The organism is Pantoea sp. S61, from assembly GCF_016625145.1.
Classification (GTDB): domain Bacteria; phylum Pseudomonadota; class Gammaproteobacteria; order Enterobacterales; family Enterobacteriaceae; genus Pantoea; species Pantoea rwandensis_B.
In genome coordinates this window covers 57,672-274,650 of sequence record NZ_JACVUO010000006.1, presented here as the reverse complement: position 1 = coordinate 274,650, position 216,979 = coordinate 57,672, and the positions used below count along the sequence as shown (strand labels likewise).

Here is a 216,979-nt window from a genome sequence, read left to right as displayed (position 1 = left end):
CAACGTAAAAGCCTCAGCGCTGCGGATAGCCCTTGCAGCAGCAGAGGGGCTATGGCCTCAAACGTTGTGCCCATTTCTCACAACAATGTGGCTTCTGCGGATAGCTCTTGCAGCAGCAAAAGGGCTATGGCCTCATGCGTTGTGCCTGTTTTCTAACAACAATGCGGCTTCTGCGGACAGCCCTTGCAGCAGCAGAGGGGTTATGGCCTCAAACGTTGTGCCCGTTTTCTCACAACAATGCGGCTTCTGCGGAGAGTCCTTACAGCAGCAAAGAGGCTATGGCCTCAAACGTTGTGCCCGTTTCCAAACAGATGCTCGGTTAACACATTGGTTTTTTGCAGTAGCAAAGCGAGATGGGAATAGCTATGTGTCTGCCTTTAGATCAAATGCATGGCATCCGAGCAACGCCCTTGCAGCCGAGCGGTTAAGGCTTGAAGTTGCCTGCCCTTATTTAACAGCAGGCAACAAAGTTCAGGAGCAGGCTGGTGCCGCTTTGGGGGCAGGCATTTCGCAGCGCTGAACAGAGTGAGGATGCCAGGATAGCCCGCAGGGATGCGGGCGGAAGGCGGGGCGGCACATGGATGTGCCATCCCCGCCGTTCCGTAAGGCAGACGAACGGCGTGAAGGCACCGCGTTAGCGGCGCGAGGACCGCCAGCCCCCAAAGCGGCACCAGACAGCGTCACCGTGGCAGCCCAAAGCGGCACCAGACAGCATCACCCTGACAGCCCAAAGCGTCACCACAATAGCTTCTGGCAGCATTACTTTTGTAACTTCTCTTCCAAATCCAGCAACTGCTCAGGCGTCACCGCCGGATAGCTCTGCGCATCTTCTGGGACTTCATGCACCGCCGGAATCGGCACCAGCGGCCCAAGGAAGCGAGGCTCGCGTTTCATCAGATACAAATCAGCCAGCGCGCCTAAACGTGCGCCGACCTCACGGAAACGCACTGACAGCATATTTTTCGGCGATGGCACGGCATAGCACTGCGCCTGTATCCCCAGGTGCTGGGCGATGTAAAGCGCGCGTTCACAGTGGAAACGTTGCGTAATGATGATGAAATCATTGGTATCGAACACTTTGCGGGTGCGTACGATTGAATCCAGCGTGCGGAACCCAGCATAGTCGAGCACGATATCGGCAGGATCAACACCAGCTTTGATGAGATCGCGACGCATCGTCATCGGTTCGTTATAGCTTTGCAGCGCGTTGTCACCACTTAACAGCAGATAATTCACCTTGCCGCTGTTGTACGCGTTGAGCGCACCCTGAATGCGATAAAGGTAATACTGATTGATGACGCCAGTGCGGTAATACTTGGCCGTGCCTAAGACCACCCCGACCTGACGATGCGGCAGCGAAGTGACATCTTCATAAATAAAGGGCGCGGTTTTCCAACTGATCCAGCGATCCAGGCCGAGCGCGGTCGCCACCATCAATAAGATGATGAAAAACAGACCAAAGAAAACGCGTTTAATCATGCGCGTAAGCACTCGGTTGGCGAAAAAAGGATGGCTAAAGGCTACTTGAGGTGGGGGCGCTAAGCAAGTTTACGCCGGTTGGCTGGCGATATTTTAAGCGCAGCCGGTACTGTATTCACCGGCTGCGCTGGCTGATTAGATCGAAGTGCGGCGATAATGACGATACTGCGGCAGCCAGAAGTTGTTGTTCACGGCTTTCGACAGCACATCTTCTGAAGTGACCACGGCCACACCAGCCAACTGCGCTGCTTTACCCACTTCCATGGCGATCAGCTTTGATACGCCCTGAATGTGTTTCAATTCTGGCAGCACCGGGCCTTCGCCATCGTTCACCAGCGGTGAACAGTCGGCCAATGCACGGCTGGCGGTCATCAGCATCGAATCGGTGATGCGAGTGGCACCGGCGGCAATCACACCCAAACCAATACCCGGGAAGATATAGGAGTTATTGCACTGCGCAATTGGGTAGGTTTTACCTTTCCAGGTCACAGGTGCAAATGGGCTGCCGGTGGCGACCAGCGCTTCACCGTCGGTCCAGGAAATGATATCCGCTGGTGTGGCTTCAACGCGTGAGGTTGGGTTCGACAGCGGCATCACAATCGGACGCTTGGTGTGCTTGTGCATCTCGCGGATGATCTCTTCGGTGAACAGACCCGGCTGGCCGGACACCCCAATCAGAATGTCTGGCTTCGCGTTGCGCACCACATCCAACAGTGAAATAGAATCGCTGGTCACATCCCAGTTCTTCAGATTTTCACTCTTCTGCACCAGTTTGCTCTGGAAATCGAGCAAATTAGGCAGTTTGTCGGTCAACAGACCAAAGCGATCCACCATCATCACGCGGGAACGCGCTTCGTCGTCGCTCAGACCTTCGGACTTCATCTGCGCGACGATCTGCTCAGCGATACCGCAGCCGGCGGAACCCGCGCCGAGGAACACCACTTTCTGCTCGCACAAACGGCTGCCCGCTGCACGGCTGGCAGCGATCAGGGTGCCCACGGTAACAGCGGCGGTGCCCTGAATATCATCGTTAAAGCAGCATACTTCATCGCGATAACGCTCGAGCAACGGCATGGCGTTCTTCTGCGCGAAGTCCTCAAACTGCAGCAGCACGTTCGGCCAGCGGCGCTTCACTGCCTGAATAAACTCATCAACGAAGGCTTCGTACTCTTCGCCGGTAATACGCGGATGGCGCCAGCCCATATACAGCGGATCGTTCAGCAGCTGCTGATTGTTCGTTCCCACATCCAGCACCACAGGCAGGGTATACGCCGGGCTGATCCCGCCACAGGCGGTGTACAAGGACAGCTTACCGATTGGGATACCCATACCGCCGATGCCGAGGTCGCCGAGGCCGAGAATACGCTCGCCATCGGTCACCACGATCACTTTCACGTTCTGCTTAGTGGCGTTTTGCAGCATATCTTCAATGCGATCGCGGTTGTTATACGAGATGAAAACACCGCGAGCACGACGATAAATTTCCGAGAAGTGTTCACAGGCCGCGCCGACGGTTGGGGTGTAAATAATCGGCATCATCTCTTCCAGATGATTATCCAGCAGGCGGTAGAACAGCGTTTCGTTGGTGTCCTGGATGTTGCGTAGATAGACGTGCTTGTCGTTATTGTTTTTGAAATCCAGGAACTGACGCCAGGCACGCTCTGCCTGCTCTTCGATGGTTTCAACGGCTTCGGGTAACAGGCCATTGAGATTGAATTCGTTGCGTTCTTCCAGGGTGAAGGCGCTGCCTTTATTCAGCAGCGGAAATTCCAGCAGAATCGGACCCGCGTAAGGAATATACAGCGGACGTTTACTTTCGTAGTCGAGTTCCATGCAGTGTTTGCTCCGGTTGCAGTGTTTTCTGACGTATCACCGGGAAAAGGTAACGCCAGACCTGTTTCTTGTGAAGTGGTTCTGGCGCCCGATCCTATGAGGATTCTTGCAGATGTACAGCTTTTGTTAATAGAAAGTCACAAAAGCGATGAAAGGATCACTAAACTGATGTTTTCGAAACTAAAGTAAGTGAGAAATCTTCACAGCCCAGCGCCGCCAGCGTGGCGCGAGTGGCATCGCGCTGACTCAATGTACTGTCTTCACATTCGACCAGCACAGCCTGTTGGATGGTATCCAGCGCTTCATTCCGCATGTTCATCATAATTAGCGCAGCCTGCAATGGCGGCAAACTCGGGTTAAAGGCCGCGTTTTCTGCATAGCGTCCGGTGAACAGGTTGCCGCTTTGGCTGCGCAAGGCCACGCCACTGTAACTGTGGCTGTATGGCGCGTGACTCTGGTTCGCGGCTTCTATTGCCGCCTGCTGTAATGCATCACCTTCTGAAGCGAAGCCGTGATGAATCGGTGTCAGCAGACGTTCAGTGATATTCAGATCGTCAGGGCCAAACGCATCGGGCAAATAATCACCCAGCGTACTCACCGCGCGCCCCGGTAAGCTGATGCGGATCGCCGTGCCGCTGTTCAGCTCATTCATAAACTGACGACAGTGGCCGCACGGCGTGTAGTTAACGGTTATCGCATCAAGCTTCTCTTCGCCGTGCAGCCAGGCGTGCGTGATGGCGCTTTGCTCCGCATGCACGGTTTGTTGCAGCGGCGCATGTTCAAACTCCATGTTGGCACCAAAATACCAGTGACCGCTCACGCCGCGTGAAATGGCGCCTACGTTAAAGTTAGACACCGGTGCGACCGCGCAGCAGGCCGCAATCGGCAACAGTGCCAGCGCTAAGGCATCCTCATCCAGCCCCGTCTCCTGCTTCAGACGCGCCACATCCTGTGGGCGTAGTACGCCGTTAAAATCAGCTGAATCCAGCAAGGGGGGAATCGCAGTTTGCAAGTCAGCGGGCAGGGCGGAGAAAGCAGCAGTAAATCGTGGATGCATGATGTGATGACCTCATTAACGCGTTAGCGGCGATGCGCCGCCTAAGGGGTTATATGTGATCTGTGTCGCTATGACAATGTAAGCTGATTGAGTCGTTTCAACTTTGCGAGATCTCTCGCAAGTTTTAGCCCAACCAGTGCATCAACAGCGGGAAAAGGAACGGTGCCAGCAGCGAAGTAATAATGCCGCAGATCACCAGTGCCAAAGAGCTAAACGCCCCTTCCTGGTAATCGATCTCTGCTGCGCGCGCCGTGCCCAACGCGTGCGATGCGTTGCCAATCGCCAGGCCGCGTGACGATTTGCTGTGCACGTTAAACAGATTCAGCAGCATATGGCCGAACACTGCACCGAGCACGCCAGCAATCAATACGCAGATGGCGCTGATGGCGGGAATACCGTGCAGTGAACCGGATACCGCCATGGCAATTGGCGTGGTAACGGATTTCGGCATAATCGTCGCGGCAATTTCTGGCGTAGCCCCCATCCACAGCGCAATAGCCGTGCCGGACACCATCGCCGTAATGCTGCCGATAAAACAGACGCTGATGATGGTTTTCCAGCGCGCGCGAATCTGATGCATCTGCTCATACAGCGGCAATGCAAGCGCGACCACCGCAGGTTGCAGCAGCTGATTAAGGAAGGTGCTGCCGGCGAAATAGCGGGTGTAAGGGATATGCGTGAGCAACAGGATCGGAATGACAATCGCCATCGCCACCAACAGCGGATTAATAATCGAGATATTGATTTTGGCTGCCAGCTTACGCGCCAGCAGATACGCCACCACGGTGAGCGGCAGTGACCACCAGGCGTCAGTCATGAGGCTGCTCCTTCGGGCGCTGCAAACGTTCGGCGCTCAGGCCAACGATCAGCAGCACCATAAAGGTACTGACCACGCAGGAGACGACAATCGGTCCAAACTGTGCGCTCAGGATATCGGTATACCCCATCACGCCGACGCTGATCGGCACAAACAGCAGCGCCATATAACGGATCAGCAAATGACAGCCCGGTTTCACCCAGCCCACCGGCAGGATTTGCAGCGCCAGCAGGGTAAACAGCAATAGCATGCCGATAATACTGCCCGGAATAGTAAACGGCAGCAGGGCTGCGATACCGTTCCCGACATAGAGCGCGGCATAGATAATCACAAAGGCACGCAAATAGTGCCAGCAAGCAGTTAGCACGACAGGCTCCACAACAGAGTCTCGATAAAAAAGCCGCCCTGAAGGCGGCTTGTTCAATTACTTCACCTGCATTCCAGGTTGTGCGCCGCTATCAACGGACAACACAAACAGGTCGGAACCGCCAGAACCGGCAGACAGCACCATGCCTTCTGACACGCCGAAACGCATCTTACGCGGCGCCAGGTTAGCGACGATAATGGTCATCTTGCCGACCAGCACAGACGGATCGGGGTACGCCGCGCGAATGCCAGAGAAGATTTGACGCTTCTCACCGCCGAGATCCAGTTCCAGACGCAGCAACTTGTCAGAACCTTCCACCAGTTCGGCTTTTTCGATCAGCGCCACGCGCATATCCACTTTAGCGAAATCATCGATGGTGATGGCCTCGCCAATCGGTGCGTCAGCCAGAGGACCGGTTACCGCAGGTTTGTTCGCCGCTGCCGCGTCTTCTTTAGACGCTTCAATCAGCCCTTCAACCTTGGCCATTTCGATACGGCCATACAAGGCTTTGAATGGTGCGACATCGTGATCCAGCAACGGCTGCGCAATCGCATCCCAGCTCAATTCCGTGTTCAGGAAAGCTTCGGTGCGCGCGCTCAGTGAAGGCAGTACCGGCTTCAGCCAGGTCATCAGAATGCGGAACAGGTTGATACCCATTGAGCAGATTGCTTGCAGGTCAGCATCGCGGCCTTCCTGTTTCGCCACCACCCACGGGGCCTGCTCATCCACATAGCGGTTAGCGATATCTGCCAGCGCCATGATTTCACGGATGGCACGGTTGTACTCGCGGCTCGCCCAGGCTTCACCAATCTTCTCTGAAGCATCGACAAAGGTCTGATACAGCGCCGGATCGGCCAGTTCGCTCGCCAGTTTGCCGCCAAAGCGTTTAGTGATGAAACCGGCGTTACGAGACGCGAGGTTCACCACCTTGTTAACGATATCGGCATTCACGCGCTGTACGAAATCTTCCAGATTCAGGTCGATGTCGTCGATGCGTGAAGAGAGTTTCGCTGCGTAGTAGTAACGCAGGCTGTCGGCATCCAGATGCTGCAGCCAGGTGCTGGCTTTGATGAAGGTACCGCGCGATTTGGACATCTTCGCGCCGTTCACTGTCACATAACCGTGCACGAACAGATTGGTCGGCTTGCGGAAGTTGCTGCCTTCCAGCATCGCTGGCCAGAACAGGCTGTGGAAGTAAACGATGTCTTTACCGATGAAGTGATACAGCTCGGTAGAAGAATCTTTTTTCCAGAACTCGTCGAAATCAATGTTACCGCGCTTGTCGCACAGGTTCTTAAAGGAACCCATGTAACCGATTGGCGCATCCAGCCACACGTAGAAGTATTTGCCCGGCGCACCTGGAATTTCGAAACCGAAATATGGCGCATCACGGGAGATATCCCACTGCTGCAAGCCCGATTCGAACCACTCCTGCATTTTGTTCGCCACCTGCTCCTGCAACGCACCTGAGCGCGTCCAGGTCTGCAACATCGCGCTGAATGAAGGCAGGTCGAAGAAGAAGTGCTCGGAATCACGCAGTACTGGCGTCGCGCCAGAGACCACGGATTTAGGATCGATCAGCTCGGTTGGGCTGTAGGTCGCGCTGCACACTTCGCAGTTATCGCCGTATTGATCCGGTGACTTACATTTCGGGCAGGTGCCTTTGACAAAACGGTCCGGCAGGAACATGCCTTTTTCCGGATCGTACAGCTGTGAAATGGTGCGGTTCTTGATAAAACCGTTCTCTTTCAGACGACCGTAAATCAACTCCGACAGCTGACGGTTTTCGTCGCCGTGGGTGGAGTGATAGTTGTCGTAGCTGATGTCGAAGCCAGCGAAGTCAGTTTCGTGCTCCTGCTTCATCTCAGCGATCATCTGCTCAGGTGGGATACCGAGCTGCTGTGCTTTCAGCATGATCGGCGTGCCGTGGGCATCGTCTGCGCAGATAAAGTAAACCTGGTTGCCACGCATTCGCTGGTAACGGACCCAAATGTCAGCCTGAATATGTTCAAGCATGTGACCGAGATGGATAGAACCGTTTGCGTACGGCAGTGCGCACGTTACCAGAATTTTTTTAGCGACTTGAGTCATAGTTTGCGTAGCGTTCCGTGAATAAAAATCGGGCTTAGATGTTACCCGAAGCACCCTCTGGCGTAAACACAACTGGACGGCATCTGATATTATTGAAAGCACACCGCCGTTATCTGGCGTTATGAAAACACAAGGAGTTGGGATGACTTCACAATCCCGGGAACATCATTCACCCGAAGCATTGCGCGCTGTGGTTATCGGCGTGCTGAGTGACTTTGAACATCCGACGTTGCATCACAATCTGACTACCCTCAAAGCCCTGCGCCACGTGGCGTTACTCGACGGCAAACTCCACATCGAATTGGTGATGCCGTTTGCCTGGGCCTCAGCCTTCGAAGAGCTGAAAGCACAAGTCAGCGCCGAGTTGCTGCGACTCACCCATGCGAGCGCCATTGACTGGCGTTTACGACACGATATCGCCACGCTGAAGCGGGTGAAAAATCATCCCGGCGCGACAGGCGTGAAGAACATCATTGCAGTGAGTTCCGGTAAAGGCGGCGTCGGCAAATCCAGCACGGCGGTGAACATGGCGCTGGCGTTGATTGCCGAAGGTGCGAAGGTCGGTATTCTCGATGCCGATATTTACGGCCCGTCGATTCCCAATATGCTCGGCACCGAAAGCCAGCGTCCGACCTCACCGGATGGCACGCACATGGCACCGATTATGGCGCACGGATTGGCGACCAACTCGATTGGCTATCTGGTCACCGATGAGAATGCGATGGTGTGGCGTGGTCCGATGGCCAGCAAAGCGCTGATGCAACTGTTGAACGAGACGATGTGGCCGGATCTCGATTACCTGATTCTCGATATGCCGCCGGGCACCGGTGATATCCAGTTAACGCTGGCGCAAAACGTACCGGTAACCGGTGCGCTAGTGGTGACGACACCACAGGACATTGCCCTGATTGATGCCCGCAAAGGCATTGTGATGTTTGAGAAGGTCAGCGTGCCGGTGTTGGGCATTGTGGAGAACATGAGTATTCACATTTGCAGCGAATGTGGCCATCACGAGCCGATATTCGGCACGGGCGGCGCGCAGAAGCTGGCGGCTGATTACCACACGCAGCTGCTGGCGCAATTGCCGCTGCACATCAATCTGCGTGAGGATCTGGATGATGGTGAGCCGACGGTGATCCGTCGTCCGGACAGCGAATTCACCGCACTCTATCGTCAATTAGCCGGTCGGGTGGCCGCCCAGCTTTATTGGCAGGGTGACGTGATCCCGGCCGATATTGCCTTCCGCGCAGTTTAACGTAGCGTTTTTCCGCTGGCGCGCGCCGTCAGCGGAAAATGCATCAGCACGTATTTTCCCTGTTCGCTTACACCGGTGGCTTCACGCTGCCAGCCGTGTTTCAGGTAAAACGCCTGCGCGGGCTCATTCAGCATCAGGCATTTCAAGGCACCGGTTGAGGTGAAGCGGCGCTGCACCGCCTCCAGCAGAGCGCTGCCAATGCCGCGACCCTGAAAGTCAGGATCGACATACAGGCTGTGCAGGAAATTGTCGTTAGGAAGGATGCCGGCAAATCCGGCGCGGTGGCCCTCGACGAACGCCACTAACACCGTTTCACCCAATATCACTCCATCCAGATCTTCCAGCGCCCAATCATCGCCATCCATCCAGGTCCAGCTATGACGTCGTGCAGCCAGAAACAGCGTGCGCAGAAAAGGGCGATCGGCTTCCTCAAATAATCGAATGTCCAAGCAAAGCTCCAGTTGAAGAATGGCAAATTGCGTGTCGGTCGCCATAAATGCTGACCCTGCATCAAAGCAGGGTATTTATATCGCAACAGTCCCAGGGAAGGGTGACCCTCCAGCAAAGCAGGATTTTCGTAGGGTGCGCATTGATGCGCATCTGTCGCCATAGAGGGCAACCCTAGGTAACAATAGCCGACCAAAAAGATAAAGCCTGTCAAATCATCAGGCTTTCTGTGTAGAATGCCGCGGCAAGCCGCATGGAATCTGGCATCAGCACTTTGATAGCTTTTGATTATCTGATTGATAACGACTGCATATTAGAAGTTGGCCCGGAAAAACTGTAACTTGCATCACATCTTTTAACGGAGGTCACCATGTCCATCATTAATACCAAAATCAAACCATTCAAAAACGCAGCGTTCAAAAACGGCGAATTCATCGACGTAACCGAGAAAGACGTTGAAGGTAAATGGAGTGTTTTCTTCTTCTACCCGGCTGACTTCACCTTCGTATGCCCGACTGAACTGGGTGACGTGGCAGACCATCATGAAGAGCTGCAGAAACTGGGCGTAGACATCTACTCTGTTTCTACTGACACGCACTTTACCCACAAAGCCTGGCACGGTTCTTCCGAAACCATCGCAAAAATCAAATACGCGATGATCGGCGACCCAACTGGCGCACTGACCCGTAACTTCGAAATCATGCGCGAAGACGAAGGTCTGGCAGATCGCGGTACCTTCATTGTTGACCCACAGGGCATCATCCAGGCTATCGAAATCACCGCTGAAGGCATTGGCCGTGACGCATCTGACCTGATCCGCAAAATCAAAGCGGCTCAGTATGTTGCTTCTCACCCAGGCGAAGTTTGCCCGGCTAAATGGAAAGAAGGCGAAGCAACACTGGCTCCATCTCTGGACCTGGTTGGCAAAATCTAAGCAACACCCAGCCATTCGATCTTTCTCAATCGGGTGCTACGGCACCCGATTTTCTTGACAGGAACTCACTATGCTCGATACCAATTTAAAAACACAGCTCAAGGCTTACCTTGAGAAATTAACGAAACCGGTTGAGTTGATTGCCACACTGGATGATGGCGCTAAATCTGCGGAGATCCGTTCTCTGCTGACCGATATCGCGAGCTTGTCAGAAAAAGTCAGCTTCCGTGAAGAGAATGATCGTCCGGTTCGTAAACCCTCTTTCCTGATCGCTAACCCAGGCAGCCAGAGCGGCCCCCGCTTTGCCGGTTCGCCAATGGGACACGAATTTACTTCACTGGTGCTGGCACTGTTGCAGACCGGTGGACACCCTTCGAAAGAGTCGCAGAGCCTGCTGGAGCAAGTAGTGGCTCTGGACACCGACCTGCATTTCGAAACCTATTACTCGCTGTCATGCCATAACTGCCCTGACGTGGTACAGGCGCTGAACCTGATGGCAGTGCTAAACCCACGCATCAGCCACACCGCGATTGATGGCGGCATGTTCCAGAACGAAATCACTGAGCGCAATGTGATGGGCGTTCCTGCGGTATTCCTCAACGGCAAAGAGTTCGGTCAGGGCCGTTTGAGCCTGGCGGAAATCGTCGGCAAAGTGGACACCAACGCAGAGAAGCGTGCGGCAGAAGAGCTGAACAAGCGTGAAGCCTATGAAGTGCTGATCGTCGGCAGCGGCCCAGCGGGCGCAGCGGCAGCGATTTACTCGGCGCGTAAAGGTATCCGCACGGGCCTGATGGGCGAGCGTTTTGGTGGCCAGGTACTCGACACCGTAGACATCGAAAACTACATCTCAGTCCAGAAAACCGAAGGCGCTAAGCTGGCGGGTTCACTGCGCGCCCACGTTGATGATTACGATGTTGACGTCATCGACACCCAGAGCGCCATTAAGCTGATTCCCGCTGCCAAAGAGGGCGGTCTGCACGCGATTGAAACCGCGTCTGGCGCAGTACTGAAATCACGCAGCATCATCATTGCCACCGGTGCACGCTGGCGCAACATGGGTGTGCCGGGTGAAGAGCAGTATCGCACCAAAGGCGTGACCTACTGCCCACACTGCGACGGCCCGCTGTTCAAAGGTAAACGCACGGCGGTGATCGGCGGCGGTAACTCTGGTGTTGAAGCGGCTATCGATCTGGCTGGCCTGGTTGAGCACGTGACGCTGCTGGAATTTGCCAGCGAAATGCGTGCCGACAAAGTGCTGCAGGACAAACTGCGCAGCCTGAAAAACGTCGATGTGATTCTGAATGCCCAGACCACCGAAGTGAAAGGCGACGGCAGCAAAGTGACTGGCTTGAGTTACATCGATCGTACCAACCAGACCAGCCATGAAATCGCGCTGAGCGGCATCTTCGTGCAGATTGGTCTGCTTCCCAACACCACCTTCCTCGAAGGCGCGGTGGAACGTAACAAAATGGGCGAGATCATCATCGACGCCAAATGCGAAACCAGCCTGAAAGGCGTGTTCGCGGCCGGTGACTGCACCACGGTGCCGTACAAGCAGATCATTATCGCCAGCGGTGAAGGCGCGAAAGCCTCACTCAGCGCGTTTGATTACCTGATCCGCACCCAACCGGCTGAATAAGTTTTATTGCGATAGCCACGCAGCAGCCCCGTAACAGATGTTACGGGGCTTTTTTTTGCCTGTTATTCATCCTAACCAACGGCGTGCTTCCGCATCGCTGATGTCGCGATAATAAATTTTATGCAAACGCTCGCCGCAACCTTTGCATTGCGCTTCAACATGGGTAGAAAAATAGTGGCGGCCGGAAGGGCAAATTGCGCCTTTACGCGAAATACGAATGTCGTGCCATTTATGGGCGTGCGGAATAAAGCTGAATAATTTTGAGATCATTATCGATTCCGGAATTGGATAGGCAGTGACTCTCTTCAAGTCCGGAGGGGGATTAGGCCTTGCCACAGCGGGCGGGGCGTTGATGTGCATCAATGAATGCGAAGGCGGGTGTTTATTAGTCGATTTTTCAGTGATTAGAATAAATCTGGCAAATTCAGATGAGAATTATTTAATGATGATAATTGACCGATATAGCTTTTTTTAAAATTCAGCCTGTCGAATGATTTTAACTATTTTGATTTAGTGCCGTTTTCAGCGTCTTTCAAAGCACCACGATTTACAACCCCCCGAACTGCCCTTATCCTGTGTGCGGCATGTTCACCATGCCATGACTCGGGGTGCCCCTGTTAAACAGGGCTGAGATACACCCGCTGACCTGATCTGGATAATGCCAGCGTAGGGAAGTCAGATGCCTGACCGCATTCGCCTTCTTGATCGCCGGTTGGGAGTTTTATGACACAGCCTGACCTTCTTACCCCCGCGCAACTCGCGCAATCCCTACAGCTGCTGCGTCAGCAGGCGCCGCTGGTGCACTGCATGACCAATGACGTGGTGCAAACCTTCACTGCCAATGTGCTGCTGGCTCTACAAGCCTCTCCTGCGATGGTGATCGATGCCGAAGAAGCCGCGCAGTTCGTGAGTTTTGCCGATGCGCTGCTGATCAACGTGGGCACCTTAACCCGTGACCGTCGCGATGCGATGCTGGCGGCGGTGCAATCCGCCGCCAAAGCCGGCACGCCCTGGACGCTCGATCCGGTGGCCGTGGGCGCACTCTCGTTACGTACCGAATTCTGCCAGCAGTTGCTGAGCCTGCAACCCGCCGCGATTCGTGGCAACGCCTCGGAAATCCTCGCGCTGGCCAACCAGGCTGCGGGCGGACGCGGTGTGGACAGCGTGCATCAGGCCGATGCCGCACTGAGCGCGGCACAACAGCTGGCGCAGGATTACCACACGCTGGTGGCGGTCACTGGCGAAGTCGATTACGTCACCGATGGCACACGCACGCTGGCGATCCCTGGCGGCAGCCCGTTAATGACGCGCGTGGTCGGCACCGGCTGCGCGCTTTCAGCCGTGGTGGCGGCATTCAGCAGCTTGCCGGGCGACCGTTTGCAGCATGTGGCGGCGGCGTGTCGTGTGATGTCTCTGGCGGGTGAACAGGCGGCACGTGCCGTTCAGGGGCCAGGCAGCTTTGTCGCGGCTTTCCTGGATAACCTCTGGACGCTGGAGGTCACCGTATGAAACGCATTAATGCTTTAACCATTGCTGGCACTGACCCTAGCGGCGGCGCGGGCATTCAGGCCGATCTGAAAGCCTTCTCCGCACTGGGCGCTTATGGCACCAGCGTGATCACCGCGCTGGTGGCGCAGAACACCTGCGGCGTGCAGTCGGTGTATCGCATCGAACCCGACTTTGTTGGCGCACAGCTGGATTCCGTGCTGGACGATGTGCGTATCGATGCCGCCAAAATCGGTATGCTGTCTGAAACCGCGATTGTCGAAGTGGTTGCCAAGCGGCTGAAACGCGCCAGCCTGCCGTTTGTGGTGCTGGATACGGTGATGATCGCGAAGAGTGGCGATCCGCTGCTGTCGCCCGATGCGGTTGCCAGCGTGCGAGAACTGCTGCTGCCGCAGGTGTCGTTGATCACGCCCAATCTGCCCGAAGCCGCTGCGCTGCTGGGGCGGGATATGGCGCAGGATGAAAAAACCATGCTGATGCAGGGCGATGCGCTGTTGGATCTCGGTTGTGAAGCCGTATTGATGAAGGGCGGACATCTCAGTGATGCCGAAAGCCCGGATTGGCTGATCACCCGCGCGGGCCGTCAGCGCTTTACCGCACCACGCGTCAATACGCGCCATACCCACGGCACCGGCTGTTCGCTATCCGCGGCTTTAGCGGCGCTGCGCCCACGACATGATAACTGGGCGGACACAGTCACCGAAGCCAAAGCCTGGTTGCAGCAGGCCTTGCTGCATGCGGACTCGCTGGAAGTGGGTAAAGGCATTGGGCCAGTGCACCATTTCCATCAGTGGTGGTAGGCAAGCATTAAGGCGTGCCTCTGCGTTGCAGGATGCAATCTGCAGGCCGCCCATCGCAAGGTGGCAGAATTTTTTTACTGCGTATCCGTCTGAAAAATGGTGTCAGCAATTTGCCAGCCTGGCGCATTTCGGTCCAGGCTGTTGGGGGCAAATCGGCCATTGCCGGTTCCATTCCAGCCATTTATTCAGGAGCCATCATGACGGACATCGTACAGTTATTGGGCAAAGAAGCGGATTCTCTTCTTCAACATCGCTGCATGACCATTCCAGCGGACAGCCTTTATTTACCGGGCGCGGATTTCGTCGATCGCGTGATGATCGATAACAATCGTTCTCCTGCCGTATTACGCAATATGCAAACCCTGTACAACACCGGTCGTCTGGCCGGCACCGGCTATCTGTCGATTTTGCCGGTCGATCAGGGCGTTGAACACTCAGCGGGCGCCTCCTTCGCCGCTAACCCGGCTTATTTTGATCCGAAGAACATCGTTGAGCTGGCGATTGAAGCGGGCTGTAACTGCGTGGCGTCCACCTATGGCGTGCTGGCCTCGGTATCACGCCGCTATGCGCACCGCATTCCGTTTATGGTGAAACTCAACCACAACGAAACCCTGAGCTATCCGACCCAATACGATCAAACCCTGTATGCCAGTGTTGAGCAGGCATTCAATCTGGGGGCGATCGCGGTGGGCGCGACTATCTATTTTGGTTCTGAGCAGTCACGCCGTCAGATTGAAGAGATCTCGGCCGCCTTTGAGCGTGCGCATGAACTGGGCATGGTGACCGTGCTGTGGGCCTATCTGCGTAATGATGGCTTCAAGAAAGACGGCGTGGATTACCATGCCAGTGCCGATTTGACCGGCCAGGCCAACCATCTGGCGGCGACCATTGGCGCAGACATCGTGAAGCAGAAAATGGCCGAGAACAACGGCGGCTACAAAGCGGTGAAATTTGGCCACACCGACGAGCGCGTCTACAGCAAGCTGACCACGGAGAACCCGATCGATCTGGTGCGCTACCAGCTGGCGAACTGCTATATGGGCCGTGCCGGATTGATCAACTCCGGCGGCGCATCAGCCGGAGACACCGACATTGCCGAATCAGTGCGTACTGCGGTGATCAACAAGCGTGCGGGCGGGATGGGGCTGATTCTTGGCCGTAAGGCGTTCAAGAAGTCGCTGAAAGAAGGCGTTCAACTGATTATTGCGGTTCAGGATGTCTATCTGGCGAAAGATGTCACGATTGCGTAATTGAATGCCCAATTCCCTTCCCGCAAGCGGGAGGGGAACCGATCCAGCGCAGTATCAATGACAGGATTGGGACGAAATCTTATCTGCAAAGCTCGCTTTGCTGGCCAGCACTTCGCTTTTCACTCACCCGCAAACCGCACTTTACTCACGCTCTGCTGTATCCCCCTTAGTTGTGTGTAAGGGGCGGGGGTGAGGGCATCAAATTGCTGAGGAACTAAGGCGCTTCAAACCACTCGCTATTACGCTCAGCAATCGGCGTAATGGTCAAAATCATCTCCTGCAGATGACGGCGCATCGCCGCTTCTGCCGCTTCAACATCTTGCGCTTTTAACGCCTGGTAGATGTTTTCATGCTGCTGAATCAGGCTTTCCGGTGGCGACACTTCGCTCAGGGTCAGGAAGCGCACGCGGTCCATGGTGGCTTTAATGTTTTCCACCGTTTCCCACGCCAGCAGGCAGTTGATCCCCTCTGCAATCAGGCGGTGAAACTCATCGTCCAGCGCTAAAAACGCCTGGCTGTCGTGGCGTTCAGCGGCTAAGCGTTGCAGCTGTAAGTTATGTTCCAGCGCCATCAATCCCTCGGGGGTGATCTCCTGCGCAGCACGACGCACCACGGCGATCTCCACCGCTTCACGGATAAAACGGCCATCGGCCACGCGCTGGGCGGAAATCTTGCGCACGAAAGTACCGCGCTGCGGCAGCACCTGCACCAGGCCCGCTTCCGCCAGTTTGATAAAGGCTTCACGTACCGGCTGGCGCGACACATTAAAGCGCGCAGACACTTCCTTTTCGGACAGCAACGAGCCCGGATGAATGGCGCAGGTCACGATATCTTTGCGCAGATAACGATAGATCTGCTGATTTACGGGTTCGCTGGTGGTTATGGTATAGGCAATCGACATGCAGCAATATCCGTATTACGGCTGGCCTACGCCAGCCCGATGAGAAAGGTTCAGTCTAATCAGCACGCTGCATCTGCGCTACACATTTGTGAAAGCGCTTAAGCCTGCGTCACAAGGGCTTGCACCGTGGCGCGTGCCCCTTGCGTATTAAGCTGGTTATACAACTCGGTGACGCGCGAGACAAAGGCGGTCTGATAACGCAAATCATCGCCAAACACCGCTTGTATCCGCAGTAAGGCTTCGACGCGCTGCGCACCGTCATCGCTGTGCGCAACGATACTCGCCAGTTGTTCTTTCATTGGATCGCGAATCTCAATCGCCTGCCCTTGCTCATCGACACCGCTCACGTAACGCATCCAGCCCGCCACACCGAGCAGCAGATAGTCACAAGATGTGCCGTTACGCAGATGCCAGCGCACGCTGTCCAGCAGACGCTGCGGCAGCTTCTGTGTGCCGTCGGTGGCGATCTGGTAAGTGCGATGCTTGATGGCGCGGTTTTCGTAGCGTGCAATCAGCGAATCGGCATAAGCGGTGAGATCCACGCCCTGAGTGCGCAGTGTCGGGGCCTGATCCTGCAACATCAGCGCGCGCGCCGCCGTGCGGAAGTGGTTGTCGGCCATGCAATCGCTGATGTGTTCGTATCCGGCGAGGAAGCCAAGATAGGCGAGGAAGGAGTGGCTGCCGTTGAGCATGCGCAGCTTCATCTCTTCGAACGGCAATACATCACTCACCAGCTCAGCACCGGCGTTTTCCCATGCCGGGCGGCCATTGACGAAGTTATCTTCAATCACCCACTGGAAGAAAGGCTCGGCTTCCACCGCGACCGGATCGCTGCTGCCTAAGCGTGCTTCCAGCGCATCAAACGCCGCATCAGTCATCGCGGGGACGATGCGGTCCACCATGGTGGAAGGGAAGGTGATGTGCGTTTGAATGTACTCTGCCAGTTCGTGGCTGTGGCGTTCTGCCAACTGGGTGATGACGTTGCGCGTGACGTGACCGTTCTCTGGCATGTTGTCGCAGGACATCACGCTGAACGGCGGTAATCCACGCTCGCGACGACGGATAATCGCCGCCAGAATCAGGCCCGGCAGTGAACGGGGCAGCGTGGGGTTTTCCAGGTCATGCACGATATCAGGATGATCCGGGTTGAGCTTGCCGCTGGAGGGCATATAGCAATAGCCTTTCTCGGTCACCGTCATCGAGACAATCGCCACATCGGGCTGGCTCATCGCCTCAATCACCGCATCAATGCCGTCGCCTTTGCCATGCAGCGCTTGCGTCACCACGCCAATCACGCGGGTGTGCAGGCTGCTATCGGCCATCTCGGTGAGGGTATAGAGCAAATCCTGTTGGCGCAGCGCCTGAATCAATGCGCCGCTGTTGAGATTCACTTCGCAGTAGCCCCAGTCACTGCCTTCCGCCGCCAGTTTATCGGTGGCGAGCGCCTGATGCGCACGGTGAAAAGCACCAAAGCCGATGTGCACCATGCGGGTTTTCAACTGGCTGCGGTCATAAGCGGGACGTTGGACGTCGGCGGGAAGGCGATCAAGCTCTAACATGCGTTTTCCTTTTAGCAAACGGGGCGCTGAGCGCCCCATTATGGTCAATCTGTTATGCGGACACCGGTTTATCTATGGTCTTTGGGCTACGAATCACAAACAGCACTAACATCGCACCAATCCCGGCGACACAGCCCGCCAGAATAAAGGCGCTATCGAATTTGCCGGTGTGCTGCACGATATAGCCCGTGACAATCGGTCCAACAATCCCGGACAGGCTGCCAATCAGATGGATAAAGCCACTGATGCTGCCGACACGGCTTTTGTGCACCACATCCTGAATAATCGCCCAGTAAATCGCACCGGTGATGTAGAGGAAGAAGATGGAGATCGACATCATGATCACCGCCGAATTGACCTCTTTAATCGTTCCCGCCAGTGCCACGCAGATCGCGGCAGCCAGCAGCGAGACCACCAGCACGATTTTGCGCGACAGCAGCAGCTTGCCCGTGATGTTGAATATCTTATCTGAGATCCAGCCGCCCAATGCCAGGCCGACGAAGCCGACAATCCACGGGATCATGGTGGTGATACTCATGGATTTGATGTCCAGACCGTGCGCCTGCACCAGATAGGCCGGGAACCAGCTCAGGAAGAAGAACAGAATGTAGTTGTAGCAGAAGAAGGCAAAAGCGGTCACCAGGATAATCGGCTGACGCAGGTAGTAGCCCATGCCGTGCGCTTTGCCGGTCGGATCGATGACATCAGCCGGTTCTTCCGCTTTCAGTTTTTCGACCAGTGCGCGCTCTTGCTCAGAGACTTTTTTGCTGCGCGCGGGATTATCTGCGGCGAAGTAGAACCACAGGCACATCCACACCAGACCAATCAGGCAGATCACCACGAACGCCGGACGCCAGCCGAATGACAAGGCCAGATAACCGACAATCGGACCGGCTACCGCGCCCCCCAACGGTGAACCGGCACTCAGCAAGCCCATCGCGGTAGCCGCCTGTTTTTTCGGGAACCAGCCGTTAATCGCTTTGTTAGCCGAGGCGCAGATCGGGCCTTCCGCCATGCCGAACAGCACGCGCAGAATCATCATCGACCAGAAGCCGGTCGCCAGTGCGGTCATCCCGCAGAACAGCGACCACATACCGACAGCGGTGCCGAGCACGATGGTGGGGCCGAATTTATCGGTCGCCAGGCCACCGATAAAGTTAAACAGCGCGTAGCCAAAGAAGAAACTACCGAAAATCATGCCGAACTGTTCGGCGTTGATCATCAGGTCTTTTTCTACCAGTGGTACAGTCAGAGAAAGGGCAATACGATCGAGGTAGTTGATCATATAAACCAGGAACAACAGCAGTACGAGGGTCCAGCGTAGATTCTTTAACATAGAAACTCCGTTTCCCCGTCATGCTCCAATCTGTCTTTAAGTTGGCTGCGTGATTGCACCCCATTCACTTTTCGTTGTAAGCGTCTGGGGGCTTAATCACTGGCCACCTTGATACAGCCTGAAGCATTGAGAGGATTATTATATTGGCCGGCAGGTACGCACCGGATTAAGGACACCAGGTGTGAAGATTAACTTAACCCATGTGCAGAATCACTTTGCAGCAAGTGCGCGGATCTTTTTCGAACAGTGTCATCGCACGTTCAATCTCCGCCAGCGGGAAATAGTGCGTGACGAGTTTTTCTGGCTGAATCTGACCTTTCTCCATCCACTCAATCACCTGCGGGAAGCGATGGCTATTAAGACGCGAAGTGAACAGCGACAGCTCTTTGCTGGTTAATGCCTGCTGCGTAATGCTGCAAGGTTCACCAGAGAAGCCCAGCAGGCCAATACGCGCCGCCGGAGAGGCGAGGGCAGCGGCTTCGGCCAGGATGGTGGGATGGCAGGCGGCATCAATGATCAGTGTGGGCTGCACACCTTCAAGTTGTGCAGCCAGCGGAATGTCGCTGTTATTGAACACCTGATCGGCGCCATTTGCTTGCGCCAGCGCCAGACGTTCCGGCAGGCGATCCACCACCAGCACTTTTTCTACGCCGTAGACGCCTTTCAGCACCTGAATCGCGGTTAAGCCCATCGGGCCTGCGCCGTAAATCAGCGCTACGTCATTGACCTGCGGCTTAAGGAAGGCGGTAATGTTCGCCGCGATGGTGAAGGGCTCCACCAGGCTGGCCAGTTTGTCGGGAATGGAAGCCGGCAGAGCGAATGCGTTCTTCGCTGGTGCCACCGCGAACTCGCTGAAACCGCCGTCACGATGCACACCGATCACCTGCAATTCTTTGCAGACGTTCGGGCGACCGATGGAGCAAGGGTAGCAGTGTCCGCAACTCACCACCGGATCCACCGCGACACGCTCACCGATACGCGCGGCATCCACGCCTTCACCGACGGCATCGATCAAGCCGAAGAACTCGTGACCAATCACGCGCGGGTATTTGGCGAAGGGATTGTGGCCGTGCCAGATGTGCACATCTGAACCGCAGATACTGGCAAACTGTACTTTGACACGCACTTCGCCTGCGGCAGGTTCTGGCAATGCGCGTTCTGCCAGCACCAGTTCACCCGGTTGTTCAATTACGACACTTTTCATCATTTACTCCTTGCCAGATACACGCTCAATCGCTGGATTTGGCATCAACGGGAATGCAATGAATGAAAAATACGCTTGCTGATACTACCATACAAGTCGGCGTTAAAGAGTTGTGAAGAGAGTCACAGAGTGCAGGCAGGGTGAGCGAAGAACGGTGTGGGTTTGGGAGATGCGGCGGGGGGAATTTGATGTGGGGCTGCAAGAATCAGAACATGCAGAGATGTGGGATGTGGGATGTGAGGTGTGAGGAGTGGGATGTGGGATGTGGGATGTGGGATGTGGGATATGGGATATGGGATTTTCAGCTTGGGTTGAGATGCTTAGGCTGGCCAACGGTTTTCAAGCGGGGTGGCGATGTTCAGATTGAGTTTAAGGTCTTCAGGCAGGATTGAGGAGGTGAGTTAGGTTCGGGATGTTCAGGCAGGATTGAGGAGGAGAGTTGGGTTCGGGATGTTCAGGCAGGATCGAGGAGGTGAATTGAGTTTGAAATGTTCAGGCAGGATTGAGGAGGTGAGTTGGGTTTGAAATGTTCAGGCAGGATCGAGATGTTGAGTTGGGTTTGAGATGTTTAGGCCAGGCTGAGGTGTTAAAGCTGGGATGCGATATGCAGATTTGGCCGAGGTCGTCAGATTGAACTCATAAGGACTTTGGATAGGGTGTCGTCCGGTTATTCAACCCGCTCGCCCCCAAATTGCGGTCATAAAAAAAGCAGCCTGATAGGCTGCTCTTTTCAAGAATTTGGCTCCTCTGACTGGACTCGAACCAGTGACATACGGATTAACAGTCCGCCGTTCTACCGACTGAACTACAGAGGAATCGTTTGGAACGGGGCGCATAGTAACGAGCAGGCTCTGGGTTGTCAAAGGCCTTTTCCACATTTTTTACTGACTGCTGAATAAAGCGTCAATTTTGCGTTTCTCTTCCCTCTCACGCGGCGAATCACACTCGATATCGGGCCTATTTGTGATGTAAGTCACTAATGCTATGCAAAATTACATTCTGATTTGTCGATTCTGTCGAATACCTCGCATGTATGATCACAGATATTTCATTTCGTCGTTGTCGGGGCCAAAAGCGAAACATATATTCCAGATCAATTCCCACCCACAACTCCAGGTGCAGCATGAACAAAGTCAGAATCGGTATGATCGGCAGTGGTTACATTGGTCGTTGTCACGCCATTGCTTACGCGCAGGCCCCCACTGTTTTCGCACTGAAAGGTGAAATCGTGCGGGAAATGCTGGCAGAGGTGAACCCGGAACTGGCCGCGAAACAGGCGGCAACCTTTGGCTTTGCCCGTTCAACCGGCGACTGGCATGAGCTGGTACGCGATCCCAACATTGATGTGGTCGATATCTGCGCGCCGAACTTCCTGCACAAAGAGATGGCGCTGGAAGCGATTCGTAACGGCAAACACGTTTACTCGGAAAAACCGCTCTCCCTGTCCGTGGCCGATGCAGAAGAGATGGTGCAGGCCGCGCAGCAGGCAGGCGTTAAAACCCTGGTGGGCTTCAACTACATGAAAAACCCCACCAGCCAGCTGGCGCGTGAAATCATTGCGCGCGGTGAGATTGGTGACGTGATCCATTTCTACGGTACACATAATGAAGATTATCTGGCGCGTCCGGAAACACCGCTCGACTGGCACTGCCAGAAAGCGCTGGCCGGTTTAGGTGCGCTGGGCGATCTGGCGGCGCATATCGTCAATATGGCGCACTATCTGGTCGGGGATATCGAAGAAGTCAGCGGCGATATGATGACGGTGATTAAACAGCGTCCCGATCCGAAAGATCATTCACGTTTGTTGCCAGTTGAGAACGAAGATCAGGCCAGCGCGCTGCTGCGCTTTAAAAACGGTGCGCACGGTGTGTTTGAAACCTCACGCATCGCCTGCGGCAGCAAAATGGGCCTGACCTATGTGGTCACTGGCACCAAAGGCACCCTGCGCTACACTCAGGAGCGTATGGCCGAGCTTGAGCTGTATATCCATGATGAACCCGCTGGACGTCAGGGCTTCAAAACCATTCTGACCGGCCCGGCCCATCCCGATTACGCCAACTTCTGCGTATCAGCGGGCCACGGTATTGGTTTTAACGATCAGAAAACCGTCGAGATCCGCGATTTAATCAACGGTATCGCGGCAGGCGATCGCATGTGGCCTGATTTTGCCGAAGGCTTGCAGGTACAGAAAGTACTGGAAGCGGTCGCGGTGTCCGCCGTCGAGCGCCGTTGGATGAAGGTGTAACGGCCATTAGTTAGGCTCATGCTCTAAACCGCACATGAGCTAATCAGCAGGCCAGGGGGAGTGCTGGTCAATTAAGGCTTTACTCGCAAATGCTGCCACTGTCAAAAGTGGCGGCATTTTGTTTGGCGAAAATACTGATGTGCTGATGTGCTGATGTGCTGATGTGCTGATGTGCTGGCCCTGGCCTCCACTATCGTGCCCTTTTTCACAACACGCACTGAAGCTTCAAAGCAGGCTGGGGGCCGTTCTGGGGCAGGCACTTCGCAGCGCTGAACGGAATGAGGAAGCCAGGAGAGCCAGCATGGATGCTGGCGAAAGGCGCAGCCGGAACAGGGATGTTCCGTCTGCGCCGGTCCGTCAGGCTGACGAGTGAAGTGAAGGTACCGCGTCAGCGGCGCGAGGACCGCCAGGCCCAGAACGGCCCCCAGACGGCGACACCACGGGCCCCCTAAAATCCATCACCACCAGCTCTACAGACTGCGTCATCCCCGGCAACCAACCCGCTCTTATCACCTGCCTCTCAACTGACAAACATCACGCCAGCAGTGGGCACTGCGGCGGCAGACGGCAGCTCAGCGCGCCGGGCATCACTTCAATTTCAAATTCACTACCGGTCAGCGGCTCGCCATCCAGATTAAACGTCATCTCATGCGGGGAGCGAATGCGTAGCGATTGCAACTGCGCCGAGACAATATTCGGGTTCTCATCATTGCGCGTCAGCGAATGCAGTAGCGTTGGCAACAGCTCCTGCGCGGTCACAATGCTCAGATTCAGCTGCCCATCATTGATCAACGCATCCGGACACAACTTCTGCCCGCCACCCGCCTGACGACCATTACCAATGCCGATCACCAATGCATCGCCTTGCCACGCAAAGCCCGGTCCGCTGATCTCACAACTATCCGGCTTCAGCGCATCCACCCGCATCAAACCGTGAATAAAGTACGACACGCCGCCCAAAGCCGATTTCAATTTCTCCGGCGTCTCCGTGGTGATACGCGTGCCAAAGCCGCCGGTCGCCATATTGATAAAATAGCGATCGCCATTCACGCGCGCCAAATCAATCGCGCTGGCTTTGCCCAACACCGCCAGACGCAGTGCAGGTTCCATCTCCGCTGGAATACCGACGCTGGTGGCGAAATCATTGGCCGTGCCAAGCGGCAGAATACCCAGCGCCGGACGCTGCTCTGCAGCCACCGCCGCCAGCGCCGTGGCGATCTCATTGATGGTGCCATCGCCGCCACCGGCGACCACGGTTTCAGCCTGCAACGCCACCGCTTCCTGCACGTAACGGTCGCCGTCGCCCTTTTCCCAGGTCACGCGCACCGCCAGATTAAAGCCTTCCTCACGCAGCGTATTAACCGCCGCACGCAAATCTTCATTGCCCGCGCCTTTTCCATTGAGGATCAGCAGCGTCAGTGGTTTGTTTTGCATAATCAGTTCCTTGAGGCGAAATACGATGCAGTGGTTATAGCATAGCTGGACGGGGAACTTTATCGGCGGGCGATGAAAAAAAGAAAACCCGCACGGGGGAGCCGGGCGGGTGAATGAGGTGGTTCCTGGTACTACCTGCTGTTTATTGTTACTCGTTAGCAGCAGGCGGGATTCTAAAGCGAGGCGCAGCGGCGGTCTGTGATCCTGTTCTAACTTCGCGCCTTTCTTTTCATTATGTGCGCTTTTTTCCGTGCGGATCATAGGTGTTGTTGCCATCAGTAAAATTACGCATCAATAAGGCAAAGGCCAGATCCACCGATTCCGGTACTGGGATCCACACGCGATGCCCATCGCCCGGTGCCACCTCCACCGCCGCGCCTTTATCATTTTGCATCGATTCCAGCGTACAGTTCAGATTGCCCTGCGGCGTCATGATCTCCACGGAATCCCCGAGCAGAAACTTATTCTTCACCGCGATCTGCGCCCAGTCACCGCGACGCTCACCGGTAAATTCCCCGACAAACTGCTGGCGTTCGGAAACGGAGAAACCCTGCTCATAGTTCTGATAACTGTCATGAGTATGACGACGCAGGAAACCCTCGGTATAGCCGCGATGCGCCAGACCTTCCAGCGTCTCCAGCAGCGCCGGATCGAACGGCTTACCGGCTGCCGCATCATCGATGGCGCGACGATATACCTGCGCGGTGCGAGCACAGTAATAGAAAGATTTGGTACGGCCTTCAATTTTTAATGAATGCACGCCCATCTGGCTCAGGCGCTCGACGTGGGCCACCGCGCGCAAATCCTTTGAGTTCATGATGTAAGTGCCGTGCTCATCTTCAAAGGCACTCATCACTTCACCGGGCTTCATCTTCTCTTCTAATAAAAATACGCGGTCGGTCGTCGCGCCAACGCCCAGCGTGGGCTCCTGCACCTCAACCGGCTGATGGAAACCGACAATATTGCCCACCTCATCCTGTTTGCCTTCTTCTACTTTATATTCCCAGCGGCAGGCGTTGGTGCAGGTGCCCTGATTAGGATCGCGCTTGTTGAGATAACCCGACAGCAGGCAGCGGCCGGAATAGGCCATGCACAGCGCGCCGTGCACGAAGATCTCGATCTCCATCTCTGGCACCTGCTGGCGAATTTCTGCGATCTCATCCAGCGACAGCTCGCGCGACAAGATCACGCGGGTCAGTCCCATCTGCTGCCAGAACTTCACGGTTGCCCAGTTCACCGCATTCGCCTGCACTGACAGATGAATCGGCATCTCAGGAAAGGCTTCGCGCACCAGCATAATCAGGCCGGGATCGGACATGATCAACGCATCGGGCTGCATCTCCACCACTGGTGTCAGGTCGCGGATAAAGGTTTTCAGCTTGGCGTTATGCGGCGCGATGTTCACCACCACGTAGAATTTCTTGCCCAACTGGTGGGCTTCTTCAATGCCTTTGGCCAGTACTTCGTGGGTGAATTCATTGTTGCGTACGCGCAGGCTGTAGCGCGGTTGACCGGCATACACCGCGTCAGCGCCGTAGGCAAAGGCATAGCGCATATTCTTCAGCGATCCCGCTGGAGAAAGGAGTTCGGGTTTAAACATGGAGGGAAATCTCACTGATGTCAGGTCAGCATGCCATCGGCGATGGCAGGTGCACGAGCCGCATCAAACGGCCCTGCAAAAGGTGGGGAATTGTAGGCAGGGCCGCCGCTGAAGTAAATTGATCTACATCAAGCTAACCGCTACATCAGGCGACAGACGTCCGCTTCCCAGCGATAACCCATGCCGTACACCGCGCGAATAAACGGCTGTTCCGCATCGAGGTTTTCCAGCTTACGACGCAGGTTCTTGATATGGCTATCGATAGTACGGTCGGTGACCACGCGATAATCGTCATAAAGATGGTTCAGCAACTGTTCGCGCGAGAACACTTTACCCGGCTCCAGCGCCAGGGTTTTCAGCAAGCGGAATTCAGCAGGGGTCAGTTCCAGTTGCTGTTCACGCCAGCTGGCCTGAAAACGTCCTTCATCAATCAGCAGATGCGAGGCGAGTTGCGCCTCTTCCGGCGAACGTTTCACGCGGCGCAGAATGGTTTTCACACGCGCCACCACTTCACGCGGGCTGAAAGGCTTGCAGATGTAATCGTCTGCGCCAATCTCCAGCCCCAGCAAGCGGTCAATTTCCTCGGTGCGCGCGGTGACCATGATGATCGGCAGCTCAGAGAAACGGCGTATCTCGCGGCACAGCGTCAAGCCATCACGGCCCGGCAGCATCAAATCCAGCAGCATCAAATCCGGCGGCGAGTGCTGCACATAGCTCAGCACCTCATTGCCATCCGCAATATGGTGAGTGCGATAGTTGGACGCCTGCAGATAATCAATCATCAGCTGCGCCAGTTTGGGTTCATCTTCAACAACAAGGATCAGTGGATCGTGATTATCCGGGCTCATAAGCTATTTCTGGTGAGGAACATACGGCAAGTTTAGCGCGATTTGCAGCCCACCTAAATCAGAGTGATCCGCAGAAATGCTGCCGCTGTGTGCTTCAACAATGTTTTTACAGATCGCCAGACCCAATCCAGAGCCGCCGCTGGCGCGATTGCGTGAACTTTCAGCGCGGAAAAAACGCTCAAAAAGATGTGCCTGATGCTCAGCGTCCACGCCAGGCGCGCTATCCGCAAAGCGTAACTGCCAGTATTTGCCGTGTTGCTGCAGGCTGACCCGTACTTCGCCACCGGCATCTGTGTAACGCAGGCTATTCTCCAGCAGATTCGTGAATAACTGCATTAAACGATCGGGATCGCCAAAGCTTTCCGCTTTGGGCGGCAGTGCGAGAGTGAGCGTCAACTCCCGGCTGCGATAGCGCTCGCCGAAACTGCCTGCCACCACTTCCAACAGATTCACCACATCCACCGGCTGTTTACGATAGGCGAGGGCGCCCGCGTCAGACAGCGACAGCTGATGCAGATCGTCCACCAGTTTGGTCAGCACCACCACTTCGCTCTGCAGTGAGGTGATGGCTTCCGGCGTCAGCTTGCGCACACCATCCTGCATCGCTTCCAGCTCACCGCGCATGATCGCCAGCGGCGTGCGCAGTTCGTGGGAGATATCGGCCATAAAAGCGCGGCGGTTACTCTCGTTTTTTTCCAGCGAACTGGCGAGCTGGTTAAAATCGCGCGCCAGCTGGCCGATTTCATCACTGCTGCCCACTTCCACACGTGTGGAAAATTTACCTGCCGCCAGCTCGTGGGTGCCATCCACCAGCCGTTTCACCGGGGCCAGCAAGCCACGCGCCAGCAGCCAGGTGACCAGCGCCGCCAGCAGCGTGGTGAGCGTGACGATCATCCAGCTGGTACGTCGCTGCTGCAGATCAAAGTTGATATCGGTGCTGCGTGTTAACCGCTCAGCGGGCGAGGCGATCACCCAACCCACCACTTTGCCCGTGCTGGTGGTGATGTTGCGACGGGTGCCTTCCGGCGGCACCGGCGAGTGCGGCCCGGACAACACTTTATACTGCTGATCAATAATCCAGAATTGAGTGCGCCAGCCGTGTGGCGGTAGCTGCGTACTGCTGCCGGGATTTTGTTCCATCGAACGCAGAATGGTGAAAATCAGCCGATCGTTGTTCCGCAGGAAATCCCAGTCGCCATGCTGCTCGTACTGATCCGCCAGTGCATCGCTCAGCAGGGTTAAGCGTTGCTCATTGCCCTTTTTGATGTAATCGACAAAGCCATGCTCAAAGCTGAGGCGCACGCCCCAGTGCATGGTGATGATCACCAGCATGCAGGTGGAAAATATCGCCACAAACAGCTTGGCGCCAATGCCGAGTTTCACCGGCTGCTTCATGCTTTTCTCCTGCCTCTGAGATCCACGTTCTTACTCACATCTTTGGGTACGCGCCAGAACACCAGTGCCGGCAGCACAATCACTAACGCCATGCATAGATAGGTATAAATAAAGGTTTGATGCGCGGCGGCGCTGTTGGTCACGGCACCGTGTGCGAAGGCACCCAGCAGTAAACCGGCCACCGTGACGCCAATACTCATCGACAGCTGCATGATCATCGAGAGCAGGCTGTTGCCGCTGGAGGCCAAATCATCCGGCAACTCTTTCAGCGTTAAGGTATTCATAGAGGAGAAGCGGATGGCATTCACCATTCCTTGCAGTAGCAGAACCACCGGCAGCATCCACACCCAACCGAGCAGTGCCACTGCCGGGAACAGCAATACCACCAGCGCTAGCGCGACTGTCGCCCCGACCAGCGCATTACGGTAGCCGAACAGATTGACGATGCGCACCACCACGCGTTTGGTGCCCATGTTGCCCAGCACCATCGGGATCATCATCAATCCGGCGTGGAATGGGCTGTAGCCGAGGCCCACCTGCAGAAAGATCGGGGTCATAAACGGCAGCATGCCGCTACCGATACGGCCGGTGAAGCTGCCGAGCAGGCCAATCGAATAAATACGGTTGTCGAACAGCTTGAGACTAAACAGCGCATTGTCGTTATTGCGGCCGTGCATCAGGTAGAACAGCAGGGAGAACACACCAACCAGAATCAACAGGCCGAGCAGCAGCGGGGAACCGCCGGTGCTGCGTTGGCCGTCGAGCGCCAGCGTCAACGTTGCCATGCCGACCGCCAGCAGCACAAAGCCGAGGAAATCAAAGCGCTTGGTTTGCATGGTGTAATTCGGCATCAGCATCAGGGTGGCAATCGCGCCGATAATGCCCACCGGAATGTTAATCAGGAAAATCCAGTGCCAGCTGGCGTACTGCACCAAAATCCCACCCAGCGCCGGGCCAAGCAGCGGACCGATTTGCCCGGGCGTGGTGACAAAAGTCATCGCCGACATGTACTGTTCGCGCGGCACGATTTTCATTACGGTCAAACGCCCCACCGGCACCATCATTGCACCGCCCACGCCTTGCACCACACGCGCCATCACCAGTTGATCGAGTGAGGTGGAGAAGGCGCACAGCACCGATCCGATGCTGAACAGCACAATGGCGCAGAAGAAAATGTTGCGTACGCCGAAGCGATCCGCCAGCCAGCCGCTGATCGGCAGTGTCACCGCCACCGTGAGCACATACGACACGATCACCGAATGCATGTTGAGTGGGCTAACGTTGAGATCGCGCGCCATCGAAGGGATGGCGGTATTCACGATGGTGGTATCCAGCGCCTGCATAAAGAAGCCGAAGGCGACGATCCACAGCTGCCAGCGCACGGTGGCGTTTTGCGAGTTCATGGAGAGTACCGTTGTATTAAAGCCAGTTGTCGCTGATTAACCCGTTCACCCGTGAAAATTCGCGCAGGTTGTTGGTAATGAGTGTTAGCGCTTCACTTCTCGCATGTGCAGCGATGTGCAAATCATTCAGACCAATGGGGGTGCCTTTCTTTTCAAGCTCAGCGCGGATCGAGCCGTAATGAAATGCTGCCTTTTGATCGTAACTGAGCACGTCCAGACGGGAAATAAAGTCTTCAACCGTGCGTAGATTCCTTTCAGGAAAAGCACTTTTCTCCGCACCATGAACGAGTTCAGCAAGCGTAATCGATGAGATGACCATGCGCCCGACGTTGGCATTAAAGCGTTCAAGAACCTCAATCGGGCGGCGTTTAATGACATAGATGACGATGTTGGTATCCAGCATGTAGCGATGCATTAAAAATCTTCCCTGTCAGATTGCTCCTGTGACGCACGTTCATTCATAAAATCATCGCTTACGCTGGGGCCATCGAGGAAAAAGCTATCCCAGGCGTTTTCTATTGGTGTGAGAATGCGCTCTTTGCCAATCGCACGCACCGTGACATTTTTCACGTTGTCTGGAAAGCGCATGTCAGCAGGAATACGCACGTTTTGCGTACGATTATTGGTAAACACGGTACCTTGAGACATATAAACCTCCTTCATAGTGACTGGATAAAGTTTACTCGCTTTATACTATGTAGCAAAGGTGTATAGCATGGTCATTCGGTAATCAATGCCGTTTTTTTACGTCGACTCAGCTTATCCATCATCAGAAACACCACCGGCGTGGTGTAGAGCGTGAGTAGCTGGCTCATCACCAATCCGCCTGCAATAGTGATGCCCAGCGGCTGGCGCAGTTCAGCACCATCGCCGCTGGTGAGCACCAGCGGCAGTGCACCAAACAGCGCGGCCAGCGTGGTCATCAGAATCGGGCGGAAGCGCAGCTGACACGCCATGAAGATCGCGTCACGCGCGCTGAGATTGCCGTTGCGCTGTGCCTCCAGCGCGAAATCCACCATCATGATGGCATTCTTCTTCACGATGCCGATCAGCAGCAAAATGCCAATCAACGCAATTAAACTGAACGGCGTATTAAACAGTTCCAGCGCCAGCAGCGCCCCGACGCCCGCCGAGGGCAAAGTCGAGAGGATGGTCAGCGGATGCACATAGCTCTCGTACAAAATCCCCAGCACGATATACACCGCGGCAATCGCTGCCAGCATCAGATACAGCTGATTGGATTGCGACTGCTCGAACACCTGCGCGGTGCCGGCAAAACTGCCGCGCACGCTGGAGGGCACACCGAGCGCCGTCATGGTGCGTTCAACCGCCTCAGAAGCCTGAGATAACGACACGCCTTCCGGCAGGTTGAACGAAATGGTTGAGGCGGCAGACAAACCTTCATGGTTCACCGACAGTGGCGCATTGGCGGGCTGCCATTTGGCGAACCAGCTGAGCGGGATCGCTTTGCCATCACTGTTGATCACGAACATCTGATCCAGCGCACTGATATCCTGGGTGTAGCGCGGATCGACCTCCATCACCACCTTGTACTGGTTCAGCGGCTGATAAATGGTAGAGATCTGCCGTTGACCGAAAGCATTGTTCAACAGCGCGTTGGCGGTCGACACCTCAATGCCCAGCCGCGCCATACTTTCACGATCGTAGGTCAGATCCATCTCGCTGCCTTTGTCTTGCTGATCGGAGTTCACGTCTACCAGCTCCGGCAACGCGGCAAACGCCTGACGAATTTTCGGCTCCCACTCACGCAGGTCGGCGAGATTATCCGACAGCAAGCTGTACTGATAGCTGGCATTGGATTCACGTCCACCGATGCGAATATCCTGCACCGCGTTGAGATACAGGTTGGCGCCAGGCTCTTTCGCCAGCTTGGTGCGCAGGCGCGCAATCACTTCCTGGACGTTTTCACTGCGCTCCGACAGCGGCTTGAGCGAGACGAACATCGAACCGCTGTTGGTGCGCGAACCGCCGGTAAAGCCAGTGACGTTATCCACTGCTGGATCGGCCTTGATGATGTTCATAAAGTCCTGCAGCTTGCCGCGCATCGCCTGGAACGAAATGCTTTGATCTGCCGAGATAAAACCGTTCAGTCGTCCGGTGTCCTGCTCCGGCATAAAGGTTTTGGGGATCGAGATAAACAGATACACGGTCAACCCAACGGTGGCGAGCAGCAGCATCAGTACCCAGATGGCGTGGTTCAGCACCCATCCCAACGAGCGCGCGTAGCCGTTTTGCACACTCAGCATCACTTTGGCAAAACCCCGCGTGCGCGGCTGGCTGCGCTTTTCCTGCGGTTTCAACAGGTAGGCGCACATCATCGGCGTCAGTGTGATGGAGATAAACAGCGAGATGAGGATCGCCACTGACAGCGTGATGGCGAATTCCGAGAAGAAGCGCCCAATAATTCCGCCCAGCATCAGCAGCGGCAGGAACACGGCAATCAGCGATAGACTCATCGACAGCACGGTAAAGCCCACTTCGCGCACGCCGGTTAGCGCCGCCTGTAGCGGTTTCATCCCTGCTTCAACGTGACGCGCGATATTTTCCAGCACCACAATCGCATCATCGACGACAAATCCGGTGGCGATGGTGAGTGCCATCAGCGACAGGTTGTTGAGGCTAAAACCGCACAGATACATGGCGGCGAAAGTGCCAATCAGCGAAACCGGCACGGCGGCGGCAGGGATTAAGGTGGCGCGTCCATCCCGCAGGAAAACAAACACCACCAGAATCACCAGCACAACCGCAATCATCAATGACTGCTCCACTTCCTGCAGCGAGGCGCGAATGGTGGGGGAACGGTCCTGAGCGATCTGTAAATCGATGGCGGCGGGGATCACTTCATGCAGTAGCGGCATCTCGCTGCGAATTCGGTCCACGGTTTCAATGATGTTGGCATCCGGCGATTTGCGCACCACCAGCAGCACCGCCGGTTTGCCATTGGTCATCCCGGCGTTGCGCACGTCCTGCACCGAATCCTGCACGTTGGCGACATCGCTCAGGCGGACGGCTGCGCCATTGCTGTAATGCACCACCAGCGGCTGATATTCGCTGGCGGTTTGCAGTTCATCGTTGGTGCGTACCTGCCAGCGTTGCTGCACATCATCAATCGCCCCTTGCGGACGGCGCTGGTTGGCGTTGCTGATGGCGGTACGCACCGCATCCAGCGACACGCCCTGATTAAACAATGCCTGCGGGTTGAGATCGACGCGCACCGCAGGCAGCGAACTGCCGCCCACGGTCACATCACCGACGCCCTGAATCTGAGACAACTTCTGCGCCAGTTGCGTTGAAGCGTAATCATACAGCTGACCGGGATTATAAATGTCCGAGGTCAGCGTCAGGATCATGATCGGTGCATCTGACGGGTTCGCTTTGCGATAGGTCGGACGGCTCGGCATGCCGGTCGGCAGCAGGCTTTGTGCGGCGTTGATCGCGGCCTGCACGTCACGCGCTGCGCCGTTGATGTCGCGGTCAAAATCAAACACCAGAATCACGCGCGTGCTGCCGAGTGAACTGGTGGAGGTCATTTCACTGACACCGGCAATGCGCCCCAGCGAACGTTCCAGCGGCGTGGCGACCGAAGCCGCCATAGTTTCAGGTGACGCGCCGGGCAGCGAAGCGGTAATCACGATCACCGGGAAATCCAGCTGCGGCAGCGGGGCCACCGGCAGCAGGCGGAAACCGAGAATACCGGCCAGCGCAATCGCCAGCGTCAGCAGCGTGGTCGCCACTGGCCGATGGATAAACAGTGCGAAGAACTTCACGGCTGCGCCTCAGAACGCTTAAAGCGACGGCGCGTGGCGTGGGCCAGTCGGTCAAACAGCAGATAGATCACTGGCGTGGTAAACAACGTCAGGATTTGGCTGAGGATCAAGCCGCCGACCATGGCAATGCCTAAAGGATGGCGCAGTTCAGCGCCAACACCGGTGCTCAACATCAATGGCAAGGCACCGAGCAGTGCCGCCATGGTGGTCATCAGAATCGGACGGAAACGCAGTAAACAGGCCTGATAGATCGCGTCACGCGGTGCCATACCTTGCTCACGCTCGGCGGCCAGCGCAAAGTCGATCATCATGATGGCGTTTTTCTTCACGATACCAATCAGCAAGATAATGCCAATGATGGCGATAATATCCAGCTCATTGCCGCTCAGCATCAGCGCCAGCAGCGCGCCCACACCCGCTGTTGGCAGCGTGGAGAGAATGGTGATCGGATGGATAAAGCTCTCATACAGCACGCCGAGCACGATATACATCGCCACCACCGCCGCGATAATCAGCCACACGGTACTGGTGAGCGCCGCTTCAAACGCCAGCGTGCTGCCCTGGAACTGCGTCATCATTTCGGCCGGCATGCCGACCTGATCTTCGGCTGCACTGATGGCTTTCACCGCTTCGCCCAGCGAATAGCCTTCGGCGACATCAAACGAGAAGGTGGCTGACGGGAATTGATCGAGGTGATTAATGCTCAACGCCGCATGACGCTCTTCGATCTGCGCGATGGCACTGAGCGGAACGCTGCCGCCGTCGGTGCTGGTCAGTCGAATACCGTCGAGACTGGCCAGCCCCGGCGTTTGCTCATTGTTCTGCTCCAGCACCACGCGATACTGATTGGCCTGGGTATAAATGGTGGAGATCAATCGTTGACCGAAGGCGTTGTACAGCGCGTTATCGACATCCGCCATGGTGATACCGAGGCGGCTGGCGCTATCGCGATCGACACGGATAAAGGCTTCCAGCCCTTGATCCTGCCAGTCGCTGCTGACGTCACGCAGCTGCGGCAAGCTATTGAGTTGTGTCAGCAGCTTCGGTACCCAGGTGCTGAGTGATTCCAGCGAGCCCGATTGCAGCGTGAACTGGTACGGCGTGCGGCTCGCCTGGGTTTCAATGGTCAAATCCTGCACGGGCTGCAGCCACAGTGAGACGCCGGGCACTTTATCAATCTCTTGCTGCAGGCGTTTCTGCACTGCGGGAATGCGGTCATCACGCTCGCTGAGCGGTTTGAGATTGATCTGCAAGCGCGCGCTGTTCAGTGCCGCATTGGTACCATCGACGCCGACAAACGACGTCATGCTCTGCACCGCCGGATCTTTCATGATGATCGACGCCACATCGCGCGTGCGATCCGCCATGCTGCTGTACGACACCGACTGCGGCGCCTGTAAGGTGCCCTGAATAATGCCGTTGTCCTGCTGCGGGAAAAAGCCTTTCGGGATGGCGATCCACATCAACACTGTCAGCAGCAGGGTGCCGAGCGCCACCGATAAGGTGATCCACGGATGCTGCAACACGCGGGTTAGCCAGCGGCCATAACCAGCAATCACCCGATCAAACATCGCTTCACTGGCTCGCGAGAAGCGATTCTGTTTGCGCAACGATTCGGCGCTGAGCATGCGTGCACACATCATCGGCGTCAGCGTCAACGACACTACGGCGGAGATCAGTATCGCCACTGCCAGCGTCACCGCAAACTCACGGAACAGGCGACCAATCACATCGCCCATAAACAGCAGCGGGATCAGCACTGCAATCAGCGAAAAGGTGAGGGAGATAATGGTGAAGCCGATTTCGCCCGCGCCTTTCAGCGCCGCCGTCATCGGCTTTTCGCCTTTTTCGATATAGCGCGAGATGTTCTCGATCACCACGATGGCATCGTCGACCACAAAGCCGGTGGCAATGGTAAGTGCCATTAGCGTCAGGTTATTGATCGAGAAACCGAGGAAATACATCGCCGCAAACGTCCCGACCAGCGACAGCGGGACCGCCACGGCCGGGATGATGGTGGCAGGCACGTTACGCAGAAACAGATAGATGATCATCACCACCAGGCCAATCGCCAGCATTAATTCGTGCTGGGTATCCGCCACCGATGCACGGATATTGGTGGTGCGGTCGGTGAGCAGTTTCACGTCCACCGATTTGGGCAGTGTGGCGGTAAGGGAGGGCAGCAACGTACGAATACTGTCAGCGGTGGCGATGATATTGGCACCCGGCTGGCGCTGTACGTTGAGCACAATTGCCTGCTGGCGGTTAGCCCAGGCCCCGAGCCAGCTGTTCTCCGCACCTTGTTCAATGCTGGCGACATCGCCTAAGCGTACCGGCGCGCCGTTGTTATAGCTGATGATCAGCTTGCGGTAATCTTCGGCCGAGGTCATTTGGTCATTGGCCGCCAGCGTAATTGAGCGCGTTGGGCCATCCAGGCTACCTTTGGCGGAGTTAACGTTGGCGTTGGTGATCGCGGTGCGCACGGTTTCGCTGGTCAAGCCTAATGCGGCCAGCGCCTGGGTATTCATTTTCACGCGTACCGCCGGGCGCTGTCCGCCGGATAGCGTCACCAGGCCCACGCCGGTGACCTGCGAAATTTTCTGCGCCACGCGCGTTTCGACCATGTCCTGCACTTGCGTCAGCGGCATGCTGGTGGTGGTGACGGCGAGCGTCATGATTGGGGGATCGGCAGGATTGACCTTACTGTAAACCGGCGGGTTAGGCAGATCGCTGGGCAGCAGATTGGTGGCAGAGTTGATCGCCGCCTGTACTTCCTGCTCGGCAACATCCAAAGAGAGGGAAAGCTGGAACTGCAAGGTCACCACGGAGGCACCGCCGGAACTCTGTGATGCCATCTGCTTCAGCCCTGACATCTGGCCGAACTGGCGCTCAAGCGGGGCGGTAATCGAGGACGTCACTACATCCGGGCTGGCGCCGGGATAGAGCGTGACCACCTGAATCGTCGGGTAATCCACTTCGGGCAGCGCCGATACCGGCAGAAAGCGGTAACCGAGCACGCCTGCCAGCAGAATGGCAATCATCAGCAGTGTGGTCGCCACCGGGCGCAGAATAAACAGGCGTGACGGGCCGCCACTGCTGTCTGGGGGCATCACCTGCATTATTGACGCTCTCCGCGCGCAGGCTGGGCGGCGCGCGTGCTGTTTGTGGCGGTACTTTGCGGTGATACCACTTCAACGGTGGCACCTTCGGTCAGACGATCCAACCCGTCAGTGACCACGCGCTCACCGGCGTCAAGCCCGGCACTGATCACCACTTTCTGACTGTCCTGCAAGCCCGCCGTCACGCGCTTCTTGCTCACTTTGTTTTCGCTATTGACCACCCAGACAAAGTGGCCGTCGTTGCTCATTTGCAGCGCAGCCGTTGGGATAACCACCGCATCCTGCAGCGTGTCCACTTTCAGGCGCGCGTTGACGAACTGATTGGGGAACAGCGCATCATCCTGATTATCGAAGCGCGCTTTGAGTTTGATGGTGCCGGTGGTGGCATCAATCTGGTTATCGAGGCTGAGCAGCGTGCCGCTGGTGAGCAGGGTTTTGTTACTGCGATCCCAGGATTCGACAATCAACGGCTGTCCACTTTTCTGTGCCTTGAGAATCTGGCTAATGTTGTTTTCGGCGACGCTGAACACCACGTCAATCGGATGGGTTTCGGTGATCACCACTAAGCCAGTGGTATCGCCAGAAGTGATGTAATTACCGACATCAACCTGCTTCAGCCCGACGCGACCGGCGATCGGCGCGGTAATGCGGCTGTAGGTGAGATTAAGCTGCGCGCTGGCGACGTTACCTTCATCGGCTTTAATCGTGCCCAGCGTTTCACTCACCAGCGAGCGTTGCGTGTCCAGTTCCTGCTGCGACACCAGTGAGGTTTTCGCCAGTTTTTCATAGCGACTAAGATCGCGACGCGCATTGGCGAGCGTGGCCTGATCTTTTGCCAGCTGTCCCTGGGCCTGAATTAACGCGACCTGATACGGGCGGGGATCGATTTCGGCAAGCAGTGCACCCGCGGCCACCTGCTGGCCTTCCTGGAAATGTAAAGCCATCAGCTGGCCGTCAACGCGGCTGCGTACCGTGACGGTATTCGCGGCGGTCACGGTGCCGAGTCCGCTGAGATAGTAGGGCACGCTTTGTGTGGTTGCGGCAGCCGCCTGCACCGGTGCCAGAGGACGGCGATTGGCCACGCCAGCGCCACGACCATGATGCTGTTGGCCCTCGGCTTGCGGCTGTTTACTCGGTTCCGCAGGATGCTGCCACCAGTAATATCCACCGGCCAGTGCGGCGACCGCGACGATAGTTATCAGGCTTGTTTTCAGTCGACTGTTCATCTGCTTGCGTGCTCTCCAGCGGTTTCGTATTCCCCAAATGCGAAAGCAAAATGGCCGTTTCGCAAACGAAATGATTGTAGTCGCTCGTACCGGGCAAAAATTGAAGGAATTAAGAATATCGCCCCTGAGGCGCTAAGTATTCATATTACGTAAACATTTTGGCAGGAAAACGCATAAGCGCAGCGATTTCATTTGCTAAGCTCAAAGGCAGTCATGTCTCGTTTCAATAAGGAGAACAAAATGAGTCAACAGAAAACCCGTCAGCTTGGCGACAGTGGTATTCAGGTTCCGCTTCTCACTTTTGGCGGCAACGTTTTCGGCTGGACAGTCGACGAGAAAACCTCGTTCTCACTGCTCGACGCGCTGGTGGAAAAAGGGCTGTTCTTTATCGATACTGCGGACGTTTATTCGCGCTGGGCACCCGGTAATGAAGGGGGCGAGTCTGAAACCATCATGGGTAAATGGCTGAAAAAAAGCGGCAAGCGCGACAGTATCGTGCTGGCGACGAAGGTGGGGATGGAACTGTCTCCGGAGAAAACCGGGCTAAAACCGGCTTACATCCGTCAGGCAGTGGAAGATTCGCTGCGTCGTTTGCAAACCGATGTGATCGACCTTTATCAGGCGCACCGCGACGACCAGGATACGCCGCTGGTTGAAACCCTTAAAGCTTTTGATTCGTTGATTAAAGAGGGCAAAGTGCGCGCGATTGGCGCCTCCAACTACAACGCAAAACGCCTGCAGGAAGCGCTGGATATCAGCAAGAAAGAGGGGCTGGCGCGCTATGAAACGCTGCAGCCAGAATACAATCTGTATGACCGGCAGGAGTATGAAAGCGGGCTGGAGCAGGTGGCGGTTAAAAATGGCCTCGGTGTGATTAACTACTACTCACTGGCCAGTGGCTTCCTGAGCGGCAAATACAAAAAGCCGGAAGACGCCAGCAAAAGTAAACGCGGGCAGGGCATCGTTGAGAAGTACCTGAATGAGCGCGGCAAGCGCATTATTGAAGCGCTGGAGGATGTCGCGGCTTCGCATGATGCGTCAGCGACGCAGGTGGCTCTGGCGTGGCAGATTGCCCGTCCGAGCATCACCGCACCGATTGTGAGTGCGACCTCGCTGGAACAGATTAATGAGCTGGTGAAAGCCACCGAATTAGAGTTGAGTAAGCAAGAGATCGAGGAACTGGCGAGCGCCAGTAAGCTGTAATCCACACGGGACGCGACGGCGTCCCGCTTTATTTTGTTTTTTTGCCATGCAAAAAATGCCATTTCTGTAAAAAGATATTCATTCATAGACCCTTGTCACAGTTGCGTTAATTAACTATCACCCTTCCAATCAGTGCGCACATATTTGCAAAAATTGACATAACGCTAGCACTATCCTCTGTTCGATCCTTTCCCGTAACATCACAAAAGAATAATGATCATGAACAGAAAAAAAGCAGTGCAGCATATGCCCCGTCTGGCAGCGGGCACCCTGATGTTTGCGATGTTGAGTACATCAGCAATGGCGGCTGATGCATTCAGCTATGACTCACCTTACATGTTTGGCGATTGGGGTGGTTCCCGAACGCAGCTGGAAAAAGACGGCATTAAATTCGACGTCAACTACACCATGGAGAGCGCCTCTAACCTGGGCGGCGGCGCGGATACCAACACATCCATGCGCTACAGCGATCAGTGGGCGTTTGGCGCCAACTTTGACCTGGAAAAACTGCTGAACTGGCAGGATGCACAATTCCAGATGACCATCACGGACCGTAATGGCCAGAACATCTCCGATCAGGTCGCCGACCGTCGTACCGGCATGCTCTCTTCAACGCAGGAAGTATACGGCCGTGGACAAACCTGGCGCCTGACGCAGTTCTGGTTGAGTAAAGGCCTGTTTGATGACGCGGTAAACCTGAAAGCCGGCCGCGTCACCGTGGGTGAAGACTTCGATAACTTTGACAGTAAGTTCCAGAACCTTGCTTTTGGTAGTGGTCAGGCGGGTAACTGGCGTGGCGATCGTTGGTTCAACTGGCCTGTCTCCCAATGGGGCGGTCGTGTGAAATTCAACATCACACCGGAAGTGTTCTTCCAGGTCGGCTTCTATAACCAGAACAGCGCCAACTACGATCGCGGCGATGGCTTTCGTCTGGATACCAGCAACTCTGAAGGCAACATGGTGCCGGTGGAACTGGGCTGGAAACCGACTTTCGGTGCCGACAAACTGCCGGGTAACTACCGTATCGGGTATTACTACTCGTCTGCCAACAGCGATAACTACGGCAGCTGGCGCGATGGGGCTTATCAGAGCCAGGATCACGCCTACGGCGGTTATGTGCTGTTGCAACAGCAGTTGACAGCGCAAGGCGGGGACGCCAGCCGTGGTTTGGGTGTGACGGTGCAGGCGGTGATGAACGACCACAAAACGTCGAAAACCGACAATTACCAGTCCATCAGTTTCACCTGGAAAGGGCCGTTTGATGCGCGTCCACAGGATGAAATCGGTGTCGGTGCGGCGCGTATTCACGTTAACAGCGCCTATACCCGTTCGCTGCGTGAGCAGAACAACGCTAACGGCGAAACTGACTTCAACAGCCCGACCTATCTGCCGATTCAGGATGGCTCGGAGTATAACTATGAGATCTATTACAATGCTCAGCTGACCAAATGGCTGCAGCTGCGTCCGAACCTGCAGTATGTGGTGGCGCCGGGTGCAGTGAGCGAAGTGAAAGATGCGTTTGTCGGTGGCATCGCGGCGAATATTAACTTCTGATTCGCGGATGCACATGAAAATGGCGGCCAGATGGGCCGCCATTTTTTTGTCGCTTACCTATAGCGCCACAACGCCATTCGCCTCTGCCGGCGAGTCAGTCACTTCAGCGGTAAGCGATGGAGCAGGTCGCGGTAGCGATTAACGGAACATCACTTCTGCCCAGCGCGCCAGACCGGCGGTGACCGAGCCAAAGTCATCGCCACCGGCAATCGGCGTGTCTGGCAATGCTTGCTGTAATGCCGCACGCAGCACCGGCGACCGTGCGCTGCCGCCGGTCAGGTAAATCACTTCCGGCTTGGTTTCACAGGTGGCGAGTGCCAGATGCACTTGCTCGAGGATACGTTCCAGTGGCTGGTTGATGGCTTCTTCCAGCTGGGCGGCACTGATTTCAGCCTGCAATGACTGGGCGATAAACGCCAGTGACGCTTCGGTCTCCGGCAACTCGGACAGCGCGATTTTGCTCTCTTCAGCGGCACGCACCAGACGATAGCTTAGCTTCTGTTGCCACACTTTCAGCAGGTGCGCCACTTTATCGCCCTGCTCGGCATCGCGAATCAAATCGCGCAGCAGTTTACCGCTCGCGGCAGAGTAGAAGTCGCTTTGCGCCGGAACATCGTTAATCGCCACCGCATTCCACCACGGCAGTGCGGGCAGGGCGGTGCCTTTTTGCGTGTTACCACCGAGACCCAGCAGAGGCATCAGTGTTTTGAACGCGAGGATAATGTCGAGATCGTTACCGCCCACGCGGCAACCACTGTGGCCCAGCAAACTTTCACGACGGTCGGTTTTATTGCGCCACTCTGGGCCCATCAACAGCATCGAGCAGTCGGTGGTACCGCCGCCGATATCCACCACCAACACACGCGTCTCTTTCTCCAGCGTGGCTTCAAAGTCCAGCCCGGCGGCAACCGGTTCAAACTGGAATTCCACGTCGCGGAAACCCGCACGCTTTGCCGCACGCAGCAGAATACCCTGCGCTTGCTGGTTTGCCTCTTCGCCGCCCAGGCCCTGGAAGTTGATCGGGCGGCCGATCACGGCTTGCTCAATCGGACGGTCTAGTTGGGTTTCGCCCTGCTGGCGAATGTGCAGCATCATGGCGCACACCAGATCTTCGAAGAAGGCGATTTGCTGTGGTTTAAGGCCGTTGGCGCCAAGGAAAGATTTCGGTGATTTCACGAACCACACTTCTTCCGGATCCACCATATATTGTTGCAGCGCGGTCAGGCCGAACTGCACGCTTGCCGCGGTCACTTCGATATCTTCTTCGCGGTTATAGCGCAGGGCACGCTGGAGCAGCGCGGTACCCTCGGTGTCCGGTGTCGGCACCTGATGATGGCGGTGCAGCCATTCGCTGATCGCTTCACGCGTGGGTGCACAAATCATGGAGGGAAGCAGGCGCTGACCCTTCTCCAGTGTCAGCAGGCGCGGTGTACCGTTATCGCTGACCGCGATAGAACAGTTGGCCGTGCCGTAATCGAATCCAATGAACATTTTATCCCCCATGCCAGAAAAAAGGGGGCGACTTTAGCGCAGCCAGCGCGGGCTGGCAATGATCACATTTGTACTTCCTGATAAACGTGATATTGACCACGGCCCGCATGTTTCGCGCTGTAGCAGGCGACATCCGCCTGTGACATCACCACATTGCGGATGCAGTTGTGCTGATCAATCTGTGTCATCCCGGCGCTGGCGCCCACATGATAAGGATGATCGTGCCACAGGAAGGTGTATTCGTTGACCGAAGTGACAATGCGCTGAACCACATCGCGCACCTGGTCAACGTGACTGTTCGGCAGCAGCACGCCAAATTCATCGCCGCCCAAACGCGCCAGCAGATCGCTGCTGCGCAGGTGTTTTTTCATCAACTCCGCCAGTTCACGCAGCAGGGCGTCACCTGCCGCATGACCTGCGTTGTCATTCACCGCTTTGAATTTATCCAGATCGATAAACACCAGCACATGCTGAGTGTTGTTGGCCGCAGCATCGTTCACCACGCTTTTCAGTTGCTGTTCAAAGCTATGGCGATTCGGTAGCCGCGTCAGCATATCGTGCGAAGCACTGTAGCTGAGGCGTTTCATCATTTTGCGTGATTCACTGACATCCTGGATAACCATCACCGCACCGATGCTGGCACCGGTGAGGGTTTTCAATGGGGTAATGCTGTAGTGAATTTCCACCTGCACACCCTCGGGCGTGTGCAATACCAGCTCTTCTTCCAGATCGGGTGAGGTTTTTTCTCCCGGTAAGTTACACAGCAGCAAATTCTCTACGCGCGGACCGTTAGCACCGCGCGTGATATTTAACAGTTCGCTTAACGCCACTCCCGCCGCTTTTTCCTGCGGCCAGCCGCTCAGCGTTTCGGCCACCGGGTTCATAAAGGTCACGCGCATCTCATCGTCGGTACTGATCACCGCTTCGCCAATCGAATCGAGGGTGATCGCCATCCGCTCTTTTTCCTGGAACAGCGCTTCGTTGAGCGCGCGCAGAGGGGTAATGTCCTGACAGATGCCGAGCATGCGCTCGATTTGACCATCCTGACTGAGAATTCGGTTTGCCTCGGTGCGCACATAGCGCGGGCCGCCGGGCAGATTGACGCGATATTCCAGGTGGAAAGCGCTGCGCCGTTCGATCGCCTGCTGCACGGTCAGCGCGGCGTTTTCACGCTCGGCGGGATCCAACAGATGCAGCCACAGGTCATAGGTGGGCACCTGATGGGGTCCGAGCGCGAACAGTTCATACATGCGTTTATCCCATAGCATTTCGCCGCTCAACAGGTTCCACTCCCACACGCCGATACCGCCCGCCTCGTTAGCCAGCGTGATGCGTTCCATCAGGCGGCGATTCACCTGTTCACTCTGTTTGAGTTCAGAAATATCGACTATCTGCGCAATAAAATAGAGCGGCTGGTATTCAGCATCGCGCACCATGGAAACCGTCAGGCGCGCCCAGACGATTTCGCCATCTTTGCGGAAATAGCGCTTCTCCATGGTGTAAGTCATGATGTCACCCGCCACCAGACGTTCCAGCTGTTGCAGGTCGCTGTTGAGATCGTCGGGATGGGTAATTTGCTGGAAAGTGAGTTTTTTCAGTTCGTCAGCCGGAAAGCCCAGCGTGTGGCACAGCGACTGATTGACCTGCTGCCAGCCACCGTTGGGCGACACCAGCGCCATGCCAATCGCCGAGTACTCCATTGCATTACGGAAGCGGGTTTCACTCTCGCTGATATGATGCTTTTCGCGCTGGAACGCATCCATCACCAGCGCCATGACATGGCTGGGAAGGAGCACTAACAAGAACGGCAGCCAGGTACTGACCTGGCCGAGCAACAAGCCGTTTTGCGCCAGATTAACAAAGTTAAACGCCAGCAGAATCGAGATGAAACTCGCATTCAGGAAGAACAGCACAAAGGCTTCGAATTTCGGTAGCCGCACGGCGCACCAAAACAGGATCACCACGATAAAAGTGAACGGCCACGGCAGAAATCGCAGCGATAAGTAACTGGCGAGCAGGGTGACGATCAGGGTCAACAGGGTTTCCAGCTGATGGCCGGGGCTGATTAATTGGCGCAGTGGCTTATTGGGCCACAGTAACAGCACGGGGCCAAATGCCAGTACGCCGATCACCTCGGAGATCACCCAGGTCGAAAAGAAGGGCAGAGACGCGCGATGGCCCACATGCAGCATCCATACTGCCACCACACCGCCAATCAGGGGGGCAATCAAACCGGCGCATAAGGCGAATCGCACCCAATCGAGTAGCGAATTCAGGGGATTTCTGCGATCCAGCAGTGCGCGCAGCATCAAACCCCCGAGAATGGCCTGCACCATATTCAGGATGGCAAATTTAAGGTTACTTAGCGCCGGACCAATGACGATTAAGTTGGCCAGCGAGGTGCCAATGACACAGCTTAGCAGCAACAACGGCACATGTTTTGAGGGGGCGCGGAACACCACTACCGTCATCAGGGCGGTAGAGTACCAAAGTGGGGAAATACGTCCGCTGACCACAATCAGTTCGAGACAAAATAGCGTCAGTAAAAAGGCCAAAGCACCCAGAAACAGTACGTTGAGCCATTTTCTTTGCGGTCGATCCTGTGAGGTTAATATTTCCAGTGTCATGCACGAATCCAGCAGCGCGCATTCGTTACATGTCGAAAAATGCGCCAATCATTCTCTGTTTTCATGCTAGCACATCTGTATAAGATGTCTGCGCAGAATCTGGTTTAGCCCTGATTCAATGAAAGTTTTGGCCCTGACAAAAAAGATTAATCGCGAAACAGATCGGCGCGCGTGTAGGGTTTTTCTAATCCGGCGAGATGGGCGGAAAAACGTTCAAGAAATTGCTGCGTGGTGGCAACGCGGCCATGGCCCATCAACACCAGCGGTACCAGCAGGGCGACACACACTTGTGCCAGGCTAAAACCTTTCAATGCGGTGCGACGCTGTGTGACCAGGAAAGCGCTGCTCAGCGTGAAGCCTAGCATCAGGCCGGTAAGCACTTCACTGAAGGAATGCGCGTGGATCACCAGGCGTGACAGGCCGACCATCATCGGAATCAGATAGCCAATACCAATGGTTAGTGTGCGCCAAAAGGTCGGGAAGCGGCCCGAAACCAGCCACATCATCACCGGCCAAAGCGTCGCTGACATGGCGCTGTGGCCGCTGAATCCGGTGAAGTTAAATCTGGCGCTGCCAATGCCAAACCCGAGAAACAGGATTTTAGACAGGCTAACCAGCAGGCCCGCCAGGCCAAAAGCGAGCAGCCAATACCAGACAGTCTGGCGGTTGTCGCTTTTCCACGGCAACACCAGCGCGATAATCACGGCGGTCGGGATCAGCAACATGCTGTCACCAAAATAGGTCAGGGTTTTCCAACTCATATTTTTCCTTGGGCTTTATTGAGTCAACCTGGGTGGTACACCACTCAGGCAGGAGAACAGTGTATCGATTAAGCATCTGGCTGCAAAAGGGGATATTCTGAAAAGCGGCGGGCCCATTTCTCTGGCATCAAACCGGTGAAATACCTATAATTGCCGCCAACTAACCCTCTCAATCGGCCCATTGCGGTTTCGGCTTCAATTGGCTCCAGTTATCAGGTCTTAAAAAAGTATGACTGACAAGTCTCATCAGTGCGTGATCGTTGGCATCGCAGGTGCATCCGCATCCGGAAAAAGTCTTATCGCCAGCACGCTCTATCGTGAAATCCGTGACCAGGTCGGTGACGAGCATATCGGTGTGATCCCCGAAGATGCCTACTACAAAGATCAGAGCCACCTCACCATGGAAGAGAGGGTAAAAACCAACTATGACCATCCCAGCGCCATGGACCACGATCTGCTGTTGCAGCATCTGCGCGCGTTAAAGGCGGGTCAGGATATTGAGTTACCGGTTTACAGCTACGTTGAACACACGCGCACCAGTGACTGTATTCATCTTAAGCCGAAAAAAGTGATCATCCTTGAGGGCATTCTGCTGCTGACCGATGCGCGTCTGCGTCAGGAGATGAACTTCTCCATCTTCGTGGATACTCCGCTGGATATCTGTCTGATGCGTCGCATGAAGCGCGATGTGAATGAACGCGGTCGTTCCATGGATTCGGTGATGAGCCAGTATCAGAAGACCGTGCGTCCGATGTTCCTGCAGTTTATTGAGCCATCCAAACAATACGCTGACATTATCGTGCCGCGTGGCGGGAAGAACCGCATCGCCATCGATATTCTCAAAGCCAAGATTAACCAATATCTTTGAAAATACTGCGTCCGGATGGACGTGACGCGTGAAGGTTGTCACAACAGTGGCGACCTTTCGCTACACTTAAAGCATGGAGACTCTGCGATGAGATTATGCGATCGCGACATTGAAGCCTGGCTCGACAACGGTAAACTGGCGATTGACCCGCGCCCACCGGTTGAGCGCATTAATGGCGCCACCGTGGATGTGCGCCTCGGCAACCAGTTCCGCACTTTCAGTGGTCACACTGCACCGTTTATTGATTTGAGTGGCCCAAAACACGAAGTCAGCGCCGCACTGGATCGCGTAATGAGCGATGAGATTGTGCTGCCGGAAGGGGAAGCTTTCTTCCTGCATCCGGGTGAATTAGCGCTGGCAGTGACGCTGGAATCGGTCACGATTCCGGATGATCTGGTGGGTTGGCTGGATGGCCGCTCCTCGCTGGCGCGTCTGGGCTTGATGGTGCACGTGACGGCACACCGTATCGATCCAGGCTGGCAGGGCCGCATCGTGCTGGAATTCTACAACTCCGGTAAGCTGCCGCTGGCGCTGCGCCCGGGCATGCTGATTGGCGCATTGAGCTTCGAGCCATTGTCTGGCCCGGCAGCTCGCCCCTATAACCGCCGCGAAGATGCAAAATATCGTGGTCAGCAGGGTGCCGATGCCAGCCGTATCGACAAAGACTGATGTTCGCCTAATGATTCAACGTGCGGCAAAGCGGTAAGAGGGTGAATCCCCGGTAGCTGGCATCAATGTGTGACTGGGGTAAATGAACGCAGCCAACGCCGCTGCAGCATGAAGAATGACGGTGATGAGGGATTATGAGAAGAGTGATAACGACGCTGGCCATCCTGTTAGTGGTGGTCGTGGCGGGCATGACGGCACTGGTGTTGCTGGTCAATCCCAACGACTTTCGTACCTATATGGTACAGCAGGTAGAACAGCGCAGTGGTTATCAACTTGACGTCAGCGGTGGCCTGCGCTGGCACGTCTGGCCACAACTCAGTATTCTCGCCGGGCGCATGAGCCTGACCGCACCTGGCGCCAGTCAGCCGATGGTCACCGCAGAAAATATGCGTCTGGATGTCAACCTCTGGCCGCTACTCTCGCATCAGCTGAGTGTCAGCCAGGTGATGCTGAAAAATGCCGTGATTCGCGTCACGCCTGACAGCGCCGCCCAGAAACCGAGCGGTTCACCGGTGGCACCCACGGACGCGGAACCGGTGGTGACGCGTACCAATGGTTGGTCATTCGATATTGCTAAACTGCGCCTCGCCGATAGTCTGCTGATCTGGCAGCAACCCGGCGGCGACGAATACAACTTCCGTAATCTCAATCTCAGCCTCGATCAGGATGCCAGCAAAACCGCCAGCATCGAACTCGCCACGCGCATTTCACGCAATCAGCGTAATGTGAGCGTCAACCTTAAAGGGCAGATGAATGTGGCGCAGTATCCGCATCGGCTGGTGGGGCAGATAGAGGAGATGGATTACACGCTGGATGGCGCTAACCTCCCGCCGCAGGGCATTAAAGGGGCGCTTAGCGGGCAGGGCGAGTGGAATGCCGATAAACAGCAATTCGCATTGCAAAAGATGCAGCTGACGGCCAACGACAGTACGCTGGATGGCAGTGCCGAAGGGCGTTTAATGTTGCCGCAGCAGCTCAATCTGGCTTTACACGCTACGACGTTGAATCTTGATAATCTGCTGGCCAGCGCGCCCGCCAGCGACAATAGCACCCCGCAGCATGCCAGCGTGATGCGCACGCCCGTGATCGCTGAACCACGCACGCGTACCAACGCTGACTCGCCGTTGAATCTGATGGATTTAACGCTGAGCCTGAATGCGGATTCCAGCGTGTGGCGCGGATTGACGATGAACAATCTGCAGATCGATGCCAGCAATCAGGAAGGGTTGATGACCCTGAACAAACTGCAGGGGAAAATCGGCGATGGGCACTTCTCGATTCCGGGCAGCATTGATATCCGCCAGCCGGCGACGAAAGTCGCCTTGCAGCCGGAAATTGAAAACATCGCCATTGCACCATTAATGAAAGCGCTGGAACTGCCGGAGAGTTTGCAGGGCACGGTCTCTCTGAAAGGCGATCTCAGCGGCACGGGCCTAAGCGTGGATGAAGCGAAGCGTAACTGGCAGGGTAACGCCGAGCTAGAGGCCACCAACCTGCAACTCGCTCAGCTTAATCTGCAACAGATGGTGCGCCGTGCCGTGGCGCGCGTGAGTAATAGCGTAACCAATGATGAGCCTGACGATCAGGGTATTCAGCAGCTGAGCGGTCGTATTAGCCTCAATCAGGGCAAGGTTGTCATGCCCGATCTGCAGGGTGGTAGTAGCCGCCTGGCAGTACAGACCAAAGGCACGGTTGATGTGGTGAACCAGCAACTCGACGTCACCTTCAATATGATGCTGCGCGGCTGGAAAGGTGACGCTAAGTTAGCGAGTCTGCTCAACGGCCAGGCGATTCCACTGCGGATGTACGGTGGCTGGAACAACCTGCAATATTCACTACCGGTTGACGATGTGGTGCGCCAGCAGTTGCAGAGTGAAGCGAAATCGCGGCTTAACGAGTGGCTGGATCGCCAAAAGCCTGCGGTGCAACAACCTTAATCTACGGATAATGCCGTTATGCCTGATTTGATTGGGCATAACGGCGTCGGTTACGGTGCCAACTCAGGCGCGGGCACAATTTCCACTTTCTGTACCCGATGATTTTCCACCTGCAGCGTGCGCAATAAATAATCCCCCACCTGTAACTCTTCTCCCTCTTCAGGCACATGTTGCAGGCTGTCCATTAATAATCCGGCCAGCGTGTGGTAATTCCGTTTCTCATCCAGTGGCAAGTGCACATAGGCTGCCAAATCCTCTAAAGGAATATGTCCGTTCGCCACCCAACCGCCATGCGGCAACGGCTGGATATCATAGCGCGCATCAATCTCCTCGCCTTCATTCGGCAAATTCCCGGCAATGGTTTCCATCAGGTCGCTCAGGGTGACCACGCCTTCCACCGATCCAAACTCATCGACCACAAACGCAAAATGGGTGCGGGCGTGACGGAACTGCTCCAGTGCCTGCAATAACGTCAGGCGTTCGGGAAAGATTAGCGGTTGCTTCACCAAAGCACGTAAATCAAGAGAATGGCTGTGCAGCGACTGATGGAGCAAATCAATCACATGCACTACGCCGAGCGGATCTTGCCCGCGTTCGGTAATCAGGATGCGGGTGTGCTGATTGTTATCCAGCTTCGTCATGATTGCGGCCGGATCTTCACTCAGGTCGATGTGCTCAATATCGTGGCGTGATGTCATGATGCTGCTGATGTGCCGCTGCCCTAAGCCGAGTACGCGGGCAATCATGCGCCGCTCCTGGCGATTGAATAACGCGCCTTCATCGCTGTCGCTGAGCAATGAGGCGGTATCGGCGTCCAGTTCGGCACGCTGGGCTTCACCACGCAATATGCGCAGCACGGCTTCTGAGGTGCGCTGGCGCAGCGGGCGTCCGGCGGTGAGGAAGCGGCGGCGATTAAACAATGCCAGCTGATTAAACATCTCGATCACTATTGAGAAACCAATCGCCGCGTAGAGATAGCCCTTTGGAATAATAAAGCCGAGGCCTTCCGCGACCAGACTGAAGCCAATCATCAGCAGGAAACTCAGGCAGAGAATTACGATGGTGGGATGACCATTCACAAATCGCGTGAGCGGTTTACTCGCCAGCAGCATGAGCAAAATGGCAATAGTGACCGCCGCCATCATCACCGGCAGCTCGTTCACCATGCCGACAGCGGTAATCACCGCATCAAGCGAGAAGATGGCATCCAGCACCACAATTTGCGCGACCACTGGCCAGAATTTAGCACCGTTCTTACTTTGACCGCTCTCTTCGTCGCTCCCCTCCAGACGACTATTGAGTTCCGTAGTGGCTTTATAAAGAAGAAACAGCCCGCCGGAGAGCAGCAGCAGATCGCGGGCGCTGAAATTGTGCTGGAACAGGGTAAACAGCGGTTGCGTGAGAGTCACCAGCCAGGAAAGCGATGCCAGCAACACCAGTCGCAACAGCAACGCCAACAGTAAACCGATCACGCGCGCACGGTCACGCGCTGCAGGCGGTAACTTTTCGACCAGGATGGCAATAAAAACCAGGTTATCAATACCCAGCACCAGCTCAAGAACGATTAGCGTGACTAATCCTGCCCAGAGCGACGGATCGAGGATCCACTCCATCATGCTTTCATCACCTGAATGTCTGAAAATGCGTTTTGTCTGATGATAGTGAATCAACAGGCAAGGTACAAATGAGTCAAATCGCGCTATATCACCCCGTTGCCTTGGGTTTTAGGCATATTCTGAGAAGCGACATTTCGTCGATAAGATGAATGTATGGATAAACTTCACCGCATCGTGATAGTGACGATTAATTCTAATATTCACGCGCAAGCGTACGTTTTTAATGCGAAGCAGTCCGAAGGTGAGTATCGAATTATTCTGAATTTTACGCAGGAATGGGCTGAAAGGGATGGCATCAATACTTATGGCTGGTAGTCTTTTTCCTAAAATAGTGCAGGGGACACGGGGCCTACTTGTAAACAAGCCAGTAATAACTAGTATAGCAACGTGTTAGTAAATGTCTGCGCCGAAGTTGTTAATAGCGCGCTGTTTAGCTTCTTAATGTTATGAATTGTGATCGTGCACGGGATTAGTCTGCCGCTGGCTAAGAATAATCTCAGTGAATGCGATGAAAATAGATGCGATTGCAGCGGTATTGGCAGCGACAGCCAAGGGCGGTAGCGTGCCTGAAGTGCTTTTCTCCGTTCAGATTAGGGCTAAATCGTGGCAAGGGAAGTCAGACTAATCTGTTGGTATTTATTGCAATTCTTTGGCTTTACTAAAAAGAGAATTGGCATAAACACCGGAGCGTTTGCCGCAGATTGCCTCCCCGTTAGCAGTGGATATACCGCTCATTTATTACACAGGGCAGAGGCGTTAGGGATTAGGGAAATAAAATAAAAGAGTTAAATATGCGCGATAACCAAATTACATATAAAAGTCTCCTCACTAAAATTTTACTGGCGTGCTCGGATTTAATTTGTTTCAACGCGGCATTGTTTATTGCTCTGGCGGTGATTAATTCGTTCACAGATTCTCCACTGGCAGATATATCTGAAAAATACCTGCACTTAAAAATCGCCACCCACGTTTGTTTATCGATTATTTGCATAGGCTGGTTCTGGGTTCGCCTGCGTCATTACACTTATCGCAAGCCATTCTGGTTTGAGCTGAAAGAGATATTTCGTACCATTCTTATTTTCTCTGTCATCGATTTGTCAATTTCAGCCTTATCGCAGTGGCAGCTGTCGCGTTTTGTCTGGGTCACCACCTGGATTCTGGCGCTGATTTTAATTCCACTGGCACGCGCCATCTCTAAGCGTGTACTGAATCACTTCGGTATGTGGAAGAAACAAACCATCATCATCGGCAGCAGCCGTAATGCTGAAGAAGCCTGGCAGGCGCTGCAGAGCGAAGAGGTGATGGGTTTTGATGTGATTGCCTTCTTCGATGTCGATGGCAGTTGCCCGCAGGCCAGCATCTCTGGCGTGCCGGTGCTGCACAATGAACAAGAGCTGTGGCAGCTGACGCACAGCGAAACCCAGTTCATTGTGGCGGTGGAGTTTGAACAGAGCCAGCATCGCGACAACTGGCTGAAAATGCTGGCAATGCATAACTGCCGTTCAGTCTCAGTGATTCCAACCCTGCGCGGCGTACCCCTTTACGGTACCGACATGGCCTACATCTTTAGCCATGAAGTGATGATTCTGCGCGTGAACAATAATCTGGCGAAACGCACTTCACGCTTCCTGAAACGTGCATTCGATATTGTCGGCGCTCTCGGCATCATTATTGCGCTGTCACCGGCGCTGCTGGTCCTCGGCTTTATGGTTGGACGCGACGGTGGTCCACCGATTTACGGTCATGAACGTGTCGGCATGAACGGCCGTAAATTCAAATGCCTTAAATTCCGCTCGATGGTGATCAACTCGAAAGAGGTGCTGGAAGAAGTCCTGCGCACCGATCCGATCGCTCGTGCCGAGTGGGATAAAGATTTCAAACTGAAGAATGACCCGCGTATTACCAGAGTTGGCCACTTCATCCGTAAAACCAGTCTGGATGAATTGCCGCAGCTGTGGAATGTGGTACGCGGCGACATGAGCCTGGTGGGCCCACGTCCAGTGATTGAAGACGAACTCTGTCGTTATGCCGGTGATGTTGATTATTACCTGATGGCGAAACCCGGCATGACGGGATTGTGGCAGGTTAGCGGTCGTAACGACGTTGACTATGAAACGCGCGTCTATTTCGATTCGTGGTATGTCAAAAACTGGTCGCTGTGGAATGACATCGCGATTCTGTTTAAGACAGTGGGTGTCGTGCTGAAACGCGATGGCGCTTATTAAGAGAAGAAGGGCAGGGGACGAAGTCATTATCCCCGTCTGAAATGCCGGTGCTGGGAGTGCCTTAACTGACAACTGCCATTATCGAGCCTGAATAGAGTCGGTGACTTGCCGGCAGGGTAATCACCGACTTTACTTGATGTCGTCTCAGGGCACGGTGACAACATAAAACCAAGGGAGCGCATAATAATGACCCACAGTTTCAGTGTTTAACCCGTCAGTTTTATTTTTTTATAAGACGCTACACAGCGGCGTTTTCGCCTCTATCAATCATTAACTGATAGCGAAGAATCAGATGATAATGAAAATTAAATTGATACCTTTACTGGTATCCGCGACTTTTCTCTCCGGGTGCACCATTGAACCAGGTTCGCACCTTTCCACTAGCGGAAAAGATGTCATTGAGCAACAGGATAGCAACTTTGACATCGACAAATACGTCAACGTCTTCCCGCTGACGCCGCGTCTGGTTGAACAGATGCGTCCGAAGCCACTGGTTGCGCAGGCCAATCCGGCGCTGCAAACCGAAATTCAAAGCTACGAATATCGCGTGGGCATTGGCGACGTGCTGAACGTCACCGTATGGGACCACCCGGAGCTGACCACACCAGCGGGTCAGTATCGTAGCGCCAGTGACACCGGTAACTGGGTACAGGCCGATGGCACGATTTTCTACCCGTATATCGGTAAAGTACGTGTAGCTGGCCGCACCGTAACGGAAATCCGCGCTGAAATTGCGCGCCGCCTTGCGCAGTTCATTGAAAGCCCGCAGGTGGATGTCAATGTTGCGGCGTTCCGCTCACAGAAAACTTACGTGACCGGTTCGGTGACCACTTCCGGCCAGCAGGCGATCACCAACGTCCCGCTTACCGTACTTGATGCCGTCAACGCCGCCGGTGGCTTAGCTGCCGATGCAGACTGGCGTAACGTTGTGCTGACGCATCAGGGTAAAGAACAACGCATTTCACTCCAGGCGCTGATGCAAAACGGCGACCTGAGCCAGAACCATCTGCTGTATCCGGGCGATATTCTCTACGTACCGCGTAACGATGACCTGAAAGTCTTCGTGATGGGCGAAGTGAAACAGCAATCCACGCTGAAAATGGACCGCAGCGGCATGACGCTGGCCGAAGCGCTGGGTAATGCGGCTGGGATGGATCAAACCACGTCCGATGCCACCGGTGTCTTCGTTATTCGTCCTATTCGTGGTGCCAACCGCACCAAGATCGCCAACATCTATCAGTTGAATACCAAAGATGCGGCATCGATGGTGATGGGCACTGAATTCCAACTGGAGCCGTACGACATCGTCTACGTCACTGCGACCCCGATTACCCGTTGGAACCGTGTGATTTCTTCGCTGCTGCCAACCATCGTAGGTATCGACGATGCAAGCTCCGCAGCACTGCGTTTCCGCAACTGGTCTAACTAAGGTTTCAGTATGATCAAGTCCGTGTTAGTCGTCTGCGTCGGTAATATCTGCCGCTCCCCTACCGGGGAGCGTCTGTTCCAACGCGCGCTACCTTCAACTCGGGTGGCTTCTGCAGGGCTAGGCGCTCTGAAGGGGTTCCCGGCGGACCAGACTGCCAGCGATGTTGCCGCTGAACACGGCGTATCGCTGGAAGGCCATCATGCTCAGCAGTTAACGGCCAGTATGTGCCGTGACTATGACCTGATTCTGGTGATGGAGAAGCGCCACATTGAGCAGGTGAATCGCATCGACCCAGCCGCACGCGGAAAAACCATGCTGCTTGGGCACTGGCTTAATCAGCAGGAAATTGCGGATCCGTACAAAAAAAGTCGCGAGGCCTTCGAAGAGGTCTACGGGTTACTGGAAAACGCTACCCAGAAATGGGTCAACGTACTAAGCCGATAGTTGGGAATACCCATGAATATTAAAAACAAGGTTATGACCGCGCCAAAAGAAGATTCGAGTGGATGGGATCTGGCGCATCTTGTGGGACAGCTAATTGATCATCGCTGGATCATCGTGGCCGTTACCGCCTTCTTCATGTTGGCAGGAACGCTCTACACACTGTTTGCAACGCCTATTTACAGCGCCGATGCCATGGTTCAGGTAGAGCAGAAAAACACGGCTTCTGTTCTGAATGAATTGCAGGATGTGATTCCAACGACACCCGCCTCCGACACTGAGATTCAAATCCTTGAATCCCGTATGGTGTTGGGCAAAACGGTCAATGACTTAGGTCTGGATACCGTGGTGGAGCAGAACTACTTCCCGGTGATTGGTAAAGGTCTGTCGCGCCTGATGGGCAACAAGCCGTCTGAAATCGCCATTTCTCGCCTGGAAATTCCGCGCACTATTGATAAGCGTACGGTGCAGCTGGAAGTGACAGGGCCGCAGACTTATACCGTGACCAGCGAGGGTGATGAGCTGTTTAAAGGCCGCGTGGGTCAGCTGGAGCAGCATGGTGAAGTCACAATGCTGGTCAGCGGCATCCAGGCTGATGAAGGGACCAGCTTCAACGTCACCAAACTCACTGATTTGCAGGCCATCAGAGCGGTGTTGGGCGCGCTTACCGTCGCCGATAAAGGCAAAACCACCGGTGTGCTGGGTCTGGAATATCAGGATGAAGATCCGGTGCGTGCCAGCAAAGTACTGAATCAGATCGTGAACAACTATCTGCTGCAGAACGTTGACCGCAAATCTGAGCAGGCTGAGAAGAGCCTGGAGTTCCTGCGCAACCAACTGCCACAAGTGCGTAGCAGTCTGGATGATGCGGAGAACAAGCTCAACGCCTATCGCCGCCAGAATGAATCGGTGGATATGTCGCTGGAAGCGAAATCGGCGCTCGACTCATCCGTTAGCGTGCAGAGCCAGTTGAACGAACTGACCTTCAGAGAAGCTGAAGTGTCACAGCTCTACACCAAAGATCACCCGACCTATCGCGCGCTGCTGGAAAAACGCAAAACCCTGGAAGATGAGCAGGCAAAACTGAACAAGAAAATTGCCGGTATGCCGCAAACCCAACAGGAAATTCTGCGTCTGACACGTGATGTGCAGTCAGGTCAGGAAATCTACATGCAGTTGCTGAATCGCCAGCAAGAGCTGGGTATCAGTAAAGCCAGTACCGTGGGTGATGTGCGTATCATCGACGGTGCGGAAACCGCCGGTAGCCCGGTGGCACCGAAGAAAATGTTGATTATTGCCGCCAGCTTTATTCTGGGTCTGATTATCTCGGTGGGTCTGGTGCTGCTGAAAGCGCTGTTCCATCACGGTATTGAGAATCCTGAGCAGCTGGAAGAGCTGGGCATGAACGTCTATGCCAGCGTACCGCTGTCAGAATGGCAACGTAAGAAAGATACCGAAGCGCTGGCGCGTCGTGGTCACAAAGAGAAGAGTGACCCACACAATACGCTGCTGGCGTTGGGTAATCCAACTGACCTCTCCATCGAAGCGATTCGTAGCCTGCGTACCAGCCTGCACTTCGCGATGATGGAAGCTAAAAACAACATTCTGATGATTACCGGTGCCAGCCCGGGTATTGGTAAAACCTTTATCTGTGCCAACCTGGCGACCTTGGTATCGAAAGCAGGCCAGCGTGTGCTGTTCATCGATGGTGATATGCGCCGTGGTTATACCCATGAGCTGCTCGGTTCGGAAAACAAAATGGGTCTCTCCAATGTGTTGTCCGGCAAGAGTGAGTTCTCACCGGCCATGATTCAGAAAGGCGTTTACGGTTTTGATTTCCTGCCACGCGGTCAGGTACCACCGAACCCGTCTGAACTGCTGATGCATCGTCGTATGAGTGAGTTGCTGGATTGGGCGAGCAAGAACTACGACCTGGTGCTGATTGATACCCCACCAATTCTGGCGGTGACCGATGCTTCCATCATCGGTAAGTTGGCCGGTACGTCGCTGATGGTGGCGCGTTTCGAAACCAACACCACCAAAGAGTTGGATGTTAGCTACAAGCGCTTCGCGCAGAACGGTATCGAGATTAAGGGTGTCATCCTGAACGCCGTGGTGCGTAAAGCGGCGAACTCCTACGGTTATGGTTACGACTATTACAACTACGAATATAAACAGAAAGTGTAACGCACCCTGTTTTTGACTTAGAGGCGGCATCTGCCGCCTCTTTTTGCGTAAGGAATGACACCATGGCACCCTATTGGGTTATATCCGGATTGTTGCTTCTGATTTCATTGAGTGAGCTTATTGTCAAAAAAGATGAGCGCACTTCGGGTCTGATGCTCTACCTGCTGTGTATCGCCACCGCTATTCTGATTGTGTTTGCCGGGATCCGCGGTTTGGGTACCGGCATGGATGACCTGCAGTATCGGACATTTTATACCGGCTTTATTCAAAGTCTGCAGATCAACGGCTTTAGCGCCACCGTCGAGCTCTTCCGTTATGAGCCGCTGATTTTTGCCATCGCCTGGCTAACCAGCCTGATTTCCAGTAATGCTGACACCTTCTTATTTGTATTCAGCATCCTGGCGGTGGTGACCAATGCGGTGTTCTTCCGCAAAATGTCACCGTACCCGATCCTCGCGCTGGCACTCTATTCCGCCCATATCTACATCAACAAAGACATGAACCAGATTCGCTTTGGTCTCAGTTCTGCGCTGTTTTTGGGTGTGCTCTGGTGTCTGTATCTGAAGCGTTACTGGGGAGCGTTCGGCTTTTTCCTGCTCTCTTTCTTCAGTCACAACACCGGAATTATGGTGGTCACGGTCTTGCCATTCTTGTTTATCCGTCAATGGCGCTATTGGCCGGTGCTGATTATCTTGCTGAGTATCCCGATGTCGAAGTTCGGCGGGACAAACTTTATCAGCTTGATCAGTGCGCATATGGGCGCGATGGGGGAGAGGGCGGAAGGCTACAGTGCTGAAGCATCGAATACCGCGGATGGCAGTATCTTCTCGGTTTCTAACCTTAAAAACATCATGCTGGTGTGTATGTTTGTCTATTTCATGCTCAGCGATGAATTGAAACGCAACAACGCTGAGCAGTGGCGATTTAACTATCTGATGATTGTGACCTTCGCGCTGGGCGGGGCCATCAGGATCTTCTTCTATAACTATTCATCCGGGGCAAGGCTTTCCAACTACCTGTTGCAAGTTGAGCCTATTCTACTGACCTCGTTGATCTATCAATCACGGCAATTACTCAAACCGGCGATGTTCGCGATGTTCAGTTTCTTTCTTGTTTATTACCTCTACTACAACACCATCTCGCAGAAACAGGCCGTTGTCGGCTACGAGGTGGCGCAGGAGTTCAAAATCTTTAGGTAACAGAGAGGTAACATGACAAGAAAATTGATGGTTTTAGCCTTCGCGCTGGCACCGATTGCGGCGCTGGCAACACCGGGTTTAAGCACGTTGCAGATTGACGCATTTGGTGATTCCACGACCGCGGGTGTCATCAGCAAAGACCGTAAAAGCAGCATCACCCAAGCCAGTGAAATCGGTGAATTGACGCAAATGCTGCAACAGCAGTATGGCGATCGGGTCAACATCGTGGTGAAAAACCACGGTGTTCCCGGTGCGCAGGCCGCTGAGTTGTTGTACCCGCATGGCGGTGATGATCAAAGCCATTGGGAGGACTTAATGAAAACCTCCCCGGCCAAAATCGTTTTGATCAACTACGCCATTAACGATGCCCGACACTATTTTTTCAAGGATAAGAAGGTGCACCTTGAAAGCCCTGAAGAGTATGGGCGGATTATCACGCGGCTGGTTGAAGTGGCGAAGCAGAACCATAAACAGGTTATTTTGCAGGAGCCGAATCCCATTTGCGGCAAAGCGGAACGTTGGAATGTTTGGCCCTACGTCTGGCAACTTAACCAGGTGGCTAAGCAGCAACAGGTTGCCGTGGTTCACCAGTATAGCGTGATTAAAGAAGATCGTGACTGGCAGTCGCAGATATCTGACGACTGTATTCATCCGCTGGAGTCACTGTATAAAGCCAAAGCGGATCGTACCTTTAGTATTGTTAGCCCACTTGTTCAGCAAAGTCTTGCGCAGCAAAGCCCCTAACCTTGTTGTGTCGATTTTATAAGGGATCCTGATATGTACATCATGATTATGGTGGTTTCGTTCTGCCTTGCATTGCTCATTTTACATGCATGCTCTTATCATCGCGGTATTTATAATGATAAAGGCGTGAAGAGTATTTCTGGCCTGCGTGCTTTCCTTGCCAGTATTGTCGCCTTTTCTCATTTTGTTCATTATATTTACGGGCTGGATCAACCTTGGATATATGATAAAAACTATTTTGCCTGGTTCTCTGAGGGCAACTTTTTTGTGAACTCGGGTAAATTCGGCGTCTTGCTGTTCTTTATGATTTCGGCATTCCTGTTCTATCGCTGGCTGGATAACGATACGCTCACCCCTGCACAGTTGAGTGGAAAACTCTGGCGTTCACGCGTTCGACGTATTGTGCCGATGTTTTGGTTCTCAGGTTTCGTTATCTTTACCATTGGTGCGCTGCAAGGTGCGCTGGTGCCGCCGTTGCAAGCGCTGAAAGATGCCGTTTTATGGCTGCTGTTCATTGGCAGTTACAACGTTGGCGAGATGTCTACAGCGGTGGTGAACTCCGGGGTAGAGTGGACGCTGCGTCTGGAATGGCTGCTGTATTTGTCTATTCCCGTGATTTATTTCCTCAACCGTTTAACGCGCGGGAAATACAAAACCCTGCTGATCCTCTCGTCCATCGGCGTTATTTTCATCATTGCCGTCGCATTACGCTTGTATGGGAAAACCTATACCGATCCGCGTCCGGTACTCGGCTTTGCGATGGGATATTTTGCTTATAAATTCCGCGATAGATTTGCTGGTTTACGCCATTCCCGCAGTGCGGCAATCCTCAGCCTTGGATTGGCCGTATTCTCTCTGTTCTTCACCTCAAATACCTTCTTCTATGTCTTCTTCCTGATATCCCTGACGGTGATCTTCTTTATTGTCAGTAGCGGTAATTCGCTGATGGGACTGCTGGAAAATAAGACCTTGATGTCGATTGGTGAAGTGAGTTATAGCCTATATTTGATTCATGGCGTGGTGCTGTACGGTATTGAACAAATTCCACCGACGTTATATCCGCATAATTACTGGATGTTCACGCTGTTATCTACACTGTTCTTTGTTGCGGCGTTTTATGTCGCAAAAATGACCTATCTTTGGGTGGAAAAACCGTTTATCGGCAGCAGTGGCGGTAAGTCTAAAGCAGCAACCAAAGCAGCAGCCGAAAATTAAGAATTTGACTGATTACCTTCGCTTAATATTCGTATTACTGTTAACCAGAAGTTTTTAGAGGTACTGGCAATGCAGGATATTCGTTTCTCAATTGTAATTCCCGCGTACAACGCGTCGAAGTCGATTGTAACGACGCTGGATTGCGTCAAAGCGCAAACCTATCGCAATTTTGAAGTCATCATCGTGGATGACAAATCGGCTGATGCCGCTGAACTGGCACAGGTGGTGCGCAGCGAGCGTTATCAGGATCTGGACATCAAACTTGAGCTGTCTGAGGTGAAACTCAACGGTGCCGGTGCTCGTAACAAAGGTATCGAACTGGCTGAGGGCGATTTCATCAGCTTCCTTGATGCAGATGATGAGTGGGGCGTTGATAAGCTGCTCACTGTTTATGACACCATCACCAAACTTGAAGCACAGGGTAAGTCGAACTATCTGATTTTCAGCCAGGTGAACATTCATCAGGATGGCCGCTTCCTCAAGGTGATGCCGATGCAGGAACCGGGCAAGAATGAAACCATCGCTGAGTATCTGTTTGGCTGTTACGGCTTTATTCAAACCAGCACCATTGTGTTGAAGCGCGAAGATGCCGATAAAATCCGTTTTGATGCGCGTTATATTCGCCATCAGGATTACGATTTCTGCATCCGTGCTGACCGCATGGGCTATGAATTTGTGATGATCGATAAGCCGCTCGCCACCTACCATCTGGTGACCAAATTTGGTTCCAAGCACAAAGGTGAGTCGGTGAAGTACTCCTTCTTCTGGCTGGATACCATGAAGCCGCACCTCACGGCACGTGACGTCCATACCTATAAGGCGTTCAAGCTGCCGCTGCGCTACAAGATGGATGGTAAATCACTGCAGGCGAGCCTCAGTTTCGCGCGCTACTTCTTCCTGACCAATCGTGATAACCGGGCTTATTTCCTGAATCGACTGTTCGATAAGGTGAAGTCGCGCTTCTCTGGCGGGCGAGCCGTCTCCTGATTCACATTATATAAATTTCACTTGCTCCCGCACCGGGAGCAATTTTTTGGTTCCTGACACTCCGGGTATGCAAATGACAAATCATGTTGGCACCGTCGGTATCGTGATGCCGATGTATAACGCGCGTAAAACGGTATTGCGTGCGGTAGAGTCGATCGTCAATCAGACCTATAGCGACTGGCATCTTTATTTGATAGACGATCAGTCCACCGATGATTCGCTGGCCTATGTACGTGAACACTGCACTGATGCGCGCATCACTATTCTGAACAATGACGTCAACCTCGGTGCGGCGGAAACACGTAACGTGGGTCTGCGTGCCGCGAAAGAAGAGATCATCGCGTTTCTTGACAGTGACGACGAATGGCACGCCGATAAACTCGCCGAACAGACTGCGGCGATCGCGGCGGGTGATGATTTTGTCATCACGCATTATCACTACAAAACCAAAACCGCCGACCACGATATTCTCTACAGCAAACCCTATCTGCAGCAGGAAAACTTCGTGAAGAAGCAGTATCGCGTCTGCTTCTCTTCCGTGTGTTTCCGCCGTCCTCCTCAGGGCATCTTCTTCCAGCGTAAAGGGCATGAAGATTTCCTGTTCCTCTACGAACTGTTCCTCCGCTACAAGCAAGCTCGGGTGATCCAGAAGACGCTGGTCAACTATTACGAGCTGGGCGATTCCCTCTCGCGCAATAAGAATAAAGCGGCGAAATGGCACCTCGAATTATTAAGAATTATCTATAAAAACAATCCGTTAAAAATCTATTACTATTACGGCTGGTATATGGTGAACGGCGTTCTCTTCACCCTGAAGCATCGTTAAGACCCGGCATCCTTCGTGTTGTTACGACGTGAGCAGCACGCAGGCGCTGGGCCTTAAGTTCACATTTTGAGGTGGAAAGCGTTTTATGAAAAAGATCGTTTTAGTGATTAAGGATGCCTACTCCTACGCGGGCACGGAAAACATCTGTAATTTCATGTCGGAGTGCCTCGGAGAGCAGCACGCCGTCACCATTTATTCGCTGGAAGGGCACGGCAAAACCTTTTATCCGTTCGATCGCGTGAAAGAGATCGTCAGTTTTGAAGGGCACAGCAACCCGATTAAAAGCGCTGTCGCCAGCATTCATCAGCAAGGCTTCGACAGCGTATTTCTGATCAGCATGGGTCGCCTGAGCGTGATGTTCGCCTTCTGGAATTTGATGGCGATGAAGAAAAAACGCTTTAAAGCCTACGCCTGTGAACACATCGCGATTAACTCCTTTAGCAAGCCGATCAAAGCGCTGAAGTGGATGCTGCTGCGCTATTACGACCAGGTCATCGTGCTGACGGACAAGGATCATCAGGTGTTCAGCCGCTGGAATATCGCCAGTAAGCAGATCCCCAACCCGGTGGTGTACAAGGCCTTTCAGCGCCAGAGCCGCAGCCGTCAGGCGCTGGCGGTGGGGCGTCTGGATAATCAAAAAGGCTTCGACCTGCTGCTGGATATCTGGGCTGATTTCAGCAAAACCCATCCTGAGTGGACGCTGGTGATTGCCGGTGACGGTGAATTGCGTCAGCAATTGCACGATCAGGCTGCGGCGTTGGGCATCACCAATAGCGTGAATTTCGTCGGCAAAGTCAGCAACATCAACGATTACTACCGTGACAGCGACATGGCGCTGATGACCTCGCGTTATGAAGGGTTGCCACTGGTCCTGCTCGAAGCGAAATCCTGGTCATTGCCGGTGGTGGCTTATGACTGCCCAACCGGCCCGCAGGAAATCATCAACCACGGGGAAGATGGTTTCCTGGTGCCGATGAATGACAAATCAACGTTTCTGGCGCGGATGGAACAGCTGGCGAGTGACGATAGCCTGTTCTACGCCATGAGCGAAAAAACCAAAGAAACTGCGCTGAAGTTTGACGGTAACCAGATCAAACAAAGCTGGCTGGCGCTGGTTTAAGCGTCCGTTCTCGTGCCTCCGGGATCACATTTCTGGCTGTTACGCAGCCCCATGACCACGGGATTGAAAGCATGAAAAGAAGAGAAGTCTTGCAAACTGCAGCCTCCTCCATTGTTGCCGCGCTCTCAGTGAGCGCATTTTCCAGCTATGCGGCAAAAAGTGGTCAACCTGCTTTGAAAGCTGTTGATCCGTCCAGCGTACCGCAGGGCGATGTGCCGATTTTAACGCCGGAAAATGTCTACACCATGCCACCACAGTTCTGGCAGAACTTTGAGGGCAAATTGTGGATTGGGCAGGCCGGCCAGGATGCCAGCAAAGCGGGCAACCAGATTCCAGTCTTCCTGCGCGATGCCAGCGGTAAAGTGTCACAAATCAGCCAGCCGATTGCGCTGAATAAGGGCAACTTCGCGCAATTTATCCACGATAATGCAGCGTTGATCGCCAATCCTTCGCACTCCATGGTGGTGGAAGACGACCAGGGGAATACGCTGTTTTCGATTGCAGATGTTTCGCGACCCAACCCGAGTAACTTTAGTCAGCGTCTGGCGCAGCCGAATGGCTATCAGTTGATTGGCGAAATCCCGTCGGTCGATGAGTTACGGAAAACGCGTCCGCTGTTCGCCGGCGCCAAAATCAAGCTGAAAAGCTGGCATGAAGGCTTAGAAGTGGGCGGCGGGGAATTCGTTGGCGCTTTTGGTGACGGCAAAGATGATGGCGGCGTTATCTTCAGTGGTAACGGTTTCTATTGGCGTCGCGTGGTTGAAGATTTTAACCGCCTGACGCTGTTCGATTTTGGCGCCATTGCCGATGCCAAAACCGATGCCGCACCGGCGATAAAAGCCATGTATCAATGGTCAATTGATGCCAATCAGCAGATCTGTGTGCAGTTCCCGGCAGGCAATTTCTTCGTCACCGAGTGCGATTTCGGTAATGAACAACGACGCTACTTCCGCATCTCCGGCGCGATGGTCAATTTTGGCTATTTCCCGGCGACCACCCTGACTTCAGACGGTCGCTCTGAATTCCTGTTCCAGGTGAACGCGCGTTGGACGGAAATCTCCAATCTGATTTTCAACGGCCAAAACGACCAGCGGCCTAATAAGCAGGGGCTGTTCCGCAACACTTGTCCCGGTGGGCAATTTTTCCGCGGTGCCTGCCTGCGCCTTAATCAGGTTGGCGGGGTGTCGTTGAGCTTACTGGATACGCTGGATTGTAAAATCGATCAGTGGTACGCCAATGCCTGTACCGGCGATGTGATCAAAGCCAGTTGGTCAGGCCAAAAGGCTGGCGCCTGGGATCACAGCACGGCGATTGAACTCTCCAACTTCAACGCCCAGCACTGTAAAGGCGGTAAGGTGTTGAATCTGCCGCGTTGCAGCCAGTCGATCATTCATAACGGCTGGATCGAGCACAGCGAGTTTCCCGGTGACATTTCCAATGGGCAGTGGATTATCGATGCGCTCAGCATTGAAGACTGTAAAAATCCACTGATCGCGCACAACTCGCGACTGAACATGCGCCAGACCAACCTGCAAGCGGGGAGTTGGATTGACAACTCGATGGAAGGCGAGCGTTGGCTCAATATCTGGGAGATGGGATCAACGCGCGTGGAATCTTACGGCGTCGCCATCGATGGCAGCCTGAAATACAACTACATCACTTCACGCTTCCGCCTGGCAAATAACACCAACCAGGAAACCTGGTTTGAACTCGGCAACTTCTACTCACCTACGGTGGGAGACAGCTGGGAGATCGAGGTGTTTGGTCAATCGCAATTCAATAATGGCACGGCTAATCAGCCGTTAATGAACGTCATTGATGGCAAATGCACCGGCGGTCGTGCGGTGATTCATCTGCAACGCAAAACCAAAAATGCGGAAGCCAGCTGGTCAGCCGAAGGCAGTTCACCGGTGGTGGATGTCCGCTTTGAACCGCGTTCAGAGACGGACACGAAAGTGTTCGTCAAGCTGGCCGGTTGGACACCTACTACCGCGATTTTGATTAAAAGCACCGCCAAGGACCGCTTCCTCACCGGACGCTGTGCGCGTGTGGATGCCACCATGGCGCAGGGCAGTCCTGCCAGCGGCAGCCAGCAGGCACCGCAACGCTTCAGCCTGCACAACGGTAAAGCGGGTATCGGCGGCAACGAGCAGGGCGACCTGCTGTTGGCCTCGCGCGCGCTGAAACCGGAGCAGGTAGATACGCGTGCGCCGAAAGGATTTGTCTCGGTGGTGATTAACGGCGAACAGGTAGCGTTACCCTATTTTGCAGTGAAGTCGTAATGCTCGAACCGGAGAGGACGAAGCTGTTTGCGTCCTCTCCGGGAAAAGTTTGGAGCGGCCTTCAGGTCGCCCGTTTGAGAACAGATTTTCTATTTTGGGCATTGTTCCCATTGCAGTTTTTTAACACAGAGTTCACTTTGCCCGTGCAGGAAATGGCGTGGCTTGTAAAAAATTAAAAAAATTTTTCTGGAGTGTTTATGAAGATTTTATTGGTGGGAAACCATACCTGTGGAAATCGTGGGGATGGCGCGATTTTACGTGGACTGATCGACTCTTTGCAGTCTGCGCGTGGCGACCTCGATATTGATGTGATCAGTCGTTATCCAACAAGCTCCGGGTACTTATTGCAACAGGATATCCAGCAGGATTCCCTGTTTCTGCATAACAGCAAATCAGCGAAAGGGCTGGTGGGCAGCGTCAAACGTAAAGTGGCCAACCGCCTGATGCCCGAGATCATGATGGCGCACCTGGGCAAAGGTGGCCTGTACAAATCGTTTTCCGTGCCGCCACATCTGGCGCAGTTCACCAAAAGTCTGGAACAGTATGACGCGATCATTCAGGTGGGCGGTTCGTTCTTCGTCGATCTGTATGGTGTGACGCAGTTTGACCACGCGCTCTGTGCGTTGATGGCGAAAAAGCCGCTGCACATGGTGGGTCACTCCGTGGGACCCTTCGAGAACCCGCGCGTGAATGCGCTGGCCAACTTCGTGTTTGACCGTGTTGATAGCCTGGTGCTGCGTGAAGAAGTCAGCTTTGACCGCCTGAAACAAGACGGCGTCACCACCAGCCGCGTGAAGAAGGGCGTGGATACCGCCTTCCTGGTGAAAGCGCGTGATGTGGAAAACCCAAGCCACAACCTGTTGCACTGGAAAAACATCATCAGCGCACGTAAAACCATCGCGATTACGGTGCGTGAACTGGCACCGTTTGATAAACGTCTCGGCGTGACGCAGAAAGAGTACGAAGCGGCCTTCGGGAAAGTCATCAATGCGATGATTGCCGAAGGTTATCAGGTGGTGGCTTTCTCTACCTGTACCGGCATCGATAGCTACGCCAAAGACGACCGGATGGTCGCGCTAACGCTGCGCGACCACGTCGAAAATCCCGAGCATTACCATGTCATCATGGACGAGTTCAACGATCTCGAACTCGGCATCCTGCTAAGCCATTGTCACCTGACCATTGGCACCCGCCTGCACTCCGCCATTATTTCCATGAACTTCGGTACCCCAGCCGTGGCCATCAACTATGAGCACAAATCGCTCGGCGTGATGAAGCAGCTTGGACTGCCGCAAATGGCCACCGACGTGCAAAGCCTGATGGATGGCTCGCTGATCGACAAAGTACAAACCGTGCTGGCCGATTACGACAACGTGAAGCGCAAAGTGGATACCGCGGTGGCGCAGGAGCGTGAAATTGGTAACCGCATTACGGCAGAAATTCTCAACGTGCTGGGGTAAGTGATGAAGCTGACCTTTTTCACCATGCGTTTTCCGGTTGCCTCTGAGACGTTTGTCCTCAATCAGGTAACGCATTTCATCGATGCAGGCTATGACGTGGAGATTATCTCCGTGTTTCCAGGCGATATGATCAATCGCCACGCCGCGTTCGATGATTACAATCTGGCGGCGAAAACTCACTATTTACTGCCGGAAGAGAAAGTTTCGAATCTCGATAAGCTGACGCAGCGCATTGGTTTGATGCTGCCGAAAATCGCTAAGCCGGCGTTGATCAAATCACTCAATGTCGGCCGCTACGGCCAGCAGGCGAAAAAGCTGCTGCTGCCGGCGATTGTTGCTAACGCGAAGCAAACCTACACTGCGGATGTGTTTCTGGTGCACTTTGGTTATGCCGGTGCGCTGGCCAACAAACTGCGTGAGCTCGGCGTGCTGAAAGGCAAGCAGGCAACGGTGTTCCACGGCGCGGATATTTCGCGCCGTCACATTCTCGAAGAGCACAAACTCGATTATGTCAACCTGTTCAAACAAAGCGAGTTGATGTTGCCCATCAGCCATTTGTGGGAGAACAAGCTGATTGAGATGGGTTGTCCACGCGAGAAGGTGCACGTGACGCGCATGGGCATCGAGCCGGAGAAGTTTAATTTCAGGCCGCGTGAGGCGTTTCATCAGCCGCTGCGAATTGTCTCGGTCGCGCGATTGACCGAGAAAAAGGGCTTAGACGTGGCGGTAAAAGCCAGTGAAATTCTGCGCAACAACGGTGGGCAGTTCGAGTTCACCATTATCGGCAACGGTGAGCAGGACGGCATGATGCGTGAACACATCGCGCGTGCCGGACTGGAAGCCTTTGTCACTATGCCAGGTTTCAAGCCGCAGGAGGAGATTCGTCAGGCGTTGAACGATGCCGATATCTTCCTGCTGCCATCCAAAACCGCGGCGGATGGCGACATGGAAGGCATTCCGGTGGCGTTGATGGAAGCGATGGCGGTGGGGCTGCCGGTGGTCTCGACCTATCACAGCGGCATCCCGGAGCTGATTCAGAACAACGTCAGCGGCTGGCTGGTCTCCGAAAACGACGCCGAAGAGTTGGCCGACACGTTGCTGCGTCTGTCACGCGGTGATGTCGATGTTGCGCCGGTAGTGGCTGCCGCGCGACACAAAGTGGAAACCGAGTTCAATCAGCACATCGCTTATGGTGAGCTGGCTAAAATTCTGGAGCGCATGGTGTGAGCGGATTAAAAAAACAGGCCGTCTGGCTGTTTGGCAGTACCTGCTTCGCGGCATTGCTGCAGGTGTTACAGCTCAGCGTTCTGGCGCGAAAACTGGAAGCGCATGAGTTGGGTTTACTAGCCATTATTAACGCCATTCTGGCGGTGGCAACGGTGTTGCAGGATATGGGGATGAGCAGCTACATCGTGCATCGCCAGGACATCAACCGCCGCCAGCAGAGTACGATTTATTGGGTCAACGTCTCGCTCAGCTTGTGTACCGGTTTGATTATGCTGGCGATTGCCTTCCCGGTGGCGTGGTTCTATCACCTGCCTGAATTGACAGGGCTGATCATGCTCACCAGCCTCAACTTCCTCGTGCTGGGACATCTGTCGCAGTATCAGGCGCACTATGTGAAATCCAAACGTATGGTGACGCTGGCGAAGATTGAGATGGCGACCAAGCTGTTCGCGTTCATCTGTACCGTGGCGATGCTGTACTTTACTTCGCTCACGGTGGCGGCGGCGATCCTTGGACTGTTCATCAATGCCTTTACGCGTATCCTGTGCATGATCTTTTTCGGGGAGAAGTCGTGGCGTCCAACGTGGGAGTTTGAAGGGGCGACCTTCATCAGCGCGGTGCGTTACGGCATTTATCAGCTGGGTTCACAGACCATCAACCAACTGCGTACCCAGGCGGATGCACTGATTGTGGGTAAAGTGATGGGCGCGGAGATGCTGGGGATCTACTCGCTGGCTAAAGAGTTGATTCTGCAGCCACTTAAACTGGTCTCGCCGGTGATTAACCGTCTGGCGCTGCCGCGTTTCGCCGAGAAGCAGCACGATCCGGAGCAGCTGAAAAATCTGTTCCTGAAAGGCACCTTCGTCATCATGTTGTTCAGCAGCGCGATGTATCTGGCGATTGGCATTCTTTCGCCAGTGATCGTACGCGTGCTGTATGGCGCGTCGCATGAGCAGGTTTACCATCTGATTCCACTGATGCTGCTATTCGGTATGTTGCGTCCGATGGGGGGCTTAACCGGCGCGATTTCCCAGGCGAACGGCAAGACTAACGTCGAGTTTTACTGGAATATCGTCGCCAGTCTGGTGGTGGTGGTGGTGTTGGCGACTACCTACATCTGGCCGAACGTGCTGTATGTGGCGCTGACGTTGTCTATCTCGCAGGTGCTGATTTCTGCTTTCGCCCATCCGTTCTTTATCAAGCCGGTGATTGGTATCCGCTTTATGCCGTATGCCCGCCAGTGGGTTTCGGTGTCGGTGGTGTTTGTCGGCCTGATGATGCTGGTGAATCACTTCAACTTGTTTGTGATGCCGGAGTGGTTTGAGGGTTGGCTGTAGGTTTTGCCATTACTACGTGATCTGCGCGGGCATGCACTTGCTGTCTGCACAGATCCGTAACGGCGACATGTATGGCGTAATGCCGCTTACTTAAGCCAGGGAGTGCGTATTCAACCCGGTTTTCCCTCAATGCGCATCCTGTGAAATTCGCATCGAACAATGTAGGGTCGCCATTTATGGCGACCAAAACCCGCTCAACTGACCAGCATTACGCCATTTATGGCGCAGTCTACCCGCACGCACCACGATAAAATCCCGCTGAACTCATTCTGCAAACCACTGGTCTTAACCTCTGCCACTTTTCCATTGACCTCCCACTGTTTTTCAGCGGTTTAGCGCCTCCATTTTGCTTCGGTCAGGCGAAGCGGCAGCCCGCCATTTTGGCGATTTTTGATGTGGTGACAGAGAGTTAGTGCCAGATTTTCAGATAAAGATTATACTTGCTGCACCGGCCGATCCTGCATAATCGACCCCACGTATTCACTTCATGAAATGGAATAAATATGACCAAGCTTAAAGCAGTAATCCCGGTTGCGGGTCTCGGTATGCATATGCTCCCTGCAACGAAAGCCATCCCGAAAGAGATGCTGCCTATCGTCGACAAACCAATGATTCAATACATCGTTGACGAGTGCGTAGCGGCGGGCATCAAGGAGATTGTGCTGGTCACCCATGCTTCCAAAAATGCAGTGGAAAACCACTTCGACACCACTTATGAGCTGGAAGCGCTGCTTGAAGCGCGCGTAAAACGTCAGCTGCTGAGCGAAGTGCAATCAATCTGTCCTCCTGGCGTGACTATCATGAACGTGCGTCAGGCGAACCCGTTGGGCCTCGGCCACTCAGTGCTGTGTGCACGTCCAATGATCGGTGATAACCCGTTCGTCGTGGTGCTGCCAGACGTGCTGCTGGATGACTCAACCGCTGACCACCTGCGCTACAACCTCGCCGCGATGGTCGCACGCTTCGAAGAAACCGGGCACTCACAGGTACTGGCGAAACACATGCCGGGCGAAGACCTGACCGAATACGGTGTTCTGACCACCGAAGCGCCAATTGATAACCCAGGTGACATCAGCACCATCACCAACATCATTGAAAAGCCAGAAGCGGGCCAGCTGGATTCAGACCTGACTGCGGTCGGTCGTTATGTGCTGTCTGCGGATATCTGGCAAGAGCTGGAAAATACCGAGCCAGGCGCTTGGGGTCGTATCCAGCTGACCGATGCCATCGCCTCACTCAGCAAGAAAAAACCGGTAGATGCACAACTGCTGACCGGTACCAGCTTCGACTGTGGTAAAAAAATGGGCTACATGCAGGCCTTCGTTTCTTACGGTCTGCGTAACAACGCGCAGGGTCGTGATTTCCGCGAAGCTATCCAGAAAATCCTGGCGAAATAATCCATTCTCATGCCGCGCCGCTTGCGCGGTTTAAAGGAGTACACATGGCTATTTTGGTAACGGGCGGAGCAGGTTACATCGGCTCCCATACGGTGCTGGCGCTATTAGAGCGCGGCGACGACGTTGTGGTCCTGGATAACCTTTGCAATGCTTCGCGCGAAGCGGTTAACCGCGTGGAGAAGCTGTCTGGCAAGAAAGCGGTGTTCGTGGAAGGCGACATCCGCGATCGCGCTTGCCTGCGTGATTTGTTTGCGGCCAACGACATCTCTGCCGTGATTCACTTCGCAGCGTTGAAAGCCGTGGGTGAATCGACCCGCATGCCGCTGGAATACTACGAGAACAACGTGGCGGGTACCGTGGTGCTGCTGGAAGAGATGCGCGCTGCAGGCGTGTGGAACTTCATTTTCAGCTCTTCAGCGACCGTATACGGCGCCGATGCACCGGTTCCTTACGTGGAAACCACGCCAATCGGTGGCACCACCAGCCCGTACGGCACCTCTAAGCTGATGATCGAATTCGTGATGCGCGACTTCGCCAAAGCAGACCCGAATTTCAAAGCCATCGCGCTGCGCTACTTTAACCCGGTTGGCGCGCATGAGTCTGGCGAGATTGGTGAAGACCCAACCGGTATTCCTAACAACCTGCTGCCGTATATCGCGCAGGTGGCGATTGGTCGCCTGGAGAAGCTGGGCGTGTTTGGTGATGACTACGACACGCCAGACGGCACCGCTCAGCGCGACTACATCCACGTGGTGGATTTAGCCGAAGGCCACCTGAAAGCGCTGGATCATCTGCCGAAAGTCACCGGTTACAAGGCGTATAATCTTGGCGGCGGGGTAGGGTTCTCGGTGCTGGAGATGATTAAGGCGTTCGAGAAGGCTTCTGGTAAGGCGATTCCGTTTGAGTTTAAGCCGCGTCGTGATGGCGATCTGCCGGCGTTCTGGGCGGATGCGACGCTCGCAAACAATGAGCTGGACTGGCGTGTGACGCGTGGGATCGATGCGATGATGCGTGATACGTGGAACTGGCAGAGTAAGAACCCGGAAGGGTTTAAGTAATTGAAAAATGCGAACTCAGCTTTAAAGCCTGTTACTTAAACATGTTTATGAACATAAATTCACTTTCTTGCTTCAAGTTTATAATTAAGGCATTTGACTTGCAGGCATGTTTGCATTGATTAGAAGCTCGAACTCTCGGGCTTCAGTTCCTTAAGTGACCAGCATTAAACTCATGATAACTTTTTTATACCATTGAGCAGTCCTTAATAGCGTTTACATTTTTTACTCCCCCACTGAGTAAGATGTGATGAACTAGTATGCGTTAAACCCACGCAACGCAATTACCCTCTACCCTTCAAATATACGGTCAACTCGACAGGCTAACCCCCCGTTCATTAATAAATAACGATCCAATCTAGCGGAAATGCTCCTGATGCCTGAACAGCGGATTAAAGAACTGAAACAGCAACTGGCTAAATCTGAAATTAAAGCAGGTTTTGTATAAGTCTCTGAAGCGGGAAGAAGTAATCGAATAACGTTCCTAGCATATCGTGCAGCAGGTGGTAGACATCCGTCTGCATCTTCTCTAGCTGCGTAAACATAAGCTATGTCACCTGCCGCGGTGACAGCTGATGGCTGGCCATGACCTCTTGTTCCAGTTGCTGCACAGCGGCAGGCTTCTAAAATTACCTTGGCGGGCATATTACAAACGACAATAACTATCACTACTTTATTGCCATCCCAATTTGCCAAAAGTGTTGGAAATCAAGAGAAAGTCAGCCGCCCGTAGCAGGTGCGGGTAGCCGAATCACTATTTTGCCTTTACGAGTGGGAACAGCATATGCCAGCCTGAAAACGGACGTCTGGTAAAATATAGGGAATATTATGTGCAGGGTAGCATGCATGCCCGCACGTTGACTGTGCGTTCAGGATCGCTCAGGGCAGCAGACGGTCATAGCTTCCGCTGGTACATCACTCAGACAGGGGCATCCAGTACTGCTCTGAGGAATATCTATCGGGCATTGCACAAACGATATGGCATCACGAACTCAATGACGGACGGTTACGACTGTTAACAGAATGCACTGGCGGAACGGATAAACGGGATACTAAAAACTGAATATCTGCCCGTGAAATCGGAAAATATAGAACAGGAAAGAAATATGGTTAGAGAGTCCTTGAAAGTCTACAGAACCCAACAGTTTCAGGTGTCGCTATAATACAAAACGCCCGCTGAAGTTCATCGGGCGTTAGATAACTGAAAGTGTAAACCTATTCCAAAAGCCGTCACATAACTTCATGGGGATTCTACAATGAATGATTATTATCAGAAAATATCAGACCCTCACTTCATACTTACGGGCAACTTTACGACCTTTATTTCGTAAAGGTATTTCCAGATATCGATAGCTTAATTCAGATGAAATAAAAATTAGCCCTAAAGCAAATATTGTCATCCATAGCGATCTAAGGTAGGAATCTCCAGCTGCAAAACCGTAATGAACCATAATCCGAACTGTTGATTCCTGAACTAAATAGATTACAGGCATGTGTGCCAGATAAATACTATATGATCGTGATGCAATCCATCTCATAGAACGAGCTAAAATCCCTTCGAATTCGGGTGAAAGAAATAAGCCGCCGTCCCAAGATGCAATATAAACCAGCAATGTAGAAGTTAGTGCTAAAGAACCGAAGAGAAAAATAGAACCTTTTAAAGCTGCCGGAATGGCGAAAAGTGAAAACAGCAGCAAAGTATTCACCAGATATCGGAGATGCCACCGCCTCAAAAAAACGGGTTTGATTTTACTGCCCAGCGACAACTTTAATATGGCTAAGAGGACACCAAAAATAAGACCATGATAGCGAAAGTTCGGACTCCAATCACCCTGTTGAACATTGTAGAGCAGGAGAATAGCCACTATCGAAAATGTGATTATTTTCCAGCGCGTTCTCATGAAAAGAAGAATGAAAGGTGCAACAAAATAGAATTGTTCTTCTAACGATAACGACCAATAAGGTCCATAAGTTGGCAAGTAACCTTGTTCAAGCAGATAACCGGAAAAAGCATTAAATGAAAAAGTGATTATTGTAATGCAATAAATAATATTGTGCCTAAATTCTCCAAATGCGTTGGTGATATTATAAAACGCTGAGAAAAAAAGGACCACAAACATCCAGAACCATGAGGCAGGGATCAATCTGTATATTCTTTTCACAAAAAAAGGAATAATAGTATGACGGAAAAGTTGTGTAGGTGATTGATTATTATTTAGATGAGTCAGAAGGTTCGTAGTAATCAGGTAGCCAGAAATAGAAAAGAAGAGATCAACACCGGGCCAGAGTTCAACGTACTTGTTGATATTTTGAAGTAATTGATGTTTGCTCCAGATATACAGAGTAGGCAAGTGTTCAAGAAGAACAGCAACTATTGCAAAAAACCTCAAATACTCAATTTCAATATTGAGCTTGCCTTTTTTTACCATACTAATCACCACTGCTAAGGGATTTTGGCGGGAAGCCCCGCCAGGAAATTATTTTACCATTCCCAAAAGATATTGACCGTATTCAGTCTTAGATAATTTCTGACCTTCGTTATAAACATCCTGGCTCGAAAGCCAGCCATTTTTGAAGGCGATTTCTTCAAGGCATGCTACTTTAAATCCTTGCCTTTTTTCAATCGTATGAATGAACTGAGAAGCTTCGATCAGACTGTCATGAGTACCAGTATCAAGCCACGCAAAGCCACGTCCTAAAAGTTCTACATTTAGCGAGTTTTGCTCTAAATATAGACGGTTGAGATCGGTGATTTCCAGCTCACCTCTGAGAGAAGGTTTTAATGTACGCGCATAGTCAGTGACATTGTTATCATAAAAATACAAGCCAGTAATAGCCCAGTTAGATTTTGGTTGAACAGGTTTTTCTTCCAGCGATAGGGCCTTAAAGTTCTCATCAAACTCAACGACACCAAAACGCTCAGGATCTTTAACCTGATAACCAAACACGGTAGCACCGTTAGTGTTTGCAGTTGTGCGTGCCAGAACAGGGGCAAATCCCTGGCCAAAGAAGATATTATCACCAAGAACTAATGCACAACTTTCATTGTTGATGAATTTTTCACCGATAATAAAAGCTTGAGCAAGGCCATCCGGACTCGCTTGAATAGCATAACTGAGGTTGATACCGAACTGGCTACCGTCACCCATCAGCCTGACAAATGAAGCGTGATCATCAGGTGTAGTAATGATTAGGATATCTTTGATACCCGCCAACATGAGCACCGAAACCGGATAATAAATCATAGGTTTATCGTAAACAGGTAGCAGCTGCTTTGATACACCTTTGGTTATTGGGTATAATCGGGTGCCAGAACCACCGGCAAGAACGATACCTTTCATTACAAATACTCCCCTGAATTATTATTTAAACCCAAACGCTGTCCCTGATAAGACCCGTCCTTAACGCGTTTCCACCACCACTCGTTTTCGAGATACCACTGAATCGTTTTGCGTAAGCCAGTTGCAAATGACTCCTGTGGAACCCAGCCTAATTCACGCTCAATCTTTGAGGCATCAATAGCATAACGGAGATCATGGCCCGGTCGATCCTTGACGAATGTGATCAGCTCCCGGTAGCTGCTGAGGTTAGGGAGTGTTGATGGAGAAAGCTCATCAAGAATGTCGCATATACTCTGCACAACCGTAAGGTTTGTCTGCTCATTATGACCGCCAATATTGTAAGTCTGGCCAATGACACCGTTTTTAACGACTTCCAAGAGGGCTCTAGCGTGATCTTCAACATATAACCAGTCACGAATCTGGCTACCGTTACCATAAACAGGCAGAGGTTTACCATGCAGAGCGTTAAGAATAGTCAGTGGTATCAATTTTTCTGGAAAATGATAAGGGCCATAATTATTCGAGCAATTAGTCACAAGAACCGGAAGGTTGTAGGTTCGATGCCATGCTCTCACCAGATGGTCGCTGCTCGCTTTTGATGCAGAATAGGGACTGCTTGGCGAGTAAGGTGTGTTCTCAGTGAACAAATCAGAAGTATTGTGCAAATCACCATATACTTCATCAGTTGAGATATGATGAAAGCGAAAGTCAATTTTATTGGTATCACTCAACCGGTTATAATACAGGCGTGAAGCTTCCAGCAGATTATAGGTGCCAATAATGTTAGTCTGAATGAACGCTCCTGGCCCATCAATCGAGCGGTCAACATGACTCTCTGCAGCTAAGTGCATGATTGCATTAGGCTTGAAAGAGTTAATCACTGATCTTATTGCATCGTAATCGCAGATATTAGCTTCAACGAAAGAAAATCCGGGTGAATTTTTAATCGTTTTTAGTGAGTCAAGATTACCCGCGTAAGTTAAAGCATCAACAACCAATACTTCATTATCACGATCAGCTACAAGAAGTCTCACTACAGCTGACCCGATGAACCCTGCACCGCCAGTTACTAAAATTTTCATACTCTTCCCGAAGATTTTGTTGCACGGCTGTACTATGTCACGCCGTACTAAACTGATGTCAATAACTCTTCATTATGACGATTTAATCCAGCCTTGACCAGTTTAGCAAACATCAACTTGGACGATACCATATTGAGCATTATGATAACTATTGCCAATGATATTAATTGAATGTTAATAATAACCTTGTTTATTTTATTATGGATGCTATCCCATGCATAAATTTTCAGACATAAGATCACCTTACAAACACCCCTCCATATTTCGAAGAATGGTGCTACCGTGTTAGAATTAAGGAGTTTTTTCAAAGAACTAATCCTGCCTAAATCGTTTTTTTAATCAGGAAAAGTTAAAAAAACCAGATAAATCATAGGCTTGTCCTTTTTTTGTTCTGCATTGATGAAGATTTAATGAGCACTTTAGTTGCTACAGCTAAGGGCGGTAGCGTACTCATTTTAGGCAAAATTTTCTGTTTACTTGACTTATCACACTTAAGAAACTGCTACTTTAAAACTAGGTATTTTTAAGGTTAATCTTATGGAAATTAAAAAAGTTGACCAATTCGTGCGCGGTTGGTTTGTTGGCGGTTTTGAGCCCACGCTTTTTAAAACAACCGATGTTGAAGTGGCTGTTCAGCATTTCAAAGCGGGTGATAAAGAAGCAAGCCATTGCCACAAAATCGCTACTGAAATCACTGTGCTCGTCAGTGGTAAAGCATTAATGAATGGTAAGCTTATCAATGCTGGAGAGGTTGTGAAAATATCTCCCGGTGAGTACACGGATTTCGAAGCAATAGAAGACACTGTTACTACAGTAGTAAAAGTTCCTGGCGCATTAAATGATAAATATCTTAAGGCAGAATGAAAATGTTAAATATCGTTGTTCCTATGGCAGGTCGAGGCAGTCGGTTCGCTAAAGACGGTTATAAAGATCCTAAACCTTTGATCCCACTCAACGACAAACGTATGATCCAAGTGGTTATTAATAATCTTAAACCCATTCAGCCTCATAAGTTTATTTTCATTTGTCAGCAGGATCATATTGAAAAATATGATTTATCAAAAAAGCTCAATGAGTGGGCGCCGGGGTGTGACATTGTTGGAATTAACGGTATTACGGATGGAGCCGCATGCACTGTGATGTGTGCGAAAGATTATATTGATAACGATCAGCCGTTGATGATTGCTAATTCTGACCAGTGGATTGATATCGATATTAACGATTATTTAAAGTATATGGATGATAACAAGCTTTCAGGCCTGATTATGACTATGTCAGCAGACGATCCTAAATGGTCTTATGCTGAATTAAATAATGTCGGCAAGGTTACTCGCGTTGTTGAAAAGGAAGTGGTCTCAGAAGAAGCAACGGTAGGTATCTATAATTTCAAACATGGCGCTGACTTTTGCCGTAATGCTAATAAAATGATTGAAATTAATGAACGTACCAACGGTGAGTTTTATGTAGCACCAGTATATACATGGATGTATCGCGAAGAAGATGCAAATATTGGTATTTATAATATTGGTGCTGAAGCAGACGGGATGTATGGTTTGGGCATTCCTTCTGATTTAAAATTATTTTTATCACTGGATGTTTCGAAGAAAGCGCTGGATTTTTAAGTATGACAAATGCTAAGAAAAAAATATGCCTCATTGGTCATGAATGTGGGTATTATAAAGGTCAAGGTGGGGTTGCAACCTATATAGAACATACAGCAAAAGGATTTAGTAGGTTAGGATATGAGGTCCATACTATTTTTTTGCACGGTAGTGACCTACATGATCCTGAAATCACGTGTTGGAAAATAAAAGATAACTATAGCATTTTCAAAAATTCTAAAGCAATTGACGAAGTGCTGTCGCAAATAAAACCTGATTTTGTTGAAGTTACCGACTTTATCGGTCTAGCGAGTTACACTCTTGCAAAGCGCGCGCTTGAGGGACTGGATTATTCATGTCGTTTTATCACGAACAATCATACCGGTATCCGTGAGGTTTGGGAGTGGGGAACAGCCCTTGACTTTATGGAGTGTGCTCCGCCATGGATGATCGAAATGTACCAATATGAGAGAGCTCAATCAATACTAAGTGATGCTAATTTCTCGACTTCAAATTTCCTTTCGAATTACCTCAGTGCTTTACATGACACTAAAGTTAAAACCTGTCCATCATATTATCCGTTAGCAGAACAAACCATCCCGCCTGTCAGAGATAGTAATGGATCTTTTGAAATTCTTTCTCTGGGGCGGTTTGAGCTTCGAAAAAAGCAGGAGTTGTTGATACTTGCTGCCTGCGAATTAATGAGCGAAGGTTGTAACCTGCATGTAACGTTGATCGGTAATAGCGGTGATGATTTTTATGATCGCCGCGACTATATGGATACATGCTATGGACTTATTCCACTTGAGCTAAAAAAGAACTTTAGTTTTTATGATTTTATTCCTTATAAAGAATTACAAAAACAATATAAAAATTATGATCTGTTCGTAATTCCATCGCCATATGAAAACTTCCCAAACACTGCGTTAGAAGCGATTAATTATGGTCTGATCGTCGCCGGTAGTAAAACCAGTGGTATAGCTGATATGAGCGGGCCTGCTGCTGAAAAACTTTGTTTTGAGAAAAACTCTGTTGACTCTATCAAGCAGATGTTGACAGAGTTTAGCAATATGAGTCGGGAAGAGAAAGAAGATATAAGAAAAGTACAGCGTGAATCGCTGAAGTCTTTGGTCAGTTTTGAGAGTGCTATTGTCGCCAGAGCGAGTCAATACGAAAGTATTGAAATCAAATCAACTAATGTCCGGCCGCTTCTTGAGAAATGTCTTTTCGTTACTATGAAAGATGATGCGCGTCTTGAATATATGTTTCTGGGAGACAAGAAAATTCATATCGATAGCAATGAGGCTTATCAATTTGTTGATGCAGCAGAATATATGATTATTCTGCCATCTGATAATTTGGACGATGCTATTACGGAAAAAAATTACCTACCGGAAAAAAATGTTATTTCTGCATTTTCATATGATCATCCCTACGGAACTGTTTTGGATATAAATAAATCAAGAAAAGCTTTTTCACAATTGACCATCAATGTCGCAGATGTCTCAATCAGTAAGCATGTTAAAGCGTCAAGATTGATTGCAGAAATATTGTTCTCCTGTAAAGATGTTGTCTTCTTCAGAGAAGATTCAACAAGGGTGGAAAAGGGTATTGGCATTGATTTAATGTATGAACTTGACCTGTTGAGATATAAATATAATGGTTAAAAACGTTTTCGTGATTATTCATGGCCCTCTTGAAGAGGATTTTTTAGAGAAAAACTTGAATGCAATTCACAAACAACTAAGCAATGCGAAAGTTTTAATATCGACGTACAAAAAAGACGCAGATAAAATTCAGGGTTTGTTAAAAAAAATTAATTTTAGTGCTCGTGATAACATTCAGGTGTTAGGATGTGATGATGTTTTTAATCCGGGTTTTTTTAATATAAATCGTCAGATTAATCTGGTCAATGCAGCACTGAAAGTTGTTGACGAAAATGCTTTTGTGATTAAAGTCAGAATGGACCAGACAATCAACTTTAAGTCTTTGATGAGAATGGTTAAGACCTTTTCAACGGATGTTAAGGATAAGCTTATTACGACTAACTGTTATACACGTGCAGACCGTTGGTATCATCCATCAGATATGTTGCTAGCAGGTGATTACAAGGTATTAAGAGATTATTATCCTGAGGACTTCTTTAGAGAAACGCATATGGATAACATTCTTCTTATCAGAGAGTTAGTCAAAAATAATCATGAGAAGGATTTCTATAATTATTGGCCGGAGTCTCGCTTGTTTACTAACTTTGTTAAAAAGAGAGGCGATGTAATTTTCGAGTCCAATGAAGACAGTCTTGAAAAGCTTAAAAAATATGTTTTTGTTATAAATAGCTGGGATATTTCCCTGAAATGGAAGAAGTTTTTGAAAGGATGGATTCCTGTCCTTCCTTATACTTTTAAAATGGCTCCTTTTAAAGACGGTCCTGAAGAAGATGCTTATAACTTTAAGGCTAGTGATCTTAACGCGGTTCCATCTAAAACTAAAGAAAGTATATTTATAAGGCTCTCGAAAATCTATTTCAAAACAGGAATGTATCATTTTAATCCACTCTTCTTTAGCTACCGTACTTTTCTGCTAAGAGTTGGGCGTAAAGTATTCGATATTTCTTTAAAGTTCATCCCACCTATTTTTCATCACACACTCGTTACGATAGGTAGAAAATTATATTATGCTATCAAGTAATCTATATATCGTGGGCTGGCGAGGTTACATTGGCCAATCTTTGCTGAAGTATTTGGGCAGAACTGGTTTTAGTAAGCAGGTTGTTCTTTATAAACGTAAAAATGAAGCGAGTACACTCGTTCCCAATTGCATTAATGTCAGTATGTCACAGCACGATGATTTCATTAGGAAAATATCTCAGGATGATAATCCTGTAGTCTATTATCTTGCCAATAGTATCTCCCCGGCAGAATCACAAAGTCTGGCTCTTGAAAGTGTTAGTTCCAATCTCCTACCTTTTATAAACTTTCTTGAAGATATAAAATCTTTAGCCAGTAAGGTTACTTTTATTTTTGCTTCGTCTGGTGGAACTATTTATGGAGACACTGGCGGTGAGAAGTGTCATGAAGACCATGTTCTTTCACCGAAAACTATTTATGCTGCGAACAAACTGGCTCAGGAATCTTATCTTCAAGTTTACCATTGTAACTATGGATTAAATTATAGGGTGTTACGGATTGCTAATCCTTATGGACCCGGACAAGTTTACAAAGGCGGGCAGGGCCTTATACCAGCAATCATGGATTCCTATAAAAAGAATAACCCAGTAAAAATTTATGGAGATGGTACAGCTTCACGTGATTACATTTACATAGATGATCTTCATGACTGTTTTATTAAGTCTGCTTGTTATGAAGGCGATATGAGAATCTTCAATGTAGGTTCAGATTCGAAATATTCAATTCTGGATATTATCGATAGATTCTATCGGCATGGTATTATTGTCGAGACTATTAAAGTAAAAAGCGATATATCAGTTATTAATTCCGTATCTCTGGATATTACGCGTGCTAAACGAGAGTTTAACTGGTCACCTCAAACAAGTCTTGAAAATGGATTAAAAAAATACATTGAATGGTATGAATTAACCCCTCATTAAATCAAGGCATGAATATTAAGTAACGTGGACAATGCATCCTGAAAATCTCATCTCACCGAGTGAAGTTTCCTTCATCATTCAAGGGGGGGTTTTAAATACCTCTCGCGAATTAGATAAAGAATTTATATTCAATCTCAACTTAATATTAAAAAATTTCCCAGAATCTGAAATCATAGTGTCAACATGGAAGGCAGATGATGTCATTGAAGACAATCTAATGACTACCTATTCTGGCGTTAAATTTTTATTTAATGATGATGTAGGATCAATATCTAAGAATGTTGAGGGTGTCAAGGTTGTCAGTAATGTCAATCGAATGCTAGTATCAAGCCTTAATGGTTTGAGATGTGCTACAAAAAAATATTCGATAAAAATGAGGACAGACTCATATTTTTACAATGATAATATTCTTTCATGGCTTAGCGACTACTTTCTAGAAAATAAATTCCTGTCTGTTGACAATGTTCTAAGGCAGGATGAATACGCGGTTTTTAGTCGTCACCTAATTAACTGTAACCTGTTCGCTCGTAATCCCTTCAGTCAGTTACCTTTTCTCTATCACCCTGGTGATATTTTAGTGGCTGGCTTGACACTGGATGTATTAACTTTCTTTGATATTCCTCTAGCTGACGAAAACATTTTTCTACATTGTAAAAGCATGATGAATGCATGTTATATGCGGTTTGTACCAGAGCAGTATGTTTGGGTAAAAAACCTAGAGCGTTCCGTCCAGGACTTTAAATATTCCGGTAATTTTTCAAGAAATGCTGCTGAGGTTGAACGCTCAGAGAGGTTTTACGTAAATAATTTTTTGCCTTTAGATTCTAAAAGACTGGGGTTTGTATGGCGTAAGCATAAAGAGGTATATTTCAATAAAGGCTGGTCTAGTCTCTATCAACCCTTTGATTGGATTGGTTTATACTCCAAGTACATTTGTAATAAGAATAGCTCTTATCCTTTCATCTGGTATTTAAGATTATTACAAATAACGCTGATGAAGCTTTATTTCTTTTTCAGAACTCAACTGCTTAAGTTGCCTTTTGTGCGTAAAATTGCATATCGCTTATTTGTAAAGAGGGGAAGTTAATGAAAGGTTTTATATCTACTCCGCAAAGCAGGACGACTTTTGCGGAAGTCTTAGACTCCAGAAATTTGATCAAGGAGTTTATTCGAAGAGATTTTAATGTTCGCTATAAACAGACTAGCTTAGGCGTTTTATGGGCAATTATAAATCCAGGTGTAAATATACTCCTATACTTGTTTGTGTTCGGATTACTTGTTAAAGTCCCCACGCCAGAATATAACGCGCCTTACGCTGCTGTTTTAATATCCGGAATCCTTTTCTGGAATCTATTTGCTACCAGCATGATGGCTGCAAGTGATGCCATAATAAATAACATCCATCTTTTAACAAAAGTATATTTCCCTAGGATTTCGCTATGTATAGCGAGTGTATTTGTGGCTTTCATTGATTTTGTTATAGCATTCATTGTTTTTATTCCGCTAGCAATTTTTTATGGTGTTCATTTTGATTTTTCACGCCTCCTCTTCCTTATTCCATGCATAGCTATTACTCTTATGCTCGGATGTGGTGTAGGTTGTTTTATGGCGATTTTAAAATTACGGTTTCGTGATTTACGTCATGTGCTGCCGTTAGCGACGCAGGCTCTGTTTTTCGCTTCTCCGGTAGTATACACGCTTACAATAGTGCCGAAAGAATTCCACCAATATTATTCATTTAACCCCATGACAGGTATTGTTGCTCTTTCACGTTGGGCCTTGCTTGGGGGTGATAGCATTAATATTTCTACTATATTGTATAGCTTTGTTACTGCTATTGTTTTAGTCATCTTTGGTGTGTACTACTTTATCAAAAATGATAGATTAATTGCGGATTACGAATGATTACTTTTGAATCTGTTACACGCGAATTCAGTGTTGGAAATTACCAACACAGTACTCTTAAAGAGCTTTTTTCTTTTAGCAAAAAGCGTCCTGAACCCGGGAAAATTTACCGCGCTGTAGACGACGTCTCCTTTTCTATTACGCCAGGCCAAGCAGTTGGGGTTCTGGGGCGAAATGGGGCTGGTAAGTCTACCCTGCTCAAGCTTTTGACCCGGATCATCGCACCCAGTTCTGGGAAGATAACTGTCGATGGTTCTATTTCCTGTCTGCTGGAAGTTGGTGCAGGATTTCACCATGAGCTTTCAGGTTACGAGAATATTTTTCTTAGCGGTTCTATATTAGGTATGAGTCGCAAGGAAATTGAAACAAAACTTGAAAGTATCATTGAATTTGCTGAGGTTAGAGACTTCATTTACGAGCCTGTGAAATATTATTCCTCAGGTATGTACGTCAGGCTTGCCTTTTCAATTGGTGTACATCTGGATTCCGAGATTTTGGTCATCGATGAAGCTTTAGCTGTGGGTGATGCTAATTTTCAGGCCAAATGTCTGAAAAAAATAAATGAAGTAAAAGCAAGTGGAAAAACTATTTTCTTTGTTAGCCACAACGTTAATCAGGTTGAAAACATATGTGACGCATGCCTTGTTATGGAAAAGGGACAACTTATTTATCAAGGTGAAACTACACAAGCCGTTGAAATCTATAACCAGTTAATTAAGTAAAGAAGGTTAAAAATGATAGTTATTTCTCATCGTGGCTACTGGAAGTCTTTAGAAGAAAAAAACACTGAAGCAGCTTTTATCCGATCGTTTCAGCTTGATCTCGGCACAGAAACTGACTTACGTGACTTCAATGGTGAAATCGTAATCAGTCATGATATTCCTGATGCATCGTGTATTACATTCCAACATATGCTTGAATTGTATAAAACCTACACCAGTACTAATCCCCCATTGGCATTGAACGTCAAAGCCGATGGTTTGCAAGAGAAAGTCAAAGTTATTCTTGAGAAAATGCACATTACGAATTACTTTTTTTTCGATATGGCTTTACCAGACTCGCTTGCTTATTATAAACATTCCTTAAAAGCTTTTGTAAGATACAGTGAATTCGAATGCCTAAATGCACTTTATGATATTTCTGAAGGTGTATGGTTAGATGGTTTTGAAAAAGATCTGGTTGAAGAAGAGTTAGTGCAGAAAATTCTTTCTGATGGAAAAAAAGTTTGCATTGTTTCTTCTGAACTACATAAACGAAACCACCTTGAAATGTGGGGAAAATTAGAAAAATTTAACGGTAATTTACTTTCCTCATCTGATTTAATCATTTGTACCGATTACCCTGAAGAATGTATGGAGTTTTTGAATGTCTACTAATATTAAAGCTGTTATTTTCGATATGGACGGTGTCCTTATCGATGCTAAAGACTGGCATTATGAGGCCTTGAATACTGCTCTTGATCTGTTCGGACTGACAATTTCTCGACAAGAACATTTAACAACATATGATGGTTTGCCTACTAAAGATAAGCTTATCATGCTAAGCAAAGATAAAGGTTTATCAACAAATCTTCATGGTTTCATCAATGAAATGAAGCAGCAGTACACCATGGAGATTGTTAATAACAAATGTAAACCCATGTTTCATCATGAATATGCACTTTCAATGTTGAAAAAAGATGGTTATAAAATGGCCGTCGCTTCTAACTCTATCAAACACTCAATTGAAGTTATGATGGAACGTGCACATCTCGCACAATATCTTGAGTTTTATGTCTCTAACCAAGATGTTGTGAAAGGCAAACCCGATCCTGAAATGTACAACAAAGCTATATCAATGCTGGGTTTGGAACCTGCTGACTGCGTCATTGTTGAAGATAATGAAAATGGAATTAGAGCAGCAAGAGCTAGCGGAGCACATGTATTAGAAGTTGAAACGGTTCACGATGTCAATTATGCGAACATAAAACGTTTTATCTCTTTGGTAGAGAGCGAGGTTTAATGGCATGTTAAATATTATTATTCCAATGAGTGGAGCCAGCCTTTATGAAACCAGCGCTGATTTCATCTATCCAAAAATCCTTACTGAAATTAATAATAGGACCCTGCTGGAATATTCTCAGGATATCTTTTCTACGTTAACCGAAGAGTATAAAAGTCTTTTTGTTGTCCCTGCTGATAAGCTTACTAAGCTAGCGCTGGGTAACATTATTGAACTTATCTCACCTCAAGCGGTTATCATTCCACTACAGGGTATGACAAAGGGAGCTGTTTGCAGCAGCATGATGGCTATTGACGAAATCAATCTCGATGATGAATTGATTATCGCGTCAGCTGATCACTATATCAATGATAATTTGCAACAGGTGCTTGAATATTTTAGAAGTCTGGAGGCTGATGCCGGTGTCCTCACTTTTGAATCTGTTCATCCGAAGTGGTCTTTTGTAAAAACTAACGAAGAAGGCTTAGTAGTACAGACGGCAGAAAAAAATGCGATTAGTCGCAATGCCGTTGCAGGACTTTACTATTTTAAAATTGGCTCTGATTTCATCGAAGCTGCAAAAGAGCTTATCCGAAAGGATAACGCTATCGATAATAATTTCTATCTCTCTTCATCTTTAAATGAGTTGGTACTGAAGGGTAAAAAGATAGTGATGCGTCCTCTTAGCGATTCGGTGTATCACAATTTCTATGATGCCCATGCTGTAAAAGCATTTGAATCATCACACGCTAATCCTTTACCACCCGTTAAGAAACTGACTGAAAAATATATTGCTGCTTTTAATTCTCGTTCTTTACATGAAGTAGTCGAAATGTTTGACCGTAATGCCACGCTAACCGATCCTGGGAACCATAAAGTTGGTCAGGAAAACATCCGTAGTATGTTAGTACAACTTTTTACCGATACTAAATCTCTTGAATTTAAAGCTCTTTCTGTTCTAGCTGAGCAAAACAGATCAGTTATTGAATTTGAACTCCAACTTGATGATAAGTTGCTGCGCGGTGTTGATATTATTGACTGGGATAACAAAGGTCATATTCTAAAACTTAACGCTTATTTGTATTAGTGTTCCAACGAGCATGCTTATCCCTGGAACTTCTAATGATATCTCATAGCATCATTTTCTAACTGGTTGATGCTTACCTAGGTTAACATGTTTGCCACTTTTGTTCACAAACTGCTGCGTTTGTGAAGTGACCTCAGACAGGAGTATGTAATGTCCAAGCAACAGATAGGCGTTGTAGGTATGGCAGTGATGGGCCGTAATCTGGCTCTTAACATTGAGAGCCGCGGTTACACTGTTTCTATCTTCAACCGTTCACGCGAAAAGACTGATGAAGTTATCGCTGAAAGTCAGGGCAAGAAACTTGCTCCATTTTACACCGTTGAAGAGTTCGTTGAATCGCTGGAAAAACCACGCCGTATTCTACTGATGGTGCAGGCTGGTGAGGCAACTGATAAAACTATCGCTTCTCTGACTCCTCACCTCGACAAAGGTGACATCCTGATCGACGGCGGTAATACTTTCTACAAAGACACCATTCGTCGCAACAAAGAACTTTCAGATCAAGGATTTAACTTCATCGGTACTGGCGTTTCCGGCGGTGAAGAAGGCGCACTGAAAGGTCCTTCCATCATGCCTGGTGGCCAGAAAGAAGCCTATGAACTGGTTGCGCCGATTCTGGATAAAATTGCCGCGCGTGCAGAAGATGGCGAAGCTTGCGTTGCTTACATCGGTCCAAACGGTGCTGGTCATTATGTGAAGATGGTGCATAACGGCATCGAATACGGTGACATGCAGCTGATCGCTGAAGCCTATGCGCTGCTGAAAGGTGCGCTGGGTCTGAACAACGAAGAACTGGCTAAAACCTTTACTGACTGGAATAACGGTGAGCTGAGCAGCTACCTGATTGACATCACTAAAGATATCTTCACCAAGAAAGATGAAGATGGTAAGTATTTGGTTGATGTGATCCTGGACGAAGCCGCTAACAAAGGTACCGGTAAATGGACTAGCCAGAGCTCACTGGATCTCGGCGAGCCGCTGTCTTTGATTACCGAATCCGTGTTTGCACGTTACCTCTCTTCACTGAAATCTCAGCGTGTTGCTGCTTCTAAAGTACTGAGCGGTCCACAGGCTAAAGCCTTTACCGGTGACAAAGCTGAGTTTGTTGAGAAAGTACGTCGCGCACTGTATCTGGGCAAAATCGTTTCCTATGCTCAGGGCTTCTCTCAGTTGCGTGCTGCTTCAGAAGAGAACAACTGGGATCTGCACTACGGTGAAATCGCGAAGATCTTCCGTGCTGGCTGCATCATCCGTGCTCAGTTCTTGCAGAAGATTACCGATGCTTACGCAAGCAATGCTTACATCGCAAACTTGTTGCTGGATCCATACTTCAAAAACATTGCTGACGAATACCAGCAGGCGCTGCGTGATGTTGTTTCTTACGCGATTCAGAACGGCATCCCGACTCCGACCTTCTCGGCAGCCATCGCCTATTACGACAGCTATCGTTCAGAAGTTCTGCCAGCTAACCTGATTCAGGCTCAGCGTGACTACTTCGGTGCGCATACATACAAGCGCATTGATAAAGACGGTGTATTCCACACTGAGTGGCTCGACTAATAATTGTGAGGCTTCCTTCGGGAAGCCTCAATTTTTTACCCCACCAACAACTCTCCCTCTCTGCCCGCATTTTCCCCCGCAAGCCTCACTACCAGCATTCCCGCCGTAGCAAACTTCATCAGGTTCCTCGCATACAGCACCCCACCAAACTCTGCCACCAGCGGTGTCACCTGGTCGGTAATCGGATCCACAATCTCCGCCACCACTTCACCCGGCTTGATCCACTCACCCAACTCACGGCGATTCAACAGCAATCCAGAATGCGGTGCATGGATATACTCACAACCTGCCAGCGGTGTCGCGGGATTGATCAGGGCAGGGGACTCACCTGTTTCACCCGCGATATAGCCGCCTTCAATCAACGCGTTAATAATCGCATCCGCATCCTTCTCCGCCTGTTGCGGCGACACATCCGCAACCCCACGTAACTCTAGCGTCACTGGCAACAAACCACGAGGCATCGGATACTCACCACCAAATCGCTCAGCCAGTGTCAGCCACGGTTCACAGCAGGCCTCATCAAAGGGTTCGCCACCGGAGATTTGCGCCAGCAGTTGCACTTCACTGCCTAACCAACGCGCTAATGGTTCGATATCCTGCCATGCGTGCGGCGTGGTATACAGATGCGGCAATGCGTCCCAGTCGCAGTGCAGATCAATCATCAAATCGGCCTGGCTGGCCATACGCATTAGCGTGAAGCGCTGCGCATCCAGTTCGGTACGAGCAATGCGATCGCGATAGTGGCGATCAATGGCATCACGGATCAGCCGTTTGTTCTCATATTCGCTTTGCGTCAACGAACCGGCCAACTCTTCAGCCAGGGTATCGCCTAACGCCGGGAAACGGCGATTGAAATCCTGACCTGAAAGTGTATGGAATCGACCCAAATGGCTGCCGTGCCAGTGTTGACCCATCGCCAGCGGATTTGCCACCGGCACTAGCGTAATTTTGGATTTGAGCTGCCCGGCAGATTCCAGCGCCAACAGTTTGTGTTTCAGATACCACGCCACCGCCATACCCGGCAGTTCATCACCGTGCAGTGCCGCCTGAATGTAGACGCGCTGCTGGGAATCGGTACCGAAATGAAAGCTGACGATTTCGCGCTGTGTACCGAGGGAAGCACTTAACAAGGGATGATGTTGTTGTTGCATGGCGAGGTCGATGTCCTATATCTACGGCACGCTGAACGTCGTGCCTGATTAATTTTATTGACTGGAATTATAGTGCTGCTGTGAAAATGAGCGGGTATGAAGCCGCTAAATTTGCGCTCGCTCATGTTAGCAGCGCAAACAGGGCGGCCTGAAGACCGCCCCTGCTTTGATTAATGCTGGATCGAGATGTCAGTGGCGAAGTACTTCTTCTGAATCTTGTCGAAAGTGCCGTTTTTCTTGATTTCAGCGAAGGCGTTATCAAGGGCTGTTTTCAGCTCTTCATCGCCTTTACGCAGACCAATCGCCGTACCTGGACCGATAATCGGGTCTTCCACAATTGGGCCAGCCAGCTCGAAATCTTTGCCTTGCGGATGTTTCAGGAAGCCGTTAGCTGCCTGTGCTGCATCGGTGAACACCACATCCAGACGGCCAGAAATCAAATCGCTCTCCACCTGCGCCTGATCGCCGTAAGGCACCACGTTTACACCGTGTGGCTGCCATTTTGCCAGCGCATAACGTTCCTGCACGGTTCCTTGCTCAACGCCAACTGTTTTGCCTTTCAGCGATTCAGCCGTTGGCAGCAGGCCAGAGCCTTTACGCGCAATTAGCTGAGTTTTGGTGTCGTACAACGGCACGGTGAAGTCGATCTGCTTCAGACGCTCTTCCGTGATCCCCATATCAGAGAGGATGGCATCGAACTTACGCGCTTTCAGCGCCGGGATCATGCCATCGAACTGGCTCTCCACCCAGACACACTTGGTTTTCATCTGCTCGCACAGTGCATTGCCAAGGTCGATATCAAAACCAACCAGCTTGCCTTGTGGTGTTTTGGATTCAAAAGGAGGGTAGGTTGGGTCTACAGCGAAACGTACCTGATCAATCTTTGCCTGCGCGCCAAATGCGCAACCTGCCAGCATGGCCAGCGCCAGCGTCTGACGCAGGCGGGCAGTAAAACGAGAACTTGCCATAATAACGGTCTTCTTTTTTCGTGATGTGGAACAAAGCAGAGTACCGATCACTGTCCGCCATGGCAATTAGCAGATTATTTTCATCACGTTACCATTATGAGTAAGCATTGCTTTCTGGCGTAGAAACAACAAAGCGCACCGAAGTGCGCCTGAATATTATCTGGGAATAACGTTACTTATGACGCGCACGCAGATTATTAATAATCGTGCTCAAATCCAGCTCCTGATCCTGCAGCAGCACCATCAGGTGATACAGCAAGTCAGAGGCTTCGTTGGTCAGTTCATGACGATCGTTAACTGTGGCAGCCAGTGCGGTTTCCACGCCTTCTTCACCCACTTTCTGCGCTATACGCTTGGTGCCGCTTGCATACAGTTTGGCGGTGTAAGAACTCTCAGGATCGGCGCTCTTACGCGAAGCCAGCAGTTGCTCAAGCTGATACAGGAACGCCCAATCTGGCGCAGCCGGTGAGAAGCAGCTTGATGTTCCGAGGTGGCAAGTTGGCCCAATCGGGTTTGCCAGCACCAGCAGGGTATCGTTATCACAATCCGGCATGATGCTCGCGACCTGCAGGAAGTGACCGGAGGTTTCCCCTTTGGTCCACAAGCGGTTTTTGGTGCGAGAGAAGAAAGTGACGTTGCCTTCCGCCAGCGTCTTTTGCAGCGCTTCCTCATTCATATAACCGTGCATCAGCACTTCGCCAGAAACGTTGTGCTGGACGATGACGGGCATCATGCCCGCGGTTTTGGCCCAATCCAGTTTGGCCAGTTGTTCTGCAGTTAACACGCGCGAATCTCCACACCGTTGTCGATCAGGAAGTTTTTCAACTCGCCAATATTGATAATTTGTTTGTGAAACACTGAAGCGGCCAGCGCACCATCGACGTTTGCCTGTTCAAAGGCTTCGAGGAAATGCGGCATGGTGCCTGCTCCGCCAGAAGCGATGAGGGGCACTTTACACACGTCTCGGACTTTCTTCAGCTGCACCAGATCGTAGCCATTACGTACGCCATCCTGGTTCATCATGTTCAGCACGATTTCGCCCGCACCCAGCTTCTGCACTTCCTGCACCCAATCCAGGGTTTCCCAGGTGGTGACACGGGTACGTGACTCATCGCCGGTATACTGGTTGACGTGATACTTGCCTGTGGCTTCATCAAACCAGGTATCAATACCCACCACGATGCACTGCACACCAAAGCGATCCGCCAGACGCGTGATCAGCGTCGGGTCAGCCAGCGCCGGGGAGTTGATGGAGATCTTATCCGCACCGAACTGCAGAATGCGCGCGGCATCCTCCTCACTCTTGATACCGCCCGCCACGCAGAACGGAATATCAATCACTTCTGCGACGCGTGACACCCAGCTTTTATCCACCACGCGGCCATCGGAAGAGGCGGTGATATCATAGAACACCAGCTCGTCAGCGCCTTCCTGCGCATAGCGCTGCGCCAGTGGCACGATATCGCCAATAATTTCGTGGTTGCGGAACTGCACGCCTTTCACCACTTGTCCGTCACGGACATCGAGACAAGGAATTATCCGTTTTGCCAGCATGCAATCGCCTCCGCTACGGTGAATTTATCTTCCAGTAAAGCACGACCGACAATCACGCCCTGTGCGCCACTGCCACGTAAGGCAGCGATGTCATCCAGCGATCCAATGCCGCCGGAACTCTGAAACGCGATGTCAGGGAAGGCATCAGACACTTCTTTATACAGCGCCACGTTGGAACCACTTAAGGTGCCATCGCGCGAGATATCGGTGCACAGCACGTGCTTCAGGCCAACCGGCTGATACCAGCCAATCACCTCTTCCAGTGTTACGCCAGCCGCTTCCTGCCAGCCACTGATCGCCACTTCTTTACGATTATTGGCGTCAATGCGCACATCCAGCGCCAGCACGATGGCATCGGCGCCGAACTCGTTGAACCAGCTTTTCACTTCCTCTGGTTGTTTCACTGCCGTGGAGCCCACCACCACGCGGGTCGCGCCGGCCGCCAGCAAGGCTGCAACGTCTTCACGATTGCGGATGCCGCCGCCGACCTGCACCGGTACATTCACGCCGCGCAGCAGGGTAGTCAGCAGAGGGATCTGGCGTTTAGCCGGATCTTTGGCGCCAGTGAGATCCACCAGGTGCAGCACTTTCGCGCCCTGACGTTCGTAATCCTGCAGGCGCGGCAGCGGATCGCTACCGTAGTCGCGCTGCTGGCCGTAGTCGCCCTGATGCAAACGCACCACTTTGCCGTCGATTAAATCTAATGCCGGGATAATCATCACATCTCCAGGAAGTTTTTCAGCAACTGCGCGCCTGCTTTGCCAGAGCGCTCCGGGTGGAACTGCACGCCGAAGAAGTTATCTTTCTGCAAGGCGGCGGTGAACGGATGGCCGTAATCGCACTGGGCGATGGTGGCGGCGTTCACCGGCATGGCGTAGCTGTGCACAAAGTAGAAGTAGCTACCGTCGGGAATATTACGGAACAGGTGATTGCCAGCTTGCGAAGTGATCTGGTTCCAGCCCATGTGCGGCAAGGGTAAACCCTGGGTATCCATCAGCGAGACCGGTTCATCCACCAGACCCAGCGTGGTCACGCCACCGTTCTCATCGCTTCCGCGACCCAGCAACTGCATACCAAGACAAATGCCGAGCACCGGTTGGGTACAGGCTTTGATCAGATCGATCAGGTCACGCTCCTGCAACTGGTTCATGGCGGCTTGGGCGGTGCCCACGCCCGGCAGCAACAGCTTATCGGCGCGCAGCACCACATCCGGATCGCGGCTCACCTCGGGCGTATAGCCGAGGCGCTCAATCGCCCACTTCACGGAGGATAGGTTGGCGCAGCCGGTATCGAGAATCACCACATTCATCACAGCACTCCTTTCGAACTCGGCAGGGTGTTGCCTTCCACGCGAATCGCCTGGCGCAAGGTGCGGCCAAAGGCTTTAAACAGGCTTTCCACACGATGATGATCGTTCTTGCCTTTGGTCTTCAGGTGCAGGGTACTCATCATGGCGTAGGAGAGGGAGCTGAAGAAGTGCTCAACCATCTCGGTGCTGAGATCGCCGACACGCTGGTAGCTGAACTCGGCTTTAAATTCGATGTGCGGACGACCAGAGATATCCAGTGCGCAGCGCGCCAGGCACTCGTCCATCGGCAGCACGAAGCCGAAACGGCCGATGCCTCGCTTGTCGCCCAGCGCTTTCAGCAGGGCTTCACCCAGCGCCAGACCGGTATCTTCCACGGTGTGGTGATCGTCAATATAGAGATCGCCTTTCACGTCGATGTTCATGCGGAAGCCGCCGTGTACGGCAATCTGATCCAGCATGTGGTCAAAGAAGCCGACACCGGTGTTGATCTTGCTGCCGCCTTCGCGGTCCAGCCACACTTCCACTTTGATCTGTGTCTCTTTGGTGTTGCGTTGCACCAGCGCATGGCGGTCACGTTTGGTCAGGCGTGCCTGGATCGCGTCCCAGTCAATACCTTCCGCACCGTAACGCAGGCCCTGAATGCCCATGTTCTCAGCCAGCTGGATATCGGTCAGGCGATCGCCAATCACGTAGCTATTTGCGGTATCCAGTGCGCCTTGTGCCAGCCAGGCTTCCACCATTTTGGTTTTCGGCTTGCGGCAATCACAGTTATCTTCTGGCTTATGCGGGCAGATCAGGATGTCGCTGAAGTTCACACCCTGTGAAGTCAGAATCTGCATCATCAGGTTATGTGGGCCATCAAAATCAGCCTGTGGGAAGCTGTCGGTGCCCAGACCATCCTGATTGGTGATCATCACCAGCTGATAGCCGGCATTTTGCAGGGCCAGCAGCGCAGGGATGGCGTTCTTCTCAAACGCCAGCTTTTCCATGCGGTCTACCTGAAAATCCGTTGGCGGCTCAGAGATGATGGTACCGTCGCGGTCGATAAAAAGGGTCTTCTGACTCATGCTTGCTCCACTGATAAGGCTTGCAGCGCGGCGATCAGGCGCTCGCACTCTTCACGGGTGCCGATGGAGATGCGCAGGCATCCCGCAAGGCCGGGGTTTTTGTTTTGGTCGCGCAAAATAATGCCTTGATCCCACAACGTTTTAAACACTTTTGGCGAATCAGTGAAACGCGCCAGAATATAGTTGGTTTCGCTCGGGAACACCTGCTGCACCACGCTCAACTGTGGCAGCTGCTCAAACAGCCAGGCGCGATTGGCGTTGAGTTCCGCCACGTGCTGACGCATCAGCGCAATGCCTTCTTCGCTCAGCGCCTGTCCCGCCACATCAGCAACCGGGGTCGCCAGCGGGTAAGGAGCGATCACTTTCATCAACAGGTCGATCACTGGCTTGTTGGCCAGCGTAAAGCCACAGCGCAGGCCAGCCAGCGCAAAGGCTTTTGACAGCGTGCGCAGGATCACCAGATGTGGATATTCTTTCAACCAACCCGCGAGAGTCGCTTCCGGGCAGAACTCGATATAGGCTTCATCGGCGACCAGCAGTGCTTTACCGGCGGTCATCTCCAGCAGTTTGCGGATATCGTCTTGATTGATCAGGTTTCCGGTCGGATTGTTCGGGCTGCACATGTAGACCACTTTCACGCCGTCTAACTGGTCCGCAATCGCCGGCAGGTTCAGCTGCCAGTCATCCAGCGCTGCCACGGTGCGATACTCAATGCCGATGGTTTCCGCGCTCACGCTGTACATGCCATAAGTCGGCGGACAGAACAGGATCGCATCTTTGCCCGGCTCACAGAAGGCGCGCATTAACAGCTCAATGCCTTCATCAGCGCCACGGCTGACAATCACTTGCTGCGGCGATAAACCGGCATAAGCTGCATAGCGCTCAATCACCATCTTCGGCTGGCATTCCGGATAGCGGTTCAGCGTTTGCTGAGACAGCTCAAACGGCACCGGAAGCGGGAATTCGTTGGCATTCAGCCACACATCACCATTACCACCTAGACGACGCGCAGATTGATATGGCGTCAACGCGCGCACATTGGCGCGGGCTAAATCTTCAATGCTCATGCTTGCTCCTTCAGCGCGGCAACACGCAGGGTAACGGCGTTCTTGTGGGCTTCCAGCTGCTCAGCAGCGGCTAAGGTTTCAATGGTGGCCGCCAGATTGAGGAAGCCTTGCGGCGTCAGCTCTTGCACCGTCATACGTTTCTGGAAATCGGCTAATCCCAGGCTGGAACAGGTTGCGGTATAACCGTAAGTCGGCAGCACGTGGTTGGTGCCGGAAGCGTAATCACCTGCCGATTCCGGTGACCAGTCGCCCAGGAACACGGAACCCGCACTGGTGATCGTATCCACCAGATCGCGTGGCTGGCGCGTCTGAATAATCAGGTGCTCAGGACCGTACAGGTTGGAAATTTCCACACACTGCGCCAGATCGCGCAGCACGATCAGACGGCTACTCTCCAGCGCCTGACGCGCCGTGGCAGCACGTGGCAACTGCGCGAGCTGTTCTTCCACCGCCTGCGCCACGCCTTCTGCCAGTTTCAGCGAAGGGGTCAGCAAGATGACCTGAGAATCCGGGCCGTGTTCTGCTTGTGATAGCAGATCGGAAGCGACAAATGCTGGTGTGGCACCTTCATCAGCAATCACTAAAACCTCTGACGGGCCAGCAGGCATATCAATCGCGGCACCATCCAAGCGCTGGCTCACCTGGCGTTTAGCTTCAGTGACGTAGGCGTTGCCTGGGCCAAAGATCTTGTCGACTTTCGGCACGGTTTCAGTGCCGAAGGCCAGCGCAGCAATCGCTTGTGCGCCACCAACCTGAAACACTTCTTTCACGCCGCACAGTTGCGCGGCATAGAGAATTTCGTCGGCAATCGGCGGGGGAGAACAGAGCACCACACGACCACAACCGGCGATACGTGCTGGGGTTGCTAGCATCAAGACCGTAGAGAACAGCGGGGCAGATCCGCCAGGAATATACAACCCAACCGATTGCACTGGACGGGTGATCTGCTGGCAGCGCACGCCAGGCTGCGTCTCGATATCCACCGCGGGCAGAATCTGCGCGTTATGGAAAGTTTCGATATTACCGACAGCCACTGCCATCGCCTGCTTCAGCGTATCGCTCAAGCGATCGCTGGCGGCTTGCATCTCTTCTGGCGTGACGCGCAGGTTTTCCACCTGCGCCTTGTCGAAGCGCGCGCTGAACTCGCGCAGCGCATCATCGCCTTGTTCTTTTACTTGCGTCAGCACATCGCGCACGATTTCGCTGATGCTCGCCGAAGCAGAAATTGCCGGACGCATCAGCAGCGCTTGCTGCTGTTGTTCATCACACTGTAGCCAGTCAATTGGGGTCATGATTGTGCTCATGCTGTTACTCCAACATTTTTTCGATTGGCAGTACCAGGATGGAGCTGGCACCCAGCGCTTTCAGTTTTTCCATGGTTTCCCAGAACAGGGTTTCACTGCTCACCATGTGCATCGCCACGCGGCTCACTTCGCCTGCCAGCGGTAATACGGTTGGGCGCTCGGCACCTGGCAGCAGGGCGATCACTTCTTCCAGGCGCTCGCTTGGCGCGTGCAGCATGATGTACTTGGATTCACGTGCTTTGATGACGCCCTGAATGCGCGTCATCATTTTGTCGATCAGTTCTTGTTTCGCCGCAGGCAGTTCGCCATCGCGCTGAATCAGTACCGCTTTAGAACGGTAAATGACTTCCACTTCGCGCAGGCCGTTGGCTTCGAGGGTGGCACCAGTCGATACCAGGTCGCAAATGGCATCGGCCAGACCTGCACGTGGCGCGACTTCCACCGAACCGTTCAGCAGGCAAGACTTAAAGGAAACGCCTTGCTTATCGAGATATTTCTTCAGCAGGTGCGGATAAGAGGTGGCAATACGTGAGTTCTGCAGGCACTGCGGGCCGGTGTATTCTGCATCTACGGGCATCGCCAAAGACAGGCGGCAGCCGCCGAAATCGAGACGGCGCAGGGTGAAGTAGCGTGGATCTTCGCCCTGTGCACGGCGGTCCAGCAGCTCTTCTTCCAGCACGTTCTCACCGACGATACCGAGATCCACCACGCCATCCATCACCAGGCCAGGGATATCGTCATCACGCACACGCAGGATATCGATAGGCATGTTCTCCGCAAACGCAATCAGACGCTGCTGCTGAAGGTTAATTTTGATACCGCAGCGGGCCAGCAGTTCGCGTGATTCATCACTTAAACGGCCAGATTTCTGCATAGCTATGCGAATACGGGTGTTATCTAACATGTTTCCTATCCTCTTATTCAATCCTGTCTGAACTCAGTTGGGTTGCGTTCGCCCATAAAAAAACCCCCGGAAGATGATCTTCCGGGGGCTCTCTTTGCGTTCGCACCACTGGAAGATCCTAATCGTCTCCCAGCACACATCGCCTGAAAGACTAGTCAGGATGATGGTGATGATGGTGGTTGAACTGAACGCGTGTCATAGTAAATTCCGTTGCTGAATGAGTATTCATTTGCGTGCTGGTTAACCTAGCGAAGATGGAGGCGCTTGGCAACCCTTTTTTAACGTCAGTTCTCGGAACCTTCCGCAACAGTTTGCGCTGGTTTGCCATAATCGCTGGGACTAAGATGAAGTGTCTTAGCGCTGTAAAGCAGGAGTCGGTATGAAAAAAGTCGCGATTGTAGGTCTGGGATGGCTGGGTATGCCGCTGGCGATGGCGCTGACGGCGCGCGGCTGGCAGGTAACCGGCAGCAAAACCTCCCCCGATGGTGTGGATGCTGCGCGCCGCTGCGGTATTGAGGCATTTCAACTGGTGCTAACACCCGAGATTGAATGTGAAGCGGATGAGTTGGCCACGCTGATGGCGGTGGATGCGCTGGTGGTGACGTTGCCTGCCAGCCGCACGGTGCAGGGCGGAGAAGATTACATGCAAGCCGTGCAGAACGTGGTCGATACGGCATTGGCACACAAGGTGCCGCGCATCATTTTTACCAGCTCGTCGTCGGTGTACGGCACCGGTTCGGGCGTCATGAAAGAGAGCAGTGCGTTGCAGCCAGAAAGTGTGGCGGGCAAGACGCTGGTAGAACTGGAGAACTGGTTGCATGATCTGCCCGGTACCAGCGTGGATATTGTACGACTGGCGGGGCTCGTCGGGCCAAATCGTCATCCGGGGCGCTTCCTCGCCGGGAAGGTTGGACTGGAGAATGGCGGTCATGCGGTCAATCTGGTGCATCTGGACGATGTAGTAGATGCCATTGTACTGTTGCTGCAAACGCCGAAGGGTGGACGCGTGTATAACTTGTGTGCCTCAAAGCATCCAGCGCGTGATGATTTCTATCCGTTTGTCTCGAAGCAGTTAGGGCTGGTGGCACCAACGTTTGTTGCCGAGCCGGAGCGAGAGGCGGGGAAAGTGGTGGATGGGTCGAAGATCTGTAATGAGCTGGGGTTTGAATACAGCTACGATGACCCGATGAAAATGCCGCTGGAGTGAGGTTAGCGTTCGAGTGCCGACTTTTGCACTTTTTCCGTAGCGGCGAGGTTTATCGCGCGTTGTGCAAAACCCACGCAATAAACTTTGCCGCTACAATACGTTACGGCTAAACCCCCAACCGATCCCGTAACGCATACCACACCGCACCCATCGCCGTCAGTGGCACTTTAAATCGCCTGCCCCCCGGAAACGGTAAATGCGGTAATTTGGCAAACGCATCAAATCTTTCTGCCTGTCCGCGCAACACCTCGGCAATCAGCCTTCCCGACAAATGGGTACAGGTTACGCCATGTCCGCTATCCCCCTGCATAAAGAACGCATTCTTCTCGATTTGCCCAAACTGCGGCATACGTGACAGCGTCAGCAGGAAGTTGCCGCTCCAGCGATGGCTGAATTTCACCTCCTTCAGTTGCGGGAAGGTGCGCAACAGCTTGGGGCGAATCAGCGCTTCAATATCATCTGGCTCGCGTGCGCCATACACTACGCCGCCGCCGTACAGCAGTCGGTTATCGGCGGTGAGACGGAAGTAATCCAGCAGGTAATTACAATCTTCGACACAGTGATTGTTCGGCAATAAACCTAATGCCTGATCGAGGCTTAATGGCTCGGTGGTGATGATTTGCGAGCCGCACGGCATGCTTTTACGGCTCAGGCGCGGTTCAAGTTGTGAGGGGAGATAAGCATTACCGGCAAAAATCACAAAGGTGGCAGTGACTTCGCCTTTAGCGGTCTTTACCCGATGCGGCTCGCCATACTTCACTTCCAGCGCAGCAGATTGTTCATAGATACGTCCACCGTGCCGGCGAATTGCTTCCGCTTCACCCAGTGCCAGATTAAGCGGATGCAGATGCCCGCCGCGCTTATCCAGTAAGCCGCCGACGTAGCGATCGGTCGCCACTTCGCGACGAATCGCGCGCTCATCCAGCAGTTCTAATTGATGGTTGCCATAGCGCTCCCAGTTGGCTTTTTGGTTGCGCAAGTGGCCCATCTGGCGCTGATTCAACGCCGCAAAAATGCCGCCTGGACGGTAATCGCAGGCGATGGCGTAACGATCAATGCGATCGCGAATAATCTCCGCGCCCTCAAACATCATATTCCCCAGCATCTTCGCCACGTCTTTGCCGTAGCGCTGTTCGATCACGTCCACGTCGCGGCTGTAAGAATTCACCACCTGGCCGCCGTTACGACCGCTGGCTCCGAAACCAATCCTGGCCGCTTCAAGTAGCACCACGTCATAACCGGCTTCGGTCAAAAACAGCGCCGAGGAGAGGCCGGTAAATCCGCCGCCAATAATACAGACATCACACTGCACCGATTCCTGCAGTTCGGGCCACGGCTCATGCGCATTAGCCGTTGCTGAGTAATAACTTCCCACATGTTGCATCACATCCTCCTTTAGCGCGTGAACTCAGAAATTCGCTGGGGTGTGCGCACTGACGATGCGACACGGCAGCTCAGACGTATTGGTAAAACTGTGCGGCAAGCCGGTATCGATCACATAACTCTCGCCACTATAAAGGTGATAACTCTGACCATTGACTACCAGCGTGATTTCCCCTTCTAGCACCGTGCCGGTCTCCTCGCCAGGGTGACGCAGTTTCTCTCCGGTGCTGGAACCCGGTTCGTAGCGTTCAATCAGCATCGCCAGCGCACGTTTTTCAGCGCCGTTCTCCACCAGACGCAACGACACGCCGAGGCAGCCGATCTCCACGCACTCTTCCGGACGGACAATAACGCGCGGCGTGCTGTTCACCTTGGGTTCCGAAAAAAATTCTGACAACGACAAGCCGTACACTTTCAGCAATTTCTGCAAGGTACTCAGCGCTGGGCTGACTTTGTCCTGCTCAATGGTGCTAATGGCACTGTGAGTGAGTCCTGACAACTCAGCGACGCGACGCTGAGACAATCCCATCTCCTGCCGGATTTGCGATAAACGTCTTCCGGGCGCCAGAGTGGCATCATTCATGGCTGTTTTTCCTTGTGATAACAGACAGCTGCGTGGATAAAAGCCGCAAACAGGCGTTGCGAAACCGGGTCTTGATCGGAGTGCCACTCCGGATGCCACTGCACCGCAAGTGCAAACGGGTGCTGACGCAAACTCACTGCTTCAATCAGCCCATCAGGCGCACGGGCTTCAATACGCAACTGCGGGCCGGGTTCGCGGATACCTTGTCCATGCAGAGAGTTCACGGCAAAGGATTGCGCGCTGCCCAGCAGCTTGCTCAATAAACCTTCCGCTTCAGGCTGCACTTCATGCACCGGCGCGTATTGCTGTTCGAGCGGCAGCGCATCATCCTCACGATGTTCCTGAAACTGGTGCGTCATGTGCAGCTGGCGATGCAGGGAACCCCCGTTGGCCACCACCAACTCCTGCAAGCCCCGACAAATACCCAATATCGGCATTTTTTTACCGATTGCATGAGTGATCACACCAAATGCAAGGCGATCGCGTGCCGGATCGGCATGTTCTTCTTTACCCTCTTCGCCATAATGCCAGGGCTCAATATTGCTCGGGCTGCCGGTGAGTAAAATGCCGTCCAGCAGCGTCATACTGTTTTCTAATAGATAAGGGGCGTGCATCAGTTGATGCGGCAAAGGCAAGGGAACACCACCGGCAAGCACGATGGCATCGAGATACTTATTGTGAACTGTCTGTCCGAGATGGCTGCCGATGTGGTTCTGACACATCACTACGCCAATCAAGGGTTTGTCAAAAATAATGCCCATAACGTCTCCGCGTTGCTGTTCAATATTTTCACCGTTTTTGCGCGTCCGGCCTAAAAAGTGTGCAATATATTGTCAATCTAGCAACCGTCTGTTCGTTCTTCCAACAGATTTGTTACATTTGCACACTTTTTGCGTTAGCGCTATGTTAGAGGAGTGGCTGTTATTTTGAGCATTGCGCGAACCAATACTGAACGGTAAAGGACGGGTGGGAACATGACGAACCTCGTAGAAGTAGAAGACTTCACGCGGCACAGTGAAGAGAAACGAACAAGCGCGTTCCAGCTGGAGGTCAAAACCTGGCTGGAACGCCATCCTGAAACGCAGTATGTCGATATTCTTCTGAATGATTTAAATGGGGTATTTCGCGGCAAGCGCATTCCCATCGCAGCATTGGCAAAACTGGAAAAAGGGTGTTACTTCCCGGCCTCGGTTTTCGCCATGGATATTCTCGGTAATACCGTCGAAGAAGCCGGACTCGGACAGTCCCTGGGTGAACCCGACAACCTCTGCATCCCGGTTCCCGGAACCTTAATTCCCTCTGCCGCCGATCCTGAACGCATTGCGCAATTGCTGCTCACGATGTGTAACCAAGATGGCACTCCCTTTGACGTTGAACCCCGCAATGTCCTCAACCGGCTGTGGCAGCAACTGCGCAATCGAGGGCTATTCCCGGTGGTAGCGGTAGAGCTGGAGTTCTATCTGGTGGATAAAAAGCGCGATGCGGAAGGCTATATCCAGCCACCCTGTGCACCGGGCAGCGACGAACGTAACATGCAGAGTCAGGTTTATTCGGTGGATAATCTCGACCATTTTGCGGATGTTTTGCGTGAAATCGACGATATTGCTAAACAGCAGGGCATTCCTGCTGATGGCGCGCTGGCGGAAGCTTCACCGGGCCAGTTTGAGATCAACCTGCATCACACTCGTGATGTATTAAAAGCCTGCGATCATGCCATTTTGCTCAAACGTCTGGTGCGCCAGGTGGCGGAAAATCACGGCATGACGGCGACCTTTATGGCCAAGCCCTATGAGGAGTATGCGGGGAGTGGCATGCATGTGCACATCAGCATGCTGGACGCCGCCGATCACAACGCTTTCTCTCTCGATGACGGCAGCGATTCGCCGCTGTTAAAACGCGCGTTAGCCGGGATGATCGATTTAATGCCCGCTTCAATGGCGCTGCTGGCACCGAACGTGAACGCTTATCGCCGCTTCTTGCCTGAGGCTTACGTGCCCTTGCAGGCTTCATGGGGACACAACAATCGCACCGTTGCTTTACGTATTCCCTGTGGCGATGTGGATAACCATCGCGTGGAGTATCGTGTAGCCGGCGCGGATGCAAATCCTTACCTGGTAGTGTCAACAATTCTTGCCGGTATTTTGCACGGTCTGGATAATCAGCTACCTTTACCGCATGCAGTGCAGGGCAATGGACATGAGGCGGAAGGGCTGCCATTACCGGTCCGCCAGAGTGATGCGCTGTATGAATTTGAAAATAGCTACCCACTGCAAAAACTGCTGGGCGAGCATTTCAGCGGTGTGTGGCACAGCTGCAAACAGAATGAGTTAATGCAGTTTGAACGGCTTATCACCGCCACGGAGATTGACTGGATGTTGAAGAACGCCTGACTTGCAGAAGAATTTCGCTAACGTCTTGTGCCGATGGCATAAGTTGGGGCAGAATACGTCCCCTGCAAAATACGAAACATAACCGACGCTTATCACGTCGGTTATTTTTTTGCAGATTGCAGTACACACACAAATTACCGAGGCCGGACACGCATCCGGATAGATAGATACTGACAACACGCTTGGGCGTGAGATTTGAGGAAAACAAAGATGGGGCTGTTTACAATTGCACCAGCGCAAGCTGGTTCTCGCTTTCGTGATGATTACGGCGCGGCGACAATCGCAAACACTAATATCACTTCTCACTGCAGCACGTTGCGCAGTATCCCGCAGATCACCTCTGTTGGGGGCCTGAACAATGTCGCTTAACACCTCCGCACCACAGCGTGCACACCTGAAAAAATCCCTGACTCTGATCCCGGTTGTCATGATGGGCCTGGCGTATATGCAGCCAATGACCCTGTTTGATACTTTTGGTATCGTCTCTGGATTGACCGACGGCCACGTCGCCACCGCTTATGCTTTCGCGCTGATCGCGATACTGTTTACTGCCGTGAGCTACGGCAAGCTGGTACGCCGCTTCCCATCTGCGGGCTCCGCTTACACCTATGCTCAGAAGGCTATCAGTCCGCACGTCGGCTTTATGGTGGGCTGGTCATCACTGCTGGACTATTTGTTCATGCCGATGATCAACATCCTGCTGGCGAAAAGCTACTTTGAGACGCTGGTGCCGGGCATTCCATCGTGGATTTTCGTGGTGTTGCTGGTGGCCTTTATGACCATCTCTAACCTCCGTGGTATCAAAACCGTTGCCAACTTCAACAGCGTGATCGTCGTGCTGCAAGTGGTCGTGATGGTGGTGATTACCGGTATGGTGGTTTACGGTGTGGCGCACGGTGTTGGCGCAGGAACCCTGACCAGCAGCAAGCCTTTCTGGTCTGAGAATGCTCACGTAGTGCCGATGATTACCGGTGCGACAATTCTGTGCTTCTCGTTCCTCGGCTTTGATGGCATCAGTTCGCTGTCAGAAGAGACCAAAGATGCAGAACGTACCATCCCGCGCGCGATTTTCCTGACCGCGCTGATCGGTGGTGTGATCTTTATCGGTGTGTCTTACTTCCTGCAGTTGTACTTCCCGGACATCTCGCGTTTCCAGAATCCGGACTCTTCACAGCCTGAAATCATGCTGTTTGTAGCGGGTAAAGCGCTGCAGATTGGCATCCTGATTTTCTCTGTGGTCACCGTGCTGGCGTCTGGTATGGCCGCACACGCAGGCGTTTCTCGTCTGATGTATGTGATGGGCCGTGATGGCGTGTTCCCGCAGCGTTTCTTTGGCTTCGTGCATCCGAAATACCGCACGCCGTCACTGAACGTGCTGTTGGTCGGCGCTGTGGCACTACTGGCGATTAACTTCGACCTGGTCACGGCGACTGCGCTGATTAACTTCGGTGCGCTGGTGGCATTCACCTTCGTCAACCTGTCAGTGATTGCGCAGTTCTGGATCCGTGAAAAGCGTAACAAGACGCTGAAAGATCACCTCAACTATCTGGTGTTGCCAGTGATGGGTGCTTTAACAGTGGGCGCGTTGTGGATCAACCTGGAAGAGACCTCGATGGTACTCGGCCTGGTGTGGGCAGCGGTCGGTATTATTTACCTGGCGTTTGTTACTCGCACCTTCCGCAATCCGGTTCCGCAGTTCAGCGAAGAAGTGTAATTTTTGCTGCGCAATGCGTAGCGGATAAAGACTTCATGTTGTATGCAAAAGGTCGCCATATTGGCGACCTTTTGCTTTTATCCCGGCACACTCAACCCGCCAGCACCAACTCCCAACTCCCCGCACTCAGCGTTTCACGTCCCGCTTTACTTAACTCTGTATCGGTCACCAGGGTATCAAAGCGCTCCAGTGGTAATGCCAGATGCGTGGCAATCTTGTTGTATTTCGAACTGTCGCTCAGCAGCACGCGTTTACTGCTGACATCGCTGGCCGCCAGCTTGACTGGCACCTTATCTTCATCCGGTGTAAACAACCCACGTGGCCCCCAGCAGGAGGCAGAAATAAACGCGATATCAATCGCCAGCATGCGCAGACTTCTCGCCGCCGCTTCGCCCACGCTGGAGCGATTCTCACGGCATACGGTGCCGCCAGTGTGAATCAGTTTGCAGCCGCTGCTCTCCATCAATAAACGGGCGATCACGAAATCATTGGTGACCACCAGCAAATCGTCGCGCTCGACTAACTCACGGGCCAGCGCCAGCGTCGTGGTGCCTGCATCGAGATAAATGCAGCTGTTGCGTGGGATGTGGCGCGCGGCAAACTGACCAATCGCCATCTTTTCACTGCTGTACATGCTGGTTTTCGCCAGATGTGATGGCTCGGCCGCCAGACGATCGGCCGAGCGCACGCCACCCGATACCGACAGCACGGCACCTTGCTCTTCCAGTTTCTGCACATCGCGACGAATGGTCATGTGCGAAACGCCCAAGCGCTCGGTCAGCTCGGCAATGCTCACCACGCCGCGTTCGGCAACCAGCGCTAAAATTTGTTGATGACGTTCTACCGGAATCACATCGATCTCCCTGAATTACCAATTTTTCACATTGTAAGGCATCAATTCACAGCCTGCAGCACAAATTATCTCAGAGGAATGTTAGCAAATACCCCGCCATACTGGGCGTTTCCGTGGGGATGCTGGGGTGTGAATCGATGTTATGCCTTGTGCGTGTAAGTTAATTTTTGTGATTTACCGCACGTTTCTCCGCCAGTAACTGCGGCAGAATTAACACCATTGAACAAAATATCACTTAAATTAACAACGGAGGTGTGCTGTGTCAGCAACCGTGAATAACATTGGCGTCATTGGTTTGGGTTCCATGGGCATGGGCGCAGCGCAGTCCTGTATTCGCGCTGGATTGAACACTTGGGGCGTTGATTTAAATCCGCAGGCGCTGGAAACCCTGCGTCAGGCGGGTGCGCGCGATGCACAGACTTCCGCTGCCAGCTTCGCCGCAGAGTTAGATGCCGTGCTGCTGCTGGTGGTCAACGCTGCGCAGGTCAACGCGATTCTGTTTGGCGAAACCGGTCTGGCGGCACAACTCAAGCCGGGTACTGTGGTGATGGTCTCTTCCACCATTTCTTCACAGGATGCCCAGGCGATTGAACAGCAGCTGGCACAACATCAACTGCTGATGCTGGATGCGCCGGTCTCAGGCGGCGCAGCAAAAGCGGCGATCGGCGAGATGACCGTGATGGCGTCCGGCAGCGATAAAGCCTTTGCCCTGCTGAAGCCGGTACTGGATGCGGTTGCCGCCAAAGTGTATCGCGTGGGCAGCGAAATTGGCCTGGGATCAACGGTGAAAATCATTCACCAGCTGCTGGCGGGTGTTCATATTGCGGTAGGCGCTGAAGCGATGGCGCTGGCTGCGCGCGCAGGCATCCCACTCGACACCATGTACGACGTGGTCACCAACGCCGCGGGTAACTCGTGGATGTTTGAGAACCGCATGCGTCATGTGGTGGACGGTGACTACTCACCGAAATCCGCCGTCGATATCTTTGTGAAAGATCTTAACCTGGTCGCCGATACGGCAAAATCGTTACATTTCCCGCTGCCGCTGGCTTCCACTGCACTCAACATGTTTACCGAAGCGAGTAATGCAGGCCACGGCCGCGAAGACGACAGCGCAGTCATTAAGATTTTCAGCGGCATCACGCTGCCAGCGTCGAAGGAGAAGTAACCATGCGTTTAGGCGTGATTGCAGACGACTTTACCGGTGCAACGGACATCGCCAGCTTCCTGGTGCAAAACGGTTTGCCCACGATTCAGTTCAACGGCGTGCCGCAAAGTCATGACGATGTGAGCGCGCAGGCGATTGTCATTAGCCTGAAGTCACGCTCTTGCCCGGCGCAGCAGGCGATTGATCAGTCACTGGCGGCGCTCGCCTGGCTGCAACAGCAAGGCTGCGATCGATTCTATTTCAAATACTGCTCGACCTTCGACAGCACCGAACACGGCAATATCGGCCCGGTGACCGATGCACTGCTGGCCGCACTGGGGGAAACGCAGACGGTGATCTCCCCAGCGCTGCCAGTGAATGGCCGCACGGTGTATCAGGGCTATCTGTTTGTTGCCGCCCAGCTGCTGTCTGAATCGGGCATGCGTCATCATCCGGTGACACCAATGACCGACAGCAATCTGGTGCGTCTGATGACACGCCAGGCGAAAGGGCAGGCGGCGGTGATCAACGCGGCACAGCTCGATAAAGGCGCGGCCGCGGTGCGTGAACAGCTGAATGTGCTGAAAGCGCAGGGCATCAACTATGTGGTGCTGGATGCACTCAACGAACATCATCTGTTGACACAAGGTGAAGCCCTGAAAGAGACAGTACTGGTCACCGGCGGTTCGGGTCTGGCGATTGGTATCGCACGCGCCTGGGCCACCCAACAGCAAAACAGCGATGCCGAGCAAGCGGGTCGTCCACAAGGCGAACGTGCAGTGGTGATTTCTGGCTCTTGCTCGCAGATGACCAATCGTCAGGTGCAGGCCTATCGCCAGCAGGCGCCATCGCACGAGGTGTTGGTTGAGCGCTGCCTCGACGATGCGCAAGCTTACACGCAGGAGTTGTGTGATTGGGTGGCAGCGAATAACGAGCAGCCTTTGGCACCACTGCTTTTTGCCACCGCGGATGCACAGCAATTGCAGGCAATCCAGCAGCAATATGGCGCAGCACGCAGCAGCGAAGCGGTTGAGCACTTGTTTGCCGCCGTCACCCGTGAGCTGAAATCACGCGGCTGGCAGCGTTTTATCGTCGCCGGGGGTGAAACCTCTGGCGTGGTGGCACAGAGCCTGGGCGTAACGGCGTTCCATATCGGCCCGATGATTTCCCCTGGGGTGCCGTGGGTGCGTGACATCCAGCAGCCGCTGTCGCTGGCCCTGAAGTCGGGCAACTTTGGTGACGAACAATTCTTTGCCCGCGCACAAACGGAGTTTTCAGCATGACCGAACAACAAGCACGCGAAGAGATGGTGCAACTGGGCGCGTCCTTCTTCCAGCGCGGATACGCCACCGGTTCAGCCGGTAATCTTTCACTGTTGCTGGAAGATGGCAATCTGCTGGCGACACCCACCGGCTCTTGCCTTGGCGAATTGCAGGCCGACCGCCTGTCGAAAGTGACGATGCAGGGCGAGTGGATTTCCGGTGACAAGCCTTCTAAGGAAGTGGCGTTTCACCGTGCGCTTTATCTGAACAATCCCGCCTGCAAAGCGGTGGTGCACCTGCACAGTCACTATCTGACCGCGCTTTCGTGCCTCAACGATCTCGACAGCGAAAACTGCATTCGCCCGTTCACGCCCTATGTGGTGATGCGCGTGGGCGATGTGCCCGTGGTGCCGTATTACAAACCGGGTGACGATCGCCTGGCCGAAGATCTTGCGCAGCTCGCACCACGTTACAACGCTTTTCTGCTGGCCAATCACGGTCCGGTGGTGGTCGGAAAATCGTTGCGAGAAGCGGCCAATAACACTGAAGAACTGGAAGAGACCGCGCGTCTGATGTTCACGCTCGGCGACCGTTCAATTCGTTATCTTACCGATAGCGAAGTGGCGGAATTGAGGAATTACTGATGCCTAAGTTTGCAGCCAATTTATCTACGCAGTTCGGCGAATTACCCTTTATTGAACGCTTTGCCGCAGCGGCTAACGCCGGTTTCCGTGCGGTGGAGTTCCTGTTTCCGTACGACTATCCGGCTGAGGTGATCAACGCTGAGCTGGAGAAACATCAACTGGAGCTGGTGCTGTTCAACACGGCTGCCGGGAACGTGCAGGCGGGTGAGTGGGGCGTGTCGGCGATTCCGGGACGTGAAGAAGAGGCGCGTGCCGATATCGATCGTGCGCTGGAGTATGCGCTGGCGCTCAACTGCCCACAGGTGCATGTGATGGCGGCAACGGTGCCTGAAGGTGCCGACCACGCTGCATACGAAGAGACCTTCGTGCGCAATATGCACTACGCCGCTGAGCGTTTTGCGCCACACGGCATCCGCCTGCTGCTGGAAGCGCTCAATCCGGTGACGAAACCGAATTACCTCTACTCCAGCCAGTATCAAACGCTGGCGATGATGGAACGTATCGATCGTCCTAACGTGTTTACGCAGTTGGATCTGTTCCATGCGCAATTGGTAGACGGCAACCTCAGTCATCTGATTCGCGAGTACGCCGGGCGTTATCGCCATATTCAGATCGCTTCTGCGCCGCATCGTCACGAACCAGACGAAGGCGAGATCAACTATCCGTACCTGTTTAACCTGCTGGATGAAGTGGGTTACGACGGTTGGGTCGGCTGCGAATACTTCCCACGCGGTCGCACCGAAGCGGGTCTCGGCTGGTTCGCACCGTACGCGAAATAACTTTTGTTGTACCGACCTGCGCAGGGCCTTTACGCCCTGTGTGGGGAAACATTGCCTGAATCCGTCAATACCAGAGAAAGCTGTACCCAAAATATACTAATATAATTAGAGGTTTATCATGTCTACCGCGTTACTGCTCGCTATTGCGACAGCCAGCATCGTGATATTGCTGCTGCTGGTGATAAAAGCCAAAGTTCATCCATTTGTTGCTCTGCTGATTGTCAGTCTGATCGTCGCCATCAGTACCGGGATTCCGGCTGATAAGATCATGGAAACCATCTTTAGCGGCATGGGCAACCTGCTGGGTCATATCACCATTATCATCGTGTTGGGGGCGATGCTCGGCGCAGTGATTGAAGCCTCGGGCGGTGCCGAATCACTGGCGCAGCGCTTTAGTAAGTCGCTGGGCATCAAGCGCACCGTTGCAGCATTGACCATGGCGGCGTTTATCCTCGGTATTCCGGTGTTCTTTGAAGTCGGCTTTATCATTGTGATTCCGCTGATCTACGGCTTTACCAAAGTGGCGCGCGTCTCACCGTTGAAATTTAGTTTGCCGATGGCGGGCGTGATGTTGACCGTGCACGTAGCGTTGCCGACACACCCAGGCGCAGCGGCCGCAGCCGGAATTCTGCATACCGACATGGGCTGGTTAATGATGCTCGGTATCCTGATTTCCATTCCGGTGGGTATCGTCGGTTACTACGTGGCAAAAGCGATGAACCTGCGTCAATACCATCTTTCTGTGGATGTGCTTGAGCAGTTACAGCTGGCAAAACCTGAAGGCACGCCGAAAAGCGAAGTGCCACCACCGGGTGCGATGACCATTGCGGGTCTGATTGTGGTGCCGATTGTGCTGATCGTGTTGGGTACGCTGGCGCACACCATGCTGGCGGAAGACAGCATTCTGCGTGACGTGATGACGGTGATTGGCAATCCACCGATTGCGTTGCTTATTGCGCTGGCACTGGCGGCATGGCTGCTGGGCGTGCGTCGCGGCTGGAGTAAGGAGAAGCTGGAAGACTTAACTGGACGCGCGATTCCAAGTTCAGCCAGCGTGATTCTGGTCGCTGGTGCTGGCGGTGCATTCGGTAAAGTGCTGGTGGAGTCCGGTGTGGGTAAAGCCCTGGCGGTGACGCTGGAAACCCTGCATCTGCCTCTGGTGCCCGCTGCTTTTATCTTGTCACTGGCACTGCGTGCTTCACAAGGTTCTGCCACGGTGGCGATTTTGACCACCAGCGGCTTGTTGAGTCAGGCGGTGGGCGATGTGACCGATATGCAGCGCGTGCTGGTCACATTGGCGGCGTGCTTCGGTGGCCTGGGCTTGTCCCACGTTAACGATGCCGGTTTCTGGGTGGTAACGCGTTATCTGGGGCTGTCAGTCGCCGATGGCCTTAAGACCTGGACCGTACTCACCACGCTGATGGGGTTAAGTGGTTTTGCGCTGACCTGGCTGGTGTGGAGGATGATTTAAGGTATTAAGCGGTCGTCATAAATGGCGTAATGCCGCTTACTTAAGTCAATGAGTGCGTATTTAACCCGGTACGCATAAATGCGTACCGGGTCGAATGGTGCACCGATTCGAATGAAGCATTTATGCATACCTGTCGCATGATGCACTGATTCGAATAACGCATTTATGCGCTCTTGCTGGGCGGATGACGCATTGATACCCACCTGGCAACCTTTAAGACACCAACTCCTGCGCATACAAATACAACGCTTTAAGCTGCGCCATCTTCTCCGCATTATCCTCATGCAAGCTCGCTAACGACTCCAGCTCTAACAGGAACGCCTGTACGCGATCGGCATTCAGTGCTTCACGGCGATGCTGCAACCAACGCTGCTGCTCGTGATCATCCAGCGTGCCGGGGAAGTTACGCGCACGATAGCGGAACAGCAGTTTCGCAATACGTTTATCGTCGAAGGTCAAATCCAGCGCCGGTAGATTCTGCGGCGGCGTCTGACGCACAATGTTCATTGCCGCACGATCCGCATCGCTAAAGAAGCCGTCATACAGTTGCGCATCGACATCATCGGAAGGTTTGAACGGCTCCGCTTCAGCAAACAGCGTCACTGCTTTCTCGCGCACTTCGGCATGCTGACGCAGCAACGCCAGGTTCGCCAGACAGCGCTCACGATCTATATTCAGGCGTGCAGCATCTTCAGGACGTAAGGTATTCGCCGGGGCTAACACCGGGCATTTATTAATGTGCACCAGCTTAATCGGCACTGCTGCCCGGCTACCTAACTCACTCTGTTTGGTATACAACCGCTCGCGCAGTTCATCTGCATCCAGTTCCAGCAGCGGCGACATATCGCCCGCGAGATCCACCACAATCAGCGCATTACGATTATCCGGATGCCATGCCAGCGGAACGACCCAACTGGTGTTGCCACGTGCCGCGCCGAACATGCCGGAGACGTGCACCAGCGGCTTCATCTGTGGGATATCAATCAGGTTCATCAGTTTCTGCTTGTTGCGATGGGTAAACAGAAACTCGAACAGCTTCGGCTGCTTCTCTTTCACCAGTTTCGCCATCGCCAGCGTGGCATACACATCCGACATCGCATCGTGCGCCTGTTCGTGCGCCACGCCGTTGGCCTTGGTGAGATGTTCCAGTTTGAAGCTGGGGAAGCCGTCATCGTTTTCCGGCCAGATAATGCCTTCCGGGCGAAGGGCATAACAGGCGCGCATCACATCCAGCAGATCCCAACGTGAATTGCCGTTCTGCCAGCTCCAGCCGTAAGGATCGAAGAAATTGCGATAGAAGATATTGCGCGTGACTTCATCATCGAAGCGCACGTTGTTGTAACCAATCACACAGGTTTGTGGCTCGGTAAACAGCCCATGGATTCGTTCAGCAAATGCCGTCTCTGTTACGCCGCGCGCTTTAGCGACCTGTGGCGTGATGCCGGTGATCATCACCGCTTCTGGCTGGGGCAAGTAGTCATCGGCTGGCTGGCAGTAAAACACCTGCGGTTCACCTACGGCGTTGAACTCTTTATCGGTGCGCAACCCAGCAAACTGCGCCGGACGATCCAGTGAGGGACTCTTACCGAAGGTCTCGTAATCGTGGAACAAGAAGGTGAACTCAGAGGCGGGCACGGCAGTATCCTGGCAATAGAAAATCAACGCACAGAATAGTCGTGTGCAGCAGGCAGCACAACCTTGTTTACCGCTGCTGCGGGCAGGCGCACAGCATTTGTCCGCAGTTCATACTTTTTTTCAATTTATTCAACTATCCAAGCGCTAATTGCCGTAAAACGTGCGGCGGTAAATTCATTTTTTGATTTGAGGAAGAAGTGTTGAAAAGGCGTCTGCTGGTAACTGTATCTGGAATGATTGTTTGGGCATCACTGGCACACGCTGATGACAGCATGCCATTCCCAATGACACCTCCGCCGATCGATGCGGCTTCGTGGGTGTTAATGGACGCCACCACGGGCCAGATCCTCACTGCCGGCAATCCCGATGAAGAGCGTAACCCGGCCAGCCTCACCAAGCTGATGACCGGCTACGTGGTGGATCGCGCGGTTGATCAGAAAAAAATCACCCGTGATGATGTGGTCACTGTCGGTAAGGATGCCTGGGCTGCAGGTAATCCGGTGTTCAAAGGCTCCTCACTGATGTTCCTCAAGCCCGGCGACAAAGTGACGGTACGCGATCTGATGCGTGGCGTAATCATCGACTCCGGCAACGACGCCTGTGTGGCGCTGGCGGATTATGTGGCGGGCAGTCAGGACAGCTTCGTCAATATGATGAACAACTACGTACAAAAACTCGGTCTGACGCATACCCATTTTGAAACCGTGCACGGCCTGGATGCACCCGGCCAGCACACCACCGCGCGTGATTTGGCGGTGCTGTCGCGTGCCATCATCAATGGTGAGCAGGATTTCTACGCCATGTACGCGGAGAAAACCCTGAGCTGGAACGGGATTACGCAAAATAACCGTAACGGTTTGTTATGGGATCAAAACCTTCACGTTGATGGCATGAAAACAGGCCATACTGAAACGGCAGGTTTCAACATCATCGCATCGAACATTGTTGGTCGCCATCGCCTGATTGCGGTGATCATGGGCGGTAAGAGCTCGAAAGGGCGTGAAGAGCAGGCGCGTAAATTGCTGGTGTGGGGCCAGAACAACTTCGATACCGTGCAACTGTTCCATGCAGGTAAGAAAATCGGCACCGAAAACGTCTGGTACGGCAATCCGCACAAAGTGGATGTCGGCACCACTCAGGATATTTATCTGTCTCTGCCGCGCACCGAAGTTTCAAACGTCATGGCGAAATATGTGATTGAGCGTAAAGACCTGGAAGCACCGCTGAAAGCCGGTGAGCAGGTGGGTGAGATCCAGGTGATGGATAAAGATAAGCAGTTGGCGAGCTATCCGCTGTATGCCTTACAAGGTGTGGATAAAGCCGGCATCATCACGCGTATCAGTGACTACGTAAAACAGAAATTGTAATCCGCAGCGGATAGCTGAGTTACTCCCATGGCACAACAGCATGGGAGTGAAACAGTGAAGCTTTCTGCTGCTGAACGGAGGCAAAGGTATGAAAGCATCTATCGTTGAACGCAATCCTCAAAGCTGGCTGGGCTACCATCTACATGGGCCGTGGCAGGAAACCGTGCCGCGTGGGTTTAACCAGCTTAAAAGCTGGGTCGAGCAGCATGGCATGACAGGCGAGTGGCTGGCCATCTATTACGGCAATCCTGAAGTTCTGCCGCCGGAAGAACTGCGGGTTGAAACGGTGATCACCGCGCCTGCTGATGCAGTGCCCTCCTATGGCGACGACATCGAGCAAGGATTGCTGCCCGGTGGGCCATATTTTCATGCGCGCATGGAAGTGATGAATAACGATTTCTTCACCGCCTGGCACAGTCTGTTTGATCACCTCAAGACGCAAACCGACTGGCAGGTGGATAACCGCCCTTGCTTCGAACACTACCTGTCCGACGGCTCCGACAGTGGCGACTGGCTGGTGGACATGTACATTCCAGTACGTTCAGCCGACTAATATCATCAGTGCGTTACCTCGATGTTTCATAAGAGAAAATAAGATGTAGCGCACTTGTTGAATCGTAAAAAAAGAGCGGAAATAGTGCTGCGCAGCACTCAATGTTCGTGCCGTGCCAGGGTAACATAGCGCGCAAATTTTTATCGTTTCCGGACCACCATGTTACGCGCCGACAAACCCATCTCTGCCATTGAGTTCTGGTTCTACCGCCACTATCGCGCTGTGCACGGCGTGCGCATCGCTATTGCCTTCGTGCTCTGTTTTCTGTTTGTGCGTTTGACGGATATTCCGGAAGGAACCTGGCCGCTGATCACCCTGGTGGTGGTGATGGGGCCGATCTCGACCTGGGGCAATGTGTTTCCGCGTGTGATCCAACGTATCAGCGGCACTTTTGCCGGGCTGGCATCGGGTTTGATTGCTCTGAAGCTGGAGCTGATCTCGCTGCCGATGATGCTGTCATGGTGCTTCGTGGTGATGATTATTTGCGGCTATCTGACGCTGGGTAAACATCCTTATATGGCGCTGCTGATTGGTATCACGCTCGGCGTGGTAGTGGGTGCACCGGCCGGTGACTTCACCGTGGCGCTGTGGCGTGGCGGCGATGTAATCCTGGGTTCGATTATGGCGCTGCTGTTTAGTGCGATTCTCGCTCAGCGCGCCTACACACACTGGCGCATTCAGCTGTCCGATTCATTTCTGGCGATGGCGAAACTGCATCACACCGGCTTTTCCGCTAACCTGCTGGAAAAACCCCGACTAAACAAACCATTCCAGAAACAGCTGACCAGCGTCATTAAGATGCGCGCGCTGCTGGAACCGGCCAGCAAAGAGACGCGCATTCCTAAATCGGTGTTTGAAGCGATTCAGACCATCAACCGTAATATGGTTAACACGATGCAGATGCAAATTGATGCATGGTGGTCATCACGTGAGAGTCACCTGTTGCTGCTCAATGCCCCGACGCTGCGCCGCAGTCAGAAAATGACTGAAGACACGTTGAACGCGCTGGCCACATTGATGGTGAAAGGGGAGACGGAAGGCGTGATCGCCAACAGCCATGAGTTGGAAGAGATCACCCAGGAGCTGGAGCAGTTGATTGCCAACCGCAGTGGGCGCTTAGAGACCACGGCGATCTATGGCTACGTGTGGTTGAGTCTGGAACAGGCGCGTCAACTGGAGCGCATTACGGACCTGGTCCGTCTGGCACTGCGCAAATAGTTTTCTCAGGCAATGACTTAATGTGAATCACCCTTTCTTTGCGCTAAGATAAGTGCCTGTCCGAAATTAGCTGTGAAAATTGCGAACTCAGCTAGCTAGCCGCTAAGCTGTAGCTCACCCGTCATACTTCAAGACGCAGGTGCGTTAGCTACATTCACACACCCGGTCACTTACTGATGTAAGCTCGCGGGGATGTGTACATTTGCTGCCTTCCTGCGCCTTGAACTATCTAGGGTGTATGACTATTCCGCCTGCCGCGGCAGGCTCAAAGAAAGGTGCCAACATGGAAAATGCCAAGCAATCATTTCAGGACGTGCTGGAGTTTGTACGTATGTTTCGTCGTAAAAACAAACTGCAGCGCGAAATCGTGGATAACGAGAAGAAAGTCCGTGATAACCAGAAACGTGTGTTGCTGCTGGACAACCTCAGCGAGTACATCAAACCAGGCATGAGCGTTGAGGCGATTCAGGAAATCATTGCATCCATGCGTGTGGACTATGAAGACCGCGTCGATGAGTACATCATCAAAAATGCTGACTTGTCGAAAGAGCGTCGCGAGCTGTCGAAGAAGTTGAAAGCGATGGGTGAACCAAAGCCGCAGTAAAAATGTTGGGACCGTAAGGTCCCAAATTTTTTGCAGCGTAACGGCTTCCGCCACGCATTGCCTGTCGTGGCATGCGCAGTAGCCTGTGCTGCTTTAACCTGGTCAGGCTTTGGGTTTTAATTGTCGCGCTAATGCCTGCAACTGAACGGCGATCTCCGCCATATCCACATCGCCTTGCGTCGGCGCAGCTGTTGTTTCGCGCAATACCAGCTCGGTTACCAGCGGCAGAGGCTGTACCGCTTCTCCGGCCAGTTCCGCCAACAAGCGGTCCACAGATACCGCACCCAACTGCTGCAAATCCTGACGCACGGTGGTGAGCGGCGGCTGATACCACGCACTCTCGGCAGTGTCGTCATAACCAATAATCGACATCTCTCCAGGAATCTTCACGCCGTGTTGGTGCAGTGCACGCATCGCCCCAAGCGCCATCTGATCGTTCGCCACCAGCAGTGCCTGTGGCAGGCGATCCGGCAGCAACTGCAATAGCGCCTGATATCCGGATGCCGCGCTCCAGTCGCCATGCAGTACGCATATCGGCTGCAACTGGTGTGACGATAACGCCCGTTGCCATGCAGTGAAGCGCGCCCGCGCCGAAGCCGAACTCTCAGGCCCATTCAGCACGCCAATCTGCTGGTGGCCCAGCGCGATGAGATGCTCTACTGCCTGCTGCGCACCCGATTCACTCTGATACTGGCACTGGCTGACAGCAGCATGTTGTTCAACATCGAGAAACAGCACAGGCTTACTGCCGCACTGCTGCTGCACCTGCGCCGCCTGTTCAGCATCGAGCGGCAGGTTGATGAGTAGCGCATCAACGCGCTGCGCCAGCAGTTCATTCACCGTGTCCTGGGCATTTCCGGCCGTATTCGCCATGGCGATCACCAGATGGTAACCCTGTGCGGCGGCACGTTCATGGATCGCAGAGGCAATCTGTGCCGGGGCCATCAATGCCAGATCGCTGGTTGCCAGCCCCAGCGTGCGCGTGGCTTTTCCTGCCAGCTGCTGTGCCACGCGGTTGGGCACATAGTTCAGCTGTTGCATCGCGGCTTCGACTTTGGCGCGCGTGCGTGGCGAAACCTGCACGGAATGGTTGAGCACACGGGAAACGGTCTGGTAGGAAACCCCCGCCAGTGCAGCGACATCATCGAGGGTAACGGAACGCGCAGTCATAAACTCTCCTGAATCTGATAGCGGCGAGTGTAGCAAATTTTTCTCTGCTGTCGCGGAGTTAAGCCGCTACACTGCCAGTGTTAATGCGAGGAGAACGCGATGCAGCTCAATAGCCAACAGATTCAGGATATCAATACGCTTGCGGCCTGGCTGGCGCTTGACCACATGCCGACAGATGGCACGCTCGAGGTTGATTTGGCAATTCTTGCCGGTCACGCCGTACTGCCCAACGTTGAAGGTGTGATTGCGCTGGCGAAGAAGTATCAGCTGCCTCTGCTGATCAGCGGTGGTATCGGTCATTCCACGGTGCTACTGGCGGAGATGATCGCTAATCATCCGCTTTATCGTCAGATTTCTACCCAAGGCAAAAGCGAAGCAGAGTTGCTGGGCGACATGGCGCGGGTGTTTGCCGCACTGCCGGACGATCAGCTGCTGCTGGAAACCGCCTCACGTAACTGTGGTGAGAATGCCGCCTTCAGCCAAAAACTGCTGGATGAGCAGAAGTGGCAGCCGCAGCATGTGCTGCTGGTGCAGGATCCACTGATGCAGCGACGCACCTGGGAAACCTTCCGCTACCAGTGGCGCGACCGCACCGATGCGCCTGAATTTATCAGCTGGCCGGTGTTTGTTCCGCAGGTGATGATGGATGCCGGTATGCTGCGCATTATCGGTGCGCCGCCACAAGGGCTGTGGTCGATGGAGCGCTTTCTCTCACTGCTGATGGGCGAGATCCAGCGCCTGCGCGATGATGAAAACGGCTACGGTCCGCGCGGCAAAGGTTTCCTCGGGCATGTGGATATCCCGGATGAAGTTGAAGCAGGCTGGCAGCGCTTGATGCAACTCAAAGGCGTGCAGTCGCGTCTTTGAACATCAGGCCACCACCCACAGTGGCCCAACAATCCCTGTAGGGTGTGCATGTTGTACGACGGATGTTAACCATCAGGTCACCAGCAACAGCGACCTTACAAACCGCGCAAAGGTGCGCTTTTATGCGCACCTGGCCCGAAAACCACAGCGGTTAACGTGGCGCAACTATGCGCTGCGATGCTGTAAATACACCTGCAAATTCACATACACCGCATTCAACAACGGCGTCACCACGCCACTGCGTGCGCCTCGCACCAGCAGATCACCAATCACCTGATCCGCTTCAATCTCATAACCCTGGGTTAAATCGCGATACATTGAAGAGGTCATCGCCACCTGAGGATTATTCAGCGTCTCATAAATCTTTGCCGTGACCGCTGGCCGTTCCTGATAGCCGTCTGCAGCAAGCACTGAAAGCACTTCAGTAAAAATCCCCTGCAACAAGGCTTCACCACCTTGAGACCGCAACACCTGCTGGGTATTACCCCGTGCGATGCAGCACACCGCCCCTAAGGTGCTTAGCAGCAGCCACTTCTCCCACAGTTCGCTGATGATGTTGTCAGCAAAGACCGTATCGAATTGCGCGATGTTCAGCGTCTCATCGACACGTTGCAGACGCGCATCATTGTGCCCATCGAGTGCACCGTAGTAGAGGATATGCAGTGGCGTCATCTGCACCACTTCACCTTGTTCACCCAGGGTGGCGTTGATTTTGCACAGGCCGCCAATCACCTTATCGCCAAAGCGTGCGCGCAGCGTATCGATATGCCGCATACCGTTGAGGATCGGCATGATCAGGGTTTCTCGCCCGACGGCGGGTGCGATATCCTCAATAGCCTGATCGAGCCCGAAGCTTTTCACCGTCAGAATGATCAGATCAAACTGGCCTGTCAGCTTGCCGGTTTGCGCCAGCTGCGGCTGAATCACTTCTGTGCCGCCTGGAGTTTTTAGCACCAGACCGTTTTGCTGCAGTTGCTGAAAACGGCGCTCGCGCACCAGAAAAGTCACATCACGTCCTGCTTGCGCCAGACGTGCACCGAAATACCCGCCGGTGGCGCCGGCGCCGACAACCAGAATGCGCATGGTTAGATTTCCCGTTGAGAGTGAGACCTTTACCATAAATCGCCTGGGATAAGCTTGCCAGCCCGTAAATGCTGAATCTATTGCAAGATTTTTTCGATGGCTAAAAAAGGCTCAAACTGTTCGTATTTACTCGTACAATAGGTCTATGCTGTTGCGCAGCGGCGGGCAATGGTGCTCGCCCACTTTTCCAGTCGAACAGACTAAGGACGCATCATGCCCCGACCCCTACCTATCGAACGTTATCGTAACATCGGCATCTCCGCGCACATCGATGCCGGCAAAACCACCACAACGGAGCGCATCCTGTTTTATACCGGAATGAGCCACAAGTTAGGTGAAGTGCACGATGGCGCGGCAACCACCGACTGGATGGCGCAGGAGCAGGAGCGTGGAATTACCATCACCTCTGCGGCGGTGAGTTGTTATTGGCCGGGAATGGATGGCAGCTTTACGCCGCACCGCATCAACATCATCGACACGCCCGGACACGTGGATTTCACCATCGAAGTGGAGCGCTCGATGCGCGTGCTGGATGGCGCCGTCATGGTGTATGACGCTGTAGGTGGCGTGCAGCCGCAATCGGAAACCGTGTGGCGCCAGGCCAACAAGTATCATGTGCCACGCATTGCTTTCGTTAACAAAATGGACCGCCAGGGCGCGGACTTCTTCCGTGTGGTGCAGATGATGAAAGATCGTTTGCATGCCAACCCAGTGCCGATTGTGATTCCGATTGGTGCGGAAGAGCACTTCGCGGGCGTGGTGGATCTCAACAAGATGCGGGCCATCTATTGGGATGACGCCAGCCAGGGCATGACGTTCAGCTATGCGCCGATCCCTGATGAGTTGCAGGCGCTGGCCGCCGAATGGCGTGAGAATATGGTGGCCGCAGCGGCAGAAGCCAGTGAAGCGCTGATGGATCGCTATCTGGAGCAGGGTGACCTCAGCGAAGAAGAGGTCATCGCTGGCTTGCGTCAGCGCACGCTGATTGGCGAGATCCAGCCGATGCTGTGTGGTAGCGCGTTCAAAAATAAAGGTGTGCAGCGCATGCTTGATGCAGTGATTGAGCTGATGCCTTCACCGCTGGACGTGCCGCCGGTTTCCGGTGTGAACGAAAAAGGCGAACACGATGAACGCCATGCTGATGACGATGAACCGTTCTCGGCGCTGGCCTTCAAACTGATGAGCGATCCCTATGTGGGCCAACTGACCTTTGTCCGCGTCTATTCAGGCGTGCTGCGCAAAGGCGACAGCGTGTGGAATGCGGTGAAAGGGCGTAAGGAGCGCATCGGACGTATCGTGCAGATGCAGGCTAACGATCGCATCGAAATCGAGGAGATTCGTGCGGGTGATATCGCTGCCTGTGTCGGTTTGAAAGAGGTGACGACTGGCGAAACGCTATGCGATCCCAATGCGGTGATCACGCTGGAACGCATGGAGTTCCCGGACCCGGTGATTTCTCTGTCGATTGAGCCGAAAACCAAGGCTGATCAGGAGAAAATGGGGCTGGCGTTGCAGCGTCTGGCCGCAGAAGATCCGTCATTCCGCCTGCACACCGATGAAGAGTCGGGCCAGACGATTATCTCCGGTATGGGTGAGTTGCATCTGGAGATCATCGTTGATCGCATGAAGCGTGAATTCGGTGTGGAAGCCAACATTGGTCGGCCACAGGTCACCTATCGCGAAACCATTCGTAAGACGGTTCGCGATGTGGAAGGCAAGTTTGTGCGTCAGTCGGGCGGTAAAGGACAGTATGGTCATGTAGTGCTGACGCTGGAGCCGCAGGCAGCAGGCGTCGGTTTTGCCTTTGAAGATGCCACCAAAGGCGGCGTTGTGCCACGCGAGTTTATTCCTTCGGTGGAGAAGGGGATTCGTGAAGCGCTGAACAGCGGCGTACTGGCGGGTTATCCGGTGGTAGACCTTAAAGCCACGCTGACCTTTGGTTCGTATCATGACGTCGACTCCTCGGAAATGGCGTTCCGCATGGCGGCGATTTTCGGTTTCAAAGCCGCGGCAAAACAGGCTGATCCGGTGATCCTTGAGCCAGTGATGCAGGTGGAAGTGGAGACGCCAGAAGAGTATGCCGGTGGTGTGATGGGCGATCTGTCCTCACGTCGCGGTACGCTGCAAGGCATGGACGAACGCTTTGGCGCTCGTATCATCCGTGCGGAAGTGCCGTTATCGGAGATGTTTGGCTACGCCACCACGCTGCGATCCATGTCGCAGGGCCGTGCCACTTACAGTATGGAGTTTGCGCATTACGCTGAAGCACCACGCAATGTGGCCGAGGGAATTATTGCGGCGCGTGCGGAGTAATTTTATCGGCGGCAGGGAAGCCGCCACTTAATGCCCTTTCAGATCATGACTCGTAAAGTACGCATGACAGCGCCGGATTGCAGATCACCATAAATAGCGACCTTACGGTTTTATTTCCCGCCTTAAATCATTTCATCACAACCTTTGCCACTATTGTCGTTTTACATTTATTTATCCGGATTTTAATAATTTAGCGGAAATTAAAATCAGACCGAAATCGGACTGATTAAAAATAACACCTGCTATCACCAAGGATAATATGAAAATAAATGCAATTTCTCTGGCACTGGGCCTCAGTTTGCTCGGCGGTGCACCTCACGTTGTTGCCGCCGATAAACCGGTGACCGGTGGCAGTTTGACGGTGGGCGTAGAAACCGAACCCACCACTTTTAACCCGCAGCTGAACGGCCAGGACAAAGCCGAAATCACACTGCGTAACTTCTGGGAATCGCTGTTGGCACGCCGTCCTGACGGCAGCTTTGTGCCCTGGTTGGCCGAAAGCTATCAGGTCAGCGAGGATAGCAAAACTTTCCGCTTTAACCTGCGCCGCGATGTCACCTTCTCCAACGGTGAAAAATTGGATGCAAACGCGGTGGCTGAAAACTTCCGTCAAACTCATGTGGCGCAATACTGCGCCGGCACCAGTCTGTGCCTGATGGGATCGCACATCGACAAGATTGAAACACCAGACGATAATACGCTGGTGATCACGCTGAAAGAGGTTTATTCGCCGTTCCTCTCCTTCGCCGCTGGCCTGCAAATCCTCTCTCCATCCAGTTGGAAATCATCGCAGTTGAAATCCGGCGGTCCAGAGATTGCGGGCACCGGGCCGTTTATTCTGCAAAGTTATGAGAAGGGCCAGCAGGTAACCTTCGTCAAGAACCCAAAATACCACTGGGCACCAGCCACCGCTAAGCATCAGGGGCCGGCTTATCTTGACCGTGTGACCTATCGCTTCCTGCCAGAATCCTCGGTGCGAACTGGCGCGCTATTGTCTGGCCAGGTGGATGCCATTGAAGGGATTTCCGGCAACGATGCCGGTGAGTTCAAAGACAACAGCGATTTCACCTATCAGCACGCGCTCAATACCGGTACGCCGTACTCGCTGTTCCTTAACGTCGAGTATGGTCCCACGCAGGATGTGAAAGTGCGTCAGGCACTGCTGCAGGGGCTGGAAATCGACCCGCTGCTGAAATCAGTGTATCGCGGTGAACGTACGCGCGCATGGGGCATTACTTCGCCAATTGATCCGCTGTATAACAATGAATTAGAAGGGAAATACGGCAATGACCCGGATGCAGCTAACAAGTTGCTGGATGAAGCGGGCTGGCAAACCCGTGACAGCGAAGGCTTCCGCATTAAAAATGGCGAACGCCTGCGCATTGAACTGATTCAGGCACAGGCCACGGTGCGTGACCAGCGTGACGTGTTGTTGCAGGCGATTCAGGCTCAGGCGCGTCAACGCTTAGGCATCGATCTTAAACTCAACTACGTGGATTCCGGAACCTACGCGGACGTGCGAAAAAGCGGCAAATTCGGCACCATTGCTAATTCCAACACGCCGACCGATGGCGTAGATATTGAGAATCACTATCGGCCGATAGCCCAGGGGGGTGCGATTAACTACAGTCGCGTCAACGATGCCAGTATCAATACCTTGCTGGATAAGGCGGCCGCAACGCTGGACCTGCAACAGCGCCGTCAGTTCTATAGTGAACTGCAACAGCGCGCACTGCCGCAGCTAGCCTTAGCGGTTCCGCTTTACGAACCGGAAGATCAATTGGCCACCGCCAGCTATGTGCACGGTTATGGGTTCCGCAGTTATAAACAGATGCCGGAAAGTGTTTACGATGTGTGGTTAAGCAAACACTGATCCATAAAAACGATTTGTAGCGGCATGATTTATTGCGCGTGTATGAAAAGCAGCTTTAATGCTCATCGGCGCGCGATAAATTTTGCCGCTATGCTGCATGCCGAATAATCGAGGGTGTTATTTCCCACAATTAACAAATCGATTGCCACTATTCTCGTTTTACTTTAATTCCCCGGATTTCAATAATTCCCTGAAGATTAATTCAGGAAACTCGCAGATGAGCCAATCTATTCAGGTCGCAACTCCCGACGATGCCGAAGAAATATTTGCCCTGTTACAACGGGCGTACGCCTCGCTGGTGGCGCTGGATGTGCATTTCACCATCTCGCAGGGCAACGTGGAGCAAGTGCGTCGTGTCATTGAACAGGAAACCGTATTGGTGCTACGCAAATGGAAGCGGGCGGTGGCGACCGTGACGGTTCGTTTTCCATGGCAGCAAGAAACGGATGCGCCTTCCTCTTTGCCGTTTATCCACTGGTTTGCCGTGGACCCCGATTACAAGGGGCAGGGCTATGGCCGTGAAATCATCAGCTACGCCGAAGACACACTGCTGAAACAGACACTGAAAGCACCGGGTGTTTATCTGGCGACGGCCACTAAACATCCGTGGCTGAGCGAGCTTTATCTGCGTCGTGGTTATCAGCCTTTCTATCATCGTACCAATGCGTTGGGCGAAGCGCTGGTGTTCCTGAAAAAGGAGTTCCACCCGCAGCCCATCGCCAATATTGCCTGATTTACCGCAGTTAAAATAACAGGGACATTATGAAAGCGAATTCAATCACGCTCGCACTGGGGCTAGCGTGCCTGCTGATCACGACGGCGACGTTGGCCGCAGAACAACCGCGCAGTGGCGGTTCACTCACCTATGGCGTAGAAACTGAACCGGCACCGTTAAACCCGCAGTTAAATGGGCAGTCAAAAGCTGAAGTCACACTGCGTAATGTGTGGGAATCACTGCTGGCGCGCCGCACCGATGGCAGTTTTGTGCCGTGGCTGGCGACGGATTACGAAGTCAGCCCGGACGCGAAAACCTATCGATTCACGCTGCGTCCTGACGTCACTTTCTCGAACGGTGAGAAACTGAATAGCCGCGCGGTGGCGGACAACTTCCGCCAGGTTCAGGATCCAAAATACTGCGCCGGAACCAGCATTTGCGCCCTGAGCGCACGCATTGCCAGCGTTGAGACACCCGATAACGACACCGTGGTGATCACCCTAAAAGAGGGTTATGCGCCATTCCTCTCGTTTGCCGCAAAGCTGCAGATTCTGGCTCCCGCTAGCTGGCACTCCCCACAGCTCAAAGCGGGCGGTAAAGATATCGCCGGGACCGGACCTTTTATCATCGAAAGCTACGAAAAGGGGCAGCAGCTCACGCTGGTGCGCAATCCACACTACCACTGGGCTCCGGCGACTGCACATCACCAGGGTCCAGCATATCTGGAACGGGTGACGTACCGCTTCCTGCCAGAATCCTCGGTACGTACCGGCGCGTTGCTTTCCGGACAGTTGGATGTGATTGAAGGCATCTCGGGGAATGATGCCAGCGAGTTTAAAGACAGTGCGGATTTCACCTATCAGCACGCCCTCAACACCGGTACACCCTATTCGTTATTTCTCAACGTGGAGTATGGCCCTACGCAGGATGTGAAGGTGCGTCAGGCGCTGCTACAAGGGTTGGATATCGATCCGTTGCTGAAGTCGGTGTATCGCGGCGAACGCACCCGTGCATGGGGCATCACCTCACCCGTGGATCCGCTCTATAACAACGATCTGGAAGGGCAGTACGGCAACAACCCGACGGCGGCCAATAAACTGCTCGATGAGGCGGGATGGCAAACCCGTGATAGTGACGGTTTCCGCACCAAAGCGGGCCAGCGCCTGAGCATCGAAGTGATTCAGGCACAGGCCACGGTGCGCGATCAGCGTGATGTGCTGCTACAGGCGATTCAGGCACAGGCGCGTCAACGTCTCGGTGTCGAAATCAAACTGCGTTATGTCGATTCCGGCACCTATGCCGAGGTGCGTAACAGCGGCCACTTCGGTTCTATCGCTAACTCAAATACCGAAACCGACGGTATCGACATTGAAAACCACTACCGCCCGGTCAATGCCGGCGGGGCGATCAACTACAGCCGGGTAAATAGTCAGGAAATTAACGGCTGGCTCGATCAGGCTGCCGCCACTCTGGATATCAACCAACGCCGCAAGTTCTACAGCCTGCTGCAGCACTACGCACTGGCGCAGCAGGCTTTGGCGATTCCGTTGTATGAACCGGAAGACCAGATTGCGGCAGCCCGCTATGTACACGGTACAGGTTTCCGCAGTTATAAGCAGATGCCGGAGAACGCTTACGACATCTGGCTAAGTGACCATTAATCAGGAGGCGAAGATGAGTCTGGAAAGCATCGTAACCCGCGCACCACGACCGCGTAAGCCGGCCCTTTGGCGCGGTGAACTGTCGCGCCGCATTATCGGCCGCTTGCTGGGAGGTGTGCTGGTGCTGTGGGCTGCCGTCTCACTGGCCTTCCTCGGTGTGCATTTAGCACCCGGTGATATCGTCAGCCTGCTGATTGGTGAGCAGGTACGCACCCCGGCGATTGAAGCGGCGATCCGAGCCGAATGGGGGCTGAACGAGCCGCTGTGGTGGCAGTATCTGCACTACCTGTGGCGAGTACTGCACGGCGATTTTGGCCGTTCCTACATGCTCAATACAGAAGTCAGCCATCTGCTGGCGACCCAGCTGTGGCCGACCATCAAGCTCACGCTGGCGGCACTGCTGGTGAGTATTATTTTCGCCGTGGCCGTTGCTGTGGGAACGGCACATCGCCGTATCGGGCGCCGTGTTGCCAACAGCGTTGAGCTACTGCTGGCGTCCACGCCTTCTTTCTGGATGGGCATCGTGTTGCTGTTTATTTTCAGCTTCACGCTGCGCTGGTTCCCGGTGGCTGGCGATCGATCGTTATCTTCACTGGTGTTGCCGGCGCTGGCGCTGGGACTGGCACAAGGTGCGGTGGTTGCACAGCTGCTGCGACGTGAACTGGAGCGCGCTTTGGATGCCCCGTTCACACTGACACTGCGCGCCTGGGGCGTGTGGGAAACCACTATACGTTTACGCCATGCGCTGCGGCATGCCGCATTACCGGCGGTGACCTTAACCGGCTGGCTGGTGGGGGGCTTACTGAGCGGCGCGGTGATCACGGAGCAGGTGTTTGGTCGCCCAGGCCTCGGCAAGCTGACCGTTGATGCCGTGTTAGCCAAAGACCTGCCCGTGGTGCTGGCGGTGGCGATTCTCTCGGCGCTGATCTACGTGGTGATGAGTACGCTGGTCGATATTCTGTCGTTGTGGATCGACCCGCGTCTGCGTGGGGAGAACAAATCATGATTGCCGCATTGCAAAGGCTACCCGCCACATTACCCAGCGCTGTCTGGCTGGCACTGCTTTACCTGGTTTTACTCGCCATCGCGGTAATAGCACCAGGTGTGCTCACCCACAGCGATCCGCTGTTAGCCGATCCGGTCAATGCCCAGTTGCCACCTTCCGCCACACATTGGCTGGGCACCGATCAGCTTGGACGCGATCTGCTGACTCGCGTCATTTACGGTAGCCGCTATTCGCTGTTGATCAGCGTAGCCGCCATGGCCCTGGCGGTGGTGTTTGGCACCTTACTGGGTCTGCTTGCCGCGCTGGCGCGTGGTGTGATCGATGAGCTGTTAAGCCGCGCGGTGGACGTGATCTCTGCCTTTCCGGATCTGCTGCTGGCACTGATGCTGATCGCCTTTACCGGACCGGGCACCAATAATCTGATCATTGCACTTGGTGTGGCGTCGGTGCCGCGCTTCGCCCGCGTGGTGCGTGCACAAACCTATACGGTGATGACCTCTGGGTACGTCGAGCAGGCGCGCACATTTGGCTTGTCACGCTTCACTCTGATCACTCGCCATATTTTGCCACATGCCATCGCGCAAGTGCCGGCATTAGCCACGTTGGGTCTCGGCACTGCCATTATCGGCACCGCCGGGTTGAGCTTTCTCGGCATGGGGCCGCAACCGCCGACTGCTGAATGGGGCTTGATGCTGGCGGAAGGGCGTAACTATCTGCGCAATGCCTGGTGGATTGCCGTATGGCCGGGGGTGTTTATCACCCTGACAGTGATTGCGGTGAATACGCTGGGCCGCTATTGGCAGGCCCGTTTTGAAGGGAGAAGCACATGAGTCAGCCATTTATTGATATTCAAAATCTCAGCATTCGCTTTGGCCCGCAGCAGGTGGTGAAAAATCTCAACCTACAGGTGTGGCCGGGTGAATCGGTGGCGCTGGTAGGGGAATCTGGATCGGGTAAAACCCTGACCGCACGCAGTTTGCTTGGCCTGTTGCCCGAAGGGGCGGAGATCAGTGCAGACCGCTTCATGATTGATGGTCGCGATATGCGCAAGGCTAACCGCGCTGACTGGCGCGCCCTGCGCGGTCGGCGCATCGGCTATGTATTGCAGGATGCGCTGGTTTCACTCGATCCGTTGCGCCGGATTGGACAACAGCTGAGCGATGCACTGAATGCCGCTGGGCATCGTGAAGGGATTGAGGAAAAGAGTCTGTCCTTGCTGAAAGCGGCAGGTATTCATGATGCCGAGAGTCGCCTGGCGCGCTATCCGCACCAACTCTCCGGTGGCCAGCGCCAGCGCGCGTTGATTGCCACGGCATTGGCGGGCAGTCCGATGCTCTTGATTGCTGACGAACCCACCACCGCGCTGGATATGACCGTGCAGCGTCAGATTTTGCAGCTGCTGGCACAACGCCGTCGCGAGGGTCATGGCCTGCTGCTGATCAGCCACGACCTGGCGGTGGTGGCTGAGCTGGCGGATCGTGTGCTGGTGATGCGCGATGGTGAAGTGGTGGAGCAGGGTGAGAGTGGCCCGCTGCTGCAGCGCCCGCAGCATGCCTGGACGCAACGCCTGTTGCGCGCGGTGCCCACACCGGCCACCCGTGGGTTGCGCCTGAGTGCCGCAGAACCCACGCCGCTGCCGCCACGTCCACAGCCGGGTCATGCACCGTTGCTGCAGGGCATTAACCTGAATAAAGCCTATGGCGATCGGCAGGTGCTGAACAACATCAATTTCACACTGCATGCCGGGGAAACCTTGGGTGTGGTCGGAGAATCTGGATCGGGCAAAACTTCGTTAGTGAAAGTGGTGATGGGCTTAACCGAACCCGACAGTGGCACGCTGCAACTTGAAGGCGAACGCTGGGACCGCCTGCCAGAGAAAGCCCGTCGCGCACGTCGTGCTCGCTTACAACTGATCGCGCAGGACCCGTTCAGCTCTTTCGATCCACGCTACACGGTCGAGAAAATCATCGGTGAAAGTCTCGACAGCGTGGGGATTTATGGCGACGCACGACGTCAGCGAGTGCGGCAATTGCTGGATGAAGTGCAGCTTGGCGATCGCTTCCTGCAACGCTATCCACAACAGCTGTCAGGTGGGCAACGACAACGTGTGGCGATTGCCCGCGCCTTCGCCCCCAATCCGGCACTGTTAGTGGCGGATGAACCCGTCAGCGCATTGGATGTGTCGGTGCAGGCACAGGTGCTGGATCTGCTGGCAGAGATGCAGGCCGAGCATGGCACCGCACTGCTGTTTATCTCTCACGACCTTGGCGTGATCCAGCATCTGGCGGATCGCGTGCTGGTGATGCAAAACGGTCAAATCGTCGAGAGCGGGGCGCTAACGCAAGTCTTTGCCGCCCCACAGCATCCGTGGACACAAAAACTACTTCAGGCGCTGCCGGTCATCCCTGACTGGCAGCCCGCACACGTATAAGAGGAGCACGACATGAGTCAGACACAACGCCAGCTGCGGTTAGGCGCCATCATCCAGGGTGTATCCGGCAATATGTCCGCATGGCGCCATCCTGACGCGGTGGCGGATGCCAGCATCAATGTGGATTACGTGCTGGATCTGGCGCGCAAAGCCGAACAGGCAAAGATCGATTTTCTATTCGTTGCCGATGGCTTGTACATTACACCCCAGTCGATCCCGCATTTCCTTAACCGCTTTGAGCCAATAACGCTGCTCTCGGCGTTATCGCTGGTGACGAAAAACATCGGCTTAGTGGCGACACTTTCCACCTCGTATAGCGAGCCGTTTACCGTAGCACGTCAGTTTGCCAGCCTCGATCACCTCAGCCATGGGCGCACGGGCTGGAATGTGGTGACTTCCCCGCTGGAAGGTTCCGCGAAAAACTTTTCCCGTGCGACGCACCCTGAGCACGATGAGCGCTACCGTGTGGCCAGCGAATATCTTCAGGTGGTGAAAGGGCTGTGGGACTCGTGGGAAGAAGGTGCTTTTGTGCGCGACAAAGCCAGCGGGCAGTTCTTTGACGCGAGCAAACTGCATACTCTGAATCACAAAGGTCAATACTTTGCGGTTCAGGGGCCGCTCAACGTCGGGCGCTCACCGCAGGGACGCCCAATCGTTTTTCAGGCAGGCGCTTCGGAAGCGGGGAAAGCTTTTGCAGCAGAAGCAGCGGATGCGATATACACCCGACAGGAGAAGCTGGCGGAGGCACGCGAGTTTCGTGAAGACGTGCGCCGTCGTTTAGTGGCGCGTGGTCGTGGTGCCGACGATATCCGCGTGTTCCAGGGCATCAGTGTGATCATTGGTGCAACTGAAGCGGAAGCCGAGCAGCGCTACCAGCAAACCGCAGAACTGGTGACCATCGATAAAGCGCTGGAGTATCTGGGGCGCTATTTTGAACATCATGACTTCAGCCAATATGCGCTGGACGAACCCTTCCCGGAGATTGGCGATCTCGGTGAAAACAGCTTCCGCAGCACCACCGATAAGATCAAACAGAATGCCCGTGAGCGCGGTTTAACCTTGCGTCAGGCCGCGCTAGAGGAAGCCACTCCGCGTCCGAGTTTCCTCGGCACTGCACAGCAGGTGGCAGACGGATTAGCGCAGTGGTTCCTTGCAGGTGCAACCGACGGCTTTATCGTACGCGGCGGCACACCGAATGCCTTTGATGATTTTGTTGAACAGGTGATCCCGCTGCTGCAGGCGCGCGGTATTTACCGCACCGAGTATGAAGGGGAAACCTTGCGTGCGAACCTGGGCTTAGCCGAGCCAGCAAACCAGTTTGCCGATCAGCGCCGTCAGCACGTGGCGTAAAACTCTGTTAAAGCGCCGCCAGCACGTGGCGTAATACTCTGTCAAAGCGCCGTCAGCAAATGGCGTATTACTTTGTCAAAGCGCCGCACAACCCGTAGCGGCGCGATTTATCGCGCATCATTTAACCGCAGAGCACCAGACAGACGACACATCTCGCCGCTAACCCTCCTATCACAACGCCGTCACACCGTATTCCGCTGCCTGATCTTCCCACGCTTGCACCTCATCGTAAAACGCCCGTTCTGGCACAGCAAAACCGCCGATCAGACTCTGTGCCAGCAACGGCTGATACTTCTTATCCGTAGTGAGTTCGGTCAGGGCGCTGCGCAAATGCTCAAGGGTGGCGGCATCTGTTTTCGCGGAGGTGATCAGTGGCAGGGCGGCGCACAGCGGGGTTTCGCCGATGATCTCTAACCCGACCAGTTCTTCAGGATGGTGAGCACGCAGCAGTGCCCAGGTGATGCAATCGATCGCCGCAATATCCGCACGCTGTTCACGCAGCGCGGACAAAGACTGACGATGACTGCCACTCAGCAGCGTCGTACTAAAGAACGTGCCAGCGCGAGCCAGTGGGGCGATCACATAGCGCAGTGAGTTATAGCCTGAGTGCGAATCCTCGCTGTTGCACACCGCGCGGCGACCGCGAAAATCACGCAAAGTGAGATTCTCATCCTCCTTACGCGCCACCAACCAACTGCGATAGCGTAATCCCTCGCAACCCTGTGCGCTGGATTGAAATGCCCCAACCAGTTGCACATCAGGCAGCAAAGCGACCAGCGGATAGCCGCAGGTCTGGCTCAACAGCACATTATCATCGCGCCAGTGGGGTAAGAGATCGGTGTGCCACTCAACCTCAGCCAGCACGCCGCGATGGGTCAACAGCGTCGTTAGCGCTGTGGTCAGGCCAAGCGTCGTCGGGTGATGGATGTCGTACATTGGCAATGAAATGATTGGCATGCTGTGCATCCTTGTGCGTTCCCGGATGGGCGTTTACATCGACCGGTTTGCGCCAGAAGCGCAGCAACCACCCGCCATAACCGGCGACGCGGAAACCGTGATTGCGCTGATGGTAGCCGTCGCGATACAGCAAATAGACTTTGCGCAGGCCGTACCATGGCAAACCGGGCAGATCGTGATGTACAGAATGATAGTTGAGATTCAGAAATAGCAAACGCCACGGCCACGCGGCTTCGTTGTTAACGGAACGTGCCAGCGGGGCCTCTTCTGCGCGATGCTCGTAAAAGGAGCGTACTTTAGTCAGTGCCAGCGCTGGATAACTGACCGCAACCACAAACCATAGCGGCGACAATCCTTGCTGCTGCATCCAGTAAAAAAGCCCAGCGAGCAGCGTTAAATGAATTACCCACATTGAAACCGCGGCACGGTCCCGCGCCAGCATCATGATTTTCAGCGTAGCCACGATATCCAGCAACGGTGCTAACAGCAAACGACCGGGAAAGGTATTGCGCATATGGATGACGCGCTGTTGCCACGGTTTGAGCTGCGCCCAGCGTTCCGGTGACAGGTAATAGGTTTCCGGGTCGTCATCCGGTTCGGTCAGAGTGTGATTACGGTGATGGGCCAGATGCGAATCACGATACAGCCCATAGGGGTACCACACCGCCAGCGGCAGGGTGCCGAACAACTGATTGAAGCGTGGCCAACGCGTAGGGTGGCCGTGGATCAATTCATGCTGGAGCGACATATACCAGGTGGTCAACACGATCAGCAGCAGGGTGGTGACGAACAGTCCCAGCGTTTGCCAAAAAATGACACAGGCAAACCAGCCGCTATAGACGGTCACGATTAACACCCAAGTGGGCAACTCGCTGCGCCACAGCCAGCTCCGCGCCAGTTGATGCACCACTGCGCGCTGCTGGGTGTTGATATAGTCGTTTGCCATGCGGATACCCTAAACCTGCAAAACCGGGAAATTCTGCGCACGATGATTGATCACCGTGATAAACACAAAGACCGTGTTTTTATGACTTATGCAAAAAAGTTGATGAAGCGCGCGAAAACTATTGGCTATCAGTCACCTCTTGCGTGGCGTAACCTTTCTCCATCGAAACGTAATGCATCACGTGCGGGCCAGTGCGGCCCCCCTGGAGAATTTCACTATGAAAAAGATTGGCTTCTTGTCCTTTGGTCACTGGACCCCGTCATCGCAGTCAGCGACCCGTTCCGCTCAGGATGTTTTACTGCAATCCATCGATTTAGCCGTGGCGGCGGAAGAGTTGGGCGCGGATGGCGCCTACTATCGCGTACACCACTTTGCGCGTCAGTTAAGCTCGCCTTTCCCACTGTTGGCGGCAGTCGGTGCCAAAACCAACCGCATTGAAATAGGTACTGGCGTGATTGATATGCGCTATGAGAACCCGCTGTATATGGCGGAAGATGCCGGTGCGGCAGATCTGATTTCTAACGGACGCTTGCAGCTGGGATTAAGCCGCGGCTCCCCGGAGCAGGTGATCGAAGGCTATCGTTACTTTGGTTTTAACCCGAAAGAGGGCGAAACTGATGCCGATATGGGACGTCGCCATACTGAGGAACTGCTGGAAGTGCTGCGCGGTGAAGGTTTTGCCAAACCGAATCCGCAGCCGATGTTCCCAAATCCGCCGGGCCTGCTGCGTCTGGAGCCGTTCTCAGAAGGCCTGCGTGAGCGTATCTGGTGGGGCTCCGGCTCAAACGCGACATCAGTTTGGGCAGCACAGCAGGGGATGAATCTGCAAAGCTCCACACTGAAGGATGATGAAACCGGCGAACCGTTCCACATCCAGCAGGCGAAACAGATTCGCGCTTACCGTGAAGCCTGGAAAGCAGCTGGGCACCAACGTGAACCGCGTGTTTCAGTGAGCCGCAGTATCTTTGCGCTGACCAACGATATCGACCGTGCTTACTTTGGTCGCAGTGGCCAGGATCAAGACTCTGTGGGCTTCCTTGATGAGAAAACCCGCGCCATCTTTGGCCGTAGCTATGCCGCAGAGCCAGAGCTGCTGATTAAACAGCTGGCGCAGGACGAAGGGATTGCCGAAGCGGATACGCTGCTGCTCACTCTCCCGAACCAGCTGGGCGTGGATTACTGTGCACATGTGATGGAAAGCATCCTGACCCATGTAGCACCTGAGCTGGGCTGGCGTTAAACCTTAAAAGGCGCACTTTTTGAAGTGTGCCTTTTCTTAACCATCACCTTAATCAGTATATCAATCTAACTTAAATTAAAAGATAACTCTGGTAACCCCGAATATTGCAATTTAGGGTTATTGGAGTTATCTTTCTGCTTTCAGGACGAAGCAGAGAATGGACATGGATAGCAGGTCATTAATGGCTGAGATCAAGGCCGATGGTTGGGAGCTGATTCGGATTAACGGTAGCCATCATCATTTTGTGCATCCTACCAAGAAAGGTCTGGTAACGATTCCGCACCCCAAAAAAGATCTGCCGATTAAGACGGTAAAAAGCATCCGTAAACAGGCCGGGCTTGCAGTTCATTAAACTGAGAGAGGTATTCCTTATGTTCTATCCGATTGCGATTGAAGCGGGTGATGAAAGCACGGCGTTTGGTGTCACGGTTCCTGATTTACCTGGCTGCTTTTCAGCCGGAGATACGCTGGAAGAAGCGGTAAAAAACGCGAGAGAAGCCATTATTGGTCATCTGGAATTGATGGTTGAGTTGGAGCAGGATATTCCCGCGGTTTCAGAGTTAAAAAGCGTGATGAAAAATCCCGCCAATACAGGTTATGTTTGGGTGTTGGTAGAAGTAGATGTCACACGCATTTTAGGTGGTTCAGAGAAGATTAATGTCACTCTGCCGAAGTTGTTAATTGACCGGATTGACCGTTGTGTCGCTACCCATCCGGAATTTAAAACCCGTTCAGGTTTTCTGGCTCAGGTGGCACTGGAACGAATTGCCAAAACTCGCGAGTAAACTGTTGGCAAATACGGGCCTCCGCATTATTGCAGAGGCCCGTATTTGTGAGCCGCATGCCTCAGGCGTTTCTGAGGCGATAATGTTAATTAACCCCTAACTCCCACCACAGCTTATCCAGCGCATAATAGCGGTCGCGCTCGCTTTCGGGTTGGTTGAGGTCGCGTTTCCATGGCTTAGCCAGAATAAAGTGCAGATTCTTCACTTCATCCTCTTGCCACATCGCACTGTGCTGGAATGGCAGTGTTTTCAGCGCGTTGTAGATATATGGCAGCGGCAGCCAGCGATGCTCAAACACTTCATTAAGCAAATCCTGTTCAGAGAACGGATAGCGGCGTAAATCCGTGATGGCCGCAACTTTTTGCTGTAGCCAGTTAAACACCTCTTCATTCGGTTCAAGCACCAAAAAGCCGCCATTCAGATAACGGTCAAGGCTAGCCGGTGCCGGCTCACCGCGATCCTGCCACGTATAGTGACAGTTCTCCGGTTGCCAGCTGGCAGGATAACTGGCGATCTTGTTGGGATTGCAGCGGCAGGCATGGCAGGCGGCCAAAGCGTGATCGCCCAGATCCAGCGTAAACAGCTCATCCATATTACGCAGCACCAGCATATCCGCGTCGAGAAACACCACGCGCTCGCAGCCGGTCAGTTCCCAGGCCCGCAGCTTGCTCCACACTTCGCCGAATTGAGCAGAAGCGTAGTGCTGCTCCAGGTCGGCGCTGGGCATCAACGGCTCAACCGGGTGAATCACACATCCTAATTCCTGTAAGGCTTCACGCGTTTCGATATCAATTGCATCGGTGACCATGACAATTAACGGCCATTTCGTTTCGCTGCGTTTTAGCGATCGGTGCAGCGCTTTTACGCCGATAAAATAGTCCGGCTGCGTCAGCAGTGTTACCCATGCATACATAATTTCTCCCCCATAAAAATCAATCAAATAGTGCCGTAATATAGTCATTGCTAAAACGATGCTGCGGATCCAGCCGCTCGCGCACCGCGCGGAAGGCATCCCACTGTGGATAGATCTCCCGCCAGCTGTAGCGCTGTGGATCGTAATATTTGCCCCAGTGCGGTCGCCCACCTTCTGCGGCCAGCAATTTCTCCACTTCGGTGAGGAAGTGCAGGCCTTCCTGGGACAGCGAACCGTCATCGGCGTAATAGACCACGAAGCCAAAGAAGCAGGTCGGCTGCTGATAAGCCGGGCTGAGCCAGGCTTCGGAAGCGCCGGTGCAGCGCAGGATAATGGGGTAGTGCATGTGCGGATGATTCTCCGCATACCAGGCTTTGATTTTGCTGATAATCTCCGGGGTTCTGTCCAGCGGCACGCCAATTTCAACATTGATTTGCGGCACGGCAATACCGCGACAAAACAGCTGGTAGATATCGCCGCTCAGGTCGGTGAAATCGCGAAAACGCGTTACCGTACGGAACTGTTTGCCGCCTTTACCTTCGATCTGCGTATCACGATGCATGTGCGCCAGCGTCTGATCGATGGTGTCATTCAGACTGCTGTCGGTATCCTCGCCATGCTCGATCACCTCGCCGCCATTGGCGTGCCACGCCTGAACATCTGCTTCACTGGCGGGGTTGGCATTCCAGACGTGCATCAGGTTGTCATCCACAAACCACCAGGCTTTGCTCAGCTCATATTGTTGATTCCAGCGCGGCAGATCCTGCTCCAGGGTATCGGCAGACACCGCGAATTTATGGCAGGTAAACAGGCGAAATGGCTGGGTACGCAGCGTTATGGCGGTCACAATCCCCAGCGATCCCAGAGACGTCTGTGCAGCAGGAAAATCTGCTTCACCCCGATGAAATTCTCGCACGCGGCCATCAGCCATCACCATGCGGATGCTTATCACTTCATCCGCCAGTGAACTCTGGTCCAGTCCCTGGCCGTGGGTGCCCGTTGCTATCGCGCCCGCCAGCGTCTGCACGGATATCACGCCAGGCGAACAGCCTAACATGCGATTGCGTGCGGTGAGTGCGTCGAACACCTGCTGCAGCAGCGTGCCTGCCGCGAAAGTGATGCTGCTCTCATCTTCTCCCAATACACCTTGCATGGCGCTAAGATCGAGTAACAGATCGTCGCCATTCACACACAGCATGCGGCCGGGTGACAAACGGCTGCCGATGACGCGCACTTTGCCTTTTGACGAACTCAGCAGCTGTTGCAGTTCGGCTTCATTTTGTGGCTGATGGACTTGCTCACGCTGGCCCACCACGGTGTTTTGCGCCCAGTTCCACAGGGCACTCTCGTGCTCGGTATTTTGCGGGTTGCGGAGGGGATAAAGGAGGGAATCTCTATTCACTACGGCGTTCCTTATGCTGAGGTCTGTGACGGTCCCAAACTTTAAGCGTAGACCATCACAGCACTGCTCAGTTTTAAGGCGCCTTGCAGATGTAGCGCAGCGTTGCGGTCACGGCCAGTTGGCGGTTACGACGGATGCTATCCTCTTCCGTATCTTCTGGGGTGAACAGGAAGTGGAAGGTATAGCGGTTGGCGACGTGGTGCACACAGATACTGCTTAGCAAGCGGTGTACATCCACGGTATTCAGGCCATCAATGAAGATGCCTTGCTGTTGGCCGCGAGTCAGGATGTCATCCAGCAGGTCCAGTGTACTTTTATTCAGTGCTTTGATGCGCTCGGACTGCACGATGTAACGTCCGCGCAGCAGGTTCTCAGTGCACACTAAACGCATGAAATCCTGATGAGTGGCGTGATAATCGAAGCTGGCTTCGACCAGTTTAATCATCGCCTGCTCGGGCTCCATCTTTGCCAGATTCAGCCCGGTTTCATGTTCGCGAATCGCCTGATACACCTGCTCCAGCACCTCAATATACAGCTTCTCTTTATTGACGAAGTGGTACACCACCATGCGTTTGGTGGTTTGCGCATGTTCAGCGATCTGCTCAAGGCGTGCACCCTGCATGCCAAACTCGGCGAAGGTCTTTAGGGCACCGGCAAGGATGCGTTTTTTTAGCCCTTCCGGGTCATTTTTACGTTTCGTTGTAGTGTCCGACATAGCGCTCAATACAGGTCAATCAAAACGGCATGGTATCACAGCCACCCTCTCACTTGTGGCGATGCGAGCGGCTGCGCGTCTTTATTCTTTTCAGGAATAGCATTCCCGAATAAATCATAATGCAGGAATAAGCATCTGCGTATACTGCGGCTAACTGTTCATCACAACAGTCGATTTTACCTGACGCAATAATAACGATTAGGAAATAACTATGCACACACGCCTGGCCTCTGCCAAAAATAAATTTTTGTTAACCGCTGGCGCTTTGCTGCTGGCTAGCACTACCTTAGCACCGCTGTCACTGGCGCACGCCGCCGATAAAACCTCAGTGAAAGTCGGCATCATGAGCGGAGAGGATGAAGACGTTTGGCGCGAGGTGATCAAACAAGCCGCTGCTAAAGGATTAACGGTGAAAACCGTGATTTTTAACGACTACAACCAGCCAAATGAGGCACTGCAAAACGGTGAAGTCGACGCCAATGCCTTCCAGCATCAGCCGTTCCTCAACAACCAAATCAAAGTGAATCATTATGATATCGTGCGCGTGGGCGATACCGCTGTATGGCCGATTGGCCTTTACTCGAAGAAAGTGAAGAAGGCGGCTGAGCTGAAAGACGGTGCCGTAATTGGCGTGCCAAACGATCCCTCCAATGAAGCGCGTGGTTTAGTGCTGCTGGAACAGCAAGGCCTAATCAAGCTGAAACCGGGCGTCGGTATTGCCGCCACCACCGCGGATATCACCGCCAATCCACATCACCTGCAAATCAAAGAACTCGACTCGGGCATTATTGGCCGTTCAGTACCGGATCTGGACGCAGCAGTGGTGAACACCGACTGGGCATTGAAAAGCGGCTTGACGGCTGACGACCGCATTGCGCAAGAACCGGTGAAGGACAATCCTTACAACAACTTTATCGCCGTAAAGAAAGAGAACGTGGGCGCGCCTTGGGTGAAAACCCTGGTGTCCTCGTATCAGAACGAGGCTGTTAAGACCGTGTTTGACAAGGTCTACAAGGGCACTGGCGAAACGGCCTGGTAAGGATTAAGCATGACGATTTTCTCAGGAGCCGAAGCACCCTTTAGCACGTTGACGCGTGGCGTGGTAGAGAATGCACAAGACCGTGAACGCTTTGCTCGCGAAAGCGGCAGTGTGGTGCGCTTACAGGGTGTTTCACGTCGCTTTGGTGAAACCCAGGCGCTGCGCGATATTTCACTGACGGTGCAGAAGGGTGAAATTCTCGGCCTGATCGGCCGCAGTGGTGCGGGCAAATCGACGTTGATTCGCTGTTTGAATGGACTCGAACAACCTGACGAAGGCGTCATTGAAATCGAAGGCCGGAAAATTACCGGCCTGTCGGAAAAACAGCTGCAATCGGTGCGCAGCCGCGTCGGTATGGTGTTCCAGCACTTCAATCTGCTGTCGGCGAAAACCGTGGCGCAGAATGTGGCGCTGCCGCTGAAAATAGCCGGTCTGGATAAGGTGCAGCGTGCACAGCGCGTGACGGAACTGCTGGAACTGGTCGGTCTGGCGGATAAGGCGCATCACTATCCGGCGGCGCTGTCGGGCGGACAGAAACAGCGTGTCGGCATTGCCCGCGCACTGGCGGCAAGCCCGGCGCTGCTGCTGTGTGATGAAGCAACCTCTGCGCTCGATCCTGAGACCACCCGTTCCATCCTCGCGTTGCTGAAATCGCTCAACCAAAAGCTGGGCATCACTATTCTGCTGATCACTCACGAAATGGAAGTCATCAAGTCGGTGGCACACCGCGTGGCGGTGATTGATGCGGGTGAGATCATTGAGCAGGGCCCGGTGTGGCAGGTGTTCGCCCATCCGCAATCCGAACTGACACGCACCTTGTTGCGGGGTTTGCTGCCGCAGCTACCGGAAGCGTTGGCCGCACGTGTTACCGAGCAGAGGCAAGGCGAGGCCATCTACAGCGTGCACTTTGCTGGCGAAGACGCGCAGGGTGACTTGTTGACACGATTTGCAGCAGCGTTGCCCGGTAAGTTCCGCTTATTACAGGGCGGCATCGACCATATTCAGCACTACGCCGTAGTGCGTTTCTTTATCGCGCTTCCGGTCGCCAACGTGTCCGATGAGCAACAGATTCTCAGCTGGCTGCGCGGGCAGCAGGCGCAAGTGGAGTTAGTCGGTTATGTCGCCAGTGATGATTGATTTATTGCTCAACGCGTTGGGCGAAACGGTATTAATGACGCTGATTTCAGGATTGTTTTCGCTGGTGGCCGGTTTGCCGTTGGGGCTGATTCTGGTGATGACCAGCCCAGGCGGTATTGCGGAACATCGCGGCATTAACCGGGTGCTGGGGCTGGTGATCAACGGTTTTCGTTCGCTGCCGTTCATCATTTTGCTGGTCGCGCTGATACCTTTTACCCGCTTTCTGGTCGGCACGTCACTGGGGACCTGGGCGGCGATTGTTCCGCTGTCGATCACCGCAACGCCCTATTTTGCTCGCGTGGCAGAGGTCTCGCTGCGTGATGTGGATCGCGGTCTGATTGATGCGGTGCGCGCAATGGGGGCCAGCAAGCTACGTATCGTCTGGGATGTCCTGATTCCTGAAGCGCTGCCCGGCATACTCTCGGGGTTTGTGGTGACGCTGGTGGCATTGATCGGCGCATCAGCGATGGCCGGGGCGATTGGCGCGGGCGGATTAGGGGATTTGGCGATTCGTTACGGCTATCAGCGCTTTGAAACTTCTGTGATGATTGCGGTGATCGCTGTGTTGATTGTGCTGGTGTGTGGCATTCAGTGGGTTGGCGATCGGCTGGTACAGCACATCGATAAGCGACACTAGTTTTGGTGCGATACAAAGCCAGGCTACCGATGTTTAGGGGCTGCGAATCGTAGCTGATGTCCAGCATGCTAAGCATTTTCACGGTGCAGCCTTCAGGCCGCCCAATTCGGGCGTGCCAGGACACGCCGTTGCGAAATAACTGTAACGGCGCAATTTATTACGTATTTTTGTCACAAATCAGTTGTGCCTTTTCCCGCAATCCTTATCACTATTTCTTGATAAACATCAGCAGGTAACGCGCTTAGAGTGAGGGCATTCGATTGCCTTGATTCAGGAGACTTCGTTATGCCGCTGAACACCCTTCAGCTCACGCTGGAAACCCATATCGAACAGCACAACGCCGCGTATATTGCAGTGGCGAAATCGATCTTTGCTAAGCCGGAAACCGGTAACAACGAATACTTTGCCAGTGAGCAGTTGACGCGATTGCTTACTGAGCAGGGCTTTAAAGTGACGCGCAACGTTGCGGGTCATGAGACCGCGTTCTACGCGGTGAAAGCCAGCAGTAAGCCGGGACCAACCGTTGCCTTCCTGGCAGAATACGATGCGCTGATCGGCATCGGCCATGCCTGCGGACACAACCTGATCGGCACCACCAGCGTCGCGGCAGCTATTACGCTGTCTCAGGTGCTGGAACAAACCGGCGGTCGTGTCGTGGTGTTAGGGACGCCAGCGGAAGAGGGCGGGCTGGCGGGTCCCGGCGGACCCAAAGGCAATGTGAAGAAGCGTTTTGTCGAAGCCGGGCTACTCGATGACGTCGATGTGGCGCTGATGGTGCATCCCTCAGGTAAAACGCGCCTCACCGAATCGACGCTGGCGAACAATCATCTCTACTTCCATTTCTATGGCAAACCTTCGCACGCAGCCGGTGCGCCGCATGAAGGTATTAATGCGCTGGATGCGCTGGTGCTGCTGTACAACGGCATCAGTGTTTTGCGCCAGCAGTTGCCGGATGGCGTACGCGTGCACGGAATTATCACTAATGGCGGCCAGGCACCGAACGTCATTCCGGAATACGCTTCGGCGCACTACTACATTCGTGCCGATAGCCGCGAGGTGGTGGAGTCCCTTGAACCTAAGCTAAGAGCGATCGCAGAAGGGGTGGCGCTGGCGACGGGAGCTCGCGTAGAGATAGACCATCAAATTGGTCCGCGTGATTTCAAACTCAATCCCGCACTGGATGCCTTGTTGCTGCAGGAGTTTCGTGCGGCGGGTGAGCAGGTCGATCTCTCGCCGCAGCGCAATAAAGTCTCAACCGATGCCGGGGACATCAGCCATGCGGTGCCCACGGCGCACCCCTGGCTGAAAATCGGCCCGGATGATCTGATTTTTCATACCGTGCCGTTCCGTGAAGCTGCCAACTCGGAACGCGGCTATCAGGCGTTGCTGATTGGCGCTCGCGTGCTGGCACGCACCGGGTTACGTCTGCTGATTGATGCAGACGCACTTCAGGCCGTTCAGGCCGATTTCATCCGCCAGGCCTAAAGGAGATTAGGGTGTCGCAAACGTATCGTCGCAAACTCAAAACATTAGTGGGTGCCAGCAGTGTGATCTCCGCGGGCAATGACAACCAACCTGGCGTGGGGATCACGCGTGCTATTGAACTGGCGAAAATCGCGGAGCGCGAGAAAATCACCGGCCTGTTCACCGCTGATTTGCTGCAGGCTGATCCGGCCGGTTTAGCGGGTACGACGGGCACGCAGGACCCGCTTATCGCATTAGCGGCGTTAAGTCAGGTGACGTCGCAGATTGGCCTGATCGCCACTGTCAGCACAAGTTGGCTACACCCTTATAATCTGGCACGTCAGGTCGCCACGTTAGACCATATCAGCGGCGGCAGAGCAGGCTGGAATGCGGTGACATCCTCGGTCGGTGAGGAGAATTTTGGTGAAGGTCAGCTGCCACCGCCACAGGAACGCTATGCACGCGCCACCGAGTTTATCGAAGTGATGAACGCGCTGTATGACGCCAATGAACGGGCGGCAGTACAGCGCACGGCAAGCGGTGGCATTCGCCTTGACCCTCGCAAACTGCATCCTATCCATTATCGTGGTGACTTTTTCCAGGTCGCCGGCCCACTGAATGTCCCGCCGCCCCCGCAGCGTCGCCCCGTCCAGTTTCAGGCCGGGCAATCTGAGGCTGGTGTCACGCTGGGTGCGCGCTACGCCGAGGTGATCTACACCTCGCAGCCCACCTTTGAAGCGGCACAGACGTTTGTGGCTGTTGTGCAGCAGCGTGCGCGACGTTTTGGCCGGGAGCATAACCCACCGCTGATCATGAACTCATTCCATTCCATCATTGGTGAGAGCGATGCGGACGTAGCACGCCGCTTACGCGACAAACATGACCGCATTAATTATGAACAGGGCCGATTGCGTGTCGCGGATATGTTGGGCGGCGAGGTGAATCTGACAGAAGTGCCGCTTGATCAGCCCCTGCCAGCTGCTTTAATTCCACCGCTGGAGCAGGTGCATCGCCGGCAGGGACGAGCCGCCATTTTTCGCCAATATGCGCTGGAAGGGTTGACGCTACGTGAGCTGATTATTAAAGCAGAAGAGACGGGACACTGGTTTGTCGCGGGTACGCCAGAGCAACTCGCCGATGCTATTGAACAGCGTTATCAGGCGGGCGTACTTGACGTGATTTCCCTGCACGGCCTGGGGAGCCCAGACCAGCAAGATTTGCTGTTAAACGGACTGCTTCCCGAACTGCGTCGCCGTAACCTGCTGGATAGCGACTATCAAGGCAGCGATTTCCGCAGCAGCCTGGAGCTGGCACCTTTACCGCCTGCCGTGGATTAGCGTTTTCGTTGATGAGGGCCACGCCCGCTCAGGACAACTGAGCGGGCATTTTTTTTGGAATCTCTATCGACACGTCATTACAGATAAAGTGCCTGATTTGCCCTACTTCGCCACACTGATTATCGTCTTTAACCTATATAGCATTTGACCTATATCGACAGAAGCGTATCATGTGGCAGATAGTAACAACGGACACTTTTGATGATTGGCTGGTGGCGCAAGATGACACTGCCCGAGCATGCGTCTTGTCTGCATTAATTGTATTGCAGCAAGCAGGCCCAGCGTTATGCAGGCCTTACGCTGACACCCTAAAAGGCTCTCGTTTTAGCAATATGAAAGAGCTTCGTATTCAAAGCATAGGTGTTCCTATCCGGGCTTTTTACGCATTTGATCCCTGGCGCAGCGGTGTAGTGCTTTGCACAGGTCATAAGAGTGGCAATGAAAAGCGTTTTTATGCCGGGCTGATCCCGCTCGCAGATAAAGAATTCATGCATCATCTTCAACGCGAAGAGAGAAAGGAGTAACGGTATGGGCAGAACACTTGAACAAATTCTTGCAGCTGAGAGGCCGGAAGTGGTGGCTGAAGCTAACGCCATGGCTGAAGAAGTCTTACTGAATATCCACCTTGCTGAATTGCGTGAAAGAGTAAAAAAAACTCAAGTGGAGATCGCGCAACAATTAAATATTAAACAGCCTACGGTTGCAGGAATGGAGAAACCCGGCCGGGATTTAAAACTCTCGACGCTTAAGCGTTATGTTGAAGCTGCAGGAGGAAAACTCCGCCTTAACATTGAGCTTCCCGATGGCTCGCATTACGAGTTTGTCGTTTAAACCCCATTTGTGTCCCACCATCCGTGAAAAAACAGTGCGTTCACGCGCATGTAAACCGACTCACTTCTCCTGTCTTGCTTCTTTACTCACGAACAAATCACTAAATCGACAACTGGCGTATAAAAAACTCAAAATGATCAAATCACCCTGAATCTTTCATTTTGGCTCCTCTGACTGGGAGCATTATTGCCGAAGTCTGGTCAGAAGGGATTTGTGCAAGCGGTGCTTGCACAATTACCCTGAAACCATCAGCTTCCCTGCTTAACAAACTCAACAGTCAGTTAAAACGGGGCGGGTATCTGCCAAAGCTAAGACTTCCTTCGTATCCGTTGCAATTAGCTTTTTTGCAAACAAAAAGCCCGCTCAGGTTTCCCTGAGCGGGCTTCTCTAAATATGGCTCCTCTGACTGGGATCGCCTTAGCCAGTAACTGGCTAATAAATAAGCTAAACCTGAATAGTAGTTCTGTCAAGACCACCATAATGACCACCACTTGTTGTTGGTTACATAAATCTGGCATGGGGACTTCCACTGCATGGGATGATCATTCATCAGATGGCTGCAACATTAGCAGGCACAAGTTAAGCTACTCGGCTATGTCACCGGTAATGATTGATTCAATGCTTAATGCCATTGGCTATACTTTGCTGACGATGCTGGTTTCTGGCCTGGTTTGAAGGGGTTAACGGGTTCAACTGGTTTAACTGGTTGCCGGGTCGCCATTGGGTTTGATTATAGTGGTGACCAGCTCCGGTGGCATTGCCGAGCAACGGCTGATTGAACATGTGTTGAGGATCATTATCAACGGATTTCGATCCTACCATTTAATATTCTACTGGTGGCGCTGATTCCTTTTACGCGTTTTCTGGTTGGCACGTCGCTTGGAACCTGAGCAGCGATTGTTCCACTGTTGATCACCGCGACGCTTTATTTTGCCCGCGTGGCGAACGTGTCATTGCGCGAGGAGGATCGTGGTTTGATTGATGCCGTACGTATCATGGTGGTCAGCTAATTGCGTATCGTCTGGGAAATGTTGGTACCGGAAGCGTTACCGGGCATTCTGGCAGGACTCGTTATGACATTAGTGGCGCTGGTCGGGGCATCCGCGATGGCCGGGGCAATTTGTGCCGGAGGCAGGGTGTTCTCGCGAGTCGTTATGGCTATCAGCGGTTTGAAACTAATGTGATGCTGGCGGTAATCACGGGGTTGATCATTCTGGTGTGCGGAATTCAATGGCTGGGCGATCGTCTGGTGCTAAAGTGGATAAAACGTCATTAGTGACGATTTCCCTGTAAAGGCGCGGTTTATCGCGCCATTTTTTATCTTTCTTCCGTTCATTCCTGCCTGAACCATCCATTCATTTCATTTCCTTTACATTCATGCCGGGCGTTTCTGTCTAAGATGCAGGCGAAATTCTGCGATAAACGGACAAAATATCCGCTTCGTAATGTTTTTTAAGTATAAAAACCTGACCTGTCATGGTTAACCCAAATTGAGTAAACACTTCTTTAATCAGTGCCACTTTGTTTGTGAATTTTTATGAATTTTTAATGGATGGTTTTTTATCTTAAGTGGTAATTTTCTTATGTATTCTATGTTTTTTTTGAGAAGAATCTGATTTCATTAGCGCAAGGCGTGGTGAGTTTCCATTAAATGCATTTGTTAAGCAATGTTTATGTATTTTTTCTAAGGGGAGCGGACGTTGATATTTTGTCAGGCTTATGTAAATCTTTCGCGGATGTAAATACATGGATGATTATTTGTACTCGCGAGCGGATTTAACTGAGCTCGTGCGGTAGCTATGGAGCTACAAGTTGATCTTAAATTATTGATTTAGATCGATTACAATCCATCTTTCTCGCGATTAATATTCGTCACGACTTTTGCACCCTGATTGAGTGGTTTCATATGGCAGGGTGGATTTCAGACCAGGAATGTCATTAGTAAATCTTGTGAACGCTGCTTTACCCTATTTTTGTTGCAAATATTGATCACTTTGATGAATGTTTTAGTTGCAGCTTAAAATCCTTCCTGGTCTTGCGCTCCCTTTTATTGCATCTGAATTACATAATTTGTATTGATCAATCTTAAATTGATATTTGATCTAAAGGTTCCAAAAAAATCCTAGAGACAAAATATCAAATGGTCCTGAATGCATAGGCTTGTCCCTGCATTTAGTGATTTGTTTTGCTAACAACCGGCCAATGGCCATTTTTTAGAGATTAATGGAACTAAACATGAAGAAAATGGTGAATCTCCGCATCGCGTTAAGCCTGCTGTTTGTCTTTGCTATGGCAGGTTGTAAAGCGCCACCGCAAATCACTGATGACATGCTTGAAACCAGCACCGTTGACGGTGTGGCACTGGTCCACCGCCATGCAGTTGTGCCGCCGGCCCAGTTCAGCCCGATCAACGAAACCTATCGTGCGCTCTACCCGACCTCGGTTATGACCCGTCCTGATTTTGGCGGCAAAGTGGTGACTACCCTGGAAACCGGAGGAACCTACACCGTGCTCGGCACCGTAGAGAACAATTGGCTGGCGATTGGCGAACTGGCTCAGCAGGCAGAAGCCGCCCCGGCAGACGGCCAGAAAACTACTGATGCAAAAGCCGCAGCCGCACCAGCCGCTGCCCAGCTCACCGGTTATGTGCCGTTCCGTGCGTTGGTGAAAAGCGATCTTTATGACCAAACCCTGAAAGCTGACCAGCCTAAACGCCGTGTACGCAGTGCGAAGAAAAAGACCTGTGTCTCGGTCGATGGCGACAGCAAAGCCTGCCAGAACGGTAACAGCGGTACCTGGATCATTAACTAAGTGCGCTGAACATGGAGGGAAAGGTGAGGGTGATAATCCGTCTGAAAAAGTGGTGTTTTCCGCTGTTCGCCTTGCTACTGGCTGCATGCAGTGGCGGGCAGCCTTCAGTGGCGCGTTACAACCTGCATTTCCAGGCGCACCCGCAAATCAATTCGGGTGCGCCGCTAAAAGTTCGGGTGATGCTATTAACCTCTGACGCCGCATTTATGTCTGCAGATTTCTATTCTATGCAAAATCAGCCGGCTACGGTGCTGGGCAATTCACTGTTGAACAATCAAGAGTTCTTCCTCAGGGCAGGGCAGTTAAGCAACACGCTCAGTGGCAAAAGCCTCGATCAAGCGCGCTTCATCGGCATCATGGCGGAATACCAGACATTGGACAGAAAAGTCTGGCGTCTGGCGCTGCCCTTCCCGGATGGGAATGACAGTGCGTTCTGGCAATTCTGGAAAAGTCATGATGGCGAGCTGGATGCCAACATCGTTGTCGATATCAATGGCCTGCGCCTGGTTAAGCAGTAAAGGATGATTATGAACAGAGCCGAAAAGGTGGTGTGGACGGAGGGGATGTTTCTGCGGCCACATCACTTCCAGCAGTCGGAAAATTTTCTGCACAGTACCTTACGTGAATGGGGGCAGTCCCAGCGCGTCTACACCTGGGGTTTTTTTGATGTTGAATTTGATGAGGCGCTGTTGCGTCAGGGCAAGCTGGCTTTAAATACGGCCAGCGGCTGCCTGCCGGACGGCACCTTTTTTGCTTTCAGCCAGCCTCAGCAGGGACCGGCTCCGTTGGATCTGCCAGACAATGTCGATCGGGCAAAAGTGGTGCTGGCGATCCCGACGCGACGCAATGGACGTGAGGCTGTGACCTTTCAGGATTCACAAGACTCACTGGCGCGTTATCTGGCATGGGAAAGCGAGGTGGAAGATGACAACGCAATGGCGGTGGGGGCAGCCACGGTTCAATTCGGCAAACTGCGCCTGCGCCTGATGCTGGAGCAGGATCTCACCGCAGAATGGACGGCGATGGGAGTAGCGCGCGTGGTTGAAAAGCGTAGCGATAATCACCTGCGTCTCGATAACGATTACATCCCGCCGATGCTGACCCTGACCGGGAGTCACGGGCTGCAAAGTATGATGAACGATCTGCATGGCCTGATTCTGCAACGCAGCCAGCAACTGAGTCAGCGCACACCGGGCACCGGTCGTTTTAACAGCGCCGATATGGTTGATTTCATGCTGCTGGCCTTATTAAACCGGCAGTTGGGTCTGCATGCGCATCTGCAAAGCCTACCGTTGCTGCATCCTGAATCCCTATATTGCCACTGGCTACAACTGGCGTCAGAGTTGTGCACCTGGTCACCCGCGCGCACGCCGGATGTGTTTCCGCGTTATGACCATGACGATCTGTATGGCTGCTTTACGCGCTTGACCCTGCAACTGCGGCAGGCGTTGTCGCAGGTGATGGAGGAGAGCGCCATTCAACTGCCTCTGACCCAGCGCTCACATGGATTGAATGTGGCAACGGTGCCGGAAAGCAGCATGGTGCGCGAATTTGGCTTCGTGCTGGCGGTAAAAGCCAACGTGCCTGTCGATGCATTAAAAACCCATTTCCCTGCGCAGATGAAAGTCGCCCCTGTCACCAAAATTCGCGATCTGGTGCAACTTCAGTTGCCTGGCTTGTCTCTGATCAGTATGCCGGGTGCGCCACCGCAAATTCCATGGCATGCCGGGTATAGCTACTTTGAACTGGATAAAAACAGTGAGTTGTGGAAGGAGATGGAACGATCAGGCGCCTTTGCGCTTCATCTCGCCGGAGAATTTCCTGGCCTGAATATGGAGTTCTGGGCCATTCGCAGTCAGTCAGAATAATCAAAACTGAGCACGCATGATGCAGCCACAACAGAAATCGAATAGCGATGTCGCACAGCCCGACGTGAGCCACCAGAATGCGTTGGTGGCAGCGGCTAACCCGCTGATTAACGCCATCCCGCAGATCCGGCACTCCGTTTCCCATGACGATCCCGCACGTCTGCGTCAGCAATTGATAGACCAGATCCGTCACTTTGAACTGCGTTGTCAGCAGTCGGGCCTGAGTTATGAAGTGATCATCGGTGCGCGTTATTGCCTGTGCACCGCACTGGATGAAGCCGCCGCGCTGACGCCCTGGGGTAGCCGAGGCGTCTGGACCAGCAAAGGTTTGCTGGTCACTTTTCATAATGAAACCTGGGGCGGAGAGAAATTTTTCCAGTTGCTGGCAAAACTGTCGCAGAATCCGCGTCAGCATATCCTGTTACTGGAATTGATCTACTTTTGCCTGCTGCTCGGTTTTGAAGGGCGCTATCGGGTACTGGACAATGGGCGCTCGCAGCTGGAAACCATCAAACAACGACTGTTGCAGATGATCAAAAGCGTACGCGGCAGCTATGCGGCGGCGCTGTCGTTGCATCCGACCGATCAACCGGTGTTGCGCAAGTTATGGCGTCCGATGATCCCGCTGTGGGCCTGCGCTGCAGTGGCCGCGCTCGGTGCCTGTCTGTTCTATATCGTTCTCAACTGGCGGCTGGGGGATTACACCACGCCAGTGCTGGCCAACATTTACCAAACTTCATTACCGGAAATGCAGATTCGTCATCCGGCACCGCCGCCACCGGCTGCGCTCAATCTGAAAACGTTCCTCAAACCGGAAATTGATGCTGGCCTGGTCGTGGTGCGGGATGAAGCCGATCAAAGCGTCGTGACGCTAAAAGGGGATGGCTTGTTTACCTCCGGCGCAACCACGGTGCGGGGCCGTTATGAAGCGGTTATCGAACGTATTGCGGCGGCGATGAATAACGTCAGCGGCAAGATTCTGGTGGTGGGTTACAGCGATAACGTACCGATCCGCAGCGCCCGTTTTGCTTCCAACTATGAACTCTCGCTGGCACGTGCCCAGACGGTTCAGAGCTTGCTGCAAAAGCAATTGACCCAACCGGCACGCGTGAAAGCTGAAGGGCGTGGCGAGAGCAATCCAATTGTGCCAAATACCAGTGCTGAGAACCGTGCGCGTAACCGTCGTGTGGAGATTACGCTGCTGGTGGCGCCGGATGCGACGCTAGCTGAACTCAACGGCCTGGCGAGAGGGAACTAATCCATGCTGAATATGCTTTTTGCCGTGCTGACCAGCCGCCTCGCCTGGGGTTTTGTCGGTATCACGGCGCTATCATTTATCATCTGGGTGATTGGCCCGGTGTTCTCGATTGTCGATTCGCGGCCGCTTGAACCTGAGCAGAATCGCGTGATCAGTATTGCCTTGCTGTATCTGGTGTGGGGTTTGAGCCAGGCGATTCCTCGCCTCTACAACATGTGGCTCAACCGTAAACTGATGTCGAGCCTGGAAACCCGCCCGAGTGGCGAATCTGAACAGGACAGAAAATGCCTCACCAACGAGGAGCAAGTGCTGGCGAGCCGTTTTGGCGAAGCGACGGAGATGCTGAAAAAAGCGCATTTCCAGCGTCATAACAGCAAAGGGACGCCGTTTTGGGCACAGCGTTTCAGCCGTCAGTATCTCTACCAATTGCCGTGGTACATGATCATCGGCGCTCCGGGGGCCGGTAAAACGACTGCGCTGGTCAATTCGGGTCTGCAATTCCCGCTGGCGGATAAGTTTGGTAAGGCCGCGCTGCGGGGTATCGGGGGCACGCGCAACTGCGACTGGTGGTTTACCAATGATGCTGTGCTGCTGGACACCGCCGGACGCTATGCTACTCAGGAGAGCCAACAGGAGCGTGATGCCAGTGAGTGGCACCACTTTCTGGCGTTGCTCTGCAAATATCGTGGTCGCCAGCCGATCAATGGTGTCATCGTCACCCTGAGCGTGGCGGATCTACTTAGTCAGACGCCGGAAGCCTTGCGCAATCAGGCCCTCACTTTACGTCAGCGTCTAATGGAGCTGCACGACCGCCTCGGTATTCGTTTCCCGGTCTACGTGCTGGTTACCAAAGCGGACTTGTTGAAAGGGTTTCGCAGCTATTTTGCCGGGCTGGATAAAACCCAGCGCGAACAGATATGGGGCTTCACCTTTCCCTGGGCGCAGGCGTCTACGGCCGATTTCGAACTGAGTGGCAAGTTCCAGCAGGAGTATTCGCTGCTGCAACAACGTCTGGATGCCGGGCTAGCCGATACCTTGCTGGCTGAAAGCGATGCCCAGTCGCGCGCGGATAGTTATCTGTTCCCGCAGGAGTTTGCCGCATTACGTCCGTTGCTGGCCGAAGCACTGGAGACCTTATTCGCCCGCTCCGATTTTGAAACCCAGTTCGCTCCGCGCGGTATCTACTTTGCCAGTGGTACCCAGGAAGGACTGCCGTTTGACCGCGTGATGGGGGAGTTAACCCGCGCGTTGCATTTGCCGGGACAACAGAACGGTGAATCAGGTCGCTGGGATCAGGTTGGCAAAGATGCACCCATCCCCCCGACCAAAGGGCAAAGCTTTTTCCTGAAAGACATGCTGGAAGATGTGGTATTTCAGGAATCCGGCCTGGCAGCCAGCAATCGCTGGTGGGAACTGCGCAATCGTGCGGGATTATGGTCCGGCTATCTGGCGCTTTTGGTCATTGTGGTCGTTGCAGGGGCGTTGTGGCTAACCAGTTACAGTAAAAATAAAACCTATTTACAGGAGATGGCAGCAAAGACGCCGCAAGTTGAGCAACTTGGCGAACAACTGCAACGCCAGGGTAATGGCGATTTGTTTGCGCTAGTGCCTTACCTCAATACGCTGTTGCATCTGCCGGAGAGCAAAGACTTCTCATTGCAGGAACCACCGCTAACGCGTCGTATGTGGTTATACCGTGGCATTGAAGTAAGTGACGCCAGCCAGGCACTTTACAGCAAAGCGTTGAAGCAATTGTTGCTGCCGCAGGTGGCACAAAACATCACCCGCTGGCTGCGTAATGACAACGGCAGTGATGCGGATTACAGCTACGAGGCGCTGAAGGCGTATCAGATGCTGTATCAACCCAAGCATTATGACGGCAAGTTCCTGCAAGCCTGGCTGATGCTGAATATCTCGCGTGAGCTACCGCAGAACGTGACCCAGCAGGAAGTCAAACAGCTGGCGTGGCATCTGCAACAGTTGCTGGAAACGCAAATCCAATCCTCGCCTTATGCGCAGGATGATGCGCTGGTAAAGCGCGAGCAGGCGCTGATTAATCAGATGCCGCTATCACAGCGCGTCTACGGACGCCTGAAGCGCCTGCTACAACGTGATGGCAGCTTACCTACGGTTACCCTCGCCGCGCTCGGTGGCCCGCAAAGCGAACTGGTGTTCTCACGTAAAAGTGGAAAGTCGGTTAACGATGGCGTCGCAGGCCTGTATACCCCGGACGGATACTGGCAGCACGTTGATAAGCAAATTGCGCCGGTAACTCAGGCACTGTATCAGGACGATCGCTGGGTATTGGGCGGCACCACGCAACAGGAAAACAGCCAACAGACCGACTTAGCGGTGCGCCAGCTCTATATGCAGGATTACATTCGTCAGTGGGAACAATTCCTCAGCGATATTCAGCTCAATAACAGCGCTGATCTGGCACAGCGTATTAACACCGCTCGTTTACTTTCCGGCAACCACTCACCATTGCGCCAGTTGGTTATCAACCTGAGTAAAGTGTTGACGCTGACGCGTCCGATAACAGATGACAAAGCAGCACAAACCGCGCCGCCAGCGTCAGACAATAGCGCTACCCGCACCTTGCAGGCATTATTTAGTGCGCCGAAGGCCAGTGCGGCACAGAACGAAGCGAATCCGGCACCAGAACAGGTAGTGGGTGCGCACTTTGCCTCGATTATCGAACTGGCGCAGCCGTTACAGCAGGGCAGTAAAGTGCTGGCGGTGGATGATTTTCTGCACCAGATTGACGATCTCTATCGTTACCTGACCGCGGTGCAAGATGCGGCTAACAGCGGTATGCCACCGCCATCGAGTGATGCCATTAGCCGCGTACAGGCCAGTGCGGGTCGTTTACCTGGTACATTACAAAACATGGTTTCCAGCATGGCGGTGGGGGCCAGTTCAGACGCCCAGCGTCGCGATATGGATAACGTACGCAAACGTATCCAGATGGAGGTGGGCAGTTTCTGTCAGCAGGCTATCGCCGGACGTTATCCGCTGGTGCGCAATGGTAGCAACGAAGTGACTCCCGATGACCTGGCACGCATGTTTGCGCCGGGAAGCGGCCTGATGGACAGCTTCTTCCGTGACAATCTGGCGAGCAAAGTTGATACCACCCACGCGGCCTGGCGTTTCACACCCGGGATTGATGGCAAAACCTTGCCGGGTGGTGAAGCGTTGCTGCGTCCGTTCCAGCAGTCGCAGTCAATTCGCGATGCGTTCTTTACCAATGGCGCGACCACGCCATCTTTTCGCGTCACACTGCGCACGGTAAAAATGGATAACGAAATCCTCACCCTGACGCTGGATGTCGATGGGCAGATCCTGCGCTACAGCCATGGCCCACAGGCGGTACAAATGGTCAGTTGGCCGGGGCCTGGTGGCACCAGTCAAGTGCGTATGCAGCTTGGCTTAACTAATGGTACCACCTCCACGCTGGTCACCAGTGGTCCCTGGGCGCTGAATCGCTTTTTCGATCGCGCCCGGCTGACACAGTCCGGCGGCCTGACGCGCGAAGCCAACTTTAACGTGGAAGGACATCAGGTCACGCTGTCATTTACCCCCGGCAGCATTCGCAACCCGTTCCAGCTTCCCGCTTTTAGCTGTCCCTGAATCGGAGCCTTACGATGACGCAATACGCAGCACCCGGCTGGTACGGCAAACTCCCCAGTGCGGGGGACTTTGTTAAGCGACGCATTCCCGACAGCTTGCTACGGCAATGGTCACACTGGTTTCAGGTGGGGTTACACCACTGGCAAACCAGTGCCGAAGGGGAGAATGCGCCTTCGCGAGCGTTTCTCAGCGCTCCAGTATGGAATTTTGTCGTGCCACCGATGCTCGGCAGCCAACTGGTGCAGATGGGGAGCCTGACCGCTTCACGCGATAGCGTTGGCCGCCACTATCCGCTGTGCGCCCTGCGCCACTTCAGCCCGACAGAATGGTCGCCTGCCATGCTGGGCTATGCGGGCGACTGGTATCAACAGGTCGGCAACACACTACTGCGTGTGGTGCGCGACGGCAGTAGCCCGGAACAGTTGGATCAGGCTTTGCTCAGCATTCCTCTGCCGCAGCAGCCAGAGGAGGAGGCATCAGAGATTCTGGCGATTATTGGTGAAGGGAGCAGCGTGTCGAACCTGAGCTGGCAACTGCCTGCCGACATCTTTGATCCCCAGTTTTACACCAGTTTCTGGTGGACCAATCAAAGCGACGGCTTCCCGTTATACACCCATGTGCATAGTGGCAACTTCACCGCCCAGTTATTTTCGCTGCTGTTTGACCCGGCAGGCGGTGCGAAGCCCGGACGAAATGGACTTTACCCCCCGATGTTTGAATCCTGAGGTGCAACCGCATGACTATTAATCTCGACGCGTTGCTGGCGCCGATCGGTAATGATGACCCTTGCGGCGACAACCTGGAATATCACGCTGATTTTCAGGCGATGGAGCAGGCCAGCGCGGGTAAAGCTGAGCAACAGTTTGGTGAAACCATTATCCCGGCTGAGCCAGCTGACTGGAACCGGGTAGAAAAGCTGGCGACGGAATTGCTGAGCCGCAGCAAAGATTTACGCGTGATGCTGGCCCTCACCCAGGCGTGGACCCATCTTAATGGCCTGCCAGGCTATGCGCAGGGGCTGGAACTGATTGAAAAAGCACTATTGCGTTACTGGGAACCGCTCTGGCCACGGCTGGAAGAGGACGGCGAACAGGATCCGTTCTATCGCATCAATGCGCTGGCACTGCTTGAAGACGCTTCTGCGTTAACGGCAGCCGTGCGCCAGGCCTGGCTGTTACGTCAAGCCTCGGACGGTATCACGCTTCGTGATGCAATCGCCCTGTGTGATGGCAGCAAATTAGAGACACCTGACTACCCAGGCGGGATGGCGCGTCTGCGCGACGAACTGGCGCAGCAGGGGCAACCCGCCGCTGCCACCTTGCAACACATCTATCAATACCTGCAAAGCCTGCACGCGCTGCTCGCCGAACGTCTCGGGGAAAGCGCGGTGCCTGATATGACGCAGTTGCAGAAAAGTTTTGCCTTGCTGGTCAGCCTGACGCAATCCGCAAACTCAGCGGAGGCACTGCCAGATGCTGCTGATGATCAGCCCGCAGACGTGCCAGCATCTAAGGCGACTCGTAATGCGCCAGACTGGCGGACAGTACAGCTTACCAGCCGCGCGGATGCCCAATTGATGCTGGAAAAGGTGAAGCAATACTTCGCCCAGCATGAGCCAAGCCATCCGGCGCCGTTAATGATTGACCGCGTACAGCGGCTGGTCGAACTCGATTTTATGGACATCATCCGCGATCTGGCACCGGACGGCGTTCATCAGTTGCAAAACATCTTCGGACGCCACGACTAACGCCGCGTTCCTCATTTCATCACGCAGTGACACCTGCGCGCCTTAACCGCGCATCATTTATGGAGAAAATCATGGCCACTATGAAATCCAGCGGGCAGAAATTTATTGCCCGCAATCGCGCGCCCCGCGTTCAAATTGAATATGACGTGGAGATTTATGGTGCGGAACGCAAAATCCAGCTGCCGTTCGTGATGGGCGTGCTGGCAGACCTCGCTGGCAAGCCACTGGAACCGCAGGCTGCTGTTGATGATCGTAAATTCCTTGAAATCGATATTGATAATTTTGACGAGCGCATGAAGGCGATGAAACCGCGTGCGGCGTTTCAGGTTGAAAACACCCTGACGGGTGAGGGAAAACTCAATGTCGAACTGACCTTTGAAAGCATGGATGACTTTTCACCTGATGCGATTGCACGCCACGTTGAGCCATTAAACAAGCTGCTTGAAGCACGTACCCAGCTTGCTAACCTGTTGACCTATATGGATGGCAAAAACGGCGCGGAAGAGTTGATTGGCAAAATTCTGCATGACCCGACGCTATTGCAGGCGCTGACGCATCTGCCAAAGCAAGCCGACGTAGCAGAAGGTAAGGAGGAAGAATGATGAGCGAGAAATTGCAACAGCAGGCGGAAAGCGCATCCAGCTTCAGCCAGGATGAATTCAGCGCGCTTCTCAGTAAAGAGTTTCGTCCGAAGAACGATCAGGCGCGGGAAGCGGTTGAAAACGCGGTCAAAACTCTGGCCCAGCAAGCGCTGGAGAACAGCGTTACCATTTCCAACGACTCGTACCGCACTATCCAGTCACTGATCGCTGAAATTGACGAGAAATTATCGGCGCAGGTTAACCAGATTATTCACCACCAGGATTTCCAAAAACTGGAAAGCGCGTGGCGTGGCCTGAGTTATCTGGTGAACAACACCGAAACCGATGAGATGCTTAAAATTCGCTTTATGAGTATTTCCAAGCAGGAGCTGGGACGTACCCTGAAACGTTACAAAGGTGTGGGCTGGGATCGCAGCCCGCTGTTCAAGAAAATCTATGAGCAGGAATACGGCCAGTTTGGTGGCGAACCTTTCGGTTGCCTGGTCGGTGATTACTACTTTGATCATGGCCCACAGGATGTGGAGTTGCTGGGAGAGATGGCACGTATTGGCGCAGCGGCACACTGTCCGTTTATTACCGGTGCGGCACCCGAAGTCATGCAGATGGAGTCATGGCAGGAACTAGCGAATCCACGCGATTTGACCAAGATTTTCCAGAACACTGAATATGCTGCCTGGCGCAGTCTGCGTGAATCAGAGGATTCACGTTATCTCGGCCTGGTGATGCCACGTTTCCTTGCTCGTCTGCCATACGGTATCCGTACTAATCCGGTGGACAGTTATGATTTTGAAGAGCAAACGGATGGCTCTGATCATGGCAATTACGCCTGGAGTAACGCCGCCTATGCGATGGCAGCCAACATCAACCGTTCCTTCAAAGAGTACGGCTGGTGCACCTCAATCCGTGGTGTGGAATCGGGCGGGGCGGTAGAAAACTTACCGTGCCATACCTTCCCGAGTGACGATGGTGGTGTGGACATGAAATGTCCAACTGAGATCGCCATCAGCGATCGTCGTGAAGCGGAGCTGGCGAAAAACGGTTTTATGCCACTGGTACATCGTAAAAATTCGGACTTCGCGGCCTTTATTGGTGCGCAGTCATTGCAGAAACCGGCGGAATACCACGATGCCGACGCTACCGCCAATGCGCGTCTGGCGGCGCGTCTGCCGTATATGTTTGCCTGCTGCCGCTTTGCTCACTATTTGAAGTGCATTGTGCGTGACAAAATCGGCTCATTCCGTGAGCGCGATGAGATGGAGCGTTGGCTGAATGATTGGGTGATGAACTATGTCGATGGTGACCCGGCCAACTCCTCGCAGGAAACCAAATCACGCAAACCGCTTGCCGCAGCCGAGGTGAACGTTGAGGAGCAGGAAGACAATCCGGGTTATTACGCGGCGAAATTCTTCCTACGTCCGCATTATCAACTGGAAGGTCTGACGGTATCGCTGCGTCTGGTATCGAAACTGCCTTCGCTGAAAAATGACAATACGTAAGTTTTAATAAGGATGTGCGATGCCTGAGTTTTACCAAGCAGAACACATCCTGAAACTTATAGGATGTCAGGCGCTAAATGGCTTTGCGCCTGATGTCTTCTGGAATCATCGCTGTTTAAAAAGGATTCGGGATATGGATTCGCCGAAAAGTATTGCTGATGGCATGCTGGCCCTGTTCAATACCAAAAAGAAATCGGATGTTGAGACGTTTATGGTGAGTGCGCTGAGTGGATTTGCCGCTATTCCAGGTGATCTCTATGCGCTGACCAAAGACTTTCTTGATAGTGACCATCGCTGGGATAACGAAACGGATCGCATCCGCTTGATCAGCCTGCTGAAGAAGGGAGCGACAAGTGATGATCTGCGCAAGTTGATAAAACTCGTGGTTGAGCAATATTTTAAACGGCTTAGCGAAGAGCAGTTAGAAAAATTACTGGTAAAAATGGGTGGTAGTGCAGCGGGATCTTTTGCTTTTAAATACCTGTTTGTTAATGAGATTGTGTCACGATTCTTTATCCGGGTCATCCCTAAGTTTCTTTTTAGCGCGGGGATGACAGGGATCATCACCATTGGTGCTTCTGTTTCAAGGTCAATCTATACCTCGCGGGATTTGATGAAAAAGAATAAGGAGGTCTATGCCATGTTGCGCGGTGCAGGTGATCTCGATTTACTCTATTTTCTGCTACAAGATAATATTGACCCTTGGCTGGATGCGATTGCACTACAACAGAATAATTCGCCACTGGCGCAAGAGGTGTTTTCGAACTTTCTGGAAGGAATACGTGATGTTTAAAAAAACAGCTCTCTATATCATGAGCCTTTTGCTGACCTTTTTGTCTGCGCTGATTTTAATAACATGTGTAGGTTATTATATTCTGTTCTTTGACTGGGATATCTCTTTGGTGGGGAAAGTTATCAACGCAGTTCTGATAATTATTTCAATAACTGCGTCAATTGCAATCTATGCAGTAGCCGAAAAGTTAAAGCGAACTAATTAAACGGTCTTTTGTGTACTCTTTTATATAAAATAAAAATAATAGCGATGCAGAGCGCTGCAAAGATAATTTTACCGGCAATGATTCCGGTGGAATCGGCATTAAAGTTTTCATAACGAGAAACCAGAACTATCGATTCGATAATATCTGCGATTGAATAGAGTGAGAGCAGCGATAACACTAATATCAGGGATGCTGAGATGACCTTTTTCATATTCGTTCCTTCGGTAAACTTTTGATACGCTGTGCTACTATAGACTATCTGTCAGGTCGCTGTCCATGAAATGAGTGCGTGAAGTTCGGGCATGCAAAAGGGAATCAGGTTTTCAATATATATATCGATTTAAAAACGCATACAAGTTTTTGTCGGATATAAATTCGGCAATACGTTATCTGAAATATTGTTTACGACACTGTTTCAGAAGCAAGGCAAAGGTAAAATATGGACTGTTTTATTCAGCCCCATGCTTTTCTTTTTGCCATATCCTTGCTTTTTTTAAAGCAACAATCTCAATCAATTAAGAGAGAAAGATAATGGCTATTGATATGTTTATGAAGGTCGACGGCGTTACCGGCGAGTCTAAAGACTCAAACCACACTGGCTGGACCGATATTACCTCTTTCTCATGGGGAGCTACTCAACCAGGCAATATGTCTGTTGGCGGTGGCGGCGGTGCGGGTAAGGTTAATTTCAACGATCTGCACGTCAATGCACTGATCGATAAATCCACCACTGCGCTACTGAAGAACTGCGCCAGCGGTAAGCATCTCACGAAAGTCGAACTCTCTATCTGTAAAGCGGGTGGCACTCAGGTTGAATATGCTCGCATTACACTGGAAGACGTGCTGGTAACTAATGTGAACTATAATGGCTCTGACAATGGCGATACGCTGGGAATGAGCTATTCTTTCCAGGCCTCTAAAGTTAAGCAGCAGTATTGGGAGCAGAGCTCTTCTGGTGGTAAAGGTGCAGAAAGCAGCTCAGGCTGGAACATTAAAGAAAACAAAGAAGCGTAATATTATTTATTTTTTAACTCTGCAGTAATTTGTAGCGGCGCGATTTAGTTTCTTTTCAAAGGTGCGCGATAAATCGCGCCGCTACAATGTTATGGGGCTTAAAGCGGGTATTGGTGTTTACTATGATAATAGTACGACGGAAAAATTCCAGAACTCCTCGCTGAAATCTATTGCTGAATTACGCAAGGCCTATCTAAAGTAAAACTCAGCGGTCTTCATAAGGACGCTGAAAAATTTTAAACGATAAGGACGTTGGTATGAAAAAGGGAATCATTGTCTTTCTGTTTATCGGTGTGTTACAGAATTACGCTAATGCAGAGGATGTTTGCGGCAAAGCTGTGAATGATGGTGAGGTTTTCTCCTGCTTTAAATCCGCAAAACAGACAGCAGAAAAAACGTTAAATGAAGAGTATCTCGCAACAAAGAATAGAATCGCGGCTGAGTATTCCGCTTCACCGGCAGCTTTGCAAAGCTATACGTTAACCTTAACCGAGTCACAGCGCGGCTGGCTAAAGTATCGCGATGGTCAATGTAACCTTGAGTCTTTTATGGCTGAGAAAGGAACCGTTACTTACGATGCGCTTAAGGATAAATGCATTGCCAGAGTTGACCTGGAACGTGTTGAGCAACTTAAATCGATTCCTTATGAATAATTATTGCTAATTACTTCTTCTTGCTGACTCCTGTTTGGGGGCCGCTGCTTGTAATAAACTCAAGACAAATAAAATTTCTAATTGTTTAATTATTATATCTTCTCTCTCATCTTTTTTTGATAAATCCCACATTCTGTAGTGAAGCGATTTATCGCGCAGTTTTAAACTAATAATCAACCAGCTAAAAAGAGCGCGATAAATCGCGCCGTAGCCCATCATAAAAACGCTTCCTATATTCCGCCTCTTTCACGAGAGAGGCGCGATATAGATGCCGAACAGCCAACCGCAGGAATCCGTTATGCGCTTTACGATAATAACGACTAAACCCGGCCATCAGCCGCCGCAGACTCTCTTTGACTTCTTACCTCCCGGCGGCACCATTGGTCGTGGGGTGGATAACAATCTGGTATTACCTGATGATGACCGTACCATTTCCCGATTACAGGCCATTGTGCATATTACTGCTGACGGTGAATGTCGTCTGACCAACCGTGGTAATGTCACTCGCGTGCTTCTTAACGATATTCCGCTGGAACGTGGGCGTCAGGTGGAATTGCAGGACGGCGATATTATTGGCATTGATGATTATCAGTTGCTGGTTAACGATACTCACGCCGCATCGTCTGCCAGCGTGGTCGCTAAGCCAGCCGCCAAAGCGGCAATCATTGTCGATGAGCCAGCCACAGCGGTGAGCAGCACTGCCGCAATCCCCAGTGAGATCTGGGACAGCCTGGCGAAAGAATTTTCCATCTCTGACGATTTATCGCAACGTAAAAAACCTGCGCCAGCGTCATCCGAAGCTCATCCGCTGACTGCTCCCGCTGCCGCCGAACGTAATCCGGAAAATCCACTGGCTGCGCTGATTAGTGATGCGCCACTGGATATCGGCCAACAGCCGACTCATCGCAGTTTGTTTGATGAAGAGGATGCGTTGTTTGCCCAGGACAGCATTTTTGATGATGCGACCCCGAGCGCGCTGGTCGGGCAGAAGAGTGTTGCGGCCTCTGCACCGGTTGAGAAGCAGCCTGATGAGCTGGATCCTCTTAGTCTGTTTGGCTGCCAGAATACCCCCGATCCCCGCCATCACGATGACCCACTAGGTTTAATGATGAGCGGGGCGGTTCCGCTGGCGCAACCCGAAGTACCGCCGCTGCCAGAAGTTGAACCAGAACCAGAACCAGAACCAGAGCTAAAGCCAGCTTCGGTCGCGCCTGACGCCGTTGATCTGGCTGAACTTAGCAGCTCGCCATTATTTGATGATACCGACACGGCGCCTGCGCCAATAGTGGCTGAAGAAGCTGAAGAAGCTGAAGAACCGACCGAAACCAGCCCGACACCGCTTGAATATGGTGGTATCACCTTGCCGACGCCGCAGGCGGTGCAGCGTACTCCATCACCAACCCCGAAAGGGCGTCTGCGCATTGATCCGGTGGCGTCTCACAGCCAGCGCGAGGCGGCGGCTCAAAGCAGTGGTGATGCGCTGAAAGGTGAGTTACTGGATGCCTTGCTGGAAGGAATGGGTCTACAGGATTTGCAGCCCACGCCGCAGTTCGATTGCGATCAGATGCGCCAGTTTGGCCAGATGCTCAGCATGTTCTCGCAGGGTACCGTCGCATTGCTCTCATCACGTTCCATTCTCAAGCGTGGCGTAAAAGCAGATATGACGGTGATCCTCGACGATGCCAATAACCCGTTCAAACTGCTGCCCTCTGGCAAAACCGTGCTGATGCAGATGTTTGGTAGCCGGATGCCCGGCTTTATGCCGCCGCGCCAGGCGGTACGTGATGCGCTGATCGATCTTCAGGCGCACCAGTTAGGGATGATCGCCGGTATCCGCGCCATCATCGCTTCTATGCTGCAATCCTTTAATCCTGATCAGCTAGAAGCAGAAGCGCGCGAGGCAGGTTCCGTATCTCGCCTTGGTCTGCCGGGGAGCCGTAAAGCGGCGTTGTGGGAGCATTTTGTCGAGCGCTACGGCGAAACTGCTGGCGAGATCGAAGATGACTTTCACACCCTGTTTGGCGAAGCTTTCCTGCACGCCTACGACATGGAAGTTAATCAGTATAAAGATTCACAAACCCACACGGATGACGCATGAATATCACTATTGCTTCCACGTCGAATCAGGGCGACCGCGCCAGCAATCAGGATCAGACCGGTGAGATTATCGGTGAACGTTCAGCCTGCTTTGTCGTCTGTGACGGCGTGGCCGGTTTCCCGGGTGGAGACGTCGCTGCCACTATCGCCCGCAGCAGTTTAATGGAGACGTTTAACGGCGAAACCCATCTGAATGCGCAGTCGATACGTAACTATGTCAATCACGCGAATCACTCCATCCGTCAGCAACAAAAGGCCAGCAGCGAGCACAGCCGGATGGGCACAACACTGGTGAGCCTGTTTATCGATCGTGATTACGGCCTGGCTTACTGGGCACACGCCGGTGACAGTCGCCTTTATCTGTTTCGACGCGGTTATCTCTTCCACGTCACCACTGACCACAGCCTGGTGCAGCAAATGAAAGATGCCGGGCATCAGACCGAGGGCATCAACACCAATTTGCTCTATTTCGCGCTCGGTATGGGCGACGAGCAGCGTGATGCCAGCTACAGCGATGTGGTGGCGATTGAGGACGGTGATGCCTTTCTCCTGTGTACCGACGGCTTCTGGCATGGGGTCACGCTGGAACAGATGCAGCAGTCACTGCATATGGTCAACACGCCGCAAGAGTGGCTCACGCTGATGCAGCAAATCATTAAAAACGAACAACCGGAACAGGGGCAGCAGGACAACTTTAGTGCGCTAGCCGTGTGGGTTGGTTCACCTCAGGACACCACCTTACTGCACTCGCTCTCAGATGCGGCGCAGTTTTTCCCTCTTCGCGATTGAGAACGCCAACATGAAATATGGATTATTGGGGCTTGCTGCGCTGCTACTGAGTACACAGGCCTTGGCTGAGAACTACCGCATTGTGCAGTCCCCGGCACAGAAACTGGATGTCTGGATCGATGACGTCAAAGATAACCAGCTGGCGAGTTGGTGTCAGAAGAGTGTGGATCTACGCATCGTCAGCAAAGGTGAAAAAAGTGCCAGCGTGCTGGATGGCTTCCTGCCGCGTGTCGCCGGGTTAATGGCGTCGCAGTGCAAATCGCTGCAACAACTGCACTGGCAATTGCAGGATGCAGAAGGTAATGCACTGGCAGAAGGTACTGCTAAGCGCACGAAAGATTGGCAGCCGGTGGTTACCCCGCCACCGCAGGCGGCGATCCCAACACCTCAGGTAGCCACCCCGACACCGACTATCAGTTCACCGCCTGCGGACACCACGCCCTGGCAGCAATTCAGTCTGTTGGATGGCTGCCACTTCCGCACCTGGTGGCAGCAACCGGCTCAATCCAGCGCCATCTTTGTGCCGACAAAGCAGGGGCTGGTGTGTGGCAAGGATGGCTGGTTGAGCGGCAACAGCAACCTGACACAGATGGGTAACGGGGCCACAAAATCAGTGGCTGTGAGCTTTTTACAAGGTTTCCCGATTGCCGGTTTAAGCAGCGGGCAGTCGACCAGCGAACTGACCATCACCACCGTCAACCGTGAACGTATGGTGCTGGCTAATGAGAAATCCCCGGAAAGCTGGTTGGTACTGCCGTTCAGTAGCCAATTTAATGGCTGGCAGGCACCGGACCAGGTGGTAGTGCAGATGCACGCAAGCGATGCGGCCGATGAAAGCGCGCTGCGTGCCCGCTTGCAGGAAGTGCGTAAAGTCTGGTCGCCGTGGTTGAAAAGTGCCGCGCCGCTGAAAGTAGAACTGGTGGAGCAACTGCATCCGGAATTGAAAGATCCGGCCGCAGCCGCTTACCGCACCCTTAACTAGCGCAAAAGGAGTTTGCATGGAGTCATTACAACAACGTCTGGCTGATGCATCACTGGCGGAGAATCTTGCCCGTACCACGGCGCAAATCCAGGCCAATCCTGCTGACGCCGATCTGCGCGCCACCTTTGTCCAACTGCTGTGCCTGGCCGGTAACTGGACGCGTGCCCAAACACAACTGCAATCCTGGCTGGCGCTTACCCCGCAGGCACAACCCACCATCACCCTGTTGCAACAGGCGATTGCCGGAGAGTTGCAACGTGCGGCAGTGTTACGCGGTGAGGCGCAACCCCAACTGCCGGGCAGTGCCTGGGCATGGAGTGAAACCCTGCTGGCGGCGTTGCAAGCCGAGGTCAAAGGGGATGAGGCACGCGGCGCGGAGTTACGCCAGCAAGCGCTGGAACAAGCCGACGTCAATCCCGGTACGTTAGAGCAGCAGGACCAGTCCGTGGCGTTCCCGTGGTTGATGGATGGCGACAGCCGTTTTGGTCCGGTGTGTGAAGCTATCGTTAATGGCCGTTATTACTGGGTGCCGTTTGCTGCGATCCAGGAAATGCAGTTCCAGCCACCGGCCAGCGTAACGGATTTGGTGTGGCGCCATACGTTGATCCAACTGGTAGATGGCAGCGAACAGGTGTGCCAGATCCCGGTGCGCTATCCCTTACCGGCACCAGCGCAGGAAACCTGGCTGCGCGCCAGCGTCACCGAATGGCAGCCGCTGGGCAACGTCGACAGCCAGTTTATCGGTCTGGGACAGAAAGTCTGGCTGAGCGACAGCGCGGAATTCTCACTGATGACACTTCAGCGCCTCACTTTTAACGATATCGGGCCAGCTTATGAGTCGTGAAGACGGCTATGCACAGCTGCACGGCGGCTATCGTGCGCGGAAAACTCGCGACACGCTGACCTCACGCGACAAGTTGCAGTCCTCGCTACTCGATCGCCTGACAGATGATGCACCGGACAAACGGAGCGAGCCGAGCAACAGCGTGCTGATAACCCATAACACGCTACGTCGCCATGTGCTGCGCGATTTACAGTGGCTGTTTAACACCATCAATAATGAAGCGCAGCAGGATCTCAGCCCGTTTGGCGAGGTGCAGCGCTCGGTATGGAATTTCGGTGTAGCGCCGCTGGCCGGACAAAACATGTCTGACATCGAATGGCAGGACATCCAGCGCAAAATGACTAACGCCATTTTGCATTTCGAACCCCGCATCTTGCCACATGGCTTGCAGGTGCGTTGTGTCAGCGACCTGAAAGCACTTGACCTGCACAACGTGCTATCGATTGAGATCAAAGGTCGCCTGTGGTGCGTGCCGTATCCGCTGGAGTTTCTGTTTCGTACCCAAGTCGATCTCGAGAATGGTCATTTTGAACTCCAGGATGTGGGGTAATCATGGACAGTAAACTGCTCGACTACTACAACCGCGAACTGGCCTATCTGCGTGAGATGGGCGGGGAGTTTGCCGAGCGCTATCCCAAAGTGGCCGGCAGGCTAGGGATGCGCGGCATAGAAATCGCCGATCCGTACGTTGAACGCTTAATGGAAGGCTTTGCGTTTCTCACCTCACGCGTGCAACTAAAGATGGATGCGGAATTCCCGCGTTTTTCCCAGCGCCTGCTGGAGATGATTGCACCAGGCTATTTAGCGCCAACACCTTCAATGGCGATTGCCCAACTGACGCCGGATAGCCGCAAAGGGGATATAAGCAACGGTTTTCTGGTGCCGCGTGGCACCATGATGGAGAGCCAGAGCCTGAAGAAATCGGGCGTCACCTGTAGCTACACCACGGCGCATGACGTGATGCTGCATCCGTTACGCATCAGCGATGTGACGCTCGGCGGCGTACCCGGTGACATCCCGCTCGGTGAGCTGAAGTTAAGCGGTCTGGGGGCGGCCAGCGCATTGCGTATCCGGATTGAGTGCGAAGGCGTTGCGTCGCTCAGCCAACTGACAGTCGATGAACTGATGCTCTACCTCAGCGGACCGGATATTCAGGCGCTCAGGTTGCTGGAGCTGTTGATGCAGCATCGTGTTGGCATCGTGCTGCAATCGGTCGAACCACAGCCGCAGCGCCAGGTACTGGCCGATAACGCGCTGCAACAACAGGGTTTTGCGCCTGAGCAGGCGTTGTTACCGGACGATTTACGCAATTTCGATGGCTACCGTCTGTTGCAGGAATATTTTGCTTTCCCGGCACGCTTTCAGTTTATCAGCCTGCATCATCTGGCGGCGCTGCTAAGCCGTTGCGAACAGGCCACCGCATTCGACATCATCATTCTGCTGGATAAGGCCGACGCCGAACTGGAGAGCGTGGTGGATCGCAGCCATCTGGCGCTGCATTGCACGCCGGTAATCAACCTGTTCCCGAAAATGGCCGAGCGACTGAAAGTCAGCGACAGCCAACATGAATATCATCTGGTGGTGGATAATATCCGCCCGCTGGATTACGAAGTGCATTCGGTGCAACGTTTGTTTGCCAGCGTGCAAGGGCAGCGTGAGGAGCAAGTATTCCGGCCTTTCTGGAGCACCTTCAGCGCGGATAATGGTGACTACGGCGCCTATTTTTCCCTGCGTCGTGAGCAGCGCACGCTGTCCGAGCATGCGCAACGCTATGGCACCCGTACCGGCTATATTGGCTCTGAAGTGTTTCTCTCGCTGGTGGATGAACACCACACCCCGTGGCGCGACGATATGCGCCATCTCTCCGCTGAAGTGATGTGCACCAGCCGCGATTTACCGCTGATGCTGCTGCAACAGGAGCAGGGCCAGTTTGTGATGCCGGATTCGATCCCGGTGAGCCAGCTGACATTGTGCAAAGGGCCAACGCCGCCGCGTCCGGCACTGGCGGAAGGCTTATCTTCCTGGCGGCTGATAAGCCACCTGCAAATGAACTATCTGAGCCTGATGGACAGCGCCGACGGAGAAGGGGCCGCCGCCTTGCGCCAGCTGCTGAGCTTGTACGCCAATCTGGCGGAAGCGCCAGTGGCGCGCCAGATCGAGGGCATTCGTCATTGCCAACTGAGTGCGGTACATCGGCGGGTGCCAGAACCGGGGCCCGTGGTATTTGCCCGTGGCGTCAGCATTGCGCTGGAGGTGGATGAACAGGTGTTCTCCGGTGCCAGCCCGTGGCTGTTTGGCAGCGTGCTGGAGCGGGTCTTCTCGCGTCTGGTGGCACTCAACAGTTTCACCGAACTGACGCTAACCAGCCAGCAACGTGGCGAAGTGGGGTACTGGCCGCCGCGCATGGGCCAGAAGGCGCTGCTATGAGTGAAGTTGCACAGATTATCCATTTATCGCGCGCCAGCCGTCTGCCGGATGATTTCTGGCCAGCGGTGATGGCGACGCCCTGGCGCTATGACCTGTTCCAACTGTTGCGCCGGCTGAATGCGCAGGGTGGTCAGCGTTATGCGCTGGGGCGCGCGCCGCTGCCAAAGTTCGAAAGTCTGCGTATTGGCCAGAAGCCATCCCTGACTTTCGCCCCGGCGACGCTTGCCTCGGTACGTGAGCGCGAAGAGGACGGTCGTCATGATGTCTCCATCTATAGCTTTGGCCTGTTTGGCCCTAACGGGCCGCTACCCACGCACTTGACTGAGTATGTGCGCGAACGTATCGACCACCATCAGGATCACAGTCTGGCGGCCTTTGCTGACCTGTTTCACCACCGGGCCACCTTACTGTTTTTCCGCGCCTGGGCGGATGCGCAGCCGACCGCTTCACTTGATCGCGGCGATGACAAACGTTTTCAGGACTATCTCGCCTGTCTGGCCGGGATTGGTTTACCGGCTCAGCAACAGGCCAGCTCACTCAGCCTGCACGCGCGCCTGATGTTGGTGGGGCATCTCAGCCGCCACGGACATGATGCGGAAGGTCTGGTGCGCATTCTGCGCCTCTATTTTGGTATCCCGGTGCGGCTGGAGCAAAACCAACCGCAGTGGCTGAAGCTGGACAGCCGCGATCAGGCGCGTCTGGCCGCCGGACGGCACATGCCACGCCTGGGTGAGTCGGCTTTTCTCGGGGTGGCGGTGCGCGATGTGCAGCACCGTTTTCGCCTGCGTCTGGGGCCACTCAGCGCCGCGCAATATGCTCACTTCTTACCCGATGCGCAAGGGGCATGTGAAGTGCGCGACTGGGTGCGGCACTACATCGGGATTGAAATGCAGTGGGATCTTAGCCTGATCCTCGCCGCGCACGAGGTCCAGGGTGCGAGCCTGGGCGGCAGCGCCCGACTGGGTTACACCAGTTGGCTGGGACAACCGGCACAGCCTGTCGATCGTGAAGATTTTGTTTTTGAAGTTGAGGCTGCTTCGCGCTAGCCCATCGCCTTTTCCTGTCACATAGCCTGCTTCTTCTATTACAGAGATTCGATATGTCAGAAATCAGCCGCGCCGTTTTATTCGGCAAATTGGACACGCTGTTATTTACCTCGCTGGAAAGCGCCACCGCCTTTTGTAAGCTGCGCGGAAATCCCTATGTTGAGTTGGTGCACTGGCTGCACCAACTGATGCAGCAACAGGACGGTGACTTACAGCAGATAATCAGTCATTTTTCACTGGATGAAAACGCGCTGACGCGGGATATTGTGGCGGCGCTGGACCGTCTGCCACGCGGTGCGAGTGCCGTCTCCGATCTCGCCGAACACATCGACAGCGCCGTGGAGCGCGCCTGGGTCTATGCCTCGCTCAAATATGGCGCCAGCCGCATTCGTGGCGGTCATCTACTGATTGGTCTGCTCAAGACCTACAGCCTCGCCAGTGTGCTGAAAGGTATTTCAGCGCAGTTTGCGCGCATTAACGCCGATGCCTTGTTAGATCAATTCGATGCGCTACTGAGCCACAGCAAAGAGGCGCAGCAGGCGCTGACGCAACCTGATGTCGCTGCAACCCCAGCCGCCGCCGGTAGCAGCACCCTGGCGCAGTATGCCCAGGATCTTACTGCGCGTGCGCGTGAGGGGCGTATAGATCCGGTCTCCGGGCGTGATGAAGAGATCCGCCAGATGGTTGATATTCTTATGCGCCGACGTCAGAACAACCCACTGCTGACCGGCGAAGCCGGTGTCGGCAAGACGGCGGTAGTGGAAGGGCTGGCACTGCGCATTGCCGCAGGTGATGTGCCTGCACCATTGCGCGATGTGCAACTCTGGCTGCTGGACATCGGTATGTTGCAGGCCGGAGCCGGGATGAAGGGTGAGTTTGAGGCGCGCCTGCAAGCGTTGATCAACGAAGTGCAGTCGAGCGCCACCCCGATTGTGCTGTTTGTGGATGAGATCCACACCCTGGTCGGTGCGGGTGGACAGCAAGGCACGGGTGATGCCGCCAACCTGCTGAAACCCGCCCTGGCACGCGGGCAACTGCGTACCATCGGTGCTACCACCTGGGCGGAATATAAAAAATATATCGAGAAGGATCCGGCACTGACACGTCGCTTCCAGACCGTGCAGGTGCAGGAGCCGGATGAGGCCAAAGCCATCCAGATGCTACGCAGCACCGTCAGTGCGCTGGAGAAACATCATCAGGTATTGCTGCTGGATGAAGCGGTCAGTGCAGCGGTTAAACTGTCGCATCGTTACATCCCGGCTCGGCAGTTACCGGATAAAGCGGTGGCGCTGCTGGATACCGCCTGCGCCCGTGTGGCCGTCAGTCAGGGGGCTCAGCCTCCGGCACTGGAAGATTGTTTGCATCGTCTGGCGGCACTCGACATTGAAGCTGAAATCGCCGGGCGCGAGGCGAAAGTGGGGCTGGGTGCCCCTGAGCGCCAGCAAGAAATTGCCCGGCAGCAGGCGGCACTCAACGAAACGCGCGAGGCATTAACCGCACGCTGGCAGCAAGAGCGTGCGCTGGTGGATAAACTCATCGCGTTGCGTGCTCGTTGTGTCACTGAAGATGAAACCGCGCTGCGCAGCGAGCTGGACGACACCCGTCAGCAGTTGCATGAATTGCAGGGTGAAGAACCGCTGCTGTTTGCCGCAGTGGATGCCAGTGTGGTGGCGGCCGTGGTGGCAGACTGGACCGGCATTCCGCTGGGGCGCATGGTGAAAAACGAGATCGAGACGGTGTTGAACCTGGCGGAAACCCTCAACCAACGGGTTATCGGTCAGCGCCATGGGCTGGATCTGATTGCGAAACGGGTGCGTACCTCACGCGCCCGTCTGGATAATCCTGACAAACCGGTTGGGGTGTTTATGTTGTGCGGCCCGTCGGGCGTGGGTAAAACCGAAACCGCGCTGGCGCTGGCCGAATCGCTGTATGGCGGCGAGCAGAACATCATCAGCATCAACATGAGTGAATTCCAGGAAGCACACACCGTCTCCACCCTGAAAGGCGCGCCTCCGGGCTATGTCGGTTACGGCGAAGGCGGGGTACTGACCGAAGCGGTTCGCCGTCGGCCTTACAGTGTGGTGCTGCTGGATGAAATCGAGAAAGCACACCCGGATGTGCATGAGTTGTTCTTCCAGGTGTTCGACAAAGGCTGGATGGAAGATGGCGAAGGACGCCATATCGATTTCCGCAACACCATTATCATCCTGACCTCCAATGTGGGCACCCAGCTGATCAGCGGATTGTGTGCCGATCCTGAGCTGTTACCGGAACCTGACGCACTGAGCACAGCACTGCGCAAACCGCTGCTGGAGGTGTTCCCGCCTGCGCTACTCGGACGCATGCTGGTGGTGCCGTACTACCCACTGAGCGACGCGATGCTGGCACAGATCGTCCGGTTGCAACTGGGTCGTATTGTGCGCCGTCTGGAGGAGAACCACGCTATCGCGGCGGAAATTGACGAGAGCGTGGTCAGCCAGATCGTACAGCGTTGCACCGAAGTGGAGTCCGGCGGGCGTATGGTCGATGCCATTCTCACCAACACCCTGTTACCGCAAATGAGCCAGATACTGCTTAGCGCCCATGCCCGCGATGAACGTTACCGTCGGGTGCAGGTGCGCTGTGAACAGGGTGAGTTTGTTTGCCAGTTTGATGTCTAAAGCCGTTCGTTATCAGAGAGTTTTCGTCTATGTCGGAACACGATAATCACCTCAATGTACCCAACGCCTTGCCGCTGGGTTACCGGTTTAATGAGTTTGAGATAAAAGAAGTCATCGGTGGTGGCGGCTTTGGCATCGTCTATCGCGCCTGGGATCATCAACTGGAGCGCGATATTGCCATCAAAGAGTTTATGCCTGCCTCACTGGCGGTGCGTAGTGATGGGTTGAACCTGGTGCTGCGCAGTGAGCGGTTCAGCAAAACCTTCCATGCCGGTCTGAACAGCTTTATTCAGGAGGCACGCCTGCTGGCGCGTTTTAATCATCCCAACCTGTTACATGTGCTGCGCTTCTGGGTGCAGAATGACACCGCCTATATGGGCACGGCGTTTTACAGTGGCACCACCTTGTCCAATCTGCGTGCGCGCAATCCACAGCAGATCGACGAAGCCTGGATCCGACGTCTACTCCCACCCTTGCTCGGGGCGATAAAAACCATTCACGACGCCGGTTATCTGCACCGCGATATTTCACTGGATAACATCCAGATCCTCAGCAGTGGCGAACCGGTACTGCTCGATTTTGGTTCCGCACGTAAAACCATCGGTAACCTGTCTGATGAAAGCGAGACCATGTTGCGTCCTGGTTTTGCGCCGATTGAGCAGTACAGCGACAACGATGAGAGCGAGCAGGGGGCCTGGACTGACATCTATGCGCTAGGGGCGGTACTGCACATGTTAATCACCGGTGCGCCGCCGCCGGTTAGCGTGGTGCGCAGCATCGAAGATAACTACCAGCCACTGGTACAAAGTCGCCCTGCTGGCTACTCCACGGCGCTGTTGAGTGCGGTTGACAAGGCACTGGCGTTGAAAGCCGAGGATCGTCCACAAAATATCGATGCGTTTGCGGAACTGATGGCGCTGCCTGAGCGCGAATCCGAACCCTTGATCGCGGCGAAAATCAGTGGGCCGGGCACCATGCTGGTGCCGGTCGAAGAGGTGGAAGCCGAGGCGCCGCGATCACCGGCGAAACGTTTTCTGCAACACCGCTTTGCGCTGCCAGGCCTGGTGGCGGCGGGGGTGTTGGTCGGGCTGGGTGTCGGGGTATTGATGGCCGGAGGCGGTGATGACGTGCCCGCACAGGCGCAAAACACCACGCTGGCTCAACCTGCTACACCGCCCCCGGTGGTGGCAGAGCAACCGGTGGCCGAGGCCGAAGTCCAGACCGCACCGGCTAAAGTGGAACCCGCGCCGCCCCCGGCACCGGTGGCACAGGTCTACATCCGTCTGCAACCGGGTGAACAAGTGCAGGTCAACGGCAAACAGCAGGCCGTGGTGCCTGCGGCGAATGGTTTTGCCGCGCTGCAACTGGCACCGGGCAACTACACCTTCTCGATCAGCAGCCATAACGGCGCTCGTGAACAGACACTCACCATCAGTGCGGAAGGTGTCTGGCTGCTCGATCCTCACAGTTAATTATTTTCTGGGATTTACTTATGTTCTCACGCATCACCGTCCAGCTGCCCACGGAGGGCCTGCTGTTTTGGAAACTCAGCGGGCGTGAAGCCCTGTCGGAATCATTCACCCTCCAGGCGGAGTTGCTGGCAACCGATGCCCGCATTGATCGCCATGCTCTGTTGGGCAAGTCGGTGACCTTTACCCTGCCGACACAGAACTTACTCACGCCACGCTACTTCAACGGCAAAATCACCCGCGTGGCCGTGCGCAGTGAGGAGTTGAATGGCTCGCGCTATGCGGTTCATGCCCTGACCGTCGAGCCGGATGTGTGGCCGATGAAACGTGATCGTAACCTGCGTATTTTCCAGAGCCAGACCGTGCCGCAAATCGTGCAGACGTTGCTGAAAGAGTACAACGTCAACGTCGAATCAAAACTCGCCAGTAGCTACCGGGTGTGGGAATACTGCGTGCAGTATCAGGAGAGTAGCTTCGATTTTATCAGCCGTTTGATGGAGCTGGAGGGGATCTACTACTGGTTCCGCCACGAATCCGATAAACATACGCTGGTACTGTGCGATGCAGCCGACCAGCACCAGCCGTTCAGTGGCTATGCCACCATTCCTTACCACGTTGCCCCTTCCGGTGGCAGCATAACGGAAGAGGGGATCAGCCAGTGGTCACTGGCCGAGAGCGTGACGCCGGGGATGTACAGCACGGATGACTATGACTTCCGTAAACCCAATGCCTGGATGTTACAGGCGCGGCAGAACCCGGTGGCTCCCACGCCAGGAACGGTGGATGTCTACGACTGGCCGGGCCATTTTGTTGACCACAGCCACGGCGAGTTTTATACCCGCATCCGCCAGGAAGTGTGGGAAGTGGAGCATCACAGTGTCAGTGGCACAGGTACGGCGACCGGCATTGCGCCTGGTTACACCTTTGGGCTGCTTGATGCGCCGCATTTCAGCGATAACGGCACCTATCTCACCACCAGTGCTGAATATAAATTCGAAGAAAACAGCTATGCCAGCGGTGATATTACCTCCTCGCACAACATCACCTTTACCGTGCTGCCGAACGCGATCACGTTCCGTGCGCCCCCCCGCACGCTATGGCCAAAAACCCACGGACCTCAGACCGCGAAAGTGGTGGGGCCAAAGGGAGAGTCGATCTGGACCGACCGTTATGGCCGGGTGAAGGTGAAGTTTCACTGGGACCGACTGGCAAAGGGCGACGATACCAGCTCGTGCTGGGTGCGTGTCTCCAGCGCCTGGGCGGGCCAGGGGTTTGGCGGCGTGCAGATTCCGCGTGTCGGCGACGAAGTGGTGGTGGACTTTATCAATGGCGACCCGGATCGTCCGCTGATCATTGGCCGCGTGTATAACGAGGCGAGTATGCCCCCCTGGGCACTGCCTGCCGGTGCAACCCAGATGGGCTTCCTCAGCCGTACCAAAGATGGCACCGCAGAAACTGCCAATGCCCTGCGCTTCGAGGATAAGTCCGGGCAGGAGCAGCTGTGGATTCAGGCGCAGAAGAATATGGATACCAACGTTAAAAACGACGAAACCCACAGTGTGGGCGGGTCGCGTAGCGTCAGTGTCACCCAGGATTACAACGGCACGGTGTCCGGCAGCCACACCGAGGCGACGCAACTGGCTCATTCACAGCTGGTGGGCGGTGGTTTTATCCAGCGGGTGCAGGGGGCGATTGTTCAGGCTTCCGACAGTGGCATTCGTCTGGTAGCCGGTCAGTCGGTGCTGGAATTAGGCGCAAACGGCCAGGTCACATTACAGTGCGTGAATTTTAACATCAATGCTTCCGGCACCGGGGAGGTCAACACCGGCGGTACGCTGGATCTCAACCTGAAAGAACCCGGTGCACTACCCGCAGTGGAGCCCACCCCGGCGCAAATCCAGGACGCCGTGAAAGCGGCATTTGATCAAGGAAAAGACAAAGCATGAAAACCGTCCCTTTTGCCCTCTCTGAAGGGATACTGAACCTGCCTGGTGCAGTCCAGGATCACAGCATCAATGTGCTGAAGTTCGCCGGTGCGACGCTGGTGATCACCCGTGCATGGGATGTTCCGACAGGGGATGAAGAGAAATACCTCAGCCAGCAGCTGGGCAAGATTAAACGCAATATGAAAAAGGTGGTGCTGGGTGAGGTAGCTGACAGCGACATCGCCGGTATCCCTGCGCGCGAGGTGGCGCTGCGTTTCGAAAATCAACATGTGATGGTGCATGAAAAACTCGCCGTGGCGCGAGTAGATGGCCATTTGCTGGCGTTTACCCTCAGCCGCATGCAACCATTTGATGCGGATGCCGATGCCTTCTGGACCGCGATCAAAGCGGGTCTGCAACCGGGAGGCTGAGGATGACAGATTATCTCGCGGCGCGCATTGGCGATCCGCTGGTGCACAGTTCGGCGCTGGCAGATTTTGTCGGCGGCCTGGTGGAAGGGGCGATTGTCGCGGGCATCATCCTCGCCGCCGGGACCGGCGTCGGTGCGCTGCTGGGCGGTGTGGCGATTGCTACATTGGTGTTCAGTGGCGGTCTGGAACATATTGGTAACACGGCGGCATCGCTGGTCGACAGCCTTATCGACCCCGGACCGCCGGATGCGTTTATTGTCAGCGGATCCGGCAACGTCCGTATTAAAGGCAAGCTGGCGGCGCGCGCGGCGGGCAGCGTGTCGCGTGATTACCTCAACGCCCCGGCGGCGGCTGACAGTGGCATCGACTGGGCGGCGGTAGGCATGCTGGCACTGACCGGCGTCGCGGCGGCGATGAAGACCGCGCTCAACCCCGGCGGCGCGCTGATGGCGGTGGCGGAGCGGGCCAGCCATCTCTCGGTGGATGATGTAAAAGACTGGGGCAAAAACGTCTGGACCAGCCTGATGCAGCCGGTAGTGGAGAGTGCCAGTCCCTTTGCGACACCGCTGCCGCTCGATACCGTGGCCTGTACCAAGGGCCATATGGTCACCAGCAGCAATTTTATTGCGCAGGGCTCGAAAAAGGTGCTGATCAACAATCAGCCTGCCGCACGTAACGGGCACAAAAGTACCTGTGAAGCGGAGATCAAACTGAGCGAAAATCCGCGCGTGCGCATCGGTGGCGATACCATCACAGTGCGCGACATCCACAGCGGAAAAAACATCTGGGCGTACATGGCCGGCAACCTGATCGGCGGCGCGCTGGTGGGTATTCTGCCGGAACTCTACCGCTTTGGCTTCAGCCGCCTGCTGTTACGCAATCTGGCAAAAGATATTGTCTGTCCGATTGGCGGCAATATCGCCATGGAGGCCGCCGTCCAGACGTTACACCCGGTGAATATTGCCACCGGGGCGAAAATCCTCGCGCGGGAGGAGGATCTCGATTTTGTGCTGCCGGACCGCATGCCGCTCTACTGGCAGCGTATCTACCACAGCCGTAATCTCACCACCGGCATGCTCGGCACCGGCTGGATGCTGCCGTTTGAGGTGCGTATCTGGCGCCTGCCGGATAATCAGCTGATCTACCAGGATATGACCGGCCGTGAGCTGGGCATGGGGGAAGTGCACGCGGGCGACGTGATTGATTTCCAGGGCGAGGGGCTGAAGCTGTTTTGCAGCCCGAACGGCGCGATGGTGATGCAGACCAGCGAAGGTGAGCATCAGCTGTTTGAGCCGGACCCCACGCGACCGGGTGAATGGCGCATCCACCGTATTTATGACCGCCATGAAAACGTGCAGCATTTCAGCTGGAACGATGAGGGCAGACTGGTGCGTATCTCCGGCGACAACGAGGCGCTGGACGTGGAGCTGGAGTATGGCGCGCACGGACGCCTGAGCGCGGTGTATCAGGTCGCGGCAGGGGCCCGTCATCTGCTGGTTTCCTACACATATAACCCGCAGGGGCAACTGACAACAGTGACGGACGCCGACGCAGTCGTCACGCGTCGTTACGGCTGGGATCAGGCGAGCGATATGCTGGCGTGGCACAGCTACAGCACCGGACTGAAGGTTCAGTATCAGTGGCGGCCCGCACTCAACGCACGCCACTGGCGCGTTGAGGCTTATCAGGTTTGTGACGAACAGGGCGAGGTGCTGGAGAGCTGGCGCATTGAAACCGATGAGCCGCAGCGGGTGGCGCGCGTCAGTAATGATGAAGGCGTCAGTAGCACTCACCGCTGGGACGCGCTGAGCCGCATCACCGCCTGGACCGATGCACACGGCGGAGACTGGTCGTATGACTGGAGCGGCGACAGCGAACAGCTGCTGGCGATGACGCAGCCGGGTGGCGCCCGCTGGGAATACGCTTGGGATGAGCGCGGCAATATGACGCTGGAGCGCGACCCGCTGGATCGCACCCGTATCACCACCTGGCACCCGCTGTACGCGTTACCCCTCAAAGAGGTGCTGCCGGATGGCGCGCAGTGGCAGTACGACTATAACCTGGCGGGGGATGTGGTCGCGCTGACCGATCCCGCCGGTGGCGTGACCCGCTTTGAGTGGAACGATCAGGGTGATCTGACGCGCCGTATCGACGCGCTGGAGAACAGCCATCAGTTCTGGTGGGACATGCGCGGGCAGCTGATACGTGAAGAGGACTGCTCGGGCTACCAGAGCCAGCGCCGCTACGACGCCTGCGGAAAACTGCTCAGCACCACTGATGCGCTGGGCAACACCGACCACTACCGCTGGAGCGCCGCGGGACGTCTGCAAACTTATGTGCGCGCCGACGGGCGGGAAACGCTGTTTAAATACAACAAAGCCGGTCTGCTGTGTGGCCAGAACATCGACGGCATGCTGGAGCGCCGGGTCACGCTCAATGCGCGCGGGCAGGTCATCGAGGCTATCGATCCCGCCGGTCAGGTGACGCGCTATGACTTCAGCCGGGCCGGGCGGCTGGTGACGCTCACCAACGGCAACCGGCAGCAGTGGCGTTTTGACTACACTCCGGCCGGGCTGCTGACGCAGCAGCAGGATTACGCCGGACGTAAAACCGAATACCACTACAACGGCGTGCAGCAGGTGGAGAGCGTGATCAGCCACCCGGTGCCCAACAGCCCGCTGGCGCCGCGGGTGGTGAACTACGAGTACGATGTGCTGGGCAGGATAGCGTCACGCGAAACGGCACAGCACCGCAGCGAATATCACTACCACGCGCTGAGCACCGAGATCCACCGCTTCCCCTACGCTGCATGGCGGCAGGCGATGATCAGCGAGTGTGAACCGGCGGATGCGGAAGTGATCGTGTTTCAGCGTGACGCGCTGGGCAACCTGGTCAGCGAGCAGAACCACTCAGGCACTTATCACCATCAGTATGATGCGCTGGGCAACCTGAGCGCGTCGGTCTACCCTGACGGGCACGAAATGCAGTTCCTGCGCTACGGCACCGGCCATCTGCTGGAGATGCAGCTGACGCTGGGCGGGCGCACGCATGCGCTGGCGGGCTACCGCCGTGATCGTCTGCACCGCGAAACGCACCGTAGCCAGGGTGAGCTGGAGCTGGAGACGGAGTACGACATTGCCGGGCGCATCACCCGGCGCCGCAGCGTTGATAATCTGCGGCAGCGTCTGGTATCTGAACGTCGCTACCAGTGGGACCGTGCCGATCAGATCATCCGGCAGATCGTGACGGATGGCGCACCTGCCAGCCCGGCGGAAAAATACAGCCAGTCGCTGTGGGGCTACGATGCGGCGGGCAGAATGACGCGCAGCATTCAGCCGGGTGGCGAGGAACGTTTCTGGTATGACGCGGCGGATAACCGCACCGGTGAGGATCTGCATCCGGTGTGGGATAACCTGCTGAAGCGTCTGGCGGGTATCCGCTGGGAGTACGACGGTTTTGGTCGTATGACGGAGCGCCATGACAGCCAGCGTGGCATTGTGCAGCGCTTTAATTACGACGAAGAGCACCGTATATGTGAAGTGCTGATTGAAGGGGATGCCGAATACAGCCGCGCGCAGTATCAGTACGATGCGCTGGGGCGGCGCACCGGCAAACAGGTGTGGCGGCGCCATGCGGCGCAGCCGGAATGCACGCATTTTGCGTGGTCCGGGATGCAGATGGTAGGTGAGCACAGCGACAGCCGGCCTGATTCCGCCGTGCAGTATGTGTATGCGGAAAACAGCTACGAGCCGGTTGCGCGGGTTGACAGCAGTCAGCAGCACGCGGAGGTTTACTGGTATCACACGGAGATCAACGGCCTGCCGGACAGGGTGACGGACAGGCAGGGTGACAGCGTGTGGCAGGGGGCGTTTAGCGCCTGGGGCCGCACCACGCGGGAAAGCAGTGGGGTTGACTGGAAAGTGCCGCAGAACCTGCGCTTTCAGGGACAGTACCTTGACCGGGAAACGGGTCTGCACTATAACACTTTCCGGTACTATGACCCGAGCGGTGGGCGGTATACGCAGCTGGACCCGATAGGGTTGATGGGTGGGTTGAACCTGTATGGGTATGTGCCGGATCCGCTGAACTGGGTGGATCCGCTGGGGTTGAGTAGTTGTACCTTGGGTCGAAATATGGGTGCACGCAGTGGTGATGGAATGGCTAACCATCACCTCATTCCCGAAGAGTTAATGAAGGATAAAAACTTTAAGTCGATATTTGAACGATTAAGAAAGATTGGCTGGGATGGAGATGGAGCATCGAATGGTATTTTCTTACCTGGTTCTCGGGAGCTTGCCGGTCAAATTGGTCTGCCAGGACACTGGTCGAACCACAACCAGTATACGGCAGCGGTCAGAGGTCGCTTAACGCAACTGGCCAGCCAGGCTAATAGAATGAGTGATTCTCAGCTAGCTTTAGGTGTGAAAAATATTCAGAATTGGGCGACTAATGGTCTTGAGTCTGGCATGTTTAAAATTGATTCGACTACAGGGAGATTATTATGAATAAATCAAATGAAATTTTTTATGTTATGGAATATTTACCGGATGATGCTGGTTGTCCTCATTTTATGGATAAAAATTGGGATCCTGAATTACCGGATTATGATATTTTTGTCTCTCCGCCTGTAGAGTCTAACTTTGCCAAAAGCTATGCATTGAAAGCTGCTTCTGAGAAACTTGATGGTGATTATTTAATTAGCGATAATTTAGTTTCTTCTGGTTTTTTAAATTTATGTGAAAAATTCGGTGTGAGAAAAATTAGTCGTCATGCTGATATAACTTTGCTCAAGAAGAAAAAACCGGAGAAAGAATACTTCTTGTTTTTTCTCGTTGATTATATTGAAATCCTTGATAAGGAAAAATCACTTTTTAATATCTCTCATGATATTGAGTCAGGGCTACCTGACACCCCAGAGGCCCGGGGGCTGGATAAAACATACTATGATAAAATAGATCGCTTTATCATCAAAAAAGATGTTGAAAAACACCTGTTTTTTTGTCAGGAACTTTCTAAGCCTGTTTGCTCTAAAGCTCTTAAAGATGAATTCCAGACTTTAGGAATGAAAGGTATTGAATTCAAAATTATTGATGAAGATTTTAAATATGATCCCTGGGCTGGGTGGTGATGCACAGAATATATAAAAACTAAACTCAAGGATCAGCTATAGAGAGCCATATGTTATCTGAGAAAGTCAAAGAACATCTTAAAAATAAAGGGTAGTGGTTTGATGATGCTTCTGAAGATTACAAAAATGAGCTTGATAAATTAGGAATTCAAGCCTCTTTTGAAATATCGGAGACTTTTACTCATGCCGAGGAGGGGCATGCTTTTTATATTCGCCAAAAAGAAATATATCAACTTGATTGGCAGAGAGTATATAGTAAGTGGCCTAACATATTTGAGCAATCGTATGAATATTCAATCTGATGATTATATGGAACCAGTAGTTTTTATTAATGATGCACTTTTTCTATCGGGGACAAGTGAACCCCTTTTAAATTATGATGTTGTTTTGGATCCAAAAAAAGCTAAGGAATTGCTTTTTGATCAAAACTTGAGTGAACCATACCTGAATTGGAGTGATTTTTTCTCCGCGTTGATCTCTGATTTAATTCTTGATAAAGATTACAAAAACTCTCAAAAAGAAATAATTGATAACGCAAAAAAATTAAAGGGGGATGTTCTCAAGGATAATATTCGTAAGAGAAAGGCATTTTTACTGAGAAAGAAAAATGGATTAATAGACAATGGAGAATATGATTTATTTGTTAATGAAGTAACTGATGAAGCTATTAATATGCTTAACTGGGTGGCAACACAAAGATATTTGAAGGGATATCTAGAGGGATCAATGCTAGAAGAGGTTTTTTTAATTTTCAAAAAAGGCTGCATGCCGTGTGGAATTAATAGGGATGGAAGAACACTTTCAGTCTTCAACCCTAATGTGCTGAAAAAATATTAAAAAGTTATTTTTATCTGTGTTAATATTTTATAGGCGACAGGTTATACTCCAGGTGAGGTTAATACAGCAGTAAAGTATAGTATAAAAACCCGTCTGGAGTATGATGTTGTTGGTGGGGGGAATATTTCAAGAATTACAGCAATAACAAATCAGCTGGAACCATGAATATATCCAGATTAGCAATATAACGTCTGCTGAAAATTAATTGGTTTATAAATATTGGAAAGAAAACTGTTTTGCAGAATGTAAGGCAGTTAACAAATGATTCAGATTTTATTACTGAAATAACTAATATTGATTGGGAAAATACTACTCTTGAAGCCAGTAATGAGATAACTGGCCACTTGACGAAAAAACATACCAAGGATTACCAGGAATGGAATGTCATTGTTCGAGAAGCAAAAAAATAATTGATAATGAGCTTCTTCCATTGTTGAGAGATAAAGGTGTAAGTGAGGATATTATAATAGATAATCTTAAATGGAATTTTTTTAATTTTTTGATGTAAGATACCTATAAAAAACCTTTAAAAGGTGACATTTTTTTGATTCCATTATTAAAGTATATGAATTAGGGTATATACCCTGTGGCTGGGATGGTAAATGGCCAGCAGGAAAATTAGTAATTTACTAACGTTATCATAAATGAGATGTATAATAATCAAAACGCCGAAAACGATCTCTGTGATCCTTCCGGATTTTCGTTTCAGCAGCCCATCGCGCCAGCGCGACCCGCATCTTCTGAAGAACCTGTCAGGCTCTAACAAGAGATGCTTGATTATAAATTTCCTGGTAACCAGCTAAGAAATTACTTTTCTATGCATATAACTACTTTGATGGAATCAAATTAAGTAACTAAAAAATCCATTGTTTGAGATTTGAAATTTCATTACGCACAAGTTAAGGTGTCTCAATGGATAAAAATAAAGTTTTAGAAGAGTTAAGATTTATAGAGATTAATTTAAATATAGCATTTCCAAGTGCTTATAAGCGGTTTTTATCTGAAGAAGTACAAGATGCAGATGTTTATGAGATAAAAGATAAACAAGATAATTCTGTTTTTATTTTTAATTTTATGAGTGTCGCTGAGAGAAATGAAATCTATACTGTCCAAGATGTAGAACCTGACTATTTTTTGATTGGTCAAGACGGTGGTCTAGGGTATTTTATCAACTTAAAGAATAAGAGTGATAAAATTTATAGCTTAGATCTTGGAGCACTTGGCAGTCTGGATATGGATGAAGAAGCAAAAGATCTATACGAATTACGAGCATAGTCATGGTTAGACAATGTTTACAAAAATCCAGAAGAGATCTGAATGATCTTTCCGTCTTTTATCGTCAGCCGCTGACCTGCGCTAGCAAGGTCTCGATCTGTTGTCGGGTCTGTCTGGCGTCCCGCTTCTGCTGCACATAGCGGGCCACTTCCTCATTCACACAGGCCAGGCTGAAATCTTCGGGTAGCCGTCCATCACCCGCACGCGAATGCGCATACCCATACTCACCTCAAACCCCGTCTGAGTCAGCCACTTCCCGGTGATGCTCAGCTGCGGTCAACGCCCTGTGGGCGATAGCCGCCGCTACGACGTCTGCGGAAAACTGCTCAGCACCACCCATGCGCAGGGTAACACGTGGAGCGCCGCGGGACGCCTGCAAACCTATGTGCGCGCCGACGGGCGGGAAACGCTGTTTAAATACAACAAAGCCGGGTTGCTGTGTGGCCAGAACATCGACGGCATGCTGGAGCGCCGGGTCACGCTCAATGCGCGCGGGCAGGTCATCGAGGCTATCGATCCCGCCGGACAGGTGACGCGCTATGACTTCAGCCGGGCCGGGCGGCTGGTGACGCTCACCAACGGCAACCGGCAGCAGTGGCATTTTGACTACACTCCGGCCGGGCTGCTGACGCAGCAGCAGGACTACGCCGGACGTCAAACCGAATACCAGTACAACGGCATGCAGCAGGTGGAGAGCGTGGTCCGTCACCCGGTGCAGGACAGCCCGCTGGCACCACAGGTGGTGAATTACGACTACGACGTGCTGGGCAGGATGACGGTGCGCGAAACGGCACAGCACCGCACCGAGTATCGCTACCACGCCATGAGCACGGAGATCCACCGCTTCCCCTACGCTGCATGGCGGCAGGCCATGATCAGCGAGTGTGAACCGGCGGATGCGGAAGTGATCGTTTTTCAGCGTGATGAGCTGGGCAGGCTGGTCAGCGAGCAGAACCACTCGGGCACTTATCATCATCAGTATGATGCGCTAGGCAACCTGAGTGCCTCCGTCTACCCTGACGGACGGGAAATGCAGTTCCTGCGCTACGGAACCGGCCATCTGCTGGAGATGCAGCTGACGCTCGGCGGGCGTACGCATGCGCTGGCGGGCTACCGGCGTGACCGTCTGCATCGCGAAACGCACCGTACCCAGGGTGAGCTGGAGCTGGAGACGGAGTACGACATTGCCGGGCGCATCACCCGGCGACGCAGCGTTGATAATCTGCGGCAGCGTCTGGTGTCTGAACGTCGCTACCAGTGGGACCGTGCCGATCAGATCATCCGGCAGATCGTGACGGATGGCGCACCTGCCAGCCCGGCGGAAAAATACAGCCAGTCGCTGTGGGGCTACGATGCGGCGGGCAGAATGACGCGCAGCATTCAGCCGGGTGGCGAAGAACGTTTCTGGTATGACGCGGCGGATAACCGCACCGGTGAGGATCTGCATCCGGTGTGGGATAACCTGCTGAAACGTCTGGCGGGTATCCGCTGGGAGTACGACGGTTTTGGTCGTATGACGGAGCGCCATGACACCCAGCGTGGCATTGTGCAGCGCTTTAATTACGACGAAGAGCACCGCATATGCGAGGTTCTGATTGAAGGGGATGCCGAATACAGCCGGGCGCAGTATCAGTACGATGCGCTGGGGCGTCGCACCGGCAAACAGGTGTGGCGACGCCATGCGGCTCGGCCGGAATGCACGCACTACGCGTGGTCCGGGATGCAGATGGTGGGTGAGCACAGCGACAGCCGACCTGACTCCGCCGTGCAGTATGTGTATGCGGAAAACAGCTACGAGCCGGTTGCGCGGGTCGACAGCAGCCAGCAGCACGCGGAGGTTTACTGGTATCACTCGGAGATGAATGGACTGCCGGACAGGGTAACGGACAAGCGGGGTGACACCGTCTGGCAGGGGGCATTTACCACCTGGGGCCGTACGAAGCGGGAAAGCAGTGGGGTTGACTGGAGAGTGCCGCAGAATCTGCGGTTTCAGGGACAGTACCTTGACCGTGAAACGGGTCTGCACTATAACACTTTCCGGTACTATGACCCGTGCGGTGGGCGGTATACGCAGCTGGATCCGATAGGGTTGATGGGTGGGTTGAACCTGTATGGGTATGTGCCGGATCCGCTGGGCTGGGTGGATCCGCTGGGGTTGAGTCCCTGCAAGCCAACAAAAGTATTGCCTGATGCAGAACAAGGAATTTATAACTATAGGGGGATTCATAAGGGGCACCCTGAATGGGACAATGCATTGAGAGGGAAAGTAGTTCCGGGCAATATAAACTCCAAGCTCTCTGCAGAAGAGCATAATCTTGGTGGTTTCTCTGCAAATAGCCCATACACCTCTTGGACAGATGATCCAAATGTTGCGAGAAGATTCGCAGGAGAAGATGGTGTTATCTTAAGAGTCAAAACAGGTGCACCTAAAGCTGGAGATACTTGGTCATGGGATATATCTGTTGACGATTATTTTGAAAGAGAAATATTACTCAAAGGTATTCGAAGCAATGATGTTGAGGTTTTCTTACCATGAAAAATTCTGATGATATATATTTGTTAAGGAAATTCACTCCGAATGATATAAAGAGTGAGGTTTTTTCTTCGGAGATTATTTTTTTTAAGCATTATCAAAGGAGTAAAGGTGAAGAGCTTCGTGAGCTAATAATTCACATTGAGAATGCTAATTATTCAGGTCTGTCAATTAATGGTGGTGATACTTCTGTTCGCATCTTGACAGAATTTAAAGGTGAAACTATTAGCATTCTGGCAGGAAAAAATAGTGTTTACTTTTTTAAGTTGTATATAAATGAAAATATGGAGGACCTCATTTCATTTATCTTAATTAAGAGAAATAAACGGACAAAAGAAGAATTACAATCGATGGCCAAAAAATTAGGAATCAAAGAGATACCATATTAACGCTAAAAAACCGGAATCGAACTCAGCGATCCTTCCGGCTTTTAAAGGTCAGCCACTGACCTGCGCCAGCAAGGTCTCGATCTGTTGTCGGGTCTGTCTGGCGTCCCGCTTCTGCTGCACATAGCGGGCCACTACATCATTCACACGGGCCGGGCTGAAATCTTCGGATAGCCGCCCATTACCTGCACGCGAATGCGCATACCCATACTCACCTCAAACACCGTCTGAGTCAGTCACTTCCCGGCAATGTTCACCTGCGGCGTGCTCCGGTCTCCCCGGTGCGAGCGGTATCCCAGAACATACTGCCGTTCCCGCTTTGCAGCTTTATCTGCGGTAGTGCCGCGTTCCAGTCACGATAATTTCCTCGCTTAGTTACTATGGAGAGCAGTGATCAAGGTTGTCCACCCTTATTGCCGCGTTAAAACCTGTTCCGATCAGCACGCGCCTTGCAATTATTTCTTCCAGGAAGGCCTAAGCGTTATAGAAATAGCGGATAGAATATTGGATGATGAGCCCATCCATTTATAACAAAAAGACGTATGCGAACTCTACGATCCCTCGGCTTATTATATTTAGCGGTAATAAATCAGAGTGAGTTAGCCCTGTTCAACTTTCACCGTTACCTTCTGTCCGCCTCAAATTAATTCTAGTTCTGTAAAATGTTAATAAACTGATTAGTTGTAATGGTCCTAAGCATGAAAGCTCCTTTTAAGAAATGTCCTAGAATGAGTTAGTGTTGGTCCAAATAGTTGAAATAAAGATTGATTAAGATTATTTATTAATACCGTTAATCATTCTATATAAGCAAAGGAGCCTAATATGGCCGTAGATATGTATCTGAAAGTAGAGGGAGTCAATGGTGAATCTAACGACTCTAACCATACAAACTGGATAGATATTCAGTCCTTTAACTGGGGAGCCAGCCAGCCAGGTAATATGTCAGTAGGTGGTGGCGGGGGCGCAGGCAAGGTTCAGTTCAGCGACTTTGCTGTGCAGGCTTTTATTGATAAAGCTACACCGGCCATTATGAAGTTTTGCGCATCTGGTAAGCATGTTAACAGCGTAGAACTGTCAGTATGTAAAGCCGGAGGCCAAAAAGTTGAATATGCTCGTATAGTACTGGAAGATGTTCTGGTCACTGGCTGTAAATTCACTGGCGTTGGAAGTACCGATAAAATCATGGTCAGTTATTATTTCCAGTCGGCTAAAGCCAACATTCATTACTGGGAACAGTCCGAACAGGGTACGAAAGGTGCAGAGACGCAAGCGGGATGGGATATTAAACAGAATAAAGAAATTTAATTAACGGGGACGGAATTATGGCTGGAATAGCATCCTCTATAACCAACGCTATCTATAATGGCGGTTCATTCAATAGTTCAGAGATGGAACTATTGGTGGATATCATCAATAATACTCATGACGATGATTTATTTAGCTTCGCGAATGATGATGTTGAACAGGCTATGAAAACCTATTCATCACTTCTTGCAAACAGCAGTGGTCGCGCATCTGTAGGAGGTAATGATCTTGAAATGGGGTTGTTATCAAACAGAACTAATCTAGTCATGTCAACGCCAGACAACAAAGATTTTTTTAACAAATATAAATCCGGCAATTCTGACTGGTGGAATCCTTTGAAGGTCAGAGATGTGTACAACAAGTCAGCAAGAGACTATCTCTGGGAGATTTTAGCCCCAATTGGGACCTTTTTGACTTCAGGCAGCACCATTGCCGCGATAATGAGAGAGGTAAGTGTGAGGGTGGCGTTGTACTCTGCCGGTTCAACTTCAGCATTTGTATCGTTATTATTAATCTTGAGATCAAGAAATAAAGATGATCAACTTAAAAATAATAAGGATCTGATGAGCTCATTTAAATCGCTTGCCAAAGCGAAGATTGAGTTAAATAAATCTTATTTAAAGATGGTTTCAAAACTCAGGAATGATTTAGGGCCTCATGTAAAGGATGATAAGAAGCAAGATACTATCGCTAATCTAAATAGTGATTTAGGTTTGTGGAATGCGAGTCCTAATATGAGAAGCTTTGTAAATGGAGGGTTCCTTAATATTTCTGGTGATGCTAATCCTGAGATAAAGATAGAAGGCAATGATTGGTTTATTAAATTTGATGACAGCATGACATTTAGTAAGAACGATGTGGAAATTCTTGAGAGGCTGTCTTAATCACTTGCCATTATCGGTATTAGTTACGGCGCAGTTGCGCATGATATTGTGCGTAATTCGTAAATGCCTTTACAAGTCTCAAATTGTATTCTGCATGCTAAGCTATGGCCAAGAGCAACAGTTTTGGCCTTTTATCCCTCTGCATTTTAGCAAATATCCACAATTCAACACTATTATGTCCAGGACTTGCACCATACTCTAAGCCGGGATCTTCAAACAGATTTTATCGCCAGTGCTTCCCAGTTAAAATCGTCCAAGATATTAAAGGTATAGAATGGTACGCCACGGATCACTTCTGATTTGGCGCATAACGTGTGGCTAGCGGTGCAGGGCTAAGCATCGACAAAATTGCTTACACTTGGAAAGGGACTTCGGTTTCAGCTTGCAGCAGATGCGGTGAGCAAGTTTATTACCTAATCGATCAATATTCGCATGTGATGGGTCTTTGTCTATGTCTATCTGACACCAGATTTGACCACCAATTTTCCCCGATGCGGAGGGTAAAATAAAAGTACATCGGGAAGAGTTTTCACGCTCGCCTGTTGAATCAAAATAATGCAGAAATTCGCAAGGATGCATGAGAACTGGAAATTGGCTCCTCTGACTGGACTCGAACCAGTGACATACGGATTAACAGTCCGCCGTTCTACCGACTGAACTACAGAGGAATCGTGTGAACGAGGCGCATATTAGCGATGCCGATCCCTGTTGTCAAAGCCCTATCGCACACTTCTGGTTTAAGTGCGCGTAAAAGCAGCGGAATGCTGTTTTTCTGCCTTGAACGTTCAGATTTCAAACTGCCAGCAAGATCTCACTTTAAGCGCATTTCCTTTGAGATGTTAGATGCATGTCAAAGTTTTGTTATTTGCCGATTTTAAAACAATCATTTCAGTGCTTTTATGATGAAAATTTCAAATGCTGATCAGATGAAACAAATGAACTGCTTATCATCACGGGTGAAATCAGTTTTGAAGTCTGAAACAGCATTTTGAAAATAACCTTTTGATAAGTAGATAGTTGCAGGAAAGAGCAGTACCGAAACGATAGCGTTAGACCAGAAGCCTTACCTCTACAACCAGATAAATAACGCCAGTGCCGTTGAGTGAATGTAAAAAATATTTTTCATTCGTCGTATCAGCCCAACTGAGCATGTTAACGAATAAGAAGGGTTACCTATGAAATTCAAAAAAGCGTTAGTGACTTCCCTGTTAGCTTGCATGTTACCTGCCGCTGTTATGGCAAAAGACCTTCAGGTGGGCGTCTCTATGGCGCTATTTGACGATAACTTCCTCACCATTCTGCGCACCGCGATGCAGAAAGAGATGACCAAAGATGGCGTTAAGGGTCAGGTCGAAGATGCGAAAGGCGACGTTTCCCAGCAGCTGCAACAAATTCAGAACTTCATCGGTCAGGGCGTTGACGCCATCATCGTTAACCCGGTGGATACCAATGCGGTTAAACCGCTGATGGATGCGGCTTCTAAAGCGGGGGTGCCACTGATCTTCGTTAACCGCAAACCGGCAGGTGAATTGACCGACAAAATGGCTTACGTCGGCTCTGACTCCGAGCTGGCGGGCCGTCTGCAAATGGAAGCGCTGGCAAAAGCGATGAACGGTAAAGGCAACGTCGCCATTTTGATGGGCGATCTGGCTAACGAATCCACCCGTGACCGCACCAAAGGTGTTGAAGCGGTAGTGGCTAAATACCCGGGCATCAAAGTGGTTCAGAAACAGACCGCGAAATTCACCCGTAACGACGCGGTGGACGTCGTGAGTAACTGGATGACCGCAGGCGATGACATTCAGGCGATTGCGTCTAACAACGATGAAATGGCGATCGGTGCGCTGCAGGCGCTGGGCAAAAACCCGAACCACATCCTGATTGCGGGCGTGGATGGTACGCCGGATGCGTTGCAGATGCTGAAGAATGGCAAGATGGTCGCCACTGTATTCCAGGATGCTAAAGGTCAGGGTGAAGGCGCCGTACAGGCTGCTGTGAAACTGGCGAAAGGCGAGAAATTGGAGAAGGTGATTAACATTCCTTACCAGCTGATCACTAAAGACAACATGGCGCAGTTCGAATCTCGTAACCAGAAATAATCGTTCCCGACTCAGCCGTACGGAGGTGATGTATGACCGCTTTTGCGCTTGAAGCCGAAGGCATCAGCAAGTTCTTCCCCGGAGTGAAGGCACTCGACAATGTCTCACTACGCATTAAACCGGGGTCGGTACATGCCCTGATGGGTGAAAATGGCGCGGGCAAATCCACTTTAATGAAATGCCTTATCGGGATGTATCGTCCCGATAAGGGCACCATTCGCATTAAAGGGGAGCCGGTGCAGTTTCAGGACACCATGGATGCGCTGCGTTCTGGCATTTCCATGATCCACCAGGAACTGAATCTGGTGCCTTACATGACTGTGGCTGAGAACATCTGGCTCGGTCGCGAACCGATGAAGTACGGCTTTGTTGACCACGCGTTGCTGAACAAGCAAACGCAGGAATTACTCAACAAACTTAATATCCGTTTAAAAGCCGATCGTATGGTTGGCGAGCTGAGTATCGCTGCTCAGCAGATGGTGGAAATTGCCAAAGCGGTGTCGTGGAACTCCGACATTGTGATTATGGACGAACCGACCTCGGCACTGACGGAAACCGAAGTGGCGCATCTCTTCACCATTATCCGCGACCTGCGTGCACAGGGTAAAGCCATCATCTATATCAGCCACAAGATGGATGAAATCTTTACCATCACCGATGAGATCAGCATCTTCCGTGACGGAACATGGGTGGGCAGCAACAGCACCTCTGAATTTACTCGTCAGTCATTAATTACCCAGATGGTGGGCCGTGAACTGACGCAGCTGTTCCCGAAATTCAATGGTGAGATCGGTGAAGAAGTGCTGACGGTGCGCAACCTCACCTGTAAAGACCGTTTCACCGATATCAACTTCACGGTACGCAAGGGTGAAATCCTCGGCGTTGCCGGCCTGGTCGGGGCGGGGCGCAGTGAGGTAATGGAAAGTTTGTTCGGTATGGAAAGTTTCGACAGCGGTGAAGTGCTGATCGATGGCGTACCGGTCAAAATTGATTCGCCTTCCACGGCGATAGAGAAGGGCATGGCGTTCCTGACCGAGGACCGTAAAAAGTCCGGCTTATTCCTGGTGTTGTCGGTGATGGAGAACATGAGCATCGTCAATATGCCGGATTATGTCAGTAAAGCCGGTTTCGTTAGCCACATGAAGATGGCGCAGGACTGCATGGAGCAGATCCGCAAGCTCAATATTAAAACGCCGACCATGGATCAGATCATCAACAACCTCAGTGGCGGTAATCAGCAGAAGGTGTTGATTGCGCGCTGGCTGCTGGCACAACCGAAGATTCTGATCCTCGATGAACCGACGCGCGGTATTGACGTCGGGGCAAAAGCCGAGATTTACCGCTTAATCAGCGAACTGGCGAACCGTGGCGTGGCCATCATTATGGTCTCGTCTGAGTTGCCGGAAATTCTGGGCATGAGCGACCGCGTGATGGTTATGCACGGCGGACGTATAACTGGCATCCTCGATAAAGAAGAGGCCAATCAGGAAACCATTTTGTCGTTGGCATCCGAGTGAGGCGCGAGACATCTATGAGCAACGTAAAAATTACGGCCCCGCAGGCCGCGGAATCGACATCCTTCTTTGGCAATCTGCGCCATAAGCTGCCGAAAGATACCGGCATCTTTGTGGTGATGTTAGGTATTGCCCTAATCTTTGAAATTGCAGGCTGGTACGTACGTGACCAATCTTTCCTGCTCAACACCAACCGTCTGGTTTTAATTGTGTTACAGGTGGCGATCATCGGCATTATCGCGGTGGGTGTGACGCAAGTCATCATCACCACGGGGATTGACCTGTCGTCTGGTTCGGTGATTGCACTGACCGCGGTGGTGGCGGCCAGCCTGGCACAAACCTCTGACAGCCTGACACCGATGTATCCTTCTCTGGTGAACCTGCCCGCAGTCATTCCGATTGTGGCGGGGATCGGCGTAGGTCTGCTGTGCGGGGTAATGAACGGTTTCCTGATTACCAAAACCGGTATCCCGCCTTTTATCGCGACACTGGGCATGATGGTGTCGGCGCGTGGTCTGGCGCAGTACTACACGCAAGGTAACCCGATCAGCTTCCTGTCAGATGGCTTTACCTCCATCGGCCAGGGTGCAATGCCGGTGATTATCTTCCTGGTGGTGGCCTTCCTGTTCCATATCGCTCTGAAGCATACGCGTTACGGTAAGTATGTGTATGCCATTGGCGGCAACATGACCTCGGCCAAAGTGTCAGGGATTAACGTCAATAAATACCTGATCATCGTCTATACCATTGCCGGTGCGCTCTCTGGTCTGGCGGGTGTGGTGCTGGCGGCGCGCGTCAGTAGCGGCCAGTCAAGTATGGGTATGGCGTACGAGCTGGATGCGATTGCCGCAGCCGTTATCGGCGGTAGCAGCCTGATGGGCGGCGTGGGCCGTATTACCGGCACGCTGATTGGTGCGGTGATTCTGGGTCTGATTAAGAGTGGATTCACCTTCGTCGGTGTGGATGCTTACGTGCAGGACATCATTAAAGGCATCATTATCGTTGCCGCAGTCTCCATCGATATGCATCGCAACCGCAAAAAACGCTGATACGCGTCGTCCTTCGCGCTGTAACTGCGTTGGCTACGCTTGTTCACCCCGGTCACATAGTGGCCTATGCTCCCGGGGATGAACAATCTTGCCGCCTTGTTACAGCGCGAATGACTTAGCGTATCTGCTTTTTTTGGAGTGGGTTGCACAACAATTCATTTTTACGTTCATCTCCATCCGTTATCTGTATATCCCATGCTGAACGGCCTTTTCAGTTTTACAGCGCGAATGAGTGAACATATCGCCTTGAGCGTGCTGGAATCAAAACTCCGCTTCTTGAGTTCTGTCACGCTTTAGCTGCCTTGCCTCACAATAAGTTTTCCCACTGGTTGATCCTGTTCCTTTCCCCGCGTTTGCTTTCGTTCTGACCGTTTTTGGTCACTTTCTGCGACTTCTGCACCACTACAACGCTTTGGGTCATCACTTTTTTGCACATCTGCCACGCAATTTACGCACCATGGTGGTGCATTCTGATTCGTTTTTAATCACTCTGCGTCATGCGCTCAGCTTATTAACTCTTAAGAGGTAATCAGAAAGGCTTATTTTCCGTGCCGTTAGGAATATTCTGGCACTGCTTTTTCACGCTTCGAATAAACCTGGCCTGCATATTGCAACTTCATGAACACAAGCCAGCAGGCTGAGACACCCAAACGGGTTATTCGGGGATTGACGGAGGCAATATGAATTTAAGACGACTGAAGTACTTTGTAAAAATCGTCGATATCGGCAGCCTGACTCAGGCAGCAGAAGTGCTGCACATCGCGCAGCCTGCGCTTAGCCAGCAAGTTGCGACGCTGGAAAACGAACTCGATCAGCAGTTGCTGATTCGCACCAAACGTGGCGTAACGCCAACCGAGGCGGGCAAAATTCTTTATGCTCATGCTCGTACTATTCTGCGCCAGTGCGAACAGGCGCAAACGGCCGTCATCAACGCGGGCCAGGCGTTAAATGGCCAGGTATCAATTGGTCTGGCACCGGGCACCGCCGCTTCATCGCTGACGATGCCGCTGTTGCAAACGGTGCGTGAACAATTCCCGGATGTACTGGTGTATCTGCATGAGAACAGCGGCACCTCTTTAAATGAAAAAGTGATGAACGGCCAGTTGGATATGGCGGTGCTGTATGACCGTGCTCCGACAGCCGGCATTAATAGCATTCCATTAATGAAAGAAGAGTTGTATCTGGTCGGCGCGACCGCATGCCCGGGCGCTACCGTTGATCTCGCCGACGTGGCGCAGATGAATCTGTTCTTGCCGCGTGATTACAGCGCGGTGCGCAAACGTGTTGATGAAGCTTTCTCTCTGCGTCGTCTGAGCGCAAAAATTATCGGTGAAATCGAGTCAATCTCAACCCTGACCGCCGCGGTTTCCAGCGGCATGGGCGTAACCGTTCTGCCGGAATCAGCGGCTCGCGCCCTGGTGAGTTCAACTCACGCGTGGATGGCACGTATTAATAGCCCATCGCTGAATCTGCCGCTCTCGCTGAATATCTCTGCGCGCCTGCCACTGTCACCTTCCGCGCAGGCAGTGAAAAACATCCTGCTGTCACTGCTAAATAAGCCAATGACGGAAGAACGCGAGTTGATGCTGGTCGGTTAATCCCTTCTTCTTTACCCCAGCTATCTACGGCTGGGGTAAAGCCTTCACGGTTAAACACCCGCAAACGCGTCGAGATATCACCCCCCTTATTACTATTCCGCATAACACACCGTTTTTTATTATTTCCTGCAATGACACCAACTTCATAACATGGACGAAACAGGGCAGGGTACAGGAGAAAAGGGTGTGAATTTCCAGCAACTTAAAATTATACGTGAAGCAGCACGTTGCGAATTCAACCTGACAGAAGTGGCGAACACGCTGTTTACCTCACAATCTGGGGTCAGCCGCCATATTCGCGATCTGGAAGATGAACTCGGCGTGGAGATCTTCATCCGTCGCGGCAAGCGACTGTTGGGCATGACGGAACCAGGCAAGGCGCTGTTAACTATTGCTGAACGCATTCTTGATGAAGCAGGCAAAGTGCGTCGCCTGGCGGATGTGTTTACCAATGAAACCAGCGGCGTGCTGACGATTGCCACCACGCATACGCAGGCCCGCTATAGTCTGCCGCGTGTGATCAAAGCATTCCGACAGCTCTATCCTAATGTTCGTCTTGAACTCAATCAGGGTTCGCCGCAGGAAATTGTGGCCATGCTGCTGGCGGGTGAAGCGGATATTGGTATTGCCTCCGAGCAACTGGTGAACAACAGCAGCCTCGCGGCATTCCCGTGGTTTAGCTGGCATCACTCATTGTTAGTGCCGCATGATCATGAATTGCTGCAGCATCAGCCGGTGACGCTGGCCAGTTTGAGCCGCCATCCGCTGATCACTTATCGTCAGGGGATCACCGGTCGCTCACGTGTTGACCGCGCGTTCCAGGCGGCGGGCATCAAGCCGGATATCGTGCTTAGCGCGCAGGATTCTGATGTCGTGAAAACCTATGTTGAGCTGGGTCTCGGCGTCGGCATTCTGGCTGATCAGGCATGTGACATCTATGAGGGTGAGGATTTGGTGAAAATTGACACTCATCATCTGTTTGATGCCAACACCGTATGGCTGGGATTGAAACGCGGCCAGCTGCAACGCAATTACGTCTGGCAGTTTCTGGAACTGTGTAATGCCAATCTGTCGCTGGAAGAGATTAAGCGTCAGGCGCTCTCTTATGAAACGGAGTCTGAACCCGCTATCGATTTCCAGATTTAAGCCACAGGTCGCCATGAAGGGTGACCCAACATTCCCCGTAGGGTGCGCATTCATGCGCACCTGGCCACGAACCGCACCGTAAACGAAGACGCATTCATGCGCACCTGGCCACAAACCTCACCGTGAACGATGAGGCATTCATGCGCACCTGGCCACAAAACGCACCGTAATTGATGACGCATTCGGTGCAGCATAAAATTTCTTTTGTCGCCTTAAAACGCATCCCAGCCCGGTTTCCACCCCGTAGAAAAACATCCTGCACTGCTGCGCCACGTTACAGTGAAATGAACAGGATAAAGGGGATGAAAATGTCGCGGATTCAATTAAAAGATGCAGAACTGCTGCGCCAACAGGCGCTGTTTGGTGGACGTTGGCAGGACGCCCACGCGGGCGCCACGCTGCCGGTCATCGATCCCTCCACTCAACAGCAGATTGCGACTATTCCGGCACTGGGTGTAGCCGAAACCGAGCAGGCGATAGATTATGCCGAGTCGGTGCGCGTTAGCTGGGGCAAAACCCCGAATGCATCGCGCGCCGCGCTGTTGGATAAGTGGCATCAGCTGATTCTCGATAATGCGGACGATCTGGCGATCATCATGACCGCCGAGCAGGGCAAGCCGCTGGCAGAAGCGAAAGGCGAGGTGTTATACGGCGCCAGCTTTGTGAAGTGGTTCGCTGAAGAGGCGCGCCGCATTTATGGCGATACCATTCCGGCGCCCAGCGAAGACCGCCGCATTCTGGTTCTGAAACAGCCCGTTGGCGTGGCCGCCGCGATCACACCGTGGAATTTCCCGATTGCGATGATTACCCGCAAAGTGGCACCTGCACTGGCCGCCGGTTGCCCGATCATCGTGAAACCTTCTGAACTGACACCGCTGTCGGCCCTGGCACTGGCGGTGCTGGCAGAGCGGGCAGGTTTTCCCTCGGGCGTGCTCCAGGTGCTCACCGGATTGCCGACCGAAATCGGCAGCACACTGACCGCCAGCCGCACGGTACGCAAAATCTCCTTTACTGGATCCACTCGCGTTGGCCAGTTGCTGATGCAACAAAGTGCCGACAGCATCAAACGCCTGAGCCTTGAACTGGGCGGCAATGCCCCTTTGATCGTGTTTGATGATGCCGATCTCGATGTCACCATTCCCGGTGTGATGGCGAGTAAATTCCGTAATGCCGGGCAGACTTGCGTCTGTGCCAACCGCATTTTGGTGCAACGCGGCATCTATGAGCGTTTCAGCGAGAAACTCATTGAGGCAGTGGCAACCCTTAAAGTGGGGGATGGCTTTGAACCCAGTAGCACGATTGGGCCACTGATTAACGATCGCGCTGTTGAGAAAGTGAACAGTCATATTGATGATGCGCTTAGCCAGGGCGCCACCTTACTGCGTGGCGGGATCAGTGCAGCGAATGGCACCTTTGTTGAACCGACCGTGTTGGGTAATGTCACCAGCAGTATGCGTATTGCGCATGAAGAAACCTTCGGCCCGGTCGCACCGCTTTTTGTCTTCGATACGGAAGAGGAAGCGATACGCATGGCGAATGACACACCTTATGGATTGGGCGCTTATTTCTTTACGGAGAATATACGCCGAGCCTGGCGCGTGGCGGAATCATTAGAGTTTGGCATGGTCGGTTTTAATACCGGTGCGATTTCATTAGATGCGGCCCCCTTTGGTGGAATTAAATTATCCGGATTAGGACGTGAAGGTTCGCGCTATGGTATTGAAGAGTATCTTGAGCAGAAAACGTTTCATATGGGCAGTTTATAAATACAGCAATGCGCGTTAAATCGTGCCGCTACAAATAGGTAGCCGTGCAATTTATTGCGCATAATGACTTTCATCATCAATTTCATAATCAGCGCCGGCGGCCTCAGGTTCCCGGCGCTGTTTTATTTTGTGCGCACCGTCATAATTTTCCGGCTCATCACCGTTTTAGTGCAAGTTTCGTGCGAGCTGCACCGTAGGGATGCACGAATTTTGTGAAGTAAATCATCTGTTTATTCCTTCGGCAATTCCGCAAATTTTCCCTCTCCAATACGGCAGAAAATTTTTCTGGACTGTTTTTTACGCATTTTTATTTTTTACTGGGCTGGCATACTTTCTGCATTAGCTTATTAACGTGACAGATAAATGCAGTGCAAATCGTTAATTGGCGCACATGTGATGGGTGTAACAAATAAGGAATTTTCCATGTTAAGTTTCGACCCTGAAAAAGTTTCTCTCCCGATTGGCCATTATATTGGTGGCCAGCATGTCACCACCCAGGGCGCACGTTTCGCCGTAAAACGGCCGTCTGATGGCAAAGTCTATGCCGAGCTGAGCGAAGCCCAGGCCAGTGATGTTGATCGGGCTGTCACCCTGGCTCATGAAGCGCTAAAAACCAGTGGCTGGCGCAGCTGCCCACCACGGCAACGTGGCAAAGTGTTAGGCCGCTGGGCGGATTTGATTGAAAGCGATCCGTTACTGGCTCAGCTCGAAGCGTTAGGGTCGACGCGGCCGATCAGCGATGTGGTACAGCATGAAATTCCGTTTACCGCAGAGGCCATCCGTTTCTACGCCGAGTGCGCAGACAAATACAGTGGCGATCTATTTCCGACGCAGGAAAGCAGCCTCGGCATGCTGATTTCGGAGCCGTACGGCGTGATTGGCGCGATTACTCCGTGGAATTTCCCGCTGTCGATGGCGTCATGGAAATGCGGCCCAGCACTGGCAGCAGGTAATGCGGTGGTGCTGAAACCTTCGGAGCTGACACCTTTCTCTACGGTGCGCATGGCAGAACTGGCGGTGCAGGCCGGTTTACCAGCGGGCATTCTGAATATTGTGCAGGGCAGTGGCGCAGTGACCGGCAGCGCGCTGGTCACCCATCCGCTGGTGCGCAAAGTCTCGTTTACCGGTTCCACTGTGACGGGCGCTCGCATCATGAGTGACGCAGCACAGCATGGCATGAAGCCTGTCACGCTGGAGTTAGGGGGTAAAAGCCCACAGTTGGTGTTCGATGATGCGGGCGATATCGATGTGCTGGCACAGCGCATCCTGCGCGGCTTCACCGCCAACGGAGGACAGGCATGCGTCGCGGGTACTCGCCTAATTGTGCAACGTGGCATCGCTCAACCGCTGCTGGATCGCCTGGTGGCGCTGTGTCAGCAGCCGCAGCCAGGTGTCACCTGGCAAGACAGCAGCCGTTATGCGCCGCTGATCGATGAGCGCCAGGGCAACAAGGTGGCATCAGTGATTGCTGAAGCCAAAGCGCAGGGCGCGGAAGTGTTAGTGGGCGGTGAGCGTTTTGCCGACACCGATGGCGGGTGGTTCTGGCAACCGACCTTGCTGTGTGGTGTGGCGACAGACAACCCAGCCGTACAGCAAGAGATTTTTGGCCCGGTGCTGACCGTGCAGGAGTTCGACAGCGAAGAGGAAGGTCTGGCGCTGGCCGCGCATGAGACTTACGGATTGTGTGCGGGCGTGCATACGCTGAGCCTGCCGCGTGCCATGCGAGCGATGCGTGCCATCGAATCTGGCACCGTATGGATCAACCGTTATGGCCGCTCCGGTGATTTTATTATTCCTACTGGAGGCTTCCTTGGCTCTGGTATTGGCAAGGATCTGGGACGTCAGGCATTTCAGGCCTGTCAGCGCCAGAAGAGTGTATTAATCGATTTTTAAATTCACGTATCAGACAACGACGAGGTCGCGTCATGGCACTGTTTAAACCGAAATTCATCACCTTTGATTGCTACGGCACCCTGATTAACTTTGACATGGCGGGAGCGGCTGAACGCTGCTTTAAGGATCGTGTATCCCCGCAGGAGATGCTCGCATTCACCACCGATTTCGCCATCTATCGCCGCGATGAGGTGCTGGGAGCGTGGAAGCCTTACTACGATGTGGTGAGTGATGCATTGCAGCGCACCTGCAAAAAATGGGGCGTGCAGTGGAGCCAGGCAGACAGTGATTTTATCTACACCGATTGCGCCACCTGGGGACCGCACCCCGATGTGCCGGCTGGGCTGGCAAAAGTGGCGAAAGAGTTTCCGCTGGTGTTGCTCACCAACTCTATGAACGATTTGATTCCGCACCATGTGCCGCGTCTCGGTGCACCGATCCACATGACCATCACCGCGGAAGAAGTGGGTGCGTATAAGCCACAGATGAAAGGCTTCGAGTACATGCTGGACAAGTTGAATTGTGGTCCGGAAGAGATCCTGCACGTTTCGTCGAGCCTGCGCTATGACCTGATGACCTGCTACGACATGGGCATCAAAAACAAAGTGTGGGTCAATCGCGGTCACGATCCGGCCAACCCAGCGTATGAATACACCGAGATTAAAGACATCGGCGGTCTGCCCGCTGTGGTTGGACTCTAAGCCCGGAGGCGGCGATGAAACTCGAATCATTCTGGCAAGCCACCGCACCGGAATTTACCGGCGCAGCGAGCGGCGCACTGCCGACGGTTGCGGATGTGGTGGTGATTGGCGGCGGATTTACCGGCATCTCAACCGCGCTGAATCTCGCACGACAGGGTATCAACGTGGTGGTGCTGGAAAGTGGCAACGTGATGAGTCAGGCCTCCGCGCGTAACGGTGGGCACTGCAATACCGGCGTGTCGCAAAACTTTGCTTCGTTGGTGGCCAGCCAGGGGATCGAACAAGCCAGTCGCTTCTACCGTGCTTTTGACGACGCCGTGAGTTATGTCCAGCAACTGGTGCGGGAAGAGCAGATTGATTGTGATTTTCGCCTGTGCGGCAAGCTCAAGCTCGCCAGCAAAGCGTCGCATTTCCCCGGGCTACGCAGCGCATGGCAACTGATGCGTGACACCGTTGACCCGGAAATCGAGTTGATCAGTAAAGATGAGATTCGCCGTGAAGTGGGCAGCGATGCCTTTCACGGTGGCTTACTGCAAAAACGTGGTGGCCAGATGCATATGGGCAAGTTCGGCATGGGTCTCGCCAATGCGGCGGCCCGCGCGGGAGCGAAGATCTTTCCGCATCACGCGGTGACCGGCTTGACGCGTCTGGATGGCTACCGTCATCGCGTCACCACCGCCAGGGGCGAGATCATCGCGGAAAAAGTCATGATGGCCACCGGCGTATCGAATGAAGGGCCATTCCCGTGGTTCCAGCGCCGCATCGTGCCGGTAGGCAGCTTTATCGTGGTGACTGAACCGCTGGGTGATGCGCTGATTGAACAAGTGCTGCCCAAAGATCGCACCTACGTCACCTCGCTGAACATCGGCAACTACTTCCGTACCACTGCCGATCGTCGCCTGGTGTTTGGGGGGCGCGCACGTTTTGCCGTCAGCAATCCGACCTCGGATACGCGCAGCGGCGAAGTGTTGCGCGCCGCGATGAACGCGCTGTTCCCGCAGCTGGGCAAATCGCGCATCGATTACTGCTGGGGCGGCATGGTGGATATGACGTCCGATCGCCTGCCGCATGCGGGTGAGCACGATGGCGTGTTCTATTCACTGGGTTACAGCGGCCATGGCACACAGATGTCGGTGTGGATGGGGCGGGTGATGGCGGATTTACTGGCAGAAAAACGTAACGAAAACCCCTGGCAGCGCGATGCATGGCCTGCGCTGCCAGGTTACCACGGGAAACCCTGGTTTTTGCCTCTCGCGGGGCTGTATTACAAGGCTAAGGATCGGCTCTCCTGATAGTTAGTCTGGTGCGCATCAATGTGCACTCTACGATGGGATTCTTCAGGTCGCTACTGATGCGCGCCGGGGGGACTCTCTCGAGGGGGCGCATAAATGCACATCCTAAGGTGTCATTGATTTGGCATTCATGCGGGCGCTATCCGGTCTGGTCGGGGCCACATTGATGGCGATGTGATTGACGCTCGATTATCAAAACAAACAACTTTTCATATTGAGGGTGTGCAGATGAGTAAATTCGATAAAGAGTCTGACGCTGTAAATCCGGCCCTGACACGTATGCTGACTGAGGGATCTCTGTCACGTCGTGGCCTGATGAAGTTGTTGTCTGCTGGTGCAGTGATGAGCAGTGGCTTGATAGGTTTTCCGCAGATGAGCTTTGCGGCTGAAACCCCGGTGAAAGGCGGCAAGATGCGTGCAGCCATGTCCAACGCCTCCGCTACCGATACACTCGATCCTGCTAAAGGCAATAACAGCGGTGACTACACCCGCCAGTTTATGGTTTACAGCGGCCTGACCGAACTCGACCAAAAGTTGGCGATTCAACCGGGGCTGGCGGAATCCGTGGAGTCTTCGGATGGTGTCACCTGGCACATTAAATTGCGCAAAGGGGTCACGTTCCACGACGGTAAAGCCCTCACCGCGAAAGACGTCATTTTCTCACTCAGCCGCCACAAAAATCCCGCCGTGGCTTCCAATGCTTTTAAGCTGGCCGATCAGTTCAAAACCTTCACGGCGGTGAACGATAACGAAGTCACACTGGAGCTGAGCAGCGCCAACTTTGATGTGCCTTATATGCTCGCCAGTGCCCCGTTCCTGATTGTGCAGGATGGCACCAAAGACTTCAGCAAAGGCATTGGCACGGGTCCGTTCAAATTGAAAGAGTTCACGCCGGGCGTACGCTCTGTTGGCGTGAAGAACCCGAACTACTACAAGCCCGGCCTGCCACATCTCGACGAAATCGAACTGCTGGGCGTCACCGACCAGGCGGCACGCGTCAATGCGCTAATGTCGGGTGACTTGCATATCGTATCGACCCTGAGCGCAGCCGACAGTAATCGTTTGAAAGCCACGCAAGACTTCGCGGTGCTGGAAAGTAAGGCGGGCATGTACACCAACCTGATCATCCGCACCGACATGAAGCCGGGTAGCAGTGAAGATTTCGTGCTGGCGATGAAGTATCTACAGCCGCGAGAAATTGTGCTGAAAACCGTGTTACAGGGTTATGGCGATATCAGTAACGATACACCCGTGCCGCCGTGGCATCCGCTGTTTAACGCCGATCTCAAACCGCGTCCACTGGATGCCGAAAAAGCCAAATTCCACATCGAAAAAGCCGGCATGAAAGGGGCAACGGTGGAGATCATCACCACTCCCAACATAGAAGGTGCGGTGGAAGGGGGCCAGTTAATCCAGCAAGTGGCACGTAACACCGGGCTGAACGTTAAGGTACGTCGCGTGCCGTATGACGGCTACTGGTCAACGCACTGGACCAAAGATCCGGTGGGCTATGGCTCGATCAACCCGCGTCCAACGCTGGATATGCTGTTTTCTCAGTTCTATATGTCGAGCGCGGCCAACAATGAATCTGGCTGGAAGAACGATCAGTTTGACCAGTTGGTCGTTGCCGCACGCGGTGAGCGCGATCAGGGCAAGCGCAAACAGATGTATGGCGATATGCAGAAGCTGATCTACGACCACTGCGGCACCATCATCCCCACCTTTATCAGTACCCTCGACGGGTACAGTAAAAAAGTGGGCGGCGTCGAAGCCTGGCCAAGCGGCATGATGATGGGTTACCGCTTCCATGAGTTCGCCTGGCTGAAAGCCTAATTCGTCATCCGTCAGAGGAGAACGCCGATGAATCGATACATGTTGTTTCTGATTGCCCGGCGCGCAGGTGCGGGCATCCTGACCTTGCTTATCGTCTCGGCGGTGGTGTTTTTTATCACCAGCCTGCTGCCTGGCGACGCCGCGCAGATGATCCTGGGGCAAAACGCCACGCCGGAAACGGTGGCGGCGTTACGCCAGCAGCTGGGTCTGGATCAGCCATTGTTGATGCGTTACTTCAGCTGGCTCGGCGGAATGCTGCACGGTGATTTTGGTACCTCGTTTGCCAGCCATCTGCCGGTGACGCAACTGGTGGGACAGCGTATTCCTGCCACGCTGGAACTGGCGGGCATCACCACGTTAATCTGCGTCCCGCTGGCGCTGGTGATCGGCATCCTGGCCGCCATGAATCGCGGTTCAGCACTGGATCGCTTTCTGGTGATCGCCACCATGGCGACGGTGGCGGTACCGGAGTTTCTGGTGGCCACCGTAGCGGTGTTGATCTTCGCGGTCAAACTGCATTGGGTCTCGGCGATGTCGTTTGGCAGCCCCGACATGGATCTCGTCAGTTATCTGAAAGCCTATGCACTGCCGGTGCTGACGTTGTGCTGCGTATTAGTGGCGCAGATGGCACGGATGACGCGTTCGGCGATCATTAATCAGCTCGACAGCCCATATCTTGAGATGGCGTTGCTGAAAGGGGTCTCGCCGCTGCGTGCCGTGTTGCGTCATGCGCTGCCGAATGCGGTGGGACCGATTGCCAACGCCATTTCGCTCAGCCTGTCTTACCTGTTTGGTGGGGTGATCATTATTGAGTCGATCTTCAGCTACCCCGGTCTCGCCAGTGCGCTGGTGGATGCCGTGAGTAACCGCGATCTGCCGGTGGTGCAGCTGTGCGTGATGATGTTCGCCGCCTGTTATCTGGTGCTGCTGCTGATTGCTGACATCCTGACTATCGCCTTTAACCCAAAATGGAGGAGCTGATGAATAGCTTGCTGCTTCCTGTACGAATTTTTCAGTCGCTGTCGATCTCCGGTCGCATTGGCCTGGCGATCTCTCTGTTTTGGGTACTGATGGCGCTGTTCGGCAATCAACTGGCGCCGCATAGCGTAGAGGATATCGGTGGTGGCCCGATGCTAGGAGGGATGACCGCTAACAACCTGCTGGGCACCGATTATCTCGGTCGCGACATCCTCAGCCGCATTTTATACGGTGCGAAATTCTCCATCGGTCTGGCGTTGACCGCTGCGCTGGGTGCCAGTTTAATCGGCACCTTGCTGGCGCTGTTGGCCGCCGTTGCCGGACGCTGGCTCGAGGAGTTGTTGGGCCGCATTAACGATGCCATGTTGGTGCTGCCAGGCAAAGTGCTGTCGCTGATGATTGTGGCCGTGTTTGGTTCGTCGCTGCCGATGCTGATTCTGACTGCTGTCTTCACTTACTGGCCCGGTGCGTTCCGTATCGCGTTCGCCATGGCCAGCAGTTTGCGCAATATGGATTACGTCCGTGCTTCACGACTGCGTGGCGAAAGCCGCTGGTATGTGGCCATCCATGACATTCTGCCGAATATGGTGCATCCGATGCTTACCGATTTTGGCCTGCGTTTTGTCTATATCGTGCTGTTACTCAGCGGCTTGAGCTTCCTGGGCTTAGGCGTGCAACCACCTTATGCTGATTGGGGCACGCTGGTACGTGAAAATCTGCAGGGCCTGTTTAACGGCTCACCTGCGGTATTGATGCCGGCAGTGGCGATTGCCAGCTTAACCATCGGCGCAAACCTGTTTATTGACAGCCTGCAGCAGATGCGTCCGCTGACGCTGGCGAAGGAGGGATCATGAACGTGACACCCCATACAGCCATGCCCGTGATCTCCGTTGAAAACCTGCGTGTCACCGCCGAGACGGATAAGGGCGAAGAGATCGATCTGGTTTCAGATATCCGTTTTACCGTACAAAAAGGCGAAGTGCTGGCGCTGATCGGCGAATCCGGTTCGGGTAAAACCACCATCGCCATGGCGCTGATGGGCTATGCGCGCCACGGCTGTCGCATCGCCGAGGGCAACATTCATCTGGCGGGCACCGACGTGCGTAGTCTGTCGCCCGGCCAGCTGCGCGAATTTCGCGGCAACAAAGTGGCCTACATCGCCCAAAGTGCGGCTGCTTCCTTCAACCCAGGGATGCGTATTCTCGATCAGGTTATCGAGCCGGTGGTGATCCATGGCACCATGAAACGCAAAGCCGCCAAAGAGAAGGCGATCACGCTGTTTCGCGAGCTGGCATTGCCGAATCCTGACACCATTGGCGACCGTTTCCCGCATCAGGTCTCAGGCGGACAGCTGCAACGTCTGATGACGGCCATGGCACTGATTGGCAATCCGGATGTGGTGATCCTCGACGAGCCGACCACGGCACTGGATGTCACTACTCAGGTTGAAGTACTGAAAGCGTTTCGCCGTGTGGTGGCACAGCGCGGTGTGACCGCGATTTACGTCAGTCACGATCTGGCGGTGGTGGCGCAGATGGCGGATCGCATTCTGGTGCTGCTGCGCGGGAAAATGGCGGAATATGGCACCACTGAGCGGTTGATTGGTGCGCCGCAGGCCGAATATACCCAACTATTAATGGATGCTGCACGCCAGAAAGAGCGAGAAAGCAGCTGGACCTGCGCAGAGGCTGATGTGCAGCCGCTGATGGAAGTGCGCGATCTCAGTGCCGGATATGGCCCGCGTGATAGTGAGGGCAAACCGAAAACGCTGATTCTGGAAGATATCAATCTCAAGCTGTGGAAAGGGCAAGCAATAGGCATTATCGGCGAGTCGGGTTCGGGTAAAACCACGTTGGCACATGCGATTGCCGGCCTGAATGCCCCGAGTCACGGTCATATTCTGTTTAATGGTCACTACATCAATGGCGACATGCATAAACGCCCGGATAACGAACTGCGGCGGATCCAGTATGTGTTCCAGATGGCGGATACCGCGCTGAACCCGGCACACAGCGTGGAACGTATTCTGACTCGGCCGCTCGTGCTGTTCCACGGTCTGAAAGGGGCCGATCTTGAGCGTCGTCTGCATCAGTTATTCGACCTGGTCAAACTACCGCGTTCAGTGTTGTGGCGCCGCCCATGGGCGCTGTCCGGTGGGCAGAAGCAGCGTGTGAATCTGGCGCGAGCCCTTGCGGCGGAGCCGGATCTGATTCTATGCGATGAAGTGACATCGGCATTAGATACGGTGGTCGCCGCCGCCGTACTGGATCTGATCAGCGAACTGCGTCGTGAGTTGGGGCTGTCGGTGCTGTTTATCAGTCATGATATGCATGCGGTCCGCGCCGTTTGCGATGATATCGTGGTGATGAAATCAGGCCGTATCGTCACGCAAATTTCCCGCGCTGATTATGATAAGCCGACCAGTGAGCTGTACTTCGAGCGTCTTAAACGGGCGGTGCCGGAGCTGCGACAGGGTTGGCTGGATGAGCACGAAGAAGTGCTTAAAGCAGAATAAACATCACGGCATTCGTAGCGATGCGATAAATCACATCTCAATGGCGAAACCGCTCGCGCAGCAGATTGCGCCGCTACGTCGCGGGGGCGTTTTACAAGATAGGAGCAACAGATGATCACATTACGCGCCATGACGCAGGACGATATTGAACACGGCTATGCCATCACCCAACAGCTCAAGTGGCCGCATCGTCGTGAAGACTGGCAGCAGGCGTTGGCATTGGGTGAAGGCGTGGTCGCTGAAGAACAGGGCAAATTTGTCGGCAGCGCCTTTGGCTGGCGTTGGGGTGAACACGCCGCCACCATTGGTCTGGTGGTGGTGAATCCCAACAGTCAGGGACGCGGCATTGGCAAGCAACTGATGCTGGCCGTGATGGAAAAATTTCCGGATGCCGTGATTCGTTTACATGCGACGGAAATGGGGCAGGGGCTGTATGAGAAGCTCGGCTTTAAGGTGACGGGCAGCATCCAGCAGCACCAGACACGTGAGCTGGCAGCGGTGCCTGCGGTGAGTATCCCCACCGGTCTGACGCTGCGTAATGCCGAGGCGAATGACGTCGATCTACTCACCGAATTAGACCATCAGGCTCACGGTATGTGGCGTCCACAGTTGATGCAAACGCTGATCGCTGACCATCAAACGGTTTTGCTGCAGGACGCGCAGCAGCGGGTGCAAGGGTTTGCCAGCCTGCGACGCTTTGGTCACGGCTGGGCGATTGGCCCGGTGATTGCCCGCAATATCGAGGTGGCACAGGCATTAATTGCCGCGCTGATGCAGGGTTTGCGCGGCGAGTTCGTACGCATCGATACCGATGCGGTTTTACCGCTGGCGAGCTGGCTGGAAACTCTGGGATTGGTCAAGGTTGATGCGCCCACCACCATGTATCTGGGAACGCCGTGGTCACCGCAAGCCGGTGAGATGCAGGCGTTTGGGTTGATGACCCAGGCGATGGCCTGATGCATATCGTTTATAAATCGGAAGCCACGCGTGGAGCCCACTGGCAGCGCTGGCTGGCTGAACATGCACCGGATGTGCAGATGCATATCTGGCCGGATGTAGGTGACGCAGAACAGGTTGAACTGCTGGTGGCCTGGCAACCGCCGGAAGATGTCATGGCAACGTTCCCTAATCTCAAAGCGCTACTGTCGGTGGGCGCGGGGGCCGATCAGTTTGATCTCAGCCAACTGCCGCCCCATTTGCCGGTGGTGCGCATGATCGAACCCGGCCTGACGCAAGGCATGGTGGAGTACGTCACCTTTGCCGTGCTGGGGTTGCATCGTGATATGCCGCGCTATTTCCAACAGCAGCGCGCAGCAACGTGGCAAACGCACCCGATTCGTACCGCCCATCAGCGGCGGGTGGGTGTCATGGGCTTAGGCGAACTCGGCCAGGCATCTTTGCAGCAGCTGGTGTCATTAGGTTTTGACTGTGCTGGCTGGAGCCGGACACCGCGTGAACTCGAGGGCGTGCGCTGCTGGCATGGCGCCGAGCAACTGGCTGAGTTTCTGGCACACAGCGACATTCTGGTGTGTTTGCTGCCGTTGACTGACAGCACGCGCGGTTTGCTCAACGCTGAACTGTTTGCGCAGTTACCTGCCGGAGCCGCACTGGTACAGGTGGGGCGTGGCCCGCAGTTAAATCATGACGATCTGCTCACGGCGCTGGCCAGCGGACAATTGAGCGTAGCCGTGCTGGATGTGACCGATCCCGAACCTTTACCGCCGGAACACCCTTTCTGGCAGCATCCTGCCATCTGGCTCACGCCGCATATTGCCAGCCAGACGCAAACCGATAGCGCAGTGGCGGCGCTGCTCGACAACCTGCGCCGCTACCAACGCGGCGAACCGATGGTCGGGCTTATCGATCGCAAACGGGGATACTGAGATGGAACTGGAACAATTAGTCGCTCTGCGACGGGATCTGCACGCCCATCCCGAGCTGGGGTATCAGGAAACACGTACCAGCGACATTGTGGCGCAGGTGCTGCAAGAACATGGAGTTGAAGTGCACCGTGGCATGGGAAAAACCGGTGTTGTGGGCGTGCTGAAGCGTGGCAACGGCACGCGCATCATTGGCCTGCGCGCTGATATGGATGCGCTGCCGATGCAGGATAACGGCACCCAGGCATGGAAAAGTGTGCATGCCAATGTCTGCCACGCCTGCGGTCACGATGGCCATACGGTGATGCTATTAGGTGCGGCTATCCAACTGGCGCAACAAAGTGATTTTGACGGCACGCTGGTGTTTATCTTTCAGCCTGCAGAAGAGGGACTCGCCGGCGCGAAAGCGATGATCGATGACGGTTTGTTCCAGCGATTTCCTTGCGATGCGGTATTTGCCCTGCATAACTGGCCCGAACTGCCGCTGGGCGACGTGCAGACGCGACCGGGCGCCATTATGGCGGCGGCGGATCGCTTTGATATCACGGTAAAAGGTGGCGGCGGTCATGCCGCACAGCCGCACCTGACGCGCGACACGCTGCTGGCGACCAGCGAGTTGGTGGTGCAACTCAATACGCTGGTGGCGCGTGCACTTGATCCCTGCGAGCCGGGATTGCTCACGGTGACGCGCATGCAGGGCGGTTTCTCCCACAACATGATTCCAGCGGAAGCCAGTATCACCGGCACAGTGCGTACATTCAGCCCAGCGGCGCAGGACATCATTGAAAGTCGTTTGCGTGAAATGGCGCAACATGTCACGGCGGCGCACGGCCTGCAGGCAGAGGTGAGCTATTTGCGCTATTACCCGGCCACGGTCAATCATGCGGGGGCTGCACAAGTGGCGCTGGAGGCTTTGCGCGAGGCGGGCATCCCTGCGGAACAAGCCAGGCAACCGGCACTGACGTCAGAAGATTTTGCCTTTATGTTGCAGGCAAAACCGGGCGCCTATCTGTGGATCGGGTCGGCACCCAGCCAGCCCTTACACCATTCCTCTTACGACTTTAACGACGCACTGATCCCGCACGGTATTCAGACTTTGACGGCCATCGCCCGCCACGCGCTGCGTGCAGAATTTCCCTGCTGATTGGCAGAAGATTTTGAAACGAAATGCCGCTGCTTTGCTGATTACGGCAGCGTGAGAAACCAACGGGTTGCGATACTTGAGCCAACCGAACGTTACGTGGATGAGGATTTTGAAAATGCAGAATGTCATGGCGGAGCAGCAAGCGTATAGCGATAACGGCCTGTTACTGGATGCACGTGAGCAGAATGTGCCACGTGGTGTGGTCACCGCGCATCCGTTGGTGATTGAACGGGCAAAGGGCAGTGAAGTGTGGGATGTCGAGGGCAATCGCTATCTCGATTTTGTCGGCGGGATTGGGGTACTCAACGTGGGTCATAATCATCCGGCTGTGGTGAATGCGGTGACAAAACAGCTTGGGCTGGTGTCACACGCCTGTTTCCAGGTTGTTGCCTATCCGGGTTATATCGAACTGGCGCAGCGCCTGAATGCGCTGGTGGGTAAAGGTGAAGATTTCAAAAGCGTGTTCTTCACCAGCGGCGCGGAGGCGGTAGAAAATGCGGTGAAAATTGCCCGTGCGCACACCAATCGCAGCGGCATTATCGCGTTTGACGGTGCCTTCCATGGCCGTACCTTACTGGGCTGCACCCTGACGGGGATGAGCCAGCCGTATAAACAGAACTTCGGCCCGTTCGCCTCAGAAGTGTATCGCCTGCCTTATCCTAATGCCTTCCATGGCGTCAGTGATGATGACTGCCTGCAAGCGCTGGAACAGTTGTTCGCTGTGCAGATCCTGCCGGAGCGGGTGGCGGCAATCATCATCGAGCCTGTTCAGGGGGACGGTGGCTTCCTGCCAGCGGGTGCGAACTTTATGCAAGCGCTGCGTCGCATTACCAAAAAACACGGCATCGTGCTGATTCTCGATGAAGTGCAGACCGGATTTGGTCGTACCGGTACGCTGTTTGCCTTCGAGCAACTGGGCATTACGCCGGATCTGGTGACAGTGGCGAAGAGTCTGGGTGGCGGTCTGCCGATTTCCGGCGTAGTCGGCAAAGCGGCCATCATGGATGCGCCATTACCTGGCGGTCTTGGCGGCACCTATGGCGGTAACGCTTTGGGCTGTGCGGCGGCGCTGGCGGTGCTGGACCTGCTGGAAAACGACAATCTGCTGGCGCGCAGCAACCAGCTGGGTGAACAGCTCAATGCGCGTCTGCAACAGCTGGCGGAGAAGTATGCCTGTATTGGCGAAGTGCGCGGTGTGGGCTTTATGCAGGCGGTGGAGATCATCGACTTCGAAACCAAACGCCCTGACGCAGCGATGACGCAGAAAATCCTCGACTGCGCCTGCCAGGAAGGTCTGTTGCTGATCAAATGCGGCCTGCATCGCAACGTGGTGCGCTTCCTCGCGCCACTGGTGACCACAGATTCTCAGTTGGAAGAAGCGTTACATATCTTTGATATTGCGCTGGCCCGCGCCAGTGGTCGCCTGGGATAAATCCGGCTTCCTCATTGATATCTCTGGAATTATTGACTCGACCAATGAATGACGTGACGTGCGGAAGTCGCTAGCGCCGTCACGTCAAAGCGTGATATACCATCGTATCAGCCTGCGCGATTGGTCAACAATGAGGGGTGCTATGAACGGCTTAATGAAACTCGACCGCATCGACATCAACATCCTGGTGCAACTACAAAAAGATGGCCGTATCAGCAACGTCAATCTCGCCGATGCCGTTGGACTTTCGCCCAGCCCCTGTTTGCAAAGGGTGAAGCGCCTGGAGCAGGCTGGATTTATTACCGGATATGAAGCCCACATCAATCTGACCAAAATTACCGATTCCGTCACCGTGTTTACTGAAGTGACGCTCTCGGGCCATCGCCGCGAAGATTTTATGAAATTTGAAAATGCGGTACGCGATGTGGATGAGCTGATGGAGTGCCACTTGATTACCGGCGGCTACGACTATTTGCTGCGCTTTATTACCCGCAGCATTGAGCACTACCAGGAAGTGATTGAGAAGATGCTGGATGCGCAAATCGGCATCGATAAGTACTTCAGCTATATTGTGATCAAATCGCCGATAATGAAAAGTAGTGTTCCACTGCGATCGCTGATTGCTAAACATAACTCAGTTGATTTTAGTGTCTGATGTCCCCTCATGAGACCTTCTCCCGTTGTGGGAGGAGGGATCCACTAAGCTTCTGCATTGAAGATACGGGAACATGATTCTCCCCACCCTCAGATCTCATTTTTCGTTTCAGCTAACCCAGCTATTGTCATGTTGCCCGCCGCATCGATTGGCGCGGTTGCTCGCGGGTGGGAGAGAACGGTAATAGGCGCTTTGACCCCGCAGCATAAAATTTCTTCTCTGCCGTAAATTCCCTTTATCTTTACTGTTCAGGTCGTGGCTTCACGCGCGCCCGGTGCCTGCATATTAGTACACTCAATTTAACGCTTTACAAGGAGTTGCCATGACCGCTCTAACCCTTGCCGATCATCAATGGCAGCGCGACGACTTCACCATCTCTACCGAACGTCAGCGGCTTGATATGGATTACATCCACCAGCAATTGACAGAGAAGTCTTACTGGGCCAGCGCGCAGTCACGCGCGAAAACCGAGCGCGCATTTGCCGGCTCGTTACCGTTCGGTGTTTACCATCTTCAGCAACAGATTGGCTTCGCGCGGTTGGTCACGGATTACACCCGATTTGGCTGGCTGTGCGATGTGATGATTGATGAAAACTGGCGGGGGCATGGCCTGGGCAGCTGGCTGGCAACCTGTGTGCGTGCGCACCCGGAACTGGCCACGGTGCACCGCTGGATGCTTTCAACCAATGATGCCCATCAGCTGTATCAGCGCCTTGGCTGGCGCGTGGTGCAGGACCCACAAAAACTGATGGAATTTCCTCTCTCCTGATAACGGAGCTTGCTCACCATGGGTTACCGCGTTGGCGTTGATATTGGCGGATCCTTTACGGATTTTGCCGTGCTGAATGAACAAACTCACCAGATCCATACCTTAAAAGTTCTGTCGCGGCCGGATCAGCCCGGCAGCGAAATCCTCACCGGGTTGTCGCAGTTGCAGCAGCGTGACGGTATTGAACCCCAGCATATTGACTACTTTACCCACGGCACCACCGTGGGCATCAACGCGGTGATCCAGCGACGTGGCGTGCGGCTGGCGCTGTTTGCCACCGAGGGATTTTGCGATGTGCTGGAGCTGGCGCGTCTTAAAATCCCCCATATCCACGATCTCTTCTCGCGACGTCCGGCACCGTTGATTACCCGCGACCGGGTGTATGCCATCAAAGAACGCACTGACCGCCATGGCAACGTATTGCAGCAGGTGGATCGCCAGAGCGTGCTGGAAGCGATTGAGCAAGCGCGGGCAGCGGGTTGCAAGGGGATTGTGGTGTCGCTCCTGCACAGTTATCGCAATCGCCAGAACGAAGCGGCGGTAAAAGCGATCATCGAGGACGTGGCGCCTGAACTACTTACCTCTTGCTCTGCCGACATCTGGCCGATTATTCGTGAATATGAACGGACCATCACCGCCACTATCAATGCTTACGTGCAGCCGATGGTGATTCATTACCTCGAATCGTTTGAACAGGCGTTACACACCATGGGCGTTAAGCCACCACCGCGTATCACTAAGTCCAACGGCGGCGTGATGGGTGTGGAGCAGGCAAAAAGTGAATGCGTGCAGATGGTGTTGTCAGGTACGGCTTCGGGGGTAATCGGTGCCAGTTTCCTCGCCAGCGCCTGCGGTTTCGACAAAATTCTCAGTCTGGATATCGGGGGTACCAGTGCGGACGTGGCGGTGATTGTCAATGGGCAAGTCGCGCAGGGCAATGGTGAAATCATCGGTGATTTCCCCATTTATATTCCGTCGGTGGCCGTTACGTCGGTGGGACAGGGGGGCGGATCGCTGGCGTGGATCGATAACCAGGGGGTACTGCAAATGGGTCCAGACAGCGCCGGATCGCTACCGGGACCGGTGTGTTTCCAGCGCGGAGGGACGCAGCCAACAGCGACCGATGCTTTTGCAGCCTGTGGGATGATCGGTCATGGCGATCTGGGCTACAACGCGGTGAAAGTCGATGTCGCCGCCGCGCGTGCCGCCTGGCAGCCGCTGGCGGAGCAACTGGGCATTACGGTGGAAGAGACGGCGGAAACGGCTATCGAACTGGCGATCTCCAGTATGTACGGTGACACCAGCGGATTGCTGTCGCGTTTTGGGTTGGATCCGCGTGAGTTCTGGTTCCTCGCCTTTGGTGGCGCGGGTCCGATGATGGGGTGTTTCCTCGCCCGCGAACTCAATATGAAAGGGGTGATCGTGCCACCTACGCCGGGGGTACTGTCTGCGCTGGGAGGGCTGGTGGCGGACATCCGCAATGATTTTATCCGCACGCTCTACAGCGATCTGGACGCCAATCTGGCGGATAGGCTGGCAACGGAAGCGGAAGCCCTGAGCCAACGTGCGCGTGGCTGGCTGCGCGAGCAACACGGCGCGGACATGCCGTTCACTTTGCATTACAGCGCCGATATGCGCTATCGCGGCCAATCCTTTGAGATAGAAATCGCATTGCAACCGGAGTGGCTGGTGCAGGCCAATGTAGCGGCCTTACATGAGGCCTTTGACCGCCAGCATCAGCAGCTGTTTGGTCACTGTGATGCCGATGCGCCGGTGCAGATTATAAATCTGCGGTTGGTGATTGCGTCTCCCACACCAAAACCCACGCTCAATCTGTTGCCTGCGGCCACTCATGCCGTCGAGGTCGCAAAACAGGTGCATGCCTGGATTGACGGTGCGTCGCATCCGGTCGATGTGGTGTTGCGTGCCACTCTGCGTGCCGGACACCATCTCAACGGACCGGTGATCATCGCACAGGATGACTGCACCACCTGCGTTCCACCGTTCATGCAGGTGGATGTCGATAGTTTTGGCAACTTGCTGATTACGCCTCTGGAGGCAAACTAACATGGCCATTAACGGACGTAACCTGCAAATTCTGGCGAACTATTGCGCGGCGGCGGCCGATGCGATGGCGTTTACGCTGATGCGCACCGCGCACTCCACTTTCGTCAAAGAGACCGAAGATTTTTCCTGTCAGATTGTCAGTCGTGACGGCATGGCGTTCGCCTCACCGCGCAGCTTTGGCGCGCCCTGGTATAGCGGCATCGATTACGGCCCGGTGCTGGCGTTAATCGACAGCTATCAGGAGGGCGATATCTGCATCACCAATGATTCGTATGCGGGTAATGTGGCAACGCACTCGCCGGATATCCATATCTGGAAGCCGGTGTTCCACAACGGTGCGATTGTCTGTTTTGTGGTGGGCCATATTCACAACACCGATGTGGGCGGCGCGGTGCCGGCTTCGCTGTCGCGATCGCTGACCGACATCGTGCAGGAGGGCATCCGCATTCCGCCACTCAAAATTGTGCGCAACGGTGAGTTGAATGAAGAAGTCGCCAGCATTATGCGTCTCAACGTGCGTGTACCAGAGCAAAACTGGGGGGATTTCAAGGCGCAGATTGCCTCGGTGAACGTGGGCGAGCGTAAGATCCATGACATCATCGCGCGTTTTGGTGTTGAGGATTTCCTGCAGGGTATCGAGGGTATTCTGGACTACGCCGAAGCGCAGGCGCGCAGCATTATTGCCACTATCCCGGACGGGGAGTACTTCTATGCTGACTTTGCCGATGAAGATGGTGAAGGCGGCTATCCGTGCCGCGTAGCCATCACGCTGCGCATTAGCGGCGACACGCTGGAGCTGGATTACACCGGCAGCGATCCACAGTTGGCCTCGTCGCTAAATATGCCCACGGGCGGCCGTGAACGCCATCCGCTGGCGCTGGTGGGTGTCACTTATGTGCTTTCCACGCTGGATCGCCATCTGCTGCTCAATGCGGGCACCTTACGCCCGACGCGCGCTATCCTGCCGCCCGGTACGGTGATGAACTGTGAAGCGCCTGCCGCGGTGGGCATGCGATCGCTGACCTGCGCGTTGTCGCAGATCGCCACCATTGGCGTCTTTTCCCAGGCATTGCCCGATCGCTTACCTGCCAACTCACCCGGCGGCAACTCGATCATGAATATCCGTACCAGCGACAGTCAGAACCGCAGCGTGGTGGCTTCGCTAGGACCCGTCGGCGGTGGCGCGGGCGGTACGCCACGTCATGATGGCCCGGATGGTTCTGGCGGGTTATCGGCGTTTCTGAAAAACACGCCTATTGAGATCAACGAGGCAGAAGTCCCCATCCATTTCCATCGCTATGGGCTGGCAGCGGACAGTGCCGGTGCCGGGCGCTATCGTGGCGGCCTGGCCACAGAGATGGCGTTTGAAATTACCGCGCCCAACACCACGGTAACGGCGCGCAATCGTAACCGGTCAGTGTTCGCCTCGGCTGGCGTGCTGGGCGGTGAGTCGGGGGCATTGTCGCACTTCCGCACGCTGCGCAACGGCAAGGCCATTGAACACGGCAACACCGATGTCATTCGTTGCCAGCCGGGCGATATCGTTGAGGTGCGCGGTCCGGGCGCGGGAGGGTATGGCCTGCCAGTGGAACGTGACACGGCGGCAGTGCTGCAGGATGTGCGCTGCGGATTCGTCTCCCGCCAGATGGCGCGTGAGCACTACGGCGTGGCGATCATTGATGATGAGGTGGATGCGGTCACCACTGCGCGTTTACGCGCTGAGATGCAGCACGAAGCCCGGCAGCATTTTGATCACGGCCCAGCCCGCACCGCGTTTGAACAGCAGTGGACACCGGCGCGCTATGCGTTGCTCACCACGTTTCTGGCACAAGCGCCGGTCAGCTGGCGCCACTTCCTCAAGCAGCAGGTGTTTGACGCAGTGGCAGTGGAGGCACAACCGGCAACACGTGAGGCGGTTGCAGCAGATCCACAACCGGCAATGCTTGAGGCGCAGATGCAGGCCATCTTCCAGAAGCTGCAACAACGCTATCCGGCGATGATGAACAGGTCGCACTAAGCGCTAATATTCAGCTTCAGGCTTTGCCATAGTCTTTTGTTGCCCGATGACGGTTCATCAGGCGCATTTAAGAGGATGTCACTATGGCTTCAGCAAACACGCCCGTTTGGTTTATTTCTGGTTGTTCAACCGGCTTTGGCCGGGAGCTGGCGCAGCAGACCATTGCGCGCGGTTTTCATACCGTGGTGACCGCGCGTGACCCGGCAAAAGTGCAGGATTTGGTGGCGGGGCATGACAACGCCCTTGCGGTGGCACTGGATGTGACCGATGCGCAAAGTATCGAGCAAGCCGTTCAGGCCGCACTGGACAAATTCGGTACGGTGGATGTGCTGGTGAACAATGCCGGCTATGGCTATCAGAGTTCAGTGGAAGAGGGCGATGAGCGTGAGATCCGTGCTCAGTTCGATGCCAACGTCTTTGGTCTGTTTGCCTTAACGCGCGCGATTTTGCCAGCGATGCGTAAACAGCGCCGCGGACACGTGATCAATATCACCTCGGTCGCCGGATTCATTGGCTTTGCCAGTTCAGGCTATTACTCGGCCAGCAAACACGCGGTGGAAGGCTGGTCTGATTCCCTGGCAGTGGAAGCGGCGCCTTTAGGCATTCATGTCACTTGTGTCGAGCCGGGCCCATTCCGCACGGATTGGGCGGGGCGTTCACTGCACCAGACGCCGAGCACCATTCCGGAATATGCTGATACCGCGGCGGCGCGCATGAAAGCCACTTCCGAATACAGCGGCACCCAGGCGGGCGATCCGGCTCGTGCGGCCACGGCGATGATCGCCATCACGGAGCACGATAATCCTCCGCGCCATCTGGTGATGGGCGCATGGGGTTATGAGGCAGTGACCAGTAAGTTGAAAGAGAGACTGGCACAAATCGAAGACTGGAAGCAGACGTCGATTGATACGGATTTTCCATCATAACCCTGATGCACGGTAGATCGCGCCGCCACCGCTAACCGGGATTAAACGCGAGCGGCGCGGCATTGACGCCAATGCCCGCAGGACGGAATACGCTCCTCCCGCCGGGCATTTATACCATCTTTTCAATCTCTTCAAACGGTACGGCCTGGCTGAACAGATATCCCTGTAGCTGATTACAGCCCGCATCGGCCAGCGCCACCTTTTGGCCTTCGGTTTCTACTCCTTCGGCGGTGACGGTTAAGCCCATGGCGTGACCCAGACGCACCACGGATTCAACGATTGCCGCAGAGTTTTGCGCGACGCCCAGCGATTGGGTGAAGGAGCGATCAATCTTGATTTTGTCGACCGGGAATGTGCTGAGATAGTTAAGGCTGGAGTAACCGGTGCCAAAATCATCCAGCGCAATGCGGAAACCGGCCTCACGCAGCGCGATGATGTTATTGCGTGCTTCGTGCTCATCCTCAATCAATACGCCTTCGGTGATCTCCAGTTCCATATGATGTGGTTTGGCGCCTTCTTCACGCACAATTTCAACGATGCGCTCCACAAAGCCACTGGCGCGAAACTGCACGGGAGAAACGTTAACCGCCACAATCACCTGCGGCAGTTTCAGTGAGGTTTTACAGGCTTCACGTAACACCCATTCGCCCAGCGGAATGATCATCCCGGTCTCTTCGGCGATGGCGATAAAGTCACCCGGCGAGACATCACCACGCACCGGATGCTGCCAGCGCAGCAGGGCTTCTAATCCCACCACTCGCTGTCCGCTGATCTCCATCAGGGGTTGATACCACACGCGCAGGCCATCGAAATTGACCAGCGCCTGACGTAAATCCGTCGCCATCTGCTGGCGGGTGCGCAGCGATTCATCCATCACTTTTTCGAACTGGCGATACTGGCCGCGACCACTGTTTTTTGCCTCATACAGCGCGATGTCCGCTTTACGCATCAGCTCCAGACGATCAATGCCATCTTTAGGGGCCAGCACCAGCCCGATGCTGACCCCAACCCACACTTCGCTGCCTTGCAGCTCATAGGCTTCACTCAGCTC

The 216,979-nt window shown here is 53.4% G+C and carries 184 protein-coding genes, 2 tRNA genes, 1 riboswitch and 1 other annotated feature (1 of these 188 running past the window's edge); of the genes, 126 read left to right on the top strand and 60 right to left on the bottom strand.

What is annotated here, in order from left to right; genetic code table 11:
- Positions 1-520 (top strand): hypothetical protein (locus IAE30_RS30050; RefSeq protein ID WP_234472765.1); only part of this gene is annotated, 520 nt, incomplete at its 5' end.
- 239 nt (positions 521-759) lie between these two features.
- Here the strand turns inward: IAE30_RS30050 and sanA are convergent.
- From sanA to metG, 6 genes are all read right to left on the bottom strand, one after another.
- On the bottom strand, positions 760-1,479 hold the full coding sequence (sanA, locus tag IAE30_RS14660; protein WP_034824903.1) for an outer membrane permeability protein SanA: 720 nt from the start codon (positions 1,477-1,479) through the stop codon (positions 760-762).
- A 135-nt stretch (positions 1,480-1,614) separates the two neighbouring features.
- Positions 1,615-3,312 carry an NAD-dependent malic enzyme gene (locus IAE30_RS14655; protein WP_038645869.1) on the bottom strand — a complete coding sequence of 566 codons (1,698 nt, stop codon included), beginning with the start codon at positions 3,310-3,312 and terminating at the stop codon, positions 1,615-1,617.
- Between the two features lie 160 nt (positions 3,313-3,472).
- Positions 3,473-4,369, bottom strand: coding sequence for a cytidine deaminase (gene cdd, locus IAE30_RS14650; protein ID WP_200680262.1), 897 nt, complete (start codon positions 4,367-4,369; stop codon positions 3,473-3,475).
- Positions 4,370-4,493: 124 nt separating this feature from the next.
- Positions 4,494-5,186 carry a CidB/LrgB family autolysis modulator gene (locus IAE30_RS14645; RefSeq protein WP_038645873.1) on the bottom strand — a complete coding sequence of 231 codons (693 nt, stop codon included), beginning with the start codon at positions 5,184-5,186 and terminating at the stop codon, positions 4,494-4,496.
- The gene (locus IAE30_RS14640; RefSeq protein ID WP_200680260.1) at positions 5,179-5,553 is read right to left on the bottom strand and encodes a CidA/LrgA family protein; all 375 of its coding nucleotides are present in this window, start codon (positions 5,551-5,553) and stop codon (positions 5,179-5,181) included. The genes IAE30_RS14645 and IAE30_RS14640 overlap by 8 nt, the downstream gene beginning before the upstream one ends.
- Positions 5,554-5,610: 57 nt before the next feature.
- Entirely contained in the window at positions 5,611-7,698 is a 2,088-nt protein-coding gene (gene metG / locus IAE30_RS14635; protein WP_255352486.1) for a methionine--tRNA ligase, read from the bottom strand.
- Between the two features lie 88 nt (positions 7,699-7,786).
- Between metG and apbC the strand changes: the two genes are divergently transcribed.
- Positions 7,787-8,899, top strand: a complete 1,113-nt coding sequence (gene apbC / locus IAE30_RS14630) for an iron-sulfur cluster carrier protein ApbC (protein ID WP_200680258.1) — start codon at positions 7,787-7,789, stop codon at positions 8,897-8,899.
- Here the strand turns inward: apbC and IAE30_RS14625 are convergent.
- Positions 8,896-9,348: a GNAT family N-acetyltransferase gene (locus tag IAE30_RS14625; RefSeq protein WP_200680256.1), complete on the bottom strand. Its 453-nt coding sequence runs from the start codon at positions 9,346-9,348 to the stop codon at positions 8,896-8,898. The genes apbC and IAE30_RS14625 overlap by 4 nt on opposite strands.
- A gap of 368 nt (positions 9,349-9,716) precedes the next feature.
- Between IAE30_RS14625 and ahpC the strand changes: the two genes are divergently transcribed.
- Positions 9,717-10,280, top strand: a complete 564-nt coding sequence (ahpC, locus tag IAE30_RS14620; RefSeq protein ID WP_034824884.1) for an alkyl hydroperoxide reductase subunit C — start codon at positions 9,717-9,719, stop codon at positions 10,278-10,280.
- A 70-nt stretch (positions 10,281-10,350) separates the two neighbouring features.
- On the top strand, positions 10,351-11,919 hold the full coding sequence (ahpF, locus tag IAE30_RS14615; RefSeq protein ID WP_200680255.1) for an alkyl hydroperoxide reductase subunit F: 1,569 nt from the start codon (positions 10,351-10,353) through the stop codon (positions 11,917-11,919).
- Between the two features lie 66 nt (positions 11,920-11,985).
- Here the strand turns inward: ahpF and IAE30_RS14610 are convergent, their stop codons facing one another.
- Entirely contained in the window at positions 11,986-12,189 is a 204-nt protein-coding gene (locus IAE30_RS14610) for a hypothetical protein (protein WP_038645883.1), read from the bottom strand.
- 324 nt (positions 12,190-12,513) lie between these two features.
- A riboswitch (TPP riboswitch) is annotated at positions 12,514-12,609 on the top strand.
- Positions 12,610-12,642: 33 nt separating this feature from the next.
- Here IAE30_RS14610 and thiM point away from each other — a divergent pair.
- The 3 genes from thiM to fbaB all read left to right on the top strand — a co-directional run bounded on the left by thiM (position 12,643) and on the right by fbaB (position 15,475).
- Positions 12,643-13,428 carry a hydroxyethylthiazole kinase gene (gene thiM, locus IAE30_RS14605; RefSeq protein ID WP_200538173.1) on the top strand — a complete coding sequence of 262 codons (786 nt, stop codon included), beginning with the start codon at positions 12,643-12,645 and terminating at the stop codon, positions 13,426-13,428.
- Complete coding sequence (gene thiD, locus IAE30_RS14600) at positions 13,425-14,225, top strand: bifunctional hydroxymethylpyrimidine kinase/phosphomethylpyrimidine kinase (RefSeq protein WP_200538174.1); 801 nt, start codon at positions 13,425-13,427, stop codon at positions 14,223-14,225. The genes thiM and thiD overlap by 4 nt, the downstream gene beginning before the upstream one ends.
- A gap of 197 nt (positions 14,226-14,422) precedes the next feature.
- The gene (gene fbaB / locus IAE30_RS14595; RefSeq protein WP_200680254.1) at positions 14,423-15,475 is read left to right on the top strand and encodes a class I fructose-bisphosphate aldolase; all 1,053 of its coding nucleotides are present in this window, start codon (positions 14,423-14,425) and stop codon (positions 15,473-15,475) included.
- A 214-nt stretch (positions 15,476-15,689) separates the two neighbouring features.
- Here fbaB and IAE30_RS14590 read toward each other — a convergent pair whose 3' ends face one another.
- The 5 genes from IAE30_RS14590 to IAE30_RS14570 all read right to left on the bottom strand — a co-directional run bounded on the left by IAE30_RS14590 (position 15,690) and on the right by IAE30_RS14570 (position 21,290).
- Positions 15,690-16,376 (bottom strand): GntR family transcriptional regulator, encoded by a 687-nt coding sequence (locus IAE30_RS14590; RefSeq protein WP_034824871.1) that lies wholly within the window; start codon positions 16,374-16,376, stop codon positions 15,690-15,692.
- A 98-nt stretch (positions 16,377-16,474) separates the two neighbouring features.
- Positions 16,475-17,935, bottom strand: coding sequence for a mannitol dehydrogenase family protein (locus tag IAE30_RS14585; protein WP_200680253.1), 1,461 nt, complete (start codon positions 17,933-17,935; stop codon positions 16,475-16,477).
- Positions 17,936-17,987: 52 nt separating this feature from the next.
- On the bottom strand, positions 17,988-19,271 hold the full coding sequence (locus tag IAE30_RS14580) for an MFS transporter (protein WP_200680252.1): 1,284 nt from the start codon (positions 19,269-19,271) through the stop codon (positions 17,988-17,990).
- A 193-nt stretch (positions 19,272-19,464) separates the two neighbouring features.
- Complete coding sequence (locus IAE30_RS14575) at positions 19,465-20,475, bottom strand: Zn-dependent oxidoreductase (RefSeq protein WP_038645898.1); 1,011 nt, start codon at positions 20,473-20,475, stop codon at positions 19,465-19,467.
- A gap of 739 nt (positions 20,476-21,214) precedes the next feature.
- Positions 21,215-21,290, bottom strand: a tRNA-Asn gene (locus IAE30_RS14570).
- Positions 21,291-21,598: 308 nt separating this feature from the next.
- On the opposite strand from IAE30_RS14570, the gene IAE30_RS14565 reads away from it, so the two are divergent.
- Positions 21,599-22,720 carry a Gfo/Idh/MocA family protein gene (locus tag IAE30_RS14565; RefSeq protein WP_045832336.1) on the top strand — a complete coding sequence of 374 codons (1,122 nt, stop codon included), beginning with the start codon at positions 21,599-21,601 and terminating at the stop codon, positions 22,718-22,720.
- Between the two features lie 534 nt (positions 22,721-23,254).
- Here the strand turns inward: IAE30_RS14565 and yegS are convergent.
- The 10 genes from yegS to IAE30_RS14515 all read right to left on the bottom strand — a co-directional run bounded on the left by yegS (position 23,255) and on the right by IAE30_RS14515 (position 37,533).
- Positions 23,255-24,154, bottom strand: coding sequence for a lipid kinase YegS (gene yegS / locus IAE30_RS14560; RefSeq protein ID WP_045832335.1), 900 nt, complete (start codon positions 24,152-24,154; stop codon positions 23,255-23,257).
- A gap of 232 nt (positions 24,155-24,386) precedes the next feature.
- Positions 24,387-25,754 carry a tRNA 5-hydroxyuridine modification protein YegQ gene (gene yegQ / locus IAE30_RS14555; RefSeq protein ID WP_200680251.1) on the bottom strand — a complete coding sequence of 456 codons (1,368 nt, stop codon included), beginning with the start codon at positions 25,752-25,754 and terminating at the stop codon, positions 24,387-24,389.
- Between the two features lie 140 nt (positions 25,755-25,894).
- Entirely contained in the window at positions 25,895-26,602 is a 708-nt protein-coding gene (gene baeR / locus IAE30_RS14550) for a two-component system response regulator BaeR (RefSeq protein WP_038645906.1), read from the bottom strand.
- Between the two features lie 3 nt (positions 26,603-26,605).
- Positions 26,606-27,997 (bottom strand): two-component system sensor histidine kinase BaeS, encoded by a 1,392-nt coding sequence (gene baeS / locus IAE30_RS14545; RefSeq protein WP_038645908.1) that lies wholly within the window; start codon positions 27,995-27,997, stop codon positions 26,606-26,608.
- Positions 27,994-29,400 (bottom strand): multidrug transporter subunit MdtD, encoded by a 1,407-nt coding sequence (mdtD, locus tag IAE30_RS14540; protein WP_038645910.1) that lies wholly within the window; start codon positions 29,398-29,400, stop codon positions 27,994-27,996. Before mdtD ends, baeS begins: the two co-directional genes overlap by 4 nt.
- Before the next feature lie 16 nt (positions 29,401-29,416).
- Positions 29,417-29,815, bottom strand: a complete 399-nt coding sequence (locus IAE30_RS14535; RefSeq protein WP_200680250.1) for a type II toxin-antitoxin system VapC family toxin — start codon at positions 29,813-29,815, stop codon at positions 29,417-29,419.
- Complete coding sequence (gene vapB / locus IAE30_RS14530) at positions 29,815-30,048, bottom strand: type II toxin-antitoxin system VapB family antitoxin (RefSeq protein ID WP_045815259.1); 234 nt, start codon at positions 30,046-30,048, stop codon at positions 29,815-29,817. The genes IAE30_RS14535 and vapB overlap by 1 nt, the downstream gene beginning before the upstream one ends.
- Before the next feature lie 71 nt (positions 30,049-30,119).
- The gene (gene mdtC, locus IAE30_RS14525; protein ID WP_200680249.1) at positions 30,120-33,188 is read right to left on the bottom strand and encodes a multidrug efflux RND transporter permease subunit MdtC; all 3,069 of its coding nucleotides are present in this window, start codon (positions 33,186-33,188) and stop codon (positions 30,120-30,122) included.
- Positions 33,185-36,307, bottom strand: coding sequence for an MdtB/MuxB family multidrug efflux RND transporter permease subunit (locus IAE30_RS14520; RefSeq protein WP_200680248.1), 3,123 nt, complete (start codon positions 36,305-36,307; stop codon positions 33,185-33,187). Before IAE30_RS14520 ends, mdtC begins: the two co-directional genes overlap by 4 nt.
- Positions 36,307-37,533 carry an MdtA/MuxA family multidrug efflux RND transporter periplasmic adaptor subunit gene (locus IAE30_RS14515; RefSeq protein WP_200680247.1) on the bottom strand — a complete coding sequence of 409 codons (1,227 nt, stop codon included), beginning with the start codon at positions 37,531-37,533 and terminating at the stop codon, positions 36,307-36,309. Before IAE30_RS14515 ends, IAE30_RS14520 begins: the two co-directional genes overlap by 1 nt.
- A 240-nt stretch (positions 37,534-37,773) precedes the next feature.
- Here IAE30_RS14515 and IAE30_RS14510 point away from each other — a divergent pair, with 240 nt between their 5' ends.
- Positions 37,774-38,736 carry an aldo/keto reductase gene (locus tag IAE30_RS14510; protein WP_038645927.1) on the top strand — a complete coding sequence of 321 codons (963 nt, stop codon included), beginning with the start codon at positions 37,774-37,776 and terminating at the stop codon, positions 38,734-38,736.
- A gap of 213 nt (positions 38,737-38,949) precedes the next feature.
- Complete coding sequence (locus tag IAE30_RS14505; protein ID WP_045815253.1) at positions 38,950-40,290, top strand: carbohydrate porin; 1,341 nt, start codon at positions 38,950-38,952, stop codon at positions 40,288-40,290.
- Between the two features lie 138 nt (positions 40,291-40,428).
- Here IAE30_RS14505 and yegD read toward each other — a convergent pair whose 3' ends face one another.
- From yegD to IAE30_RS14490, 3 genes are all read right to left on the bottom strand, one after another.
- A complete protein-coding gene (yegD, locus tag IAE30_RS14500) occupies positions 40,429-41,781 on the bottom strand; it encodes a molecular chaperone (protein ID WP_038645930.1) in 1,353 nt (450 codons plus the stop codon).
- Positions 41,782-41,843: 62 nt separating this feature from the next.
- Positions 41,844-44,408 (bottom strand): diguanylate cyclase, encoded by a 2,565-nt coding sequence (locus IAE30_RS14495; protein ID WP_200680246.1) that lies wholly within the window; start codon positions 44,406-44,408, stop codon positions 41,844-41,846.
- A gap of 146 nt (positions 44,409-44,554) precedes the next feature.
- Positions 44,555-45,169, bottom strand: a complete 615-nt coding sequence (locus IAE30_RS14490; RefSeq protein ID WP_038645933.1) for a phosphatase PAP2 family protein — start codon at positions 45,167-45,169, stop codon at positions 44,555-44,557.
- A gap of 229 nt (positions 45,170-45,398) precedes the next feature.
- On the opposite strand from IAE30_RS14490, the gene udk reads away from it, so the two are divergent.
- From udk to asmA, 3 genes are all read left to right on the top strand, one after another.
- On the top strand, positions 45,399-46,037 hold the full coding sequence (udk, locus tag IAE30_RS14485; RefSeq protein WP_034824830.1) for a uridine kinase: 639 nt from the start codon (positions 45,399-45,401) through the stop codon (positions 46,035-46,037).
- Positions 46,038-46,124: 87 nt separating this feature from the next.
- Positions 46,125-46,706 (top strand): dCTP deaminase, encoded by a 582-nt coding sequence (gene dcd, locus IAE30_RS14480; RefSeq protein WP_034824828.1) that lies wholly within the window; start codon positions 46,125-46,127, stop codon positions 46,704-46,706.
- 134 nt (positions 46,707-46,840) lie between these two features.
- Positions 46,841-48,643 (top strand): outer membrane assembly protein AsmA, encoded by a 1,803-nt coding sequence (asmA, locus tag IAE30_RS14475; RefSeq protein WP_200680245.1) that lies wholly within the window; start codon positions 46,841-46,843, stop codon positions 48,641-48,643.
- 50 nt (positions 48,644-48,693) lie between these two features.
- On the opposite strand, the gene IAE30_RS14470 is transcribed toward asmA, so the two are convergent.
- Complete coding sequence (locus IAE30_RS14470) at positions 48,694-50,259, bottom strand: TerC family protein (RefSeq protein WP_200680244.1); 1,566 nt, start codon at positions 50,257-50,259, stop codon at positions 48,694-48,696.
- Between the two features lie 791 nt (positions 50,260-51,050).
- Between IAE30_RS14470 and wbaP the strand changes: the two genes are divergently transcribed.
- The 16 genes from wbaP (at position 51,051) to galE (ending at position 71,393) form a co-directional block, all read left to right on the top strand.
- Positions 51,051-52,484 (top strand): undecaprenyl-phosphate galactose phosphotransferase WbaP, encoded by a 1,434-nt coding sequence (gene wbaP, locus IAE30_RS14465; protein ID WP_200680243.1) that lies wholly within the window; start codon positions 51,051-51,053, stop codon positions 52,482-52,484.
- A gap of 298 nt (positions 52,485-52,782) precedes the next feature.
- Positions 52,783-53,913 (top strand): polysaccharide export protein, encoded by a 1,131-nt coding sequence (locus IAE30_RS14460; RefSeq protein WP_200680241.1) that lies wholly within the window; start codon positions 52,783-52,785, stop codon positions 53,911-53,913.
- 9 nt (positions 53,914-53,922) lie between these two features.
- Positions 53,923-54,357, top strand: a complete 435-nt coding sequence (locus tag IAE30_RS14455; RefSeq protein WP_038645944.1) for a protein-tyrosine-phosphatase — start codon at positions 53,923-53,925, stop codon at positions 54,355-54,357.
- A 12-nt stretch (positions 54,358-54,369) separates the two neighbouring features.
- Positions 54,370-56,541 carry a tyrosine-protein kinase Wzc gene (gene wzc / locus IAE30_RS14450; RefSeq protein ID WP_200538190.1) on the top strand — a complete coding sequence of 724 codons (2,172 nt, stop codon included), beginning with the start codon at positions 54,370-54,372 and terminating at the stop codon, positions 56,539-56,541.
- A 62-nt stretch (positions 56,542-56,603) separates the two neighbouring features.
- Complete coding sequence (locus IAE30_RS14445) at positions 56,604-57,740, top strand: EpsG family protein (RefSeq protein ID WP_038645948.1); 1,137 nt, start codon at positions 56,604-56,606, stop codon at positions 57,738-57,740.
- Between the two features lie 12 nt (positions 57,741-57,752).
- Entirely contained in the window at positions 57,753-58,484 is a 732-nt protein-coding gene (locus IAE30_RS14440; RefSeq protein ID WP_200680239.1) for an SGNH/GDSL hydrolase family protein, read from the top strand.
- A gap of 126 nt (positions 58,485-58,610) precedes the next feature.
- Positions 58,611-59,699 carry an acyltransferase gene (locus IAE30_RS14435; RefSeq protein WP_240474699.1) on the top strand — a complete coding sequence of 363 codons (1,089 nt, stop codon included), beginning with the start codon at positions 58,611-58,613 and terminating at the stop codon, positions 59,697-59,699.
- Between the two features lie 69 nt (positions 59,700-59,768).
- Positions 59,769-60,686, top strand: a complete 918-nt coding sequence (locus IAE30_RS14430) for a glycosyltransferase family 2 protein (protein WP_038645955.1) — start codon at positions 59,769-59,771, stop codon at positions 60,684-60,686.
- A 73-nt stretch (positions 60,687-60,759) separates the two neighbouring features.
- Positions 60,760-61,512: a glycosyltransferase family 2 protein gene (locus IAE30_RS14425; RefSeq protein WP_200680237.1), complete on the top strand. Its 753-nt coding sequence runs from the start codon at positions 60,760-60,762 to the stop codon at positions 61,510-61,512.
- 85 nt (positions 61,513-61,597) lie between these two features.
- The gene (locus IAE30_RS14420) at positions 61,598-62,632 is read left to right on the top strand and encodes a glycosyltransferase (RefSeq protein WP_038645957.1); all 1,035 of its coding nucleotides are present in this window, start codon (positions 61,598-61,600) and stop codon (positions 62,630-62,632) included.
- Between the two features lie 71 nt (positions 62,633-62,703).
- Positions 62,704-64,914 carry a phage tailspike protein gene (locus IAE30_RS14415; RefSeq protein ID WP_200680235.1) on the top strand — a complete coding sequence of 737 codons (2,211 nt, stop codon included), beginning with the start codon at positions 62,704-62,706 and terminating at the stop codon, positions 64,912-64,914.
- A 197-nt stretch (positions 64,915-65,111) separates the two neighbouring features.
- A complete protein-coding gene (gene wcaK / locus IAE30_RS14410; RefSeq protein WP_034824781.1) occupies positions 65,112-66,374 on the top strand; it encodes a colanic acid biosynthesis pyruvyl transferase WcaK in 1,263 nt (420 codons plus the stop codon).
- Positions 66,375-66,377: 3 nt separating this feature from the next.
- Complete coding sequence (locus IAE30_RS14405) at positions 66,378-67,601, top strand: glycosyltransferase (protein ID WP_200680233.1); 1,224 nt, start codon at positions 66,378-66,380, stop codon at positions 67,599-67,601.
- Entirely contained in the window at positions 67,598-68,938 is a 1,341-nt protein-coding gene (locus IAE30_RS14400; protein ID WP_200680232.1) for a lipopolysaccharide biosynthesis protein, read from the top strand. The genes IAE30_RS14405 and IAE30_RS14400 overlap by 4 nt, the downstream gene beginning before the upstream one ends.
- A 503-nt stretch (positions 68,939-69,441) precedes the next feature.
- Positions 69,442-70,335, top strand: a complete 894-nt coding sequence (gene galF, locus IAE30_RS14395) for a UTP--glucose-1-phosphate uridylyltransferase GalF (RefSeq protein WP_038645967.1) — start codon at positions 69,442-69,444, stop codon at positions 70,333-70,335.
- A gap of 44 nt (positions 70,336-70,379) precedes the next feature.
- Complete coding sequence (gene galE, locus IAE30_RS14390) at positions 70,380-71,393, top strand: UDP-glucose 4-epimerase GalE (protein ID WP_038645969.1); 1,014 nt, start codon at positions 70,380-70,382, stop codon at positions 71,391-71,393.
- A gap of 1,277 nt (positions 71,394-72,670) precedes the next feature.
- On the opposite strand, the gene IAE30_RS14385 is transcribed toward galE, so the two are convergent.
- The 3 genes from IAE30_RS14385 to rfbB are packed head-to-tail and all read right to left on the bottom strand — an operon-like array spanning position 72,671 to position 75,813.
- A complete protein-coding gene (locus IAE30_RS14385) occupies positions 72,671-73,819 on the bottom strand; it encodes an acyltransferase (RefSeq protein WP_038645971.1) in 1,149 nt (382 codons plus the stop codon).
- Positions 73,820-73,867: 48 nt separating this feature from the next.
- Positions 73,868-74,731, bottom strand: coding sequence for a glucose-1-phosphate thymidylyltransferase RfbA (gene rfbA / locus IAE30_RS14380; protein WP_038645973.1), 864 nt, complete (start codon positions 74,729-74,731; stop codon positions 73,868-73,870).
- Positions 74,731-75,813 (bottom strand): dTDP-glucose 4,6-dehydratase, encoded by a 1,083-nt coding sequence (rfbB, locus tag IAE30_RS14375; RefSeq protein ID WP_038645975.1) that lies wholly within the window; start codon positions 75,811-75,813, stop codon positions 74,731-74,733. The genes rfbA and rfbB overlap by 1 nt, the downstream gene beginning before the upstream one ends.
- A 537-nt stretch (positions 75,814-76,350) precedes the next feature.
- Between rfbB and IAE30_RS14370 the strand changes: the two genes are divergently transcribed.
- From IAE30_RS14370 to gndA, 12 genes are all read left to right on the top strand, one after another.
- Positions 76,351-76,677 (top strand): hypothetical protein, encoded by a 327-nt coding sequence (locus IAE30_RS14370; RefSeq protein ID WP_038645979.1) that lies wholly within the window; start codon positions 76,351-76,353, stop codon positions 76,675-76,677.
- 2 nt (positions 76,678-76,679) lie between these two features.
- Positions 76,680-77,435: a glycosyltransferase family 2 protein gene (locus IAE30_RS14365; protein WP_038645981.1), complete on the top strand. Its 756-nt coding sequence runs from the start codon at positions 76,680-76,682 to the stop codon at positions 77,433-77,435.
- 2 nt (positions 77,436-77,437) lie between these two features.
- The gene (locus IAE30_RS14360) at positions 77,438-79,081 is read left to right on the top strand and encodes a glycosyltransferase (protein WP_038645984.1); all 1,644 of its coding nucleotides are present in this window, start codon (positions 77,438-77,440) and stop codon (positions 79,079-79,081) included.
- Positions 79,074-80,102 carry a WavE lipopolysaccharide synthesis family protein gene (locus IAE30_RS14355; RefSeq protein WP_200680231.1) on the top strand — a complete coding sequence of 343 codons (1,029 nt, stop codon included), beginning with the start codon at positions 79,074-79,076 and terminating at the stop codon, positions 80,100-80,102. The genes IAE30_RS14360 and IAE30_RS14355 overlap by 8 nt, the downstream gene beginning before the upstream one ends.
- Complete coding sequence (locus IAE30_RS14350) at positions 80,089-81,021, top strand: NAD-dependent epimerase/dehydratase family protein (protein ID WP_038645988.1); 933 nt, start codon at positions 80,089-80,091, stop codon at positions 81,019-81,021. Before IAE30_RS14355 ends, IAE30_RS14350 begins: the two co-directional genes overlap by 14 nt.
- A gap of 31 nt (positions 81,022-81,052) precedes the next feature.
- Positions 81,053-82,108, top strand: coding sequence for a WavE lipopolysaccharide synthesis family protein (locus IAE30_RS14345; RefSeq protein ID WP_200680230.1), 1,056 nt, complete (start codon positions 81,053-81,055; stop codon positions 82,106-82,108).
- Positions 82,108-82,926: an ABC transporter permease gene (locus tag IAE30_RS14340; protein WP_038645992.1), complete on the top strand. Its 819-nt coding sequence runs from the start codon at positions 82,108-82,110 to the stop codon at positions 82,924-82,926. The genes IAE30_RS14345 and IAE30_RS14340 overlap by 1 nt, the downstream gene beginning before the upstream one ends.
- Positions 82,923-83,648: an ABC transporter ATP-binding protein gene (locus IAE30_RS14335; RefSeq protein ID WP_200680229.1), complete on the top strand. Its 726-nt coding sequence runs from the start codon at positions 82,923-82,925 to the stop codon at positions 83,646-83,648. Before IAE30_RS14340 ends, IAE30_RS14335 begins: the two co-directional genes overlap by 4 nt.
- 12 nt (positions 83,649-83,660) lie before the next feature.
- Positions 83,661-84,302, top strand: a complete 642-nt coding sequence (locus IAE30_RS14330; protein ID WP_038645995.1) for a hypothetical protein — start codon at positions 83,661-83,663, stop codon at positions 84,300-84,302.
- Positions 84,292-84,927 (top strand): HAD family phosphatase, encoded by a 636-nt coding sequence (locus IAE30_RS14325; RefSeq protein WP_038645998.1) that lies wholly within the window; start codon positions 84,292-84,294, stop codon positions 84,925-84,927. Before IAE30_RS14330 ends, IAE30_RS14325 begins: the two co-directional genes overlap by 11 nt.
- 4 nt (positions 84,928-84,931) lie before the next feature.
- The gene (locus tag IAE30_RS14320) at positions 84,932-85,993 is read left to right on the top strand and encodes a nuclear transport factor 2 family protein (protein WP_038646001.1); all 1,062 of its coding nucleotides are present in this window, start codon (positions 84,932-84,934) and stop codon (positions 85,991-85,993) included.
- Between the two features lie 150 nt (positions 85,994-86,143).
- The gene (gene gndA / locus IAE30_RS14315; protein ID WP_200680228.1) at positions 86,144-87,553 is read left to right on the top strand and encodes an NADP-dependent phosphogluconate dehydrogenase; all 1,410 of its coding nucleotides are present in this window, start codon (positions 86,144-86,146) and stop codon (positions 87,551-87,553) included.
- A 35-nt stretch (positions 87,554-87,588) separates the two neighbouring features.
- On the opposite strand, the gene IAE30_RS14310 is transcribed toward gndA, so the two are convergent.
- The 11 genes from IAE30_RS14310 to hisL form a co-directional block, all read right to left on the bottom strand.
- On the bottom strand, positions 87,589-88,704 hold the full coding sequence (locus IAE30_RS14310; RefSeq protein ID WP_200680227.1) for a succinylglutamate desuccinylase/aspartoacylase family protein: 1,116 nt from the start codon (positions 88,702-88,704) through the stop codon (positions 87,589-87,591).
- 170 nt (positions 88,705-88,874) lie between these two features.
- Positions 88,875-89,672 carry an ABC transporter substrate-binding protein gene (locus IAE30_RS14305; RefSeq protein WP_200680226.1) on the bottom strand — a complete coding sequence of 266 codons (798 nt, stop codon included), beginning with the start codon at positions 89,670-89,672 and terminating at the stop codon, positions 88,875-88,877.
- Positions 89,673-89,844: 172 nt separating this feature from the next.
- Positions 89,845-90,456, bottom strand: a complete 612-nt coding sequence (hisIE, locus tag IAE30_RS14300) for a bifunctional phosphoribosyl-AMP cyclohydrolase/phosphoribosyl-ATP diphosphatase HisIE (RefSeq protein ID WP_200680225.1) — start codon at positions 90,454-90,456, stop codon at positions 89,845-89,847.
- On the bottom strand, positions 90,450-91,226 hold the full coding sequence (gene hisF, locus IAE30_RS14295; RefSeq protein ID WP_034824747.1) for an imidazole glycerol phosphate synthase subunit HisF: 777 nt from the start codon (positions 91,224-91,226) through the stop codon (positions 90,450-90,452). Before hisF ends, hisIE begins: the two co-directional genes overlap by 7 nt.
- Complete coding sequence (gene hisA, locus IAE30_RS14290; protein WP_200680224.1) at positions 91,208-91,945, bottom strand: 1-(5-phosphoribosyl)-5-[(5-phosphoribosylamino)methylideneamino]imidazole-4-carboxamide isomerase; 738 nt, start codon at positions 91,943-91,945, stop codon at positions 91,208-91,210. The genes hisF and hisA overlap by 19 nt, the downstream gene beginning before the upstream one ends.
- The gene (gene hisH / locus IAE30_RS14285; RefSeq protein ID WP_034824743.1) at positions 91,945-92,535 is read right to left on the bottom strand and encodes an imidazole glycerol phosphate synthase subunit HisH; all 591 of its coding nucleotides are present in this window, start codon (positions 92,533-92,535) and stop codon (positions 91,945-91,947) included. Before hisH ends, hisA begins: the two co-directional genes overlap by 1 nt.
- On the bottom strand, positions 92,535-93,602 hold the full coding sequence (hisB, locus tag IAE30_RS14280; RefSeq protein WP_045832301.1) for a bifunctional histidinol-phosphatase/imidazoleglycerol-phosphate dehydratase HisB: 1,068 nt from the start codon (positions 93,600-93,602) through the stop codon (positions 92,535-92,537). The genes hisH and hisB overlap by 1 nt, the downstream gene beginning before the upstream one ends.
- Positions 93,599-94,669: a histidinol-phosphate transaminase gene (gene hisC, locus IAE30_RS14275; protein ID WP_200680222.1), complete on the bottom strand. Its 1,071-nt coding sequence runs from the start codon at positions 94,667-94,669 to the stop codon at positions 93,599-93,601. Before hisC ends, hisB begins: the two co-directional genes overlap by 4 nt.
- Positions 94,666-95,973: a histidinol dehydrogenase gene (gene hisD, locus IAE30_RS14270; protein ID WP_200680221.1), complete on the bottom strand. Its 1,308-nt coding sequence runs from the start codon at positions 95,971-95,973 to the stop codon at positions 94,666-94,668. The genes hisC and hisD overlap by 4 nt, the downstream gene beginning before the upstream one ends.
- Positions 95,974-95,977: 4 nt before the next feature.
- Positions 95,978-96,877: an ATP phosphoribosyltransferase gene (hisG, locus tag IAE30_RS14265; RefSeq protein WP_034824735.1), complete on the bottom strand. Its 900-nt coding sequence runs from the start codon at positions 96,875-96,877 to the stop codon at positions 95,978-95,980.
- 54 nt (positions 96,878-96,931) lie between these two features.
- Positions 96,932-97,053 (bottom strand) — a sequence feature (His leader region).
- Complete coding sequence (hisL, locus tag IAE30_RS14260; protein ID WP_100396937.1) at positions 97,029-97,076, bottom strand: his operon leader peptide; 48 nt, start codon at positions 97,074-97,076, stop codon at positions 97,029-97,031. (Overlaps the previous feature by 25 nt.)
- Before the next feature lie 180 nt (positions 97,077-97,256).
- Here hisL and IAE30_RS14255 point away from each other — a divergent pair, with 180 nt between their 5' ends.
- Positions 97,257-98,084 (top strand): SDR family oxidoreductase, encoded by an 828-nt coding sequence (locus tag IAE30_RS14255; protein ID WP_200538213.1) that lies wholly within the window; start codon positions 97,257-97,259, stop codon positions 98,082-98,084.
- Positions 98,085-98,190: 106 nt separating this feature from the next.
- Here the strand turns inward: IAE30_RS14255 and IAE30_RS14250 are convergent, their stop codons facing one another.
- From IAE30_RS14250 to puuD, 3 genes are read right to left on the bottom strand one after another with little or no spacing between them, the layout of a single operon-like run.
- Positions 98,191-99,468, bottom strand: a complete 1,278-nt coding sequence (locus IAE30_RS14250) for an FAD-binding oxidoreductase (RefSeq protein WP_038646021.1) — start codon at positions 99,466-99,468, stop codon at positions 98,191-98,193.
- 24 nt (positions 99,469-99,492) lie between these two features.
- Positions 99,493-100,050, bottom strand: a complete 558-nt coding sequence (gene puuR, locus IAE30_RS14245; RefSeq protein WP_200680219.1) for an HTH-type transcriptional regulator PuuR — start codon at positions 100,048-100,050, stop codon at positions 99,493-99,495.
- Positions 100,047-100,811 carry a gamma-glutamyl-gamma-aminobutyrate hydrolase gene (puuD, locus tag IAE30_RS14240; RefSeq protein ID WP_200680218.1) on the bottom strand — a complete coding sequence of 255 codons (765 nt, stop codon included), beginning with the start codon at positions 100,809-100,811 and terminating at the stop codon, positions 100,047-100,049. Before puuD ends, puuR begins: the two co-directional genes overlap by 4 nt.
- A 213-nt stretch (positions 100,812-101,024) precedes the next feature.
- Between puuD and IAE30_RS14235 the strand changes: the two genes are divergently transcribed.
- Both IAE30_RS14235 and IAE30_RS14230 read left to right on the top strand, forming a co-directional pair.
- Complete coding sequence (locus tag IAE30_RS14235; RefSeq protein ID WP_038646030.1) at positions 101,025-102,440, top strand: glutamine synthetase family protein; 1,416 nt, start codon at positions 101,025-101,027, stop codon at positions 102,438-102,440.
- Between the two features lie 358 nt (positions 102,441-102,798).
- Complete coding sequence (locus IAE30_RS14230) at positions 102,799-104,154, top strand: APC family permease (RefSeq protein WP_038646033.1); 1,356 nt, start codon at positions 102,799-102,801, stop codon at positions 104,152-104,154.
- Between the two features lie 91 nt (positions 104,155-104,245).
- Here IAE30_RS14230 and ygbI read toward each other — a convergent pair whose 3' ends face one another.
- Positions 104,246-105,007 carry a DNA-binding transcriptional repressor YgbI gene (gene ygbI / locus IAE30_RS14225; RefSeq protein ID WP_045815211.1) on the bottom strand — a complete coding sequence of 254 codons (762 nt, stop codon included), beginning with the start codon at positions 105,005-105,007 and terminating at the stop codon, positions 104,246-104,248.
- Between the two features lie 259 nt (positions 105,008-105,266).
- Here ygbI and ltnD point away from each other — a divergent pair, with 259 nt between their 5' ends.
- From ltnD to IAE30_RS14200, 5 genes are all read left to right on the top strand, one after another.
- On the top strand, positions 105,267-106,175 hold the full coding sequence (gene ltnD / locus IAE30_RS14220; RefSeq protein ID WP_200680217.1) for an L-threonate dehydrogenase: 909 nt from the start codon (positions 105,267-105,269) through the stop codon (positions 106,173-106,175).
- A 2-nt stretch (positions 106,176-106,177) separates the two neighbouring features.
- Positions 106,178-107,437 (top strand): 3-oxo-tetronate kinase, encoded by a 1,260-nt coding sequence (gene otnK, locus IAE30_RS14215; RefSeq protein ID WP_200680216.1) that lies wholly within the window; start codon positions 106,178-106,180, stop codon positions 107,435-107,437.
- Positions 107,434-108,060 carry an aldolase gene (locus tag IAE30_RS14210; protein WP_038646045.1) on the top strand — a complete coding sequence of 209 codons (627 nt, stop codon included), beginning with the start codon at positions 107,434-107,436 and terminating at the stop codon, positions 108,058-108,060. Before otnK ends, IAE30_RS14210 begins: the two co-directional genes overlap by 4 nt.
- Entirely contained in the window at positions 108,060-108,839 is a 780-nt protein-coding gene (locus IAE30_RS14205; protein ID WP_200680215.1) for an HPr family phosphocarrier protein, read from the top strand. Before IAE30_RS14210 ends, IAE30_RS14205 begins: the two co-directional genes overlap by 1 nt.
- A 118-nt stretch (positions 108,840-108,957) precedes the next feature.
- A complete protein-coding gene (locus IAE30_RS14200) occupies positions 108,958-110,310 on the top strand; it encodes a GntP family transporter (protein WP_200680214.1) in 1,353 nt (450 codons plus the stop codon).
- 213 nt (positions 110,311-110,523) lie between these two features.
- Here IAE30_RS14200 and sbcB read toward each other — a convergent pair whose 3' ends face one another.
- A complete protein-coding gene (gene sbcB / locus IAE30_RS14195) occupies positions 110,524-111,945 on the bottom strand; it encodes an exodeoxyribonuclease I (protein ID WP_200680212.1) in 1,422 nt (473 codons plus the stop codon).
- A 200-nt stretch (positions 111,946-112,145) separates the two neighbouring features.
- Here sbcB and dacD point away from each other — a divergent pair, with 200 nt between their 5' ends.
- The 4 genes from dacD to tmaR all read left to right on the top strand — a co-directional run bounded on the left by dacD (position 112,146) and on the right by tmaR (position 115,687).
- Positions 112,146-113,312: a serine-type D-Ala-D-Ala carboxypeptidase DacD gene (gene dacD, locus IAE30_RS14190; RefSeq protein ID WP_200680210.1), complete on the top strand. Its 1,167-nt coding sequence runs from the start codon at positions 112,146-112,148 to the stop codon at positions 113,310-113,312.
- An 88-nt stretch (positions 113,313-113,400) separates the two neighbouring features.
- Positions 113,401-113,865 carry a GyrI-like domain-containing protein gene (locus tag IAE30_RS14185; RefSeq protein ID WP_038646059.1) on the top strand — a complete coding sequence of 155 codons (465 nt, stop codon included), beginning with the start codon at positions 113,401-113,403 and terminating at the stop codon, positions 113,863-113,865.
- Positions 113,866-114,024: 159 nt separating this feature from the next.
- Entirely contained in the window at positions 114,025-115,083 is a 1,059-nt protein-coding gene (locus tag IAE30_RS14180; RefSeq protein WP_034824691.1) for an FUSC family protein, read from the top strand.
- 283 nt (positions 115,084-115,366) lie between these two features.
- Positions 115,367-115,687, top strand: a complete 321-nt coding sequence (tmaR, locus tag IAE30_RS14175; RefSeq protein ID WP_034824689.1) for a PTS system regulator TmaR — start codon at positions 115,367-115,369, stop codon at positions 115,685-115,687.
- 102 nt (positions 115,688-115,789) lie between these two features.
- Here the strand turns inward: tmaR and IAE30_RS14170 are convergent, their stop codons facing one another.
- Positions 115,790-116,857 (bottom strand): LacI family DNA-binding transcriptional regulator, encoded by a 1,068-nt coding sequence (locus IAE30_RS14170; protein WP_200538220.1) that lies wholly within the window; start codon positions 116,855-116,857, stop codon positions 115,790-115,792.
- A gap of 99 nt (positions 116,858-116,956) precedes the next feature.
- Between IAE30_RS14170 and IAE30_RS14165 the strand changes: the two genes are divergently transcribed.
- Complete coding sequence (locus IAE30_RS14165; protein ID WP_200680209.1) at positions 116,957-117,724, top strand: YdcF family protein; 768 nt, start codon at positions 116,957-116,959, stop codon at positions 117,722-117,724.
- A gap of 165 nt (positions 117,725-117,889) precedes the next feature.
- On the opposite strand, the gene IAE30_RS14160 is transcribed toward IAE30_RS14165, so the two are convergent.
- Entirely contained in the window at positions 117,890-118,807 is a 918-nt protein-coding gene (locus IAE30_RS14160) for a ketopantoate reductase family protein (RefSeq protein WP_200680206.1), read from the bottom strand.
- Positions 118,808-119,020: 213 nt separating this feature from the next.
- Here IAE30_RS14160 and fusA point away from each other — a divergent pair, with 213 nt between their 5' ends.
- The 8 genes from fusA to IAE30_RS14120 all read left to right on the top strand — a co-directional run bounded on the left by fusA (position 119,021) and on the right by IAE30_RS14120 (position 130,156).
- Positions 119,021-121,120 (top strand): elongation factor G, encoded by a 2,100-nt coding sequence (gene fusA, locus IAE30_RS14155; protein WP_200680204.1) that lies wholly within the window; start codon positions 119,021-119,023, stop codon positions 121,118-121,120.
- Between the two features lie 259 nt (positions 121,121-121,379).
- A complete protein-coding gene (locus tag IAE30_RS14150; protein ID WP_200680202.1) occupies positions 121,380-122,993 on the top strand; it encodes an ABC transporter substrate-binding protein in 1,614 nt (537 codons plus the stop codon).
- A 217-nt stretch (positions 122,994-123,210) separates the two neighbouring features.
- On the top strand, positions 123,211-123,726 hold the full coding sequence (locus IAE30_RS14145; protein WP_038646074.1) for a GNAT family N-acetyltransferase: 516 nt from the start codon (positions 123,211-123,213) through the stop codon (positions 123,724-123,726).
- A gap of 29 nt (positions 123,727-123,755) precedes the next feature.
- Positions 123,756-125,369 carry an ABC transporter substrate-binding protein gene (locus IAE30_RS14140; protein ID WP_200680200.1) on the top strand — a complete coding sequence of 538 codons (1,614 nt, stop codon included), beginning with the start codon at positions 123,756-123,758 and terminating at the stop codon, positions 125,367-125,369.
- Positions 125,370-125,382: 13 nt separating this feature from the next.
- Positions 125,383-126,375, top strand: coding sequence for an ABC transporter permease (locus tag IAE30_RS14135; RefSeq protein ID WP_200538226.1), 993 nt, complete (start codon positions 125,383-125,385; stop codon positions 126,373-126,375).
- On the top strand, positions 126,372-127,205 hold the full coding sequence (locus tag IAE30_RS14130; RefSeq protein WP_200538227.1) for an ABC transporter permease: 834 nt from the start codon (positions 126,372-126,374) through the stop codon (positions 127,203-127,205). Before IAE30_RS14135 ends, IAE30_RS14130 begins: the two co-directional genes overlap by 4 nt.
- Entirely contained in the window at positions 127,202-128,806 is a 1,605-nt protein-coding gene (locus IAE30_RS14125) for an ABC transporter ATP-binding protein (RefSeq protein WP_200538228.1), read from the top strand. The genes IAE30_RS14130 and IAE30_RS14125 overlap by 4 nt, the downstream gene beginning before the upstream one ends.
- 12 nt (positions 128,807-128,818) lie before the next feature.
- Entirely contained in the window at positions 128,819-130,156 is a 1,338-nt protein-coding gene (locus tag IAE30_RS14120; RefSeq protein WP_200680198.1) for an LLM class flavin-dependent oxidoreductase, read from the top strand.
- Between the two features lie 171 nt (positions 130,157-130,327).
- Here IAE30_RS14120 and IAE30_RS14115 read toward each other — a convergent pair whose 3' ends face one another.
- Both IAE30_RS14115 and IAE30_RS14110 read right to left on the bottom strand, forming a co-directional pair.
- A complete protein-coding gene (locus tag IAE30_RS14115) occupies positions 130,328-131,113 on the bottom strand; it encodes a phosphate/phosphite/phosphonate ABC transporter substrate-binding protein (protein WP_370585594.1) in 786 nt (261 codons plus the stop codon).
- Positions 131,010-132,059 carry a fatty acid desaturase gene (locus tag IAE30_RS14110; RefSeq protein WP_200680194.1) on the bottom strand — a complete coding sequence of 350 codons (1,050 nt, stop codon included), beginning with the start codon at positions 132,057-132,059 and terminating at the stop codon, positions 131,010-131,012. The genes IAE30_RS14115 and IAE30_RS14110 overlap by 104 nt, the downstream gene beginning before the upstream one ends.
- 217 nt (positions 132,060-132,276) lie before the next feature.
- Between IAE30_RS14110 and IAE30_RS14105 the strand changes: the two genes are divergently transcribed.
- The 3 genes from IAE30_RS14105 to IAE30_RS14095 all read left to right on the top strand — a co-directional run bounded on the left by IAE30_RS14105 (position 132,277) and on the right by IAE30_RS14095 (position 134,084).
- The gene (locus IAE30_RS14105) at positions 132,277-133,299 is read left to right on the top strand and encodes an LLM class flavin-dependent oxidoreductase (protein ID WP_200680192.1); all 1,023 of its coding nucleotides are present in this window, start codon (positions 132,277-132,279) and stop codon (positions 133,297-133,299) included.
- Positions 133,300-133,462: 163 nt separating this feature from the next.
- Positions 133,463-133,651, top strand: a complete 189-nt coding sequence (locus tag IAE30_RS14100) for a type II toxin-antitoxin system HicA family toxin (RefSeq protein ID WP_034824653.1) — start codon at positions 133,463-133,465, stop codon at positions 133,649-133,651.
- Between the two features lie 19 nt (positions 133,652-133,670).
- Positions 133,671-134,084: a type II toxin-antitoxin system HicB family antitoxin gene (locus tag IAE30_RS14095; RefSeq protein WP_200680266.1), complete on the top strand. Its 414-nt coding sequence runs from the start codon at positions 133,671-133,673 to the stop codon at positions 134,082-134,084.
- 85 nt (positions 134,085-134,169) lie between these two features.
- Here IAE30_RS14095 and IAE30_RS14090 read toward each other — a convergent pair whose 3' ends face one another.
- The 3 genes from IAE30_RS14090 to IAE30_RS14080 form a co-directional block, all read right to left on the bottom strand.
- Positions 134,170-134,997, bottom strand: a complete 828-nt coding sequence (locus IAE30_RS14090) for a glycosyltransferase family 8 protein (RefSeq protein ID WP_200680191.1) — start codon at positions 134,995-134,997, stop codon at positions 134,170-134,172.
- A gap of 19 nt (positions 134,998-135,016) precedes the next feature.
- Positions 135,017-136,399: a D-arabinono-1,4-lactone oxidase gene (locus tag IAE30_RS14085; RefSeq protein ID WP_200680190.1), complete on the bottom strand. Its 1,383-nt coding sequence runs from the start codon at positions 136,397-136,399 to the stop codon at positions 135,017-135,019.
- Positions 136,400-136,472: 73 nt separating this feature from the next.
- Positions 136,473-137,114 carry a TetR family transcriptional regulator gene (locus IAE30_RS14080; RefSeq protein WP_200538234.1) on the bottom strand — a complete coding sequence of 214 codons (642 nt, stop codon included), beginning with the start codon at positions 137,112-137,114 and terminating at the stop codon, positions 136,473-136,475.
- Positions 137,115-137,325: 211 nt separating this feature from the next.
- Here IAE30_RS14080 and IAE30_RS14075 point away from each other — a divergent pair, with 211 nt between their 5' ends.
- From IAE30_RS14075 to IAE30_RS14045, 7 genes are all read left to right on the top strand, one after another.
- A complete protein-coding gene (locus IAE30_RS14075; protein ID WP_200538235.1) occupies positions 137,326-138,153 on the top strand; it encodes a MetQ/NlpA family ABC transporter substrate-binding protein in 828 nt (275 codons plus the stop codon).
- Between the two features lie 9 nt (positions 138,154-138,162).
- Entirely contained in the window at positions 138,163-139,290 is a 1,128-nt protein-coding gene (locus tag IAE30_RS14070; protein WP_200680189.1) for a methionine ABC transporter ATP-binding protein, read from the top strand.
- Positions 139,271-139,927 (top strand): methionine ABC transporter permease, encoded by a 657-nt coding sequence (locus IAE30_RS14065; protein ID WP_200538237.1) that lies wholly within the window; start codon positions 139,271-139,273, stop codon positions 139,925-139,927. Before IAE30_RS14070 ends, IAE30_RS14065 begins: the two co-directional genes overlap by 20 nt.
- Before the next feature lie 285 nt (positions 139,928-140,212).
- Positions 140,213-141,412: a M20 family metallopeptidase gene (locus IAE30_RS14060; protein WP_038646103.1), complete on the top strand. Its 1,200-nt coding sequence runs from the start codon at positions 140,213-140,215 to the stop codon at positions 141,410-141,412.
- Positions 141,413-141,423: 11 nt separating this feature from the next.
- Positions 141,424-142,728 carry an NtaA/DmoA family FMN-dependent monooxygenase gene (locus IAE30_RS14055; protein ID WP_038646105.1) on the top strand — a complete coding sequence of 435 codons (1,305 nt, stop codon included), beginning with the start codon at positions 141,424-141,426 and terminating at the stop codon, positions 142,726-142,728.
- Positions 142,729-142,898: 170 nt separating this feature from the next.
- A complete protein-coding gene (locus IAE30_RS14050; protein ID WP_038646106.1) occupies positions 142,899-143,252 on the top strand; it encodes a type II toxin-antitoxin system RelE/ParE family toxin in 354 nt (117 codons plus the stop codon).
- Positions 143,253-143,256: 4 nt separating this feature from the next.
- A complete protein-coding gene (locus IAE30_RS14045) occupies positions 143,257-143,559 on the top strand; it encodes a helix-turn-helix domain-containing protein (protein WP_038646107.1) in 303 nt (100 codons plus the stop codon).
- A gap of 335 nt (positions 143,560-143,894) precedes the next feature.
- On the opposite strand, the gene IAE30_RS14040 is transcribed toward IAE30_RS14045, so the two are convergent.
- Entirely contained in the window at positions 143,895-144,077 is a 183-nt protein-coding gene (locus tag IAE30_RS14040) for a hypothetical protein (RefSeq protein WP_038646109.1), read from the bottom strand.
- Positions 144,078-144,767: 690 nt separating this feature from the next.
- Positions 144,768-144,914, bottom strand: coding sequence for a hypothetical protein (locus IAE30_RS14035; protein WP_200680188.1), 147 nt, complete (start codon positions 144,912-144,914; stop codon positions 144,768-144,770).
- A gap of 868 nt (positions 144,915-145,782) precedes the next feature.
- Here IAE30_RS14035 and IAE30_RS14030 point away from each other — a divergent pair.
- The 11 genes from IAE30_RS14030 to IAE30_RS13980 all read left to right on the top strand — a co-directional run bounded on the left by IAE30_RS14030 (position 145,783) and on the right by IAE30_RS13980 (position 157,969).
- Positions 145,783-146,370, top strand: coding sequence for a hypothetical protein (locus IAE30_RS14030; RefSeq protein WP_038646118.1), 588 nt, complete (start codon positions 145,783-145,785; stop codon positions 146,368-146,370).
- Positions 146,371-146,393: 23 nt separating this feature from the next.
- Entirely contained in the window at positions 146,394-146,888 is a 495-nt protein-coding gene (gene tssJ, locus IAE30_RS14025; protein WP_156102785.1) for a type VI secretion system lipoprotein TssJ, read from the top strand.
- 9 nt (positions 146,889-146,897) lie between these two features.
- The gene (gene tssK / locus IAE30_RS14020; RefSeq protein ID WP_038646123.1) at positions 146,898-148,238 is read left to right on the top strand and encodes a type VI secretion system baseplate subunit TssK; all 1,341 of its coding nucleotides are present in this window, start codon (positions 146,898-146,900) and stop codon (positions 148,236-148,238) included.
- Between the two features lie 16 nt (positions 148,239-148,254).
- Complete coding sequence (locus IAE30_RS14015) at positions 148,255-149,496, top strand: DotU family type VI secretion system protein (protein WP_081946721.1); 1,242 nt, start codon at positions 148,255-148,257, stop codon at positions 149,494-149,496.
- A 3-nt stretch (positions 149,497-149,499) separates the two neighbouring features.
- Positions 149,500-153,126, top strand: a complete 3,627-nt coding sequence (gene tssM, locus IAE30_RS14010; RefSeq protein WP_200680187.1) for a type VI secretion system membrane subunit TssM — start codon at positions 149,500-149,502, stop codon at positions 153,124-153,126.
- A 14-nt stretch (positions 153,127-153,140) separates the two neighbouring features.
- Positions 153,141-153,851: a type VI secretion system-associated protein TagF gene (tagF, locus tag IAE30_RS14005; protein ID WP_038646127.1), complete on the top strand. Its 711-nt coding sequence runs from the start codon at positions 153,141-153,143 to the stop codon at positions 153,849-153,851.
- A gap of 11 nt (positions 153,852-153,862) precedes the next feature.
- Entirely contained in the window at positions 153,863-154,873 is a 1,011-nt protein-coding gene (gene tssA, locus IAE30_RS14000; RefSeq protein ID WP_200680186.1) for a type VI secretion system protein TssA, read from the top strand.
- A gap of 71 nt (positions 154,874-154,944) precedes the next feature.
- A complete protein-coding gene (gene tssB / locus IAE30_RS13995; RefSeq protein WP_045813586.1) occupies positions 154,945-155,475 on the top strand; it encodes a type VI secretion system contractile sheath small subunit in 531 nt (176 codons plus the stop codon).
- Entirely contained in the window at positions 155,475-156,971 is a 1,497-nt protein-coding gene (gene tssC, locus IAE30_RS13990) for a type VI secretion system contractile sheath large subunit (RefSeq protein ID WP_097116743.1), read from the top strand. The genes tssB and tssC overlap by 1 nt, the downstream gene beginning before the upstream one ends.
- A 19-nt stretch (positions 156,972-156,990) precedes the next feature.
- Positions 156,991-157,764: a hypothetical protein gene (locus IAE30_RS13985; protein ID WP_234472763.1), complete on the top strand. Its 774-nt coding sequence runs from the start codon at positions 156,991-156,993 to the stop codon at positions 157,762-157,764.
- The gene (locus IAE30_RS13980) at positions 157,757-157,969 is read left to right on the top strand and encodes a hypothetical protein (RefSeq protein WP_038646137.1); all 213 of its coding nucleotides are present in this window, start codon (positions 157,757-157,759) and stop codon (positions 157,967-157,969) included. The genes IAE30_RS13985 and IAE30_RS13980 overlap by 8 nt, the downstream gene beginning before the upstream one ends.
- Here IAE30_RS13980 and IAE30_RS13975 read toward each other — a convergent pair.
- Entirely contained in the window at positions 157,962-158,180 is a 219-nt protein-coding gene (locus tag IAE30_RS13975) for a hypothetical protein (protein WP_038646139.1), read from the bottom strand. The genes IAE30_RS13980 and IAE30_RS13975 overlap by 8 nt on opposite strands.
- Before the next feature lie 320 nt (positions 158,181-158,500).
- Here IAE30_RS13975 and IAE30_RS13970 point away from each other — a divergent pair, with 320 nt between their 5' ends.
- Together IAE30_RS13970 and IAE30_RS13965 are read left to right on the top strand one after the other, a co-directional pair.
- Entirely contained in the window at positions 158,501-158,983 is a 483-nt protein-coding gene (locus IAE30_RS13970; RefSeq protein ID WP_038646141.1) for a type VI secretion system tube protein Hcp, read from the top strand.
- Positions 158,984-159,240: 257 nt separating this feature from the next.
- On the top strand, positions 159,241-159,636 hold the full coding sequence (locus IAE30_RS13965) for a lysozyme inhibitor LprI family protein (RefSeq protein ID WP_038646144.1): 396 nt from the start codon (positions 159,241-159,243) through the stop codon (positions 159,634-159,636).
- Between the two features lie 6 nt (positions 159,637-159,642).
- On the opposite strand, the gene IAE30_RS13960 is transcribed toward IAE30_RS13965, so the two are convergent.
- Positions 159,643-159,855, bottom strand: a complete 213-nt coding sequence (locus IAE30_RS13960) for a hypothetical protein (protein ID WP_038646146.1) — start codon at positions 159,853-159,855, stop codon at positions 159,643-159,645.
- A 79-nt stretch (positions 159,856-159,934) separates the two neighbouring features.
- On the opposite strand from IAE30_RS13960, the gene tagH reads away from it, so the two are divergent.
- The 15 genes from tagH (at position 159,935) to IAE30_RS13885 (ending at position 181,546) form a co-directional block, all read left to right on the top strand.
- On the top strand, positions 159,935-161,734 hold the full coding sequence (gene tagH, locus IAE30_RS13955; RefSeq protein ID WP_200680185.1) for a type VI secretion system-associated FHA domain protein TagH: 1,800 nt from the start codon (positions 159,935-159,937) through the stop codon (positions 161,732-161,734).
- On the top strand, positions 161,731-162,522 hold the full coding sequence (locus tag IAE30_RS13950) for a PP2C family serine/threonine-protein phosphatase (RefSeq protein ID WP_038646150.1): 792 nt from the start codon (positions 161,731-161,733) through the stop codon (positions 162,520-162,522). The genes tagH and IAE30_RS13950 overlap by 4 nt, the downstream gene beginning before the upstream one ends.
- Before the next feature lie 10 nt (positions 162,523-162,532).
- Positions 162,533-163,504 (top strand): hypothetical protein, encoded by a 972-nt coding sequence (locus IAE30_RS13945; protein WP_200680183.1) that lies wholly within the window; start codon positions 162,533-162,535, stop codon positions 163,502-163,504.
- 16 nt (positions 163,505-163,520) lie between these two features.
- A complete protein-coding gene (locus IAE30_RS13940; protein ID WP_200680182.1) occupies positions 163,521-164,348 on the top strand; it encodes a type VI secretion system accessory protein TagJ in 828 nt (275 codons plus the stop codon).
- A complete protein-coding gene (tssE, locus tag IAE30_RS13935) occupies positions 164,338-164,898 on the top strand; it encodes a type VI secretion system baseplate subunit TssE (RefSeq protein WP_200680181.1) in 561 nt (186 codons plus the stop codon). Before IAE30_RS13940 ends, tssE begins: the two co-directional genes overlap by 11 nt.
- Before the next feature lie 2 nt (positions 164,899-164,900).
- The gene (gene tssF / locus IAE30_RS13930) at positions 164,901-166,775 is read left to right on the top strand and encodes a type VI secretion system baseplate subunit TssF (RefSeq protein WP_200680180.1); all 1,875 of its coding nucleotides are present in this window, start codon (positions 164,901-164,903) and stop codon (positions 166,773-166,775) included.
- The gene (tssG, locus tag IAE30_RS13925) at positions 166,772-167,821 is read left to right on the top strand and encodes a type VI secretion system baseplate subunit TssG (protein WP_200680179.1); all 1,050 of its coding nucleotides are present in this window, start codon (positions 166,772-166,774) and stop codon (positions 167,819-167,821) included. Before tssF ends, tssG begins: the two co-directional genes overlap by 4 nt.
- 53 nt (positions 167,822-167,874) lie before the next feature.
- A complete protein-coding gene (gene tssH, locus IAE30_RS13920) occupies positions 167,875-170,481 on the top strand; it encodes a type VI secretion system ATPase TssH (RefSeq protein WP_200680178.1) in 2,607 nt (868 codons plus the stop codon).
- A 29-nt stretch (positions 170,482-170,510) separates the two neighbouring features.
- Entirely contained in the window at positions 170,511-171,953 is a 1,443-nt protein-coding gene (locus tag IAE30_RS13915; RefSeq protein ID WP_200680177.1) for a serine/threonine-protein kinase, read from the top strand.
- Between the two features lie 20 nt (positions 171,954-171,973).
- Positions 171,974-173,896: a type VI secretion system Vgr family protein gene (locus IAE30_RS13910; protein ID WP_200680176.1), complete on the top strand. Its 1,923-nt coding sequence runs from the start codon at positions 171,974-171,976 to the stop codon at positions 173,894-173,896.
- Entirely contained in the window at positions 173,893-174,306 is a 414-nt protein-coding gene (locus IAE30_RS13905; RefSeq protein WP_200680175.1) for a DcrB-related protein, read from the top strand. Before IAE30_RS13910 ends, IAE30_RS13905 begins: the two co-directional genes overlap by 4 nt.
- Before the next feature lie 2 nt (positions 174,307-174,308).
- Positions 174,309-178,811: an RHS repeat-associated core domain-containing protein gene (locus IAE30_RS13900; RefSeq protein ID WP_200680173.1), complete on the top strand. Its 4,503-nt coding sequence runs from the start codon at positions 174,309-174,311 to the stop codon at positions 178,809-178,811.
- The gene (locus IAE30_RS13895; protein WP_045813567.1) at positions 178,808-179,434 is read left to right on the top strand and encodes an imm11 family protein; all 627 of its coding nucleotides are present in this window, start codon (positions 178,808-178,810) and stop codon (positions 179,432-179,434) included. Before IAE30_RS13900 ends, IAE30_RS13895 begins: the two co-directional genes overlap by 4 nt.
- A 198-nt stretch (positions 179,435-179,632) precedes the next feature.
- Positions 179,633-180,271 carry a hypothetical protein gene (locus tag IAE30_RS13890; RefSeq protein WP_234472762.1) on the top strand — a complete coding sequence of 213 codons (639 nt, stop codon included), beginning with the start codon at positions 179,633-179,635 and terminating at the stop codon, positions 180,269-180,271.
- Between the two features lie 912 nt (positions 180,272-181,183).
- The gene (locus IAE30_RS13885) at positions 181,184-181,546 is read left to right on the top strand and encodes a hypothetical protein (protein ID WP_038646174.1); all 363 of its coding nucleotides are present in this window, start codon (positions 181,184-181,186) and stop codon (positions 181,544-181,546) included.
- A gap of 156 nt (positions 181,547-181,702) precedes the next feature.
- Here the strand turns inward: IAE30_RS13885 and IAE30_RS30425 are convergent, their stop codons facing one another.
- A complete protein-coding gene (locus tag IAE30_RS30425; RefSeq protein ID WP_353655839.1) occupies positions 181,703-181,795 on the bottom strand; it encodes a hypothetical protein in 93 nt (30 codons plus the stop codon).
- A gap of 10 nt (positions 181,796-181,805) precedes the next feature.
- On the opposite strand from IAE30_RS30425, the gene IAE30_RS13875 reads away from it, so the two are divergent.
- The 4 genes from IAE30_RS13875 to IAE30_RS13860 all read left to right on the top strand — a co-directional run bounded on the left by IAE30_RS13875 (position 181,806) and on the right by IAE30_RS13860 (position 186,654).
- Positions 181,806-184,082: an RHS repeat-associated core domain-containing protein gene (locus IAE30_RS13875; protein ID WP_370585588.1), complete on the top strand. Its 2,277-nt coding sequence runs from the start codon at positions 181,806-181,808 to the stop codon at positions 184,080-184,082.
- Complete coding sequence (locus IAE30_RS13870) at positions 184,079-184,468, top strand: hypothetical protein (protein ID WP_038646189.1); 390 nt, start codon at positions 184,079-184,081, stop codon at positions 184,466-184,468. The genes IAE30_RS13875 and IAE30_RS13870 overlap by 4 nt, the downstream gene beginning before the upstream one ends.
- An 819-nt stretch (positions 184,469-185,287) precedes the next feature.
- Positions 185,288-185,770, top strand: coding sequence for a type VI secretion system tube protein Hcp (locus tag IAE30_RS13865; RefSeq protein ID WP_038646192.1), 483 nt, complete (start codon positions 185,288-185,290; stop codon positions 185,768-185,770).
- Positions 185,771-185,787: 17 nt separating this feature from the next.
- On the top strand, positions 185,788-186,654 hold the full coding sequence (locus IAE30_RS13860; RefSeq protein WP_038646194.1) for a hypothetical protein: 867 nt from the start codon (positions 185,788-185,790) through the stop codon (positions 186,652-186,654).
- Positions 186,655-187,246: 592 nt separating this feature from the next.
- Here the strand turns inward: IAE30_RS13860 and IAE30_RS13855 are convergent.
- Positions 187,247-187,322, bottom strand: a tRNA-Asn gene (locus IAE30_RS13855).
- Positions 187,323-187,829: 507 nt separating this feature from the next.
- On the opposite strand from IAE30_RS13855, the gene IAE30_RS13850 reads away from it, so the two are divergent.
- The 22 genes from IAE30_RS13850 to IAE30_RS13745 all read left to right on the top strand — a co-directional run bounded on the left by IAE30_RS13850 (position 187,830) and on the right by IAE30_RS13745 (position 215,928).
- A complete protein-coding gene (locus IAE30_RS13850; protein WP_045832271.1) occupies positions 187,830-188,753 on the top strand; it encodes a sugar ABC transporter substrate-binding protein in 924 nt (307 codons plus the stop codon).
- A gap of 32 nt (positions 188,754-188,785) precedes the next feature.
- A complete protein-coding gene (locus tag IAE30_RS13845; protein ID WP_034824628.1) occupies positions 188,786-190,270 on the top strand; it encodes a sugar ABC transporter ATP-binding protein in 1,485 nt (494 codons plus the stop codon).
- A 14-nt stretch (positions 190,271-190,284) separates the two neighbouring features.
- Complete coding sequence (locus IAE30_RS13840; protein ID WP_038646197.1) at positions 190,285-191,316, top strand: ABC transporter permease; 1,032 nt, start codon at positions 190,285-190,287, stop codon at positions 191,314-191,316.
- Positions 191,317-191,996: 680 nt separating this feature from the next.
- Positions 191,997-192,914 carry a nitrogen assimilation transcriptional regulator NAC gene (nac, locus tag IAE30_RS13835; protein ID WP_034824624.1) on the top strand — a complete coding sequence of 306 codons (918 nt, stop codon included), beginning with the start codon at positions 191,997-191,999 and terminating at the stop codon, positions 192,912-192,914.
- Positions 192,915-193,100: 186 nt separating this feature from the next.
- Positions 193,101-194,060: an HTH-type transcriptional regulator Cbl gene (cbl, locus tag IAE30_RS13830; RefSeq protein ID WP_034824622.1), complete on the top strand. Its 960-nt coding sequence runs from the start codon at positions 193,101-193,103 to the stop codon at positions 194,058-194,060.
- Between the two features lie 308 nt (positions 194,061-194,368).
- On the top strand, positions 194,369-195,826 hold the full coding sequence (locus IAE30_RS13825) for an NAD-dependent succinate-semialdehyde dehydrogenase (RefSeq protein ID WP_038650018.1): 1,458 nt from the start codon (positions 194,369-194,371) through the stop codon (positions 195,824-195,826).
- Positions 195,827-196,249: 423 nt separating this feature from the next.
- The gene (locus IAE30_RS13820; protein ID WP_200680172.1) at positions 196,250-197,719 is read left to right on the top strand and encodes an aldehyde dehydrogenase; all 1,470 of its coding nucleotides are present in this window, start codon (positions 196,250-196,252) and stop codon (positions 197,717-197,719) included.
- 32 nt (positions 197,720-197,751) lie between these two features.
- Positions 197,752-198,420, top strand: coding sequence for a haloacid dehalogenase type II (locus tag IAE30_RS13815; RefSeq protein ID WP_038646202.1), 669 nt, complete (start codon positions 197,752-197,754; stop codon positions 198,418-198,420).
- A gap of 14 nt (positions 198,421-198,434) precedes the next feature.
- The gene (locus IAE30_RS13810) at positions 198,435-199,712 is read left to right on the top strand and encodes an FAD-binding oxidoreductase (protein WP_200680171.1); all 1,278 of its coding nucleotides are present in this window, start codon (positions 198,435-198,437) and stop codon (positions 199,710-199,712) included.
- 228 nt (positions 199,713-199,940) lie between these two features.
- Positions 199,941-201,545, top strand: coding sequence for an ABC transporter substrate-binding protein (locus IAE30_RS13805; protein ID WP_200680170.1), 1,605 nt, complete (start codon positions 199,941-199,943; stop codon positions 201,543-201,545).
- Positions 201,546-201,572: 27 nt separating this feature from the next.
- Positions 201,573-202,526: an ABC transporter permease gene (locus tag IAE30_RS13800; RefSeq protein WP_200680169.1), complete on the top strand. Its 954-nt coding sequence runs from the start codon at positions 201,573-201,575 to the stop codon at positions 202,524-202,526.
- Complete coding sequence (locus IAE30_RS13795) at positions 202,526-203,377, top strand: ABC transporter permease (protein ID WP_038646210.1); 852 nt, start codon at positions 202,526-202,528, stop codon at positions 203,375-203,377. The genes IAE30_RS13800 and IAE30_RS13795 overlap by 1 nt, the downstream gene beginning before the upstream one ends.
- On the top strand, positions 203,374-205,038 hold the full coding sequence (locus IAE30_RS13790; protein ID WP_200680168.1) for an ABC transporter ATP-binding protein: 1,665 nt from the start codon (positions 203,374-203,376) through the stop codon (positions 205,036-205,038). The genes IAE30_RS13795 and IAE30_RS13790 overlap by 4 nt, the downstream gene beginning before the upstream one ends.
- Before the next feature lie 111 nt (positions 205,039-205,149).
- A complete protein-coding gene (locus IAE30_RS13785) occupies positions 205,150-205,995 on the top strand; it encodes a GNAT family N-acetyltransferase (protein ID WP_200680167.1) in 846 nt (281 codons plus the stop codon).
- Complete coding sequence (locus tag IAE30_RS13780; RefSeq protein WP_200680165.1) at positions 205,995-206,921, top strand: glyoxylate/hydroxypyruvate reductase A; 927 nt, start codon at positions 205,995-205,997, stop codon at positions 206,919-206,921. Before IAE30_RS13785 ends, IAE30_RS13780 begins: the two co-directional genes overlap by 1 nt.
- Positions 206,922-206,928: 7 nt before the next feature.
- Positions 206,929-208,062, top strand: a complete 1,134-nt coding sequence (locus IAE30_RS13775; protein ID WP_200680264.1) for a M20 aminoacylase family protein — start codon at positions 206,929-206,931, stop codon at positions 208,060-208,062.
- A 115-nt stretch (positions 208,063-208,177) separates the two neighbouring features.
- Positions 208,178-209,494 carry a 4-aminobutyrate--2-oxoglutarate transaminase gene (gene gabT / locus IAE30_RS13770; protein ID WP_200680164.1) on the top strand — a complete coding sequence of 439 codons (1,317 nt, stop codon included), beginning with the start codon at positions 208,178-208,180 and terminating at the stop codon, positions 209,492-209,494.
- A gap of 142 nt (positions 209,495-209,636) precedes the next feature.
- Positions 209,637-210,149: an Lrp/AsnC family transcriptional regulator gene (locus tag IAE30_RS13765; RefSeq protein WP_038646223.1), complete on the top strand. Its 513-nt coding sequence runs from the start codon at positions 209,637-209,639 to the stop codon at positions 210,147-210,149.
- A gap of 322 nt (positions 210,150-210,471) precedes the next feature.
- Positions 210,472-210,918, top strand: a complete 447-nt coding sequence (locus IAE30_RS13760; RefSeq protein ID WP_200537951.1) for a GNAT family N-acetyltransferase — start codon at positions 210,472-210,474, stop codon at positions 210,916-210,918.
- A gap of 18 nt (positions 210,919-210,936) precedes the next feature.
- Entirely contained in the window at positions 210,937-212,985 is a 2,049-nt protein-coding gene (locus IAE30_RS13755) for a hydantoinase/oxoprolinase family protein (RefSeq protein ID WP_200680163.1), read from the top strand.
- 1 nt (position 212,986) lies between these two features.
- On the top strand, positions 212,987-215,002 hold the full coding sequence (locus IAE30_RS13750) for a hydantoinase B/oxoprolinase family protein (RefSeq protein ID WP_200680162.1): 2,016 nt from the start codon (positions 212,987-212,989) through the stop codon (positions 215,000-215,002).
- Between the two features lie 83 nt (positions 215,003-215,085).
- Complete coding sequence (locus IAE30_RS13745) at positions 215,086-215,928, top strand: oxidoreductase (RefSeq protein WP_045815171.1); 843 nt, start codon at positions 215,086-215,088, stop codon at positions 215,926-215,928.
- Between the two features lie 109 nt (positions 215,929-216,037).
- Here IAE30_RS13745 and IAE30_RS13740 read toward each other — a convergent pair whose 3' ends face one another.
- Positions 216,038-216,979 carry the 3' portion of a bifunctional diguanylate cyclase/phosphodiesterase gene (locus IAE30_RS13740; RefSeq protein WP_200680161.1) on the bottom strand. Its footprint extends 1,224 nt past the window's final position, so only the last 942 of its 2,166 coding nucleotides appear in the window; the start codon falls outside the window, past its right edge — the gene reads right to left on this strand; it ends in the stop codon at positions 216,038-216,040.

Bases quoted from the DNA above. Each gene is read 5' to 3' on its own strand.
- sanA (WP_034824903.1), bottom strand. From the start codon at position 1,479: ATGATTAAACGCGTTTTCTTTGGTCTGTTTTTCATCATCTTATTGATG.
- IAE30_RS14655 (WP_038645869.1), bottom strand. From the start codon at position 3,312: ATGGAACTCGACTACGAAAGTAAACGTCCGCTGTATATTCCTTACGCG.
- cdd (WP_200680262.1), bottom strand. From the start codon at position 4,369: ATGCATCCACGATTTACTGCTGCTTTCTCCGCCCTGCCCGCTGACTTG.
- IAE30_RS14645 (WP_038645873.1), bottom strand. From the start codon at position 5,186: ATGACTGACGCCTGGTGGTCACTGCCGCTCACCGTGGTGGCGTATCTG.
- apbC (WP_200680258.1), top strand. From the start codon at position 7,787: ATGACTTCACAATCCCGGGAACATCATTCACCCGAAGCATTGCGCGCT.
- ahpC (WP_034824884.1), top strand. From the start codon at position 9,717: ATGTCCATCATTAATACCAAAATCAAACCATTCAAAAACGCAGCGTTC.
- ahpF (WP_200680255.1), top strand. From the start codon at position 10,351: ATGCTCGATACCAATTTAAAAACACAGCTCAAGGCTTACCTTGAGAAA.
- IAE30_RS14610 (WP_038645883.1), bottom strand. From the start codon at position 12,189: ATGATCTCAAAATTATTCAGCTTTATTCCGCACGCCCATAAATGGCAC.
- thiM (WP_200538173.1), top strand. From the start codon at position 12,643: ATGACACAGCCTGACCTTCTTACCCCCGCGCAACTCGCGCAATCCCTA.
- thiD (WP_200538174.1), top strand. From the start codon at position 13,425: ATGAAACGCATTAATGCTTTAACCATTGCTGGCACTGACCCTAGCGGC.
- fbaB (WP_200680254.1), top strand. From the start codon at position 14,423: ATGACGGACATCGTACAGTTATTGGGCAAAGAAGCGGATTCTCTTCTT.
- IAE30_RS14590 (WP_034824871.1), bottom strand. From the start codon at position 16,376: ATGTCGATTGCCTATACCATAACCACCAGCGAACCCGTAAATCAGCAG.
- IAE30_RS14585 (WP_200680253.1), bottom strand. From the start codon at position 17,935: ATGTTAGAGCTTGATCGCCTTCCCGCCGACGTCCAACGTCCCGCTTAT.
- IAE30_RS14580 (WP_200680252.1), bottom strand. From the start codon at position 19,271: ATGTTAAAGAATCTACGCTGGACCCTCGTACTGCTGTTGTTCCTGGTT.
- IAE30_RS14575 (WP_038645898.1), bottom strand. From the start codon at position 20,475: ATGAAAAGTGTCGTAATTGAACAACCGGGTGAACTGGTGCTGGCAGAA.
- IAE30_RS14565 (WP_045832336.1), top strand. From the start codon at position 21,599: ATGAACAAAGTCAGAATCGGTATGATCGGCAGTGGTTACATTGGTCGT.
- yegS (WP_045832335.1), bottom strand. From the start codon at position 24,154: ATGCAAAACAAACCACTGACGCTGCTGATCCTCAATGGAAAAGGCGCG.
- yegQ (WP_200680251.1), bottom strand. From the start codon at position 25,754: ATGTTTAAACCCGAACTCCTTTCTCCAGCGGGATCGCTGAAGAATATG.
- baeR (WP_038645906.1), bottom strand. From the start codon at position 26,602: ATGAGCCCGGATAATCACGATCCACTGATCCTTGTTGTTGAAGATGAA.
- baeS (WP_038645908.1), bottom strand. From the start codon at position 27,997: ATGAAGCAGCCGGTGAAACTCGGCATTGGCGCCAAGCTGTTTGTGGCG.
- mdtD (WP_038645910.1), bottom strand. From the start codon at position 29,400: ATGAACTCGCAAAACGCCACCGTGCGCTGGCAGCTGTGGATCGTCGCC.
- IAE30_RS14535 (WP_200680250.1), bottom strand. From the start codon at position 29,815: ATGCATCGCTACATGCTGGATACCAACATCGTCATCTATGTCATTAAA.
- vapB (WP_045815259.1), bottom strand. From the start codon at position 30,048: ATGTCTCAAGGTACCGTGTTTACCAATAATCGTACGCAAAACGTGCGT.
- IAE30_RS14520 (WP_200680248.1), bottom strand. From the start codon at position 36,307: ATGCAGGTGATGCCCCCAGACAGCAGTGGCGGCCCGTCACGCCTGTTT.
- IAE30_RS14515 (WP_200680247.1), bottom strand. From the start codon at position 37,533: ATGAACAGTCGACTGAAAACAAGCCTGATAACTATCGTCGCGGTCGCC.
- IAE30_RS14510 (WP_038645927.1), top strand. From the start codon at position 37,774: ATGAGTCAACAGAAAACCCGTCAGCTTGGCGACAGTGGTATTCAGGTT.
- IAE30_RS14505 (WP_045815253.1), top strand. From the start codon at position 38,950: ATGATCATGAACAGAAAAAAAGCAGTGCAGCATATGCCCCGTCTGGCA.
- yegD (WP_038645930.1), bottom strand. From the start codon at position 41,781: ATGTTCATTGGATTCGATTACGGCACGGCCAACTGTTCTATCGCGGTC.
- IAE30_RS14495 (WP_200680246.1), bottom strand. From the start codon at position 44,408: ATGACACTGGAAATATTAACCTCACAGGATCGACCGCAAAGAAAATGG.
- IAE30_RS14490 (WP_038645933.1), bottom strand. From the start codon at position 45,169: ATGAGTTGGAAAACCCTGACCTATTTTGGTGACAGCATGTTGCTGATC.
- udk (WP_034824830.1), top strand. From the start codon at position 45,399: ATGACTGACAAGTCTCATCAGTGCGTGATCGTTGGCATCGCAGGTGCA.
- dcd (WP_034824828.1), top strand. From the start codon at position 46,125: ATGAGATTATGCGATCGCGACATTGAAGCCTGGCTCGACAACGGTAAA.
- asmA (WP_200680245.1), top strand. From the start codon at position 46,841: ATGAGAAGAGTGATAACGACGCTGGCCATCCTGTTAGTGGTGGTCGTG.
- IAE30_RS14470 (WP_200680244.1), bottom strand. From the start codon at position 50,259: ATGATGGAGTGGATCCTCGATCCGTCGCTCTGGGCAGGATTAGTCACG.
- wbaP (WP_200680243.1), top strand. From the start codon at position 51,051: ATGCGCGATAACCAAATTACATATAAAAGTCTCCTCACTAAAATTTTA.
- IAE30_RS14460 (WP_200680241.1), top strand. From the start codon at position 52,783: ATGAAAATTAAATTGATACCTTTACTGGTATCCGCGACTTTTCTCTCC.
- IAE30_RS14455 (WP_038645944.1), top strand. From the start codon at position 53,923: ATGATCAAGTCCGTGTTAGTCGTCTGCGTCGGTAATATCTGCCGCTCC.
- wzc (WP_200538190.1), top strand. From the start codon at position 54,370: ATGAATATTAAAAACAAGGTTATGACCGCGCCAAAAGAAGATTCGAGT.
- IAE30_RS14445 (WP_038645948.1), top strand. From the start codon at position 56,604: ATGGCACCCTATTGGGTTATATCCGGATTGTTGCTTCTGATTTCATTG.
- IAE30_RS14440 (WP_200680239.1), top strand. From the start codon at position 57,753: ATGACAAGAAAATTGATGGTTTTAGCCTTCGCGCTGGCACCGATTGCG.
- IAE30_RS14430 (WP_038645955.1), top strand. From the start codon at position 59,769: ATGCAGGATATTCGTTTCTCAATTGTAATTCCCGCGTACAACGCGTCG.
- IAE30_RS14425 (WP_200680237.1), top strand. From the start codon at position 60,760: ATGACAAATCATGTTGGCACCGTCGGTATCGTGATGCCGATGTATAAC.
- IAE30_RS14420 (WP_038645957.1), top strand. From the start codon at position 61,598: ATGAAAAAGATCGTTTTAGTGATTAAGGATGCCTACTCCTACGCGGGC.
- IAE30_RS14415 (WP_200680235.1), top strand. From the start codon at position 62,704: ATGAAAAGAAGAGAAGTCTTGCAAACTGCAGCCTCCTCCATTGTTGCC.
- wcaK (WP_034824781.1), top strand. From the start codon at position 65,112: ATGAAGATTTTATTGGTGGGAAACCATACCTGTGGAAATCGTGGGGAT.
- IAE30_RS14405 (WP_200680233.1), top strand. From the start codon at position 66,378: ATGAAGCTGACCTTTTTCACCATGCGTTTTCCGGTTGCCTCTGAGACG.
- galF (WP_038645967.1), top strand. From the start codon at position 69,442: ATGACCAAGCTTAAAGCAGTAATCCCGGTTGCGGGTCTCGGTATGCAT.
- galE (WP_038645969.1), top strand. From the start codon at position 70,380: ATGGCTATTTTGGTAACGGGCGGAGCAGGTTACATCGGCTCCCATACG.
- IAE30_RS14385 (WP_038645971.1), bottom strand. From the start codon at position 73,819: ATGGTAAAAAAAGGCAAGCTCAATATTGAAATTGAGTATTTGAGGTTT.
- rfbA (WP_038645973.1), bottom strand. From the start codon at position 74,731: ATGAAAGGTATCGTTCTTGCCGGTGGTTCTGGCACCCGATTATACCCA.
- rfbB (WP_038645975.1), bottom strand. From the start codon at position 75,813: ATGAAAATTTTAGTAACTGGCGGTGCAGGGTTCATCGGGTCAGCTGTA.
- IAE30_RS14370 (WP_038645979.1), top strand. From the start codon at position 76,351: ATGGAAATTAAAAAAGTTGACCAATTCGTGCGCGGTTGGTTTGTTGGC.
- IAE30_RS14365 (WP_038645981.1), top strand. From the start codon at position 76,680: ATGTTAAATATCGTTGTTCCTATGGCAGGTCGAGGCAGTCGGTTCGCT.
- IAE30_RS14360 (WP_038645984.1), top strand. From the start codon at position 77,438: ATGACAAATGCTAAGAAAAAAATATGCCTCATTGGTCATGAATGTGGG.
- IAE30_RS14355 (WP_200680231.1), top strand. From the start codon at position 79,074: ATGGTTAAAAACGTTTTCGTGATTATTCATGGCCCTCTTGAAGAGGAT.
- IAE30_RS14350 (WP_038645988.1), top strand. From the start codon at position 80,089: ATGCTATCAAGTAATCTATATATCGTGGGCTGGCGAGGTTACATTGGC.
- IAE30_RS14345 (WP_200680230.1), top strand. From the start codon at position 81,053: ATGCATCCTGAAAATCTCATCTCACCGAGTGAAGTTTCCTTCATCATT.
- IAE30_RS14340 (WP_038645992.1), top strand. From the start codon at position 82,108: ATGAAAGGTTTTATATCTACTCCGCAAAGCAGGACGACTTTTGCGGAA.
- IAE30_RS14335 (WP_200680229.1), top strand. From the start codon at position 82,923: ATGATTACTTTTGAATCTGTTACACGCGAATTCAGTGTTGGAAATTAC.
- IAE30_RS14330 (WP_038645995.1), top strand. From the start codon at position 83,661: ATGATAGTTATTTCTCATCGTGGCTACTGGAAGTCTTTAGAAGAAAAA.
- IAE30_RS14325 (WP_038645998.1), top strand. From the start codon at position 84,292: ATGTCTACTAATATTAAAGCTGTTATTTTCGATATGGACGGTGTCCTT.
- IAE30_RS14320 (WP_038646001.1), top strand. From the start codon at position 84,932: ATGTTAAATATTATTATTCCAATGAGTGGAGCCAGCCTTTATGAAACC.
- gndA (WP_200680228.1), top strand. From the start codon at position 86,144: ATGTCCAAGCAACAGATAGGCGTTGTAGGTATGGCAGTGATGGGCCGT.
- IAE30_RS14310 (WP_200680227.1), bottom strand. From the start codon at position 88,704: ATGCAACAACAACATCATCCCTTGTTAAGTGCTTCCCTCGGTACACAG.
- IAE30_RS14305 (WP_200680226.1), bottom strand. From the start codon at position 89,672: ATGGCAAGTTCTCGTTTTACTGCCCGCCTGCGTCAGACGCTGGCGCTG.
- hisF (WP_034824747.1), bottom strand. From the start codon at position 91,226: ATGCTGGCAAAACGGATAATTCCTTGTCTCGATGTCCGTGACGGACAA.
- hisA (WP_200680224.1), bottom strand. From the start codon at position 91,945: ATGATTATCCCGGCATTAGATTTAATCGACGGCAAAGTGGTGCGTTTG.
- hisH (WP_034824743.1), bottom strand. From the start codon at position 92,535: ATGAATGTGGTGATTCTCGATACCGGCTGCGCCAACCTATCCTCCGTG.
- hisB (WP_045832301.1), bottom strand. From the start codon at position 93,602: ATGAGTCAGAAGACCCTTTTTATCGACCGCGACGGTACCATCATCTCT.
- hisC (WP_200680222.1), bottom strand. From the start codon at position 94,669: ATGAGCATTGAAGATTTAGCCCGCGCCAATGTGCGCGCGTTGACGCCA.
- hisD (WP_200680221.1), bottom strand. From the start codon at position 95,973: ATGAGCACAATCATGACCCCAATTGACTGGCTACAGTGTGATGAACAA.
- hisG (WP_034824735.1), bottom strand. From the start codon at position 96,877: ATGTTAGATAACACCCGTATTCGCATAGCTATGCAGAAATCTGGCCGT.
- IAE30_RS14255 (WP_200538213.1), top strand. From the start codon at position 97,257: ATGAAAAAAGTCGCGATTGTAGGTCTGGGATGGCTGGGTATGCCGCTG.
- IAE30_RS14250 (WP_038646021.1), bottom strand. From the start codon at position 99,468: ATGCAACATGTGGGAAGTTATTACTCAGCAACGGCTAATGCGCATGAG.
- puuR (WP_200680219.1), bottom strand. From the start codon at position 100,050: ATGAATGATGCCACTCTGGCGCCCGGAAGACGTTTATCGCAAATCCGG.
- puuD (WP_200680218.1), bottom strand. From the start codon at position 100,811: ATGGGCATTATTTTTGACAAACCCTTGATTGGCGTAGTGATGTGTCAG.
- IAE30_RS14235 (WP_038646030.1), top strand. From the start codon at position 101,025: ATGACGAACCTCGTAGAAGTAGAAGACTTCACGCGGCACAGTGAAGAG.
- IAE30_RS14230 (WP_038646033.1), top strand. From the start codon at position 102,799: ATGTCGCTTAACACCTCCGCACCACAGCGTGCACACCTGAAAAAATCC.
- otnK (WP_200680216.1), top strand. From the start codon at position 106,178: ATGCGTTTAGGCGTGATTGCAGACGACTTTACCGGTGCAACGGACATC.
- IAE30_RS14210 (WP_038646045.1), top strand. From the start codon at position 107,434: ATGACCGAACAACAAGCACGCGAAGAGATGGTGCAACTGGGCGCGTCC.
- IAE30_RS14205 (WP_200680215.1), top strand. From the start codon at position 108,060: ATGCCTAAGTTTGCAGCCAATTTATCTACGCAGTTCGGCGAATTACCC.
- IAE30_RS14200 (WP_200680214.1), top strand. From the start codon at position 108,958: ATGTCTACCGCGTTACTGCTCGCTATTGCGACAGCCAGCATCGTGATA.
- IAE30_RS14185 (WP_038646059.1), top strand. From the start codon at position 113,401: ATGAAAGCATCTATCGTTGAACGCAATCCTCAAAGCTGGCTGGGCTAC.
- IAE30_RS14180 (WP_034824691.1), top strand. From the start codon at position 114,025: ATGTTACGCGCCGACAAACCCATCTCTGCCATTGAGTTCTGGTTCTAC.
- tmaR (WP_034824689.1), top strand. From the start codon at position 115,367: ATGGAAAATGCCAAGCAATCATTTCAGGACGTGCTGGAGTTTGTACGT.
- IAE30_RS14170 (WP_200538220.1), bottom strand. From the start codon at position 116,857: ATGACTGCGCGTTCCGTTACCCTCGATGATGTCGCTGCACTGGCGGGG.
- IAE30_RS14165 (WP_200680209.1), top strand. From the start codon at position 116,957: ATGCAGCTCAATAGCCAACAGATTCAGGATATCAATACGCTTGCGGCC.
- IAE30_RS14160 (WP_200680206.1), bottom strand. From the start codon at position 118,807: ATGCGCATTCTGGTTGTCGGCGCCGGCGCCACCGGCGGGTATTTCGGT.
- fusA (WP_200680204.1), top strand. From the start codon at position 119,021: ATGCCCCGACCCCTACCTATCGAACGTTATCGTAACATCGGCATCTCC.
- IAE30_RS14150 (WP_200680202.1), top strand. From the start codon at position 121,380: ATGAAAATAAATGCAATTTCTCTGGCACTGGGCCTCAGTTTGCTCGGC.
- IAE30_RS14145 (WP_038646074.1), top strand. From the start codon at position 123,211: ATGAGCCAATCTATTCAGGTCGCAACTCCCGACGATGCCGAAGAAATA.
- IAE30_RS14140 (WP_200680200.1), top strand. From the start codon at position 123,756: ATGAAAGCGAATTCAATCACGCTCGCACTGGGGCTAGCGTGCCTGCTG.
- IAE30_RS14135 (WP_200538226.1), top strand. From the start codon at position 125,383: ATGAGTCTGGAAAGCATCGTAACCCGCGCACCACGACCGCGTAAGCCG.
- IAE30_RS14130 (WP_200538227.1), top strand. From the start codon at position 126,372: ATGATTGCCGCATTGCAAAGGCTACCCGCCACATTACCCAGCGCTGTC.
- IAE30_RS14125 (WP_200538228.1), top strand. From the start codon at position 127,202: ATGAGTCAGCCATTTATTGATATTCAAAATCTCAGCATTCGCTTTGGC.
- IAE30_RS14120 (WP_200680198.1), top strand. From the start codon at position 128,819: ATGAGTCAGACACAACGCCAGCTGCGGTTAGGCGCCATCATCCAGGGT.
- IAE30_RS14115 (WP_370585594.1), bottom strand. From the start codon at position 131,113: ATGCCAATCATTTCATTGCCAATGTACGACATCCATCACCCGACGACG.
- IAE30_RS14110 (WP_200680194.1), bottom strand. From the start codon at position 132,059: ATGGCAAACGACTATATCAACACCCAGCAGCGCGCAGTGGTGCATCAA.
- IAE30_RS14105 (WP_200680192.1), top strand. From the start codon at position 132,277: ATGAAAAAGATTGGCTTCTTGTCCTTTGGTCACTGGACCCCGTCATCG.
- IAE30_RS14100 (WP_034824653.1), top strand. From the start codon at position 133,463: ATGGATAGCAGGTCATTAATGGCTGAGATCAAGGCCGATGGTTGGGAG.
- IAE30_RS14095 (WP_200680266.1), top strand. From the start codon at position 133,671: ATGTTCTATCCGATTGCGATTGAAGCGGGTGATGAAAGCACGGCGTTT.
- IAE30_RS14090 (WP_200680191.1), bottom strand. From the start codon at position 134,997: ATGTATGCATGGGTAACACTGCTGACGCAGCCGGACTATTTTATCGGC.
- IAE30_RS14080 (WP_200538234.1), bottom strand. From the start codon at position 137,114: ATGTCGGACACTACAACGAAACGTAAAAATGACCCGGAAGGGCTAAAA.
- IAE30_RS14075 (WP_200538235.1), top strand. From the start codon at position 137,326: ATGCACACACGCCTGGCCTCTGCCAAAAATAAATTTTTGTTAACCGCT.
- IAE30_RS14070 (WP_200680189.1), top strand. From the start codon at position 138,163: ATGACGATTTTCTCAGGAGCCGAAGCACCCTTTAGCACGTTGACGCGT.
- IAE30_RS14065 (WP_200538237.1), top strand. From the start codon at position 139,271: ATGTCGCCAGTGATGATTGATTTATTGCTCAACGCGTTGGGCGAAACG.
- IAE30_RS14060 (WP_038646103.1), top strand. From the start codon at position 140,213: ATGCCGCTGAACACCCTTCAGCTCACGCTGGAAACCCATATCGAACAG.
- IAE30_RS14050 (WP_038646106.1), top strand. From the start codon at position 142,899: ATGTGGCAGATAGTAACAACGGACACTTTTGATGATTGGCTGGTGGCG.
- IAE30_RS14045 (WP_038646107.1), top strand. From the start codon at position 143,257: ATGGGCAGAACACTTGAACAAATTCTTGCAGCTGAGAGGCCGGAAGTG.
- IAE30_RS14040 (WP_038646109.1), bottom strand. From the start codon at position 144,077: ATGCCAGATTTATGTAACCAACAACAAGTGGTGGTCATTATGGTGGTC.
- IAE30_RS14035 (WP_200680188.1), bottom strand. From the start codon at position 144,914: ATGGATGGTTCAGGCAGGAATGAACGGAAGAAAGATAAAAAATGGCGC.
- IAE30_RS14030 (WP_038646118.1), top strand. From the start codon at position 145,783: ATGGAACTAAACATGAAGAAAATGGTGAATCTCCGCATCGCGTTAAGC.
- tssK (WP_038646123.1), top strand. From the start codon at position 146,898: ATGAACAGAGCCGAAAAGGTGGTGTGGACGGAGGGGATGTTTCTGCGG.
- IAE30_RS14015 (WP_081946721.1), top strand. From the start codon at position 148,255: ATGATGCAGCCACAACAGAAATCGAATAGCGATGTCGCACAGCCCGAC.
- tssM (WP_200680187.1), top strand. From the start codon at position 149,500: ATGCTGAATATGCTTTTTGCCGTGCTGACCAGCCGCCTCGCCTGGGGT.
- tagF (WP_038646127.1), top strand. From the start codon at position 153,141: ATGACGCAATACGCAGCACCCGGCTGGTACGGCAAACTCCCCAGTGCG.
- tssA (WP_200680186.1), top strand. From the start codon at position 153,863: ATGACTATTAATCTCGACGCGTTGCTGGCGCCGATCGGTAATGATGAC.
- tssB (WP_045813586.1), top strand. From the start codon at position 154,945: ATGGCCACTATGAAATCCAGCGGGCAGAAATTTATTGCCCGCAATCGC.
- tssC (WP_097116743.1), top strand. From the start codon at position 155,475: ATGAGCGAGAAATTGCAACAGCAGGCGGAAAGCGCATCCAGCTTCAGC.
- IAE30_RS13985 (WP_234472763.1), top strand. From the start codon at position 156,991: ATGCCTGAGTTTTACCAAGCAGAACACATCCTGAAACTTATAGGATGT.
- IAE30_RS13980 (WP_038646137.1), top strand. From the start codon at position 157,757: ATGTTTAAAAAAACAGCTCTCTATATCATGAGCCTTTTGCTGACCTTT.
- IAE30_RS13975 (WP_038646139.1), bottom strand. From the start codon at position 158,180: ATGAAAAAGGTCATCTCAGCATCCCTGATATTAGTGTTATCGCTGCTC.
- IAE30_RS13970 (WP_038646141.1), top strand. From the start codon at position 158,501: ATGGCTATTGATATGTTTATGAAGGTCGACGGCGTTACCGGCGAGTCT.
- IAE30_RS13965 (WP_038646144.1), top strand. From the start codon at position 159,241: ATGAAAAAGGGAATCATTGTCTTTCTGTTTATCGGTGTGTTACAGAAT.
- IAE30_RS13960 (WP_038646146.1), bottom strand. From the start codon at position 159,855: ATGATGGGCTACGGCGCGATTTATCGCGCTCTTTTTAGCTGGTTGATT.
- tagH (WP_200680185.1), top strand. From the start codon at position 159,935: ATGCGCTTTACGATAATAACGACTAAACCCGGCCATCAGCCGCCGCAG.
- IAE30_RS13950 (WP_038646150.1), top strand. From the start codon at position 161,731: ATGAATATCACTATTGCTTCCACGTCGAATCAGGGCGACCGCGCCAGC.
- IAE30_RS13945 (WP_200680183.1), top strand. From the start codon at position 162,533: ATGAAATATGGATTATTGGGGCTTGCTGCGCTGCTACTGAGTACACAG.
- IAE30_RS13940 (WP_200680182.1), top strand. From the start codon at position 163,521: ATGGAGTCATTACAACAACGTCTGGCTGATGCATCACTGGCGGAGAAT.
- tssE (WP_200680181.1), top strand. From the start codon at position 164,338: ATGAGTCGTGAAGACGGCTATGCACAGCTGCACGGCGGCTATCGTGCG.
- tssF (WP_200680180.1), top strand. From the start codon at position 164,901: ATGGACAGTAAACTGCTCGACTACTACAACCGCGAACTGGCCTATCTG.
- tssG (WP_200680179.1), top strand. From the start codon at position 166,772: ATGAGTGAAGTTGCACAGATTATCCATTTATCGCGCGCCAGCCGTCTG.
- tssH (WP_200680178.1), top strand. From the start codon at position 167,875: ATGTCAGAAATCAGCCGCGCCGTTTTATTCGGCAAATTGGACACGCTG.
- IAE30_RS13915 (WP_200680177.1), top strand. From the start codon at position 170,511: ATGTCGGAACACGATAATCACCTCAATGTACCCAACGCCTTGCCGCTG.
- IAE30_RS13910 (WP_200680176.1), top strand. From the start codon at position 171,974: ATGTTCTCACGCATCACCGTCCAGCTGCCCACGGAGGGCCTGCTGTTT.
- IAE30_RS13905 (WP_200680175.1), top strand. From the start codon at position 173,893: ATGAAAACCGTCCCTTTTGCCCTCTCTGAAGGGATACTGAACCTGCCT.
- IAE30_RS13900 (WP_200680173.1), top strand. From the start codon at position 174,309: ATGACAGATTATCTCGCGGCGCGCATTGGCGATCCGCTGGTGCACAGT.
- IAE30_RS13895 (WP_045813567.1), top strand. From the start codon at position 178,808: ATGAATAAATCAAATGAAATTTTTTATGTTATGGAATATTTACCGGAT.
- IAE30_RS13890 (WP_234472762.1), top strand. From the start codon at position 179,633: ATGCTTTTTATATTCGCCAAAAAGAAATATATCAACTTGATTGGCAGA.
- IAE30_RS13885 (WP_038646174.1), top strand. From the start codon at position 181,184: ATGGATAAAAATAAAGTTTTAGAAGAGTTAAGATTTATAGAGATTAAT.
- IAE30_RS13870 (WP_038646189.1), top strand. From the start codon at position 184,079: ATGAAAAATTCTGATGATATATATTTGTTAAGGAAATTCACTCCGAAT.
- IAE30_RS13865 (WP_038646192.1), top strand. From the start codon at position 185,288: ATGGCCGTAGATATGTATCTGAAAGTAGAGGGAGTCAATGGTGAATCT.
- IAE30_RS13860 (WP_038646194.1), top strand. From the start codon at position 185,788: ATGGCTGGAATAGCATCCTCTATAACCAACGCTATCTATAATGGCGGT.
- IAE30_RS13850 (WP_045832271.1), top strand. From the start codon at position 187,830: ATGAAATTCAAAAAAGCGTTAGTGACTTCCCTGTTAGCTTGCATGTTA.
- IAE30_RS13845 (WP_034824628.1), top strand. From the start codon at position 188,786: ATGACCGCTTTTGCGCTTGAAGCCGAAGGCATCAGCAAGTTCTTCCCC.
- IAE30_RS13840 (WP_038646197.1), top strand. From the start codon at position 190,285: ATGAGCAACGTAAAAATTACGGCCCCGCAGGCCGCGGAATCGACATCC.
- nac (WP_034824624.1), top strand. From the start codon at position 191,997: ATGAATTTAAGACGACTGAAGTACTTTGTAAAAATCGTCGATATCGGC.
- IAE30_RS13825 (WP_038650018.1), top strand. From the start codon at position 194,369: ATGTCGCGGATTCAATTAAAAGATGCAGAACTGCTGCGCCAACAGGCG.
- IAE30_RS13820 (WP_200680172.1), top strand. From the start codon at position 196,250: ATGTTAAGTTTCGACCCTGAAAAAGTTTCTCTCCCGATTGGCCATTAT.
- IAE30_RS13815 (WP_038646202.1), top strand. From the start codon at position 197,752: ATGGCACTGTTTAAACCGAAATTCATCACCTTTGATTGCTACGGCACC.
- IAE30_RS13810 (WP_200680171.1), top strand. From the start codon at position 198,435: ATGAAACTCGAATCATTCTGGCAAGCCACCGCACCGGAATTTACCGGC.
- IAE30_RS13805 (WP_200680170.1), top strand. From the start codon at position 199,941: ATGAGTAAATTCGATAAAGAGTCTGACGCTGTAAATCCGGCCCTGACA.
- IAE30_RS13800 (WP_200680169.1), top strand. From the start codon at position 201,573: ATGAATCGATACATGTTGTTTCTGATTGCCCGGCGCGCAGGTGCGGGC.
- IAE30_RS13795 (WP_038646210.1), top strand. From the start codon at position 202,526: ATGAATAGCTTGCTGCTTCCTGTACGAATTTTTCAGTCGCTGTCGATC.
- IAE30_RS13790 (WP_200680168.1), top strand. From the start codon at position 203,374: ATGAACGTGACACCCCATACAGCCATGCCCGTGATCTCCGTTGAAAAC.
- IAE30_RS13785 (WP_200680167.1), top strand. From the start codon at position 205,150: ATGATCACATTACGCGCCATGACGCAGGACGATATTGAACACGGCTAT.
- IAE30_RS13780 (WP_200680165.1), top strand. From the start codon at position 205,995: ATGCATATCGTTTATAAATCGGAAGCCACGCGTGGAGCCCACTGGCAG.
- gabT (WP_200680164.1), top strand. From the start codon at position 208,178: ATGCAGAATGTCATGGCGGAGCAGCAAGCGTATAGCGATAACGGCCTG.
- IAE30_RS13765 (WP_038646223.1), top strand. From the start codon at position 209,637: ATGAACGGCTTAATGAAACTCGACCGCATCGACATCAACATCCTGGTG.
- IAE30_RS13760 (WP_200537951.1), top strand. From the start codon at position 210,472: ATGACCGCTCTAACCCTTGCCGATCATCAATGGCAGCGCGACGACTTC.
- IAE30_RS13755 (WP_200680163.1), top strand. From the start codon at position 210,937: ATGGGTTACCGCGTTGGCGTTGATATTGGCGGATCCTTTACGGATTTT.
- IAE30_RS13750 (WP_200680162.1), top strand. From the start codon at position 212,987: ATGGCCATTAACGGACGTAACCTGCAAATTCTGGCGAACTATTGCGCG.
- IAE30_RS13745 (WP_045815171.1), top strand. From the start codon at position 215,086: ATGGCTTCAGCAAACACGCCCGTTTGGTTTATTTCTGGTTGTTCAACC.